202 protein-coding genes, 1 tRNA gene and 2 pseudogenes (2 of these 205 cut by a window edge) are annotated in these 223,729 nt (G+C 67.5%); 108 read left to right on the top strand and 97 right to left on the bottom strand.

Annotated elements, in window-relative coordinates; translation table 11 throughout:
- From AC3RCC_RS02300 to AC3RCC_RS02325, 6 genes are all read right to left on the bottom strand, one after another.
- Positions 1-794 carry the 5' portion of an oligopeptide/dipeptide ABC transporter ATP-binding protein gene (locus tag AC3RCC_RS02300; RefSeq protein ID WP_492257461.1) on the bottom strand. 169 nt of this gene lie to the left of the window's left edge, so 794 of the gene's 963 nt are visible here — the first part of the coding sequence; its start codon is at positions 792-794; its stop codon lies beyond the left edge, outside the window.
- Positions 791-1,825 (bottom strand): ABC transporter ATP-binding protein, encoded by a 1,035-nt coding sequence (locus AC3RCC_RS02305; protein ID WP_492257462.1) that lies wholly within the window; start codon positions 1,823-1,825, stop codon positions 791-793. The genes AC3RCC_RS02300 and AC3RCC_RS02305 overlap by 4 nt, the downstream gene beginning before the upstream one ends.
- Positions 1,822-2,700, bottom strand: coding sequence for an ABC transporter permease (locus AC3RCC_RS02310; RefSeq protein WP_291640362.1), 879 nt, complete (start codon positions 2,698-2,700; stop codon positions 1,822-1,824). Before AC3RCC_RS02310 ends, AC3RCC_RS02305 begins: the two co-directional genes overlap by 4 nt.
- On the bottom strand, positions 2,697-3,551 hold the full coding sequence (locus AC3RCC_RS02315; protein ID WP_492257463.1) for an ABC transporter permease: 855 nt from the start codon (positions 3,549-3,551) through the stop codon (positions 2,697-2,699). The genes AC3RCC_RS02310 and AC3RCC_RS02315 overlap by 4 nt, the downstream gene beginning before the upstream one ends.
- A gap of 35 nt (positions 3,552-3,586) precedes the next feature.
- On the bottom strand, positions 3,587-5,140 hold the full coding sequence (locus AC3RCC_RS02320; protein WP_492257464.1) for an ABC transporter substrate-binding protein: 1,554 nt from the start codon (positions 5,138-5,140) through the stop codon (positions 3,587-3,589).
- Between the two features lie 81 nt (positions 5,141-5,221).
- Positions 5,222-7,054, bottom strand: a complete 1,833-nt coding sequence (locus tag AC3RCC_RS02325; RefSeq protein ID WP_492257465.1) for a CocE/NonD family hydrolase — start codon at positions 7,052-7,054, stop codon at positions 5,222-5,224.
- 119 nt (positions 7,055-7,173) lie between these two features.
- Here AC3RCC_RS02325 and AC3RCC_RS02330 point away from each other — a divergent pair.
- Together AC3RCC_RS02330 and AC3RCC_RS02335 are read left to right on the top strand one after the other, a co-directional pair.
- A pseudogene (locus AC3RCC_RS02330) lies at positions 7,174-7,302 on the top strand (helix-turn-helix domain-containing protein); the annotation flags it as partial.
- Between the two features lie 156 nt (positions 7,303-7,458).
- Positions 7,459-8,088 (top strand): LysR substrate-binding domain-containing protein, encoded by a 630-nt coding sequence (locus AC3RCC_RS02335; RefSeq protein WP_291640352.1) that lies wholly within the window; start codon positions 7,459-7,461, stop codon positions 8,086-8,088.
- A gap of 283 nt (positions 8,089-8,371) precedes the next feature.
- Here the strand turns inward: AC3RCC_RS02335 and AC3RCC_RS02340 are convergent, their stop codons facing one another.
- Positions 8,372-9,811 (bottom strand): short-chain fatty acid transporter, encoded by a 1,440-nt coding sequence (locus AC3RCC_RS02340; protein ID WP_492257466.1) that lies wholly within the window; start codon positions 9,809-9,811, stop codon positions 8,372-8,374.
- Positions 9,812-9,849: 38 nt separating this feature from the next.
- Positions 9,850-13,182, bottom strand: a complete 3,333-nt coding sequence (locus AC3RCC_RS02345; protein ID WP_492258733.1) for a molybdopterin-dependent oxidoreductase — start codon at positions 13,180-13,182, stop codon at positions 9,850-9,852.
- A 188-nt stretch (positions 13,183-13,370) separates the two neighbouring features.
- Between AC3RCC_RS02345 and AC3RCC_RS02350 the strand changes: the two genes are divergently transcribed.
- The 24 genes and pseudogenes from AC3RCC_RS02350 to AC3RCC_RS02465 all read left to right on the top strand — a co-directional run bounded on the left by AC3RCC_RS02350 (position 13,371) and on the right by AC3RCC_RS02465 (position 38,507).
- On the top strand, positions 13,371-14,036 hold the full coding sequence (locus AC3RCC_RS02350) for a GntR family transcriptional regulator (RefSeq protein ID WP_492257467.1): 666 nt from the start codon (positions 13,371-13,373) through the stop codon (positions 14,034-14,036).
- A gap of 360 nt (positions 14,037-14,396) precedes the next feature.
- Positions 14,397-14,561, top strand: coding sequence for a hypothetical protein (locus tag AC3RCC_RS02355; protein ID WP_492257468.1), 165 nt, complete (start codon positions 14,397-14,399; stop codon positions 14,559-14,561).
- Between the two features lie 218 nt (positions 14,562-14,779).
- Positions 14,780-15,262 carry a tRNA (N6-threonylcarbamoyladenosine(37)-N6)-methyltransferase TrmO gene (gene tsaA, locus AC3RCC_RS02360; RefSeq protein ID WP_492257469.1) on the top strand — a complete coding sequence of 161 codons (483 nt, stop codon included), beginning with the start codon at positions 14,780-14,782 and terminating at the stop codon, positions 15,260-15,262.
- Positions 15,263-15,416: 154 nt separating this feature from the next.
- Complete coding sequence (locus tag AC3RCC_RS02365; protein ID WP_492257470.1) at positions 15,417-15,662, top strand: hypothetical protein; 246 nt, start codon at positions 15,417-15,419, stop codon at positions 15,660-15,662.
- 65 nt (positions 15,663-15,727) lie between these two features.
- Positions 15,728-16,717, top strand: coding sequence for a FecCD family ABC transporter permease (locus tag AC3RCC_RS02370; RefSeq protein WP_492257471.1), 990 nt, complete (start codon positions 15,728-15,730; stop codon positions 16,715-16,717).
- Positions 16,714-17,520, top strand: coding sequence for an ABC transporter ATP-binding protein (locus AC3RCC_RS02375; RefSeq protein ID WP_492257472.1), 807 nt, complete (start codon positions 16,714-16,716; stop codon positions 17,518-17,520). Before AC3RCC_RS02370 ends, AC3RCC_RS02375 begins: the two co-directional genes overlap by 4 nt.
- A complete protein-coding gene (locus tag AC3RCC_RS02380; RefSeq protein WP_492257473.1) occupies positions 17,513-18,526 on the top strand; it encodes an ABC transporter substrate-binding protein in 1,014 nt (337 codons plus the stop codon). Before AC3RCC_RS02375 ends, AC3RCC_RS02380 begins: the two co-directional genes overlap by 8 nt.
- Positions 18,527-18,581: 55 nt before the next feature.
- Positions 18,582-18,815, top strand: a complete 234-nt coding sequence (locus AC3RCC_RS02385; RefSeq protein WP_291640331.1) for a hypothetical protein — start codon at positions 18,582-18,584, stop codon at positions 18,813-18,815.
- Positions 18,816-18,845: 30 nt separating this feature from the next.
- On the top strand, positions 18,846-19,733 hold the full coding sequence (locus tag AC3RCC_RS02390) for a Rossmann-like domain-containing protein (RefSeq protein WP_492257474.1): 888 nt from the start codon (positions 18,846-18,848) through the stop codon (positions 19,731-19,733).
- 126 nt (positions 19,734-19,859) lie between these two features.
- Positions 19,860-20,909: an ABC transporter substrate-binding protein gene (locus AC3RCC_RS02395; RefSeq protein WP_492257475.1), complete on the top strand. Its 1,050-nt coding sequence runs from the start codon at positions 19,860-19,862 to the stop codon at positions 20,907-20,909.
- 59 nt (positions 20,910-20,968) lie between these two features.
- Positions 20,969-21,952 carry a FecCD family ABC transporter permease gene (locus AC3RCC_RS02400; protein WP_492257476.1) on the top strand — a complete coding sequence of 328 codons (984 nt, stop codon included), beginning with the start codon at positions 20,969-20,971 and terminating at the stop codon, positions 21,950-21,952.
- Positions 21,945-22,751: an ABC transporter ATP-binding protein gene (locus tag AC3RCC_RS02405; protein ID WP_492257477.1), complete on the top strand. Its 807-nt coding sequence runs from the start codon at positions 21,945-21,947 to the stop codon at positions 22,749-22,751. The genes AC3RCC_RS02400 and AC3RCC_RS02405 overlap by 8 nt, the downstream gene beginning before the upstream one ends.
- Entirely contained in the window at positions 22,741-23,529 is a 789-nt protein-coding gene (locus AC3RCC_RS02410) for a substrate-binding domain-containing protein (RefSeq protein ID WP_492257478.1), read from the top strand. The genes AC3RCC_RS02405 and AC3RCC_RS02410 overlap by 11 nt, the downstream gene beginning before the upstream one ends.
- 426 nt (positions 23,530-23,955) lie before the next feature.
- A complete protein-coding gene (locus tag AC3RCC_RS02415) occupies positions 23,956-25,200 on the top strand; it encodes a PAS domain-containing protein (protein WP_492257479.1) in 1,245 nt (414 codons plus the stop codon).
- 401 nt (positions 25,201-25,601) lie between these two features.
- On the top strand, positions 25,602-28,340 hold the full coding sequence (locus AC3RCC_RS02420) for a nitrate/nitrite transporter (protein WP_492257480.1): 2,739 nt from the start codon (positions 25,602-25,604) through the stop codon (positions 28,338-28,340).
- 157 nt (positions 28,341-28,497) lie between these two features.
- Positions 28,498-32,253, top strand: coding sequence for a nitrate reductase subunit alpha (locus tag AC3RCC_RS02425; RefSeq protein WP_492257481.1), 3,756 nt, complete (start codon positions 28,498-28,500; stop codon positions 32,251-32,253).
- A gap of 12 nt (positions 32,254-32,265) precedes the next feature.
- The gene (gene narH / locus AC3RCC_RS02430; protein ID WP_492257482.1) at positions 32,266-33,789 is read left to right on the top strand and encodes a nitrate reductase subunit beta; all 1,524 of its coding nucleotides are present in this window, start codon (positions 32,266-32,268) and stop codon (positions 33,787-33,789) included.
- Positions 33,790-33,932: 143 nt separating this feature from the next.
- A complete protein-coding gene (narJ, locus tag AC3RCC_RS02435; RefSeq protein WP_291640312.1) occupies positions 33,933-34,670 on the top strand; it encodes a nitrate reductase molybdenum cofactor assembly chaperone in 738 nt (245 codons plus the stop codon).
- A 12-nt stretch (positions 34,671-34,682) separates the two neighbouring features.
- The gene (gene narI / locus AC3RCC_RS02440) at positions 34,683-35,423 is read left to right on the top strand and encodes a respiratory nitrate reductase subunit gamma (protein WP_492257483.1); all 741 of its coding nucleotides are present in this window, start codon (positions 34,683-34,685) and stop codon (positions 35,421-35,423) included.
- 45 nt (positions 35,424-35,468) lie between these two features.
- Entirely contained in the window at positions 35,469-36,302 is an 834-nt protein-coding gene (locus tag AC3RCC_RS02445; RefSeq protein WP_492257484.1) for a peptidylprolyl isomerase, read from the top strand.
- A 12-nt stretch (positions 36,303-36,314) separates the two neighbouring features.
- Positions 36,315-36,626, top strand: a complete 312-nt coding sequence (locus AC3RCC_RS02450) for a hypothetical protein (protein WP_291641458.1) — start codon at positions 36,315-36,317, stop codon at positions 36,624-36,626.
- Positions 36,604-37,173, top strand: a complete 570-nt coding sequence (locus AC3RCC_RS02455) for a hemerythrin domain-containing protein (protein ID WP_492257485.1) — start codon at positions 36,604-36,606, stop codon at positions 37,171-37,173. The genes AC3RCC_RS02450 and AC3RCC_RS02455 overlap by 23 nt, the downstream gene beginning before the upstream one ends.
- A pseudogene (locus AC3RCC_RS02460) lies at positions 37,166-37,750 on the top strand (carbonic anhydrase); the annotation flags it as partial. The gene AC3RCC_RS02455 and the pseudogene AC3RCC_RS02460, both read left to right, overlap by 8 nt.
- A 220-nt stretch (positions 37,751-37,970) precedes the next feature.
- Entirely contained in the window at positions 37,971-38,507 is a 537-nt protein-coding gene (locus AC3RCC_RS02465) for a DUF2478 domain-containing protein (RefSeq protein WP_492257486.1), read from the top strand.
- Between the two features lie 19 nt (positions 38,508-38,526).
- Here AC3RCC_RS02465 and AC3RCC_RS02470 read toward each other — a convergent pair whose 3' ends face one another.
- From AC3RCC_RS02470 to AC3RCC_RS02480, 3 genes are all read right to left on the bottom strand, one after another.
- Complete coding sequence (locus tag AC3RCC_RS02470) at positions 38,527-38,907, bottom strand: response regulator transcription factor (protein ID WP_452118231.1); 381 nt, start codon at positions 38,905-38,907, stop codon at positions 38,527-38,529.
- Positions 38,908-39,059: 152 nt separating this feature from the next.
- The gene (fixJ, locus tag AC3RCC_RS02475) at positions 39,060-39,677 is read right to left on the bottom strand and encodes a response regulator FixJ (RefSeq protein WP_291641469.1); all 618 of its coding nucleotides are present in this window, start codon (positions 39,675-39,677) and stop codon (positions 39,060-39,062) included.
- Positions 39,667-41,235, bottom strand: a complete 1,569-nt coding sequence (locus AC3RCC_RS02480) for a PAS domain-containing sensor histidine kinase (RefSeq protein ID WP_492257487.1) — start codon at positions 41,233-41,235, stop codon at positions 39,667-39,669. Before AC3RCC_RS02480 ends, fixJ begins: the two co-directional genes overlap by 11 nt.
- A 300-nt stretch (positions 41,236-41,535) precedes the next feature.
- On the opposite strand from AC3RCC_RS02480, the gene AC3RCC_RS02485 reads away from it, so the two are divergent.
- A complete protein-coding gene (locus AC3RCC_RS02485; RefSeq protein ID WP_492258734.1) occupies positions 41,536-41,772 on the top strand; it encodes a DUF6455 family protein in 237 nt (78 codons plus the stop codon).
- Between the two features lie 359 nt (positions 41,773-42,131).
- Entirely contained in the window at positions 42,132-42,938 is an 807-nt protein-coding gene (locus AC3RCC_RS02490; RefSeq protein ID WP_492257488.1) for a DUF72 domain-containing protein, read from the top strand.
- A 6-nt stretch (positions 42,939-42,944) separates the two neighbouring features.
- Here AC3RCC_RS02490 and AC3RCC_RS02495 read toward each other — a convergent pair whose 3' ends face one another.
- The 6 genes from AC3RCC_RS02495 to htpX form a co-directional block, all read right to left on the bottom strand.
- The gene (locus tag AC3RCC_RS02495; RefSeq protein ID WP_492257489.1) at positions 42,945-43,448 is read right to left on the bottom strand and encodes a YbaK/EbsC family protein; all 504 of its coding nucleotides are present in this window, start codon (positions 43,446-43,448) and stop codon (positions 42,945-42,947) included.
- On the bottom strand, positions 43,445-43,723 hold the full coding sequence (locus tag AC3RCC_RS02500; RefSeq protein WP_291641477.1) for a hypothetical protein: 279 nt from the start codon (positions 43,721-43,723) through the stop codon (positions 43,445-43,447). Before AC3RCC_RS02500 ends, AC3RCC_RS02495 begins: the two co-directional genes overlap by 4 nt.
- A 20-nt stretch (positions 43,724-43,743) precedes the next feature.
- Positions 43,744-45,336: a bifunctional phosphoribosylaminoimidazolecarboxamide formyltransferase/IMP cyclohydrolase gene (gene purH, locus AC3RCC_RS02505; protein ID WP_492257490.1), complete on the bottom strand. Its 1,593-nt coding sequence runs from the start codon at positions 45,334-45,336 to the stop codon at positions 43,744-43,746.
- A 116-nt stretch (positions 45,337-45,452) separates the two neighbouring features.
- Entirely contained in the window at positions 45,453-47,198 is a 1,746-nt protein-coding gene (locus tag AC3RCC_RS02510; RefSeq protein ID WP_492257491.1) for a heparinase II/III family protein, read from the bottom strand.
- A 54-nt stretch (positions 47,199-47,252) separates the two neighbouring features.
- The gene (locus AC3RCC_RS02515) at positions 47,253-48,602 is read right to left on the bottom strand and encodes an RsmB/NOP family class I SAM-dependent RNA methyltransferase (protein ID WP_492257492.1); all 1,350 of its coding nucleotides are present in this window, start codon (positions 48,600-48,602) and stop codon (positions 47,253-47,255) included.
- A 1-nt stretch (position 48,603) separates the two neighbouring features.
- Positions 48,604-49,524 carry a zinc metalloprotease HtpX gene (htpX, locus tag AC3RCC_RS02520; RefSeq protein WP_492257493.1) on the bottom strand — a complete coding sequence of 307 codons (921 nt, stop codon included), beginning with the start codon at positions 49,522-49,524 and terminating at the stop codon, positions 48,604-48,606.
- 109 nt (positions 49,525-49,633) lie between these two features.
- Between htpX and AC3RCC_RS02525 the strand changes: the two genes are divergently transcribed.
- Positions 49,634-49,855, top strand: a complete 222-nt coding sequence (locus AC3RCC_RS02525) for a DUF1674 domain-containing protein (protein WP_291641487.1) — start codon at positions 49,634-49,636, stop codon at positions 49,853-49,855.
- Between the two features lie 29 nt (positions 49,856-49,884).
- Here the strand turns inward: AC3RCC_RS02525 and AC3RCC_RS02530 are convergent, their stop codons facing one another.
- On the bottom strand, positions 49,885-51,396 hold the full coding sequence (locus tag AC3RCC_RS02530; protein WP_492257494.1) for a methyl-accepting chemotaxis protein: 1,512 nt from the start codon (positions 51,394-51,396) through the stop codon (positions 49,885-49,887).
- Between the two features lie 147 nt (positions 51,397-51,543).
- Here AC3RCC_RS02530 and AC3RCC_RS02535 point away from each other — a divergent pair, with 147 nt between their 5' ends.
- Entirely contained in the window at positions 51,544-52,914 is a 1,371-nt protein-coding gene (locus tag AC3RCC_RS02535) for a class I SAM-dependent methyltransferase (protein WP_492257495.1), read from the top strand.
- 10 nt (positions 52,915-52,924) lie between these two features.
- On the opposite strand, the gene AC3RCC_RS02540 is transcribed toward AC3RCC_RS02535, so the two are convergent.
- From AC3RCC_RS02540 to AC3RCC_RS02570, 7 genes are all read right to left on the bottom strand, one after another.
- Positions 52,925-53,155, bottom strand: a complete 231-nt coding sequence (locus AC3RCC_RS02540) for a hypothetical protein (protein WP_291641493.1) — start codon at positions 53,153-53,155, stop codon at positions 52,925-52,927.
- A 10-nt stretch (positions 53,156-53,165) separates the two neighbouring features.
- Positions 53,166-53,297 (bottom strand): hypothetical protein, encoded by a 132-nt coding sequence (locus AC3RCC_RS02545; RefSeq protein WP_492257496.1) that lies wholly within the window; start codon positions 53,295-53,297, stop codon positions 53,166-53,168.
- A 155-nt stretch (positions 53,298-53,452) separates the two neighbouring features.
- Positions 53,453-53,770: a DUF2853 family protein gene (locus AC3RCC_RS02550; protein WP_291641498.1), complete on the bottom strand. Its 318-nt coding sequence runs from the start codon at positions 53,768-53,770 to the stop codon at positions 53,453-53,455.
- 155 nt (positions 53,771-53,925) lie between these two features.
- Complete coding sequence (locus AC3RCC_RS02555; RefSeq protein WP_291641500.1) at positions 53,926-54,456, bottom strand: L,D-transpeptidase; 531 nt, start codon at positions 54,454-54,456, stop codon at positions 53,926-53,928.
- A 380-nt stretch (positions 54,457-54,836) separates the two neighbouring features.
- Positions 54,837-55,283, bottom strand: a complete 447-nt coding sequence (locus AC3RCC_RS02560) for an NfeD family protein (protein WP_291645870.1) — start codon at positions 55,281-55,283, stop codon at positions 54,837-54,839.
- A 1-nt stretch (position 55,284) separates the two neighbouring features.
- Positions 55,285-56,265: an SPFH domain-containing protein gene (locus AC3RCC_RS02565; RefSeq protein WP_291641503.1), complete on the bottom strand. Its 981-nt coding sequence runs from the start codon at positions 56,263-56,265 to the stop codon at positions 55,285-55,287.
- A gap of 74 nt (positions 56,266-56,339) precedes the next feature.
- Complete coding sequence (locus tag AC3RCC_RS02570; protein ID WP_492257497.1) at positions 56,340-56,861, bottom strand: MarR family winged helix-turn-helix transcriptional regulator; 522 nt, start codon at positions 56,859-56,861, stop codon at positions 56,340-56,342.
- A gap of 45 nt (positions 56,862-56,906) precedes the next feature.
- On the opposite strand from AC3RCC_RS02570, the gene AC3RCC_RS02575 reads away from it, so the two are divergent.
- Positions 56,907-57,806, top strand: a complete 900-nt coding sequence (locus tag AC3RCC_RS02575; protein WP_291645873.1) for an alpha/beta hydrolase — start codon at positions 56,907-56,909, stop codon at positions 57,804-57,806.
- 123 nt (positions 57,807-57,929) lie between these two features.
- Here the strand turns inward: AC3RCC_RS02575 and hemH are convergent, their stop codons facing one another.
- Positions 57,930-58,991 carry a ferrochelatase gene (hemH, locus tag AC3RCC_RS02580; protein WP_492257498.1) on the bottom strand — a complete coding sequence of 354 codons (1,062 nt, stop codon included), beginning with the start codon at positions 58,989-58,991 and terminating at the stop codon, positions 57,930-57,932.
- Between the two features lie 179 nt (positions 58,992-59,170).
- On the opposite strand from hemH, the gene AC3RCC_RS02585 reads away from it, so the two are divergent.
- Together AC3RCC_RS02585 and ung are read left to right on the top strand one after the other, a co-directional pair.
- Positions 59,171-60,691: a bifunctional metallophosphatase/5'-nucleotidase gene (locus tag AC3RCC_RS02585; protein WP_492257499.1), complete on the top strand. Its 1,521-nt coding sequence runs from the start codon at positions 59,171-59,173 to the stop codon at positions 60,689-60,691.
- Between the two features lie 165 nt (positions 60,692-60,856).
- Positions 60,857-61,561: a uracil-DNA glycosylase gene (gene ung, locus AC3RCC_RS02590; protein WP_492258735.1), complete on the top strand. Its 705-nt coding sequence runs from the start codon at positions 60,857-60,859 to the stop codon at positions 61,559-61,561.
- A gap of 61 nt (positions 61,562-61,622) precedes the next feature.
- On the opposite strand, the gene AC3RCC_RS02595 is transcribed toward ung, so the two are convergent.
- The 8 genes from AC3RCC_RS02595 to AC3RCC_RS02630 all read right to left on the bottom strand — a co-directional run bounded on the left by AC3RCC_RS02595 (position 61,623) and on the right by AC3RCC_RS02630 (position 71,287).
- Positions 61,623-62,855, bottom strand: coding sequence for a phenylacetate--CoA ligase family protein (locus tag AC3RCC_RS02595; protein ID WP_492257500.1), 1,233 nt, complete (start codon positions 62,853-62,855; stop codon positions 61,623-61,625).
- 28 nt (positions 62,856-62,883) lie between these two features.
- Positions 62,884-63,564, bottom strand: coding sequence for a zinc metallopeptidase (locus AC3RCC_RS02600; RefSeq protein WP_492257501.1), 681 nt, complete (start codon positions 63,562-63,564; stop codon positions 62,884-62,886).
- Between the two features lie 46 nt (positions 63,565-63,610).
- Complete coding sequence (locus AC3RCC_RS02605) at positions 63,611-64,456, bottom strand: ABC transporter ATP-binding protein (RefSeq protein ID WP_291635540.1); 846 nt, start codon at positions 64,454-64,456, stop codon at positions 63,611-63,613.
- Between the two features lie 160 nt (positions 64,457-64,616).
- Entirely contained in the window at positions 64,617-65,945 is a 1,329-nt protein-coding gene (locus AC3RCC_RS02610) for an ABC transporter substrate-binding protein (protein ID WP_492257502.1), read from the bottom strand.
- Between the two features lie 107 nt (positions 65,946-66,052).
- Complete coding sequence (locus AC3RCC_RS02615; protein WP_291645879.1) at positions 66,053-67,132, bottom strand: branched-chain amino acid ABC transporter permease; 1,080 nt, start codon at positions 67,130-67,132, stop codon at positions 66,053-66,055.
- A gap of 168 nt (positions 67,133-67,300) precedes the next feature.
- A complete protein-coding gene (locus AC3RCC_RS02620; RefSeq protein WP_291635686.1) occupies positions 67,301-68,215 on the bottom strand; it encodes a branched-chain amino acid ABC transporter permease in 915 nt (304 codons plus the stop codon).
- A 202-nt stretch (positions 68,216-68,417) separates the two neighbouring features.
- Complete coding sequence (locus tag AC3RCC_RS02625; RefSeq protein WP_492257503.1) at positions 68,418-69,233, bottom strand: ABC transporter ATP-binding protein; 816 nt, start codon at positions 69,231-69,233, stop codon at positions 68,418-68,420.
- Positions 69,230-71,287 carry an AMP-dependent synthetase/ligase gene (locus tag AC3RCC_RS02630; protein ID WP_465247480.1) on the bottom strand — a complete coding sequence of 686 codons (2,058 nt, stop codon included), beginning with the start codon at positions 71,285-71,287 and terminating at the stop codon, positions 69,230-69,232. Before AC3RCC_RS02630 ends, AC3RCC_RS02625 begins: the two co-directional genes overlap by 4 nt.
- 380 nt (positions 71,288-71,667) lie before the next feature.
- Here AC3RCC_RS02630 and AC3RCC_RS02635 point away from each other — a divergent pair, with 380 nt between their 5' ends.
- A complete protein-coding gene (locus AC3RCC_RS02635) occupies positions 71,668-72,009 on the top strand; it encodes a hypothetical protein (RefSeq protein ID WP_291635547.1) in 342 nt (113 codons plus the stop codon).
- Positions 72,010-72,173: 164 nt separating this feature from the next.
- Here AC3RCC_RS02635 and AC3RCC_RS02640 read toward each other — a convergent pair whose 3' ends face one another.
- From AC3RCC_RS02640 to AC3RCC_RS02650, 3 genes are all read right to left on the bottom strand, one after another.
- On the bottom strand, positions 72,174-73,373 hold the full coding sequence (locus AC3RCC_RS02640) for an MFS transporter (RefSeq protein ID WP_492257504.1): 1,200 nt from the start codon (positions 73,371-73,373) through the stop codon (positions 72,174-72,176).
- 201 nt (positions 73,374-73,574) lie between these two features.
- Positions 73,575-74,249: a Crp/Fnr family transcriptional regulator gene (locus AC3RCC_RS02645; RefSeq protein WP_291635550.1), complete on the bottom strand. Its 675-nt coding sequence runs from the start codon at positions 74,247-74,249 to the stop codon at positions 73,575-73,577.
- A 127-nt stretch (positions 74,250-74,376) separates the two neighbouring features.
- Positions 74,377-77,913 (bottom strand): indolepyruvate ferredoxin oxidoreductase family protein, encoded by a 3,537-nt coding sequence (locus AC3RCC_RS02650; RefSeq protein ID WP_492257505.1) that lies wholly within the window; start codon positions 77,911-77,913, stop codon positions 74,377-74,379.
- Positions 77,914-78,185: 272 nt separating this feature from the next.
- Here AC3RCC_RS02650 and AC3RCC_RS02655 point away from each other — a divergent pair, with 272 nt between their 5' ends.
- On the top strand, positions 78,186-78,836 hold the full coding sequence (locus tag AC3RCC_RS02655) for a DUF1007 family protein (RefSeq protein ID WP_291645885.1): 651 nt from the start codon (positions 78,186-78,188) through the stop codon (positions 78,834-78,836).
- Complete coding sequence (locus AC3RCC_RS02660) at positions 78,827-79,843, top strand: nickel/cobalt transporter (protein ID WP_492257506.1); 1,017 nt, start codon at positions 78,827-78,829, stop codon at positions 79,841-79,843. The genes AC3RCC_RS02655 and AC3RCC_RS02660 overlap by 10 nt, the downstream gene beginning before the upstream one ends.
- Before the next feature lie 121 nt (positions 79,844-79,964).
- Here AC3RCC_RS02660 and AC3RCC_RS02665 read toward each other — a convergent pair whose 3' ends face one another.
- From AC3RCC_RS02665 to AC3RCC_RS02690, 6 genes are all read right to left on the bottom strand, one after another.
- Positions 79,965-80,924 carry a DUF6454 family protein gene (locus tag AC3RCC_RS02665; protein ID WP_492257507.1) on the bottom strand — a complete coding sequence of 320 codons (960 nt, stop codon included), beginning with the start codon at positions 80,922-80,924 and terminating at the stop codon, positions 79,965-79,967.
- Between the two features lie 75 nt (positions 80,925-80,999).
- Positions 81,000-81,383, bottom strand: coding sequence for a nitrile hydratase accessory protein (locus tag AC3RCC_RS02670; protein WP_291635560.1), 384 nt, complete (start codon positions 81,381-81,383; stop codon positions 81,000-81,002).
- Positions 81,370-82,029, bottom strand: a complete 660-nt coding sequence (nthB, locus tag AC3RCC_RS02675; protein WP_291635562.1) for a nitrile hydratase subunit beta — start codon at positions 82,027-82,029, stop codon at positions 81,370-81,372. Before nthB ends, AC3RCC_RS02670 begins: the two co-directional genes overlap by 14 nt.
- A gap of 52 nt (positions 82,030-82,081) precedes the next feature.
- Entirely contained in the window at positions 82,082-82,723 is a 642-nt protein-coding gene (gene nthA / locus AC3RCC_RS02680; RefSeq protein WP_492257508.1) for a nitrile hydratase subunit alpha, read from the bottom strand.
- 30 nt (positions 82,724-82,753) lie between these two features.
- Entirely contained in the window at positions 82,754-83,950 is a 1,197-nt protein-coding gene (locus AC3RCC_RS02685; RefSeq protein ID WP_291635566.1) for an amidase, read from the bottom strand.
- Positions 83,951-83,956: 6 nt separating this feature from the next.
- Positions 83,957-85,546 (bottom strand): gamma-glutamyltransferase family protein, encoded by a 1,590-nt coding sequence (locus AC3RCC_RS02690; protein WP_291635568.1) that lies wholly within the window; start codon positions 85,544-85,546, stop codon positions 83,957-83,959.
- Positions 85,547-85,659: 113 nt separating this feature from the next.
- On the opposite strand from AC3RCC_RS02690, the gene AC3RCC_RS02695 reads away from it, so the two are divergent.
- Positions 85,660-85,899: a hypothetical protein gene (locus tag AC3RCC_RS02695; RefSeq protein ID WP_291635570.1), complete on the top strand. Its 240-nt coding sequence runs from the start codon at positions 85,660-85,662 to the stop codon at positions 85,897-85,899.
- Between the two features lie 4 nt (positions 85,900-85,903).
- Here AC3RCC_RS02695 and AC3RCC_RS02700 read toward each other — a convergent pair whose 3' ends face one another.
- The 3 genes from AC3RCC_RS02700 to AC3RCC_RS02710 form a co-directional block, all read right to left on the bottom strand.
- On the bottom strand, positions 85,904-86,269 hold the full coding sequence (locus tag AC3RCC_RS02700; protein WP_291635572.1) for a DUF1850 domain-containing protein: 366 nt from the start codon (positions 86,267-86,269) through the stop codon (positions 85,904-85,906).
- The gene (locus AC3RCC_RS02705) at positions 86,266-88,575 is read right to left on the bottom strand and encodes a TRAP transporter permease (RefSeq protein WP_492257509.1); all 2,310 of its coding nucleotides are present in this window, start codon (positions 88,573-88,575) and stop codon (positions 86,266-86,268) included. The genes AC3RCC_RS02700 and AC3RCC_RS02705 overlap by 4 nt, the downstream gene beginning before the upstream one ends.
- A gap of 112 nt (positions 88,576-88,687) precedes the next feature.
- Positions 88,688-89,656, bottom strand: coding sequence for a TAXI family TRAP transporter solute-binding subunit (locus AC3RCC_RS02710; protein ID WP_291645895.1), 969 nt, complete (start codon positions 89,654-89,656; stop codon positions 88,688-88,690).
- Between the two features lie 239 nt (positions 89,657-89,895).
- On the opposite strand from AC3RCC_RS02710, the gene AC3RCC_RS02715 reads away from it, so the two are divergent.
- Complete coding sequence (locus AC3RCC_RS02715; RefSeq protein ID WP_492257510.1) at positions 89,896-91,518, top strand: OpgD/OpgG family glucan biosynthesis protein; 1,623 nt, start codon at positions 89,896-89,898, stop codon at positions 91,516-91,518.
- Positions 91,519-91,529: 11 nt separating this feature from the next.
- Here AC3RCC_RS02715 and AC3RCC_RS02720 read toward each other — a convergent pair whose 3' ends face one another.
- Complete coding sequence (locus AC3RCC_RS02720; protein ID WP_492257511.1) at positions 91,530-91,793, bottom strand: hypothetical protein; 264 nt, start codon at positions 91,791-91,793, stop codon at positions 91,530-91,532.
- A 112-nt stretch (positions 91,794-91,905) separates the two neighbouring features.
- On the opposite strand from AC3RCC_RS02720, the gene AC3RCC_RS02725 reads away from it, so the two are divergent.
- The 11 genes from AC3RCC_RS02725 (at position 91,906) to AC3RCC_RS02775 (ending at position 100,063) form a co-directional block, all read left to right on the top strand.
- Entirely contained in the window at positions 91,906-92,628 is a 723-nt protein-coding gene (locus AC3RCC_RS02725) for a DUF2161 domain-containing phosphodiesterase (protein ID WP_492257512.1), read from the top strand.
- Positions 92,629-92,702: 74 nt separating this feature from the next.
- On the top strand, positions 92,703-92,846 hold the full coding sequence (locus AC3RCC_RS02730; RefSeq protein ID WP_291635584.1) for a hypothetical protein: 144 nt from the start codon (positions 92,703-92,705) through the stop codon (positions 92,844-92,846).
- Positions 92,847-92,860: 14 nt separating this feature from the next.
- Entirely contained in the window at positions 92,861-93,586 is a 726-nt protein-coding gene (gene aztA, locus AC3RCC_RS02735; RefSeq protein WP_492257513.1) for a zinc ABC transporter ATP-binding protein AztA, read from the top strand.
- Between the two features lie 213 nt (positions 93,587-93,799).
- Positions 93,800-94,630, top strand: coding sequence for a metal ABC transporter permease (locus tag AC3RCC_RS02740; protein ID WP_492258736.1), 831 nt, complete (start codon positions 93,800-93,802; stop codon positions 94,628-94,630).
- 36 nt (positions 94,631-94,666) lie between these two features.
- A complete protein-coding gene (locus AC3RCC_RS02745) occupies positions 94,667-95,611 on the top strand; it encodes a metal ABC transporter substrate-binding protein (RefSeq protein ID WP_492257514.1) in 945 nt (314 codons plus the stop codon).
- 190 nt (positions 95,612-95,801) lie between these two features.
- A complete protein-coding gene (locus AC3RCC_RS02750) occupies positions 95,802-96,764 on the top strand; it encodes a CobW family GTP-binding protein (RefSeq protein ID WP_291645901.1) in 963 nt (320 codons plus the stop codon).
- Between the two features lie 132 nt (positions 96,765-96,896).
- Positions 96,897-97,904, top strand: coding sequence for a WD40 repeat domain-containing protein (locus tag AC3RCC_RS02755; protein WP_492257515.1), 1,008 nt, complete (start codon positions 96,897-96,899; stop codon positions 97,902-97,904).
- Between the two features lie 5 nt (positions 97,905-97,909).
- Entirely contained in the window at positions 97,910-98,185 is a 276-nt protein-coding gene (locus AC3RCC_RS02760; protein WP_291635593.1) for a hypothetical protein, read from the top strand.
- Between the two features lie 65 nt (positions 98,186-98,250).
- Positions 98,251-98,463, top strand: coding sequence for an antitoxin MazE family protein (locus tag AC3RCC_RS02765; protein ID WP_291635595.1), 213 nt, complete (start codon positions 98,251-98,253; stop codon positions 98,461-98,463).
- Complete coding sequence (locus tag AC3RCC_RS02770; protein WP_492257516.1) at positions 98,460-98,813, top strand: type II toxin-antitoxin system PemK/MazF family toxin; 354 nt, start codon at positions 98,460-98,462, stop codon at positions 98,811-98,813. The genes AC3RCC_RS02765 and AC3RCC_RS02770 overlap by 4 nt, the downstream gene beginning before the upstream one ends.
- Positions 98,814-98,908: 95 nt before the next feature.
- Positions 98,909-100,063, top strand: coding sequence for a winged helix-turn-helix domain-containing protein (locus tag AC3RCC_RS02775; protein WP_492257517.1), 1,155 nt, complete (start codon positions 98,909-98,911; stop codon positions 100,061-100,063).
- Between the two features lie 18 nt (positions 100,064-100,081).
- On the opposite strand, the gene AC3RCC_RS02780 is transcribed toward AC3RCC_RS02775, so the two are convergent.
- From AC3RCC_RS02780 to galE, 3 genes are all read right to left on the bottom strand, one after another.
- Positions 100,082-101,293 (bottom strand): SGNH/GDSL hydrolase family protein, encoded by a 1,212-nt coding sequence (locus AC3RCC_RS02780; RefSeq protein ID WP_291635600.1) that lies wholly within the window; start codon positions 101,291-101,293, stop codon positions 100,082-100,084.
- Positions 101,294-101,358: 65 nt separating this feature from the next.
- Positions 101,359-102,597, bottom strand: a complete 1,239-nt coding sequence (locus AC3RCC_RS02785) for a lytic murein transglycosylase (protein WP_291635602.1) — start codon at positions 102,595-102,597, stop codon at positions 101,359-101,361.
- Between the two features lie 175 nt (positions 102,598-102,772).
- Positions 102,773-103,762: a UDP-glucose 4-epimerase GalE gene (gene galE, locus AC3RCC_RS02790; RefSeq protein ID WP_492257518.1), complete on the bottom strand. Its 990-nt coding sequence runs from the start codon at positions 103,760-103,762 to the stop codon at positions 102,773-102,775.
- Positions 103,763-104,085: 323 nt separating this feature from the next.
- Here galE and AC3RCC_RS02795 point away from each other — a divergent pair, with 323 nt between their 5' ends.
- Positions 104,086-104,964 carry a UTP--glucose-1-phosphate uridylyltransferase gene (locus AC3RCC_RS02795; protein WP_291635606.1) on the top strand — a complete coding sequence of 293 codons (879 nt, stop codon included), beginning with the start codon at positions 104,086-104,088 and terminating at the stop codon, positions 104,962-104,964.
- Positions 104,965-105,149: 185 nt separating this feature from the next.
- Here the strand turns inward: AC3RCC_RS02795 and AC3RCC_RS02800 are convergent, their stop codons facing one another.
- Positions 105,150-106,718 carry an outer membrane beta-barrel protein gene (locus AC3RCC_RS02800; protein WP_492257519.1) on the bottom strand — a complete coding sequence of 523 codons (1,569 nt, stop codon included), beginning with the start codon at positions 106,716-106,718 and terminating at the stop codon, positions 105,150-105,152.
- A 146-nt stretch (positions 106,719-106,864) separates the two neighbouring features.
- Here AC3RCC_RS02800 and AC3RCC_RS02805 point away from each other — a divergent pair, with 146 nt between their 5' ends.
- Entirely contained in the window at positions 106,865-107,836 is a 972-nt protein-coding gene (locus AC3RCC_RS02805; RefSeq protein WP_492257520.1) for a KpsF/GutQ family sugar-phosphate isomerase, read from the top strand.
- Here AC3RCC_RS02805 and AC3RCC_RS02810 read toward each other — a convergent pair.
- Positions 107,833-108,732 carry a LysR substrate-binding domain-containing protein gene (locus tag AC3RCC_RS02810; protein WP_492257521.1) on the bottom strand — a complete coding sequence of 300 codons (900 nt, stop codon included), beginning with the start codon at positions 108,730-108,732 and terminating at the stop codon, positions 107,833-107,835. The two genes, AC3RCC_RS02805 and AC3RCC_RS02810, sit on opposite strands and share 4 nt — an antisense overlap.
- Positions 108,733-108,834: 102 nt before the next feature.
- Here AC3RCC_RS02810 and AC3RCC_RS02815 point away from each other — a divergent pair, with 102 nt between their 5' ends.
- Together AC3RCC_RS02815 and AC3RCC_RS02820 are read left to right on the top strand one after the other, a co-directional pair.
- Entirely contained in the window at positions 108,835-109,509 is a 675-nt protein-coding gene (locus AC3RCC_RS02815; protein WP_492257522.1) for an FMN-dependent NADH-azoreductase, read from the top strand.
- On the top strand, positions 109,506-109,835 hold the full coding sequence (locus AC3RCC_RS02820) for a DMT family transporter (RefSeq protein WP_492257523.1): 330 nt from the start codon (positions 109,506-109,508) through the stop codon (positions 109,833-109,835). The genes AC3RCC_RS02815 and AC3RCC_RS02820 overlap by 4 nt, the downstream gene beginning before the upstream one ends.
- Before the next feature lie 11 nt (positions 109,836-109,846).
- Here the strand turns inward: AC3RCC_RS02820 and serA are convergent, their stop codons facing one another.
- From serA to AC3RCC_RS02840, 4 genes are all read right to left on the bottom strand, one after another.
- Positions 109,847-111,103 carry a phosphoglycerate dehydrogenase gene (gene serA / locus AC3RCC_RS02825; protein WP_492257524.1) on the bottom strand — a complete coding sequence of 419 codons (1,257 nt, stop codon included), beginning with the start codon at positions 111,101-111,103 and terminating at the stop codon, positions 109,847-109,849.
- Between the two features lie 75 nt (positions 111,104-111,178).
- On the bottom strand, positions 111,179-112,018 hold the full coding sequence (locus AC3RCC_RS02830; protein WP_492257525.1) for a heme ABC transporter ATP-binding protein: 840 nt from the start codon (positions 112,016-112,018) through the stop codon (positions 111,179-111,181).
- A gap of 17 nt (positions 112,019-112,035) precedes the next feature.
- On the bottom strand, positions 112,036-113,136 hold the full coding sequence (locus tag AC3RCC_RS02835) for a FecCD family ABC transporter permease (RefSeq protein ID WP_492257526.1): 1,101 nt from the start codon (positions 113,134-113,136) through the stop codon (positions 112,036-112,038).
- A gap of 8 nt (positions 113,137-113,144) precedes the next feature.
- Positions 113,145-114,140, bottom strand: a complete 996-nt coding sequence (locus tag AC3RCC_RS02840) for a heme/hemin ABC transporter substrate-binding protein (RefSeq protein ID WP_492257527.1) — start codon at positions 114,138-114,140, stop codon at positions 113,145-113,147.
- A 243-nt stretch (positions 114,141-114,383) separates the two neighbouring features.
- Between AC3RCC_RS02840 and hmuQ the strand changes: the two genes are divergently transcribed.
- From hmuQ to AC3RCC_RS02855, 3 genes are all read left to right on the top strand, one after another.
- On the top strand, positions 114,384-114,731 hold the full coding sequence (hmuQ, locus tag AC3RCC_RS02845) for a heme-degrading protein HmuQ (RefSeq protein ID WP_492257528.1): 348 nt from the start codon (positions 114,384-114,386) through the stop codon (positions 114,729-114,731).
- A gap of 14 nt (positions 114,732-114,745) precedes the next feature.
- Positions 114,746-115,288: a heme utilization cystosolic carrier protein HutX gene (gene hutX / locus AC3RCC_RS02850; protein WP_492257529.1), complete on the top strand. Its 543-nt coding sequence runs from the start codon at positions 114,746-114,748 to the stop codon at positions 115,286-115,288.
- Between the two features lie 294 nt (positions 115,289-115,582).
- Positions 115,583-116,929 (top strand): hypothetical protein, encoded by a 1,347-nt coding sequence (locus tag AC3RCC_RS02855; protein WP_492257530.1) that lies wholly within the window; start codon positions 115,583-115,585, stop codon positions 116,927-116,929.
- A gap of 13 nt (positions 116,930-116,942) precedes the next feature.
- Here AC3RCC_RS02855 and AC3RCC_RS02860 read toward each other — a convergent pair whose 3' ends face one another.
- Positions 116,943-117,665 carry a fused DSP-PTPase phosphatase/NAD kinase-like protein gene (locus tag AC3RCC_RS02860; protein WP_291635624.1) on the bottom strand — a complete coding sequence of 241 codons (723 nt, stop codon included), beginning with the start codon at positions 117,663-117,665 and terminating at the stop codon, positions 116,943-116,945.
- A 176-nt stretch (positions 117,666-117,841) separates the two neighbouring features.
- Here AC3RCC_RS02860 and ppa point away from each other — a divergent pair, with 176 nt between their 5' ends.
- Positions 117,842-118,384: an inorganic diphosphatase gene (gene ppa / locus AC3RCC_RS02865; protein ID WP_291645915.1), complete on the top strand. Its 543-nt coding sequence runs from the start codon at positions 117,842-117,844 to the stop codon at positions 118,382-118,384.
- Between the two features lie 95 nt (positions 118,385-118,479).
- Here the strand turns inward: ppa and AC3RCC_RS02870 are convergent, their stop codons facing one another.
- Entirely contained in the window at positions 118,480-119,100 is a 621-nt protein-coding gene (locus tag AC3RCC_RS02870) for an LbetaH domain-containing protein (protein WP_291635627.1), read from the bottom strand.
- Between AC3RCC_RS02870 and phnN (AC3RCC_RS02875) the strand changes: the two genes are divergently transcribed.
- Positions 119,099-119,698: a phosphonate metabolism protein/1,5-bisphosphokinase (PRPP-forming) PhnN gene (phnN, locus tag AC3RCC_RS02875; protein ID WP_291635629.1), complete on the top strand. Its 600-nt coding sequence runs from the start codon at positions 119,099-119,101 to the stop codon at positions 119,696-119,698. The genes AC3RCC_RS02870 and phnN (AC3RCC_RS02875) overlap by 2 nt on opposite strands.
- A gap of 18 nt (positions 119,699-119,716) precedes the next feature.
- Here the strand turns inward: phnN (AC3RCC_RS02875) and AC3RCC_RS02880 are convergent, their stop codons facing one another.
- The 8 genes from AC3RCC_RS02880 to phnG all read right to left on the bottom strand — a co-directional run bounded on the left by AC3RCC_RS02880 (position 119,717) and on the right by phnG (position 126,343).
- Complete coding sequence (locus AC3RCC_RS02880; protein ID WP_492257531.1) at positions 119,717-120,418, bottom strand: DUF1045 domain-containing protein; 702 nt, start codon at positions 120,416-120,418, stop codon at positions 119,717-119,719.
- Complete coding sequence (locus AC3RCC_RS02885; protein WP_492257532.1) at positions 120,415-121,554, bottom strand: alpha-D-ribose 1-methylphosphonate 5-triphosphate diphosphatase; 1,140 nt, start codon at positions 121,552-121,554, stop codon at positions 120,415-120,417. Before AC3RCC_RS02885 ends, AC3RCC_RS02880 begins: the two co-directional genes overlap by 4 nt.
- Positions 121,554-122,252, bottom strand: coding sequence for a phosphonate C-P lyase system protein PhnL (gene phnL / locus AC3RCC_RS02890; protein ID WP_492257533.1), 699 nt, complete (start codon positions 122,250-122,252; stop codon positions 121,554-121,556). The genes AC3RCC_RS02885 and phnL overlap by 1 nt, the downstream gene beginning before the upstream one ends.
- A 166-nt stretch (positions 122,253-122,418) precedes the next feature.
- Positions 122,419-123,225 carry a phosphonate C-P lyase system protein PhnK gene (gene phnK, locus AC3RCC_RS02895; protein WP_291635636.1) on the bottom strand — a complete coding sequence of 269 codons (807 nt, stop codon included), beginning with the start codon at positions 123,223-123,225 and terminating at the stop codon, positions 122,419-122,421.
- Positions 123,222-124,148: an alpha-D-ribose 1-methylphosphonate 5-phosphate C-P-lyase PhnJ gene (locus tag AC3RCC_RS02900; protein ID WP_291635638.1), complete on the bottom strand. Its 927-nt coding sequence runs from the start codon at positions 124,146-124,148 to the stop codon at positions 123,222-123,224. The genes phnK and AC3RCC_RS02900 overlap by 4 nt, the downstream gene beginning before the upstream one ends.
- Complete coding sequence (locus AC3RCC_RS02905) at positions 124,145-125,275, bottom strand: carbon-phosphorus lyase complex subunit (protein WP_492257534.1); 1,131 nt, start codon at positions 125,273-125,275, stop codon at positions 124,145-124,147. The genes AC3RCC_RS02900 and AC3RCC_RS02905 overlap by 4 nt, the downstream gene beginning before the upstream one ends.
- 22 nt (positions 125,276-125,297) lie before the next feature.
- On the bottom strand, positions 125,298-125,903 hold the full coding sequence (gene phnH, locus AC3RCC_RS02910; RefSeq protein ID WP_492257535.1) for a phosphonate C-P lyase system protein PhnH: 606 nt from the start codon (positions 125,901-125,903) through the stop codon (positions 125,298-125,300).
- On the bottom strand, positions 125,903-126,343 hold the full coding sequence (phnG, locus tag AC3RCC_RS02915) for a phosphonate C-P lyase system protein PhnG (RefSeq protein WP_291635643.1): 441 nt from the start codon (positions 126,341-126,343) through the stop codon (positions 125,903-125,905). Before phnG ends, phnH begins: the two co-directional genes overlap by 1 nt.
- A gap of 87 nt (positions 126,344-126,430) precedes the next feature.
- On the opposite strand from phnG, the gene phnF reads away from it, so the two are divergent.
- Entirely contained in the window at positions 126,431-127,180 is a 750-nt protein-coding gene (gene phnF / locus AC3RCC_RS02920) for a phosphonate metabolism transcriptional regulator PhnF (protein ID WP_492257536.1), read from the top strand.
- A 126-nt stretch (positions 127,181-127,306) separates the two neighbouring features.
- Here the strand turns inward: phnF and phnE (AC3RCC_RS02925) are convergent, their stop codons facing one another.
- From phnE (AC3RCC_RS02925) to AC3RCC_RS02945, 5 genes are all read right to left on the bottom strand, one after another.
- Positions 127,307-128,161 carry a phosphonate ABC transporter, permease protein PhnE gene (gene phnE / locus AC3RCC_RS02925; protein ID WP_492257537.1) on the bottom strand — a complete coding sequence of 285 codons (855 nt, stop codon included), beginning with the start codon at positions 128,159-128,161 and terminating at the stop codon, positions 127,307-127,309.
- Positions 128,158-129,039, bottom strand: a complete 882-nt coding sequence (gene phnE / locus AC3RCC_RS02930; RefSeq protein ID WP_492257538.1) for a phosphonate ABC transporter, permease protein PhnE — start codon at positions 129,037-129,039, stop codon at positions 128,158-128,160. The genes phnE (AC3RCC_RS02925) and phnE (AC3RCC_RS02930) overlap by 4 nt, the downstream gene beginning before the upstream one ends.
- A gap of 187 nt (positions 129,040-129,226) precedes the next feature.
- A complete protein-coding gene (gene phnD / locus AC3RCC_RS02935) occupies positions 129,227-130,141 on the bottom strand; it encodes a phosphonate ABC transporter substrate-binding protein (RefSeq protein WP_291635651.1) in 915 nt (304 codons plus the stop codon).
- Between the two features lie 61 nt (positions 130,142-130,202).
- On the bottom strand, positions 130,203-131,021 hold the full coding sequence (gene phnC, locus AC3RCC_RS02940) for a phosphonate ABC transporter ATP-binding protein (protein WP_291635653.1): 819 nt from the start codon (positions 131,019-131,021) through the stop codon (positions 130,203-130,205).
- A 77-nt stretch (positions 131,022-131,098) separates the two neighbouring features.
- The gene (locus AC3RCC_RS02945; protein WP_492257539.1) at positions 131,099-131,713 is read right to left on the bottom strand and encodes a TetR/AcrR family transcriptional regulator; all 615 of its coding nucleotides are present in this window, start codon (positions 131,711-131,713) and stop codon (positions 131,099-131,101) included.
- Positions 131,714-131,848: 135 nt separating this feature from the next.
- Between AC3RCC_RS02945 and AC3RCC_RS02950 the strand changes: the two genes are divergently transcribed.
- Both AC3RCC_RS02950 and AC3RCC_RS02955 read left to right on the top strand, forming a co-directional pair.
- Positions 131,849-132,961, top strand: coding sequence for an efflux RND transporter periplasmic adaptor subunit (locus tag AC3RCC_RS02950; protein WP_291635658.1), 1,113 nt, complete (start codon positions 131,849-131,851; stop codon positions 132,959-132,961).
- Positions 132,958-136,041, top strand: coding sequence for an efflux RND transporter permease subunit (locus AC3RCC_RS02955; protein ID WP_492257540.1), 3,084 nt, complete (start codon positions 132,958-132,960; stop codon positions 136,039-136,041). The genes AC3RCC_RS02950 and AC3RCC_RS02955 overlap by 4 nt, the downstream gene beginning before the upstream one ends.
- 269 nt (positions 136,042-136,310) lie before the next feature.
- Here AC3RCC_RS02955 and pbpC read toward each other — a convergent pair whose 3' ends face one another.
- On the bottom strand, positions 136,311-138,362 hold the full coding sequence (pbpC, locus tag AC3RCC_RS02960; protein ID WP_492257541.1) for a penicillin-binding protein 1C: 2,052 nt from the start codon (positions 138,360-138,362) through the stop codon (positions 136,311-136,313).
- 214 nt (positions 138,363-138,576) lie between these two features.
- Positions 138,577-143,817, bottom strand: a complete 5,241-nt coding sequence (locus AC3RCC_RS02965) for an alpha-2-macroglobulin family protein (RefSeq protein ID WP_492257542.1) — start codon at positions 143,815-143,817, stop codon at positions 138,577-138,579.
- A gap of 292 nt (positions 143,818-144,109) precedes the next feature.
- On the opposite strand from AC3RCC_RS02965, the gene AC3RCC_RS02970 reads away from it, so the two are divergent.
- The 10 genes from AC3RCC_RS02970 (at position 144,110) to AC3RCC_RS03015 (ending at position 156,608) form a co-directional block, all read left to right on the top strand.
- Positions 144,110-145,483: a peptidoglycan-binding domain-containing protein gene (locus AC3RCC_RS02970; protein WP_492257543.1), complete on the top strand. Its 1,374-nt coding sequence runs from the start codon at positions 144,110-144,112 to the stop codon at positions 145,481-145,483.
- Positions 145,484-145,634: 151 nt separating this feature from the next.
- Complete coding sequence (locus AC3RCC_RS02975; RefSeq protein ID WP_291635668.1) at positions 145,635-146,630, top strand: tripartite tricarboxylate transporter substrate binding protein; 996 nt, start codon at positions 145,635-145,637, stop codon at positions 146,628-146,630.
- 82 nt (positions 146,631-146,712) lie between these two features.
- Positions 146,713-147,186 (top strand): tripartite tricarboxylate transporter TctB family protein, encoded by a 474-nt coding sequence (locus AC3RCC_RS02980; protein ID WP_492257544.1) that lies wholly within the window; start codon positions 146,713-146,715, stop codon positions 147,184-147,186.
- Positions 147,187-147,196: 10 nt separating this feature from the next.
- Positions 147,197-148,693, top strand: coding sequence for a tripartite tricarboxylate transporter permease (locus AC3RCC_RS02985; RefSeq protein ID WP_291635673.1), 1,497 nt, complete (start codon positions 147,197-147,199; stop codon positions 148,691-148,693).
- Positions 148,694-148,760: 67 nt separating this feature from the next.
- Positions 148,761-150,947, top strand: coding sequence for a primosomal protein N' (locus AC3RCC_RS02990; protein WP_492257545.1), 2,187 nt, complete (start codon positions 148,761-148,763; stop codon positions 150,945-150,947).
- Positions 150,948-151,388: 441 nt separating this feature from the next.
- Positions 151,389-151,961 carry a F0F1 ATP synthase subunit delta gene (locus AC3RCC_RS02995; RefSeq protein WP_291635677.1) on the top strand — a complete coding sequence of 191 codons (573 nt, stop codon included), beginning with the start codon at positions 151,389-151,391 and terminating at the stop codon, positions 151,959-151,961.
- Positions 151,961-153,493 (top strand): F0F1 ATP synthase subunit alpha, encoded by a 1,533-nt coding sequence (gene atpA, locus AC3RCC_RS03000; protein ID WP_291645937.1) that lies wholly within the window; start codon positions 151,961-151,963, stop codon positions 153,491-153,493. Before AC3RCC_RS02995 ends, atpA begins: the two co-directional genes overlap by 1 nt.
- Before the next feature lie 131 nt (positions 153,494-153,624).
- The gene (locus tag AC3RCC_RS03005) at positions 153,625-154,494 is read left to right on the top strand and encodes a F0F1 ATP synthase subunit gamma (protein ID WP_291645938.1); all 870 of its coding nucleotides are present in this window, start codon (positions 153,625-153,627) and stop codon (positions 154,492-154,494) included.
- 70 nt (positions 154,495-154,564) lie between these two features.
- Entirely contained in the window at positions 154,565-156,043 is a 1,479-nt protein-coding gene (atpD, locus tag AC3RCC_RS03010) for a F0F1 ATP synthase subunit beta (RefSeq protein WP_291645939.1), read from the top strand.
- Positions 156,044-156,194: 151 nt separating this feature from the next.
- A complete protein-coding gene (locus AC3RCC_RS03015; protein ID WP_291642407.1) occupies positions 156,195-156,608 on the top strand; it encodes a F0F1 ATP synthase subunit epsilon in 414 nt (137 codons plus the stop codon).
- 193 nt (positions 156,609-156,801) lie between these two features.
- Here the strand turns inward: AC3RCC_RS03015 and AC3RCC_RS03020 are convergent, their stop codons facing one another.
- Positions 156,802-157,671, bottom strand: coding sequence for an HpcH/HpaI aldolase/citrate lyase family protein (locus tag AC3RCC_RS03020; RefSeq protein WP_492257546.1), 870 nt, complete (start codon positions 157,669-157,671; stop codon positions 156,802-156,804).
- 84 nt (positions 157,672-157,755) lie between these two features.
- Here AC3RCC_RS03020 and AC3RCC_RS03025 point away from each other — a divergent pair, with 84 nt between their 5' ends.
- The 6 genes from AC3RCC_RS03025 (at position 157,756) to AC3RCC_RS03050 (ending at position 164,365) form a co-directional block, all read left to right on the top strand.
- Complete coding sequence (locus AC3RCC_RS03025) at positions 157,756-159,468, top strand: serine/threonine dehydratase (RefSeq protein ID WP_492257547.1); 1,713 nt, start codon at positions 157,756-157,758, stop codon at positions 159,466-159,468.
- A gap of 147 nt (positions 159,469-159,615) precedes the next feature.
- Entirely contained in the window at positions 159,616-160,677 is a 1,062-nt protein-coding gene (locus tag AC3RCC_RS03030) for a MaoC family dehydratase (RefSeq protein WP_291642410.1), read from the top strand.
- A gap of 253 nt (positions 160,678-160,930) precedes the next feature.
- Positions 160,931-161,326, top strand: coding sequence for a succinate dehydrogenase, cytochrome b556 subunit (sdhC, locus tag AC3RCC_RS03035; protein WP_291642412.1), 396 nt, complete (start codon positions 160,931-160,933; stop codon positions 161,324-161,326).
- 10 nt (positions 161,327-161,336) lie between these two features.
- Positions 161,337-161,729 carry a succinate dehydrogenase, hydrophobic membrane anchor protein gene (gene sdhD, locus AC3RCC_RS03040; protein WP_291642414.1) on the top strand — a complete coding sequence of 131 codons (393 nt, stop codon included), beginning with the start codon at positions 161,337-161,339 and terminating at the stop codon, positions 161,727-161,729.
- Positions 161,730-161,732: 3 nt separating this feature from the next.
- Positions 161,733-163,565 (top strand): succinate dehydrogenase flavoprotein subunit, encoded by a 1,833-nt coding sequence (sdhA, locus tag AC3RCC_RS03045; RefSeq protein WP_291642417.1) that lies wholly within the window; start codon positions 161,733-161,735, stop codon positions 163,563-163,565.
- A gap of 14 nt (positions 163,566-163,579) precedes the next feature.
- Positions 163,580-164,365, top strand: a complete 786-nt coding sequence (locus AC3RCC_RS03050) for a succinate dehydrogenase iron-sulfur subunit (protein ID WP_066479300.1) — start codon at positions 163,580-163,582, stop codon at positions 164,363-164,365.
- A gap of 98 nt (positions 164,366-164,463) precedes the next feature.
- On the opposite strand, the gene AC3RCC_RS03055 is transcribed toward AC3RCC_RS03050, so the two are convergent.
- Together AC3RCC_RS03055 and AC3RCC_RS03060 are read right to left on the bottom strand one after the other, a co-directional pair.
- Positions 164,464-165,702, bottom strand: coding sequence for an NAD(P)/FAD-dependent oxidoreductase (locus AC3RCC_RS03055; protein WP_492257548.1), 1,239 nt, complete (start codon positions 165,700-165,702; stop codon positions 164,464-164,466).
- Positions 165,699-166,493 carry a glutamine amidotransferase gene (locus AC3RCC_RS03060; protein ID WP_291642423.1) on the bottom strand — a complete coding sequence of 265 codons (795 nt, stop codon included), beginning with the start codon at positions 166,491-166,493 and terminating at the stop codon, positions 165,699-165,701. Before AC3RCC_RS03060 ends, AC3RCC_RS03055 begins: the two co-directional genes overlap by 4 nt.
- A 215-nt stretch (positions 166,494-166,708) precedes the next feature.
- Here AC3RCC_RS03060 and AC3RCC_RS03065 point away from each other — a divergent pair, with 215 nt between their 5' ends.
- The 3 genes from AC3RCC_RS03065 to AC3RCC_RS03075 are packed head-to-tail and all read left to right on the top strand — an operon-like array spanning position 166,709 to position 171,758.
- The gene (locus tag AC3RCC_RS03065) at positions 166,709-167,383 is read left to right on the top strand and encodes a TetR/AcrR family transcriptional regulator (protein WP_492257549.1); all 675 of its coding nucleotides are present in this window, start codon (positions 166,709-166,711) and stop codon (positions 167,381-167,383) included.
- Positions 167,384-167,403: 20 nt separating this feature from the next.
- Positions 167,404-168,585 carry an efflux RND transporter periplasmic adaptor subunit gene (locus AC3RCC_RS03070; protein ID WP_492257550.1) on the top strand — a complete coding sequence of 394 codons (1,182 nt, stop codon included), beginning with the start codon at positions 167,404-167,406 and terminating at the stop codon, positions 168,583-168,585.
- An 11-nt stretch (positions 168,586-168,596) separates the two neighbouring features.
- Entirely contained in the window at positions 168,597-171,758 is a 3,162-nt protein-coding gene (locus AC3RCC_RS03075; protein WP_492257551.1) for an efflux RND transporter permease subunit, read from the top strand.
- Between the two features lie 43 nt (positions 171,759-171,801).
- On the opposite strand, the gene AC3RCC_RS03080 is transcribed toward AC3RCC_RS03075, so the two are convergent.
- Both AC3RCC_RS03080 and AC3RCC_RS03085 read right to left on the bottom strand, forming a co-directional pair.
- Positions 171,802-172,326: a hypothetical protein gene (locus AC3RCC_RS03080; RefSeq protein ID WP_492257552.1), complete on the bottom strand. Its 525-nt coding sequence runs from the start codon at positions 172,324-172,326 to the stop codon at positions 171,802-171,804.
- 93 nt (positions 172,327-172,419) lie between these two features.
- Complete coding sequence (locus AC3RCC_RS03085; RefSeq protein ID WP_492257553.1) at positions 172,420-173,325, bottom strand: DMT family transporter; 906 nt, start codon at positions 173,323-173,325, stop codon at positions 172,420-172,422.
- A 228-nt stretch (positions 173,326-173,553) separates the two neighbouring features.
- Here AC3RCC_RS03085 and AC3RCC_RS03090 point away from each other — a divergent pair, with 228 nt between their 5' ends.
- A complete protein-coding gene (locus AC3RCC_RS03090; RefSeq protein WP_492257554.1) occupies positions 173,554-174,420 on the top strand; it encodes a LysR family transcriptional regulator in 867 nt (288 codons plus the stop codon).
- Positions 174,421-174,542: 122 nt separating this feature from the next.
- Here AC3RCC_RS03090 and hppD read toward each other — a convergent pair whose 3' ends face one another.
- Positions 174,543-175,676, bottom strand: a complete 1,134-nt coding sequence (hppD, locus tag AC3RCC_RS03095; protein ID WP_492258737.1) for a 4-hydroxyphenylpyruvate dioxygenase — start codon at positions 175,674-175,676, stop codon at positions 174,543-174,545.
- Between the two features lie 130 nt (positions 175,677-175,806).
- Here hppD and AC3RCC_RS03100 point away from each other — a divergent pair, with 130 nt between their 5' ends.
- From AC3RCC_RS03100 to AC3RCC_RS03130, 7 genes are all read left to right on the top strand, one after another.
- Entirely contained in the window at positions 175,807-176,277 is a 471-nt protein-coding gene (locus AC3RCC_RS03100; protein WP_492257555.1) for an Lrp/AsnC family transcriptional regulator, read from the top strand.
- A gap of 54 nt (positions 176,278-176,331) precedes the next feature.
- Positions 176,332-176,913 (top strand): cob(I)yrinic acid a,c-diamide adenosyltransferase, encoded by a 582-nt coding sequence (locus AC3RCC_RS03105; protein WP_492257556.1) that lies wholly within the window; start codon positions 176,332-176,334, stop codon positions 176,911-176,913.
- A gap of 4 nt (positions 176,914-176,917) precedes the next feature.
- Positions 176,918-177,607 carry a rhomboid family intramembrane serine protease gene (locus AC3RCC_RS03110; RefSeq protein WP_291641320.1) on the top strand — a complete coding sequence of 230 codons (690 nt, stop codon included), beginning with the start codon at positions 176,918-176,920 and terminating at the stop codon, positions 177,605-177,607.
- Between the two features lie 147 nt (positions 177,608-177,754).
- The gene (locus tag AC3RCC_RS03115; protein WP_291645953.1) at positions 177,755-178,504 is read left to right on the top strand and encodes an electron transfer flavoprotein subunit beta/FixA family protein; all 750 of its coding nucleotides are present in this window, start codon (positions 177,755-177,757) and stop codon (positions 178,502-178,504) included.
- A 3-nt stretch (positions 178,505-178,507) separates the two neighbouring features.
- Positions 178,508-179,455: an electron transfer flavoprotein subunit alpha/FixB family protein gene (locus tag AC3RCC_RS03120; protein ID WP_291645954.1), complete on the top strand. Its 948-nt coding sequence runs from the start codon at positions 178,508-178,510 to the stop codon at positions 179,453-179,455.
- 182 nt (positions 179,456-179,637) lie between these two features.
- Positions 179,638-180,519 (top strand): 3-hydroxybutyryl-CoA dehydrogenase, encoded by an 882-nt coding sequence (locus tag AC3RCC_RS03125; RefSeq protein ID WP_492257557.1) that lies wholly within the window; start codon positions 179,638-179,640, stop codon positions 180,517-180,519.
- 401 nt (positions 180,520-180,920) lie between these two features.
- Complete coding sequence (locus tag AC3RCC_RS03130; protein ID WP_291641352.1) at positions 180,921-181,478, top strand: HNH endonuclease; 558 nt, start codon at positions 180,921-180,923, stop codon at positions 181,476-181,478.
- Positions 181,479-181,589: 111 nt separating this feature from the next.
- On the opposite strand, the gene AC3RCC_RS03135 is transcribed toward AC3RCC_RS03130, so the two are convergent.
- On the bottom strand, positions 181,590-182,123 hold the full coding sequence (locus AC3RCC_RS03135; RefSeq protein WP_492257558.1) for a disulfide bond formation protein B: 534 nt from the start codon (positions 182,121-182,123) through the stop codon (positions 181,590-181,592).
- A 7-nt stretch (positions 182,124-182,130) separates the two neighbouring features.
- Positions 182,131-182,796, bottom strand: coding sequence for a YqaA family protein (locus AC3RCC_RS03140; RefSeq protein WP_492257559.1), 666 nt, complete (start codon positions 182,794-182,796; stop codon positions 182,131-182,133).
- A gap of 173 nt (positions 182,797-182,969) precedes the next feature.
- Here AC3RCC_RS03140 and AC3RCC_RS03145 point away from each other — a divergent pair.
- Positions 182,970-183,054 (top strand) — tRNA-Leu (locus tag AC3RCC_RS03145).
- Between the two features lie 193 nt (positions 183,055-183,247).
- On the opposite strand, the gene AC3RCC_RS03150 is transcribed toward AC3RCC_RS03145, so the two are convergent.
- The 4 genes from AC3RCC_RS03150 to AC3RCC_RS03165 form a co-directional block, all read right to left on the bottom strand.
- On the bottom strand, positions 183,248-183,406 hold the full coding sequence (locus AC3RCC_RS03150; protein ID WP_492257560.1) for a hypothetical protein: 159 nt from the start codon (positions 183,404-183,406) through the stop codon (positions 183,248-183,250).
- Between the two features lie 123 nt (positions 183,407-183,529).
- Positions 183,530-183,985, bottom strand: a complete 456-nt coding sequence (locus AC3RCC_RS03155) for an RbsD/FucU family protein (RefSeq protein WP_492257561.1) — start codon at positions 183,983-183,985, stop codon at positions 183,530-183,532.
- Between the two features lies 1 nt (position 183,986).
- Complete coding sequence (locus AC3RCC_RS03160; RefSeq protein ID WP_492257562.1) at positions 183,987-184,850, bottom strand: amidohydrolase family protein; 864 nt, start codon at positions 184,848-184,850, stop codon at positions 183,987-183,989.
- A complete protein-coding gene (locus AC3RCC_RS03165; RefSeq protein ID WP_492257563.1) occupies positions 184,831-185,841 on the bottom strand; it encodes an aldo/keto reductase in 1,011 nt (336 codons plus the stop codon). Before AC3RCC_RS03165 ends, AC3RCC_RS03160 begins: the two co-directional genes overlap by 20 nt.
- Positions 185,842-186,033: 192 nt before the next feature.
- Here AC3RCC_RS03165 and AC3RCC_RS03170 point away from each other — a divergent pair, with 192 nt between their 5' ends.
- From AC3RCC_RS03170 to AC3RCC_RS03215, 10 genes are all read left to right on the top strand, one after another.
- Positions 186,034-187,386, top strand: coding sequence for an ABC transporter substrate-binding protein (locus AC3RCC_RS03170; protein ID WP_291645961.1), 1,353 nt, complete (start codon positions 186,034-186,036; stop codon positions 187,384-187,386).
- Positions 187,387-187,577: 191 nt separating this feature from the next.
- Positions 187,578-188,507 (top strand): carbohydrate ABC transporter permease, encoded by a 930-nt coding sequence (locus AC3RCC_RS03175; protein WP_492257564.1) that lies wholly within the window; start codon positions 187,578-187,580, stop codon positions 188,505-188,507.
- Positions 188,507-189,325, top strand: coding sequence for a carbohydrate ABC transporter permease (locus AC3RCC_RS03180; RefSeq protein ID WP_291641342.1), 819 nt, complete (start codon positions 188,507-188,509; stop codon positions 189,323-189,325). Before AC3RCC_RS03175 ends, AC3RCC_RS03180 begins: the two co-directional genes overlap by 1 nt.
- Positions 189,326-189,404: 79 nt before the next feature.
- Positions 189,405-190,301, top strand: coding sequence for a dihydrodipicolinate synthase family protein (locus tag AC3RCC_RS03185; RefSeq protein ID WP_492257565.1), 897 nt, complete (start codon positions 189,405-189,407; stop codon positions 190,299-190,301).
- A gap of 118 nt (positions 190,302-190,419) precedes the next feature.
- Positions 190,420-191,100, top strand: a complete 681-nt coding sequence (locus tag AC3RCC_RS03190; RefSeq protein ID WP_465247552.1) for a GntR family transcriptional regulator — start codon at positions 190,420-190,422, stop codon at positions 191,098-191,100.
- A gap of 154 nt (positions 191,101-191,254) precedes the next feature.
- On the top strand, positions 191,255-192,247 hold the full coding sequence (locus tag AC3RCC_RS03195) for a sialic acid TRAP transporter substrate-binding protein SiaP (RefSeq protein WP_291645964.1): 993 nt from the start codon (positions 191,255-191,257) through the stop codon (positions 192,245-192,247).
- Positions 192,248-192,443: 196 nt separating this feature from the next.
- Positions 192,444-192,941: a TRAP transporter small permease gene (locus AC3RCC_RS03200; RefSeq protein ID WP_492257566.1), complete on the top strand. Its 498-nt coding sequence runs from the start codon at positions 192,444-192,446 to the stop codon at positions 192,939-192,941.
- Entirely contained in the window at positions 192,938-194,224 is a 1,287-nt protein-coding gene (locus AC3RCC_RS03205) for a TRAP transporter large permease (protein ID WP_492257567.1), read from the top strand. Before AC3RCC_RS03200 ends, AC3RCC_RS03205 begins: the two co-directional genes overlap by 4 nt.
- A gap of 132 nt (positions 194,225-194,356) precedes the next feature.
- Positions 194,357-196,054 carry an AMP-binding protein gene (locus AC3RCC_RS03210; protein WP_492258738.1) on the top strand — a complete coding sequence of 566 codons (1,698 nt, stop codon included), beginning with the start codon at positions 194,357-194,359 and terminating at the stop codon, positions 196,052-196,054.
- A gap of 86 nt (positions 196,055-196,140) precedes the next feature.
- Positions 196,141-197,748: a gamma-glutamyltransferase gene (locus AC3RCC_RS03215; protein WP_492257568.1), complete on the top strand. Its 1,608-nt coding sequence runs from the start codon at positions 196,141-196,143 to the stop codon at positions 197,746-197,748.
- A gap of 232 nt (positions 197,749-197,980) precedes the next feature.
- Here AC3RCC_RS03215 and AC3RCC_RS03220 read toward each other — a convergent pair whose 3' ends face one another.
- From AC3RCC_RS03220 to AC3RCC_RS03245, 6 genes are all read right to left on the bottom strand, one after another.
- Complete coding sequence (locus AC3RCC_RS03220) at positions 197,981-199,567, bottom strand: ABC transporter substrate-binding protein (protein WP_492257569.1); 1,587 nt, start codon at positions 199,565-199,567, stop codon at positions 197,981-197,983.
- Positions 199,568-199,758: 191 nt separating this feature from the next.
- A complete protein-coding gene (locus tag AC3RCC_RS03225; RefSeq protein ID WP_492257570.1) occupies positions 199,759-201,252 on the bottom strand; it encodes an amidase in 1,494 nt (497 codons plus the stop codon).
- A 113-nt stretch (positions 201,253-201,365) separates the two neighbouring features.
- Entirely contained in the window at positions 201,366-202,763 is a 1,398-nt protein-coding gene (gene lpdA, locus AC3RCC_RS03230) for a dihydrolipoyl dehydrogenase (RefSeq protein WP_291633747.1), read from the bottom strand.
- Between the two features lie 16 nt (positions 202,764-202,779).
- A complete protein-coding gene (locus AC3RCC_RS03235; protein ID WP_492257571.1) occupies positions 202,780-204,084 on the bottom strand; it encodes a dihydrolipoamide acetyltransferase family protein in 1,305 nt (434 codons plus the stop codon).
- The gene (locus tag AC3RCC_RS03240; RefSeq protein WP_291633751.1) at positions 204,084-205,100 is read right to left on the bottom strand and encodes an alpha-ketoacid dehydrogenase subunit beta; all 1,017 of its coding nucleotides are present in this window, start codon (positions 205,098-205,100) and stop codon (positions 204,084-204,086) included. The genes AC3RCC_RS03235 and AC3RCC_RS03240 overlap by 1 nt, the downstream gene beginning before the upstream one ends.
- 3 nt (positions 205,101-205,103) lie before the next feature.
- Positions 205,104-206,336 carry a 3-methyl-2-oxobutanoate dehydrogenase (2-methylpropanoyl-transferring) subunit alpha gene (locus AC3RCC_RS03245; protein ID WP_492257572.1) on the bottom strand — a complete coding sequence of 411 codons (1,233 nt, stop codon included), beginning with the start codon at positions 206,334-206,336 and terminating at the stop codon, positions 205,104-205,106.
- 209 nt (positions 206,337-206,545) lie between these two features.
- Between AC3RCC_RS03245 and AC3RCC_RS03250 the strand changes: the two genes are divergently transcribed.
- The gene (locus AC3RCC_RS03250; protein WP_492257573.1) at positions 206,546-207,046 is read left to right on the top strand and encodes an Lrp/AsnC family transcriptional regulator; all 501 of its coding nucleotides are present in this window, start codon (positions 206,546-206,548) and stop codon (positions 207,044-207,046) included.
- Positions 207,047-207,071: 25 nt separating this feature from the next.
- Here the strand turns inward: AC3RCC_RS03250 and AC3RCC_RS03255 are convergent, their stop codons facing one another.
- The 5 genes from AC3RCC_RS03255 to AC3RCC_RS03275 all read right to left on the bottom strand — a co-directional run bounded on the left by AC3RCC_RS03255 (position 207,072) and on the right by AC3RCC_RS03275 (position 213,421).
- Positions 207,072-208,316, bottom strand: a complete 1,245-nt coding sequence (locus tag AC3RCC_RS03255; protein WP_492257574.1) for an aminopeptidase — start codon at positions 208,314-208,316, stop codon at positions 207,072-207,074.
- 121 nt (positions 208,317-208,437) lie between these two features.
- Positions 208,438-210,033 carry a gamma-glutamyltransferase gene (ggt, locus tag AC3RCC_RS03260; protein WP_492257575.1) on the bottom strand — a complete coding sequence of 532 codons (1,596 nt, stop codon included), beginning with the start codon at positions 210,031-210,033 and terminating at the stop codon, positions 208,438-208,440.
- 101 nt (positions 210,034-210,134) lie between these two features.
- Complete coding sequence (locus tag AC3RCC_RS03265) at positions 210,135-211,718, bottom strand: ABC transporter substrate-binding protein (protein WP_492257576.1); 1,584 nt, start codon at positions 211,716-211,718, stop codon at positions 210,135-210,137.
- Positions 211,719-211,799: 81 nt separating this feature from the next.
- Complete coding sequence (locus tag AC3RCC_RS03270; protein ID WP_291633764.1) at positions 211,800-212,519, bottom strand: GntR family transcriptional regulator; 720 nt, start codon at positions 212,517-212,519, stop codon at positions 211,800-211,802.
- Between the two features lie 200 nt (positions 212,520-212,719).
- Positions 212,720-213,421, bottom strand: coding sequence for a FadR/GntR family transcriptional regulator (locus AC3RCC_RS03275; RefSeq protein WP_291633766.1), 702 nt, complete (start codon positions 213,419-213,421; stop codon positions 212,720-212,722).
- A gap of 278 nt (positions 213,422-213,699) precedes the next feature.
- On the opposite strand from AC3RCC_RS03275, the gene AC3RCC_RS03280 reads away from it, so the two are divergent.
- The 8 genes from AC3RCC_RS03280 (at position 213,700) to AC3RCC_RS03315 (ending at position 223,195) form a co-directional block, all read left to right on the top strand.
- Positions 213,700-214,692 (top strand): TRAP transporter substrate-binding protein, encoded by a 993-nt coding sequence (locus AC3RCC_RS03280; protein ID WP_291645978.1) that lies wholly within the window; start codon positions 213,700-213,702, stop codon positions 214,690-214,692.
- A gap of 44 nt (positions 214,693-214,736) precedes the next feature.
- Positions 214,737-215,258: a TRAP transporter small permease gene (locus AC3RCC_RS03285; RefSeq protein WP_291633770.1), complete on the top strand. Its 522-nt coding sequence runs from the start codon at positions 214,737-214,739 to the stop codon at positions 215,256-215,258.
- 11 nt (positions 215,259-215,269) lie between these two features.
- Positions 215,270-216,574 (top strand): TRAP transporter large permease, encoded by a 1,305-nt coding sequence (locus AC3RCC_RS03290; protein WP_291633772.1) that lies wholly within the window; start codon positions 215,270-215,272, stop codon positions 216,572-216,574.
- 215 nt (positions 216,575-216,789) lie between these two features.
- Positions 216,790-217,581: an HpcH/HpaI aldolase family protein gene (locus AC3RCC_RS03295; RefSeq protein ID WP_492257577.1), complete on the top strand. Its 792-nt coding sequence runs from the start codon at positions 216,790-216,792 to the stop codon at positions 217,579-217,581.
- Positions 217,582-217,611: 30 nt separating this feature from the next.
- Positions 217,612-219,699 carry a hydantoinase/oxoprolinase family protein gene (locus AC3RCC_RS03300; RefSeq protein ID WP_492257578.1) on the top strand — a complete coding sequence of 696 codons (2,088 nt, stop codon included), beginning with the start codon at positions 217,612-217,614 and terminating at the stop codon, positions 219,697-219,699.
- A 24-nt stretch (positions 219,700-219,723) separates the two neighbouring features.
- Positions 219,724-221,358: a hydantoinase B/oxoprolinase family protein gene (locus AC3RCC_RS03305; protein WP_492257579.1), complete on the top strand. Its 1,635-nt coding sequence runs from the start codon at positions 219,724-219,726 to the stop codon at positions 221,356-221,358.
- Positions 221,359-221,378: 20 nt separating this feature from the next.
- Positions 221,379-222,584 (top strand): aminotransferase class I/II-fold pyridoxal phosphate-dependent enzyme, encoded by a 1,206-nt coding sequence (locus AC3RCC_RS03310; protein ID WP_492257580.1) that lies wholly within the window; start codon positions 221,379-221,381, stop codon positions 222,582-222,584.
- A gap of 152 nt (positions 222,585-222,736) precedes the next feature.
- Positions 222,737-223,195: a MarR family winged helix-turn-helix transcriptional regulator gene (locus AC3RCC_RS03315; RefSeq protein ID WP_291633782.1), complete on the top strand. Its 459-nt coding sequence runs from the start codon at positions 222,737-222,739 to the stop codon at positions 223,193-223,195.
- A 19-nt stretch (positions 223,196-223,214) separates the two neighbouring features.
- On the opposite strand, the gene phnN (AC3RCC_RS03320) is transcribed toward AC3RCC_RS03315, so the two are convergent.
- Positions 223,215-223,729: the final stretch of a phosphonate metabolism protein/1,5-bisphosphokinase (PRPP-forming) PhnN gene (gene phnN, locus AC3RCC_RS03320; RefSeq protein ID WP_492257581.1), read on the bottom strand. It continues 1,528 nt past the right edge of the window; the window shows 515 of its 2,043 coding nt (coding positions 1,529-2,043); its start codon lies beyond the right edge, outside the window; its stop codon occupies positions 223,215-223,217.

Consider the following 223,729-nt stretch of genomic DNA (forward strand, 5'->3'; position numbering starts at 1 on the left):
CAGTCGGGGCGTCGCCCCGGCGTCGGCGGCAGGACTGCGTCGAGCAGCGAGCGTGTATAGGGATGGCGGGGCCGCGCGAACAGCTCCTCCGTCCGGCCGGTCTCGACCAGGGTGCCGAGATACATCACCGCCACCCGCTCCGCCATATGATAGACCACGGCGAGGTTGTGGCTGATCAGCAGAACGGTGAGGCCGAGCTTCTTCTGCAGCGTGCCGATCAGGTTGATGATCTGCGACTGCACGGAAACGTCGAGCGCCGAGGTCGGCTCGTCGCAGATCAGGATACGCGGCTGTGCGATCAATGCGCGTGCGATGGCGACGCGCTGGCGCTGCCCGCCCGAGATCTGACTCGGATAGGCGTTGAGCAGGTGCGGCGGCAGTCCGACCGCCTGCATCATCGCGGCCACGGCGACCTGCCGGCTGCGGCCATTGCCCTCGCCGCGGACGACGAGCGGCGCCGCGATGATGCTGCCCAGCGTCTGGCGCGGATTGAGCGAGGAATAGGGATCCTGGAAGACCGGCTGGATCAGCCCCGCTCGCTCGATCCGGTGATAGGACGCGATCGGCTTCCCCGCCACGGTCACGAAACCGCTGCTCGGCGCCTCGATGCCCAGCATCAGCCGCGACAGCGTGGTCTTGCCGCAGCCGGATTCGCCGACGATCGCGACGACCTCGCCCTGCCGGACCTCGAGATCTATGCCGCGCAACGCCCGCAGGGTGCGCCTTTCGCCGTGGAAAGCGACGGCGTAATCGCGCGTCGCGCCGACGATGCTCAGTGCGGCCTGCGCGTTCACGACACCACCTCGCCCCGCTCCTCGAAACCCGGTTCGCCGGCCCGCTCTGCCACTGACCGGATGCAGCGTAGCGCACGGTCGCCATCCTGCGGCACGAGCGGCACCGGGACGGCGCAGACCGGCCGCGCATAGGGGCAACGTTCCATGAACAGGCAGGTCTTTACCTCGCCTGTCGGCGGCGGCACGATCCCCGGTATCGACCCCAGCAGCGCGCCACGCGCGGTGTGTCCCGGCGTCGGAATCGCCTGCAGCAGGCCTTCGGTATAGGGATGCGCCGGGGCGCTCAGGATGGCTGAGGTCTCGCCGGTCTCGACCACCTGGCCGGCATACATCACAGCGACGCGGTGGGCCATCGTTGCGACCACGCCGAGATCATGCGTGATCAGGACGATGCCGACGCCTGTCTCCGCCTGGAGCTTCGCCAGCAGCCCGAGGATCTGCGCCTGGGTGGTGACGTCGAGCGCCGTCGTCGGCTCGTCGGCGATGATCAGGTCCGGATCGCAAGACAGCGCCATCGCGATCATGACACGCTGGCGCAGGCCGCCGGACAGCTGGTGGGGGTATTGTTCGAGCCTGGCTGCCGGCGACGGGACGCCGACCCGGGCCAGCAGCGCAACCGCCCGCTCTCGCGCCTCCGTCTGTCCGATGCGCCGATGCGTGCGCATCACCTCGGTCATCTGGCTGCCGATCGTGTAGCAGGGATCCAGCGAGGTCATCGGATCCTGGAAGATCATCGCGATGCGCGGTCCGCGCAGCTTGCGCCATTCCGTCTCGCGCAGATCGATCAGCGATTGTCCGGAAAAGCTCAGCCGCGTGGCATCGACGCGCCCGGGCTTCGGCACGAGCCCCATCAGCGAAAGGGCGGTCAGGCTCTTGCCGCAGCCGGATTCGCCGACGATCGCCAGCGTTTCGCCGCGCGCGACCGACAGCGTGATACCACGCACCGGCTGCAGCACGCGCCCCTGCGCGGTCGGAATCGTGATCTTCAGGTCCTCGAGCGCGATCAGCGCGCTCTCCCTGGGAGTGCTCATGCCCGGCCCTCCGGCGCGACGACGTCGCGCAGCGCATCGCCGAGCAGGTTGATCGCCAGCACCAGCGTCACCAGTGCGACGCCGGGGATCGCGATCAGCCAGGGGCGGAACAGCAGCTGGTTCTTCGATTCCGCCACCATCAGTCCCCAGGAGGCGAGTGGCGGCTTGACGCCGAGGCCGAGGAAGGAGAGCGCCGCCTCGAGCAGCACCGCATGCGCGACCTCGACGGTGGCGACCACGATCAGCGGCCCGACGATGTTGGGCAGGATCTCGACCAGCAGGATGCGCGGCGTCGAGGAGCCGATGGCGCGCGCCGCGATGACGAAGTCGCTATGCGCCAGCCGCTGCGTCGCGCTGCGGGTCACCACCGCGAACCGGTCCCAGAGCAGGAGTCCGATCACCACGACGAGCACGCTCAGCGAGGAGCCGACGACCGCGACCACGACGAGCGCGACCAGCACGACAGGAAGCGTCAGTCGGATCGTGATCAGGAAGTTGATGACGAGATCGACCCGGCCGCCGAAATAGCCGGCGGCCATGCCCATCGCCGTGCCGATGAGGCCCGAGACCAGCACCGTCGCGATGCCGATGAACATCGAGATGCGGGCGCCGTCGACGAGGCGCGCCAGCAGGTCGCGTCCGAGCTGGTCGGTGCCGAGCGGATGCGCCCAGCTGCCGCGCACGTCCCACACCGGCGGGACGAGGCGGGCGCCGAGATTCTGTGCAACGGGATCGAGCGTGAACAGCGGCCCGACGAGTGCGACGAGCAGGATCAGCAGGATCGCACCACCGCCCAACCAGAAGCTGCCATGCCGCAGCAGGCGGTGCAAAGCGAGCCGGCGGGGGCTCATCGTGGTGAGTGTCGCCGCCGTCATGAGATGCGGATCCTCGGATCGATCAGGGCGTTGAGCAGGTCCGCCAGCAATGTCAGCAGCGCATAGATCAGAGCGATCAGCAGCAGGATGGCCTGGATCACCTCGATGTCGGAGCGCTGGATCGATTGCCAGGCAAGGAGCCCGAGCCCTTTCAGCGAGAAGACCGGGATGATGGCACTGCGCAGTGCATGAAGCAGCACCACGCGCCAAGCCGGAAGCCCATAGGCCCGCGCCGTGCGGACATGGTCGGATTGCATGACGTCGATCATGCCCGAGCGCGTCAGTCGCATGAGGGCGGGAGCGGCGTAATAACCCAGCGTCACCGAGGGCAGCACGAAATGCAGCCATGTCGCCGAGCCGGAAATCGGCAGCCAGCGCAGCTGCACGCCGAAGATGTAGATCAAGAGCAGCGCGAACAGGAATGAAGGCAGCGCCTGCCCGGCAACCGCCAGACCGAGCGCGAAACGGTCCAGCGCCGTATCACGATGGAGGCCAGCGAGGATTCCGAGCGGGATGGAGAGCAGCAGCGCGAAGACCAGCGCCGACAGGCCGAGCTTGGCGGTGACCGGGGCGTGCTCTGCGAGCACGGTGATCACTGACTGGCGCAGATAGAAGGACCGGCCGAAATCGCCGGCCAGGATCTTGCCGATCCAGGCGAAGTACTGCGTGTGGATCGGTTGGTCGAAACCGTAGAGCCGGCGGATCGATTCCACATCGGCCGGAGAAGCCCCCTCGCCCGCCATCGCTGCGGCGGGATCGCCGGAGAGATGGACGAGCGAAAAGGCGAGTACCGAGGTGCAGGCGATCACCAGCAGGGTGACGAGCAGCCGCCGCGCGAGAAAACGTAACATGATGTTCGATCAGACGGCGGCGACCGCTTTCCTGCTCACTTCTTCCAGCGTGCCAGGTAGAAGTGGGCCAGCTCGTCCGGCGTCACCGGCAGGTCGAGTTCGGCGTTGAAGGCGTAGGTCCGGCCGTAGCTGAACAGCGGCACCATATAGGCCTGCTCGTTGATGCGGGCGAGCGCCTTGCCGTACAGTTCCTTGCGCTTCTCCGGATCGACAGTCGTGTCCGCCGCCTGGAGCCAGTCGCGCACCTGCTCGTCGCGGGCATAGTCATCGGTGCTGAACTTGAAATAGTTGCTGACCGAGGCCGAGGCGTCGAGCACGCCCTGCGAACCCCAGCTCAGATGGGCCACCTCGGCCTTGCCTTCCTGCAGGATCGGCCGCAGCGCGCGCCACTGCAGATAGCGCAGGTCGGTCTTGATGCCGACCGCACGCAGATAGTTCATCACCGCCTCGGTATAGGGTCGGTCGCGATAAGCGTAGATCGGGATGGTGAAGCCGTCGGGATGCCCGGCCTCTTTCAGCAGCGCCTTGGCCTTGGCGGGATCGTAGGCATATTCCTCGGTCTTGGCGTCGCAGCCGAACTGGCGTGCGTCGCACATGAAGCGCAGCACCTCGGAGCCGTCGCCGACGAGATCACGCGAGATCGCCGCCCGGTCGATGGCGTGGAACATCGCGCGGCGGACGCGGACATCCTTCATCGGATTGTCGCCGGAGCGGCCGACCGCGTCGAGCGAGAGGAACGACATGCGCGTCGTCGGCGCGGCCTTGACCGTGACGTTCGGCATCGCGGCAAGCTGCTTGGCGTTCTCGGACGGCACGCCCCAGATCCAGTCTAGGCCGCCGGTAACGAGTTCGGCGAGCTGCGTGTCGGTGTCGGGGATGGTCTTGTAGATCAGCGTGCCGATCGCCGGCTTGCCCTTCGGGCTGTCGGCGAAATAGGCGTCGTTCTTGACCAATGTCACCGAGGAGCCGGACTTGAACTCCTTGAGATTATAGGGGCCGATGCAGACCGGCTGGACCGCTCCCCAATCGCGCCGCGGTTTACCGCCGGTGTTGACGGTCGGTGCCTTGTCGTAGTGCCCCTCGGGATAGATCGGCGTGATGCCCGAGAAATACTCGATCGCAGCCGGCGTGGGCGCCTTGGCCTTGAAGATCACCGTGTCGGTGCTGGGCGCCTCGACATTCTCGATCCAGTCCACCAGCAGCCGGGTGACCACGCCGCTGTCCGGCTGGCGGGCATGGTTGTAGGTGTAGGCGACGTCGGCAGCCGTCAGTTCCTTGCCGTTCGAGAACTTCAGTTCCTTGCGCAGCTTGAACTCAAGCGTCTTGTCGTCGATCCAGCGATAGCCGGTCGAGAGCAGCGGCTTATATTCGCCCTTGATCGGATCGCGATACATCAGCGTGTCGCACATCTGCTGTGCGATGATCACGACCTCGCGTAGATTCTGATAGTAGAGATCGACCGTGTCGACCTCGCTGGCCGAGGCGAAGACCAGCGTGTCGTCCGCCTTGCCGGCCTGGGCGGTGCCGGCACCGAGGCCGAGCGCTGCCGCGACAGTCAACGCGGCCGCCATGCTCCGAGTCGTCATCATCGTTCCCCTCCGTCCTGTTTCAGGATCAGTCTCCACTCCCGGCCCTCTCCTCATGGCCGGGAATGATCGCTTGCGACCTTCTCAGACCGCGCGTCTCACCGGCAATCGGATTGTCGAATTCCATGCGCCGCCGCGATGCAGTGTCAGTTTCGGCGGGCGGCCATGCGGCACCTGCCCGCAATGGTCGGCATCGGCGCCCGCGATCGCGATGCGGATGCGGCTCCCTGCCCTGAAGGTCCACGACGTCGGCAGCAGTGCGAAATGCAGGCGCTGCGGCTCGCCGATCGGCATCGGCGCGGCATCGGCTCGCGTGAAGCTGCGGAACGGCCAGCTGGTGCGATGCTCCGCCGGGCACTCGCTTTCCTTGCGATGCAGCGCCCGCAGCAGCCCTTCGGTGACGTAACGGACCATGCCGTCCGCCTCGACCTCAGAGAGATAGACGAAGACCGCGGCGTCCGGCTCGTTCGACGCCACCTGCAGGTCGGCGATCACATGGCCGGATACTTGCCAATCCCGCTCCAGCGGCGCGGAATCGTAGCGCAGCATCGCCTCGTCCCGGCCCTGCCAATCGATGTAATAATCGCGACTATCGATCGCGGCGATCCGCTCATAGCGGGTCTGGCCGCCGGTGCCCTTGCTGAAATCGACCTGGTAGTCGTCCGCCCCCGCGGCGCCGGCCTGCGGCGAGAGGCGCGCGCCTTCGTCGAGATGCAGCGTCTCGCTGGTCTCGACCGGCGGCCAGGACGCGGCCTCCTGCCAGGCTTCCTCATGCATGGTGTAGTAATGGATCGGCGCCTCGTCGCGGAGACCGGTGTCGAGGCCCATGAGGTACTCGTCGAAGAAGCGCAGCACCTCGCCGACGACGGGAAAGTCCGGCTCGACCTTCGGCCGCCAGGGCGAGCAGTCGATGCGCGCACCATGGTCCCAGGGACCAAGCAGGAGATGGCGCTTGGCGTTCGGCAGTGTCAGGAAGCGGCTGATCGAGCCGTTGGCATAGCCCGCGCCGTCCATCCAGCCTGAGACCGAATAGACTGCGACATCGGGATCGATGCCCTCGTAGAAGCCGTAGGGACTGAACTTGGCCGAGGTGAACTGCGGATCATAGGGCAACGTGTCGCCCTTGAATTTGAACTCGGTGATGAAGTCCGGCATGTGGAAATTACCGATATGCTCGGTGATCGCCTGCCGGCAGAGCGCCCCGTCCGCATCCTCGTCCACCGGCTGCGGGCCGGCATAATTCGGGTTGGCGTAGTAGGAGATGTTCTTCAACAGGTCGCGCCGGTCGTGATCCATGGCGATCATCAGGTCGTCATAGACCCGCGCCAGTTCCTTCAGGAGGATGCCGCCCGGATAGTAATGGTCCGAATAGGTGTCCCAGACCGCGAAAAGCGGCGCGATTGCCTTCACAGCCTTGTGGCCCGTGCTGGCGAGGAAGTCCGCCGCCGCGCCGAGATAGGACACGCCGGTCGCGCCGATCGCGCCGTTCGACCAGGGCTGCGCCACGATCCAGTCGGCGATGGCGCGGCAATCCTCGCGCTCGCGCGGCGAACGGAAGCTGTCGCGCGTTCCGAAGCTCGCTCCCGTACCGCGCACGTCGATGACGACCAGCGCGTAGCCGGCAGGTACGAAATTGTCGCGATAGCGGAATGAGCCGGGCGTGACCTCGTCGCCCTTGCTCCAATCGGCCAGTGCGAACCGGCGGTAATAGGGGGTGAAGATGGTGATCGCCGGGAACGGTCCCTCGGCAGCCACTCCCTCCGGCGTCTGCGGAAGATAGACATCGACCGCGAGCCGGCAGCCATCCGGCATCGTCACATAGTGCGAGAACGGCTTCTTCGACACGCCATAGGGGCGCTTGCGGTCCTTCAGGTAGGCCTGCGGGGTCACGCGCCAGGCCGCATTCTCGCTCGCCATGAAAGTTGCCCGTCTCAAACCGTTCCACTTCGAAATTCGAGCGTCGCAAACCCTCGACATATGCGTCAAATGCGTAATAAAGAGAACATCATGCTTAATTCGCATATTAAATAGATCGGATGGCGGCGCTGCGGGGATTGGAGGCCCTGAGGGCCTTCGTCGAGACAGGCACCGTATCGCGGGCCGCGGCAAGGCTCGGCCGCACCCAGCCGCAGATCGGGCGACTGCTCAGTGCGCTCGAGAGCGAGCTCGGCTTCCAGCTGTTCGATCGGCAGAACAAGCGCCTGAGCCTGACCGCCGAAGGCCGCGAGTTCTATCAGCATGCGGAGCGGCTGCTGCAGGGACATGACGGACTTGAACGCTTCGCCGCCCAGCTGCGCCGTGGCGGGCGCCACCACATCCGCGTGCTCGCCGCGCCGCATGTCGCCGAAGCCATCGTCATCGATGCCGTGGCCAAGCTCTCCCGAAGCGACCCACGCTTCACGGCTAGCGTCGATTCACGCGTCCGCATCGATATCGACAGCTGGCTCGGCCAGGAGCACTTCGATCTCGCTGTCACCGTTCTCCCGATCAGCCATGCCGGCTTCGAGACCGAAGAATTCTTGCGTATCGAGGCCGTGGCCGCCATGGCGGACAGTCACCCGCTCGCGCGGCTGGAGGCGGTCACGGTCGCGGACCTCGCCAAGACCAGCTTCATCGCGACCCACCGCCGCTCGCTGATCCAGAAAGAGATAGAACGCCAGGCGGACGAGGCTGGAGTTGCGCCCGAATCGCGCTTCGAGACGCAGAGCGGCATGATCGCATGCCAGCTCGCAGCGCGCGGCCTCGGCTGTTGCGTCGCGGACCCCTTCGTCGCTCATTCGAGCGGAGCGCCCGGCCTGGTCTTCCGGCCCTTCCGGCCTGCCATCGAGCTGCGCTACGGTTTCGTTTTTCCCGCCTGGCAAAGCCGTTCGCGCTTGGCCCGGGAGCTTTCGGGAGCGATCGCGGAGCAGGCGAAAGCACTTTGGAGCGCGATCAGGACGTCGTTCGGTTAAGCAGCCGAAGCAGAGATTCGAGATGATAACCCGGCCGATCGGCCGGGCGCCGGATTGAATGTCCGCTGATTGACCATGGCCCAACGCCAGCTCTTGGCGCGATCAGGCCGATACCGAGCGGTGCATGGAAGCTGCCTGACCGGCTTGTATCGCCGCTTGTGCGGATTCCCCGACAACCTCAGGCTGAGGCTGAAAGCTCGGCGATCGGAACCGCCAAGCTTTACAGCAGTCTGAGACGGTGGCTGATGGCCAGCTATGGATTTCCCGCCATAGAATTGGACGCCTAAGGGATGATCGGCGCGCGGTAAGTGAAGGTGTGCATCAGGGCGACCGCGAGCAGCATGACCACCGGGAAGTGGATGAAGAACTGCATCGAGGTGTAGCCGATCAGGTCCTTCGACTTCAGCTTGAGCACGCCGAGGAGCGGCAGCATCCAGAACGGGTTGATGAAGTTCGGCAAGGTCTCGGCGATATTGTAGACCATCACCGTCCAGCCGAGATGCGCGCCGATTTCGTTGGCGGCCTTCATGATGTAGGGCGCCTCGATGATCCACTTGCCGCCGGCAGAGGGGATGAAGAAGCCGAGGATCGCCGAATAGATACCGACGATGAAGGAGAACACGCTGGCATCGCTGGCGAGGCTGACGAACCAGTGCGCGATCGTGTCGGAGAGCGAGGCGCCCTCGGCCTTCACCCGGGTCAGCATGTAGGCGATGCCGCCATAGAACGGGAACTGCAGCAGCACGCCGGCGACGCTCGGCATGGCCTGCGAGAAGCTGACGAGGAAGCTGCGCGGCCGCCAGTGCAGCAGGGCGCCGACGAGCAGGAAGACGAAGTTGTAGGTGTTGAGGCCCGACATGGTGATCAGCGGGTTGCCGGACTTGAAGGTCTCGTAGAACCAGCCGGCCGCCAGCACGACGATCAGGATCGTTAGAAGCGGGCTGAATTCGAGATAGTCGCCCGGCCGGGTCGGCTTCTGCTCGGCTTTGACGTCGGTGAGATCGACGCCGAGATCGGCGGCGGTCTTGGCCGCCGCGTCGGACGGGGTGGTGTAGTAGCAGATCGCCGCTGAAAGCAGCGTGCCGACCACGATCACCAAGAGGTTCTGCCAGGTCAGGATCGTCTCGTAGAAACTGATCACCCCGGTGATCGGCATCAGCGAGGGCGGGATGCTCGCCGGATTGGCCTGCAATTGCGCCGCCGAGGAGCTGATGCCGAGCGTGAAGCCGAAGCCGAGCCCGAGATAGCCGGCTGCACCAGCTGCGCGATAGTCGAGGCGTATGTCGCTGCGCCGCGCGATCTCGCGCACCAGCAGGCCGGAGAAGATCAGGCTGACGCCCCAGTTGACCAGCGAGAGCAGGATGCTGACCACGCCGACGAAGACGACGGCGCCGCGGCCAGTCGTCGGCATGGCGGCGGCCCGGCGCATCAGCGCCGCGACAGGCGGCGATAGCGCGACGATGTAGCCGCCGATGGCGACGAGCGCCATCTGCATGGTGAACGGAATGATGCTCCAGAAACCTTCACCGAAGGCGGTGCTGACCGCGACCGGCGAACCGCCATGTACGATCGCCGCCAGCGCCACCGCCACCGTCGCCAGCAGAACGAAGATATAGGCGTCCGGGAACCAGCGTTCGGAAAAGGCCACCATGCTCTGTGACAGGCGCACGAGGGCGCCTTCGCGCGGCGCCGCCGCGCGTTCGTTCAGGATCGAATCTGTCATTGTCCCCTCTTATGGCGGTTTGCCGCCGTTGGTCTGCTTCAGGCGTCGAGAACGAGGTCGCTGAGCGGCACCGCACAGCAGGTCAGGCAATCGTCGGGCTCGCCGTCATAGGGCGAGAGATGGCTGGCGGTGCCGGAGACGACACGCAGGCGGCAGCTCTCGCATTGGCCGCTGCGGCAGCCGCTCGGCAGCGACAGCCCGGCCGCCTCGGCGGCATCGAGCAGGCTGCCTGATTGCGCCGACCAGGCGAAGGATGTCCCGCTGCGCGCCAGCACGATGCGGCGCGGCGCCAGATTTGAGGGTATCTCGATCTGCGAGACGAAGACCTCGCTGAACACGTCAAAGCCCGGCAGTCCGGTGCTGGCCAAAGCGGCCCTGGTGTCGGTGACGAAGCCGTCGGGCCCGCAGAGATAGGCGAGCGGCTGGCGCGTTCCAGGCGCGAGGCCGAGTTCTGCGATGTCCGGCCGGCCGGCATGGTCAAAATCGCGGCCGAGCTGATCCTGCGGCCGTGGTCGGGTGAAGGCGCGGATCACCCGCAGCTCCGGGATTCGGGCGGCGATCATCCGCAGCCAGTCGCCGAAGGGCTGCTCGGCTCCGTTGCGGCAGATATAGACGAGCTCGACGGAGGGTGGACGCTGCTCCGGCGCGATTCGCGCAAGCGCCGCGAGATAGCCGACGAAGGGCGTGATGCCGACACCAGCCGCGACCAGGATCACCGGGCGATCGTCGGTCAAAGGCGGGGTAAAAATCCCCGCTGGCGGCTGCAAGGTGACGATACTGCCCGAGGCGAGTTCATGCAGGCGCGTCGACATCCGGCCGGGCGGCGTGCCGTCGCCACCTGCCGCGATGCGGCGCACCGCGATTTCGTATTCGGCCGGGTTCTCGGTCGGCCCGGTCAATGAATAGCTGCGCGACAACCCCGTCTCGGGCTCGGTCACCTGGACATGCTGCCCGGGCAAGAAGCCGGGTAGCGGTTCGCCATCGAGAGGCACCAGGCTGAAAGCGAGGACGTCGCTTGCTTCGCGACGGCGCGCGGCTACGCGGAAGGCGCGCTCGCCAGCCCACCAGCCTTGCGAGGCGGCCTCGTCTCGGGCGATCTCGCAGGCCACGGCCCGCAGCGGCACCGAACCACTGATCGGGTCACGGTCGCGGTCCGACAGGATCGCGTTGATGTTGCATGTCGCCGCTCCCGTAATTGCTCCACCGGAGCGCCCCAGCGGAGTGCAGGCCTGCCACCAGCCGAACTCGGCAATCACGGTTCCGGTCGGCAAGGTCGGGTCCAGCTTCGCCCTTAAGCGCGCCTCGCCATCATGCGTGCGAATGATCACCCAATCGCCGGCGGTGATGCCGCGCGCCTGCGCGTCTGCCGGGCTGAGTTCGACAGACGGGTCAGGCGCCTTGCGCCTGAGCGAGGCGACATGTCGGTGCGATGAGTGGACGAACCAGCCGGATTTCGCGGTCGAGAGCAGCAATGGCAATTCGGCCGGGCGCCCTGCCGCGCTCGCCGGCTCGACATGTCGGGGTAAAGCCGGGTGGCCCAGTGCGAGCAGCTGCTCGGAATAGATCTCGACGCGGCGGCTCGCGGTCGGGAAACCGGTGACGCAGCCCTCCTTGCGAACCACAGTGTATTTGCGTTCCGGATTGGGCTGCGGCACGCGGATGCCGCCCGGCGCTTTCCGCAATTGCGCGACGCTCAGCCCAAGCGGCTCGAGCTGGTGGTTCCAGCCGGCTTCGATCGAACCGCCGAAGAAGGTCTCGGCGTGACCGAGGCGGCAAGCCAGGTCGAAGGCTATGTCGTAATCGGCCCGGACATCGCCGCGCGGCGGCACCATAGCCTGGCGCAATTGGATGTGCTCGACCGCCGCCTGCGTGATCTCGAAGCCGAGCCGGAGCGCCTCGCGCTCCCAGGGCATGCTCGCCGGCAGGACGATATCGGCCTGCTCGGCGGTCGGATTCATGAACATGTCGACATGGACATGGAATTCGAGTGCCTGCAGCGCTGCGCGATTGCGCGCGGAATCGCCCTGTGAAACCACGAAATTGGTGCCGAAGCTCATCAGCGCCCGGACGCGGTAAGGCTCGCCTTCGAGCACCGACCGGCAGAAATCGCGCGCGGTGATCCAGCCCTTGGCCGGCGGGCCGAGTGGCAGCTCAGCGAGGCCGAGCGCCTTGCGGCGCTGTGCCTCCGGCAGCAGCGCATAGTCATTCACCGCGCGGAACGGCGGCGGCCTCGTCCAGATATTGCCGCCGATACGGTCGCTCGCGCCGGTCAGCGCATAGAGCGTGCCGATGGCGCGCTCGATCATGGTCGCATTGGAGTGCTGGCCGACGCCGGTCCAGGAATGATAGGCGAGCCGCGGCGAACCCTCGAACAGCGCGTAGAAGCGAGCGAGGTCATCGGTCGCGAGACCGGTGATCCCGGCGACATGCTCGGGCGTGAAGGCGGCAGCCTCGCGCGCCAGGAGCCGCATCACGGTGGCGCAGGCGATCGCCCGGCCGTCCGCGCCCTGCAGCGTCGCTTCGCCATCGAGGACGATGTCCTGCGGCCGCACCAGCGCCTCGCGCGTGTCATAGGCCACAGGCGAACCATCCGGCCGCAGCAGCACGAAGGCGTCAGCCGCGCCGTCCGGCCAGAGATCATCCGCCCGAAGCAGGCGCCCCGTCGCGAGATCGACCAGCATCGGCGCGTTCGTCCATTGCCGGACGAAGGCGTCATCATAGCTGCGTTTGATGACGAGATGGTGGATCGCGCCCATGGCGAGCGCCCCGTCGGCGCCCGGGCGGATGCCAAGCCAGAGATCGGCGCTCTCACCAGCGCCGCCGCGCTTGGGATCGACCACCGCGACGATCGCGCCGCGCTTGCGGGCTTCGGCTATGCGGGTCGCCTGCGCCAGCCAGGTCCGCGTCGGGTTGTGGCCCCAGAGCACGATGGCGTCGGCATTGTCGTAATCGGCAGCGCCGATGCCGCGGCCATAGGTCAGGGCCTGGGCATAATCCTTGTGCCAGCCGCAGATCTCGACGGCATAGATCAGGTTGGGGCTGCCGAAGCAGCGGATGAAGCGCTCGACCCATTCGAAGCTGTCGACCATCGGCGTGCCGCTCGGCGTCGTCACCGCGAAGGCGACCGTCTCCGCCCCCGTTTCACGGCGAATCGTGCCGAGCCGCTCAGCGATCGTGTCGAGCGCCTCCGACCACTCGATTTCGACCCAGCCCGGCGAATCGGCGCCGCGCGGCGTGGTCCGCTTCAACGGCTTGGCCAGCCGCAGCGGGCTTTCGATCAGCTCTGGCGCCGCCCGGCCCTTGGCACAGAGTGCCGCCCCGGTGGGATGGGTCGGATTGGGCGAAACCGCGACGAGGCGCCCGTCCAACACATGGTTCAGCGAACCACAGCGGGAGCGGCACAGGGTGCAATAGCCCTCTTTGATCTCGGCATTCCGCACATCGGACATAAGGTAGTGTATTACGCGTGACGCGCTACTTCAAGTCAGAGATGCGACTCGCCATATCCGGTGTGCTCATGGCAGAGAGCGCAGACTGTTCGGCGTAAGGTGGGGAACGGATGCAGCTGATCTCGGGAGACGCCAATCTGCGCGAACAGGTCGTCGATCAGTTGCGGATCGCGATCGTCTCGGGCGAGATGCCGCCGGGCACGGTCTGTTCGGTGCCCTCACTGGCGCGCACGCTCGGCATCTCGACGACGCCGATCCGCGAGGCCCTGCTCCAGCTCACTTCGGACGGGCTGCTCCAACCGATGCGCAATCGCGGCTTCCGGGTCGTAGATCCCTCGCTGGACGAACTGCGCGGCATTTTCGAGGTTCGCACGCAACTAGAGGCCTCCGCTTTTCGTAAACTGGTCAGAATGGGGGCCGGAGACCTTTCGGAGCTGCAGGCACAGGCCGATGCCATCGCCGACTCGGTCGAAACGGGGGACGTGCCCCGCTATCTCGCCGCCGACCGGGCTTTCCATGCCGAGTTGCTGGCGCTGGCGGGCAACGAAGTGCTGGCCGATATCGTCCTGCGCCTGCGCGACAGGATGCGCCTATATGGAATCCGATCGCAGCACGGCCTTGAACGGCAGAAGGCGTCAGTGCCGGAGCACTACCGCATCATCGAGATCATCAAGCTGCGTCTCGAAGACGAGGCGGAGGCGTTGATGACCGGCCATATCATGGCTTGGGAGCCGATTTTCACCGAGGCTGTCGCGCTGAGAAGCGCTCAAGGCTAGCCGCGATGATCCTCGCCGGTTCTCAAGGTCCCGGGAAAGCGCCAGGAAGTACCTGATCATGTCCGGAAGCCTGCCTTCTGTCTGATGGGACGAATGCCCGACGCCGGTCAGAAGGTTGATCCCTGCCCTTGGTTTCCTCTCCGCTGCGATCCGGACATGAGCTGACATACCGAACGGATCGCGGTTGTCCTGAAGTAGCAGCCATGGCATGCGCAGCGACGCGGCGGCCATCGCGATCGTCCATTCCGCGTCTGCGGACGCAGCCAGAAATTGTGCCAGAGTTGGACTGGTCGGACTGCTGCTCGTCGCGCCGGCTTCGGCCGTGCCGTGCTGCGCGCCGAGGTGCTCGGATTCGCAGTGATGGCCGTCTTCGTCATCGCTGGGCTGCGCCACAACGGGCGAGACCTTGTGCTACCGCTTTCGGCCAAACTGGCGCTGATGGCGGCAGCAGGCCTCGTGCGTGTCCTGCCCGAACTCTGCATCAGCGAGGCCATGCTCGGCCGGCCCTACCAGTCGGCAGCATGAGTTTCGGGGCGGACCCTGACACTCTTTGATCTGACGCAACGTTCCGAAGCGCACATCGTTATATTCGTCAGACTATAGCGTTTCCTGAAAGCGCCTGGATACGGATAGAGACATTCGTGTCGTGGCTTCGATATCGGAACTGCGATGAAGGTACGAACAAGCGATTGGCCCGAAGGCTGGAGGCCGTCCGATGTATGGCAGCGGTCGGGTGAGCCGCGATGCTGATGGATCCCGACATGCGGCGCGGCGAGATGGCCGTCGCGGTCCCGCCCGGCATCGATGCCGGGCTCGTCTTCATCGGCCGTGTCCGGACGCCCTGGGCGACGCGCCGGGAATGCCCGCGCCGGGGACGTGAGGACGGTCCGGTCTGCAGGCTCGAATTCTTCGAGCCCTGGCATGAGGCGCTTCTGGGCACCGAGGCATTCACGCAGCTGGAAGTGCTCTACTGGCTCCACCAGTCGCGCCGCGACCTCGTGCTGCAAAGCCCTGCCAATGACGGCCGCGTGCATGGCACCTTCGCGCTGCGCTCTCCGGTCCGGCCGAATCCGATCGGTACGTCGATTGTCACCCTGCTGGCGCGCGAAGGGCCGGCGCTCTTGGTCCGCGGCCTGGATTGCGTCGACGGGACGCCGCTGCTCGACGTGAAGCCGGCTCGTTTTCTCTTCGCTCCCTTGGCTCCACCCAAGCCGGGAGTCGCCTAGGTTTCGGGAAGCATCGCGATGTCGCGGAAACCCCGTCGCGCATAGGGCTCGTCGGGAGAGGCGGCGTCGCCGCAGACGCCTTGCCATTCCGGCGAGGCTCCTTAGAGTGCCAACCGTTATATTCAGTCGAATATAACGAAATGGAGGTTTTATGATGAACGAGACGGTTTCGACCCGCGTTACCCTGACCAAGATGTGCGAGCTGCACGGCATCGGGCTGCCGCGTGGTGGCGCGCTGGTCGAGCGTTTCGAGCAGGCCTTCCCGAGCGCCGGCTATGACGATGTCGCCGGGGAGTGGCGCATGGTCTGGAAGAAGGGCACCTATGCGGAGTCCAATGCCCGTCTCGAAGCCTTCTTCACCGAGAACGGCGTCGCGATATCCCACGTCGACAAATGCTAGGGCGGCCCGAAACGGCTGCGATTTCAGCGGCGGGCAGCGGTGCTGCCGTCCGCCGCGATCGGCTCGTGCTGGCGGCTCTGCTGCTTCTGCTCGCCTGCCTGGCGGTCCTTTCGATGGGGATCGGGCGGGTGACGATCCCGCCTGATCGCGTCGTCGCGATCCTCCTGTCCCGTATTATTCCGATCATTCCGAGCTGGAGCCCGGCGGAGGAGCTCATCATCCTTGGCGTCAGGCTTCCGCGCATCTGCGCCGCCATGCTGGTGGGCGCCGCACTCGCCGCGGCCGGCGCAGCCTATCAGAATCTCTTCCGCAATCCGATCGTTTCCCCCGACATACTGGGCGTTTCAGCGGGCGCGGGCTTCGGCGCGTCGGTTGCGGTCATGCTCAACCTCGGCGCGCTCGCGATCCAGGCCGCCGCCTTTGCGACGGGGCTGGCCGCGGTCGCGCTCTGCTTCCTGATCGGCCAGGCGATCAACCGTCACTCGCTCGTCGTCCTGGTCCTCGTCGGCGTCGTCATCGCCGCCTTCTTCCAGGCGATGATCTCGGTTCTGAAGATCGTCGCCGATCCTGTCGACGTCCTGCCAATCATCACCTTCTGGCTTCTGGGCGGTCTGAACAAGGTCACGCCGGACGATCTGCCGGTCGCCGCGGCGACGATTCTGGCGAGCCTGGGCCTGCTTCATGTGCTGCGCTGGCAGGCGAACGTCATGAGCCTCGGCCAGGAGGAGGCCCGCAATCTCGGGATCGATGTCGGCCGGATGCGCCTTCTGCTGGTGTTCGCCGCCACGCTGATGACGGCTGCGGCCGTCAGCGTGGCGGGAATCGTCGGCTGGGTCGGGCTGGTGGTGCCGCATATCGCGCGCATGCTGGCGGGCCCGAGCTTCGAGCGCATGCTTCCGGTCGCAATCGTTTCGGGGGCGCTGTTCGTCCTGCTGGTCGACAATTTCGCGCGAGCCGCCAGTTCGATGGAGCTGCCGCTCGGCATCGTCACCAGCGTGATCGGCGCCCCGCTGTTCCTCGCCTTGCTGCTGCGCACGAAGGTCGCCTGGTCGTGACGCTCGCGGTCGACAATCTGTCCTTCCACTTTCCGGGTGGTGGCCCCAAGCTCGCCGGGATCAGCTTCATGCTGACGGCGGGGGAGGTCGCCTGTCTGCTCGGGCCGAACGGTGCCGGCAAGACGACGCTGATACGCTGCCTTCTCGGCAATCTGTCGGCGTCGGGCGGAACCGTGACGATCAATGGCGTCCCGACGCATGCCTTTGGCGCCCGGCAGTTCGCCGCCAGGGTCGCGCATGTCCCACAGACCGTGCAGTCCGTCTTCGGCCATCGCGTCCAGGACATGGTCCTGATGGGCCGCTCGGCCCATCTCGGGCTGCTGGAGACGCCGGGGGAGCGCGATCGCGAGATGGCCGCGCAGGCGCTCGCGCGCGTCGGCATCGCCGATCTGGCCGATCGGCCTTTCGCGGCGATCAGCGGCGGCGAGCGCCAGCTCTGCCTGCTGGCGCGTGCGCTCGCCCAGGAGGCATCGATCCTGATCATGGACGAGCCTGCCGCCAGTCTCGATTTCGGCAATCAGATCAGGATCCTCGATATCGTCTCCGGGCTCGCGCGCGCCGGCTACGCGATCCTGATGAGCACGCATCATCCCGACCACGCCATGCTGGTCGGTTCCCGCGTCATCGGGCTTCGTGACGGGCGCATCATCGGCAGTGGCGCGCCGCGCAAGCTGCTCTCCGCCCGGTTCCTGTCGCAACTCTACGGCGCGCCCGTCCGCATTCTCGAAGAGCTCGACGGCACGCGTGCCTGCGTCCCCGTTCTGTCCCGACATCACCAGCAGGAGATCATGCAAGATGCGTAGGTTGGCAATCGGCATCGTGGCGGCAATCGGCGCGGGCATCCTCGCGGGCGCCGCTTCGGCGCGCGACGTCGTCGACATGACCGGGCGTACCGTGACGGTGCCGGATAAGATCGAGCGCGTGATCACCATCGGCTCGGTCCCGGTCATCAACAGTTTCGTCTTCGCCGTGGGAAAGGCGGACACGCTTGCGATGGGATTGCCGGTCCGGTTCAACCCGAAGCGCTGGTCATGGCAGTTCGTGTTCGCTCCGCAACTCAAGACCGGCCCTGAGCTGCAGGATTCCAACTATTCCCCCGACGTCGAGAAGATACTCGCCGTGCAGCCGCAGGTGGCACTGACCTTCGAGCAATCGACGGCCGACGTGCTTGGCCGCAATGGCGTCCCGGTCGTGCGTCTGCGCATCCAGACGCCCGAAGACGTCAAGTCCGGGGTCAAGCTGGTCGGAGACCTGCTCGGAAATCCACAGATCGGCGAAACATACGAACGCTATTTCGATGCCACGTTGAAGCGCATCGCCGCCAAGGTCGATGCGCTGCCGCAGGACAAGCGGCCGACCGCCCTCTATCTCAATCCCGGCAACATGACGCAGCCCCATCTCGTCGCGGAGTGGTGGCTGCGGGCAGGGGGCGCTCGCAGCGTCACGGATGACGGCCGCGCGGAGGAAGTCCTCAGCCTATCCATGGAGAGAGTGATCGCCGCCAATCCCCGGTTCATCGTGCTGTTCGAGCCGGGGCATGTCGAGGTCCTCAAGAAGCATGCCGCCCTGTCGCAACTCGATGCCGTGAAGGCGGGCCGCATCCTGGTCACACCCATGGGAGCTCACACCTGGGGCAACCGCACGGTCGAGCAGATCCTCACGGTCTTATGGGCGGCGAGCGCGTTCCACCCGGACCTCTTTCCCCATGCTGAACTGGTCGCGGAGGTCAGGAATTTCTACGCGACCTTCTTTCGGACCGAGCTGAGCGACAAGCAGGTCGAGACCATTCTGGCGAGCGGCAAGCATTAGCCGCCCGTCTCCTTCGCCGCGAGCGAACCGCGATCCACTCATCGGAGAACAGGCCATGCACCACGCGACCTATCCCCACAAATACGACAAGCCGCCGAGCCATGCCTTCAACCTGCCGCGCGATGGCGCGTTGACCCGCCTTTTCCGCGAGGAGTTCCCCGAGGCGTATTTCAACGAAGAACACCAGGAATGGCGCCTCGACTGGGACGAGACGCAGTTCCCCGAGCACGGCCGGCGTCTCGATGCGTTCGCCACCACCCACGGCCTCGAGATCACGCACCGCTACTGAAGGCGGGCGGTGAGCCACAGAGGAGGCAGCATGTCCAGGGACATCCTAGAGGAAACCATCGCCTGCGTGCGTAGCCGCCTCGGTGATCTCGATGAGATCGTGATCGAGAGGGCGGTGGTGGGCCTTTTCTTTTCCGGCGTGAAGCTGTCGACGGGGCATGCAGGCAGCGCGGCGACGCCGATCAAGGACATCCCGGAGGCGGTCTGCTGCCCGAGTTCGGCAATGGCCATGCCGTTTCCGGGCAAGCTGAGAGGCCGCAAGGCCGCAACCCTGATGGAGGAGGCCGTCGGCAGCACCGGCGTGCGCCGAGCGCTCGGCATCGCAGCCCTCAACGCTCTGGCCCAGGCCGCCGCCGAGCGCTGCGGCTCGCCCAGTGCGCAGGTGCTCTCCGACGTGGACGCCTTCGACGCGGCGGAGATCGATGCCGGAGAGAAGGTCGTCGTGGTCGGTGCATTTGCCCCGTTCCTGCGCTCGCTGCGCCAGCTCGGGGCCGATTATCTGGTGCTTGAGAAGGATCCCGCAACGCTGAAGCCGGTCGAGATCCCGTTCTTCCGTCCGGCGGAACAGGCCGCCGACGTCATTCCGCAGGCCGATGTGCTGCTGATCACCGGGACGACGCTGATCAACGAGACACTCGATCTGCTGCTCGGCCTGGCCAAGCCGACGGCGCGCGTAGCGGTCGTCGGCCCGACCGTCTCGATGCTGCCGGATGCCTTCTTCAGGCGCGGCTGCGACATCCTCGGAGGTGTGGAGATCACGGATCCGGACGCATTCCTCGACGTCATTTCCGAAGGCGGCTCCGGCTACCACTTCTTCGGAAAATCGGCCCGGAAAATCGTGCTCACGCCGCGGAGAATCCATCAGGGCGACGGTTCCAGCCAGCTTCGGACGCAGCAGCCGGGCCGGAATCCGATCTGATCCTTCGCCTCGTCGCCTGTCGCCCGGGAGGGGCCAAGCGTTATCCCCGTTTTAATATAGCGATCTGGGTGTCTGCCTCGGCCCTGTCGGGTTTCGCCGCTGTTCGCCTGCGTCAAGGAGATTATCATGCATCTGCGTTTCGCGGCCCTCCTGGCTCTGCTGCTCGTGCCGCTTCTGGCCGCTCCGGGCCACGCCGAACGAATCGTCACCGATCAGCTCGGCCGGAAGGTGACGCTGCCGGACGGCACCTCCCGCGCCGTTGTGCTCCAGCACCAGACGCTCAACCTCGCCGTCCAGATGAACGCGACCGGCAAGATCGTCGGCATCCTGGACCAGTGGAAGCAGCAGCTCGGCGCGAACTACGCGCGGCTGGCTCCCGAACTGGCCAGGCTGCCGATGCCGGGCGGCCTGACCAAGGTCAACATCGAGGCGCTCCTGCAACTGAAGCCCGATGTCGTCTTCGTCACCAATTACGCTCCGGCGGAGATGATCGGCCAGATCGAGAGGGCGGGCATTCCCGTCGTCGCGATTTCACTTCTGGCGGCGCCGCAGGGGGAGGCGACCAAGGTCAGTCCGGTGGTTGCCGATGAGGAGGCCGCCTATGAGAGCGGCTTCGCCGAAGGCGTGAGGCTGATCGGCACGGTGCTCGATCGCAGGGACGAGGCCGAAGCCTTGATCGCGACGGCCACGGCCAAGCGGAAGCTCGTCGCCGAACGTCTCTCCTCGGTGGCGCCGACGCAGCGGGTGACGGCCTACATGGCCAATCCCGATCTGAGCACCTACGGATCGGGCAAGTATACCGGCATCATGATGAAGCGTGCGGGCGCAGCCAATGTCGCGGCCAGCCTGCAAGGCTTCAAGCAGGTGACGATGGAGGATGTCCTGAAATGGAATCCCGCCGTCATCTTCGTGCAGGAGCGCTATCCCGCCGTGGTCGGCGAGATCAAGGGCGCCCCGGCCTGGCAACCGATCCAGGCCGTCAAGGCGGGTCGCGTCTACCTGATGCCGGAATATGCCAAGGCCTGGGGGTATCCGATGCCGGAGGCGATGGCACTGGGCGAACTCTGGATGGCCAAGAAACTCTATCCCGAGCGCTTCGCCGACATCGACATGCAGGTCGAGGCGGACGCCTATTACAGGCGCTTCTACCGCACCGGCTACGACGCCTTCCATTGACTGCGGGCACAGATCGCCAGAGAGCGGCGCGCGGACCGCATCGGGTCGGCCCCGGCTTCATGCTGGGGCTGCTCGCGGTCGCGCTTCTGGTTGCGCTGCTGGCCTCCCTCGGTATCGGCCGTTTCGGCATCTCTCCCGCCCGGGTCGGGCAAATCCTGCTCGCCTTTGACGGCACGGACGCGATCGAGCGCCATGTCGTTCTGACCGTGCGCTTGCCGCGCGTCCTGACCGCGCTGATGGCCGGGGCGGGGCTCGCCTTGTGCGGGGCGGCGCTTCAAGGTGTGTTTCGCAATCCGCTCGTCGGGCCGCACATCATCGGCGTCTCGACCGGAGCGGCCTTCGGCGGCACGCTCGCGATCCTGATGAGCGAGTCGCGCGGGCTCCTGCTGACGCTGGCCTTTCTCTTCGGCATGCTGGCGCTGTTGATGGTCTACGCGCTCAATGCGCTGGTGGCGCGGCGCAACATGCTGGTCCTCGTGCTCGCCGGCGTCGTCGTCAGCGGATTTTTCGGGGCGCTGGTGAGCCTGGCGCAATATCTCGCCGATGCCGAGGAGAAGCTGCCGCGCATCGTGTTCTGGCTGCTTGGATCCTTTGCCACGGCCGACTACGGCAAGCTCGCATTGATGCTGAGCGCGCTCGCTCCGGGCGCCTTCCTGCTCCTGCTGCTGCGCTGGCGCATCAATATCCTGTCGCTTGGCGACGAGGAGGCAAGGGCGCTCGGTATCCGCGCCGAGCCGACGCGGTGGCTGGTGCTGACGCTGATCGGGCTGATGGTCTCCGCACAGGTCGCCGTCAGCGGCGTGATCGGCTGGATCGGCCTCGTCATACCGCATCTGGCGCGGATGCTGGTCGGTCCGGACCACCGCGTTCTGCTCCCCGGCGCCATGCTGGCCGGCGGCCTGTTCATGGTGCTGGTGGACGATGTCGCGCGCACGCTGAGCCAGAGCGAGATCCCGCTCGGAATCCTGACGGCCCTCATCGGCGCGCCGGTCTTCGCACTGGTCTTCCTGCGTGCCGCCGGCCCCGAGCGTGGCCATGGCTGAGCCGCGCATCCAGGCGAGACAGGCCGGCCATTCCTATGATGGCCGGTGCTGGCAGTTCCGTGAGTTGGATCTCACGATTTCGGCCGGCGAGATCGTCGCCGTGCTCGGCCCTAACGGGCGCGGAAAGTCGACGCTTCTGCGGGCTGTGGCTGGCTTGATCCACCCGAGCACCGGCAGCATCAGGGCAAGGGGCGCTGTCGGCGTCGTGCCGCAGGCATTCATGCCGGCCTTTTCCTACAGCACCTTCGACATCGTGCTGATGGGGCGCACGCGGCACATCCCGCTGCTGCGCACACCGGGCAGGAGCGATCGCGAGATCGCCTTCGCCTGCCTGACCGAACTGGGCATTGCGAGGCTGGCGCAACGCTCCTTCAACTCGCTTTCCGGGGGCGAGCGGCAGCTCGTGCTGATCGCCCAGGCGCTCGCGGGCGAGACGCCGATCCTGCTGCTCGACGAACCGGCCGCGGCGCTCGATCTGCACCATCAGGACGAGGTGATCGCCCTCATACGGTCGATCGCCGACAGCCGGCGGCTCGCGGTCCTGTTCACGACGCACCACCCCGACCATGCCTTCGCGATCTCGGACAAGGTGCTGCTGATGCACGACGACGAGCGACACCTGATCGGCCCGACGGTCGAGATCATGACGGAGGCACATCTCGCGGAGCTCTACAAGGTGCCGGTGCGCCTGCTGCGTTTCACTGCCGAAGGCAGGGAATTGACGGCCTTTGCCCCGATCTTTCGAAGCCAGGTCGCGCGCGGGGGCAAGCCCATTCCGGGAGATCGTCATGCCGAATGAGACCGTGGCGGTGCGATCCGTGACGCTCTATGCGGCCGGCAGTTTGCGCCGTGCTCTTGGTGAGTTGCTGCCGCTGTTCGAGCACGCCCATGCGACACGCGTCGAGGCGCTCTTCGGCCCGGCCGGTCTGCTGCGTCGACGGATCGAAACGGGGGAGAGCTCGGACGTTTTCGCCTCGGCCAATATGGAGCATCCCCGCCGCCTGTTCGAAGCGGGACTTTTCGGCGAGCCGATCTGCTTTGCCCGCAATGAGATCTGCGCAGTGGTTCGGCGCGACCTCGCCATCGGCACGGTCGGACTGATTGACGCGATGCTCGATCCGGGACTGGTGCTGGCGACCTCGACGCCCGGTGCCGATCCTTCGGGAGACTATGCCCGGACGGTCTTCGAACGGGTCGACCGGATCCGGCCGGGCACGGGGCGAACGCTCGCCGGCAAGGCCCGTCCGCTGCTCGGCAGCGGCTTCGTTTCGGAGGTGCCTGCGGGGCGCGCGCCCGGATCCTGGCTGATCGAGACGGGACAGGCGGATATCGTCCTGGGCTACCGCTCCGGCACTTTGGGTCTCGACCGGGCCAGCCCATGTGCGGTTGTTGCGCTGCCCGGGGACTGCGCGGTCACCGCAAGCTATGGCCTGGCCGTTGCGCGTGCGAGCGGGGAGGCGGCGCATGCCCTCGCTGCCCTCCTGGCGGGGGAGCAGGCTTTGGCCGTGCTGCTGCGCAACGGCTTCCTCGCTCCGCCCGGCAGGCCATCGGCAGGAATTCCGACAGGGCAGACCTGATTGTCTGCATCGTCGGCATAGGCGGGGCACTGCGCTGACCCTCGAGCGCCTGCTTGCGGAGAAGTCCGATCTCATCATCGATTTCGGCACGTTCCATGAGGCCTATCGCTGGCCGACCATGTGCAGGCTCAGACCGGCATTCCCAATCCTCTGATCGACGGCCCCGCTCTCCTCCGGCTTCCGACGAGGGCGCGCCGTGAATGAGGCCTTGGTGCCGGGCCGGCGAGGTTCTCGGCGTGCGTTGCCGGACGCTCATCGGTGCCATCAGCGAAACCGAGATTCCCCTTACGTAACAGACCTTAATACGATCGCGTCTGCCAGTCTGAGATACCTCGGTCCCTGGGGGAATGCGACGTTCTGGCGATTGTCGACGCGCCTTCGCCGCTGGCCGCTGCTGGGCTTTGGGGGGGGCGAATGGATTCCGAGATGACGGGCATTCGCGCCAGAGTTCCGATCGTCGACAACGAGGTTCCGTTCGCATTCGAGGAGCTGTTCTTTTCGCGGACCGACCAGCGCGGCGTTATTCTGGCCGGCAACAGCGTATTTCAACGGGTGAGTCTCTACGGGTGGAGCGAGCTTATCAGGAGGCCGCACAATATCATCCGGCACCCCGACATGCCGAAAGGCGTGTTCTGGCTGTTGTGGGACATGATCAAACGGGGCGAGCCGGTCGGCGCCTATGTCAAGAACCGGGCGAAGGACGGCCGCTATTACTGGGTTTTCGCGGTCGTCACGCCGATCGAGGGCGGCTATCTGTCCGTCCGGTTGAAGCCGAGCAGCCCATTATCCGCAGCGGTCGCGGAGGAATACGCGTCGCTCATTGCGACCGTCAGCGACAACAAGGCGGGCGCCCGGATCGGCGCCGAGGTCTTGCTGCAGCGTCTCGCCGTGCTCGGCTTCGAGGACTACGCCTCATTCATGGCGGCGGCGCTGAGCCAGGAGATCATGGCGCGCAATCGGCATCTGGGCTGCCATCCGGATGCCGTGATCACCTATTTCGGCGAGTTGGTGGCGGCTGCGCGATCGCTCCTGCATCAGGCCGGGTTGATCTTCGCAGCCTACGCCCGAAGCGAACACGTGCCTGTCAATCTGCGCGTCCAGGCGGCGCATCTCGGCCAGTCCGGAGCAGTCATCGATACCATCTCCAGCAATTACAGCCTGATTTCCAGTGAGATCAGGAGCAACATGGATCGGTTCATCGCGTCGGCGGCTGGCGTGCTCCGGACGATAAACGACGGCTTCTTCTTCGTTTGCACGGCAACGATCCAGCGTGAGGCTGCAGAGCAGTTTTCCCGGGAAATTGCCCTGTCGGTCGATCTGGAGGGGCAGGATCAACACGAGGAGATGCGGCTCCTGGACGATCAGCGGATCGCTTACCGGCAGAAGGCGATCGACGGCCTGACTGCGATCAATGACCGCGTCAGCAGCTTTCGCCAGGATTGTGCCGAGATGAGGCGGCTCGCGGCCGGCCTGGAGGTGACGCGGATCATGGGAAAAGTGGAAAGCGCGCGCCAAACGGTCATCCGGAGCGGGTTGAGCGAACTGATCGCGGATCTCGAGACCTTTCAGGGGGCGCTCACCGACGGTCTGAAGGAAATCGATTCCAACAACCAGCATATCCAGACGAACGCTCGGCGCCTGGTCGAGATCGTGGGCCAGCAATCCGGCTGACGCCGGATGGAACGCCGTTCGGCTTCACCGCCGGGGTGGTGCAACTCTCCGGCAGGCGCTGATTTCGCCTCGAGAATCGCCAGAACGGCGGTCCTGTCATCGTCTCGCGCGGATCGTCGCCCTGCCGGCCGGACGGTAGCGTCGCCGAGGAGACGGCGAATGATGCTTCACGGTCTTGGCAGCGCGAATAATGCCGCTCTTGCGTCAAGCATACAGGGCACGTTGCAAAGCGATGTACGGAGGATCTTGTGTGCGATCGCCTATGCCCTCCGCAAAACCCCTTAAGTGCGGACACGGTTTGCGGGTGAACGCGGTAAATTGTTGATCTGCCGCAACTCCTGCAGGGTGATTTTGGACTTGGTTCGCGGTCGACGGCACTTCTGCCGATTGAGGCCGGAACCATGGAACGTCAGTCAGCCATATCTCCGGGCGAGCAGGGGAGAGCGCTCTGGCTCTCGACCATCGCCTTCACCGCCTGCTTCGCGGTCTGGACGATCTTCTCGATCATCGGCGTCCGGATCAAACAGGAGCTCGGGCTGAGCGAGACCCAGTTCGGCCTGCTCGTCGGAACGCCGATCCTGACGGGTTCGCTCATCCGCGTCGTGCTGGGCATCTGGACCGATTATTACGGCGGGCGGCGCGTCTTCTCGCTGGTCATGCTCGCAGGCGCCGGCGCGACCTTCCTGCTGTCCTACGCCCAGACCTATCCGCAGATGCTGCTCGCCGCGCTCGGCGTCGGCATCGCGGGCGGCTCCTTCGCGGTCGGCGTCGCCTATGTCTCGCGCTGGTATCCGGCAGGCAAGCAGGGGACGGCGCTCGGCATCTTCGGGGCGGGCAATGTCGGAGCGGCCGTGACCAAGTTCGTCGCGCCCTTCGTGCTCATCGCCTATGGCTGGCAGAGCGTGGCGCAGATCTGGGCGGCTGGGCTCGTCGTCATGGCCGTGCTGTTCTGGTTGGGAACCGCGGACGATCCCGTCATCGTCGAGCGGAGGCGCACGGGTGAGCGGCCGAAGAGCGCCTGGCTCGAACTCGAGCCGCTCAAGAATGTCCAGGTCTGGCGTTTCTCGCTCTACTACTTCTTCGTCTTCGGCGCCTTCGTCGCGCTGTCGCTGTGGCTGCCGCAATATCTGATCGGTGTCTACGGGCTCGACATCAAGGCCGCCGGCATGATCGCCGCCTTCTACTCGGTCCCGGCCTCGATCTTCCGCGCCTATGGCGGCCATCTCTCGGACAAGTACGGCGCAAGGCGCGTCATGTACTGGACCTTCCTGGTCTCGATCGGCTGCACCTTCCTCCTGAGCTATCCGCCGACGGATTATGTCGTGAAGGGCATCTCCGGGCCGATCGCCTTCCACACCGAGGTCAGCCTGCCGGTCTTCATCGGCCTCGTCTTCGTGCTCGGCTTCTTCATGAGCCTCGGCAAGGCGGCCGTGTTCAAGCACATCCCGGTCTATTATCCGCAGAATGTCGGCGCGGTCGGCGGCCTCGTCGGCATGATCGGCGGCCTTGGCGGCTTCATCCTGCCGATCGCCTTCGGCGTGCTCAACGACCTGACCGGGATCTGGACGAGCTGCTTCATGCTGCTCTTCCTGATCGTGACGGTCTCCCTGGTCTGGATGCACATGGCCGTCCGCACCATGGAGGAAGGCGTCGCCGGCAAGGAGCTGGCCAAGCTGCCGCAGCTGCCCGAGATGCAGCCGATCCATTCGCCGGAGCTTGCCGGCGCGCTGACCGGCAAGACGCTGCAGGACTGGCGCCCCGAAGACCCGCAGTTCTGGGCGCAGAGCGGGCGCGCCATCGCCCGCCGCAACCTCTTCATCTCGATCCCCAGCCTGCTGCTCTCCTTCGCGGTCTGGATGGTGTGGTCGGTCGTCGTGGCGAAGCTGCCGAGCGTGGGCTTCAAGTTCAGCACGGACCAGCTCTTCTGGCTGGCGGCCCTGCCGGGCCTGTCGGGCGCGACGCTGCGCGTGTTCTACGCCTTCATGCCGCCGATCTTCGGCGGCCGGCTGTGGACCACGGTCGCGACCTGGTCGCTGATGCTGCCGGCGGTCGGGATCGGCTATGCGGTGCGCGATCCGAACACGCCCTATGTCGTCTTCCTCGGGCTCGCGCTGCTCTGCGGCTTCGGCGGCGGCAACTTCGCCTCCTCCATGGCCAATATCTCGTTCTTCTTCCCGAAGTCCGAGAAGGGCAACGCCCTCGCGCTCAATGCCGGGCTCGGCAATCTCGGCGTCAGCGTGGTCCAGTTCGTGATCCCGCTCGTCATCACCGCCGGCGTGTTCGGGGCGCTCGGCGGCGAGCCGCAGCTCGCGACCGAGGCGGGACGGACGACCCAGCTCTGGCTGCAGAATGCCGGCTTCGTCTGGGTGCCCTTCATCGCGGTTTCCGCCTTCGCCGCCTGGTTCGGCATGAACGACATCGCCTCGATGAAGGCCTCCTTCGCGGAGCAGGCGGTGATCTTCAGGCGCCGGCACAACTGGGTGATGTGCTGGCTCTATACCGGCACCTTCGGCTCCTTCATCGGTTATTCGGCGGCGTTTCCGCTGGTTGCGAAGACGCAGTTCCCCGAGGTCAACGCCCTGCAGCTCGCCTTCCTCGGCCCGCTGGTCGGCGCGCTCTCGCGCTCCTTTACCGGCTGGATCGCCGATCGCTTCGGCGGCGGGCGGGTGACACTGTGGGTCTTCGTCCTGATGATGGCCGGCGTCGGCGGTGCGCTCTTCGGCCTGGCGCAGCACAGTTTCCCGGTGTTCTTCGCGAGCTTCCTGGTGCTGTTCTTCGCGACCGGCGTCGGCAACGCCTCGACCTTCCAGATGATCCCCGCGATCATGCGCAAGGAGATCCCGCGGCTCGAGCCGCAGCTCGGCCCCGGCGAGCAGGTCAAGCAGGCCGAGAAGGAATCGGCGGCGATCATCGGCTTCACCTCGGCGGTCGCGGCCTATGGCGCCTTCTTCATTCCCAAGGCCTATGGCTCCTCGATCGCGGCGACCGGGGGGATCGAGGCGGCGCTCTACGGCTTCCTCGGCTTCTACGTCACCTGCGTGCTCTTGACCTGGGCGGTCTACACGCGCCGCGGCGGCCTGCTCTGGGATGTCGAGCGCGTCCGCTCCGCCAGCGCGGTCGCGGCCCAGCCGGCCAGCTGAACCCCGTGAAGGTCCGGGCTGCAGCCCGGCCCGGACCTCCGCAAGACTACTTAGGAAAAACTCTAAATGGGCCCTGCGGCCCGGCCCGGCTACCACCAGCGCCAGCGTTCCCTCGCTCCAGAGGACGGCTTCGCGCCTGAGGCCGAAAGGATTTGAGATGAGCCACTTTCTCGACCGACTGACCTTCTTCAACCGGGTCGTCGACGCTTTCTCGGACGGCCACGGCATCACCACCAACGAGGACCGGCGCTGGGAGGAGGGCTACCGGAAGCGCTGGCAGCACGACAAGATCGTGCGCTCGACCCATGGCGTGAACTGCACCGGCTCCTGTTCGTGGAAGGTCTACGTCAAGGGCGGGATCGTCACCTGGGAGACGCAGCAGACCGACTACCCGCGTACCCGCCCCGAACTGCCCAACCATGAACCGCGCGGCTGCGCCCGCGGCGCCTCCTATTCCTGGTACCTCTACTCGGCCAACCGGGTGAAGTATCCGCTGATCCGCTCGCGGCTGCTCAAGCTCTGGCGCGAGGCGCGCGTGCTGATGACGCCGGTCGCGGCCTGGGCCTCGATCGTCGAGAACCCGCAGAAGCGCGCGGCCTACACCACCAGGCGCGGCCATGGCGGCCTCGTGCGGGCGAGCTGGGACGAGGTCAACGAGATCATCGGGGCGGCCAACGCCTATACGGCGAAGACCTACGGTCCCGACCGCGTCTTCGGCTTCTCGCCGATCCCGGCGATGTCGATGGTCTCCTATGCCGCCGGGGCGCGCTACCTCTCGCTGCTCGGCGGCGTCTGCATGTCGTTCTACGACTGGTATTGCGACCTTCCGCCCGCTTCCCCGCAGACCTGGGGCGAGCAGACGGACGTGCCGGAATCGGCCGACTGGTACAATTCCGGCTTCCTCATCCTCTGGGGCTCGAACGTGCCCCAGACCCGCACGCCCGACGCGCATTTCTACACGGAGGCGCGCTATCGCGGCGCCAAGAGCGTCGTGATCTGCCCCGACTATTCGGAGGCCTCGAAATTCGCCGATCTGTGGGTCTCGGTGAAGCAGGGCACGGATGCCGCGCTCGGCATGGCGATGGGCCATGTCATCCTGCGCGAGTTCCATGTCGATCGGCAGGTCCCCTACTTCACCGATTATGCCAAGCGCTACACCGACATGCCGATGCTGGTCCGGCTGGTGGAGCAGGATGGCCGTCTGGTGCCCGAGCGCTTCCTGCGTGCGAGCGATCTCGACGGCGGCCTGGGCGAGGCCAACAATCCGGAATGGAAGACGCTGTCCTTCGATGCGGCGAGCGGCGAGCTCGTGGCGCCGCTCGGCTCCGTCGGCTTCCGCTGGGGCGAGAAGGGCAAATGGAACCTCGAGGCCAAGCGCTCGGACGGTGCGCCCGTCGATCTACGCCTCTCGCTCTACGATGTCGCCGACGGCTTCGAGAACGTTGCCTTCCCCTATTTCGGCAATATCGAGCACGACCACTTCACCGGAACGGATCATGCGAGCGTGCTGGAGCGCCGCATCCCGGTGAAGAAGCTGAAGCTCGCCGAAGGCGAGGCGCTGGTCGCCACCGTCTACGACCTGTTCCTGGCCAATTACGGCGTCGACCGCTTCGGCGGCGAGAACGTCGCCAACTCCTATGACGACGACGTGCCCTATACCCCGGCCTGGGCCGAGAAGATCACCGGCGTGCCGCGCGACCAGATCATCACGGTCGCACGCGAATTCGCCCGCAACGCCGAAAAGACCAATGGGCGCTCGATGATCATCATCGGCGCGGCGATGAACCATTGGTACCACATGGACATGAACTACCGCGGCGCCATCAACATGCTCGTCATGTGCGGCTGCGTCGGGCAGTCGGGGGGCGGCTGGTCGCATTATGTGGGCCAGGAGAAGCTCAGGCCGCAATCGGGCTGGGCCCCGCTCGCCTTCGCACTCGACTGGGGCCGCCCCAGCCGGCAGCAGAACTCGACCTCCTGTTTCTACGCCCATACCGACCAGTGGCGCTACGAGACGCTGGACGTGAAGGAGATCCTCTCCCCGACGGCGCCGGCCGGCCCTTGGGACGGCGCGATCATCGACTACAACATCCGGGCCGAGCGGATGGGCTGGCTGCCCTCTGCGCCACAGCTCGAGCAGAACCCGCTGGGCATCGCCGCCAAGGCGAAGGCCGCCGGGCTGGAGCCGAAGGACTATGTCGCCGGCGGCCTGAAATCGGGCGAGCTCAGAATGTCCTGCGAGGACCCGGACAATCCGAAGAACTGGCCGCGCAACCTCTTCGTCTGGCGCTCGAACCTGCTCGGTTCCTCGGGCAAAGGGCATGAGTATTTCCTCAAGCACCTGCTCGGCACCAGCCACGGCGTGCTTGGCAAGGACCTTGGCGAGGAGGGGCGGCAGAAGGCGAAGGAGGTCGTCTGGCACGACGAGGCGCCCGAAGGGAAACTCGACCTGCTGGTGACGCTCGACTTCCGCATGTCGACCACCTGCGTCTACTCGGACATCGTCCTGCCGACGGCCACCTGGTACGAGAAGGACGACCTCAACACCTCCGACATGCACCCCTTCATCCATCCGCTGACGGCGGCGGTGGATCCGGTCTGGGAGTCGCGCTCGGACTGGGAGATCTACAAGGGCATCGCTGCCAGCTTCTCGAAGGTGGCGCCCGAGGTGCTCGGCGTCGAGCAGGACGTGGTGCTGACCCCGATCATGCACGACACGCCGGCCGAGATCGCCCAGCCCTTCGACGTCAAGGACTGGAAGAAGGGCGAGATCGATCCGATCCCCGGCAAGACCATGCCGAGCATCACCGTGGTCGAGCGCGATTATCCCAATCTCTACAAGCGCTTCACCTCTCTCGGCCCGCTAATGTCCAAGATCGGCAATGGCGGCAAGGGCATGGCCTGGAACACCGAGCACGAGGTCGAGTTGCTCAAGGAGCTCAACGGCGTCGTCGCCGAGGAGGGACCGACCAAGGGGTTGGCGCGGATCGACACCGCGATCGACGCCTGCGAGGTCCTGCTGATGCTGGCGCCCGAGACCAATGGCGAGGTCGCGGTCAAGGCCTGGGAGAGCCTCGGCAAGGCGACCGGCCGCGACCATGAGCATCTCGCCTTGCCGAAGGAGGACGAGAAGATCCGCTTCCGCGACGTGGTCGCGCAGCCGCGCAAGATCATCTCCTCGCCGATCTGGTCGGGGCTGGAATCCGAGAAGGTCTGCTACAACGCCTGCTACACCAACGTCCACGAGCTGATCCCGTGGCGGACGCTGACCGGGCGCCAGCAGCTCTACCAGGACCATCTCTGGATGCGGGCTTTCGGCGAGGGCTTCTGCCTCTACCGCCCGCCAGTCGATCTCAAGACGATAACGCCGGTCCAGGGCAAGGTCGCCAACGGCAATCCGGAGATCGTGCTGAACTTCATCACGCCGCACCAGAAATGGGGCATCCACTCCACCTATTCCGACAACCTGCTGATGCTGACGCTTAATCGCGGCGGGCCTGTGGTCTGGATCTCGGAGCGGGATGCGGCGAAGGCCGGCATCGTCGACAATGATTGGATCGACGTCTTCAACGTCAACGGTGCCATCTCGGCGCGGGCGGTCGTCTCCCAGCGCGTCAAGGACGGCATGTGCATGATGTACCATGCGCAGGAGAAGATCGTGAACACGCCCGGCTCCGGCATCACCGGGCAGCGCGGCGGCATCCATAACTCGGTCACCCGCGCCGTCCTGAAGCCGACCCACATGATCGGCGGCTACGTGCAGCTCTCCTACGGCTTCAACTACTACGGAACCGTCGGTTCTAACCGCGACGAGTTCGTCGTCGTCCGCAAGATGGGCTCGGTCGACTGGCTGGAAGGCCCCTTCGACGAAGGCAGCGCCCGGCGCGGCCCCAAGCTCCACGCTGCCGAGTAAGAGGATATCGACATGAAAGTCCGCGCTCAGATCGCGATGGTGCTGAACCTCGACAAGTGCATCGGCTGCCACACCTGCTCGGTGACCTGCAAGAACGTCTGGACCAATCGCGAAGGCATGGAATACGCCTGGTTCAACAACGTCGAGACCAAGCCAGGCATCGGTTATCCCAAGCAATGGGAGAACCAGGACAAGTGGAACGGCGGCTGGCGCCGTCGCAAGGACGGCCGGATCGAACCGCGGATCGGCTCGAAATGGCGGGTCCTGGCTAAGATCTTCGCCAATCCCGACCTGCCGGAGATCGACGACTATTACGAGCCGTTCGACTTCGATTACGGGCACCTGCAGAAGGCGCCCGAGCTCCAGGCCTTCCCCACCGCCCGCCCGCTCTCGAAGATCACCGGCGAGCGGATGGAGAAGATCGAGTGGGGCCCGAACTGGGAGGAGATCCTCGGCGGCGAGTTCTCGAAGCGCAAGCTCGACAAGAATTTCGACGGCGTCCAGCAGGAGATCTATGGCCAGTTCGAAAACACCTTCATGATGTATCTGCCGAGGCTGTGCGAGCACTGCCTCAACCCGGCCTGCGTCTCGGCCTGCCCCTCGGGCGCGATCTACAAGCGCGAGGAGGACGGCGTCGTCCTGATCGACCAGGACAAGTGCCGCGGCTGGCGCATGTGCGTCTCGGCCTGTCCCTACAAGAAGATCTACTACAACTGGTCTTCCGGTAAGTCGGAGAAGTGCACGCTCTGCTACCCGCGCCTCGAGGCCGGCATGCCGACGGTGTGTTCCGAGACCTGCGTCGGCCGCATCCGCTATCTCGGCGTGATCCTCTACGACGCCGACCGGATCGAGGCTGCCGCCTCGACCGAGAACGAGCAGGACCTCTACGACGAGCAGCTCGGCATCTTCCTCGACCCGCATGATCCGGCGGTGATCGAGGCGGCCCGGCGCGAGGGCGTGCCCGAGGCCTGGCTGGAAGCCGCCAGGCGTTCGCCGGTCTACAAGATGGCGATCGAGTGGAAGATCGCCTTCCCGCTCCATCCCGAATACCGGACGCTGCCGATGGTCTGGTACGTGCCGCCGCTCTCGCCGATCACCTCGGCGGCGTCGGCAGGCAAGATCGGGATCGATGGCGAGATGCCGGACGTCAAGAGCCTGCGCATCCCGGTCAAATACCTCGCCAATCTGCTGACCGCGGGCAAGGAACAGCCGATCGTCATCGGCCTGGAGCGCATGCTCGCGATGCGGGCCTATATGCGGGCCAAGACCATCGACGGCGTCATCGACGAAGCGCTGGCGAAGGCCGTCGGCCTGTCCGGCGCGCAGGTCGAGGAAATGTACAAGATCATGGCGATCGCGAATTACGAGGATCGCTTCGTCATCCCGACCAACCATCGCGAGATGGGAATCGAGGATGCCTACGATCTGCGCGGCTCCTGCGGCTTCTCCTTCGGCAATGGCTGCGCCGGTGGCACGAGCGGCACCAACCTGTTCGGTTCGCCCAAGCCGGCGAAGACGCCGATGGAAGTCGCCTGACGCAATCTGCTTCCCCCGCAGCCCGTCCTGCGGCGGGCTGCGGATTTCGCCCGAATCCCGTTTGCCGCAGCTCAACGTCGCGCTTTTCGCAAGCCGGTAACGTTCCGGTAGCGCTCGGCGGCCGAGCCGCCCGGAGACATCAGATGAAAACCCTCAAGGCCTTCTCCGCCCTGCTGAACTATCCGAGCCGGGAGCTGGTGGCGGCGATTCCGGAGATCCGCTCGGTGCTGGCGGAAGAGGCCGTCGTCGATCCGGCGGCGCTGGAGCCGCTGCTGCGCATGCTGGAGGAGGCGGACCTCTACGATGCGCAGGAGCGCTATGTGATGCTCTTCGACCGGACGCGCTCCCTGTCGCTGCATCTGTTCGAGCATGTCCATGGCGAAAGCCGCGACCGCGGCCAGGCCATGGTCGACCTGAAAAGCGTCTACGAGGCGGCCGGCTTCACCATCGAGGGCACGGAGCTGCCGGATTTCGTGCCGCTCTTCCTCGAATACTGCTCGCTGCTGCCGGCGCAGGAGGCGAGGGTGGTGCTGGCCGATCCGGCGCATGTCATGACGGTGCTCGGCGAGCGGCTGCGCAAGCGGGAAACGCCCTATGCCGTCGTCTTCGAGGCGCTGGTCGCGCTCGCGGCGACGAAGCCCGCGCCGGAGGTGTTCGAGGCGATCGTGCCCGAGACGGAGCAGGACCCGAACGACCTGGCTGCGCTGGATGCCGCCTGGGAGGAGGAGGAGGTCCGCTTCGGCCCCGGCGCAGGTGCCGATTGCGGCGTCGAGAACCTCGCCGCCAAGCTGCGCCAGGCCAAGCGGCCGGCCCCCGGACTCGGCGTCGCCACCGTGCGGCGGCCCAAGACCCGCTTCACCTATGCGTCACCCCGCGATTGAGGAGCAGCCGTCATGAACGCGACGCTCAACCATATCCTGTTCGGCTGGTATCCCTATTTCGCCCTGACGGTCTTCCTGCTCGGGTCGCTGGTGCGTTTCGAGCGCGAGCAATACAGCTGGAAGGCGGATTCGAGCCAGCTCCTGCGCCGCAGACAGCTCGTCGCGGGCTCCGTCCTGTTCCATGTCGGTGTGCTCGTGATCTTCCTCGGCCATGCCGGCGGGCTGCTGACCCCGATCGCCGTCTTCGACGCGCTGGGCATCTCGCACGGCTTCAAGCAGGGGCTGGCGATCGTCGTCGGCGGGCTGGCCGGCCTGATGTGCTTCCTCGGCCTGAGCCTGCTGCTCCATCGCCGCCTGTTCGATCCGCGGATCCGCAAGAACTCGTCCTTTTCGGACATTGCGGTGCTGCTGATGCTCTATGCCCAGCTCATCCTCGGCCTTCTCACCATTCCGCTGTCGCTCGGCCATATGGACGGGAACGAGATGGTCAAGTTCATGAACTGGGCCCAGGGGACGCTCACCCTGCAGCCGGGCGCCTCGGCCTATGTCGCCGACGTGCACCCGATCTTCAAGGCGCATCTTCTGCTCGGCATGACGATCTTCCTCGTCTTCCCGTTCACCCGCCTGGTCCACATCTGGTCGGCGCCGGTCTGGTATCTCGGCCGGACGGGCTACCAGATCGTGCGTACCAAGAAGCGGCCCCTTGCCGGCCAGGGGGCTGTTTCCGCCCCGGTCCGCGCAACCCGCCGCTGACTGACGTATCCGCCTCGGCACGCAACCCATCCCGGGATATCCGCCATGTCGTCCTGCTCGGCCCAGCCAGTCACCACAGCCCCGAAGGCCCCGATCAAGGTCAACGGAGCCGTGATCTCTCGGGCGATGATCTCGCGCGAGGTCCAGAACCATCCGGCCTCGTCGCCTGCCGCCGCCTGGAAGGCCGCTGCCCTGGCGCTGGTCATCCGCGAGGCCCTGGGTCAGGAGGTCGTCCGGCTCGGTATCGAGGCCGAGCCGCTGACGGATGGGGAAGGCCGGTGCGAGACCGAGGACGAGGCGCGGATGCGCGCCCTGGTCGAGCGCGACATCAGCGTGCCCGAGCCGACGGAGGAGGAGTGCCGGCGCTATTACGAGCGCAATGCCGGGCGCTTCCGCAGCTCCGATCTCTACGAGGCGTCGCATATCCTGTTCGCGGCGCGGGGTGACGATGCCGAGGCCTACGAGCGCGCGCGGCGGCAGGCTGGCGCCGCCATCGCCGAACTGGCGGCCGCGCCCGGTCGCTTCGCCGAGCTGGCGCGCCAGCATTCCGCCTGCCCTTCCGCCGAGCTCGGCGGCAATCTCGGCCAGATCGGCCGCGGCCAGACGACGCCACCGTTCGAGAAGGCCCTGGCGGCGATGGAACCGGGCACGATCGGTCACGAGCCGGTCGAGACGCCCTATGGCTTCCACATCATCCGGCTCGACAGGGCCATTGCGGGCAGCCTGCTGCCTTTCGAGCTCGTGCAGGAGCGGATCGCGGCCTATCTCGGCGAAGCGGTGCGGCAGCGGGCACAGGCGCAATATGTCGCGCGGCTGCTCGGCCGCGCCCGGATCGAGGGGATCGACCTGCCGTCGCCGGGCGAGCTCAACGTCCACTGAGAGGCGATTGCCATGCTGCTTGGAGACATCATCTCCCGCCTCGACGACGAAGCCATGGCGATGCAGACGCTGGTGGGGCTGGGCGATCTCGTGCTGCTGGCCCGTGTCGAAACGGCCGCCTCGGCCGAGGGGCTCACGCCCGGCGGCTTCGCCGCCCGCGCCGTCAACCTCTTCTCCAGCCAGGCTTCCGACGAGGATTGGGTCTCCCTGATCGGCGTCATGGGCCGGACCACCGATCCCGGCCAGGCCTGCCTGCGCAACATCCTGCACTTTGCCCTTCGTCCGCCGAAGGAAACGGTTCATGCCTGCGGCCACGGTCACTGAGCTTTCCGCCGAGACCGATGTACTGGCCCCGGTCCGCAGCGAGTTGCTGGCGCGTCCGCTCGAGTTCATCGTCGCCGAGCATCATCGTTTGCGCGACCTGTGCCGGCTGCTCGACGGCATCGCCGAAGCGCCGGGCTCTGCGGCCATCCCCGCCGACGCGATCCTGCACTGCATCGAGCATGAGCTGCCGCTGCACGTCCTCGACGAGGAGGAGGATTTGTTTCCGCTGCTCCGCCGGCGCGCCATGCCGCGGGACGGCGCGGAGCGGCTGCTCGGCCTGCTCTCGCGGGAGCACGCCGAGGACGACCGGCTGGCCGGGATCATTGCGGGCGGGCTGCGGGCGCGGGGAACCGCTGATTGGGACGGAGCCGGTTTCCGTACCGCCCTGGCCAGCTTCTCGCGCGGCCAGCGCCGCCATCTCACGGTGGAGAATGCGGTGCTGATTCCGCTGGCGGAGCTGCGCCTGACCGCGGGGGACCGCGACGGGCTAGCCCGGCGCATGGCGGCCCGGCGCGGCATCGTGCTCGGCGGGCGCAGCCATGGCTGAGGTTTCGATCCAGGCGCTGTTCGACCGCAATGTCGACTGGGCGATCGCCAAGACGCGCCAGGAGCCCGGCTATTTCCGCCGTCTCTCCGCCCTGCAGGAACCGCGGTTCCTCTGGATCGGCTGCTCGGATTCGCGCGTGCCGGCCAACGAGATCGTCGGGCTCGATCCGGGTGAGCTCTTTGTCCATCGCAACATTGCGAACGTCATGCATACCGGCGACCTTAACCTGCTGTCGGTGATCGAGTTCGCGGTCGAGGCGCTGGGGGTGGAGGACATCATCGTCTGCGGCCATTACGGCTGCGGCGGCGTGCGCCGGGCTCTGGAACGGCAGACCGGGGCGCTGGTCGACCATTGGCTCGCACCGGTCGTCGAGGTCTACGAACGCGAGCGGGCCCGCTTCGATGCCGGCGCCAGCGACGAGGCCCGGCTCAACCTGCTCTGCGAGCTCAATGTCGAGGCGCAGGTGGAGCGCGTCGCGCATACGCCGATCGTGCGGGCGGCCTGGACCGCCGGGCACACCCTGCGCATCCATGGCTGGATCTACGGCCTGAAGGACGGGCTGGTGCGCGATCTCGGCGTCAGCCGCGACGGGCCGGACAAGATGCAGGCCGAGCAGACGCCGCTCGACCCGGCCCCCGTCGACGACTGGTCGGAGCATATCCATGCGAGTGCGCTGCGCCTGCTCGGCGGCAAGGCGGCCTGCGGCTGCGACGCAGCGGGCGGCCTGCGCAGCGAGGGCGTGCCGTGAAGCGCCGCGCACGCCGCGTCGCGAAGCAAGGATGACAGGAGGTCGAAACGTGGATACCCGCTCCGAGGAATGCGGCATCTTGGTTCTCGTGCATGAGCGCGACGAGGCGCCGGACCCGGCCATCGCACAGGCGGTCGCGCGCCTCGAGGCCGGTGGCCTGAAGCCGCGCGGCCTGCTGCAGCATGGCGTGCCCGGCTGCGGCAAGGCCTGCGCAACGCTCTATCTCGACGATATCGGCATGCAGCGGCAGGTCTGCATCTTCGAGGATCGCGGCCCTCAGGCGCGCGGCTGCCGGCTCGATACGGCGGGCCTGACCGTCGCTGCCGGCTGGCTGCGCGAGGCTGTCGAGGCGCGGCCGGACGTGCTGTTCGTCAACCGCTTCGGCAAGCACGAAGGCGAGGGCCGCGGCCTGCGCGAGGAGATCGGCATGGCGGTTGCCGCGGGCATCCCGACCGTCATCGCCGTCAACCGCCAGTATCTGCCGCAGTGGCGGGCTTTCGCGGGCGAGACCTTCGCCACGCTGCCGCTCGATGCCGGCGAGATCGCCGACTGGTGCCACAAGGCCGTGGCCGGGGTCGAGGCCTGAGATCCAGGGCGGCCCCGTCTCATCCCTGCTTGCGAAAAGCTTCGCTGCCGCCGCTGGCCAGCGCGTCCCTGATACAGTCCGCCAGCGAACTATCCTCGAGCGGCTTTTCCAGTACGGCGCGGCAGCCGCACAACGTCGCCAGCCGACGGATTTCGGCGCTGGCCTTCGCCGTGATCAGGATGGCGGGCAACGCGATGGCGCTCTGCCGCAGGCGGCCGATCAGCGCCAGCCCGTCGAGCGAAGGCATGCAGTAGTCTATGACCATGCACGCGCGCGCCGGCAGCTCCTGTTCCGCGAGCAACTCCTCGCCGTTGCGAAAGGCCCTGACCTGGAAGCCTTCGAGCGCGAGGGAGAACGTCAGCGACTGCCGGACGGCATCGTCGTCATCGACGATGATCACGCATCCTTCGGGAGACATGGCATGCCTTGCTCCGGGCGATCCGCGGCTCGGATCGCGCCGGGATGGCATGCCGATAGTCTGCGTCGGCCCGCCGCAGCGTCCAAGTCAGGAATACACCTTACGCGAGCCGTCCCCGACGACGCAGCACGATCTCAGGGGGCGTTGTCGCCGACCAGCAGGGCGAAGCGAACGAGCTCGGGCAGGCTCGCAGCCCGCATCTTGGTCATGACATTGGCCCGGTAGATCTCGACCGTTCTGGGGCTGATGCCGAGTTCATGCGCGATCACCTTGTTGGCCTTGCCTTCGACGAGACGGTCGAGCACCTGCTTCTCGCGCTCGCTCAGCGATTTGAGGCGCACCAGGATGTCGATGCCCTGCGCCTCGCGCTGCGTCCTGCGCTGGTGCCGGTCGAGGGCCGCGCGCACCGCGGCGAGCAGCAGTTCGTCGTCGAAGGGCTTCTCGATGAAGTCGACAGCCCCCTCCTTCATCGCCTCGACGGCGAGCGACACATCCGCATGGCCGGTCATCACGATCACCGGAAGGCTGAAGCCGCGCAGGGCGAGGCCGCGGAGGAATTCAATGCCGTCGATCCCCGGCATGCGCACATCGGTGATGATGCAGCCCGTCGGCGCCTCTCTGACGTTGTCGAGAAACTGGCTGGCGGATTCGTGCAGCCTGACTGGAAACCCGTCGGAAGCCAGCAGGAACGAGAGCGACTGCCGGACAGCCAGATCATCGTCGACAATATGGACGATGGCATCACCCTGCATGAGCCAGCTCCTCCGGGTCGACGGCGCGTAGTGAAAAGGTGAAGCAGGTTCCGCGTCCCCGCTCCGACACAGCCGAGATCTTTCCGCCATGCGCCTCGACGATGGTGCGGCAGATCGAGAGCCCGACGCCCATGCCATGCTGCTTGGTCGTGACAAAAGGCTGGAAAAGCTGGTCTATGATTTCGGGAGCCAGGCCCGTACCGGTATCGCGGACCGAGATCTCCAGCATCTCCTCGCTGACGCGTCGGGACTCGACGATCAGTTCGCGCCGCTCCTCGCCATCCATCGCCTCGATCGCATTGCGGATCAGGTTCAGCAGCACTTGCTGGATCTGGATGCGGTCGGCCAGCGTAAAGGCCGCGCGGGGGTCGAGGAGATAGGCGATGTGCACCCCCCTTTCGCGGGCGCCGACCATGGCCAGCGCGCTGGCCTCCTCGATCAACTTGGCGAGAGGCTCGATCCGGCGCTCGCTTTCGCCGCGCTGCACGAATTCGCGCAGATGCCGGATCACCTGGCCGGCGCGCAGCGCCTGATCGGCCGCTTTCGTGACGCCGTCCTCCAGCAGGCGGGCGGTTTCGCCTTCCATGCGCTGGAGAATCCGGCGGCACCCCTTCAGGTAGTTCGCGATGGCCGTCAGCGGCTGGTTGATCTCATGGGCCAGCGTCGATGCCATCTCGCCCAGCGCCGTGAAGCGCGACATGTGGACGAGCTCGGATTGCAGCTCCTGCAGGCGGGTTTCGGTCTTCTGGCGCTCGGTCAGGTCGCGGATGAAGCCGGTGAAGTAGCGCCGACCGCCCGAATGCATCTCTCCGACGGCGAGCTCCATCGGAAAGGTCGAGCCGTCCTTGCGCTGGCCGACGACGACCCGCCCGATGCCGACGATCCTGCGCTCGCCGGTGGTGAGATAGCGCTTGATGTAGCTGTCGTGATGATGCCGGTAGGGGCTGGGCATCAGTATCTTGACGTCCTCGCCGATGACTTCGCTGCGACCGTAGCCGAACTGCCGGACCGCTGCCGCGCTGAAGGACTGGATCCGGCCGTCCTCGTCGATCACGACGATGGCGTCGGGGATCGTCTCGAGGATGGAGCGTAGATGCGCCTCGCGGACCGTGTGGGCTTCCTCGGCCTGGAGCTGTTCGGAGATGTCACGCAGGACGAGCGCATAGCCGCGAGGGCAGTCGGGCTGCGCCTTCACGGTCGCGATCGAGAGTTGTGCGGTGAACGATGCCCCATCCCGGCGCCGGCAGATGCGCTGTGTCTCGCTCCCGCCGGTCACCTGCGCCGCGGCGAGCAGAGAGGCTGTCACGCCCGGCTCCGCAGCAACGAAGAGGCATGCGAGGTCGCTGCTCAGAATCTCGGCCCGGCTCCAGCCCGTGATCTGCTCGGCGCCGGTGTTCCAGCTGCCGATCCGGCCTGTCTCGTCGACGAAGGCCAGGCCGATTCCCGTCACCGCCTCGATGAGGGCCGCTGCCAGTTTCGGAGATTCGATCTCACGGCTCAAAAGCAAGCTCTCCTGCCGGATTGCCGTCGATGCATCATGATCGCCGAGAGCGGCCATGCATCCACGCTAACCAGCGCGATGGCTCAAGTTGACCGCCCGCGTCGAAAAGACTCCTGATGGCGAGCGAATTCGATCTCGACCAAATTCACGGATGGGGTGAAACGCCAGCGTAAATTGTCAGGCTGGGGACGTCTCGTCCTTGTGCTGGGTCAAAGAATCCGGTGGTGGCTGCGCCTACCCTGCATCATCCCTCTTGCAAGGGAGCGCATCATGCATCCACGGCTACAAGGGCAGAAGGCGGCGCGGCGATGGCCCCGGTTCGAAAGGGTGCGGCGCCAGGCGGGCTTGTTTCGCGAGATGATCGAGAGGGCGGGCGTCGATCCCGGAGCGGCGGCCAAGGACGATTTCGGCGGCACTTTTGCCATGGCCGCCCGCCTTTGCCTGTCCTGCCCTCACGCCTGCGCGTGCCGCGACTGGCTCGATAGCGGTGCGCCCGGGCCGGCACCGGAGTTCTGCCGGAACGCCGCCTATCTGGCCCGGGTCCGTAGGCGGCCTGGGCCCGGAAGAGAAGGGATACTCGACGCGGACACCTGAGGGATGGCGGGCTCGTGGGTTTGACGCCCGCTCGCTATTACGAGCCTTAATCTTTGTCTTTCGCCTAGGAGCGAAAGTTTCATGTTGAGGGTTTGGAAACGACACGTAGCGTCAGCTCATCACCTCTAACGAATGTCGGCATCGGTGGTTGTGTGCCCCGCAACCAAATTCGGAAAACCCCGCAGGTTCGCCCTGCGGGGTTTTTCGCGTGCGCTGCTGACAGCCTTTGTCGGGACGATGCAGGAAACCGTGCGCGTTCAGGCGCCGCGGCTGCCATAATGGCCTTGCCATGATCGACGGATCGGCACGATCCGGACCAGAGCGAGCGCTTCGCTCGAGCCATCGCAAGGGAGATCGAGATGCCCGGCAAATCCAGCGGCAAGATCCGCATCGGCATTGGCGGCTGGGTGTTCGAGCCCTGGCGCGCCAGCTTCTATCCCGACGGCCTGCCGCAGAAGCGCGAGCTCGAATATGCCGGCAGCAAGCTGAGCTCGATCGAGGTCAATGGCACCTATTACGGCTCGCAGAAGCCGGAAAGCTTCGCCAAATGGCGGGCCGAGACGCCTGATGGTTTCGTCTTCGCGCTGAAGGGCTCACGCTTCTGCACCAATCGGCGCGTCCTGGCCGAGGCCGGGCCGTCAGTGGAGAAGTTCGTGACCTCGGGCATTGCGGAGCTGAAGGAAAAGCTCGGCCCGATCAACTGGCAGTTCATGGCGACGAAGGCCTTCGATCCCGCCGATTTCGAGGCCTTCCTCAAACTCCTGCCCAAGGAGGTCGACGGCATTGCCCTGCGCCATGCGGTCGAGGTCCGTCACCCGAGCTTCCGCTCGCCCGATTTCGTCGCCCTGCTCCGCGAATACGGTGTCGCCGTGATCAGCGCCGGCGATTCGGAGTATCCGGAGATCGCCGACGTCACCGCGCCTTTCGTCTACGCCCGCATCATGGGCACCAGCGAGGCCGAGCCGAAGGGCTATTCCGAGAAGCAGCTCGACCTCTGGGCCGAGCGTGCTCACGCCTGGTCCGAAGGCGGCATGCCCGCCGATCGCGAAGCGCTGGCGCCGGCGGCGGAAAGGCGTCCGCGCGACGTCTTTCTTTATGTGATCAGCGGCGCCAAGATCCGCAATCCGGCGGCGGCGATGGCGCTGATCGCCCGCAGCCCTGGCTGAGCGGCCTCAGGCCGGCTCGACGATGGCGTCCTCGGCGGGCAGGGTGGGTGCCTCCTGGCAGACATCGACCCATTCCGCGCCGGTCAGCGCGACCATTCGCTCGGGGCTGATCCGGACGGCGCTCTGGGTCGAGCCCGCGGCAGGCACGACCTCGTCGAAGGCCTTCAGCGAGACGTCGCAATAGACCTGCAGCGGGTTCAGCAAACCGAAGGGGCAGACGCCGCCGACCGGATGGCCGGTGATCGCTGCGACCTCCTCGAGGTCGAGCATGCGCGGCTTGGTGCCGAAGGCGGCTTTGGTCTTCCTGTTGTCGAGCCGGGCATCGCCGCGGGTGACGAGCAGGACGACGCGCTCGCCGAGCCGCAGCGACAATGTCTTGGCGATGCGGGCGGGCTCGACGCCGAAGGCCTCGGCGGCGAGCGCCACCGTGGCGCTGCTGCCCGAGGTTTCGAGGATCTCGATATCCGGGGCATGCTGCGCGAAGAAGGCGCGGACCGAAGCAAGGCTCACCGTGTTCTCCCGTCGAAGCGCCAGCAGATCAGGGCAGCGACCGCCGCCGGCACGCCGAAGACGAGGAGCAGGATCGGCGCCTCCTGCAGGAAGGTGTAGCCGGCGCTGTTGATGCCGACGATCAGGTTGATCACCGAGGCGACGAACCAGAGCGGGATGAACAGCCGCATCGCGAAGATGACGGGATGGCGCCCGCCGGTGTTCAGGCGCGGTGCCAGCACGAGCAGGAGGCCGAGCAGGGCGAAGCCGGCGGCGATGACCTTGACGGTGTGCATCCGGCTTCTCCCGTTTCGTCTCAGTGCCGGAAATGGCGGTGGCCGGTGAAGACCATGGCGAGGCCGGCTTCGTCGGCGGCCTTGATCACCTCGTCGTCACGCATCGAGCCGCCGGGCTGGATCACCGCCGTCGCTCCGGCCTCGGCCGCGGCGAGCAGGCCGTCGGCGAAGGGGAAGAAGGCGTCGGAGGCGACGACCGAACCCCTGGCCAGGCTCTCGGGCACGCCGGCCGCCTTGGCGGCCTCGCCGGCCTTCCAGGCGGCGATGCGCGAGGAGTCGACGCGGCTCATCTGGCCGGCGCCGACACCGACGGTGGCGAGGTTCTTGGCGTAGACGATGGCGTTCGACTTGACGTGCTTGGCGACGCGGAAGGCGAAGCGCAGATCGGCGAGCTCGGCCTCGCTCGGCTGGCGCCTGGTCACCACCTTGAGCTCCATGTCGTCGACCACCGCATTGTCGCGGGCCTGCGCCAGGAAGCCGCCGGCGACGGTGCGCAGGGCAAGGCCGGCCTTGCGGACATCCGGCAGGCCGCCGGTCAGGAGCAGGCGCAGATTCTTCTTGGCGGCGATGAGGGCGATCGCCTCCTCGTCGGCGTCTGGGGCGATGATCACCTCGGTGAAGATCTCGACGATCTTCTTCGCCGCCTGCGCGTCGAGCTTGCGGTTGAGCGCGACGATGCCGCCGAAGGCCGAGACGGGGTCGCAGGCGAGGGCGCGCTCATAGGCTTCGAGCAGCGAAGAGCCCTCGGCGACGCCGCAGGGATTGGCATGCTTGACGATGACGCAGGCCGCAGTGCGGGCCGGATCGAACTCGGCGACGCATTCGAAGGCGGCGTCGGTGTCGTTGATGTTGTTGTAGGAGAGCTGCTTGCCCTGGACCTGGCGCGCGGTGGCGACGCCCGGGCGCTGCTCCGGGGTGCGGTAGAAGGCGGCCCATTGATGCGGGTTCTCGCCATAGCGCATGGTCTCGGCGAGGGCACCGCCCAGCGCGCGGAAGGCCGGCGAGGTGTCGCCGAGCTCGCCGGCGAACCAGTTGGAGATCGCCGCATCATAGGCAGCGGTGCGGGCATAGGCCTTTTGCGCGAGCTTGCGGCGTAGCGTCAGCGTGGTCGCGCCCTTGTGAGCCTCGAGATCGGCGAGGACAGCGGCATAATCGCTGGGCTCGACGACGACGGCGACGTCCTGATGGTTCTTGGCGGCGGCGCGGATCATCGCGGGACCGCCGATGTCGATGTTCTCGATGCAGTCGTCATAGGGCTTGCCGGCCGCGACGGTCGCCTCGAACGGGTAGAGGTTCACCACCAAGAGGTCGATCGGCTTGATGCCATGGCCGAGCATCGAAGCCTGATGCTCGGGATGCGAGCGGATCGCGAGCAGCCCGCCATGGACCTTGGGGTGCAAGGTCTTGACGCGGCCATCCATCATCTCCGGGAAACCGGTGAGGTCGGAGACGTCGGTCACGGCGAGCCCGGCTTCGGCGATCGCCTTGGCGGTGCCGCCGGTCGAGACCAGCGCGATGCCCAGGCGCGAGAGCGCCCGTGCGAACTCGATCAGGCCGGTCTTGTCGGAGACGGAAAGCAGCGCGCGCTCGATGCGGCGAAGTTCATTCGGCATGAGGAAAAAGGTCCAAAAGTTGCGCGGCACACCGCAAAAAGTCTCGCGCGCCCTATCACGCCAGCGCCTCGCTGCAAAGCACAACCGAGGCAACCCGGCCCTGTCCTTATCGTCTCTCAGCCTTGCGGCGGCTGATCGACCGGGGCCGGCCCGCCTTCCGCTTCCGTATCGGTCCCGGGGGGAAGCCGTCCGGCGGTGCCAAGCTTCGCAAGGCGCCAGGAAATCCGCGGAGTCGTGGCGGCGTCGAACTCGATAATCAGTTGAGAGGTGCGCCGGCGGCCGTCGGCCGCGGCGAAAAAGACGCTTTCCTCCAATGTGACGGGCAGGCCCGAAGCCTCGAAGGCCCAGACCTCGCCGGAGGGCAGCGCCAGCAGCGCGCCCTGGCCCTCGCGGATCAGGCTCGGCTTGACGTTCGGGTGGAGGTGGAAGCGCGCGGCGGCGGGCAGACTCGCCATGGTCGGCGAGGGGCTGATCTCATCCTCGCCGAGCAACTGGTTGCCGCCCGGAGCAAGCACCAGGCGACGCGTATGGACGACGCCGAAGCTCCGCTTGTAGCCGTCATGGCTGGCGACCCATTCGACGCCCTGCTCGGTCTCCTGGCGGGCGGCACGGATCTCGGCGGGGCCGGCGGTGATCCGCCGCTCGCCGAGCACCAGCCCGAAGACGCAGCTGGAGCGGTCGTCGAGGGTCACGGTGGAATGTGCTGCCGTGGCGCGGGCGGCGAGCCGCAATTCCGGCGAGCCGTAGCGGCTGGCACCGCAATTCACGATGATGCGCTGCGCGGCGCTGGAGAATTCGAAGCTCAGGCAGCCGGCATGGGCCTCGACGGAGTTCGCGCCGCGAGGCGGCGGGCCGGCATCGACGATCACCGTGCCCGTGCCGGCAGCGAGCCGATCATAGCCGGCATAGGCGGCATGCTCGATCGGCCGGGCCCGGGCGTCGTCATAGGCGGCGAGGGTGGCCATCAGGTCGGGCGGGGTCGCGCCCATGCCGTTGAACAGGGCGAGCGCGCCGTCGCCATGCCGGAACAGCCGCAAATGCGGCATCATCCGGTCGATCGCCATGATGATGCTGCGGGGCGGCTCCAGGCCGCGCGCTGCAAAGGTCTCGCGCAGCGGCAAGAGGTCGAGCAGCAATTCGATGATGATGCGCGGATTGCGGCTGAGATGGCCACCATCGGGAAGGATCTGCCGTTCCAGCTCGTCCGACAATGCCGCTTCGAGGCGCCGCAGGCGGCGCTCCTGGCCGTCGAGGCTGATTGCCGCGAAGGAGACTGCGATCAGGCATTGCAGGCGCGCCACGCCTTCGACCGCGCCGGCCAGCGCCAGCTGCAGCCGGTCCGCGGTCTGGACGATCTGGCGGACGAAGCGCTCGTAGAAGACATGGTCGGCGCCCTCGAGCAGGAGCGGCGAATGCGAGAGGAAGGAGATCAGCCGCCGTGCCGCGACGGCCGGCCGGCGCGCGATCTCGCCGCGATCATGCCGGTTGCCGATGAATTCTTCGACCAAAGCGCGGGCATTGGCGCGGGCGATCGCGGTGTCGGCGGCGCGCAGATGCCGAAGCCAGGAGAAGCCGAGCAGCGCCTCCGCCCAGGCCGGTGTCGGCGGCTCGATCTCGAAAGGCGATTCGCCGTGGCTGTTCACCGTTCGGCCGGCGAAGGCGAAATAGCCGGAATAGATGTCGCTCGCCGTGGTCGGGTCGGCGGTGCGCAGGTCGTGCGGCGCAAAGAGCAGGCGGTTCGCCTTCATGCGTCTGAACGGCCAGAGTGCGCGGACGGCTCCGACGATCTGCCCGCGCGTGCGCTTTGCCGCGCGGGCGGTCGCCGCGCGTGCCAGGCCTCCCCGCTCAGACCAGCTCTTCAATGCCGCTGTCCGTTCCGCCCTTTCGCCACGCGCCATGTGACGAATCCGGCAAAGTCATAGCCTGATCAGGCGACATGCGTAAAATCCCGCCCATCCCGAAAGCCGCGGCGTTTCGCCGGCAAGCTGGTGCGGGAGCGTCCTCAGCTCGCCGAGAGGGGTCAGGGCCTCGGCGATCCCGCCGATTTCCGCCGCCGCGATCGGCTGCCGGGCAAAACCGGGCTGGCGTTCGAGGAAGGCTGCGATCTGCGCCTCGCCTTCCTCCGGCTCGAGCGAACAGGTGCAGTAGATCAGGCGGCCGCCGGGGCGTGTCAGCTTCGCGGCCTGGTCGAGCAGGCGTGCCTGAAGGGCGGTGAGCTTGGCGATGTCCTCGGGGCGCTTGGTCCAGGCGACGTCGGGATGGCGGCGGATCGTGCCGGTGGCGCTGCAGGGTGCATCGAGCAGCACGGCGTCAAACGGCTCCGCCTCATAGCGGGCGGCATCGGCGGTGACGATCTGCGCTTTCTGGCCGAGCCGCTCCAGATTTGCGGCCAGGCGGCGCAGGCGCGGGCCGGAGCGGTCGACCGCCGTGACATCGGCGCCGGCGGCCACGAGCTGTGCCGTCTTGCCGCCGGGAGCGGCGCAGAGATCGGCGACACGCTCGCCGGGTTTGGCCGCCAGCAGCAGGGCCGGCAGGGCGGCGGCGGCGTCCTGGACCCACCATTCGCCCTCGGCGAAACCGGGCAGGGAGGTGACGCTCTCCCGGCCTCGCAGCCGGACCGAGCCGGTCGGCAGCACGATGCCGTCGAGCTTTTCGGCCCAGCCGGCGGCGTCGGCTTTGACGGTCAGGTCGAGCGGCGGCTCTTGCGCATGGGCCAGGGCGATGGCGCTGGCGGTCTCGGCGCCGTAATGGCGGATCCAGCTCTCGCCCAGCCATTCCGGCGCATCGATCAGGGGATCGAGTTCGGCGAGGATGGTGTCGCGCTCCCGCGCCAGGCGGCGCAGCAGGGCATTGCCGAGCGAGACATAGCGTGACGAGCGCGCATCCTCGTGGAGATGGCGGATGGCGAGGTCGACGGCGGCATGGTCGGGAACGTCGAGAAAGAGCAATTGTGCCGCCGCGGCGACCATGATCGGCTCGAATGGTCCGGCATTGCGCGGGCTGCCGCGCTCGAGCCTTGCAGCGATGATGTGGCGGATCGCGCCGAGGCGGCGGAAGGCGACCGTGGCGATGGCGCGGGCGAGACCGGCATCGGCCGGCTCCAGCTTCGCCATTGCAGCCATGCGTTCATAGGTCTCGTCGAGGGCGGTCCCGGCGCGCAGGACCTCGTCGATCAGTTCCGCTGCCAGCCGGCGCGCGGCGAGCCCGGGGGCATCGTCACGCGGCTTTGCTTCGGGCGAGGGCGCGGCGGTTTCGGAGCGTGCCATCTCAGCCCCAAGGCCCAGGTTCGCGGCCGCTGCCGAAAGGACTTTGCGCCGCGCCGCGCAGGAAGCCGCCGGCCTGGCCGGAAAGGCCCATGGCGCGCGCCTGCTCCATCAGCGCGGCGATGCGATTGCCGGTGTCGGGGTGGGTTGAGAACAGGGAATCCATGCCGCGTCCGCTCAGCGGGTTGATGATGAACATATGCGCCGTAGCAGGCTTCTGTTCCGCCGTCTCGTTGGGAATATGGGCGACCCCGCCGGCGATCTTGGCGAGCGCGTCGGCGAGCGCGGCCGGATTGCCGCAAATCTCGCCGCCGAGGCGGTCGGCCTCGTATTCGCGCGAGCGCGAGATCGCCATCTGGATGATCGTCGCCGCCAGCGGCGCCAGCACCATGACGAGCATCTGGACGATGAAGTTCGGACGCTGGTCGCGCGAGCCGAAGAACATGCCGAAGCTGGCGATGGTCGAGATCGCGCCGGCCATGGTCGCGGTGATCGTCATGGTCAGCGTGTCGTGATTTTTGATATGGGCCAGCTCGTGCGCCATCACGCCGGCAAGCTCGTCATAGCTGAGCGTGCGCAGGATGCCCGTCGTGGCGGCGACCGCGGCGTTTTGCGGATTGCGGCCGGTCGCGAAGGCGTTGGGCTGGTCCTCGTGGATGATGTAGACGCGCGGCATCGGCATGCTGGCTCGTGCCGCGAGGTCGCGCACCATGCCGTAGAGCTCCGGCGCGCGGCGCTCGTCGACTTCCTCGGCATTATGGGCGGCGAGCGCGAGCTTGTCCGAGTTCCAATAGCTGAACAGGTTGGTCGCGACCGCGATGCCGAGCGCGATCATCATGCCGCCGGCGCCGGCCAGCAGATAGCCGACCGCGCCGAACAACGCGGTCAAGGCCGCCATCAGCATGCCGGTACGGACGTAGTTCATCGCTTTTCCTCGCGGGTTCGAGCCTTTGTGCCGGTCTGGCCTCGCCTGGCGCCGCATTCATCCCTATGTGGTGAAGGCGAGGCGTATTCTGCAAGAGAATGGTGCGAGTATGGGCGCGAAAGCGGAGAGCGACGAGGCTGTCGAGCAGCCGGCCGCCAGGACATTGTCGCCGGCGGCGCAACGCGCCCTCGCCGAGGCGGCGGCCCGGCGGGCCGCCCTCGATGCCAAGGCGGCGCAACTCGGGCGTGACAAGGAGATCGCCGGGCGTGGCGGTCTCGAGCCGGTGCGCTATGACGACTGGGAAGTGAAGGGCATCGCCAGCGACTTCTGAGCGCGCCGGCGAGGCTTGGTCAAAGGCCTTCAGGCGGCGCGCCGGTCAGCTGCGGGCTTCGCAGCTGTGCTGTCCGTCGTCCGGAAGGCGCTCATCAACAGGTTGAGCCTTTCGATCTGCTCGAGCAGGGTCCGGGCGGAAGCCGCGCTCTGCTCGGCCAGGGCGGCGTTGCTCTGGGTCATCTCGTCCATATGGCTGACGGTACGGGCCATCTCGTCGATGCCATTGGCCTGCTCGCCGGCCGCCGCCGCGATTTCGCCGACGGTCGAGGAGACCTGCGTCGAGGCATTGACGATCTTCTCCAGCGTCTCGCCGGCCTGACGCACCAGGCGCACGCCCTCGACGACCTCGGCGTCGGACGAGCCGATCAAGGCGGTGATGTCCTTGGCGGCGCCGGCCGAGCGCTGCGCCAGCGCGCGCACCTCGGCCGCGACGACAGCGAAGCCGCGTCCGGCATCGCCGGCGCGGGCGGCCTCGACGGCGGCGTTCAGAGCCAGGAGGTTGGTCTGGAAGGCGATGCCGTCGATGACGCTGGTGATCTCGGAGATCTTCTTCGAGGCTTCTTCGATCCGCTCCATCGCCTTGATCGCGTCTCTGACGATCTCGCCGCCGGTGCGGGCGACGTTGGAGGCATTGTCGGCCAGAACGAGGGATTCGCGCGAGGACTGGGCGGAACTCTTGACGGAGGCGTTGAGCTGCTCGGTGGTGGCCGCCGTCTGCTGCAGGGCGGCAGCCTGCTGCTCGGTGCGCGAGGAGAGATCGTCCGCGCCCGAATTGATTTCCTGCGAGGATGCCGCGATCGCGATCGAGCTCGCCTTGATGGTCGCGACCATCTCGCCGAGCCGGCTCATGGCGTGGTCGAAATGCTCGCGGATGCTGGCATATTCCTCCGGCATGTCGTCGGGCACGCGGTGGCTGAGGTCACCCTCGGCGAGCGCGGCCATGGCGGCGCCGACATAGCCGATCGCCTTGTCGCGCAGGCGGGTCTTGGCCTCGTCCCGGGCACGGGCCTCGGCCTCGGCTTTCATCCGGGCTTGCTCGGAGGCCTGCACATAGACGGAAATGGCATAGTCCATGTCGAGCATGGCGGCCTTGAGGATGGCACCGATCTCGGCGCCGCGCTCGGCCGCGCCGGGAATCCTGCCGCCGAAGCGGCTTTTCGGCCAGCGCTCCTCCAGCACCTTGCCGATGATCTGCTCGAGCAGCAGGGCATAGCCGCCGATGTACCAGCGCGGCTCCAGCCCGATGCGGGCATGGACCTCGCCGATGGTGGTGACGGAGCGGACATAGTCCTGATCCTGGCGGCCGCTGGCGATGGCCCGCCAGTGATCGAGCTGCCGGCTCTTGGCCTTGTCGGCCTGGCCAGCCGATTTGAAGAAGGCGCTCGCCTCGGGGAAGCGGGCGATCTGATCATAGAAGGCGTCGAGCGCCGCGGGCAGAGCGGCACGAACCACATCCTCGACATCGGCCATATGCGCGCGCGTCTCGGCGTCGAACTTCAGGAAATCAAGACGACGGCTGAGATGGTCGGCTGACGACATCATGGGCTCCAGAATCGGTCGGCGCGGTGGCGCCACGTCGTCTTTGGATCAGCGCAGGTTAATGATTGTGCAGGTTCGCGGGCGCCGATGCTGCGGTGCATGGCGCTGTTGCGCCGCGTGCATGCCAGTGCATTGCCGGGCGCATGCGTGAACGCGGTTGCAATGGCCGGCGTCCTGCGGCCTAAAGGCCGCAAGGTCAACGAGCAAGGTATCGGCATGGGTGGCGACGTCGAACGTATCGAGGCACTCCGGCGGCTTCTGTCCGAGGCCCATGCGAAGCTCGGGCTGAAACTCGGCTTCTCGCTATGGGATGGCTCGCGCGTGCCGGCCGACTGGCCGCAGGACGGGCTGATGATCGCGATCCGCGATTCCGGCGTCGTCGCGGCGCTGTTGCGCAAGCCGAAGCTCGACACCTTGCTGCATCTGCATATCGCCGACCGGATCGCGATCGAGAACGGCTCGATCTTCGACCTCGCCGCGGCGCGGCCGGAGGGCAAGGTCGGGCGCCTGGCGCGCGGCATTTCGAAGGCGGCGGTCTTCGACCTGGTCCGGCGCTTCATCTTCGCGCCGGGCAAGGCTTCGGCGGCGGTGACGCATCGCAAGGGCGACGAGATCGCCCGTGATGGCGACCCAGCCACCAACAAGGCCAATGTCGCCTATCACTACGATGTCTCGAACGCATTCTACCGGCTCTTCCTCGATGAGGAGATGGTCTATACCTGCGCCTACTTCGCCGAGGATCACGGCGATATCGCCCGCGCGCAGCGCGACAAGCTCGACATGATCTGCCGCAAGCTGCGGCTGAAGCCCGGCGACAAGCTGCTCGATATCGGCTGCGGCTGGGGCGCCCTGATCTGCCACGCCGCTCAGCATTACGGGGTCGAGGCGCATGGGGTGACGCTGGCCGAGGAGCAGCTGAAGTTTGCGCGCGAGAAGGTCGAGCGGCTCGGGCTGCAGGACCGGGTCACGCTGCATCTCAAGGATTTCACCCAGATGGAGGGCGTCTTCGACAAGATCTCCTCGATCGGCATGTTCGAGCAGGTCGGCATCCGCAACCACACGACCTATTTCCAGGCGGTGAACCGGCTGCTGCGGCCGCGGGGGCTCTATCTGCACCACACTATTTCGCGCCGCGCGAAGAATACCGACAAGGCCTTCAACAAGATGCCGGCCGAATACCGCGCCCTGGTGCGCTATATCTTCCCGGGCGGGGAGCTCGACCATTTGGGCATGTCGATCGCCAATCTTGAGCGCAACGGCTTCGAGGTCCATGATGTCGAGGGCTGGCGCGAGCACTACCAGCGCACGACGCGGCTGTGGTGGGAGAGGCTGAACGCCCGCAAGGCCGAGGCCGAGGCCGAGATCGGCGCCGAGCGGACGCGGATGTGGCTGCTCTATCTCGCCGGTTGCTCGCTCGCCTTCGAGCGCGGCGGCGCGCTGGTCAACCAGACCTTGGTTTCCAAGCGCCGCAAGGGCCCGTCCGGCCTGCCGCTGTCGCGCGAGGATCTTTATCGCTGAGCGCGCGGGCTCAGGACAGCCGCGGCGGCAGCAGCTCGAGCGGGCGGGTCGCCAGCGTCACCCCGCCGGGTTCGCGGCCGGCACTGAAGCGGGCATAGTGCAGGGCGGCGTCGAGGCTGGCGAAATAGCCGCCGCCGCGCCCATGTGTCTCGACGGCGATCCAGAAGCCCTCGCGATCGCGCCCGACCTCGAAATGCGGGCAGCCGGGCCGGGAGGCGACGGAGGTTTGCGGGGCCGGCATGGCGGCACCTTCAGAAGAAGCCGATGGTGACGGCGAGCGCGAGACCGGCGCCGAAGACGATGACGGCGATGAGCGCGGCTTCGAGGCCGGCGAGAATGGCCGGGGTGTTGCTGGCGACGGCGGTGCGGGAAAGCGAGAACATGGCGAAATCCCCCGACGCGGCGATGCGTCATGCCGGGGGCTTGGCGGGATCAGCCGCGGTTTCGCCTGCGGGGATGGAAAAGGGCGGGTGGCGGACGATAAAAAAGGCGCCTCCCCTTCGGAAAGCGCCTTGCGGCCAGGCCGCGAAACCGGTTCCTACTTCTTCACGAAGGCATCGAGCTTTCCGTAATGCTCGGCGAGAAGATAGTAGAAGGTCAGGCGCGATTTGGTCTTGTCGGCCTTCATGTGCTCACAGACCGCCTTGATCGAGGCGTCGAGATCGCCGCCATTCAGGCCGAGCTTCTTCTTCAGGAAGTTCTCGCGGACGCGCTCCAGTTCGGCCGGGTCGGAACAGGCGACATAGCGCGTATCCGGCTTGCTCATGACCAGTGCATAGGACTTCGACATTCCGGCGAAGGCCGCTTCGTTGACAGCCTTTTTGGCGAATTTCTTGACGTCGGCGAGATGATCCATCGGTAGCCCCTCTGAGACACTGCGGTTCGAAGTTGAGCAAGACTGGCGTCGCGCGCGGCGAACGATATCCGGCTTTCTTCCCGCAGGCGAGGGGGGCGGGCGAATCCGATGCGACTTTACGGCAGGAGGGGCTTCCTGCCGTAAAGCCGGCCGTCTCAGGGCATGACGACGACCGGGGCGCCCATGCGGACCCGGGCGTAGAGGTCGATCACATCCCGGTTGTGCATGCGAAAGCAGCCATAGGATGCGGCGGTGCCGACCGAGCGCGGATTATTGGTGCCGTGGATGGCATATTCGCCGCCCGGGCCGAGGCCGATGACGCGGGCGCCCATCGGGTTGTTGGGGGCGCCGCTCGGGATGATGTCGGGAATCGACGGATTGTCGCGCTTGACCGAGGCCGGCGGGCTCCAGGAAGGCTCGATTGCGAGCTCCTCGATGTATTTCACGCCGCGCCATTGCTTGCCGGCCTTGCCGACGGCGATGGTGTAGCGCAGCGCCTGGCCGGGCGCGGCGATGAAGTAGAGCTTCCGTTCCGCGGTGCGGATGACGATCGTGCCCGGCTGGTAGCGATGGTCGGGAAATTCCACGACCTCGCGCGCCTGAACCGGGCGCAGCGCCAGCAGCATCAGCAGCAGCGAGAAACCCGCCGCGAGAATAAAATCGATCGGCCCTTGCCGGCGGGTCATGTCCTTCACCTCCTGCGCGGCAGCTGCCGCCTCGCAGGCGATTTGACGAAGGCTCGGGTGAATCGCCGGTTCAGCAAGATGGTGAACGGTCGATTCAGAATGAATCACGCCTGAATCCGTTCGGACTCAGGCAAGGACGCTACCGGCGGCCAAGGCTGCGATCAGCAGTGTCAGGGCGGCGGCGAGCAAGAAGTCGATCGGCCCGTGCGGGATGCTCATGACGTGTCGCTCCGGCTTGTCGCGGGCCCGAGGGCGCGCGACACGGTGCCGTCATGCCAGCACCGGCCATGCCGGTCCATGGCAGGGACGCGCAAGGCTCAATGGCGGGTTAAGCCCATCCGTCGCATTCGGCGCAAGCAGACGGGATCAGCAGCGGCGGCTCAGGCCTTCTCGACGATCAGCGTCGCGCCCTCGACCCTGACGACGCGGACCTCGGAGCCGGCGAGCAGTTCCGGGCCGGTGACGCGCCAGGAGGAATCCCCGACGCGGACGCGCCCCTCGCCGCCGGTCATGGTCGCCTCGAGCTTGAAGACCCGGCCGATCAGTTGCCGACCGCGATCGTTGAGACCATGGGCGGCATCGGGCTCCTCGTCCTTGCGCCTTGTCGCGATGCGACCGACGAGAACACTGACGATGGCGAGGGCGGCGAAGACGAGCCAGGCCCCCTGCCAGGCGATGCCGGTCAGGCCGACCACGGCGCCGGTGACGAGGGCGGCGAGGCCGAGCCAGAGCAGGAAGACACCCGGCGCCAGCGTCTCGCCGCCGATCAGGACGAGACCGAGCGCGATCCAGGCCCAGCCGCCGAAGGAGGCGAACCAGTCGAGCATATCAGGCTCCGGGGCTGCGGCCGGCGGCCGGCACCGAGCCGGTGCGGCGGCTCTCGATCGCCTCCTCGCCGAACACCGCCTTGGTGAGCTGGGCGATGCCGCCGACCGTGCCGGCGAGCGCGGCGGCCTCGATGGGAACGATCACCAGCTTGCTGTTGCTGGCGCTGGCCATCGCCTTGAGGGCGTCGGTATAGCGCTCGGCGATCAGGAAGTTGGCCGCCTGGATGTCGCCGCGGCTGATCGCCTCGCTGACCATGGCGGTGGCGTTTGCCTCGGCCTGGGCGAGACGCTCGCGCGCCTCGGCGTCGCGCAGGGCGGCCTCCTTGCGGCCCTCGGCGGCGAGGATCTGCGACTGCTTCTGGCCTTCGGCCTTGAGGATCTCGGCCTGGCGCAGGCCCTCGGCCTCGAGCACGGCGGCGCGCTTCTCGCGTTCGGCCTTCATCTGGCGGTTCATCGCGCCGGCGATGTCGGCCGGCGGCAGGATGTCGCGGATCTCGATGCGTGTGACCTTGACGCCCCAGGGCGAGGCGGCGGCGTCCATGACGCGCAGCAGCCGCTCGTTGATCTCGTCGCGATGCGAGAGCAGCTGATCGAGGTCCATCGAGCCGACGACGGTGCGGATATTGGTCATGGTCAGCACCATCAGCGCATCGTCCAGGCTGGCGACCTCATAGCGGGCCTTGGCCGCGTCGAGCACCTGGAAGAAGGCGGCGGCGTCGATGCGCACGCCGGCATTGTCCTTGGTGATCGCCTCCTGGCTGGGAATGTCGAGCACCTGCTCCATGACGTTCACCTTGTGGCCGACCCGGTCGATATAGGGCACGATCAGGCCGAGGCCGGCGCCGAGCGTGCGCGAATAGCGGCCGAAACGCTCGACGGTGTAGTTGTAGCCTTGCGGTACCGTGCGCACGCCGAGCGCGATGGTCAGGATGACCAGCGCCACCAGCGCGACGACGACGATGTCGAACCCGTACGGACCCATGAAACCAGTCTCCAATCCAGCCAGTGCCCATCAAGCTGATGATTGCGAAGCTTTGATGCAAGCTCGCGTCGGGATCAGCCCTCCAGCGCCTTGACGACGCGCCACATCGTCTCACCGATGGCGTTGCATTCCTCCTCGCTGAGGACGCCCATCATCGCCTCGATCCGGGCGGTGTGGATCGCCAGGGCCTTGCGGGTGAGCGCCTCGCCCTCCGGCGTCAGCCAGAGCCGGCGGACGCGCTTGTCGGCCTCGTCATTGCGGCGCTCGATCAGGTTCCGGCGTTCGAGCTCCGGCAGCAGCATGCTCATGGCGCTGCGGCCGACGAGCAGCTTCTCGGCCAATGCCTGCTGGGTCAGTCCCGGGGTACGGAAGACATTGGCGAGCACGTCGTAATGGGCGAGCTGGATGCCGAGCGGCACCAGCGCCTCGGAAAACACCTTCTTCCAGAGCTGGTGCATGCGCGCGACGGCGAGCCAGTTCTTGAAGCGCGGCAGATCCCAGGGCAGCCCGGTCCCGCCGGTGCCTCCAGGTTCTCTTGCCGGCTCACCTGCCGGCTCACCTGCCGGTGCGGAAATCGGCTCTTGCATTTTGTTCATGGCTGAACATAGTAGTTCAAGACTGAACAAACAGGGTTCCCGATCATGCCCAGCGCAGCCCTTCGCGTCATTCGTCCTCTCGTCCGCATCGGCAGCTTCATCGCGCCCCGCACGGCCGGGCGCGCCGCCTTCAAGCTCTTTTGTACCCCGCCGCGCCGCCCCGCTTCCGAGAGCCGCTCCGGCAAGGCGATCGCGGCCGCCCGCGCCCGACTCGCGCCGGCGATCAGGCAGGCGGTATCCTACCCGTGCGGGACGGTCAGCACCTATCTGTTCGAACCGGAGCCTCGCTTGCAAGACGGCGATGCTCCGGCGCCGACGGTGATCCTGCTGCATGGCTGGAACAGCGAGGCGGCGTTCATGACCGCTTTCGTCGAGCCGCTGCTCGCCGCAGGCTTCAGGGTCGTCGCCTTCGACATGCCGGCCCATGGCGCCTCGACCGGGGCCGAGCTCAACATCCCGCTCGGTGTCGCCGCGCTCGCCGCGGTCGCCCGGGTATTCGCCCCGGTCCATGCGATCGTGACGCATTCCTTCGGCGGTGCGATCGCGCTCGCGGCCCTGGCGGGCAGCGTGCCGGGCCAGCCGCCGGTCGCGGCGCGCCGGCTCGCTCTGGTCGCGGCGCCATCCTCGATCGCGCTGATCACGCGTAATTTCGGCGCGACGATCGGGCTCGGCCGGCGCGGCCAGGCGGCGCTGGAGCAGCGCATCCACAGCGTCGCCGGTAACCCGGTCGAGGTTTTCGAGGGCCGCGCGCAACTGGCCGGGATCGGCCTGCCGACCCTGGTGATCCACGACCGGCAGGATCGCGAGCTCGATTTCCACCATGCCGAGGCGCTGGCGGCGGCTGGCCCGTTCGTGACGTTGCAGGAGACGGGCGGGCTCGGCCACCGCCGCATCCTGCAGGCGAAGCCGGTGGTCGAAAGCGTAACGCGCTTCGTGGTGGGCTGAACGATGCGCCTCGGCGCTTCCCGTCATCCCGGGCGACCAAGGGTCGGCCCGGGATCCATCGGAGGGCACTGCGCTTCGCTCCGGCCGGAATGACCGGCAAAGAGGGAAGGGCGTCAGGATGCCTCAGACCCAGCCCATCAGCTCCCGGCGGACCAGCGCCTCGATCACGTCGATGCCTTCGGCGGAATCGTTGAGGCAGGGCAGATAGGCGAATTTCTCGCCGCCATTGTGCAGGAAGATCTCGCGGTTCTCGCCGTCGAGTTCTTCCAGCGTCTCCAGGCAGTCGGCCGAGAAGCCGGGCGCGACGATGGCCAGCGACTTGGTGCCGCCCTGCGCCAGAGCCTTCACCGTTTCGTCCGTATAGGGCTGCAGCCATTCCTCCGGCCCGAAGCGCGACTGGAAGGTCAGCCTGAAGCGCTCGGGCGAAAGGCCGAGCGCCTCGCCCAGCAGCCGCGAGGTCTTGACGCACTGGCAGTAATAGGGGTCGCCCTTGAGCAGGTTCTCCTTCGGCATGCCGTGCAGCGAGCAGAGGATGATTTCGGGCTCGAAGTCGAGCTTGGCGAGCGAAGCCCGCATCGAGGCGGCGAGCGCGCCGATATAGGCGGGGTCGTCGTGATAGGCCGGCACGGTGCGCACCGCTGGCTGCCAGCGCATCTCCATCAGCGCCCGGAAGGCATGGTCGCAGGCGGTCGCGGTGGTCGGGGCGGCGTATTGCGGATAGAGCGGCACGAACAGGATGCGGTCGCAGCCCTCGTTCTGGAGATGCTGGATCCGGCTCTTCACGTCGGGAAAGCCGTAGCGCATCGCCCAGTCGAAGACGATGCGGTCGCCGGCGAAGCCCTTCAGGCGCTGCGCCAGCTGCTCGGTCTGCGAGCGGGTGATGGTCTTGAGCGGGCCCTCGTCGCGCTCCTTGTTCCAGATCGTGGCGTAGTCCTTGCCCTTCCGGCCCGGCCGCGTCGACAGAATGATCAGGTTGAGGATCGGCCACCATTTCCAGCGCGGCTCCTCGATCACCCGTCGGTCCGAGAGGAACTCCTTGAGATAGGCCCGCATCGGCCAATAGCCCGTGCCTTCGGGCGTGCCGAGATTCATCAACAGCACGCCGATCCGGCCGGAGCGGATTTGCGGATGGTCCGCCGGCAGCGCGATGGCGGCTTCGGCGTTGGTTTCGATGCGCTTGTCCATGGCCTGTGATTTAGACGAGTTCCGGCTTTCGTCCAGTCGGCAGACCGGTTTCGCCGGCGGGGTGCGACACTGCGGAAGCTGTTTTGACGGCAATCACACTTTTGCCGTGTGCGGCATCTCGCCAATCCAGCACGGCTCTTGCTAGTCTGGAAAAAATCAAAATCCAGAGGGGTTGGCCGATGACCAAGATGACCCGTCGCCGCGCGCTCAGCGTGCTCGCCGCTCCCGCCGCCATGGCGGCGACCGCTCCGGTGGCGAAGGCACAGGCGCCCGCTCCGAGCTTCACCCTGCTGCTCGTCAACGACATCTACAAAATGAGCGACGACAAGGGCCGCGGCGGCTTCGCCCGCGCCTCCGGCATCGCCAAGGCGGAGCGGGCACGCGGCGTGCCGGTGCTATTCTGCCATGCCGGCGATTGCTACTCGCCCTCTCTGATGTCGGGTTTCGACCAGGGCGCGCATATCGTCGCCATGCAGAACAAGATGGGGCTCGACGTCTTCGTGCCCGGCAATCACGAATTCGACTTCGGCAAGGAGAATTATCTCAAGCTCACCGCCGCCCAGACCTATCCGACCTTCGCCGCCAATCTGCGCGACGCGGCGGGCAATCTCCTGCCCGGACACAAGGATTCAGCCATCTTCGAGCTCGGTGGCTTCAAGGTCGGCGTCATCGGCACGACCTATGATCCGACGCCGCAGCTCTCCAATCCCGGCGACCTGAAATTCTCCTCGACCATGGAGGCGCTGCGGCGCGAAGCGCGGGCGCTGAAGGCGCAAGGCGCCGACATCCTGGTCGGCGTCGTCCATGCCGACCGCGCCACGGACCTGCAGATCGTGCGCTCGCGCGTCGTCGACATCCTGCTGACCGGCCACGACCATGATCTCGCCATCGCCTATGACGGCAAGGTGGTGATGGTCGAGTCGAACGAGGAGGGCAATTACGTCACCGCGATCGACATCGCCGCCAAGGCGAGCGGCGAGGGCGCCAATCGCCGGGTCGAGTGGACGCCGACCTTCCGGGTCAACGACAGCCGCGCCGCGACGCCCGATCCCGAGGTCGCCGCCATCGTCAAGGGCTATGAGGCCGAGCTCTCCAAGGAGCTCGACATCGAGATCGCGACGCTGGCCGCGCCACTCGATTCCCGCACCGCCATGATCCGTACCCAGGAGACCGCGATCGGCAATCTGATCGCCGATGCGATCCGCAGCGCGACCGGCGCGCAGCTCGCCATCAGCAATGCCGGCGGCATCCGTGCCAACAAGCAGTATCCGGCCGGCCACAAGCTGACCCGGCGCGACGTCCTGAGCGAACTGCCCTTCGGCAATGCCACCGTGATGGTCCAGATCACCGGCAAGGACGTGCAAGATGCGATCGAGAACGGGTTGCGCGATGCGCCGCAGGGCGCCGGCCGCTTCCCGGTGATCTCGGGAATGAAGTTCGAAGCCGATCTGAAGCAGCCGCAGGGCTCGCGCGTCATCGTGGTGACGGTGGACGACAAGCCGATCGACCCTGCCGGCAGGTACACGGTGGCCTCGAACAACTTCCTGCTCGATGGCGGCGACGGCTATGTCGCGCTCGGCCGTGGCAAGACGCTGATCGGCCTGACCGACGGCAAGCTGATGGCCAATGAGGTGATGGTCTATGTCCGCCGGCTCGGCACGGTCGACGCCAAGATCGAAGGCCGGGCGGTGTTGAAATAGGCGGCGGTACCAAGTCGTCGGACATAGAGCCGGATCGTCATTCCGGCGGCAGTGAAGCGGATAGCCGGAATCCATTATAGGGAACGACGCTCTATGATGGCTTCCGAAGCTGCTCCGCGCCGCAGCTTGTCCGGAATGACGGTGAATGATCCGATCGCTATGACATTGACGATGCCGACCTTCGATGCAGCGCTCGCCGCCTTTCTCGCTTCGCCCGCCTCGGCTCCCTGGCGCGATCTTTCCGTCTTTCGCGACGGGACGGTGGCGCAGGCCTGCGCTGCCGTCGATGCCGAACGTGCCGCCGGCGAGATCGTCGCGCCGGCACCGGAACGCTTTCTGGCCGCGCTCGCCCTGACTCCGCTCGACCGGATTCGCGCCGTGATCCTCGGCCAGGACCCCTATCCGACGCCGGGCCATGCCAATGGGCTCGCCTTCTCCTATGTCGGCCCGCCGCCGCTGCCGCGCTCGCTCGTCAACATCTACCGGGAGCGGGCCGAGGACCTGAATCTCGCCGCGCCGTCCGGCGGTGATCTCTCATCCTGGGCGCGTCAGGGCGTGCTCCTGCTCAATACGGCGCTGACGGTGCGCGAGGGCGCCAGCAAGGCCGGCTCGCATCTCTCCCTCGGCTGGGGCGCGGTGACCGATGCGGTCATCGCCTCGGTCTCGGCCGCCCGGCCGCATGTCGTCTTCCTGCTCTGGGGCGCGCCGGCGCAGGCCAAGCGCCGCCTGATCGACGAGAGCCGCCATCTCGTCATCGCCAGTCCCCATCCCTCGCCGCTTTCGGCGCGGCGCGGCTTCTTCGGCTCGAAGCCGTTTTCGCGCGCGAATAAATGGCTGGGAGAGAAGGGGGAGCAGCCGGTCGCATGGTAGGCGCGGGATCCCCTCTCCTTCCAGGAGAGGGTTCCCCACGCTTTTTCCGACGATGACGAGTTTATCCCACCGGCCGCTCGTCGGCGATGACCTTGCCGTCATTGGGCAGGGCGCCGAGCGGCAGGACCTCGACGGTGCCTTTCAGCTTCGTGACCTGCTGCAGGGTCGAGGAGACCGCGTCGATGAAACCCTTAGGCTCGGCATAGATCTCGGCCTTGAGCGTCATCGTGTCGACCTCGCCGGCGCGGCCGACGACGAGGCGGAGCTTGGCGATCTCGGCATGACGACGCGCGATCTCGGCGACCTGCTCGGGGCGGACGAACATGCCCTTGACCTTGGCGGTCTGGTCGGCCCGGCCCATCCAGCCCTTGATGCGGGCATTGCTCCGGCCGCTGGCGCTCGCACCCGGCAGGATTGCGGTGAGATCGCCGACGGCGAGCCGGATCTGCGGGTGGTGCGGGTCGAGATTGGTGACGACGATCTCGCCGACCTCGCCTTCCGCCACCGGGTCGCCGGTGCCCGGCCGGACGATCTCGACGATCAGGTTCTCGTTCAGGACCATGCCGTCGCGGGCCGCGGTCTCATAGGCGATCAGGCCGAGATCGGCAGTGGCGTAGAGCTGGTAGGCGTCGATGCCGCGCCCCCGCACCCAGTCCTGCAGCGAGGGCGGGAAGGCGGCGCCCGAGACCACGGCGCGCCTGATGCAGGAGATGTCGGCGCCGCGCGCATCGGCGGCCTCGATCAGGATCTTCAGGAAATCGGGCGTGCCGAGATAGGCGCTCGGCTTGTAGGCCGAGATCACTTCGAGCTGCTGCTCGGTATTGCCGGGGCCGGCCGGGATCACGGCGCAGCCGATTGCGCGGGCGGCGGAGTCCATGATGAAGCCGCCGGGGGTCAGGTGGTAGCCGAAGGTGTTGAGGACGATGTCGCCCTTGCGGAAGCCGGCGGCGAAGAGGCCGCGCGCGGTGCCCCAGGGGTCGATGCCGGTGCTCTCCGGCTCGAAGATCGGGCCGGGCGAGGTGAAGAGCCGGCCGAAGGAGCCGAGCGGGGCGCTGGTGAAGCCACCGAAAGGCGGCGCCGCCCGCTGGAGTTCCGGCAGGTCGGCCTTGCGCAGCACTGGCAGGCGCGCGAGGGCGGCGCGGTCGCCAATGCTGGCGGGGTCGAACTCGCCGAGATGGGCGCGATAGCCCGGTGTCGCCAGCGCCGCCGCGAGCACGGCGGGCAGCCGGGAGAACAGGGCGGCCTCGCGCGCCGGCGGCGATCGCGTTTCGAGATCGTCGTAATGCTCGCTCATCGCTCGGGTCCTCGGGGAATGGTGTCGGTCATCGGATGAAGCGCAGGAGGCGCAGGAAATTCAGCAGCCCGACCAGCGCGCCCGCGACATAGGTCAGCGCCGCCGCCCGCAGCACGCCGCGCGCCGCCGGCACGTCGCCGGGGTGGAGATAGCCGTCATTGGTCAGGATCGGCAGCGCCTTGCCGAAGCTGGCGTCGAATTCGAGCGGCAGCGTCACCAGATGCACGACGAGGCCGATGCCGAGCAGCGCGATGGCAAAGCCGAATTGCATCAGGGCGATTGACGGCACGCGGGTCAGGATCGCGACCAGCGGGGCGGTGACCAGTACGACCATCGCGACCTTGTCGACCAGGCCGAGCAGACGCGCGAGCCCGGTGCGGGCGCCGAACAGCGTGCTGCCCTGCGCGTGTTGTATGGCATGGCCGACCTCATGGGCTGCGACCGCCACAGCGGTGATCGAGCGCCCATCATGATTGTTCGGCGAGAGCCGCACTGCGCGTGCATCGGGGTCGTAATGGTCGCCGGCGGCGGTGGTCTCGACCGCGACCGTGCCGAGCTGGAACCGGTCGAGCAGATGGCGGGCGAGCTCGCCGCCGGTTCCCGGCAGATCGGGCCGCGCTCCCGCATGTTTCTCCATTTCGTGCCGGACCCAGAATTGCGGGCCGAAGATCAGCGCGAGGAGCAGGAGAACGATGACGAGATAGAGCATGGGTCTGGTCCTGGACCCCTCCTGCGGCGGATTCGCGACGGCGCTCTCAGGACAGCCAGCGCTTGCGGCGCTTGTAGCTCTTGACCTCGCGGAAGGACTTCTTGTTGCCCTCGGCGACGCCGAGATAGAATTCCTTGACGTCCTCGTTCTCGCGCAGCATCTGCGCCTCGCCGTCCATGACGACGCGGCCGGTCTCCATGATGTAGCCATAGGTGGCGTAGCGCAGCGCCATGTTGGTGTTCTGCTCGGCGACGAGGAAGGAGACGCCGTCCTCGGCATTGAGCCGACGCACGATCTCGAAGATCTCCTCGACGATCTGCGGCGCCAGCCCCATGGACGGCTCGTCGAGCAGGATCATCTTCGGCTTCGACATCATGGCGCGGCCGACCGCGCACATCTGCTGCTCGCCGCCGGAAGTGTAGCCGGCCTGCGAGTTGCGGCGCTGCTTCAGACGAGGGAAGAGTTCGTAGATCTTCTCGAGGTCGCGCTTGATCGCGGCATTGCCGTCGCGCCGGGTGAAGGCGCCGGTCAGGAGGTTCTCCTCGATCGAGAGATGGCCGAAGCAGTGCCTTCCTTCCATGACCTGGATGCAGCCCCGCCTGACCAGCTCGTTCGGCGACATCCTGTCGACGCGCTCGCCGTCGAAGACGATCGAGCCCTTGGTGACCTCGCCGCGCTCGGCCTTGAGCAGGTTGGAGATCGCCTTGAGCGTCGTGGTCTTGCCGGCGCCGTTGGCGCCGAGGATCGCGACGATGCCCTTGCGCGGCACGGTCAGCGAGACGCCCTTCAGCACCAGCACGACATGGTCGTAGATGACCTCGATGTTGTTCAGCGACAGGATCGTGTCCGTCGCGGTCACCGGGGCGGGCTGTTCGAGGGTGGCGGTGGACATCGTGCGCTCCTTCCCTTCTCCCCTCGGGGAAGAAGGTAGTCCGGCGTGAGCCGGGTCGGATGAGGGAAGGACGGATGAGGGCGGGTGCAAGACCTCCCTCATCCGTCTGCTTCGCAGACACCTTCTCCCCCGGAGGGGAGAAGGATTCGCGCTCGTCAGATCAGGACGACTTCTCGCAGGACTCGGTGCGCTTGGGCCAATTGCCGGCCTTCTCGACATAGTCCTTGGCGGCGGCCTCGATCAGCGGCCGGACCTCTTCCTTCATCGGCTCGATCCAGTCGCCCTTGCGGGTCCATTTGGCGCCGTCCCATTCGGCGACATAGGCCTTGTGGTGGCCGGAATGGTCGGTGCAGCTGACCTTCACCGGGGAGGCGAAGCCGGCCATGCCGATCTCCTTGAGCCGGGCCTCGTCGATATTGAGGTTTTCCAGGCCGCGGCGCATGTCCTCCGGCGTGATCACCTTCTTGCCGGTCAGCTTCTGGGCGGTGCGGATCGCCTCGACGACCAGCATCGAGTTGTAGACGCCGCGATTATAGAGGTTCTCGCCGACCTTCTCCTTCGGCGTGGTGCTCTTGCCCTTCTCGACCACGTGCTTGAGGATGTCCTGGATCACCGGGAAATCCTGGCCGGCCGCGTTGAAGTTCAGCGACCTGTAGCCCTTGGCCTCGGCGCCGCCGGCCCGGGCGTCGTCATCGCCGCCGGCCCACCAGACGCCGACCAGCTTGTTGATCGGGAAGTTGTTCTTGATCGCCTCCTTGACCGCGGTCGGGTTCATCGCGCCCCAGCCCTGGTTGTAGAGGAAATCGGGCCGGTCACGCCGGATCGAGAGCCAGAGCGAGCCCTGGTTCTGCATGTCGGCGGCGGCGACCGGATAGAGCTTGAGCTCGAAGCCGTATTTCTTGGCGAGGCTCTCGAGCACCGGGATCGGCTCCTTGCCGAAGGGCGCGTCGAGATGGATCAGGCCGAGCTTCTTGCCCTTGAGCTTGTCCATGCCGCCGAGCTCGGCCGCCATGTGCTTCACCATCACCGAGGCGCCGTCCCAATAGGTCAGCGGCGGGATGAAGACCCAGGGGAAGCTCGTGCCGTCGGCCGAGGCCGAGAGGCCGTAGGCCATCGAGAGGATCGGCAGCTTGTCGACATGGGCGCGCGGGATCGCGGCGAGCGTCGCGCCGGTCGACCACGGGCTGTAGACGATCGTCTTCGACTTCACCTGCTCGTAGCACTCGATCGACTTCTTGGTGTCGTAGCCGGTCTCGCACTCCTCGTAGACGATCTTGACGCCGTTCACGCCGCCGTCGCGCTCGTTGATCATGGAGATGTAGTCGCGCATGCCGTCGCCGATCGGGATGCCGGAGCCCGAGAACGGCCCGGTGCGGTAGGCGTTGTTGGAGAAGTAGATCGTATCCTGCGCCGAAGCAGGCGCGGCGACTGCACCCGCCGCCAGGAGCGCGCCGAGCGCGACGCCCTTGATCATGCTGCTCTTCTTCATCTGCTTCCTCCGTGGGTTTCGGTCGGGTGCGGCCGGGGCCGTTCCGCCTTCTGGTGCCCGCGGCTTGGGTTTTGCCGCGGGTCGTGTTGTTGGGTCTCCGCCCCGGCTCAGTAGGGGAAAGGCCAGGTCCGCAATTTCTGCTTGCCGATCTGCCAGAGGCGGGCGAGGCCGTGCGGCTCGACGATCAGGAAGACGATGATCAGCGCGCCGACCAGCATGAAGGTGACGTGCTCGGCCGTGGCGCCGGTCAGCGGCACGCCCAGCGCCGGCAGCCCGAACTTCAGCGCGGTCGGCAGGATCGAGAGGAAGGCCGCGCCCAGAAAGGAGCCGATCAGCGAGCCCAGGCCCCCGATGATGACCATGAACAGGATGTTGAAGGAGAGGCGGATGTTGAACACGTCGGCGGCCTCGGCCGTGCCGTACCAGAAGAAGATCATCATCGCCCCGGCGACGCCGGCATAGAAGGAGGAGACGGCGAAGGCGAGCAGCTTGGCGTTGAGCAGCTTGATGCCCATCAGCTCGGCGGCGATGTCCATGTCGCGTACCGCCATCCAGGAGCGGCCGATCTTGCCGTGGACGAGGTTCGAGGCGAACCAGGTGAGGATGACGACGAGCCCGAGGCAGACGAAATAGCGCGTCTCCGGCGAGGCCGTGGCTCCCGTCACCGGCAGGCCGAAGAGCAGACGCTGCGGCACCTCGATCGCGCCCGAGGCGTTGTAGTTGAACAGCCAGGGCACGCGCACGAAGGCCCATTGCAGGAAGAACTGCGCGGCCAGCGTCGCGACGGCGAGGTAGAAGCCCTTGATGCGCAAAGAGGGCAGGCCGAAGAACACGCCGACCGCCGCCGAGAACAGTCCCGAGACCAGGATGAGCACGATGATGTTCACGCCCGGGAAGATCGTGGTCAGCTTGTAGCAGGAATAGGCGCCGACCCCCATGAAGGCGGCGGTGCCGAGCGAGATCAGCCCGGTATAGCCGGTGAGGATGTTGAGCCCGATCGCCGCCAGCGAGAACACCAGAAACGGGATCATCACCGAGGAGATGAAGAAGTCGTCGCCCAGCATTGGGATCGCGACGAAGGCGATGCCCAGGATCACGGCGATGCCGATCCGGTCCTGCCGGATCGGGAACACCGCCATGTCGGCGGAATAGGTCGATTTGAACTGGCCGGCTTCGCGGTAGAACACGGGCTCACCTCGTCATTCCGGGGCGGCGCTGAGCGCCGAGCCCGGAAACCATGAACATTGTCGCTTGCGAAGAGGTCGCGCCCTTACCGGCGCCACCTGCGGTTATGGCTTCCGGGCTCGATCCTGCGGATCGCCCCGGAAAGACGGCCTGGCTCGCGCGGCCGGTCATCAGATCCGCTCGATGATCTTGTCGCCGAACAGGCCCTGCGGCCGGAACAGCAGGAAGCCGAGCGCGATGAAATAGGCGAGCCAGCTCTCGATGCCGCCGCCGATCAGCGGCCCCCAATAGAACTCGCCGAGCTTCTCGCCGATGCCGATGATCAGCCCGCCGACGATGGCGCCGGGGATCGAGGTGAAGCCGCCGAGGATCAGCACCGGCAGGGCCTTCAGCGCGACGATTTCGAGGGCGAAGGAGACGTCGGAGCGTGCGCCCCACATGATGCCGGTGATCAGCGCGACGATGCCGGCGGTGAACCAGACGATCACCCAGATCTGGTTGAGCGAGATGCCGACCGAGAGTGCCGCCTTGTGGCTGTCGGCGACGGCCCGCAAAGCCCGGCCGATGCGGGTATACTGGAAGAAGACGGCGAGCGCGGCGATCATCAGCGAGGCGATGATGGCGGCGGCGATGTCGATCTTCTGGAAGGAGACGAGGCCGCCGAGGATCTTGGCGTCGATCGCGCCCTTGGGCAGGTAGAGTTCGCTGGTGATCATCTGCTTGGGATTGCCGCCGAAGACGGATTCGCCGAAGCCGATCAGGAAATAGGTGATGCCGAAGGTCGCCATGAACAGGATGATGTCGGGCTGGTTGACCAGCGGGCGCAGCACCACGCGCTCGATGGTGGCCGCCAGCACGAACATCACGCCGAGCGTCAGGATGACTGCGAGGAAGGCCGGAACGCCCTTCTCGTGCAGGCCGACCAGGGTCAGCGCCGCGAACACCACCATGATGCCCTGGGCGAAGTTGAATACGCCCGAGGCCTTGAAGATCAGCACGAAGCCGAGCGCGATCAAAGCATAGAGCACGCCGGAGACCAGCCCCTCCCAGACGGTCTGGGCGAGCAGATCGGGGGCCTCGACCATCTGCTGGAACGGGTCGACGAAGACCTTGTGAATGGTGCCCGACGGATCGATCCGGGCGCCGATCGCGATTGCCGCGATCACGGCGGCGGTGATCAGGCCGGTCCTGATCCAGCCATTGGCGAGGAGACTGGGCGCGGGCTGCGCGGCGACGTCGCTCATGCGCTCTTCCCCTTTGCGCTCGGGTTCCTGGATGCGGTGGTCATCAGTGCGCTACTCCGAGATAGGCATCGATGACCTTCTGGTTGGCCTTGACCTCGTCGGGCGTGCCGTCGGCGATCTTGCGGCCGTATTCGAGCACGACGACGCGGTCGGAGAGGTCCATGACCACGCCCATATCGTGCTCGATCAAGGCAATGGTGGTGCCGAACTGGTTGTTCACGTCGAGGATGAAGCGGCACATGTCCTCCTTCTCCTCGAGGTTCATGCCGGCCATCGGCTCGTCGAGCAGCAGGAGCTCGGGCTCCATGGCGAGCGCCCGGCCGAGCTCGACGCGCTTCTGCAGCCCATAGGGCAGCTTGCCGACCGGCAATTTGCGGATGTGCTCGATCTGCAGGAAATCGATGATGTCCTCGACCACCTTGCGGTGCGCGATCTCCTCGTCCATCGCCGGCCCCTGGCGGAAAAGCTGCCAGAACAGGTTGCCGCGCATCTTCAGCGTGCGCCCGGTCATGATGTTGTCGAGCGTCGACATGCCCTTGAACAAGGCGACGTTCTGGAAGGTGCGGGCGATGCCGGCGGCCGCCGCCTGGTGCGGGCGGACCTTGCTGCGGCGCACGCCCTTATAGGTGATGCGGCCTTCCTGCGGGTGGTAGAAACCGTTGATGCAATTGAGCATCGAGGTCTTGCCGGCACCGTTCGGGCCGATGATGGCGCGGACCTCGCCCTTGCGGATGTCGAAGGAGACGTCGGTGATCGCCTTCACGCCGCCGAAGCGCAGCGAGACGTTCTCGACCGAGAGCAGGACCTCGCCCTTCTGCGTCACCGGTGCGCCGGCGGCTGCCATGGTATGAGCGTTCATGCCGCCTCCTTTGGCGCCAGGGCGGCCGCCGGCGCCTGGACCGGATAGGTCTGTGCGTCGCGAATCTTGACGCGGGCCGAGATCGTGCCCTTGCGGCCGTCCTCGAAGGTCACCTCGGTGGAGATGTCGGCTTCGGTGGAGCCATCATACAGAGCCTCGACCAGCGGTGCGTAGCGCTCGGCGATGAAGCCGCGGCGGACCTTCTGGGTGCGGGTGAGCTCGCCGTCGTCGGCGTCGAGCTCCTTGTGCAGGATCAGGAAACGCTTGATCTGGGCGCCGCCCATCATCGGCTCGGCGGCGAGCTGCCGGTTCACCTCGTCGACATGCCTGGCCATCATCTCGTAGACCTGGGGGTGGCCGGCGAGCTCCTGATAGGAGGCGTAGACGACATTGTTGCGCTCGGCCCAGTTGCCGACGGCGGTGAGGTCGATGTTCAGCGCGACGGTCGCATAGTCGCGGCCCTGGCCGAAGGCGACGACCTCCTTGATGTTCGGATAGAATTTGAGCTTGTTCTCGATGTATTTCGGCGGGAACAGCTCACCCGAATTGAGCTTACCGACATCCTTGGCGCGGTCGATGATCTTGAGGTGCCCGCTCTCGTCGAAGAAGCCGGCATCGCCGGAGCGGACATAGCCGTCCGCCGTCATCGTCTCGGCGGTCTTCTCCTCGTCCTTGTAATAGCCGCGGAAGATCGATGGCGAGCGGTAGAGCACCTCGCCATTCTCGGCGATCCGGATCTCGACCTGCGGCGCCGGCTTGCCGACCGTGTCGGCCTTGATCTCGCCGTCCGGCTGCATGGTGATGTAGACGCCGGCTTCGGTCTGTCCGTAGAGCTGCTTCAGATTGACGCCGATCGAGCGATAGAAGCGGAAGAGTTCGGGGCCGATCGCCTCGCCCGCAGTGTAGCCGACCTTGATGTTGGTCAGGCCGAAGCGGTTGCGCAAAGGCGCGTAGATCAGGATGTCCCCGAGCCTGTAGAGCAGGCGTCCCCCGAGCGGCACGGGCTCGCCATTGAGGAGCTTCTCCCCGTATTTCTTGGCCACGCCGAGGAAGTAGTGGAACATCTTGCGCATCAGCGGGCCGGCATCCTCCATGCGCACCATGGTGATGGTCAGCATGGTCTCGAAGACGCGCGGCGGTGCGAAAGCGTAGGTGGTGCCGATCTCGCGTCGATCGTCGACGACGGTGTCAGGTCCTTCCGGGCAGTTGACGCAGAAGCCGGCGATGATCGCCTGGGCATAGGAGAAGACATGGTCGCCGACCCAGGCGATCGGCAGATAGGCAATGATCTCGTCGGTCTCGTTCAGCCCGTCGAAGCTGCAGCCGATCTCCGCGGCGGTGATGACGTTGTAATGGCTGAGCATCACGCCCTTGGGCCGGCCGGTCGTGCCCGAGGTGTAGAGGATGATGGCGAGGTCGGAGCCCGTACCCTGCGTCATCTCGGTCTCGAGCGCGGCGCTCGCGGCCGGATCCTTGAGGGCGGCGCGCCCGGCCTCGATCACGTCCCCGATATCGTGGAGCTTGCCATGGTCGTAGTCGCGCAGGCCGCGCGGCTCGTCATAGAGCATGTGGCGCAGGTTCGGCAGGCGCTCGGCCACCGAAAGGATCTTGTCGACCTGCTCCTGATCCTGGACGCAGGCGAAGACGGCGCCGGCATGGTCGAGCACATAGGCCATCTCGTCGGCGACGCTGTCGGCATAGACCGGGACCGGGATCGCGCCGAGCCATTGCGCCGCGGCCATCGACCAATAGAGGCGCGGGCGGTTGTAGCCGACGATGGCGACCTTCTCGCCGCGCTTCAGGCCGAGCTGCTCGAGTCCCTTGGCGAAGGCGCGGATCTGCTCGACCACCTCGGCCCAGTTCCAGGATTGCCAGATGCCGAGATCCTTGTGCCGGAAGGCGACGCGCGAACCCCGTTCGCGCGCATTGCGCACCAGCAACTTGGGAAAGGTGTCCGCCTGGCCGGCGGGGCCGCTTGCCACGATCGTCGTCTCCACCCTGTCGCCCCGTCTGTCGCGGGTTTGTCCGGGCCGGTCGGCCCCTTGTGCGATCATGCAAGCTTTGCAGTTGGCTCGGCGCTGTGCAAGGAGGTGCTTGACAGACAGGATGCTTTTTGGGCTGTATTGTCGCGCTGAGGTTTGATTCGCGCTAAGCCGCCGCATGCGGCAAGCTGCGCTGCTCCCTGGCGGCAGCAGATTTTCGGCTTCACGAGGCCGTTCTGCCGGCCGTGCGAGCCTCCTACGGCAGCCCTGCGCAAGGGACGGTATCCAGCTCCGGCAGCATCCCGAGCCGCCTTCACGGTGCGATTTTCGCGCGCTTCCAAGGGCTCGAACCAAGCAAGGCGAGGTTCGGGCGGAGTCGGGCCGGCGCCGCAACGGCGCAGTGCCTTCGATCCACCGCATTCAGGCGGGAGTTTGGCCATGGGGACCGGCCCATGCGCCTTCTTGCCTCGATCACCTTCGCGATCCTGCTCGCCCCGGGGGCGACGGGCAGCTGTGCGCATGAGGCCCCCAGCGGCTGGGAATATCCCTTCGCCTGCTGCTCGGGAGCCGATTGCGCGCGGATCGATGCGAGCGCCGTGCGGGCCGGCCCGCCCGGCTTCGTCGTGACGATCGCCCCCGGCCGCCATCCGATGTGGCCGCGCGAGCGCCGCGAACTGCTGATCCTCGAAATCCCCTATGAGAAATCCCGCCTGTCGCCGGACGGACTCTGGCATCTGTGCATCAACGATGCCGGCGAGTTGCTCTGCTTCTTCGCGCCGGGCGGGGATTCATAGAGCCTTGTCGAGCGAACGGCCGCGCGGCGATCTGGGAAATGCTCTCACAAAGCGGCGGATCACCAATTCGTGTCCGCCAGGAGGCGCGCGGATCTGGGCACGGCCCCGGTTCCAAGGCTGGCCTCATGCGCGCCCTCGGCGGATTATCGCGTCCGGCCGCGGCTTCACCGCCAGTTGCGCAGCCGCAATACCAGGATGGCGCAGACGGCCAGCTGGCCGGCCACGATGAGATAGGGCCAGTTGAAGCCGCCCGTCGCGCTCGCGATCACAGCGAAGGCGAGCGGCCCGCAGACCGAGCCCAGAAAGCCGAAGAGATTGGCGGCCGAAGTCACCTCGCCGATCTGCGCGGGCGGGGCAAGCCGTGCCAGCTCGGCCATGTAGATGCCGTTCCAGCCCAGTGACGTCGCTCCGACGAAGGAAACACAGACATAGACCGTCCAGGCAGGCGCTCCAGCCGACCAGACCAGCAGTACCAGTGCGGCGCTCGCCGCCAGGGCCAGCAGGCAAAGCAGCAGCAGGTTGCGGCCGAGCTTGTCCGCCAGCCAGCCGAGGACGATGCGGGAAACCGTGCTGGCGGCGAGCAGGACCGCGACGAAGGTGCCGGCTTCGGCGAGATCCTTGCCGTTGGTGACCAGATAGGTCGCCGTGAAGGCCTGGACGCTCGCCTGCGTGATCGAGAAGGCGATGCCGATAGCGGTGAGCAGCGGCAGCGAAGGATGGGAGCGGATGACCGCGGCCGATCTGCGCAATGCGGAGGGTGACAGGAAGGTCCGCGCCCATGCCCGGTTCGCCGGCCCCTTCTCCGTGTCGAGACGTTGCCGAAAGGGCTGTACGGCCAGAAGGCTGAGGAAGACGATCGCGGCGATCAGCCAGATCGCCTTGCCGAAGCCGAGCAGGAGCACTGCGGGGGCGACCGAAATGCCGGCGATGGCGCCGCCGAGGGGGACGCCGGCCTGCCGGATCGAGAAGATCAGATTGCGATGTCGGGCCGGGGCGGTGCGCATCAGCATCGTGCTGCCCGCCGGATTGTTGGGGGCGAGGCCGAGGCCGATCAACAGGGCGCCGCAAAATCCGAGCAGCGCGATCGGCTGAGACAGCAGAAGCAGACCCAGGCCGATCGAGGCCAGGCCGAGCTGGAGGGTCCGGATCGGCCCGTGATGATCGAGCATCGGGCCGCCGCAGGCCAGACACCAGCAGATGCCGATCGAAACGGTCGCCGAGATATAGCCGATGCTCTCGGGCGGCAGGTTCCAGCGCTGCGTGAGAAGCGGACCCAGGAGAGGAATGGCCGCGGCGGCGAAGGAGCTCACGACCTGCACGAGGAGCGTCGCGCTCAGCGCGCTCCCCCATAGTGGCAGCTTCAAGCCAGTTCCTCCCAGCCTCGCTGCGGGCTTGTTCATGCCCTCCGGCCGACCGTTCGATCGTCCGGCGAGACTGCAGCGTTGATCCGGGTCTTCCTGCAATGGCTCGTCGCGGTCGATACCGGTCTTGGATTGACTGCCCTGCGTGGTGTGCATGCGGGGACCGGCCGACCGGGCGGCGAGCCCCGGCCGCGCCGGCGCGCCTCAGCCCTCGTAGCGAGCCAGGCGTTCCAGATCGAGGATCGTCACCTCGTTGTGCCCGACTTCGACGAGCCCGAGCTCGGCGAGCTTCGCCAGGCTCTGATTGGCCATCTGCCGGGAGATCCCGGCGAGCAGGCCGAGCTCTTCCTGTGAGATCGCCAGCGTCCGCTCCTGGCTCGGATAGAGGATCGGATTGAACAGCCAGGCGAGATTGCGGGCGAGGCGTCCGGTCGCGCCGAGCATGCGGTCATATTCGGCGAGGCCGATGAACTGGGCGAGGCGCTCGTTGAACTGGTGGACCAGGAAGCGGTTGAAGGCGGCGGAGTGCTCGAACAGCCAGATGAAGGTCTGGCGCCGCATCAGCGCCACCTTGCTCTCGCGCAGGGCGACGAGATCATAACGTCGCGGCTCGTTCTTGATGATCGTGCCTTCGCCGAACCAGGCGCCGCTGCGCAGCCCGGCGAGCGTCGCCGATTTGCCGGTGCGCGAGGTCGTGCTCATCTTGAGCAGCCCGTCGGCGACGCCGGTCCAGGATTCGAGCCGGTCGCCGACATGGCAGAGATAGGCGCCCTTGCCATAGGTCTTGATCGTCGTCCCGCGCCGCGCCTCATCGAACTCCTCGGGCGTGAGCTCGAGCGACCAGGAGGCGATCTGGCGCAGTTCTTCGGCTGGGATCAAAGCGGGCTCGCCGGAGACAGGGTGCGGGCCTCGCGGCCCGCCTGAGGCTGAGTATGCGGCGAGCCAGCAGGCAAACTCAAGCGGATGTGCCGGCCGGAGGCGTGGAACAAGGGGCGGGTGACCAAGTCTATTCGGCGGCCTTCGGCATGGCGAGCGCCGCCTCCGAACCGTCGCGCAGGCGCACCAGCAACTCGGCTTCTTCGGCCTTGGCCTGCTTCAGATGGCGTTCCTTGACATGGCCGAAGCCGCGGATCTTCTCCGGGATCGCGGCGAGAGCGACGCAGAGCGCATGGTTCTCTGGCGCCAGCTTGGTCAGGATCTCGCTCAGAAGCGCCTCGTAATCCGCGACCAGCTTTCGCTCGGTCTTGCGCTCCTGCGTGTAGCCGAAGACGTCGAAGGCGGTGCCGCGCAGGCCCTTCAGCTTCGAAAGCAGGCCGAAGGCGCCCATCATCCAGGGGCCGAAGCTCAGCTTGCGCGGCAGGCCGGTGTTCGGATCGGCCTTGGCGAGAAGCGGTGGGGCGAGATGGAATTCGAGGCGCAGCTTCTGGCCGGAGGCGCTGTCGGGCTCGAAGGTCGCGGCGAGCTGCCTGCGGAAGGCGCCGTCGCTATAGAGGCGCGCGACCTCATATTCGTCCTTGTAGGCCATTAGCTTGAAGAGATTGCGCGCGACGCTCTCGGCCAATGCGCTCTGGCCGGGCAGGATGCCCGCCTCCCTGACACGAACCTTCTCGACGAGCTCGCGATAGCGCGCCGCATAGGCGGCGTCCTGGTAGCCGGTGAGGAAGTCGACGCGGCGGGCGACGACCTCGTCCAGCGTCTGCGAGAGCTGGCGCGCCTGCGTCGGGGCCTTCGCCTCTGCGAGCGCGGCGAGGAGGGCGGCCGGCTCGTGCGCGGCACGGCGGCCGAGCTCGAAGGCCTGCTGGTTCATCGCCACGGCCTCGCCGTTGAGCGCGATCGCCTGCAGGAGCGATGCGCGCGAGAGCGGCACCCCGCCATGCTGCCAGGCATAGCCGAGCATGAACATGTTGGCGGCGATGGCATTGCCGAGGAAGGCGACGGCCGCGGCGGTCGCATCGACGAGATGGGTGTGCTCGCGGCCCGACGCTGACAGGATCGCCCGCTTCAGACGCTCGGTCGGCAGCGAGAAATCGGCATTGCGGGTGAAGTCGCCCGGCAGGCTCTCGGCGGTGTTGACCACCACCGTCGAGCCCGGGCGGATCGCGCCCAAGACCTTCTTCGAGCCGGTGACGGTGAGGTCGCAGCCGAGCACGAGGTCGGCCTGGCCGGCGGCGACGCGGATTGCGTGGATCTCGTCCGGCGTCGGGGCGAGCCGGACATGGCTGAAGACGGCGCCGCCCTTCTGGGCAAGGCCGGCCATGTCGATCATGCCGCAGCCCTTGCCTTCGAGATGCGCCGCCATGCCGAGGATCGCGCCGATGGTGACGACGCCGGTGCCGCCGACCCCGGTGACGACGATCGCGAAATTGCGATCGAGCGCCGGCACCTCGGGCTCGGGCAGATCGCTGGCGCCGAGCGCCGAGGCGCCCACTGCGCGCGGCTCCGCCTTCTTCGGCCGGGCGCCATGCACGGTGACGAAGGAGGGGCAGAAGCCCTTCACGCAGGAGAAATCCTTGTTGCAGTTCGACTGGTCGATCTGGCGCTTGCGGCCGAACTCGGTCTCGAGCGGCTGCACCGAGACGCAGTTCGACTGCACGCCGCAATCGCCGCAGCCCTCGCAGACCAGCTCGTTGACGATGACGCGCTTGTCCGGGTCGGGATAGGCGCCGCGCTTGCGCCGCCGGCGCTTCTCGGTGGCGCAGGTCTGGTCGTAGAGCAGCAGCGTGACGCCGGACGTCGCGGCGAGCTCGCGCTGGACGGCGTCGAGATCCTCGCGATGGTGCAGCGTCGTGCCGGGCGGCCAGAGCGTTCCCGGCGGGTATTTCGTCGGCTCGTCCGAGACGACGGCGATGCGGGCGACGCCTTCCGCCGCGACCTGGCGGGCCATCTGGTCGGGTGAAAGATGGCCTTCGGCCTGCTGGCCGCCGGTCATCGCGACGGCGTCGTTGTAGAGCAGCTTGTAGGTGATGTTGACGCCCGAGGCGACGGCCCAGCGGATCGCAAGCGAGCCGGAATGGGTGTAGGTGCCGTCGCCGAGATTCTGGAAGATATGGCCGCGCTTCGAGAACGGCGCCTCGCCGACCCAGCTCGCGCCCTCGCCGCCCATCTGGGTGAAGCCGGCAGTATCGCGATCCATCCAGAGCGCCATAAAATGGCAGCCGATCCCGGCCGAGGCACGCGCGCCCTCGGGCACCACGGTCGAGGTGTTGTGCGGGCAGCCGGAGCAGAAATAGGGCGTGCGCTTCGCCAGTTCGATCGCCTCGGCGAGTCGGCCCTGGGCGGTGGCGATCACCTCCAGCCGGGCGCGCAACGCCGGATCGTCGCGGTATTGCAGCAGGCGGGCGCCGAGCGCGATCGCGACGTCATTGGGGTCGAGCGCGCCATGGACGGGGAAGAGCCAGTCGCCCTTCTCGTCCTTCTTGCCGATCACCATGGGCTGGTGCGCCGAGCCGTAAAGCTCCTCGCGCAGCTGGACCTCGATCAGCGAGCGCTTCTCCTCGACCACCATGACGAGGTCGAGCCCGGCAGCGAACGCCTTGAGCTCGGCCGGATCGAGCGGCCAGGGGCAGGCGACCTTGAACAGGCGGATGCCGAGATCATTGGCCCTGACCTCGTCGAGGCCGAGTTCCTCCAGCGCCTGGCGGACATCGAGATAGGATTTGCCGACGGTGATGATGCCGATGCGCGGCGCCTGCCCGCCGGAGAGGATGGTCTGGTTGAGCCTGTTGGCGCGCAGATAGGCGAGGATCGCCTCGCGCTTGTGGACGTGAAGCCGCTTCTCCTGGTCGAGGAAGTCGAGTTCGCGCCTGATGCCGAGCCCGCCCGGCGGCATGACGTAATCATCGGGCAGCGCGATCTGGACGCGCTCAACCGAGCCGTCGACCGAGGCGGTCGATTCGATGTTGTCCTTGACGCATTTGATGCCGACCCAGACCGAGGCGAAGCGCGAGAGCGCGAAGCCGTGCAGGGCGTAGTCCATGATCTCCTGGACGCCGGCCGGGTTGAGGATCGGCATCATCCGGTCGACCAGGACGAATTCGGTCTGATGGGCGTTGGTCGAGGATTCGGCGGTGTGGTCGTCGCCGAGCAGGCAGATCACGCCGCCATGGCGCGAGGTTCCGGCCATGTTGGCATGGCGGAAGACGTCGCCGCTGCGGTCGACGCCCGGGCCCTTGCCGTACCAGAGTGCGAAGACGCCGTCATGCTTGCCCTCGCCGGAAAGCTCGGCCTGCTGCGTGCCCCAGATCGCGGTCGCTGCGAGGTCCTCGTTGAGCCCGGGCTGGAAGACGATGTCGGCGGCCTTGAGCTGCTTGCCGGCGCGGGCGAGCTGCTGGTCGAGCCCGCCGAGCGGCGAGCCGCGATAGCCGGAGACGAAGCCGGCGGTGCTGAGCCCAGCCTGCCGATCGCGCTCGCGCTGGACCAGCAGCATGCGGGCGATGGCCTGCGAGCCGGTCAGGAAGATCTGCTGCTTCGAGAGGTCGTATTTGTCGTCGAGGGAGACGGCGCGGAGCGCACCGGTCCCGGAGTCCTGCTGCGCCTCGGCCATGAGCGACCTCCCGAAGATCGAACCCCGCAGGGATTATGGGGACGGTATCGCCGGCCTCCAACCCGTTATTATGTCAGTATTGCTGTCATACTGCGCGGGTGCCGTCAAATCAGTTTGGTCCAATGCCAGACTGCGCCGTCAGTGCCGCGATTTGGCCGCCTTTGCGGGGGAAGGCTGGGCAGGCCTCGCAGCCGATTGCGGGCTAGGCGCGAAGTGCGTGCGTTTGCTAGCATGGATCGCCGATTCCGTCGCAGATTCGAGGACATACCACCGTGCCGCGTCGCCAGACCGGATCGCTCGCGCTCTGCGCCGTCATCGCCTGGCTCGGCCTCGTTCCGCCGGCCGCGGCGCATCCGCATGTCTTCGTGACCTCGCGCACCGAGATCATCTATGCGCCCGACGGTATGGTGCAGGCGCTGCGCCATCGCTGGAGCTTCGACGAGGCTTACTCGGCCTATATGGTCCAGGGGCTCGACAAGAATGGCGACGGCAAGCTGACGCCGGACGAGCTGGCCGAGCTCGCCAAGGTCAATATCGAATCGCTGCCGGATGTCGATTTCTTCACCGCCGCCAAGGCGAACGGCAAGACGCAGGCCTTCGGCACACCGCGTGACGAAGGCCTGGTCTACGAGAACAAGGTGCTGACCCTGAGTTTCACCCTGCCGTTGAAGACACCGGCCGCGGCCAACCGCTCCTTCGGCATCGAGATCGGCGACCCCACCTATTTCGTCGCCTTCGAGGTCGGCGCGGAGGCCGATGCGGTGACGACGCGCGATGCCCCGAAGGGCTGCGTCGTGCGGGTGATGCGCCCGCCCAAGCTCGATACGGCGACGCAGCAGCGCCTGGCGCAGGAAGACATCACCGCGACGCCGGACATGAGCGCCTATGTGGTCACGACGCGCGCCTTGGTGGCATGTCCCTGAGCGTCGATGCCGCGCCGGGCCTCTCCGCCCTGCCGCGCCGGCTATGCGTCGCCGTGCTGGCGTTCGCCCTGGTCGCTGGCGCGCTCGGGCTGATCGCCTGGCTGCTCAGCCTCTATTTCCCGCCGCCGCCTCCACCGCCGCGCAACCCGTTCGGTACGGCGCTGCCGCGCGAGGCCCTGCCGGCGACCTCTGGCCTCGGCGCGGTCATCCTCGCCTGGCAGTCGAGCTTCTATCGCGAGCTGACGGCGACGCTGAAGGCGATCGCAGGGTCGCCGGCCGCGCTGCCGGCGCTGCTCGGCCTGGCCTTTGGCTATGGCGTCTTCCACGCCGCCGGCCCCGGCCACGGCAAGGCGGTGATTTCGGGCTATATCGTCGCCGATAACCGCAGCCTGCGGCGCGGCCTCGCCCTGAGCTTCGCGGCGGCGCTCGTCCAGGCGCTGGTCGCGATCGGGCTGGTCGGGACCCTCACCCTCGCGCTGAATGCGACGGCGAAGACCATGGCCGCGACGACACGGGTGATCGAGCTCGGCAGCTTCGCGCTGGTGGCGCTGGTCGGGCTCTACGTGCTCTGGCGCAAGGCTGGCAGCTTTGTCGCGCTCGGCGGCGGCGCGGCGCATGACCCGGCCTCCTGCGACCATGTCCACATGCCCGGTCCCGACGAGATCTCGCGCCTGCGCTCCTGGCGCGAGATGGCCGGCGTCGTCTTCGCGGCGGGGCTGCGGCCTTGCGCTGGGGCGCTGATCATCCTGGTCTTCGCCAATGCGCAGGGCCTGTTCTGGGCCGGCATCGCCGCGACCTTCGCCATGGCGCTCGGCACGGCGCTGACCACCGGAGCGCTGGCTGCGCTTGCGGTGTTCTTCAAATTCGCGGCGCTGCGCCTCGCCGGCGGCGGCTCGCTCACGGGCGTGCGCATCATCGCCGGACTCGAAGTGCTGGCGGCCGCCTTCGTCGCCGTGCTCGGCGCTGCCCTGCTCTTCGGCCTCTGGGCGGCCGGGCAGGGCAGCTGATCACATCGTCATGCTCGCCCGTGCGGCGGGCATCCACGTCTCGAACACAACGCTTCAGGAATGAAGACGTGGATGGTCGGGACAAGCCCGACCGTGACGGGGAGGCGGTAGTGAACCAATCTCACTTCACCGCCGCCTCGAAGGTGAACAGCGTCGACCTGTCGTCGTCCGGCATGAAATAGGCGCGCAGGCCTTCGGCCGTGGGCTCGACCCAGAACGGGTTCTGCGTCATCGGCAGTCCCGAGCTCGGCGACCAGAGCTCGACCGGTACCTGATAGACCGGCCTGTTGTCCTTGAGGTCGACGATCTCGAGCCCGCCAAGGCGAAAGACCGGACCGTCCTTCGTCGTCCTGTAGGCATTAAGGCCCGAGCAGAGCATCCGGCTCATGCCGATATAGCGGCAGTCCTGATAGTCGATATAGAGCGCGGGATTGGCGACGCGCAGCGCCTCGGGCGTCGTCGCCGCATTGGTTACCCTGCCCTCGCCGTCGAGCGGCCATTTGTAGAAGCGGCGCGAGCCCCAGCTGACGCCGTGCAGCGACTTGTCGTCTGTGTTGTGGACGATGCCGCCGACATGGTCCTTGAAGCGGAAGACCTCGGTCGCCTTCAGCGTCTCGGGATCGACCCTGTAGACGATCGACTGGCTGTTCGGCCGGTATTCTGCGACCGGGACCCAGATGTCCTTGCCATCGAAGTCGATGCCGCCGGGGTGGTAGATCGAGCCTTCGCCGAGGGTGACGCTGCCGAGAAGCTTGCCCTGCGCATCGACCTTGAAGAGATGGCCGACGCCCTCGCCGGTGTCGCGGTCATAGCCGTCCTGCAGGGTGGGATAGCGGGTCGTCGGCTTTTTGATCTCGACCGAGGAGATGAAGAAAGCGTCGCCGATCCTGACCATGCCCTGGGGGTGGTGCGTCGGGAACTGCAGCGCGACCGCCGACTTCTGCGTCCACTGCGTGCCGCGTGTCAGCTTCGGGATCATCGTGTTGAGCGCCGGGTCGGCGGCATGGGCCGGCGGACTCGCAGCCGGAAGGGACAGAGCCGCCGCGGCCAGGGCGGTCAGGCCGGTGAGAACCGTCTTCATGCTGCGTCCCTCCCGTTTTCGCTTCGTCGCGCGAAGCGGTTCTGCGAAGTTCCGGCCTTGTGCCCGGCCGGGGCATCAGCGTTGCGGGTCGTTCTCCAGCAGGATCGGCTTGCCATGCGGCGTCGCCTCTGCGGCCCGTTCCCAGGCGGCGCTGCGGGCGTCGACGCCCTCATGGCTCGTCAGGCCCTTCGCGATCAGCAGATGCTCGAGCGCCTCGCACCAGCGCTCGTAATAATCCGAGCCATCGCGGCAGCCGCCGGCGGCGAGCGCCTCGCGGATTTCGGCGCCGAGTGCCTGCGCCCATTCATCGGCGCTGAAGACGCCGCGGTTCTGCAGGGCGACGACCAGAGCGAAGGCCTGCGCCTGCCAGGGCTCGGCGAAGACCGGGCCTTCGGCGTCGCGCGGGATCGGGGTATCGGCGGCAAGCGCCTCGGCGAGGGCGGAATCAGGCCGGCTCAAGATAACTCTCCCAGGCTTCGATGCTGACGCTGGAGGCCGGGTCGGCGTCGCGCCCCCAGAGCTCGGGGCCGGTGAAGACTACGGTATAGAGCCATTGCGCCGTCTCCGGCGCGCCATGGGCGCCGGTGTCCGGGAAGACATGGCAGCCGGTGATGCGCTCGATCACGCCCTGCTTGCCACGGGCATAGCGCGGCAGGCGGGTATGGTGCTGCGGATGCATGACGATGGTACGGACCGCGTCGCCGAGCTTGAAGCGCGCCGGCGCGGCGGCCTCGCGCTCATAGGGGAAGCCGCGGCGCAGCACGGCGGGCACCTCCTCGCCCTTGAGCACGCGCTTGGGCTCCCGGCGTGCGCTGCCGGGGATGCCTGATTTCAGCTCCTCCTCGCTCAGGAAACCGTGCCCGACCAGGACCTTGTCGAGCGCCGCCAGCCAGATCTGGTAGTAGCTCGACGACAGATACTGCGCCGGCGGCAGGCTCTCGCGGGCATGGCGGATGCCGTCGATCGTCCAGGCTCCCATCGCGCCGGCCGCGACATTGATGGCGAGGACCTTCTTCTCCCAATCGGCATGGAAGATCGGCTCGTTCTCCTCCGGAACCACAGGGCCAAAGCCCATATGGCCGCCAAGATCATGGGCGCTGTTCATGGCGTATCCTCCCAAGCCAGTTCGGCATGGCGCACTTCGGACGCAAGACCGCTTACTTTCTCGCCGAAACCGCGCTGGGCAGGCCGACGCCGATCATCGAATCGCGCGTGACGATCTCCGCCAGCTCGCCCTCGGACCAGCCCTCGGTGCCCTCCGGGCGCATCGGGATGACGATGAAGCGGGTCTCGGCGGTCGAATCCCAGACGCGAATGCGCTGGCCCTCGGGCAGGGTGACGCCGAAATCCGCGAGGGTGCCGCGCGGGTCGATCACCGCCTTGGCGCGGTAGGGCGGGGATTTGTACCAGACCGGCGGCAGGCCGAGCACCGGCCAAGGATAGCAGGAGCAGAGCGTGCAGACGATCAGGTTGTGCTCTTCCGGCGTGTTGAAGCAGGCGACAATGTGTTCGCCGCCGCGCCCGCCATAGCCGAGCTCCGCCACGGCGGCGGTGCCGTCCTGCTTCAGCCGCTCCGCATAGGCCGGGTCGCTCCAGGCCTTCGCCACGACGCGGGCGCCGTTGCGTGGGCCGACCCTTGTCTCATAGGTCTCGACGATGGCGTCGAGCGCGGCCGGGTCGACATAGCCCTTCTCGACCAGCAGCGATTCCAGCGCCTTCACCCGCGCCTCGATCGGCGTGAAATGGTTGTCGTGGTCGTGGTCATGATCGTGGTGATGATGGTGGTCGTGGCCGCTCATCGCCGCCTCCTCCTCATGCCCGGCTGATCGCTAGGCCAGCCTGATCCTCGCCGCCCGCTCGACCCTGACCGCGAAGGCGGTGAGCGACTTGTCCGAGCCCTTCGGCCCGATCACCGAAAGCCCGAGCGGGGCATCGTCGCGATGGGCCACCGGAATCGAAATCTGCGGGAAACCCGAAAGCCCCGCAAGGCAGAGCAGGCGCAGGGCCCGGTTGCGGAAATCATCGAGCTCGCTCTCGCCGGCGCTGACCAGAGGCGCGATGTCCGGCACGGTCGGCAGCAGCAGCACGCCGTCCTGGCCGAGCAGCTTGGCGAGCCTGGCGCGGAAGTCGCGACGGACGGCCTCGCCGCGCGCGACCTCGGCGTCGCTGACCGAGCGGCCGAAGGCGAAACGCTCGGCGACGCCGGGGCCGAGCGGCGGGGCGAAGCGCTCGATCATCGGCCCGTCGGCCGTCCAGGCCTCGCGGCCCTGGAGCCAGCGAAAGGCCCAGTAGAGCGCGTCCATGTCGCGCACGGCGCGGACGCTCTGCGGCTGGCCGAGCAGCGGCACGATGCGCTGTACGGCGTTGCGCAGGATCCGCTCGGCTTCCGGCACCGCCTGGGCGAAGAGGTCGTCGGCGAGCAGCAGCCGCGGCCGTTCCGGAAGCGTCACGCGGTCCTTGCCGAACAGGACCTCGGCGACACGGGCGAAGGTCTCGCCGTCACGGGCGAAGAAGCCGGCGGTGTCGAAGCTCTCGGCCAGCGGCCAGGCCCGCTTCAGCGAGAGGCGGCCATGGCTCGGGCGGATGCCGAACAGCCCGCCATAGCTCGCCGGTGCGCGCACCGAGCCGCCGGTATCGGAGCCGAGCGCGATGTCGGCGAGCCGCCCGGCGACCGCCGCCATCGAGCCCGAGGAGGAGCCGCCGGTGATCCTGTCTGGCGCCGCCGGATTCACCGGCGCGCCGAAATGTGCGTTCTTGCCGTTGAGCGAGAAGGCGAGCTCGTCGGTATGGGTCTTGCCGACGAAGCGGGCGCCGGTATCGAGCAGCGCCTTCACCACCGGCGCCGTCCTGGTCTTGATGCCGGACTGCGCCAGCACGGTCGGCGAGCCCGCTCCAGTTGGATAGCCCTTGATGTCGAACAGGTCCTTGACCGCCAGGGTCAGGCCCGAGAGTGCTCCGGAGGAGGCGTGGCTCACCTTCGCCGGCGGATAGGGCACGAAACAGCGGAACGGATCGTCCTCGATCATCGCGTGTCAGATCCCCCTGGCATCACCGTCGGAGCGCGGGTCATGCGTCGCCTCGACATGACCCTTCTGGTGCTTGACCAGCAGGCCGGCATGGCCGAACTGGTCGGAATAGGCTTCGCTGTATTCCTCGACCGGGTGGCCGGCGGCGGTCAGCCGGGCCAGCAGCATCGGGTCGAAGCGGCTTTCGAGCTTGAGCGAGATCGAGCCGGCGCCCCAGGTCCGGCCGAAGAGCCAGCGCGGCGCGTCGACGGCATCCGCGACGCTCTGGCCGAAGCGGTAGCGCGACAGGATCTGGGCCTGGAACTGCGGCTGGCCGTCGCCGCCCATCGCGCCATAGGAGACGATCCGGCCGTCGTCGAAGCGCGCCAGCGGCGGGTTGAGCGTGTGGAAGGGCTTGCGGCCCGGCGCCAGCGGGTTGAGCGCCTTGGCGTCGAGCGAGAAGGAGACGCCGCGATTCTGCCAGTTGATGCCGGTCTTTGGCAGGATGCAGCCCGAGCCGTACTCCCAGTAGATCGACTGGATATAGGAGACGGCGAGACCGGAGCCGTCGATCGCGCCCATCCAGACCGTGTCGCCCTCGCCGGGCCGGAAGGGCCAGCTCGCGGCGCGGCGGCGGTCGATCTTCTGCGCCTCGCGGGTGAGGACGGCCTCGCTCAGCAGGCTCGCCGGGTCGATGGTCATGAAGGCGGGGTCGGTGATCACTTGGTCGCGCAGTGCCAGCGCCCGCTTCACCGCCTCGACCAGCCCGTGATGATGGTCGAAACTCTCGGCCCGGGCGACGCCGAGCTTCTCGAAGATGCCGAGAATCAGCAATGCCGCCAGCCCCTGTGTCGGCGGCGGGAAATTGTAGGCGGTCAGCCCCGGCAGCTTCAGCGACAGCGGCTGGACCGCGCGCGCCCGGAAGGCCTCGATATCGGAACGGCTGATCGGCGCGCCGAGGCGTTCGAGGTCGTCGGCGAGTTCGCGGCCGATATCGCCGCGGTAGAAATCGTCGAGCCCGGCATGGGCGAGCTGCTCGAAGGTCGCGCCGAGCGCCTGTGGCTTGCGCCGGTCGCCGGCCTTGGGGCGCTCGCCGCCCGGCCAGAAGAATTCGCTGAAGCCGGGCGCCGCCTTCACCGCCTCGATCTCCTGAGGCCAGGTGCGCAGCTCGGAAGCCGAGATGGCATAGCCCTCGCTGCAATGGCGAATGGCGTCGGCCAGGAGATCCTTCAGCGGCATCCGACCGCCGAGGCTTTGCGCGAGCGCCAGGGCCGCCTGCCAGCCGCCGATCGCGCCGGCGACCGTGATCGCCGCATCGGCGCCACGGGACGGCAGGGTATCGTAGCCCTTTTCGCGATAGCGCTCGATCGTGGCGAGCGAGCCGGCGGCTCCGCAGGCCTCGATGGCGTGGACCTTGCCGCCGGGCTCGTGCACCAGCCAGAAGCCGTCGCCGCCGATCGCGTTCATATGCGGGTAGACGACGGCGATCGTCGCAGCCATGGCGACCATGGCCTCGATGGCGTTGCCGCCTTCGGCAAGGATCGCCCGGCCGGCCTCCGAAGCGAGATGATGGGGAGCGGCGACCGCGGCGCTGGCGAAGACGGGAGACTCGGACATCAGGCTCTTTTCATTCGGGGTAGCGGTGACCATTTGCCGATCGGGCGCGATTTTGTTGCATGCCGCCGCCGCCTAGGCTAGGCGGTCTACGCATGGGTCCGAGGAATGGAAGCATGGCCGCAGGGCGTACCAACTGGCGCAACATGATCCTGGTGATCTCGATGGCGATCCTGATCGGGGTCGAGCTGTTCGGGGTCGCCCTGGCTTCGGGCTGGGCACTCGCCGGCATGTTCGAGCTCGGCCATATCGTCGCCTATGTGCTGATGGCGTTGTTCTCCGGCTTCGCCGCCTATGGCATGGTCGCCTTTATGCGCCGCGTGGTGAAGATCGAGCGCCTGCACCCGCCCCACTGAGCCGTCACGGACAGGGCTTCAGCACCACCGGATCGGCTTCGGCCGGAATCAGCTCCGCCATCGCATGGCAGGAATTCCCGACGCAGACGCGCCAGTCGGCCGTGGCGCCGGAACGGCGCATCACGACCTCGCGCAGCGCCGGCAATTTCGGCTGCCAGCGCCAGAAGCCGTCGGCCAGCCTCGCCCCCTCTGGCGGATCCATGCCAGCGCCCGAGCCCTGCACGCGCGCCTCGGCGAGGACGAGCCCGTCGGGGCTCTCGCGCCAGAGTTCTTCCCAGAGCGTCTTCTCGACCGAATGGCGCCAGGCGAGGGTGATCTCGCCGGCGCCGAGCGGCACGAGCAGGGCTCCGGCGGCGAGGCAGATGCTCATGCCGCCGGTTCTTCCGCTGTCTTGGCGCGCCAGAGATGGAGGCCGATGAGCAGGGCTGCGAGCGCGAAGCCGATCTCGTCGGTGATCGGCAGGGCGGCGACGAGGAGGGCCGCGGCGAGCGCCGCGGCCACGCGCTCCCAGAGTGCCAGGGGCCGCACGAAATAGCCGACGAAGGCGGCGCCCCAGAGCACCATGGCGAGTGTCGCCTTGATCACGATATAGGCGACGGCGAGCCAGTAGCTCGCGCCGGAGAGGCCAGCCACCGGCTGAAGCATCAGGGTCGGGTCGTAGACCGCCATATAGGGCACGACGAAGCCGGGCAGGGCGATCTTCACCGCCTGCACGCCGATCTTCATGCCGGAGACCTTGGCCATCGGCGCGGCGGCGAAGGCGGCGAGCGCCACCGGCGGCGTCAGGTCGGCCATGATGCCGAAATAGAAGACGAACATGTGGCTGACGATCAGCGGCACGTCGAGCTGCAACAGGATCGGCGCCGCCAGCGAGGAGGTGATGATGTAGTTCGGGATGGTCGGGATGCCCATGCCGAGGATCAGGCTGAAGATCATCGTCAGGACGAGGGCGAGGAACATCGAGTTCTTGCCGATGCCGATCAGCCAGGAGCCGAAGATGGTGCCGAGGCCGGTCAGGGTCATGGTGCCGATGACGATGCCGACCAGGGCGCAGGCGAGGCCGACCGGCAGGGCCTGGCGGGCACCGTCGGCCAGCGCCGCGACGCAGGATTCCAGGACCTCGCGGCCGGAGCGGCCGCGCAGCACGTTCCAGAGCACGAGCGCGAGCACCACCATCAGCACGGTCGCCATGCTGATCGCCATCGAAGCCGCCGAGATCAGCGCGAAGCCGACCCAGAAGACGATACGCAAAGCGGGTGTGGTGAGCCCGGTCGAGATCGCCAGAGCGAGGATCAGCGCGACGGTCAGCGCGAGCCCGATCGCGCCGGCGAAGAGCGGGGTGAAGCCGGCGAAGAGCAGATAGACCAGCACCAGGAGCGGGGCGATCAGGTACCAGTTCTTGCGGATCTCGGCGCGCGCGCTCGGCAGCTGCGCTTTCGGCAAGCCGTGGAGGCCGAGCTTGCCGGCTTCCAGATGCACCGCCCAGTAGCAGGCGGCGAAATAGAGCAGGGCCGGGATGATCGCTGCCTCGACGATCTTCGAATAGGGCACGTCGATCGTCTCGGCCATGATGAAGGCGACGGCGCCCATCACCGGCGGCATGATCTGGCCGCCCATGGACGAAGTCGCCTCGACGCCGCCGGCGAAGGCGCCGTTGAAGCCGGAACGCTTCATCAGGGGAATGGTGAACTGGCCGGAGGCGACGACATTGGCGACGCCGGAGCCCGAGACCGTGCCCATCAGCGCCGAGGAGGCGACGCAGACCTTGCCCGGCCCGCCCTGCTTGCCGCCGAACACCGCCATCGAGATGTCGTTGAAGAAGTCGATGACGCCGGCGCGCTCCATGAAGGCGCCGAACAGGATGAACAGGAAGATGAAGGTGGCGGAGACCGCGGTCGGCGTGGCGTAGAGGCCCTCGGTGCCGAAGGCCATCTGCTCGACCACCTGCTCCAGGCTGTAGCCGCGATGGTCGTAAGGTGCGGGCAGGTAGTTGCCGAACAGGCAATAGGCCAGGAAGGTGCCGGCGACCAGCGGCAGCGCGATGCCCATCGCCCGCCAGACCAGGAGGAAGAGCACGACGAGCGCGCCGAGGCCCACCACCATGTCGGCATGGGTCAGCTCGCCGGCGCGGTTCACCAGCTCGTTGTAGTTCCACCAATGATAGAGGCCGATGGCGAAGCCGAGCACGCCGACCGCCCACCAGAAGGCCCGGGCCGGGGGCGAGGTCTCGTCGGCATTGGCGAGCAGGCCGCAGGCGGTCAGGCTGAGGAAGCCGACATGCAGCGTGCGCAGCACCTGGTTCGGCAAGGTGCCGGTATAGAGCGTCACCAGCTCGAAGGCGCCGAACAGGGTGAGGAAGGCGAGGACCGCCTCGAGATTGGGCCGGCCGCGGGCCGCGCCGAGCAGGATCCAGCCGAGCCAGAGCACGAAGGCGATCCGGATCAGGAGGATCGGCGTCAGCCAGGCGATCGCCGGCAGGATCCGGAAGTCGAGCGGAATGCCGAAGGCGGTGACGATCTGGAAGGCCGAGAAGGCGACCGCGATCCAGAACAGCAGCCTTCCCTTCCAGCCCTGGCCGAAGGTCGCCGGCAGGCCGTGCTCGGGATCGTAGGGCGCAGCCTGCGGAGAGCCGGCGATATCCGGGACGGCCAAAGGCCTGCTGGCTTGCGTGCTCATCGGCTGTTCCCCGTCATCGCCGCGCTCGCAGCGCGATCTTGCTGCTTCTGTCGGTTAAAAAAGGCGAGGCCGGATCGACCGGCCTCGCCTGGCGTATCGCCGTTGGGATGGCTCAGGAGCCGACCTTCAGGCCCTTTTCCTTGAAGTAGCGCGCGGCGCCCGGATGCAGCGGCAGAGGCATGCCGTCGAGCGCGTTCTCGAGCTTGATCGAGCGCGCGGCCGCATGGGCGGCGGCAAGATCGGGCAGGTTCTCGAAGATGGCCTTGGTCATCTGGTAGACCGTCTCCTCCTTCATGCCCTCATGGGTGGCGAGGTAGTTGACCACGGCGGCGGCCGGGACGGCGGCGGTCTGGCCGGTATAGGTGTTGGCCGGGATCGAGACCTTGACGAAGGGCGGGCCGGCCTTGTCGACCACGGCGGCGGGCACCTCGACCACGGTGATCTCGACTGAGGTGGCGAGGTCGCGCAGCGAGGCGACGCCGAGGCCGGCCGATTGCAGCGTGGCGTCGAGCTGGCGGTTCTTCATCAGCTCGACGGATTCGGCGAAGGGCAGATACTCGACCTTGCCGAGATCCTTGTAGGACAGGCCGGCCGCGGCCAGGATGGCGCGGGCATTGAGCTCGGTGCCGGATTTCGGTGCGCCTACCGAGAGGCGCTTGCCCTTGAGATCGGCGAGCGTCTTGATGCCGCTATCCTTCGAAGCGACGATCTGGATGTAGTTGGGATAGATTGCGGTGATGCCGCGCAGCTTCTTCAGCGGTGCCTTGAAGCCGGCCTCCTCGTCGCCCTTCCAGGCGGCGTCGAGGGAATCGCCGAGGGTGAAGGCGATCTCGCCCTTGCCCTGCTGGAGCAGCTGCAGATTCTCGACGGAGGCCTTGGTCGCCTGCACGGTCGGGCGGACATTCGGCACCTTCTCGCCATAGATCTTCGAGAGGGCGACGCCGAGGGGGTAGTAGACGCCGGAGGTGCCGCCGGTCAGCACGTTGATGAATTCCTGCGCGCGGGCGGCGCCCGGTGCGACGGCGATGGCGAAAGCGGTGGCGATACCGGCCAGGCTGCGGCCGCTGAACAGCGTCTTCATGGTTCCTCCCGAAACGGTTCCCGCGCTTCCAAGAGCCGGGCTCCGGCATTTGTAGGATGCTTGGCGCCGGAAAGGGAAGCCGGGCCAAAGGGCTAAGTGGCGGAATGCCCGCTTGCAGCGCGATTTTCGCCCTGCTCCCGACAGAATGAGGCGGAGATTGCCCTCACCGGCTGGACAGGCTAGCCGGGGAACACCATCTGCACATCCGTCCCACGCCGCCGTCACGGAGCGCTTACCCGATGCCTTCGCAGAAGCCGAACCAGCCTTCGATCGACCGTCGCCTGCTCCTGTCGGGGGCGGCTGGAACGGCCGTGCTGGCCGCGCTCGGCTTCGCGCCCGGGGCGCTGGCGCAGCAGGGGCTGAAGCTCGGCCAGGCCGAGGCGTTCAGCTTCGAGGGGCTGAAGGCGCGGGCTCGCGACCTCGCCGGCAAGCCCTATCAGGCGCCGCCCAATCCCAAGCCCGACGTGCTCGAGAAGATCGACTACGATGCCCATGGCAAGATCAGGTTCAAGCCGGAGCTGGCGCTCTGGGCCAACGGCCCCTCGCCCTGGCCGGTGACCTTCTTCCATCTCGGGCGCTATTTCCAGAAACCCGTCCGCATGCATGTCCTCGAAGACGGCAAGGCGCGCGAGATCGTCTATGACGAGAGCTATTTCGAGATGCCGGCCGATTCCCCGGCGAAGCAGCTGCCGCCGGGTGCCGGTTTCGCCGGCTTCCGCTTCCAGGAAAGCCGCTCGGGTCATCCCGGCCGCAAGGGCGAGAAGCTCGACTGGCAGAAGAACGACTGGGTCGCCTTCCTCGGTGCCTCCTATTTCCGCGCCATCGGCGAGCTCTACCAGTACGGGCTCTCGGCGCGCGGCCTCGCCATCGACCCGGCTGTAGGCGGCAAGGCGGAGGAGTTCCCGGACTTCACCCATATCTGGCTGGAGACGCCTGCGGCCGCCGCCGAACAGGTCGTGGTCTACGCTCTGCTCTCCGGCCCCAGCGTCGCCGGCGCTTTCCGTTTCCGCATGCATCGCGGCAAGGGCGTGGTGATGGAGATCGAGAAGGAGCTGCACCTGCGCAGGGATGTCGAACGCCTCGGCATCGCACCGCTGACCTCGATGTACTGGTATTCGGAGAAGGCCAAGGCGACGGCCGTCGACTGGCGGCCGGAAGTGCATGATTCCGACGGGCTGGCGCTGTGGACCGGCAGCGGCGAGCGCGCCTGGCGGCCGCTCAACAATCCCACGCGCACCATCGCCTCGGCCTTCGTCGACGAGAATCCGCGTGGCTTCGGGCTCATGCAGCGCGACCGCGAGTTCGGCCACTACATGGACGGCGTCTTCTATGAGCGCCGGCCGAGCCTCTGGATCGAGACGATCGGCAATTGGGGCAAGGGCTCGGTGCAGCTGATCGAGATCCCGACCGATGACGAGATCCACGACAACATCGTGGCGATGTGGGTGCCGCAGGCACCGGCCAAGGCCGGCACCGCCTACAGCTTCCAGTATCGCCTGCACTGGCTCGCCGACGAGCCCTTCCCCTCGCCCCTCGGCCGCGTCGTCGCGACGCGGATGGGCAATGGCGGCCAGCCGGGCACGGTGAGGCCGAAGGGCGTGCGCAAGTTCATGGTCGAGTTCAAGGGCCCGGCGCTGGAGACGATCCCGTTCGGCGTCAAGCCGGAGGTCGTGCTCTCCAGCTCGCGCGGCAGCTTCTCCTACATCTTCGCCGAGGCCGTGCCGAACGATGTCCCCGGCCATTGGCGGGCCCAGTTCGACCTGACGGTGGAGGGCACCGATCCGGTCGAGATGCGCTGCTTCCTGCGCGGCGGCGACAAGGTGCTGACCGAGACCTGGATGTATCAGTACCTGCCGGGCTGAACCGTCGCCGCCTAACCCCCGAGCTGGCGCTTCTGGATCCGCTCGACGGAGACGAACACGGTGTTGGCAGCGCCGGGTTCGACGCAGAACACGTCGAAGCTTGGTGCCTGTGGATCGTCGGCCGGCATGTGCAGGGTCGCGGAACCCTTGCGGCCAGCAAAGGCCAGGATCCGGAAGCTCAACCCGCTGGGCAGGGCGATCTCGATGGCGTCCGCGGCGATGTCGGTCGTGACGCCGTCGCGTATCGTCCTGAAGCTCACCCGTTCGGTATTCACTGACCCACTCCGGTTCGGTTGCAGGGACCTCGGCCCGGTGATCCGCGTTGGCGTTTTCCTCTCGGAAACCAATCGCGCGGCATATCGGATCATCCGCTGGTCAGGAGGCTGCATGGAAACGTCTCTCTACCTCCCGGTCAAACGCTTCCTGGAAGAGCTGGGCTATTGCGTGAAGGGCGAGGTCGGCAATTGCGACCTCGTCGCGCTGCATGGCGAGGATCCGCCGGTCGTCGTGATCGGCGAACTCAAGCTCAGCTTCAATCTCGAACTCGTCCTGCAGGGCGTCGACCGGATGAGCGCCGGTGACGAGATCTGGCTCGCCGCGCAGCTCTCCGCCAGGGGCAAGGGGCGCGAGAGCGACCCCCGCTACCGTAATCTCTGCCGACGCCTCGGCTTCGGCCTGCTCGGTGTCGGAAAGACGGGCGAGGTCGAGGTGCTGGTCTCCCCGGTGGCACCGACGCCCCGCAAGGACCCGCGCCGGCGCTCGCGGCTGGTTGACGAGCACAGGCGCCGCAAGGGCGACCCGGCTGCCGGCGGCAGCACGCGCAAGCCGATCATGACTGCCTATCGCCAGCAGGCGCTGGCCTGCGCCGCGGCGATGACGGAGGCGCCGCGGCGGCCGCGCGATCTCAGGCCGTCCTGCCCCGATGCGCAGAAGATCCTGCATCGCAATGTCTATGGCTGGTTCGAGCGCGCCGAGCGTGGGCTGTATGCGCTGACGCCGACGGGGCGCAATGCGGTCGCGGCCTGGCTTGCCGCATCGGCTGCGCTGGCCGTCGAGCCGGTGCGTGAGCCCGCCGAGCCGGTGCGTGAGCCCGCCGAGCCCGTCGCCTGAGATCCCGTCGACGCATTGCGAGCGGGGCTCCGGCGCGCTTGCCATCGATCTAGCGTAACATTATATCGTTCCGCATGGCTCATGCGCATTCCCACCGCCACCCCGTCTCGGAAAGTCCCGGCTGGTCGCTGCTGCGGCTGTCGGCGGCGGGCCGGCTCGGCCTGGCGCTGGCTGCGATCATGGTGCTCTGGGCGGCGACGCTCGCCGTCATCGCGTGAAGAGTAACGCCGCCATGCCCGCCATCCGCCTCACCGATCTGACGCTCGGCTATGACCGGCATCCGGCCGTGCATCATGTCTCGGGCGAGATCGCGCAGGGCAGCCTGACCGCGATCGTCGGCCCCAATGGCGCCGGCAAGTCGACCCTGCTCAAGGGTATCGCCGGGGCGCTCTCACCGCTCGGCGGCGCGATCGCGCTGCAGAAGGGCCAGCGCCTCGCCTATCTGCCGCAATCGGCCGAGCTCGACCGTTCCTTCCCGATCCATGTCTATGATCTTGTCGCCATGGGGCTCTGGAACAGCGCCGGCATGTTCGGCCGGATCGGCCTCGGCCAGCGCGGCCGGATCGAGGCGGCGATCGCGGCCGTCGGCCTGACCGGCTTCGAGCGCCGCAGCATCGGCACCTTGTCGGGCGGGCAGATGCAGCGCGCCCTGTTCGCGCGCCTCCTGCTGCAGGATGCCGATCTGATCCTGCTCGACGAGCCCTTCACCGCGATCGATGCCCGCACCACCGCCGATCTGCTGGAGCTGGTCCAGCGCTGGCATGGCGAGAAGCGCACGGTCATCGCCGTCCTCCATGATATCGAGACCGTGAAGCGCGCCTTCCCGCAGACGCTCCTGCTGGCGCGCGAGACCGTCGCCTGGGGCGAGACCGGCGCGGTGCTGACCGCCGGCAATCTGCTCAAGGCGCGCCACATGGTCGAGGCCTTCGACAGCCATGCGCCGGCCTGCGCGGCGTGACGCCGCTTATGCCGGAATAGACGATCCCAATCCCTCATCCTGAAGAACCGCGATAGCGGCGTCTCGAAGGATGCTCCAGCGCGCACTGGACCGTCCTTCGAGACGTGATCTGCGATCGCTCCTCGGGATGAGGGCTGTATTTGCCATAGGCTGAGAGAAGCCACGCTCGTGCTCTACGACCTCCTGATCGGCCCCTTCGCCGAATTCGACTTCATGCGCCGGGCCCTGGTCGGCATCGTCGCGCTCTCGCTCTCGGGGGCGCCGGTCGGCGTCTTCCTGATGCTGCGGCGGATGAGCCTGACCGGCGATGCCATGGCCCATGCGATCCTGCCGGGCGCGGCGCTGGGCTATCTCGTCGCCGGCTTCTCGCTGCCGGCGATGACGCTGGGCGGGCTCGCGGCCGGATTCGCGGTGGCGCTCGCCGCCGGGGCTGTGGCGCGCCTGACGGTGCTGAAGGAGGACGCTTCCCTCGCGGCCTTCTACCTGATCTCGCTGGCGCTGGGCGTCACCCTGGTCTCGCTGCGCGGTTCGGCGGTCGATCTCTTCCATGTGCTGTTCGGCAATGTTCTGGCGCTCGACGACGAGGTGCTGCTGCTGCTCGCCTCCGTCGCCAGCATCACGCTCGCGACCTTGGCGCTGGTCTACCGGCCGCTGGTGATGGAATGCGTCGATCCCGGCTTCCTGCGTTCGGTCAGCCGCTCGGGCGGTTTCGTCCACCTGACCTTCCTTGGCCTCGTCGTGCTCAATCTCGTCGCCGGCTTCCACGCGCTGGGCACCCTGCTCGCGGTCGGCCTGATGATGCTGCCGGCCGCCGCGGCGCGTTTCTGGACCGCCGACATCACCCGGCTGATCCTCACCGCCTGCGGCTTCGGCATGCTCTCCGGCTATGCCGGCCTGGTGGCGTCCTATGCCGCCGGCAGTAATCTTCCGGCGGGGCCAGCGGTGATCCTCGCGGCCGGAGCGCTCTATCTCGGCTCGCTGCTGTTCGGCTCGCAGGGCGGCTTGGCGCGACGGCTCTTGCCTCGGGCCCATCTCCAGCGCTAGTAATGTTATAGTGTTTCATATAGTGCGAGAGCCGTCATGCTGAACCGCCGCCTTCTCCTCCTTTCGGGCCTCGTCGCCGGGGCCGGACTGTCGCTGCCGGCCCTTGCTCAGGAAAAATCGGCTCAGGACAAGCCCGCGGAAGGCAAGCTTCCGGTCGTCGCCAGCTTCTCGATCCTCGCCGATTTCGTCCGCGAGGTCGGCGGCGAGCGCGTCGCGCTGACCACGCTGGTCGGGCCGGATGGCGACGCCCATGTCTATTCGCCGAGCCCGGCCGATGCGAAGGCGATGGCTGCGGCCAGCCTCGTTGTCGTCAACGGGCTGAAATTCGAGGGCTGGCTGACCCGGCTGCTCAAATCCTCCGGCACCAAGGCGAAGCTGGCGACGGCGACGGAAGGTGTCACGCCGCTGAAGATGCAGGATGACGGTCATGGCCATGGCCATGGCAGCGAGGATCCGCATGCCTGGCAGAGCGTCTCGAACGCCAAGGTCTATGTCGCCAACATCCTGAAGGCGCTGAGCGCCGCCGACCCGGCCGGCAAGGCGATCTACGAGGTCAATGCCGCCGCCTATCTGGCGAAGCTCGACGCGCTCGAAACCGAAATCAAGGCAGCGGTGGCCCGCATCCCGGCCGACCGGCGCAAGGCGATCACCTCGCATGACGCCTTCGCCTATTTCGCCAAAGCCTATGGCATCGCCTTCGTCGCGCCGCAGGGCGTCTCGACCGAAGCGGAGGCCTCCGCCCGCGATGTCGGGCGGATCATCCGCCAGGTGAAGGCGCAGAAGGTGCCGGCGGTGTTCCTGGAGAACATCAGCAATCCGCGCCTCGCCGAGCAGATCGCCCGCGAAAGCGGCGCCAGGATTGGCGGGCGGCTCTATTCGGACGCACTCTCGGGCGGCGACGGGCCGGCCGGGACTTACATCGCGATGATGAAACACAATATAAGCCAGATCGAAAAGGCGCTCGCCGCCGGCCCGGCCTGAGAGGCAAGTTCACAGTAGCCACGCGTCATCCCGGACAAGCTGCAAGGCAGCGCAGCTCCGGGATCCATCGTAGAGTTCCGCGCCCTACGATGGATCCCGGATCTCCGCTTCGCTCCGTCCGGGATGACGTGTGGTTGACATGACTCCGGCCGCTGCCCGACCGAATCGCGAAGTGAATCAGGATCGACCCATGTCCGAAAAAATTCCCGTCACGGTGCTCACCGGCTATCTCGGCGCCGGCAAGACCACGCTCCTCAACCGCATCCTCACCGAGGACCACGGCAAGAAGTTCGCCGTGATCGTCAACGAGTTCGGCGAGGCCGGCATCGATGGTGACCTCGTCGTCGGGGCCGACGAGGAAGTGTTCGAGATGAACAATGGTTGTATCTGCTGCACGGTGCGCGGCGATCTGATCCGCATTCTCGACGGGCTGATGAAGCGCAAGGGGAAGTTCGACGCGATCATCGTCGAGACCACCGGCCTCGCCGATCCCGCGCCGGTCGCCCAGACCTTCTTCGTCGACCAGGATGTCGGAGACGCCACCAAGCTCGATGCGGTCGTGACCGTAACCGACGCGAAATGGCTGAAGGACCGCCTCAAGGACGCGCCGGAGGCGAAGAACCAGATCGCCTTCGCCGACGTCATCATCCTCAACAAGACCGATCTCGTCACCGAGGCGGAACTGGCCGAGGTCGAGAGCGCGATCCGCGCGATCAACCCCTATGCCAAGCTGCACAAGACGACGCGCTGCGAACTGCCGATCGAGAATCTGCTCGACCGCAACGCCTTCGATCTCGACCGCATCCTCGACATCGAGCCCGACTTCCTCGAGGCCGGACACCACCACCACCATGCGGACGACGTCCGCTCGATGTCGTTCACCATCCCCGGCGATGTCGACCCCGACAAGTTCATGCCGTGGATCAACGATCTCAGCCAGGCGCAGGGTCCGAACATCCTGCGCTCCAAGGGCATTCTCGCCTTCAAGGGCGAGCCGCGGCGCTTCGTCTTCCAGGGCGTGCACATGATCCTCGACGGCGATCTGCAGCGCGACTGGAAGCAAGGCGAGGCTCGGCAGTCGCGGCTGGTCTTCATCGGCCGCGATCTCGACGAGAAGGCGCTGCGCGAGGGTTTTCTGGCCTGCGCGGCCTGAGCGCTGCCACGACGCGCCATCCATCTTGCGTCATCCCGGAGCGAGCTGCGGCCGTCCGGGATGACGGCGGAGGTTGGCTGATCTACTTCGGATAATGGTTCCCCTCGCCCGAGATTTTGCTAGACCGCGACCATGGACACCATCAGCAAACCCGTCTCGCTGCGCGAGCATGTCGTTCCCGTCGAAGCCGGCGAGCATGTCGTCGCCGTCGCCTGGCTGAAGCAGACCCTGGTGCTGGCGCTCGCCGATGGGCGCGTGCTGCGCTGGCGCGACGGCGCGGTCGAGAGCCTCGCTGCGCATCGCGGCGGCATCCTCAGCGCCTGCTCGGATGGCGAGCGCCTGATCAGTGGCGGTGACGATGGTCGCATCGTTGCGACGGCCGCCGAAGGCGAGCCGACGGAGATCGCCGCCGATCCGAAGCGGCGTTGGGTCGACGCGGTGGCGCTGTCGAATTCCGGCAGCATCGCCTGGAATGTCGGCCGCTCGGTCCATGCCCGCGACGACAAGGGCAACGTCAAGTCGCTCGACGTCGCCTCGACGCCGCAAGGCGTGGTTTTCGCGCCGAAGGGCTACCGGCTCGCCATCGCCCAGATGAACGGGGTCTCGCTCTGGTATCCGAACACCGAGGCGAAGCCGGAATTCCTGGAATGGAAGGGCTCGCATCTCGACGTCACTTGGTCGCCGGACGGGCGTTTCGTCGTCACCTCTATGCAGGAGAACGCCCTGCATGGCTGGCGGCTCGGCGACAAGCCGACGCATATGCGCATGACCGGCTATCCGGCCAAGCCGCGCTCGCTGTCCTGGTCGCATGACGGACTCTGGCTCGCTTCGAGCGGGGCGGATGCGGCGATCGTCTGGCCTTTCCAGGGCGAGGGGCCGACCGGCAAGGCGCCGCGCGAATGCGGCGCCCGCCATGCCAAGGTGACCCGCGTCGCTTTCCATCCCAAGGCGCTGGTGCTCGCGGTCGGCTATGATGATGGCTGCATCCTGATGATCCGCCTGGTCGACGGCTCGGAGCTGCTGGTCCGCGCGGCGCAGCGCGGCAGCGGCATCACCGCCTTCGCCTGGGACAAGCTCGGCAAGAAGCTCGCCTTCGGCGCCGAGGACGGGGCGGCCGGCGTCCTGACCCTGCCGGGCTGAGCGCGATGCGCTTCGGCCTGTTCGGCAGGGGCAAGCGCGAGGCGGGCGAGGCCGATGCCGCGGCCTCGGTGAAGCGGCAGGTGCGGGCGCTGCTCGAACTGCCGGAGAATGCGGTGATCGCCGTCAACGAGATCCTCTGCGCCGATCCGGCCTGCCCGGGCACGGAGACGGTGATCCTGGTGATGAATCCCGGCGAGAAGACCAGAGCCTACAAGGTGCAGAGCGCCCTGGCCGAGCTGACGCCGGAGGCCTTGGCGCTGGCATTGTCCGTAGCGGATTAAGTCTTCGTCTTCCCTGAGATTACCCGTTGTGCTAGGTTACATGTAACCGGTGCGAGAGTCGTTACATGGCGTCTGCTAGTGGCAAGCTGAAGGTTCGTCGCCATCGCGAGCGGCTGCGCGAGCAGGGTCTCCGGCCGATCCAGATCTGGGTTCCTGATGTCCGAGCCGTCGGCTTCCAGGCGGAAGCGCATCGGCAGGCGCAGGCGGTGGCGCACAGCGACCAGGCCGCGGACGATCAGGCCTTTATCGACGCCATCTCGCTAGACGAAGCCGAATGAAGCGCGGCGAGATCTGGACGGTTGCCGGAGGGCAGGACTATGCCGGCAAGCCGCGCCCCGCGGCCATCGTTCAGGACGATAATTTCGACGCGACAGCCTCCGTCACCATATGCGCGTTCACCACGGATGAGACCGAGGCCCCGCTGTTCCGGCTGCCGGTTACACCGGCTGCCGCGAACGGCCTGCATTTGCCCTGCCGCCTTGTGGTCGACAAGCTGACCACCGTCCCGAAGAGCAAGCTCGGGGAGCGCATCGGACGGCTCGACGACGAGGATATGGTACGCCTCAACCGGGCGATCGCCGTTTTTCTAGGGCTGGCGTCGCCCTCGCGTACGAGCGGCGGGGAGTAAGCAGGGTATCGCGCCCTTCACCGCCGACAGCTTTTGTCAGGAACATGGGCGCCTGCCGCTTACTGGCGCATGGACTTGCCGCTAGTTTGCGGCAAATGGCGACGCGACCCCGCAAGATTCCCGAACTCGGCAAGGCTCAGGCCCGCAGCATCTGGCTAGCAGCCCAGAAGCTCGACATCCGTGAGCCCTTCGGCGCCGGCCCCGCCGCCACCTCGGCGGCGGTCGCCCATCTCGGCTATGTCCAGATCGACACGATCAACGTGATCGAGCGCTGCCATCACCACATCCTGTACAGCCGCATCCCCTCCTATGGGCGGGCCGATCTCGTGCAGGCCCAGTCGGCCGACAAGGCGGTGTTCGAATACTGGACGCATGCGCTGTCCTATGTGCCGTCGGCGGATATCCGCTATTTCCTGCCGGCGATGAAGGCACATCGGGCCGAGCCGAAGCGCTGGTCCTCGGTCGGGGGCGGGGAGGAGGCCCGCAAGCTGCTCGCCCGCATCCGCAAGGAGGGCGCGCTCACCATCCGCGACATCGATACCGACGTGCTCGTCGAGAAGACCCATCTCTGGGCGAGCAAGAAGCCCTCGAAAGGGCTGCTAGAACGGGCCTTCTACGATGGCGAGCTCGTCATCTCGGCCCGTTCCGGCATGCTCAAGACCTATGAGCTGATGGACCGGCATTTCGGCTGGGAGAAGCGGCCGGCGCCTGCCTCCGAGCGACAGGTCGTCGCCTACAAACTCGACCGCGCCTTGCGCGCGCAGGGTGTCGTCAGCCTCGATTCAATCTGCCATCTCGATGCGCCGAGCAAGAAGGCCGTGGCCGAGCTGATCGCCGCCAGGGTGAAGCGCAGGCAATTGGTCGAGGTCACGATCAAGGGCGCCTCGACCTCGCCGCATTGGGCGGCGCCGGAGATGCTGGAGCCGGCCGCGCCTGGAGGTGAAGAACTCGTCCACATCCTGTCGCCCTTCGACCCGCTGATCATCCAGCGCAAGCGGCTGAAGCTGTTCTTCGGCTATGAGCATCTGTTCGAGGCCTATCTGCCGAAGGAGAAGCGCGTCTTCGGCTATTTCGGCCTGCCGGTTCTGGCGGGAGACCGGATCGTCGCCGTCGCCGACCTCAAGACCGACCGGGCCGGACGCAAGCTGCTGATCCAGCAATGGACCTGGCTGGAACCGGCGCCCTCGGCGGAGCTGCGCCGGCGGGTCGACGCCGAGATGGAGCGTTTCGAGCGTTTCCAGCTCGGCTAGACCCGTCGGTGGCCGGGCTCAGTTCGGCCTCGGCCAGCGGAAATCGTCGGCGCGGCCCGGCTTCGGCTCGGGCGCGACGCCGTCTCCGAAGACGCGGTCGAGCTGGGTTGCGGTATCGCCGCGGCCGCGCGCATCCTGGATCGAGGCCAGGAGCGCGGATTCTCCGGCTGCCGGCGCTGCGCCGGTCAAGGGCAGGATCGGACCGGCGAGCGGCCTGACCGGAAGGACGGGGACGAGGGAAACATCCTCCGTCCGGCCGCTGACCATCCGGTCGATCAGCCGTTCGATCGCGTCGGTCTGCTGCTCGGCGGCCGCTGCTGCGCCGGCGCCCGCTTCGGTGGGCAGGGCGATGACGTTCTCGCTCGGCGTACGGTCGAGGATGCGGCGGATCAGGACATCGACGAAATGGGCGGCTTTGCGGGCGCCCGCCTTGGTGAAGTGCACGCCGTCGCCGAGGCGCAATCTCGTGGTCTGGCCGTCCACATCCGGGCCCATCGCGCTGTAGCGGTTCTCGGCGTCGAGATAGGGGGTCCAGAGATCGACGAACTGCCCGCCGGACGCCTCGACGCCGTTGCGGAAGAGGTCGTTCAGCACGGTGAGATCGGTCGAAAGCCTGGTGTTCTGCATCGGCGGGGCGCCGGCCCAGATCAGCGGTATGCGCCGCGCCGCGAAGGCCGCCGTCACCGCCTCGATACGGGAGCGGTAGATCTGCAGCCAGCGCTCGCTCAGCGGCTCATGCGTGACCTCGCCCTCGCGGATCGCCTGGCGGTCGTTCGGCCCCAGCGAGATCACGCCGACCATGATCTTGGGATCGGCGGCGAGCAGCTCCACCACCGCCTTCGGCCAGTCGTAGAAATCGGTGCGGACCAGGCCGCTATCGGCCTTGGCCTTGCGCTGCACGGCGACGTCGGCGCGATCGTTGAGGCTGTCGGCGAGGCCGATGGCGATCTGGTCGGCGAGCGTGTCGCCGACGACGAGGACATGGTGGTTGACGTCGACCTTGGGGATGACCGGATCGTCGCGGACCATCTGGGGCGGCCGGCGCCGGGTCTGCTGCGGCGCCGGCCGGCTACGCTGCCGCGGCTGGACCGCTGGTCGCTCGGGGACCTGCCAGAACAGGTTGAAAAGACTGCGGCGCTGCGGCTCGCCCTGGGCGAAGGTCGAGGGGCCGCCGGTGAGCAGCAGGAGCGCGGAGGCCGCGAGGGCCATGGCGAAGGAGCGTAAGCGCATCGCTCGGCTACCCGGCGTCGGTCAGTCCGACCACCTCTTCTCTATAGCTGAAACCGGGCCGAAAGTCAGCGCGCGGCCTTCATCCGCGCCAGCAGTGCCGGCGTCGGCCAACCATCGGCGAGCAGGCCGGCGCGCTGCTGGTACTGGCGCACGGCGTCGCGGGTGCCGGTGCCGATGCGGCCATCGGCGTCATGCGAATAGAGGCCGAGGCGCTTCAGCCGGTGCTGGAGGTCGGTGACGCCTTTCATGTCGAGGCGCGGCGCCTTGACCGGCCATTCGCCCTGCAGGGCCGGGCGGCCGACGATCCGGTCGCCGAGATGGCCGACCGCGAGCGCATAGGCGTCGGAGGAATTGTACTTCTTGATGACGTCGAAATTCGCGGTCAGCAGCAAAGCCGGGCCGGTATGCCCGGCCGGATAGAACAGCCGCGCCTCGCCGGAGGAGGGCAGCGAGCCGCCATCGGCGCGGCGCAAGCCGGCCGAGCGGAAGCTCGCGAAGCTGGCGCGGTAGAGATTGTGGTCGAAGCCCTCGGGCACCACGACCTCGATGCCCCAGGGCAGGCCGGGCACCCAACCGAAGCTCTTCAGATAGTTGGCGGTCGAGGCGATGGCGTCGCTGGTCGAGGTCCAGATGTCGGCATGGCCGTCGCCGGTCTGGTCGACGGCGTATTTCATGTAGCTCGACGGCATGAACTGGGTGTGGCCCATGGCACCGGCCCAGGAGCCGCGCAATTCGCCGCGCTCGGCATAGCCCTTCTCGATCAGCTCGAGCGCGGTCAGCAGCTCGTCGCGGAAGAAGTCGCCGCGATAGCGGATATTGGCGAGAGTCGCGAGCGAGCGGATGACGTCCTTGTCGCCCTTGAACGAGCCGTAATTGGTCTCCATGCCCCAGATGCCGAGGATGATCTCCTTGGGCACGCCATAGCGGGATTCGGCCTGGGCCAGCACCCCGGCATGGGCGGCGAGCATGTCGCGGCCGCGCGAGATGCGGGCGCCGCCGACGGCGCTGTTGAGATAGCTCCAGATCGGCGCGACGAATTCCGACTGCTTGCGGGTCAGCGCGACGATCGAGGGATCGGGCACGACGCCCTGGAAGGCGAGGTCGAAGGTCTTGCGCGAGATGCCGCGAGCCTGGGCCAGCGGCCAGAGGGTCTTCAGGAAGCCGTCGAAGCCGGCGCTCGTCGTCGGCCGCGGCGCAGGCTTCGGAGCCTGGGCGCGGGCCTGGTTGATCGAGCCCGTGGTCTGCGCGAGGGCGGGGCCGAAGCCGAGCATGGCGGCGAGGACGAAGGCGGAAAGGCGGCGCATGTCGGTTCCCTGGCACGGTCGCTGGACGGGCTTTCCCGACACAGCGCCTGAACGAGGTTAACCATGGGTTAATGCGGCGCCAAATGCCTTGCTGCAAGGCTCGTCTGCAGCGGAGCCCTCATCCTGATGACGTCGCTTCGCGGCTCCTCGGGATGAGGGTTGAGGGGACCGGGCCTCAGCTCGCATTGCGCTTGCGCAGGCTCTCCTCCCAGGCGAGCGCCTGGGTGACGATCTCGGTGAGATCGTCATGCTGCGGCCGCCAGCCGAGCTCGTTGCGGATCCGGTCCGCCTTGGCGATCAGCGAGGCCGGATCGCCGGCGCGACGTGGCGAGAGCTTGACCGGAAAGTCGACGCCCGAGACCTTCTTCACCACTCCGACCACGTCCTTCACCGAATAGCCGCGGCCATAGCCGCAGTTCAGCGTCAGGCTGTCACCGCCGGCGCGCAGATGATCGAGGGCCGCAAGATGGGCGCGGGCGAGGTCGGTGACGTGGATGTAGTCGCGCACGCAGGTGCCGTCGGGGGTCGGATAATCGGTGCCGAAGACCTCGAGCCCGGTACGCTGGCCGAGCGCGGCCTGGCTCGCGACCTTGATCAGATGGGTGGCACCGGCCGATGACTGGCCGGAGCGGCCCCTGGGATCGGCGCCGGCGACGTTGAAATAGCGCAGGGCGATATAGGACAGGCCATGGGCCTTCGCCGTGTCGGCGAGCATCCATTCGCTCATCAGCTTGGAGCGGCCATAGGGGTTGATCGGGTTGAGCGCAATCTCCTCGGGCACCGGCGAGACCGGCGGCTCGCCATAGACGGCGGCGGTCGAGGAGAAGATCACGTGCCTGACGCCGGCGCGCACCGCGCTTTCCAGCAGGGCGCGCGTCTTGACGGTGTTGTTGAGATAGTAGCCGAGCGGATCGGAGACCGAATCCGGCACGACGATCCTGGCGGCGAAATGGGCGATCTCGGTGATGCCGTGCTCGGCGACCACCCGCTCGACCAGCGCCTGGTCGCCCATGTCGCCCTGGACGAAGGTCGCCTCCGGCGGCACGGCCCACCAGAAGCCGGTCGAGAGATCGTCGAGCACCACGACCTTCTCGCCGCGGTCGAGCAGCTCCAGCACCATGTGGCTGCCGATATAGCCAGCACCGCCCGAAACCAGAATCGCCATCATCGTCTCCCTGTCGCCCTTAACCGTATCAAACGCGATTGTGCGCGGCTGGACCAGCCCATCCAGCCGGCGCTCCCGGATGAAGCGCGGGAAGCAGAGCCTGCAAGAACGAGGATCCGGCTGCGACCTGCCGGCGAATTTCGTATGAAGGCATTGACGTTCCGGCAAGGCCTGACTGCTATGCCGGTGTCGGGAGGCGGTCCGTCTTTCGCCAGAATTGGACGACAGCCTCCAGAAGCCGGCATTGAACGGGGCGAAGCCGGTTTCCCAGAAGCCCTCCGATCTAGCAGGCGCGCGCTGCCTGGCGCGCGAGATGGATGCGCATGAGCAAGAAGATCCGCAAGGCGGTGTTTCCGGTCGCAGGGCTGGGCACGCGTTTCCTTCCCGCCACCAAGGCGATCCCGAAGGAGATGCTGACCATCGTCGACCGGCCGGTGGTCCAGCACGTGGTCGACGAGGCGCGCGCGGCGGGCATCGAGCATTTCGTCTTCGTCACCGGCCGCAACAAGGGCGTGATCGAGGACCATTTCGACATGGCCTATGAGCTCGACGACACGCTCGCCAAGCGCGGCAAGGTCAAGGAACTCGAGGCGCTGAAGCAGGACCTGCCGGCGGCCGGCGCGGCGAGCTTCACCCGTCAGCAGGGCCCGCTCGGCCTCGGCCATGCCGTCTGGTGCGCCCGCGACATCATCGGTGACGAGCCCTTCGCGCTGCTCCTGCCCGACATGCTGCACCATACCGGTGGCAAGGGCTGCCTCGCCGAGATGATCGAGGCCCATGCCGAGCATGGCGGGAACCATATCGCGGTCGCCCCGGTGCCCGACGACCAGACCCATCAATACGGGATCGTCGGCGTGCACGACGCCAAGGCCAAGGTCTCGCAGATCACCGGCATGGTCGAGAAGCCGCCCAAGGGCACGGCGCCGTCGAATCTGCACATCACCGGGCGCTATATCCTGCAGCCGACGATCTTCGACCTGCTGGCCAAGCAGGAGAAGGGTGCCGGCGGCGAGATCCAGCTCACCGATTCGATGATTGCCCTGGCGAAGCGCGAGAAATTCTTCGCGGTGCGCTTCGATGGCGACATCTACGATACCGGTTCGAAGATCGGCTTCCTCGCCGCCAATCTCGCCTATGCGCTGGACCGCGAGGATCTCGGCCCGCAATTGCGCGAGGAGATCGGGCGTCTGCTGAAGCGGTAGCTTTCCGAGTGCTGCGCTGTCCTTTCCTTCTCCCCTCGCGGGAGAAGGTGGCCCGAAGGGCCCGATGAGGGGTCGCTCAGGTCTATAAAGTCCCAGAAGGGCGAGGGCTCCTAGCCGGCGGTTCGCGGCGCGCGCCCCCTCATCTTAACCCTCTCCCGCAGGTGGAGAGGGTTAGGGTGCGTTCATCAGAACTGCATTCTGAGGCCGACCAGCGAGACATTGGCGGTGTAGTCCGAGCCCTGCTGGGTCGAGTTCAGGCGCTCATGGGTGAAGCTGGCGCGGACCGAGAAGGTCCGGGTCAGCTTGTAGTCGAGCCGCGCGCCGATGGTGGAGAGATCCTCGCGCAGGCCTTGGCCTTCATAATCGGTGCGCTGGAAGGTGGTGAAGCCGGTGACGGTCAGGTTGCGCCTGAGCGCATGCGCCACCTCCAGGCTGACGCGCCGCGCCGTGGTGCCGCTCGAGCCGGCGATGGTGGTGTCGCCGAGTTCCGCCGTGCCGCGCAGCGTCACGGTGGTCAGCGGCGTCGGGGTCCACAGGATCGCGGCGTCGCCGACCATGCCGCGCAGCTGCTTCAGGCGTGGATCCTGGTATTGGCGGTCCTGATAGCCAGCCGAGACTTCGCCTGTGAGCATGCGGCTGATCTCGAAGGTCGTGCCGAGACGGGCGGTGTAGCCGTCGGAGGAGCGCATATAGCCGCTCGAATCGACCTTCTGGTCGAACTGCCTGGTGTCGACCTCGCCCTGCACGAAGGGCCTGAAGCCCGGCGTCACCTCATAGGCGGCGCGCAGCCGCAGGCCGTATTGCGTCTGGTTGCGGTCGGCCTGGCTCAGCACCTGGCCGTTGGTCAATTCGGCGTTCTCGTAGTCCTGGCGGTCGATCGAGCCGCGCAGGGTGAGCTGCAGGCGGTTGATGTCGTGGGTGACGCCGGCCGAGGCGCCATAGGCCCAGGTGATCGGCCGGCCCTGCACGGAGGCGGTGAGATCGGGCGAGCCCGGGCGCTGCGTGTCGAGCACCAGGCGGGATTCGAGCAGGATGCGGGTGTCGCGCGTCGCGTCGAGGCGCAGCGACAGGTTGCCCTGGGCATCGGGACGGGAGGCGTTGTCGTCGCGGAAGTAATGGCTGTAGCCGCCGCGCAGCGAACCGGTCAGCTCATGCACGTTCCAATCGGACTGGATGCCGAGCTCGCCTTCGGTGCGGCTGAACGCCGAGCCCTTGCTCGGGCCGGCGATGCGCGAGGGATTGCTGTCATAGCCGATCGACCCGGTGAGTGCCGGGCGCAAGGTGACGGCGCCGAAACGCAGGCCGAGTGGCGCGTAGGGGTCCTCCTCCGGGGCGCGGCGGCGTGGCGGAGGGGGTGGCGCGGCCGGCGCCGGCGGCAGCCCGGTGACGACCGGTTGCGGGGCACGGATCTGGCGCTGGGTGACGCCGCGCAGCGATGGCGCCTGGACCGGCCGCCCGGCGCGCGGCGGCTGGCGCTGCGAGACCGCGCCTTGCTGGCGCTGGACCAGCGCGGCGGGGTCGCTGATCGCCTCGGGGGTGGCGGAGGTGGGGCCGGTACCGGTTTCGGCATTCTCCGGGGCACGCTGCTGTGCGACATATTGTGGCGTGCCGGTGCGCAGACCCGAGGCGCGCGCCCGAGGCGCCGGCTCGTCCAGCGTCTGCGCCAGGCCGGTTCGGGGCCAGGCCAGCAGTCCGGCCACGCCGCAACAGCTCGCGACGCCGGCCAGCCAGCAGATCTTGGCGAAACGGGTCACGGGCAGGCCGAGGCTCCGGCGTAAACGGGACAAGGCGCACCGGGATGGCGCGCATGGTTAACGGAGTTAGAACGAAGAGGGTTAATGCCGCGTCAACGCGAGCGGGCAGTGGTCACCCGGCACGTCGCCGTGCTAGATGCCGCGGCATGACCGCGACCATCGGCGCTTCCGCGCTCCGCACCATCGCCACCGAACGCGCCGGGCTCGACGCGCTCCACGCCGCCATCGGCAACGGGCTTTCCGCGCCCTTCGCCGCCGCCGTCGAGATGATCCGCACCGCTTCCGGCCGCGTCGTCGTCACCGGCATGGGCAAGTCCGGCCATGTCGGCCGCAAGATCGCGGCGACCATGGCCTCTACCGGCACGCCCGCGCATTTCGTCCATCCGGCCGAGGCGAGCCATGGCGATCTCGGCATGGTCCAGCCCGATGACGTGGTCGTCGCGCTGTCCTGGTCCGGCGAGGCGGCCGAGCTCTCGGCGATCGTCGCCTATACGCGCCGTTTCCGCGTCGGGCTGATCGCGATCACCGCCAATGCCGAGAGCGCGCTCGGGCGCGAGGCCGATATCGCGCTCGTCCTGCCCAAGGCGCAGGAAGCCTGCCCGAACGGGCTCGCGCCGACGACCTCGACGACCATGCAGATGGCGCTCGGCGACGCGCTCGCTGTCGCCCTGCTCGAGGCGCGCGGCTTCTCGCGCCAGGATTTCTACGTCTATCACCCCGGCGGCAAGCTCGGGGCGCAGCTCAAGACCGTCGCCAGCATCATGCATCAGGGCGAGCGTCTGCCGATCGTCGGTGCGAGCGCGGCGATGGCCGATGTGGTCGAGATGATCTCGGCCAAGAGTTTCGGTTGCGCCATCGTCATCGACCCCGACGGCAAGCTCGCCGGGGTCGTCACCGATGGCGACCTGCGCCGCAAGCTCGGCGGCGGCTGGGGCGGGCGGTTGGCGCGCGACGTGATGACGGCGAATCCGCGCCGGATCGCGCCGGATGCCCTGGCCGTCGAGGCGCTGGAAATGGTCAACCGGATGCGGGTGACGGCGCTGATCGTCGCGGATGCGGACGAGCGCCCGGTCGGCCTCGTGCATGTGCACGATCTGCTCAATCTCGGCGTCGCCTAAGGTTCGTCGCGGGGCCGGTCTTCTCGCAGGGCCTGACGCAGCGCCTTGCCGGCGAAGGCCATGAAGGCCCTGACCTTGGCGGCGTAGCGCAGATCCGGATGGGTCAGCAGCCAGACCTGCGAACGCAGCTCCGGAACCGGCGGGCTCACCCGCGCCAGTCCGAAGAGCGGATCATCGCCGAGATAGGCGGGCAGCAGCGCATAGGCCCCGGAATGCGCCGCGAGCGCGGCACCGAGCATCAGATTGACCGAGGTGCTGCGCGCCGCCGGCGGGACATGCGTATCGAGCCAGCGCGCCGCCGGCGTCTGGGCGATCTCGCCCGACAGGCCGATCCAGCCGCCCGCGGCGATGAGCGCGGCGAGGCTCGCCGGGTGTGGTTCCGATCCTCGCGTGTAGACCGCATAGTCGAAGCTGCCGAGCTTCGTACCGATCAGGGTGTCCGGCGGCGCGCGTGTCGGGCGGATCGCGATGTCGGCCTCGTTGCGCCGCATGTCGGCCATGGCGCTGGACACATCGAGCCGCAGCTCCAGTCTCGGGTGCAGACGGCCGAAGGCCGCGGCGACCGGCATCACAAGGGTCTGCAGCGTGTCGGTCGTCGTCACGGTGAGGGGGCCGCCGAGCCGCGCGTCGCGGCCGCTGACCGCGCGGTTGAGCGCGTCGAGCCGTTCCGCGATCGCCTCTGCCTCGGCGACGATCTCCTCGGCCAGGGAGGTCGGTGCCTGGCGGCCGTCGATCCGCTCGAAGAGCTTGCCGCCGAGCCGATGCTCCAGCGCTTCCAGGCGGCGATAGACCGTGGCCGGATGGGATTGCAGCGCCTCGGCTGCCGGCTTCATGCGGCCGGCACGGGCGATGGCGAGGACCAGAGCGAGATCGTCATGGCTCAACATGCTTCGCATTCATGCGAATTCTGATCGCAATGCAAGCATTTCGGTTCGCGTTATTGCGAGGCATTTGGATCGTGATGCGCCGCCTGGGCGCACCGCAACGGAGCTGAACACATGCCGAGACTGCTTCTGGTTCAAGCCTCGCCGCGCCAGGGTGATTCCGCCTCGCGCGCGGCCGCGGCGGCTTTCCTGACCCGCCTGCACGAACTGGTGCCGGAACTGGAGGTCGATACGCTCGATCTCTGGCGCGAGTCGCTGCCGGAGTTCGACGGGGCGGCGCTCGCAGCGAAATATGCCCGGCTTGCCGGGCGACCGCCGGCTCCTCCTGAGGCGGAAGCCTGGAAAACCATCGAGGCGATGGTCGCCCGGCTCGACGCCGCCGATATCGTGCTGATCGCGACGCCGATGTGGAATTTCGGCATTCCCTACAAGCTCAAGCACTGGATCGACCTGGTGACGCAGCCGGAACTGGCGTTTCGCTTCGATCCCGCGACGGGCTATACGCCGCTGCTGCGGCCGCGCCCGACATTGGCGATTGTCGCCAGCGCCGGCGACTACAGCGCCGGCCCGAGCTGGGGGCGGCCGGATCTGGCGACGCCCTATCTTCAGGCGGCGCTACGCTTCATCGGGCTCGGCGAGATCGCGGTGGTCGGGCAGGGGCCGACTGTCGGTCCGGAGCCGGCGATCACGGCCGCCCGCGACAAGGCCCGTGCCAGGCTGAGCCAGCTTGCCGAGAGCTTCGCCGCGGCGCTGCCGCGGGCGCAGGCCAGAGCCGCGAGGGCGTCATGACCGCCGGCTGGGCCTGGCTCGCCCTGATCGCCTCCGGCGTCGTCGACGTCGCCTGGGCGTTCTCGATGAAGAAGGCCGATGGCTTTCGCGATCTGCCCTGGGCGCTGGTCTCGGTCGCGCTGCTGATCGTCTTCGTCGCCCTGCTGATCAAGGCGCTCGAAGTGCTGCCGCTCGGAACCGCCTATGCGGTCTGGACGGGGATCGGCGCCGCCGGCTCGGTCGCCGTCGGCATCCTGATCTTCGGCGAGCCGGCGACGGCGGGGCGGCTGTTCTGGATCGCGCTCGTCCTCGCCGGGATCGTCGGGCTGAAACTGCAGGCCGGCTGAGCGGCCCACGCTCAGCCGCGCTCGTAGAGCAGGCGGGCGCGGATCGTGCCGTCGAGGCTGCGGATTTCCTCGATGATCTCGCGCGCGACCTCGCCGACCGGATCGGCCTCCATCACGACATAGCCGATCTCGCCATCGGTCTGGAAATTCTGGGCGGCGATGTTGATGTCGCGGCTGGCGAAGACGTCGTTGAGGCGCCGCAGCATGCCCGGCGCATTGCGCTGGACCTGGATGAAGCGGGTGCCGGCCGGTCGTGCCGGTAGCTGGACCTGCGGGAAATTGACCGCGCCGACGGTCGAGCCGACATCGGAGTAGTCGACGAGCTTGCGCGCCACCTCGGCGCCGATGCGCTCCTGCGCCTCCTCGGTCGAGCCGCCGATATGCGGGGTCAGGATGACGTTGGGCAGGCCCTGGAGCGGCGTGACGAAGCGGTCATTGTTCGAGGCCGGCTCCTTCGGGAAGACGTCGACCGCGGCGCCGGCGAGATGCCCGCTGCTCAGGGCCTCGGCGAGCGCCTCGAGATCGACCACCGTGCCGCGCGAATTGTTGATGAGATAGGCGCCCTTCCTCATCAAGGCGATCTCGGCGGCGCCGATCATGCCATGGGTCGCCGGCGTCTCCGGCACGTGCAGGGAGACGATGTCGCTGCCCGACAGCAGGGCGGCGAGGCTCTCGACCGGCTCGGTGTTGCCGTGGCGCAAACGGTCGGTGTGATCGTAATAGATTACCCGCATGCCCATCGCCTCGGCGATGTTCGAGAGCTGGCTGCCGATATTGCCGTAGCCGACGATGCCGAGCGTCTTGCCGCGGACCTCGAAGGCGCCGTTGGCCGACTTGTCCCAGCCGCCCTGATGGGCGGAACGCGAGCGGTCGGGGATCCGGCGCAGCAGCATGACGATCTCGCCGATGGTCAGCTCGGCGACGCTGCGGGTGTTCGAGAAGGGCGCGTTGAAGACCGGGATGCCGCGCAGCCGGGCGGCGTCGAGATCGACCTGGTTGGTGCCGACCGAGAAGCAGCCGACGGCGAAGAGCCGCTGCGCCGCCGCCAGCGCCGTGCCGGTGAGCTGGGTGCGCGAGCGGATGCCGAGGATATGCGTCTTGGCGATCGCCTCGACGAGCTGGGCCTCGTCGAGCGCCTTGGGCAGCCGGGTCAGATTGGTGTAGCCGGCGTTCTGCAGGATCGCGACGGCGGAGTCGTTGATGCCTTCCAGCAGCAGGACGCGGATGCGATCCTTCGGGAAGGACAGGCGGTCGATCTGTTCGGTCATGGCATGGTCGCAAAGCGAGGGGGGCGCTTGGCTATAGACCCGCGGCGACGCCGGACCAACGCTTTCTTGCGGATGTCAGGCGCCCGCCGCGTGCAGTGCGGACCCGCCACCGGCGCGCAGATGCTGTTGCGGCAGCAGGAAGGGCAGTCCGGTCGGCGGCAGACGGCTGAAGGCGAGGTCGACCCGGAAGACGCCGCGTAGCAGGGCATCGTCGAGAATGACGGCCGGAGCGCCCTGCGCGACGATCCTGCCCTCATGCATCACCAGCAGCTTGTCGGCATAGGTCACGGCGAGATTGAGGTCGTGCAGCACGATCAGCACCGCCGCTCCTTGCGTCGCTATGGCGCGGGCGGCATCGAGCAGAGCGAGCTGGTGGCAGAGATCGAGGCTGGCGATCGGCTCGTCGAGGAAGAGCACCTGTCGCCCGGCGACCGAACGCCCGGCCTCGAGCTGGCAGAGCGCCCTTGCGAACTGCACGCGCTGCTGCTCGCCGCCGGAGAGCGTCTGGTATTGGCGGCCGGCGAGGCCGAGCACGCCGGCCGTCTCGAGCGCCTCGGCGATGATCTGCTCGCTGCGGCCGCGGGGTTGTGCCCGGCCGACGCCCTCGAGGCCGAGTCTGGCGACCTCGTAGACGCTGAAGGGGAAGGCGAGGCGCTGGTTCTGCGCCATCACGGCGCGCTGGCAGGCGAGCTTCCAGGCGGGCGCGCCGGCGAGCGGCGTGCCGTCGAGCCGGATTTCGCCCTGGGCCGGGGTCAGCTCGCCGGTCAGCAGCTTCAGTAGGGTCGACTTTCCGGCCCCGTTGGGGCCGACGATGATCGAGGTCGTGCCGGCATCGAGCTGCAGCGAGGCATCGCGCACCAAAGCGGTGCCGCGAACGCTGAAATGCAGGTCCCAGGCTTCGAGAATAGCCGCCATGATCGAGCTCCCGCCGTTCAGCTTTCGGCGATCCGGCCGCGGCGCAGCAGCAGCCAGAGGAAGAAGGGTGCGCCGATGAAGGCGGTGACGATGCCGATCGGCAGCTCGGCGGGTATGACGATCAGGCGGGCGACGATGTCGGCGCCGACGAGGAGCGCGGCGCCGCCGATCGCCGCAAGCGGCAGCAGCAGGCGGTGATCGGGGCCGATCAGGAGACGGATCAGGTGCGGCACGACGATGCCGACGAAGCCGATCACCCCGGCGGCCGCGACGCTGGCGCCGACCGCGAGCGCGACCAGAAGCACGGCCAGCGCCTTGATGCGCTGCACGGGTATGCCGAGATGATAGGCCTCGGCCTCGCCGAGCATCAGTGCATTGAGCCCGCGCGCCAGGAAGGGCACGGCGATGAGCAGCGGCAGCACGATCGGCGCGACCACGGAGAGCTTGCTCCAGCTCGCTCCGCCGAGGCTGCCCATCGACCAGAATGTCAGGTCGCGCAATTGCCGGTCGTCCGAGACATAGGCGAGCAAGCCGGTCAGGGAGCCGGCGAGGGCGCCGAGCGCGACGCCGGCCAGCAGCATGGTCGCGACGGAGGTCCGTCCCTCGCGCGTCGCGATCAGATAGAGCGCCAGCGTCGAGACGAGGCCGCCGAAAAAGGCGCCGAAGGGCAATGCGGCGAAGGGCAGCTTCATCCCGAAACCGGCCAGCAGCCGGTCGCCGAGCACGATCGTTGCGGCGGCAGCGAGCCCAGCGCCGGCCGAGACGCCGACCAGGCCGGGATCGGCGAGCGGGTTGCGGAACAGGCCCTGCATCAGGGCGCCGGAGATGGCGAGCGCGGCCCCCACCAGCGCGCCGAGCAGCAGGCGCGGCATGCGGATATTGAGCACGACCAGCGCTTCGCGGCTGTCGAGAAGTTCGGCCGGGCCGCTTCCGATGCGCGCCAGCAGGATCTCGGCGACGCGTCCGGGCGCTATGGCGAAGGCGCCGGCGCCAAGCGAAAGCAGCATGAGCAGCAGGCACAGGCCGAGCAGGGCGCCGCAGGCGATGAGATTGCGCTGCCGGCGGCTGGCGGTCAGCCGCGCCAGCGCAGCTGCGCCGGGCGCCGTGACTGGCTTCATGGCGAGGGTCATTTCGTCGCGGGGAGCTGGGCGATCTTGGCCTCCGGATAGAGGGCGGCCATCAGGTCGCGGGCGGCGTCAGGGGTGCGCGGCCCGAAGCCGAGCAGATAGAGCCCGTCCATGCGGATCAGGCTCTTCGCCTTGGCCGCCGGGGTCTGGGAGAAGGCCGGCATGGCGAAGAGTTCCTCGGGCGTCTGGGAGGGAGCGGCGCTGTGGCGCATCATCAGCACATGGTCCGGGGCGGCGGTGATGATCGCCTCGTCGGTCATCGGCTTGAAGCCCTCGACCGCCTCGGCGGCATTGACGCCGCCGGCGAGCGCGATGATGGCGTCGGCGCTGCTGTTGCGGCCGCCGACCATGGTGCGGCCATTCTGCAGCGAGAGCACAAAGAGCACGCGCTTCTGCTTCGGCAGGCCGGCGCGCAACTTGTCGAGCTCGGCAAAGCGCGCCTTGACGCCGGCGGCGAGCTGCTTTGCCGGCTCGGCGGCGCCGGCCGCCTTGCCGATGATCTCGATCTTCGAGACCACAGCCTCGGGCGTCAGCGCCTCGGGCACCGGCGCCATCGGCAGGCCGGCCTCGCGGACCAGCGCCAGAGCGTCGGGCGGGCCCGCGCCTTCGACCGCGATCACCAACGAGGGCTTCAGCGACAGTACGCCTTCGGCCGAGAGAGCCCGGACATAGCCGACATTCTTCTTCTCTTTCAGCGCCTCCGGCGGCCACAGGCTGGTGGTGTCGACGCCGACCACGCTGTCCTGCAGGCCGAGCGCGTAGAGCACTTCGGTGACGACGCCGCCGACCGCGACGATGCGCTGGGCGGATTGCGCCTGAGCGCTGGCGACGAAGCCGAAGCCCGTCTGCGCCATCCGGGTGGGCCAGGCTTGGCTGCCGGCGAGGCTGGAGGCGGCGAGAAGCGTCAACCCGATGGCGGCCGTGAGTTCCCGGCCGAGGCGCTTGGCCTTGATGCCGGCAAGGGGGGCGGTCGCGGGCGATGGCATGTATTGCATGGCTCGGTCTCGTCGGGTCCAACAGTGCGATGCCGTCAGGGTCCGGCGGCGGTATCGTCTGTTTATGGTGATTCCAAAGTATAGGCTCTGTTTGTAATCATTAAAAACTGTAATTACTGAGCCATTGTTGACGGTGATATTCAGTTTTACTAAGAGAGGTCAAGTGTGGCGTGGCGGTTGCAGTGCTTCGACGCCCGCCGTCCTATCGTCCGTCTTTGTCCGTCAGCCTATCGAGGAAAACCCATGTTCATCGCCATGAACCGCTTCAAGGTCGTCAAGGGGGAGGAGGCGACGTTCGAGTCGATCTGGTCGTCGCGCAAGACGCGGCTCGACGAGATGAAGGGCTTCATCGCCTTCCATCTGCTCAAGGGGCCGGAGAAGGAGGATCACACCCTCTATTCCTCGCACACCACCTGGGCCTCGAAGGAGGATTTCATGGCCTGGACCAAGTCCGAGCAGTTCCGCGAATCGCATCGCAGTGCCGGCCAGCCGCGCCCGACGCCGATCTATCTCGGTCATCCCGAGTTCGAGGGCTTCGAGACCGTGCTGAGCGAGCGCAACCCGCATCTGCCGCGCCAGGCGGCGGAATAAGGGGGAGGGCGGACATGCCGATCTCGCAGGCGCTTGCTCCGGCAGGCCAGGAACCGCCGGTCACCGACCCCATGGAACGCGCCAGGCAGGCGCTCGCCGCCAAGCCGGACGGTGTCATCGAGGCGATCGCCCGCGAGGTCGGCGTGTCGACGCTCGCCGTGCTCGAGGCGGCGCCGGAAGAGCAGCGCCGCTTCATCCCGGCCGAGCGTTTCGAGGCGCTCTGGCTGGAGCTCTCGAGTTGGGGCTCCGTGCTGTTCATCGTGCACACGCCGGACATCGTGCTCGAATGCGAGGGCTCGCTCCCGGTCGGCTCCTTCGGTCACGGCTATTACAACATCCATGGCGACAGCCCGATCGGCGGGCACATCAAGGCCGGCAATTGCACCAGGATCGCGCTGGTCGACCGGCAGTTCCATGGCCGGCGCTCCTGCTCGGTGCAGTTCTTCAACGGCGCCGGCGAGGCGATGTTCAAGGTCTTCGTCCGCCGCGACGAGCAACGCGCGCTGCTCGCCGACCAGGTCGCCCGCTTCGAAGCGCTGCAGCGCGACTTCGTCTGAGGCGATGGAGGTCACGACGCTGGGCCGCGAAGAGGCGCCTGCCCTTGGGGTGGGTGCCTAACCAAGGGGCAGCGCTCGCCATCTTCTCGCCATGCCCGGTGCCCAGATGGAGCCCCTGCCGGTCTGCCGCGCGGGTTTCGTCAAGGATCTGTTAACCACGTGAGCGCACTGTCGACGTTGCGGCACGGTATGCGCAGAGCGGCACAACGGCTCTCGCCCCGTTCTCGCAAGGCCGCCGAAAGACCCGGGAAGGCGGCGGGGACCACCCCCGAAATCCCGACAGAGGCGCTTGGAATGGCTGCGCAGGCGACTTTGGAGCGAGCTCTGGCGCCCTTGTCGGCAGTGCGCCCCGAGCTGGCTCAGGGCGCGCTGCGCTCGCTGCGTCCGGGCGGCGGCATCGCCGCCGGAATCCTGCTCGCGCTGCGCTATGTCCAGGCGCGCTTCCTCTCCGTCTGGGGGCTGCTGATCGCAGCGCTGCTCTGCCCGCCCCAGGCCTTCGCCGAGTTCGCGATCTACTCCGCCCTCGCCAATTTTCTCTCGATCGCGGCGCTGCTGCGTTTCGAGACCGTGTTCTTCCAGAACAGCGACCCCGACCGGCTGGGACGGGCCTTCCGGCTTTCGGTCGTGACGGGCGTCGGCTTCCTCGCGCTGGTCGGGCTCGCGGCGATCGCGTCCTCGGCGCTGGGCCTCGTCCTGGCCGGCCATGCAGCGCTCTTCGTGTTCTCGCTCGCGGGCCGGGCGGCGATCCGGCTGGCGACGGCGGAAGCCACGGCGGAAGGCGATTTCCGGGCGCTCGGCAATGCCGGCCTGCTTCAGGCCGTGATCCAGCCCGGCGCGATGCTGGCTCTGATCCTGCCCTTCGGCGCGTCCTCGCTGGCCCTCTTCGCCGCCGATGCGATCGGTCATGCCGTTTCGGCCGGCTATCTCGGCTGGCGCCGTCGCTTCGCTTTCCAGCGGCTGGCGCTGCAGGCCGAGTGGTCGGTGCACGAGCTGCGGCGCTCGGTCCGGCAATGGAGCGCGGCGCCGCGCCTGCTGCTGCCTTCGGCCCTGCTCTCCTTCGGCTTCTCTGTCGCGCCGCTGCTTGCGCTGCCCTTCTCCTCCGATCCGGTCTTCGCCGCGCATGTCGCGCTGGCGATGCGCCTGCTCGATGTCCCGACGCAGATGTTCGGCGCGGTCACCCTGCCGCTGGCGATGAGCAGCCTGCGCAGCCGGCAGGGGCCGGCGCGTCGGCGCTGGGCCCGGATCCTGACCGGCGGGCTGATCGTCGCCGCCTTCGCCCTGTTCGCAAGCGCGGCCGCTTTCGTGCTCCTTCTCGATCCCTGGCTCGAGGAGACGCAATGGCACGGCATCGGGACGGTGCTGTCGATCCTGACGCTGTTCTATGTCGGCATTGCGCTGGTCGCGCCGCTGAACGAGATCGGGACGCTGTCGCGCGACCCGCAGCATCCGATGATGATCAATGCCGTCGCCCTGGTCGCGACGCTGGCGCTGATCGCCTGGTTCGGCAAATTGTCGCTGGCGATGCTGTGCGCGATCGGCGCGATGTCGCTGCTGCGGATGTGCGCCCATGCCTGTCTGACCTGGACCGGCTTCGGCGGCGGTGGGGCTGCCAAGGCGCTGCCGCAAGGCTCCCGGATCTGAGCAGCCGGCCCGGCTATTCGCGCCGGATCAGCCGGTCGGCGAGCAGCGAGGACAGGAAGCCCGGCCTGAACTCGCGCTCCAGGCGTTCGGGATCGTAGTGATTGGCGACCCAGTCGAGGAAGGCGATGCCCTTGGCTTCGCCTTCGCGCTCATAGGCCTCGAAGAAGGTGTCGAGGATGCCGGTCTTGGCGAAGCGGAAATGGCCGTAGCGGAAGGAGAGCGCGGCCATGGCCTCCTTCAGCGGGCGCTTCTCATGGACCAGCAGATAGAGCGCCGCGAAGAAGCCGGCCCGGTCGGCGCCGGACTTGCAGTGCACCAGTGCGGGCAGGGCAAGCTCATCGAAGAATTGCGGTGCCGACAGGATGGTCTGGCGATCGGGGGCGCCGCGCGAGCGCAGCACGAAGTCGATCAGGGCGACGCCGTGGCGCTCGCAGGCCTCGCGCTGGAGCTGCCAGGAGCCGTGCTCGCGCCCGCCGCGCAGATTGACGATGGTGCGCACCCCCTGTCGGGCGAACCAGGCGATATCGCCTGGTGCCGGCTGTGCCGCACGCCAGAGCCGCGGCGTGACACGGTGGGCGTTGAGATAGGCGAGCCGGAAGATGCCATGGTCGACCAGCAGCATGTTGGCCCAGGCGCGCAGCCGGTCGACCCGGCCGCCGAGCGGGCGGTCCCAGCGCGCGATTCGTGCCATGCGCCTGGCATAGCGGTCCTCGTCCCGCCGCAAGCGGTTCAGCATCTCGTCATGCTCTCTTCCATGCTGGCCCGATACCAGCGCCGGCGCTCGCGCGCAAATCCGGGCGAGCCGTGCCTACCGCAGGGCGGGGATGACGATTGGGCAGAAGGTCGGACTTGGCCTTTGCGGCGCGAGCCGGCATAAGGCGCGCCAGTATCGTCCATAGACAGGTCTCGTTCATGCGCCTCGACGCCATCTCCATCGGCAAGAATCCCCCCGACGAAGTCAATGTCGTGATCGAGGTCGCGATCGGCGGCGAACCGATCAAATACGAGATGGACAAGGAGGCCGGCACGCTCTTCGTCGACCGCTTCCTCTATACGCCGATGCGCTATCCTGGGAATTACGGCTTCATCCCGCACACGCTCTCCGAGGATGGCGATCCCTGCGACGTGCTGGTCGCCAATACCCGCCCGCTGGTGCCGGGATCCTACATCGCGGTCCGCCCGATCGGCGTGATGATGATGGAGGACGAGGGCGGCGGCGACGAGAAGATCATCGCCGTGCCGGTGCCGAAGCTGACCAGGCGCTACGAGAACGTCCACAACTACACGGACCTGCCGAAGATCACGCTCGACCAGATCCAGCACTTCTTCGAGCACTACAAGGATCTCGAGCCCGGCAAATGGGTGAAGTTCACCGGCTGGGGCGACGCCGCCAAGGCCAAGGAACTGATCCTCGAGGCGGTCGAGCGCGCGAAGAAGGCCAAGGCGAAGGCCTGAACTGCTTCGTCATTCTCGGGCGAAGCGAAGCGTGGGCCCGAGAATCTCTTGCGGGAGATGCTCGGGTCAGGCCCGAGCATGACGCGCGCTTGCCGTCAGCCCTCGTATTTCTCCAGGAAGGCTTCGACGCCGAGCGCCCGGAAGTCGGCGAGCGCGGCGCGTAAGCGCGCATGCTCCCAATCCCACCAGGCGAGCGCCTTGAGCCGCTCGGCGATCGCCTCCGGGAAGCGCCGGCGGATGATGCGGGCCGGGTTGCCGGCGACGATGCTGTAGTCCGGCACGTCCTTGGTGACGATCGCGCCACCGGCGACCACCGCGCCCGTGCCGATGCTGCGGCCCGGCAGGACGATGGCGCCGTGGCCGATCCAGACATCGTGGCCGATCGTGACCGGGGTCGAGCGCCGCCAGGCGAAGAAGTCGGCATCGTCCTGCGCATCGTCGAAATAGGCCGATGAGCGATAGCTGAAATGCGACTGGCTCGCCCGCTGCATCGGGTGGTTGCCCGGGTTGATGCGGGTATGGGCGGCGATCGAGCAGAACTTGCCGATTGTCGTGTAAATGACATCCGCGTCGTTCACGACATAGGAGTAGTCGCCGAGGCTGGACTCGGCGAAGGCGGTGCGGGCGCCGATCTCGGTATAGCGGCCGAGCACCGCCTGCCGCACCCTGGCGGTGGGGTCGATCACCGGTTCAAGTCCGAGCTTCTTGGCCACCATGACACATTCCTCTGCTGAAACGATGATCGCGGCGCCGGCCCTGGCCGGCGTGCTGGTGCTGGTGGTCGGCCCGTCCGGGGCCGGCAAGGATGCGCTGATGGACGCTGCCCGCCGCGCGCTCGCCGATGATCGGCGCTTCCGCTTCGCGCGCCGCCTGATCACCCGCCCGGCGCTCGCCGGGGCGGAGGACCATGACAGCTGCGACGAAGCCGGTTTCGTGACCGCCCGGGCGCGCGGCGAGCTCGCCCTGAGCTGGGCCGCCCATGGCCTGGATTACGGCATCCCGGTGCGCGAGCTCGCCGGCCTCGCCATGGGGCAGGTGGTGATCGCAAACATCTCGCGCGGTGCGATCCGTGCGGCGGAGGCCCTGGCGGAGCGTGTCGTCGTGGTCGAGATCACCGCGCCGGCGGCTATTCTGGCGAAGCGGCTCGCGGCGCGCGGGCGCGAGAGCGAGGCCGATATCGCGGCCCGGCTGTCCCGCGAGGCGCCGCTGACGACCGAGCGCGCCGAGCTGCGGCGGATCGTCAACGACCGGACGATCGCCGAAGGCGCGGCCGATCTCCTGGGCTTGCTGCGCGCCTCGGCCGAGCCAGTCTGACACGCCGCGGCTCGTGCTTCAGCCGAAAGGCAGGGCGTCGAGCAGGGTGAAGCGGCTGGTGCGATCGGCCTGCTTGAAGATCGCGATCCGGTCGAGCAGCACCTCGCCGGGCGGAACCGCCTGTGCATGCGCTGCGACGAGCGCCGTCTTGACGGGAGAGACGAGGTCCTGCGGCAAGGCGCCGGTCAGGGTCATGTGGAAGCGGAAGGCGTCGCCGACATAGGGGTAGCCGTAGGCCTCGAGATAGGCCCGGTGCGCCGGGGTCAGCGGGCTTTGCAGCCGCCGCGCCAGATCAGCCTGCGAGAGCGGCGCCCTGAAGGGCTCGAAGGCCTGGACGACATCGAAGGCGAGAGTCTGCAGCGCCTGGCTCGGCTCGGCCGGGGTCAGGGCGACGAAGTGGCCGAGCGCGTCGACGGCGAGCCCTTTGAGCCCGACCGGCGCGCGGCCGGCGACATAATTGCGGGCGAAGGCGCGCAGAGCCCCTTCACTGCGGCCGTCCGAGAGCTCGAACGGCGCCTTCAGCGTCGCATGGAAGCCGTAGCGGCGCGGCTCCGCCGTCAGCGCCCCCCAGTCCAGCGCCTCGCAACCTGCCGGTACCGCGCTAGGCACTTCGCTGCCGGTGATGGCGTCATAGCCCAACGTCCCACTGCCGAAGCGCCAGAGGGCGCTGTCGGCGGCGGGCGCGAAATAGATGGCGTAGCGCGGCGGGGTCGTGGTCAAAACGCGCGCTCGCCCTTCGACCAGACGGCGTTGAGCACCGGCGTCGCGCCGAGCGTCCGGAAGCGCAGCAGATCGGCGCGCAGACCGGGCTTGAGATGGCCGCGATCCCGGAGACCCAGAATGTCGGCGACCTTCCAGGTGACCATGCCCATCGCTTCGGGCAGGGCGACGCCATGGGCGGCGTGCAGCTTCAGCACGGCCTGGAGCAGGCTGGCGGGGACATAGTCGGAGGAGAGCCCGTCGAGCAGGCCCTTCTCCGCCAGCTCCGATACCGAGACGCCGCCGGAATGCGAGCCGCCGCGGACGACGTTGGGTGCCCCGGCGATGGTGGCGAGGCCACGCTGCTTGGCGGCCTCGGCGGCCTCGACCGTGGTCGGGAACTCCGAGATCACCGCGCCCGACGCGATGCCGGCCTCGACATGCTCGACCGTGGTATCGTCATGGGTCGCGATCGGGATGCCGCGGGAGCGGAACATCTCGACCACGGCGCTCCAATTGCGGCTGACATTCTCGGCGCCTTCGCGCTGGCGGACGACGACATCCTCCTCGAATTCGGCCTCGGTCTTGCCGGTACCGAGCGAATAGGTGCGCAGATGCTCGATATTGCGCCATTGCCGCTGGCCGGGCGTGTGGTCCATCAGCGAAACCAGCTGGACGAGGCCGTCGTCCTGATAGGGCTCGATATCGCGCAAGAGGTCGGGGCTGGTCAGCTCGCAACGCATATGGATGCGGTGATCGATGCGGAAGACGCCTTCGGCGGTGCCGAGCCGGAGCGCGTCCATGACATCGGCGAAGATGTCCTTGCGATAATCCTTGGCCGAGAAGGGCGTACCGGCGCAGATCGCGTCGTAAACCGTGGTGACGCCGGACGCCGCCATCTGCGCGTCATGGACCAGCGCCGCAGCGAGCCCGTTCGGCCAGAAGACCTTGGGGCGCGGCATGAAGTGCTTTTCCATGTTGTCGGTGTGCATCTCGACCAGGCCGGGCGCGACATAGTCGCCCTGCACGTCGATCGCGGCCGGCAGCGAGGAGCGGCCCTGATCGACGGAGAGGATGCCGGTCTCGTCGAAGGCGATGCTGCCGTCGACGATCTCGTTCTCGAGGATCAGCCTGGCATTGGTGAGGATGGTGGTCATCAGGCGGCCTTCCTGAAATCGGTGATGTCGAGATAGCGGGTCGCCACAGCCTCTCGCACGGCCTCGTCATGGAAGATACCGACGATCGCCGAACCCTGCGCACGGGCCTCGGCGATCAGTTCTACCACGACATTGCGGTTGCCGGCGTCGAGCGAGGCGGTCGGCTCGTCGATCAGCATGATCGGCGAGGGGTCGACGAAGGAGCGGGCGATGTTGACGCGCTGCTGCTCGCCGCCGGAGAAGGTCGCGGGCGCGAGGTCCCAGAGCCGCGGCGGCAGGTTGAGCCGCGCCAGCATGGCCTTGGCGCGCTCGCTCGCCTCGTCGGCGCTGGCGCCGCGGGCGAGCAGGGGATCGCGAACGATGTCGAGCGCCGAGACGCGCGGGATCACCCGCAGGAACTGCGAGACGAAGCCGAGCGTGCGGCGGCGGATGTCGAGCACGGTGCGCGGCACGGCGGTGACGATGTCGATGGGCCGGCCGGCATGGGTGACGGCGATCCTGCCGGAGGTCGGGCGATAATTGCCGTAGAGGATGCGCAGCAGGCTCGATTTGCCGGCGCCGGAGGCACCGGCCAGGACCAGCGCCTCGCCGGCCGCGACCGAGAAGTTGACATTGTCGAACACGGGAAGGCGCACTCCGCCCTGATTGTGCAGGGTGAATTCCTTGGCGACGTTCTCGACCTGGATCATCGTGGTCATGGGATCAGTGCCTTGTGCCGGCGCGGTGACGCGGATGTGACGAAGCTCCCACCGTCATGCTCGCCCTTGTGGCGAGCATCCACGTCTTGAACGCCGCTCTTGAAGAACGAAGACGTGGATGGTCGGGGCAAGCCCGACCATGACGGGAGCGAGTGCGACGAGAGGCTCATACCGTTAGCACCGCGGATGTCAGGAGCTGGGTGTAGGCGTGGTGGGGATCGTCGAGGACCTGGTCGGTTAGGCCCTGCTCGACGACGCGGCCATCCTTCATCACCATCAGTCGGTCGGTGAGCAGGCGCGCCACGGCGAGGTCGTGGGTGACGATGATCGCGGCGAGGCCGAGATCGCGCACCAGCACGCGCAGGAGGTCGAGCAGTCGCGCCTGGACCGAGACGTCGAGGCCGCCGGTCGGCTCGTCCATGAAGACGAGCTTCGGCTCGGAGACCAGCACGCGGGCGATCTGCAGGCGCTGCTGCATGCCGCCGGAGAACTGGCGCGGCCGGTCGTCGATGCGGCCGGCGGCGATCTCGACACGCTGCAGCCAGTCGAGCGCGGTCTCGCGGATCTTGCCGTAATGGCGCGCGCCATTGTCCATCAGGCGCTCGCCGACATTGCCGCCGGCCGAGACGTCCATGCGCAAGCCGTCGCGCGGATTCTGATGGACGATGCCCCAGGCGGTGCGCATCAGCCGGCGCCGCTCCTGCTCGGCGACCGAATAGATGTCGAGCGGTTCGGTACCGCCGCGAAAGAGCACCTCGCCCGCGTCGGGCTTGTCGATGCCGGCGAGGCAGCGCAGCAGGGTCGATTTGCCGGAACCGGATTCGCCGACGATGCCGAGCACCTCGCCCGGCCAGAGATCGAAGGAGACATCGGCGCAGCCGATGCGCTCGCCATAGAAGCGGGAGACGCCGGCGACCGAGAGCAGCGGGGCCGGATCGAGTGCGAGTTGCTGCGGATTGACCTGAATGTTCATGACTTGGCCTCGTCTTCGACCAGATGCAGCGCCGAGGCGTCGGCGAGCATGGCGCCGCGATGGCCTTCCGCCCGCCGCGTCTCGCAATGATGGCTGTCGGAGCAGACGAACATGCGCCCGCCCTGGTCGTCGATCACCACCTCGTCGAGATAGGAATCGGCGGCGCCGCAGAGCCCGCAAGGCTGCTCCCAGCTCTGGATGCGGAAGGGGTGGTCCTCGAAATCGAGGCTGCGCACGCTGGTATGCGGCGGTACCGCATAGATGCGCTTCTCGCGCCCGGCACCGAAGAGCTGCAGCGCCGGCGACATCTGCATCTTCGGATTGTCGAATTTCGGGATCGGCGAGGGCGCCATGACATAGCGGCCATTGACCATGACCGGATAGTCATAGGTCGTCGTGACCTCGCCGAAGCGGGCGATGTTCTCGTAGAGCTTGACCTGCATCAGCCCGTATTCGGCCCAGGCGTGCATCTTGCGCGTCTCGGCCTCGTGCGGCTCGAGCTTCCTCAGCGGCTCGGGCTGCGGCACCTGGTAGACCATGATCTGGCCGCTCTTCAGCGGCGCTTCCGGGATGCGGTGGCGGGTCTGGATGATCGTCGCCTCGTCGGTCGCCTCGGTGGTGCGCGCATCGGCGGTGCGCTCGAAGAAGCGGCGGATCGAGACGGCGTTGGTGGTGTCGTCGGCGCCCTGATCGATCACCTTGAGCCGGTCGTCGGGGCCGATGATCGCGGCGGTGACCTGGATGCCGCCAGTGCCCCAGCCGCGGGCGAGCGGCATTTCGCGCGAGCCGAACGGCACCTGGTAGCCGGGGATCGCGACCGCCTTGAGCAGGGCCCGCCGGATCATCCGCTTGGTCTGCTCGTCGAGATAGGCGTAATTGTAAGCCGGCTTGTTGTCTTCGCCGACGCTCTGATGCGCGTTCATTCCGCGGCCTCCGGCAGCGCTTCATTCGCCTGATCGGCGTGCTTGTCTTGGCGCTCCTGCCGCTCCCTGCGAATGCGGCGGATCAGTTCGAGCTCGCCCTGGAAATCGACATAGTGCGGCAGCTTGAGATGCTCGACGAAGCCGGCCGCCTCGACATTGTCGGAGTGGTAGAGCACGAATTCGTCCTGCTGCGCCGGATAGGTCGCCGCCTCGCCGAATTCGCGCGCCTTCAGCGCCCGGTCGACCAGCGACATCGACATCGCCTTGCGCTCGCTATGGCCGAAGGCGAGCCCGTAGCCGCGGGTGAACTGCGGCGGGACGTCCTTCGAGCCGGCGAACTGGTTGACCATCTGGCATTCGGTCAAGGTGATCTCGCCGAGATCGACGGCGAAGCCGAGCTCCTCCGGCACGAATTCGACGCAGACCTCGCCGACCCGGACCTCACCGACGAAGGGGTGGCTGTTGCCAAAACCGCGTTGCACGGAATAGCCGAGGCCGAGCAGGAAGCCCTCGTCGCCGCGTGCCATCGCCTGTAGTCGGACATCGCGCTCGGCCGGGAAGGAGACCGGCTCGCGGGTGAGATCGAAGGGCCGCGGATCGCCTTCCGGCGGCGCTTCCTCCTCCATCAGCCCCTCGGCGCCGAGAATGTCGGGCACGCGGGGCATCGAGGCGTCGAGCGGCTGCGCAGCCGGACGGGCCTGCACGTCGCCCGGAGCCGCCTCGTCCATCAGGGCAAAATCGAAGAGCCGGTGGGTGTAGTCATAGGTCGGGCCGAGCACCTGGCCGCCGGGCAGATCCTTGTAGGTCGCCGAGACGCGGCGACGGATCGCCATCTTGGCGGTATCGAGCGGCTCGGAGGAGCCGAAGCGCGGCAGCGTGGTGCGGTAGGCGCGCATCAGGAAGGCGGCCTCGATCGCGTCGCCCTGCGCCTGCTTCAGCGCCAGCGCCGCGAGATCGGGATCGTAGAGCGAGCCTTCGTTCATCACGCGACCGCAGGCGAGACCCATTTGCTCGCGGATCTGGGCGACTGCGATTTCCGGCACGCTCTCGTCGCCGCGGCGGGCTTCGGCGACGAGATCATGGGTGGCGAGGATGGCGGCTTCGCCGCCCTTGACCGCGACATACATCAGTAAAGCTCCCGGCGGGGCATCAGCGGGTCTCCAGGATTTGCGTCGAGCGCGGCAGGCCGATGAGATACGCGCCATGGCTCAGGATGAGGTCGACACCGCAGGGGTAGAGCGCGGCATTGGCGGCGAGTTCGGCCCAGAAGCCGGGGCGCAGGCCGGAGGGCGCGATCTTGCGGGTCCCGGCGATGCCCGGGCCTTCGAGCGTCACCGTCTCTCCGCCGGTGAGCGCAGCGCATTGCACGATCACCGTGGTCGAGCGGTCGGGAAACTGGTCGTCGCCGGGGTTGAAGACGGCAAGCTTGGGCTCGGGCATCGCGCCGTCGATGACGGCGAAGGCGGCGCTTGCCGGATCCTCGACGAGAGCGGCGCCGCAATGGAAGCGCAGCCAGGCGCCCGCCGGCCCGTCGCGCAGGGCAGCTGGCAGCCAGATCGGCGTCTCGTAATCGGCGAGCGTCAGCAGCGCGAGGGCCGTGGCGCGTTGCAGTCCGGCCGGCGGCTCGACGGCGATGGCGAGCTCACGGGCCTGGCCGGGCTCGGAAAGCGCCGCCAGCAGGGCCCGGAAAGCTGCCTGCGATTGGAAAACCGGGTCCGAGAAGCCGGCGCCGAGCAGGGTTTCGTTCGTAGCCATCAGCCGCCCCGGACCAGCGTGAAGAAATCGACCTTGGTGGCGGCAGCCTTGCGCGAGGCGAGTTCGCGCGCCGCCTGCTGCTTTTCGGCCAGCGCGCCGACGCCCTGCCGCAGCGGGCCGGCCTCGGTCTCGTCCTGGAGCAGCGCGTCGGTGATCGCCGCCAGCCGCGCCTTGCCGGCATCGCGGCCGAGGGCATAGGAAAAGCCCATCCTGCCGCCGCCCAGGCGGACGACGCAGCGCGTCACCGTCGCCTCGCCGAGATTGAAGCGCCGCCCGGCACCACCGGCGCGACCTTCGACCATGACGGTGCCGGTTTCGGGCGCTTTGAGGACTTCGTGTTCGGGCTGCGGCCCGGCCTGCGCCAGCAACGCCTCGATCTCGCAGCGCGAGGCGCGGGCCAGCACGGCCATCCAGTGCTGCCGTGTTGCGGTTTGAGTCATCCGGTGCGGCCTCTCGCCAATCTCTAATGTCTAGACTATCATGGATCTGAACCCGAGAAAGGTCTATACATTTCAAATGAAACTTTCATGACGGATACGGTTTCCGAGACTATGGCCGGCGAGGCCGGCACGGCTTGGCGGCGGATCGCCGATGCGCTGGCGACGTCGATCGAGCAGGGCGATTATCGGCCGGGCGATACGCTGCCGGCCTCGGTGGCGCTCGCCGAGCACTATGGCGTGCACCGCCACACCGTGCGGCAGGCTTTTCGCCATCTCGCCGAATGCGGCCTCGTCACGGTGTCGCGCGGCCGCGGTACGCAGGTGACCGCGCCGCGCTTTCCCTACCGGCTCGGCCGCCGGGTCAGCATGCGCACCAATTTCGGCGCCGCCGGCATCGCCGTGTCGAGTTCGGTGCTGGCGGCCGAGATCGTCGCCGGCGAAGCGCAGCATTGCGCGATGCTGGGGCTAGCCGAGGGTACGCCGCTCTGGGCGATCGAGACCTTGAGCCGGGCGGGTGGGACGCCGGTCGGCACCGGCATCCACTATCTCTGCGCCGAACGTTTTCCGGGCTTCGACGCGATCCTGCGCGAAGCCGGGGGCTCGATCACCGCCGCCTTCAAGGCCTGCGGCATTCCCGATTATGTCCGGAGTTCGACAAGGCTGGCGGCGCGGCTCGCCACCGAGCGCGAGGCGGCGCTGCTCGCGATCGCGCCGGGCTCGGCGGTGCTGCAGACCCATGGGCTCGACGCGCTGCCGGACCTGACACCGATCCACATCGTCAACAGCGCCTTCGCCGGCGAGCGCATGGAGATGGTGGTCGAGCCCTTCGGGGAGTGAGGCCCGGGTTGGCCGTCGTCGTCATGCTCGCCCTTGTGGCGAGCATCCACATCCTGAACACCGTGTTCGATCAGTGAAGCAAAGTCGTGGATGGTCGGGACAAGCCCGACCATGACGGGGAGAACGTCAGATCGCCCGCTTGCCGATGATGGCGTGGCGCAGCTTGCCGGAGATAAAATCGATCGTCGTCACCGCCGCCAGGATCAGGAGGATCAGGAAGGAGACCTGCTGCCATTCGAGCGTGCGGATTGTCTCGGCGAGGTAGAGGCCGATGCCGCCGGCGCCGACGATGCCGATGATGGTCGAGGAGCGGGTGTTCGACTCGATGTAATAGAGCACCTGGCTGGCGATCACCGGCAGCACCTGCGGGATCAGGCCGAAGCGGATCTCGTGCAGCTTGCCGCCGCCGACCGAGGCGACACCGTCGACAGGCTTGCGGTCGGCGGCCTCGATCGCCTCCGAGAACAGTTTGCCGAAGGCGCCGAGATCGCTGGTCATGATGGCGAGCATGCCGGCGAAGGGACCGAGGCCGACGACATTGACCCAGATCAGCGCCCAGATCAGCGCGTCGACGCCGCGTACCGTATCCATCGAGCGACGGGCGAAAAAGTGGACGACGCGGTTGGCGACGACGTTCTTGGCGGCGAGGAAGCCGAGCGGGAAGGCGAGGATCGCCGCCAGGATGGTGCCGAGAAAGGCGATGGCGATGGTCTCGAACAACGCCTTCACGAAGATGACGGCCCGGGCGAGCGAGCCGGGATCGGGCGGCAGCATCAGCACGACGAAGGTGCCGAGATTGGCGAAGCCGGCAAAGAACCGTGCGAAGGAGGTTTCGAGCGTGCTCAGCCCGTAGACGAAGAGTCCGACGAGGCCGCCGATGACGGCGAGGGTGATGATCCTCGCCTTGAGCGAGCCGTCGATCGCGGTCTTGTGGCGGGCGGCGAGCGCAGCGCGGTCGGCGGCCGAGAGGGCGAGGCTCATGGGCGATGCTCCAGGCTCAGCAAGGCGTGGCGCAGACGCTCGGTGCCGTAGTCGATCAGCATGACGGTGACGATGATCAGCAGCAGGATGGCGCTGACATCGGTGAAGTAGAATTTACGGATCGCCTCGATCAGGTCCTGGCCGATGCCGCCTGCGCCGACGAAGCCCATGATCGAGGCGCCGCGGACATTGATCTCGAAGCGCAGCAGCGTGTAACTCGCGAAATTCGACAGCACCTGCGGTACGACGGCGAAGCGCACGGTCTGCCACCAGCCGGCTCCCGTGGCGGTGAGGCCGTCGACCGGCTTCATGTCGATGTTCTCGACGACTTCGGAGAAGAGCTTGCCCATCGCGCCCATGGTGTGGATGGCGATGGCGAGCACGCCCGGCAGCGGGCCGAGGCCGAAGGCGATGACGAAGATCAGCGCGAAGACGATCTCCGGCACGGTGCGGCAGAATTCGAGGAAGCGGCGCGTGACCCAGCGCAGCCCGGTCGAGCGGCCGAGATTGCCGGCGGCGATGAAGCAGAGGAGGAAGCCCCCGACGGCGCCGAGCACGGTGCCGACATAGGCGATGACCACGGTCTGCCAGAGCAGCTTCAACCAGCCATTGATGCCCCAGTACCATTCCTTGAGATCGGCACCGAAGGTGGCGAGCCGGAGCGTCGGCATGGTCTCGAGAATGTATTTCGGGAAGCGCCAGGCGTTCTCGGCGAATTTTTTCAGGTCGACCTCGGCGCCGATCCCGGCGAGCACGACGCAGATGGCGAAGATCGCGAGGCCCAGCAGGGTCTGCAGGCGCTTGGCCGCCATTTCGCGCCGGTAGAGCTCGGCATGGGTGGCGATAGCGGGGGCGCCGGAGGCGAGAGGGAGCGTCATGGGATGATAAGCCCTGGCCGGAGAGGCGCGGGGAACCCCTCTCCCGGATGGGAGAGGGGTAGGGGTGAGGGCCTGCGGGCAAACGCCAGAGCGCGGTGCGGCCACTCCAATGTCGAGCATGCCGTGGTGAGGGCGGTCCCTCACCCCCGGCCCCTCTCCCATCCGGGAGAGGGGAGAGAGGCTATGCTTACGAGGACTTCTTCTTGCGAAGCGCGTCGACGAACTTGTTCAGCTCGATGATCGGGTCGTAGGCCTTGTTGTCGACGGCGACGAGCGGGCCCTGCTTGCCTTCATAGATCTTGTCGAAGGCGGCCTTGTCCTTGGTGGTAATGTTGAGGACGGCGTCGCGGATCTTGGCCTTGAGCTCTTCCGGCAGGTCGCTGAGATAGGCCAGCGGCGAGTTCACGATCTGCTCGGACTTGAAGATGATCCGGAAATCCTCGGCCTTGACCATGTTCTTGCGGGCCATGCGCTGCAGGTTCGATTCCTGCTCGTCGTTCCACCAGTTGGCGGCGACGTCGACGGTGCCCTGCTGCAGGGCGATGACGGCGTTCTCGTGGCTGCCGGTGTAGACGACCTTGCCGAAGAAGGTCTCGGGCTCGATCTTCATGCCGTTCAGCGCGAAGCGCGGGACATTGTTGCCGGAGGTCGAGTTCGGGTCGACCAGGCCGAGATTCTTGCCCTTGAGGTCCTCGACCTTCTGATAGGGCGAGTCCTTCTTCACGTAGAAGACCGAATGATAGCCCTTGGTGCCGTCGAGATTGGTCTCGATGGCGAAGGCATCGACCTTGGCGCCGGTCATGCGGGCGCGAGCGAAGGAGGACGGGCCATAGGAGGCGATGTGGATGTTGCCGGCGCGCTGGCCTTCGATGATCGCGGCGTAGTCGTTGGCGATGCGCAGCGTCACCTTGGTGCCGAGTTCCTTCGAAAGATAGTTGACGAAGGGGGTGTAGCGCTCGGTCACGCCCGAGGCGTTCTCGGCCGGGATGATCGCGAAGACGAGTTCGGGATACTTGGCTTTCCAGTCCTGCGCGAAGGCGGGGGCTGCGAGCGTCGCGGCGAGGCCGGCGGCAAGCGTCAGGGTATGACGGCGGGTCAGCATGAGAGTGCTCCTTAGGGGGTAGTCTGGTGGTCGGGGTAGGCGTTGCCTGCGGAGGATCCGCTCAGGCGACGTTCTGTCGGATGCGCCGCGCCTCGGAGGTGGCGATGGCGTCGAGCGCATCGAGCGCCTCGGCGCCGGCGTCCTTGGCCTCGATGCCGTAGAGCTCGGCCGCGATCTCGCTGGTCAAAGCATGGGGCGGGCCGTCGAACACGACCTTGCCGGCGGCCATGCCGATCAGCCGGTCGCAATACTTCGCCGCGATGTCGAGATGGTGCAGGTTGGAGATGACGGTGATGCCGTCCTCGCGGTTGATCCGGAACAGCGCGTCCATGACGATCTGGCAGTTGCGCGGGTCGAGCGAGGCGATCGGCTCGTCGGCGAGGATGATCTGTGGCTCCTGGACCAGAGCGCGGGCGATGGCGACGCGCTGCTGCTGGCCGCCGGACAGGGTCTCGGCGCGCTGGGCCAGGAGATGGCCCATATCGAGCCGCTCGAGCGCGGTGATGGCGCGGATCTTGTCGTCCTGCGAGAAGCTCTTCACCAGCGTCAGCGCCGCGGAGCGATGGTTGAGGCGGCCGAGCAGCACATTGGTCAGCACGTCGAGGCGCCCGACCAGGTTGAACTGCTGGAAGATCATGGCAGTGTCACGCCGCCAACCCCGCAGCGCGCCGCCGCGCAGGGCGGTGACGTCGCGCTCGCCGCTGAGGATGCGCCCCTCGCTCGGGTCGGAGAGCCGGTTCAGCATGCGCAGCAAGGTCGACTTGCCGGCACCGGAGCGGCCGATCACGCCGACCATCTCGCCCCGCGGGATCGACAGGGTGACGTTGTCGACGGCGGCCTTGCCGCCGAAACGCTTGGTCAGACCCTCGATACGCAGCATCAGCAGCTCTCCTCGCAATCGCGAGCGAGCCCTATCGGCGGTAGATGACAGTGCCGTGACGCGGCCCGCGCCCCGGCTCAGGCACCGCGCAGCAGCAGATCGACACAGGCCTGGACATAGTGCTGGCGCGCCTCGGCCGGAGCTGGCGGCACGCCGAGCAGGCCGCGCGCCTGGTGGAAGCCGCGCAGCATGCCGATGAACTGCTCCGCCAGCAGTTGCGCGCGGGGCTCGTCGATCGCTCGCGTGAAGCCATCACCGGATCGTGAACGCTCGCCGATCAGGGTGCCGAGATCCTCGATCATCCGTGCCGCGCCGGCCTCATAGGCGGCGCGCCCGAGCTCGGGATAGCGCGTCGCCGCGCTGACGATCAGGCGGTGCAGGTCCAGCGAGGCCGGATGCAGCATCATCGCGAGCGCATCCTCGCCGAGACGGATCAGCGCGGCGCGCAGATCCGCCCCAGGATTCAGTGCTTCTCGCAGCGGAATCGTCAGCTTTTCAGTGAGCTCGGCGCAGATCGCCTTGAACAGCGCCTCCTTGTCGGCGAAATGGCTGTAGATGGTCTGCTTCGAGACGCCGGCGCGCTGGGCGATCTGGCCGAGGCTCGCGCGGTCGAAGCCCTCGGCCAGGAACATCTCGGTGGCGGCGCGGGTAATCGCGCCATGCTTGTCCGGCCGCGATTTCTCGGTCGGCATCGCCCTTGCTTCCCTTGCGGCGCGCGGTGTAGGGCGCTGGCTCGACGGGCCTATCATGCTTCCGCCCTTTTGGGACTTTATCGAACTGGACCGTCCAGTCTAGATTTCGCGCGCGGCACCGGAGCGTCCAGCCTCATGAAGCGTTTCATCCTCTTCCTCGTCATCGCCGGGCTGGCAGGCGGTGGCTATTATGCCTACCAGAAGCATTTCCGGCCGGTCGGCCAGCCGGCGCAGGCTGCCGCGAATGCGCCGAATCCGGGCGTTCCCGTCGAGGTCGGCGCGGTCGAGAGCATGACCGTGAACGAGGAGGTCGAGGCGCTCGGCACCCTCGCCGCCGATGAAGCGATCATCATCGCCTCCGAGATCGCCGGCCGCGTGATTTCGCTCGGCTTCCGCGAGGGCGAGCGCGTCCAGGAGGGGCAGGAGCTGGTCAAGCTCGACACCGCCATCCTCGACGCCGAACTGAAGCAGGCGCAGGCCGATCTGACCCTCGCGCGCGACACCTATGACCGCAATCGCTCGCTGGTCTCGCGCGGTGCCGGCACACAGGTGGCGCTGGAACAGGCGACCGCGCAGCTCGCCTCGCAGGAGGCCCGCGTCCAGTTGGTCCAGTCGAAGCTCGCCCAGGCGACGATCAAGGCGCCGTTCACCGGCGTGGTCGGACTGCGTTCGGTCGGCGTCGGCGACTATATCTCGGTCGGCAAGCCGCTGGTCGCGCTGACCAATATCGACCCGATCAAGATCGATTTCCGCGTGCCCGAGATCTTCCTGACCCAGCTCAAGGTCGGGCAGCCGGTTCAGCTCAAGGTCGATGCCGTGCCCGACCGGCCGTTCTCCGGCCAGATCTTCGCGATCGATCCGGTGGTCGACATCAACGGCCGCGCGGTCAAGCTGCGCGCCAAGGTTCCCAATGGCGATCTCGTGCTGAAGCCGGGCCTGTTCGCCCGCCTCACCATCGTCGTCAATCAGCGTGAGAACGCGCTGGTCGTGCCGGAGACGGCGGTGGTGCCGGACGGCATCGGCAAGATGGTCTTCATCGTCGAGAACGGCAAGGCCAAGCGCATCCCGGTCGAGCTCGGCAAGCGCCTGCCGGGCAAGGTCGAGATCGTGCGCGGGCTGAAGCCCGGCATGCAGATCGTCACCGCCGGGCAGATGCGCCTGCGCGAGGGCTCGACCGTCTCGATCAAGCAGAAGGCGAGCGTTCAGACGAGCGCGCTGCCGGCCGCCGTTCCGGGCGCGGTGCAATGAGCCTGTTCGAGCTCTTCGTCCGTCGGCCGGTCCTCTCCACCGTCCTCAGCCTGCTCGTCGTCCTGATCGGCTTCGTCTCCTATACGCGCCTGACGGTGCGTGAATATCCGAACATCGACGAGCCGATCGTCTCCGTGCAGACGACCTATCGCGGCGCCAGCGCCGAGATCATCGAGACGCAGGTCACGCAGATCCTGGAGAACTCGATCGCCGGGATCGAGGGCATCGAGACCATCACCTCGACCAGCCGCCAGGAGCGCAGCCAGATCTCCGTGCGTTTCCGCCCGGATGTCGACCCCGACGTCGCCGCCTCCGACGTCCGGGACCGCGTCAGCCGGGTGCGCGGGCGCCTGCCCGACGAGATCGACGAGCCGATCATCGCCAAGGTCGAGGCCGACGCCCAGCCGGTGATGTATCTGTCGCTGACCAGCACGCGTCATTCGCCGCTGGAGCTGACCGATTTCGCCGACCGCTTCATCGCCGACCGCGTCCAGAACATCACCGGCGTCGCCGAGGTCCGCATTCTCGGCCAGCGCCAATACGCCATGCGGATCTGGCTCGACCGGGCCCGGATGGCGGCCTATGCCATCACCGTTCAGGAGGTCGAGGCGGCGCTGCGGGCGCAGAATGTCGAGATCCCCTCCGGGCGCATCGAGAGCAATGACCGCGAATTCACGGTTCTCTCGCAGACCAGCCTGAACACGCCCGAGCAGTTCCAGCAGATCACCGTCAAGGATGCGAACGGCTTCCCGGTCCGCATGCGCGATGTCGCGCGCGTCGAGCTCGGCGCCCGTGAAGAACGCAACGCGGCCTGGTTCAAGGGCAGCCCCTCGGTGACGATCGGTATCGTCAAGCAGGCCGTCGCCAACCCGCTCGACGTCTCGGCCGGTGTCCAGCAGGCCCTGCCCGGCATCATCGAGGACCTGCCGGACGGGATGTCGATCGCGACCTCCTACGACACCTCGATCTTCATCGATCGCTCGATCAAGGCGGTCTACACCACGATCGCCGAGGCGGTCGTGCTGGTCGTGCTGATCATCTTCCTGTTCCTGCGCTCGCTGCGCGCGACGCTGATCCCGCTCGTCACCATCCCGGTCTCGCTGATCGGCGCCTTCGCGCTGATGTATGCACTCGGCTTCACGGTGAACACGCTGACGCTGCTGTCGATGGTGCTCGCCATCGGCCTCGTCGTCGACGACGCGATCGTGGTGCTGGAGAACATCCACCGCCATATCGAGGACGGCATGGAGCCGACCAAGGCTGCGATCAAGGGCATCAACGAGATCGCCTTCGCCGTGGTCGCGATGACGCTGACCCTGGTCGCGGTCTATGCGCCGATGGCCTTCTCGACGGGGCGCACCGGCAAGCTCTTCATCGAGTTCGCGCTGACGCTCGCCGGCGCCGTGCTCGTCTCCGGCTTCGTCGCGCTGACGCTGACGCCGATGATGTGCGCCAAGCTCCTGCGCCACGAGAACAAGCACAATTTCCTCTACAATGCGCTCGAACGCTTCTTCGAGGCACTCTCCAGCGGTTATCGTCGCTCGCTGCGCTTTGCCCTGTCGGTCCGGCCGCTGATCGTGCTGCTGGCGCTCGGTGTCGCTGGCGGCAGCTATTATTTCTTCACCAATCTGCGCTCGGAACTGGCCCCGGTCGAGGATCGCGGCACGATCACCGCGATCGGTGTGGCTCCGGAAGGGGCGACCATGTCCTTCACCGCCGACTATGCGCGGCGCGTCGAGGACTATTTCAGCAAGATCCAGGAGGTCGAGACCTATCTCGTCATCGTCGGCTTCCCGGACGTGACGCGCGCCATCGCCTTCGCCCGGTTGAAGCCCTGGGAGCAGCGCCAGCGCAAGCAGCAAAGCCTGGTGGCCGAGATCAACAAGGGATTGTCGCAGATCCCTGGCATCCGGCTCTTCGCCACCAACCCGCCCTCGCTCGGCCAGGGCGGCGCCAACAGCAAGCCGGTCGAGTTCGTGCTGCGCTCCTCGGATTCCTATGCCGAGATCAAGCAGAACGTCGACCGCCTGATCGCCGAGGTTCAGGGCCATCCGGCGCTGACCAATCTCGAGACCAACCTGATCCTCGACAAGCCGCAGATCAAGGTCTCGATCGACCGGCAGCGCGCTGCAGATCTCGGCGTCGGTGTCGACGTCATCGGCCGCACCATGGAGACCCTGCTCGGTGGTCGCCAGGTGACGCGCTTCAACATGAACGGCGAGCAATATGACGTGATGCTGCAGGTCGCCGGCCAGGACCGCAACACGCCGCAGACGCTGCAGTCGATCTATCTGATGGGTCGCGGCGGCCAGGTCGTGCAGCTGTCGAGTCTCGTCCGGGTCGAGGAGAATGTCGCGCCCAAGGAGCTGATCCGCTTCAACCAGCTGCGTTCGGCGACCATTACCGCCGTGCCGGGGCCGGGCTATTCGCTCGGCGACGCGCTGACCGTGCTGGAGCAGGCGGCGGCGCGGATCCTGCCCGCCTCCTACCAGAACGACTATTCCGGCCAGAGCCGCGAGTTCAAGCAGTCGGGCTCGTCGATCCTGCTCGTCTTCCTGCTGGCGCTCGGCTTCATCTATCTGGTGCTGGCGGCGCAGTTCGAGAGCTTCATCGACCCCGTGGTGATCATGGTCTCGGTGCCGCTCTCGATGACAGGGGCGCTGGCGGCGCTGTATTTCACCGGCGGGACGATGAACGTCTACAGCCAGATCGGGCTGATCACGCTGGTCGGCCTGATCACCAAGCACGGCATCCTGATCCTCGAATTCACCAACCAGCTGCGCGAGGAAGGCAAGGAGATGCTGGAGGCGCTGGTCGAGGCGGCGGAGCTGCGCCTGCGCCCGATCCTGATGACCACCGGCGCGATGGTGCTGGGCGCGGTGCCGCTGGCGCTCGCCTCCGGCGCCGGCGCCGAGAGCCGCTCGCAGATCGGCTGGGTCATCGTCGGCGGCATGACCTTCGGCACCTTGCTCACGCTCTATGTCGTGCCGGTCGCCTACAGCTATCTGTCGCGGGCACGGCGGCCGATGCATGGCGAGGAGCCGGAGACTGCAAAGGCTCATCCGCAGCCGGCGGAGTGAACGACGGTGTCGAGCGGGTGATACGCTGCTTTGGAGCGCGCTGATTTCGCGCTGAAACACTTCGTTATCCCGGCCGCAGCGCCGGGATCCATCGAAGAGCGCCGGATCCCTACGATGGATCCCGGATTTGCGCGGCTCTGCCGCTCGTCCGGGATGACGGTGTGGTTCGGAGAAAACCCGGCAGGCTCTAAGCAGACATCGATGAAGTGCCTGTCGGTGGTCCCGGGTCTTGCTTCGGTCGCCCGGGACGACCTCGTCTTTCGCTGATCCTATTGCAGCCTGACCGAGACGCTCTCGCTGGCGCCGGCGGCATCGACCACCGAAATCCGCACGAAACCCTTGCCGGGCGGCTGCCATTCCGTCTCGCGGCGCCGGACCGGACCGGTGATCGGCGCGCCGTCGACCAGCCAGGTGAAGGGAGCGACGCCGCCGGCGACCTTGAGGCCGAGCTGGGGGCGCCCGCCCTCGGGAGCCGAGGCGGCGAGATCGATGCGGGCGCCTTCGGGCGGGAAGGCGAGCTTCAGCCCCGGCGTCGCCAGCGCAGCCACCGTCTTGGGCACATCCTGGCGCAGATGGCGCAAGGGCGGCGGCAGGGTCGCGCTGGTCGCGGCGATCACGCCGGGAGGCTGCACGAAGGGGCGTGGGTCGTGGCCGATTCGGGCGAAGGCGTCGAACAGGATCGGCGCCGCAACCGCCCGCCCGACGAGGCCGGGCACCGCGCCGTTATCGGCCCGGCCGACCCAGACGCCGATGGTGTGCCGGCGATCGAAGCCGACGGCCCAGGCATCGCGATAGCCGTAGGAGGTGCCGGTCTTGTAGGCGATCCGCCCCGGCGCGGCGTTGAGCGGCGGCGGCGCGCCGAGCAGCGTATCGGCGACATAGAAGGCGGCGACCGGCTCGACGAGGCGCAGCGGGACGGTGCCTGGATCGGTCGCAGCCGTGACCTTCAGCGGCACGACCTCGCCGCCGCGGGCGAGGCCGACATAGAGCCGGGTCAGGTCGGAGAGCGTGATGCCGAGACCGCCGAGGCCGATGGCGAGGCCGGGCGCGCCGCTCTCCCTGGGCATGGCGATGGCGGCGCCGGCATCCTTCAGGCGCGACAGGAAACGCTGCGGGCCGAGCGCCGAGAGCAATTCGACCGCCGGCAGGTTGAGCGAGAGCTGAAGCGCCTTGCGGGCGCTGACCATGCCCTGGAAGCCGAGGTCGAAATTCTCGGGGACATAGAGGCCGTAGCGGGTCGGCCGGTCCTCCAGCATGGTCTCGGGATGGGCGAGGCCATTGTCGAAGGCGAGCGCGTAGATGAAGGGCTTCAGTGCCGAGCCGGGTGAACGCAGGGCCTGCGTCAGGTCGAGCGAACCGGCGCGCCCGGCATCGAAATAGTCGACGCCGCCGACCGAGGCGCGGATCTCGCCGGTCTCGTTGTCGGCGACGAGGATGGCGATCGAGAGCTGCGGCCCCTGGCCGATGGCGCGCTCGCGGGCGAGCTGTTCCAGGCTCGCCTGCCAGCGGGCATCGAGGCTGAGGCGATGCCGCTTCTGCTCGGGAGAGCCGGCGACGACCTGCTCGGCGGTATGCGGGGCCAGCGCCGGGAAGGGCTTTCGCGCCGTCGGTATCGGCTCGTCGCGGGCGGCGGCGACTTCGCCCGGCGTGACGAGACCGGCGGCCTCGGCCCTGGCGAGCACGCGTTCGCGGGCCTTGCGCGCGGCCTCCGGGAAACGGTCGGGCCGGCGGGTTTCCGGCGATTGCGGCAGCGCGACCAGCAGGGCAGCCTCGGCGGTCGAGAGTCGCTTCGGCTCCTTGCCGAAATAGGCGAAACTCGCGGCGCGCACGCCTTCGAGATTGCCGCCGAAGGGGGCAAGCGTCAGGTAGAGGTCGAGGATCTCGGTCTTGCTGAAGCGCAGCTCCAGTTCGAGCGCGCGCACCGCCTGCCTGAGCTTGGCCGAGAGCGAGCGCTCCTGGCGCGGTTCGAGCAGGCGCGCCACCTGCATGGTCAGCGTCGAGCCGCCGGAGACGATGCGGCCATTGCCCAGCATCTGGCCGGCGGCGCGGATCATGCCCTGCGGGTCGACGCCGAAATGGTCGTCGAAGCGCTTGTCCTCATAGGCTTTCAGCATGGAAAGATAGCGCGGATCGACATCGGCTGCGCCGACCGGCAGCTTCCAGCGGCCATCGGCGGTGACGAAGGGGCGCAGGAGCTTGCCCTCGCGGTCGAGCACCACGGTGGAGCGATCGCTGGCGGCGGCGAGGTCGAGCCGCGGTAGCGCGGAGGCGTACCAGAACAGCGCGCCGGTCGTGGCGGCGACCAACGCGAGAGCGCTCAAGCTGGCATATGCGAGGCGGTGGCTCCTTCTTTCTCCCCCTGCGGGAGAAGGTGGCCCGAAGGGCCGGATGAGGGGGCGCACGAGCTTTCCCGCCGCCCGCTTCGCGTTAAGACGCCAGCGATCGAATGTGGAGCGACCCTTCACCCCAACCCTATCCCGCAAGGGGAGAGGGGTTGGTGTCGCGTCCCGCTCATCCGGTCGCGCCTTCATGACGTCACCGTGCCGAGGTGATGTCGACCGTGCCGAAGGCCGTCCTGCCGAAGCGGTCCGGGCGGTACATGTCCTCGATCACCGCCGCCGGCTGGACATAGCGGCCGGGCGAGACGGCCCGGGCGATGTAGGCGACGGTGTAGCTCAGCGGCTGGTTGCTGCTGCCGCTGCGCTCGAAGGCGGCGACATAGCGGTCGTCGCGTGCCTCGGTGTGGACCGGCGCGACCTCCTGTTTCAGCCAGTTCAGCCCTTCGACAGAAGCACCCTCGGTCAGGTTGGCGTTCTCGATCTCGAGCCCGGCCGGGACGGGATCGACCAGCAGCAGCCGGCCATAGCGCGCCGCCGGCTCGGTGACCTTGAGCGCCACGACATAGCGCTCGTTCTGGCGCAGGCGCGACGGGTCGACCCGCTCGCCCTTCATGCTGAAGAGCGTGCGTTCCAGTGCGAAGCCCTGGTTCAGCGCCGGCTCCGGCGTGGTCGGGATGCCGGAGACGGTCAGGACCGCATTGGCCGAGGCGGTGCCGGGGTTGCCGATGACGAGCGGCTTGCCCTCCAGCGCGGCGGCTGGAACCGTGCGGTAGAGCGCGCCCTTGCGTTCGGTGCCGTCGACGGTCAGCGTCATGCCTTCCGCCTCCTTGGCCATGGCCGCTGCGGCCATCGCCATCCACATGTTCTCCTGTGTCGAGGTGTAGCGCGCGCTCTGGCGGGCATTCTGGACGATATCGGCGGCACGGTTCAGCTCGGCCCGGTCGCCATTGCTCTCGGCGATCAGGGCGAGCAGCGCCGCCCCGTCACGCAGGCGCGAGCCATAATCGGCGCGCGAGAGCCCGTCATCGCTGGTCTGCTGCAGGCGGCCGAGCGCGTTGCTGAAGGCGGCGGCGCCACGGGTCCGGTCGCCGAGCAGGGAAAGCGCCGCACCGATCTGGCCGCGCGCCAGAGGCGAGGCGAAATCGGCGAGCTTGTTGTCGGCGAGATAGCGCAGATCGCCCATCACCGGCCGGCCGTTGCGGGCGAGCACATAGAGGGCATAGGCGATGCCGGCCGCTTCCTCCTTGTTGATCTCGCTGGTGTTGACGACCTGGTTGCGCAGGCGGTCGAGCGCCATGTTGAACGCCGTCTGCGGCACTGCGAACTGGCGCTCGCGGGCGCGCGTCAGGAAATCGGTGACGAAGGCGTCGAGCCAGAGATCCTCGCCGCCGATGCTCCAGAGGCCGAAGGAGCCGTTGCCGCCCTGGCGGGCGAGGACGCGCTCGATCGCGGCATTGACGCGCTCGTCGGCATTGCCGTCGAGGGCGAGCTGCTCCATCGAGGCGAGCCGGTTGACGACGAGCAGCGGCAGAGCGCGGCTGATCGTCTGCTCGGTGCAGCCATAGGGGTAGCGGTCGAGCGCCTTGAGGATCGCCGAGACGTCGAGCGCGGCGACCGGCGAGACCGAGATCGAGACGGCGCCGGAATCCGGCACGAGATCGGCCAGAAGGTCGGAGGAGACGGTCAGCGAGCCGCCTCCCGGGATCGGCCTGATGATCCGGCGCGCGATCGTCTGCGTCGAGGGCTGCACCCTGACCGCCAGATTCTGCACCGTGCCGATGCCGTTCGGGCCGGAGACCTTGACGTCGAAGCTCGCCCGGCCGAGGCCGGCGGCGGTGACCGGGATGGTCAGCGAACCCTTCGCCCCAGCAGCCAGAGTCATGCTGCTGCGGGTCGCGTCGGCGCCGACGACGACCGGGCCCTTGACGTCGAGATCGACCAGATAGGAGCCGGCCGGGCCCTCGACATTGTCGATCTGTAGGTGAAAGCGCGACTGGTCGCCGAGCGCCAGGAAGCGCGGCAGCGTCGCCTGCGCCACGAGCTGGTCGCGGACGAAGACGTCGGCGCTCGCCTGCCCGGTCCTGCCGGCCGACCAGGCGACGGCCATGACCCTGACCGAACCATTGAACGCCGGCAGTTCGAAATCGATCTTGGCGGTGCCGTCGGGGCCGAGCTTGACCACGCCGGAATAGCGCGCCAGCGGCTCCTGGGTCGGCGCCTCGCCATTGAGCTGCGGGGCGGCGTCGCTGCCGGAGCGGATCGCGCCGCGCACGCCTTGCATGCCGTCGATCAGGTAGCCGTAGAGATCGCGCAATTCATGGCCGAGCTGGCGCTGGCCGAAGAAGAATCTGCTCGGGTCCGGGCTCTCGAAGCGGGTCAGGTTGAGGATGCCGACATCGACGGCCGCGACCGTGACGAAGGCTTCCTCGCCGGCCTTGGCGCCGGTGACCTTCACCGGCAGCGACAGGGTCGAGAGCGGCCGCACCAGATTGGGCGCGCCGAGGTCAATGGCGAGGTTGCGCTCTTCCTTGCCGATCGCGAACCAGGCGAGGCCGATGGCACGGCCGGGCATGCGCTGGGCCTGCTGATCCATCGGGCGATGGGCGAGGGCGACGAGATAGGCGCTGGCACCCCAGCCTGCCCTGGCCGGCAGATTGACCGTGGTGCCGGAGGGCGAGACGTCGACGGTGCGAATCTCGTTGACGCCGTCGCCGAGCACGGCGAGCGTCGCCTTGCCGGTGAAGCGCGCGGTCAGGCGGACCTGCATCGCCTCGCCATCGGCATAGGCGGCCTTGTCGAGCGCGACGTCGAGCACGTCGGGCGTGTCGGCGGTCTTGTCGGTTTCGTAGCCGACGCTGAAGGAGACGCTGGTCTCGGTGGCATCGGCGCCGTCGGCGCTGACGTCGAGCCGGTAATTGCCCCATTCGACCGGGGCGGCGATGCGCGCGGGGGCGTTCTCGGCGACCGCGATCTCGCCATCGGAAACGCGGCGCGTCGACTTCACGCCCTCATAGTTCCAGCGGCCGTCCTGATAGAACCACTGATAGTTGCGTGTGACCTTGGAGAGCGTCCACTTGACGCCTTGCCGGCCGATCCGGCGGCCGTCGCCATTGGCCATGATCACGTCGAAACTGGCGGTCTGGCCATTGCCGAGCTCGCCGTCCTTGAAGGTTTTCCGCACGCCGATGGCAGCGCCCTTGGGCACGATCGGCAGCGTCACCGAACGGGCGATGGCGCGGCCGCCGGGCTCGCCGACGCGCACTGTCAGCTCGACCTCGAGCGGGCGGTTGGCCTCCGGCTCGGCGACGGGATTGACGAGCGTGACCTTGCCGCTGGCGTCGGTCTTGGCCGTGTCCTCGAACTCCGATTGCTGCGGCTCGAAGGCCTCGTCGGAGAGACCGACCTCATAGCCGGCGAAGCCCGGGATCGCGCTCTGCCCGGCGGCCCGCACCGTCATCGAGCCGGTGACGTCGAGATCGGAGCCGGGGGCGCCGTAGAGATAGCGGGCGGTGACGTCGATCTCGGCCGGCTCGCCGGCCTGCAGGACCGGCTTCTTCGGCGCGAGCGTGAGTTCCAGCCGCTCGGGGACATAGTCCTCGACGAGGAAGGAGACCTCGCCGATCGCGGCGCCCTTGGGGTCGGAATAGGCCTGGACCCGCCAGGTACCGGTCTGGGCGCCGGAGATCAGCGGGATCGAATGGGCACGGCCGCCTGCCCCCTGGTCCTCGACCTGGCGGCGGCGATATTCGACGCCGTCCGGCCGCCTGACCACCAGGGTCAGCGGCAGGCCGGCGACGGCGGCACCCTTGGCGTCGCGCAGCAGCGAGGTCAGATAGACCGTCTCGCCGGAGCGATAGACGCCGCGCTCGGTGTAGAGGAAGGCATCGAGGCCGACCGGCGCGACGCGGCCCTTCACGCCGCGGTCGGAGAGATCGAACGCCGTCTGCTTGAGATCGAGGAAGCCGTAATCCTCGGCCAGCGTCGCGGTGACGAGGCCGGGCGCATTGCCGCCCTGGCCCTTGCCGAGGGCGGCGTCGAAACGGGCATAGCCGTTGCGGTCGGAGCGGATCGTCGCCAGCACCTCGTTGTTGCGGGCGATCAGGCGCAGCTCGGCATTGGCGACGGGTGTGGCGTCGGCGAGCGAACGCACCAGCACATGCACGCCGTCGGGGCCGGAGAAGGAGGTCAGGCCGAGATCGGAGACGACGAACCACTGCGTCGCCCGGGGCGAGCCGTCATAGTCGTAGTCGCCATCCGGGCTGCTGGCCGGCTGGGTGCCGCTCGGCCTGGCGAACATCACATAGACGCCGGGCTGGAGCTGCCCGACGGCCTCCAGCACCGGGAAGGCGGTGACGACGTCCTTGTTGAGCTCGGACTTCACGTCCATCGTGCCCTTCCAGACGCTCGCCCCCTTGTCCGCGGCGATCTGGCCCGCATTGTAGCTGCCGAGCTGGCTCAGGAAGTCCTCGGAATGGACCGAGTTGATCAGGTTGCGGTCGCCGATGCGCATCACCTCGAGGTCGAGCTTGCCGGCATTGACCGAGACGACCGGCACGCCCTGCTGGCCGGTGCGCGGCAGCACGTAGTTCTTGCCGGTGAAGCGCACGGACGGGGCGCGGTCGCGGACATAGACCTCGTAATCGGAGGATTTCAGCAGCTTCTCGTCGGGCAGGGCCGAGGGCACGCCCTGGCGGATGACGAAGCCGTAGCGCTCGCCATGGCGCAGGCCGTCGACGCAGAGCTGGCGTTCTTCGGCGCTGACGGCGAAGTCGCCCTTGCCGGTGATCGCGACATAGGGCGCGAAGTCGACGCGGCCGCGGGCGAGCGGCTCGGAGAACTCGAAGCAGGCACGCGGGCTCGCCGCGTCGGAATCGAGCTTGTTGGACAGCAGGCGGAAGCCGCGCTGGGCCCGCAGCGCCTCGTAGTCGCTGCGCAGCGAGGCATTGTCGGCGATGTCGAGGCTGAGCCGATAGGTGGTCAGGGCGGGGCGCCAGAGCTCGTTCTTCTCGAAGACGCGGGCGAGCACGCCGAGCGAGGTCGCCTCCTCGGTGCGCGAGCTCGAGCGCTGATAGGCGAGATAGGCGGCGCTGATGGCGCGCTCGCGCAATTCGTAGCGTTCGCGATAATCGCGCGGCTCGATGCCGATCGCGGCCTGCGCCATCAGACGCCAGCCGGCGGGATTGGCCGGATCGGTCATGGCGGCGGCATTGGCGAGAGGCAGGGCACCGCGCGCATCGCCGCGGGAAAGCGCGGCATTGCCGTCGCGCAGCAGCGTCGCGAAGGGACGCTGGCTCGCCCCGACCTCGCGTTTCAGCCTTTCCTCCAGCCGCTGGCCGTCACCGGCGAGATCGGGCCGGACATAGGCCTTCTGGGCCAAGGCCGGAGCGGCAGCGAGAGTAAGACCGAGGATGAGGGCGAGACGGGCGAGGAGGGACATGGCTCGGTCTCCGGGAAGGCAGCAGGCGGCGTGAGGATAGCCGCGGCAGGCGTCGACGCGATGACGTAACGTCGCGCCGTGGCCGAAACGAGGCTATCATCAGGCCCGACTAGCGCAACTTACAAGACCGGGCCAACCGGCGCGTTTGGCGAGGTCTGAGCGGTTTTCGCCGAGCGGTTCGTCAAATCGTCCGTCATCCTCGACCTGCGCCTCGTCCCCCTTGCCTCGGCGGCACGGCTCGCGCTGAATAGCGGTCCGCAGCACTGCCTGCACGCCTGAACGGGAGGTCGTCTTGCTCAGTTTCCGGTCGATTCCCGGCCTCGTCGCAGCTCTGCTGCTTTGCCATGGGCCGGCGCTGGCACAGCCGCGCCCTGCGGATCCGCGCCTGGAAGCCGCAACGCGCATCTTCGAGGGGCTGTCAGAAGCCGAGCGCAAGGCGATCCAGGCCGATCTGATCTGGACCGGGCATCTCAACAGCGCCGCCACCGGCAATTTCGGACCGCTGACCTTCCGGGCCGTCAATGGCTTCAAGGCCGGGCGTGGTCAGCCGGACGGCCAGTTGAGCCCGGCGGAACGGCAGGAACTCGCCCGGCTGGCGCGGACGGCGCGCGAGGCGGCGGGGTTCGCGGTCGTCACGGACGAGCGCACCGGCGTGCGCATCGGCATCCCGCAAAGGCTGCTGCCGAAGCGCGAGGCCCTGCCGAACGGCGGCAGCCGCTGGCAGAGCGCCGATGGCAGGATCACGCTCGATGTCAGCGCCGGGCCGGCGAGCGAGCCGCTGGCGGCGCTGTTCGAGCGGCAGATCGCCGTCAATCCGAACGTGCCGCGCCGCATCACCTACAAGCTGCTGCAGCCGAGTTTCTTCGTCGTCGCCGGCGAGACGCCGGGTGGCAGGTTCTTCCGTAGGCAGGCGAGCGGACCGTCCGGTCTGCGCGGCTTCTCGGTCGGCTACGACAAGGCGGTGGCGGCAAGCTTCGACAAGGTCGTGACCGCGATCGCCGACAGTTTCGAGCCGTTTCCGACCGGTTCGGCTCCGGCGGCGCCCTCGGCAGGAACGGCGATGGCAAACGCGACGCCGGTCGCCGCAGCGACGGAGCGTCTCGGTGTCGGCCTCGTCGTGGCCCGGGAGCTGGTGCTGACGGCCGGGGTCGCGGTCGAGGCCTGCAAAGCGCTGAAGGTCGGCGGACATCCGGCGAAATTGCGGCTGCAGGATCAGGCGAGCGGGCTGGCCCTGCTCGACGTTCCCGGCCTCGGCGAGCAGCCGGGTCTCGGCCTGCGCGAGAATGCGGCGCAGCCGGCGCAAGCCGCGGTGGTGCTCGGTTTCGACGGCAATGGCGCGGCGCGCGGCGCCGTGGCGCTGGCTGCGGAATTGCGCGGCGAGGCCGTGCTCGCGCCGCTGCAGCCGGGTGGGGCGGGCAGCCCGGTCTTCGACCGGCAAGGTCGGCTCGCCGGGCTCGTCACTGCCGGTCCTTCGGACAAGGCGCTTGTCGCCGGCGTCGCTCCGCAGCGGAGTTATGCGATGGCGGACACGGGAGCGTTGCAGGCAATCCTGGCCCGGACGCAGACCCGGATTCCGGCTGCGAAAGGCGATGCGCCGGAGCAAAGTACCGGCGCGATCGTCGCGGCTACCGGAAAGGCCGTGGTCCCCGTGAGCTGCGCGCCCTGAGAAAAACTTGCATGCAAGCCGGTGCATACTGCATGCAAAACTGTTGCCTCTGCGGCTGCAATCAGTTCAGATGGCGCTCGAAGTTCAAGATGGCCCCGCTGCGTGGAGAAGCCGTCACCTTCTAAATCGATTGAAGTGGAGGAGCGCTATCGTGAGTGAGTTCAGCAGACGTACGATTCTGAAAGGTGCCGCGGCCGCCGGTGCGACCGGGCTGATCGCGCACCCGGCGATCGCCCAGGCACAATGGCCGAACCGGCCGGTGACCCTGGTCTGCCCCTGGGGAGCCGGCGGCGGCACGGACGCGACGGCGCGCATCGTCGCCGCCATGCTGGAAAAGAGCCTCGGTCAGCCCGTCAACGTGGTCAACCGGACCGGCGGCTCGGGCGTGGTCGGCCATTCGGCGATCGCGACGGCGGCGCCCGATGGCTACACGATCGGCATGATCACCGTCGAAATCACGATGATGCATCATCAGGGCCTGACCGAGCTCAATCCGACCAGCTACACGCCGCTCGCCCTGATGAACGAGGACCCGCCGGGCGTGCAGGTCTCGGCCTCGAGCCCCTACAAGGACATCAAGGCGCTGGCCGATGCGATCAAGGCTGCGCCTCCCGGCAAGTTCAAGGCCTCCGGCACCGGCCAGGGCGGCATCTGGCATCTGGCGCTGATCGGCTGGCTGGTCGCCATGGGCCTTAAGCCCGACCATGTCGCCTGGGCTCCGTCGAACGGCGCAGCGCCGGCGATGCAGGACCTGGCGGCGGGCGGCATCGACATCGTCACCTGCTCGGTCCCCGAGGCGCGTGCCATGCTCGATGCCGGTAAGGCGAAGTCGCTCGCCATCATGGCGAAGGCGCGCAACCCGCAGTTCAAGGACGTGCCGACCCTGAACGAGACCCTCGGCATCAACTACTCGGTCGGCGCCTGGCGTGGCATCGCCGGGCCGAAGGGGCTGCCCGAGGCGGTGCAGACCAAGCTCGTCGCCGAGCTGAAGAAGGCCTATGAGTCGAAGGAGTTCCAGGACTTCATGAATGCCCGCGGCTTCGGCATGACCTTCGCCGACCAGGCCGGCTTCACCAAGTTCATGGCCGACGGCGACAAGGCGATGGCGGCGGCGATGAGCGCCGCCGGGCTGGCGAAGAAGGCCTGATTCAATCTGATTTCGAACGGGCCGGCTTTGCCGACCCTGGCCCCGCGCGGAACTGCCGCGCGGGTCGATGGAGAGACTGCCAATGCGTTTCAACGACGCCGTGGTCGGGCTGGTGTTCCTCGCGATCGCCGCCGCCATGATCGCGATGACCTTTTCATTTCCGGCGTTTCCTGGCCAGCAATACGGGCCGAGCCTGTTTCCGCGCATTCTCGGCGCCGGAATCATCGGCTGCTCGGTGCTGCTGATACTCCGCGGCTGGCGCGAGCATGCGGCTGGCGGACGCTGGCTCCTGCTCGACGGCTGGACCTCGCAGCCGCGCCGCGTCGCCTCCTTCGCTTTGATGCTCGGCGCCATGGCGTTCTACATCCTTGCCTCCGAGCCCCTCGGCTTCATTCCCAGCGCCATGCTGATCCAGCTCGTGCTCTTTCTCTGGTTCGGCGTAAGGCCGCTGACGGCGGTCATCGTGGCGGTCGGCATGACGTTGCTGGTCCACTGGTTCTTCAGCTCGATGATGCGCGTGCCGCTGCCGCGCGGCATTCTCGACAGCGTGCTCTGAGGAGGCGGTAATGGGCGCAATCGCAACCGCCTTCGGGCTGGTCTTCGACCCTTATGTCCTGGCCATCATCATGGGCTCGGCCGTGTTCGGCATGTTCGTCGGAGCGATGCCGGGGCTGACCGCGACCATGGCCACGGCGCTCCTGGTGCCGGTCACCTTCTTCATGGCGCCCGTGCCGGCTCTCGGCGCGATCGTCACCGCGACCGCCATGGCGATCTTCGCAGGCGACATCCCGGCGGCGATGCTGCGCATGCCCGGCACGCCCGCCTCGGCGGCCTATGCCGATGAAAGCTATGAGATGACCAAGAAGGGTCAGCTCGATCTGTGCATGGGCGTCAATCTGGTCTTCTCGGTGCTCGGCGGTATTTTCGGTGTCGCCATCCTGGTGCTGCTGGCGCCGGTGCTCGCCGAGGTCGCGATCAATTTCTCCTCCTTCGAGTATTTCTGGCTCGCCTGCCTCGGACTGACCTGCGCCGTCTTCATCGGAACGGGCGATCCGCTGAAAGGGCTGCTTTCGCTGTTCATCGGCCTCGCCATCGGCACGGTCGGCATCGATCCGGCGGCCGGCCAGCCGCGCTTCACCTTCGGCAATGTCGACCTGTTGTCGGGCATCAACTTCATCCCGACGCTGATCGGCATGTTCGCCGTCTCGGAGCTGCTGCGCGGTGCCGTGACGATGGAGGCGGCCGGCGCGCGGGTTCAGCAGGCGGTCGGCAACATGTTCGCCGGCCTCGGCGACGTGACGCGCCGCTACTGGAAGAACTTCATCCGCGGCTCGGTGATCGGAACCGTGATCGGGGCCCTGCCGGGCGCCGGGGCCGACATCGCCGCCTGGGTCTCCTATGCCGTCTCGAAGAAGATGTCGAAGGAGCCGGAGAAGTTCGGGACCGGCCATATCGAAGGCATCGTCGACTCGACCTCGGCCAATAATTCGGCGCTGGGCGGCGCCTGGATCCCGGCCCTGGTCTTCGGCATCCCCGGCGATTCGATCACGGCGATCGTCATCGGCGTGCTCTACATGAAGGGCATGAACCCCGGCCCGACAGTCTTCCTGCAGACGCCGGAGCTGATCTATGCCGTCTTCATCATCTTCATCCTCGCCAATCTGCTGATGTTCCCGCTCGGCTGGGCGGCGATCAAATCGGCCAAGCAGATCCTGCGCGTGCCGCGTAACATCCTGCTGCCGGTGATCCTGATCTTCTGCATGGTCGGCTCCTTCGCCATGACCAATTCGCTCTACGGCGTGGTGCTGATGGTCGTCATGGGCGTCTTCGGCTGGCTGCTCGAGGAGCACGGCATCCCGGTCGCGCCGCTGATCCTCGGCCTGGTGCTCGGCGAGATGCTCGAGCAGAACTTCATGAGCTCGATGATCAAGGCGAGCGGCTCCTTCATCGGCTTCCTCGACCGGCCGATCGCCGGCACGCTCGGGGCGCTGACCATGCTGCTCTGGGTCGTGATGGCCTGGAAGGCGCTGCCCTTCGGGCGGCGCCAGCCCGTCGCCGCCTGAGCCGCTCGCCGGCGGTGGCTTCGCTTCTGGCCGGCCATCGCAGCGAATCAGTGCTAGAGACGGGCGCATGGACGATGCGCTCGACGAGGGGCAGGGCGGCGGCACGGTCGAGGTGCTGATCCCGCTCGGTCTCGACCAGGCTTACAGCTACGCCGTCCCGGCCGGGCTCGCGCTCGCGCCGGGCGACGTCGTTCAGGTGCCGCTCGGGCCGCGCGAGACGATCGGCGTGGTCTGGGAACGCGGCTCGGGCCGCGGCGGCAACCTCAAGAAGGTCGCGGCCAAGCTCGACCTGCCGCCGCTCGATCCGGCGCTGATGAAACTGGTCGACTGGGTCGCCTGGTACACGCTCGCCGCCAAAGGTTCGGTGCTGGCACTCGCCCTGCGCCGGCCGCCGGACGACCGGCCCGAGCGCCCCAAGCTCGGTGTGCGGCTGGTCGGCCCGCCGCCGGCCCGGATGACGCCGGCCCGCGCCCGCGCCATCGCCGCGGCCGAAGGCGGATTGCTGGTCGGCAAGTCGGCGCTGGCCGAGGCGGCCTCGGTCAGTGCCGCGGTGATCGATTCGCTGGTCGATGCCGGTACCTTCTGTGTTGAGGCGCTGCCCCAGCAGGCGATCGCCGCGAGGCCTGATCCGGACCATGCGAGGCCGGCGCTCTCCGCGGGCCAGCAGGAGGTGGCGGGGAGCCTCGTCGCCGCCGTGCGCAGCCAGGCCTACAGCGTCGCGCTGCTCGAGGGCGTCACCGGCTCCGGCAAGACCGAGGTTTATTTCGAGGCGGTCGCCGAGGCGATCCGGCTCGGGCGCCAGAGCCTGATCCTGATGCCGGAAATCGCGCTGACGGCGCAGTTCATCGACCGTTTCGAGAGCCGCTTCGGTGTCCGGCCCGGCCTCTGGCATTCGGCGGTGAGCGGGCGCCGCCGCGAGCGGCTGCAGGCGGCGATCGCCGAGGGCGAGGCTCTGGTCGTCGCCGGCGCACGCTCGGCGCTGTTCCTGCCCTATCGCGACCTTGGCCTGATCATCGTCGACGAGGAGCACGAGGCCGCCTACAAACAGGAGGACGGCGTCGCCTATCACGCCCGTGACATGGCGGTGGTGCGCGGCAAGATCGAGAGCGCGCCGGTGGTGCTGGCCTCGGCGACGCCCTCGCTGGAGACGCGGGTCAATGCCGAGCGCGGGCGCTATCTCCATCTCAGGCTGCCGGAACGCTTCGGCGGGAGGCAATTGCCGTCGCTCGGCCTGGTCGACCTGCGCCGCGACAAGCCCGAGCGCGGGCGCTGGATTTCTGGGGCGCTGATCAAGGCGGTCGAGGCCAATCTCGAGGCGAAGGAGCAGTCTCTGCTCTTCCTCAACCGGCGCGGCTATGCGCCGCTGACGCTCTGCCGCGATTGCGGCCATCGCTTCCAGTGCCCGAACTGCTCGGCCTGGCTGGTCGACCATCGTTTCCGCCGCGCTCTGGTCTGCCATCATTGCGGCCATGTCGAGCGCCGGCCGCATGAATGCCCTTCCTGCCACAAACCGGAGACGCTGGCCGCCTGCGGCCCCGGTGTCGAGCGCCTCGCCGAGGAGGTCGCGACCCTGTTCCCGCAGGCGCGGGCGATCGTGCTGTCGAGCGATTTCCCGGGCGGGACCGAGCGCCTGAAGCAGGAGCTGATGGCAGTCGCCGCAGGCGAGTTCGACATCGTCATCGGCACCCAGCTCGTCGCCAAGGGCCATAATTTCCCGGGCATGACGCTGGTCGGCGTGGTCGATGCCGATCTCGGCCTGACCTCGGGCGATCCGCGCGCCGCCGAGCGCACCTTCCAGGCGCTGCGCCAGGTCACCGGCCGGGCCGGGCGCGGCGAGAAGCCGGGGCGCGCATTGCTGCAGACCCATGATCCCGCTCACCCCGTCCTGAAGGCGCTGGTCTCCGGCGATCCCGAACGCTTCTACGCCGCAGAGACGGCGGCGCGCGAGGCGGCCGGGCTGCCGCCCTTCGGTCGCCTCGCGGCGCTGATCGTCTCGGCCAATGCGCAGGCCGAGGCCGAGACCCATGCAAGGGCGCTGGCCCGCTGCGCCGAGGCGCCGGCCGGCGTCGCCGTCCTGGGGCCGGCCGAGGCACCGCTCGCCATCCTGCGTGGGCGCCACCGCATGCGGCTGATCGTGCGCACCTCACGGGAGATCGATCTGCAGGGCTATCTGCGCGCCTGGCTGAAGCGGGCGCCGCGGCCGAAGGGCTCGGTCAGGGTGACGGTCGATGTCGATCCGCAGAGCTTTCTCTAGCGAATCTCCGAGTTTCGCCGAAACGCGAAACCGCCCTGCGCCCCTGTCATGTAGAATTGTCTTCGCGCGAGCCGGCGGCCGCCTCGCGCGAAAATGTGCCGGACCGCGATCGGCCTTGCCGAAAGGCGCCATGTCGCCTCCAGAGTCCGAGCACCGGACCGGCCGGTTGGAGCCTGCATCGAGCGTGGCCACGGGCCGAGTCGCCGGCCTTGTCGCGCGGTTGGCGCATGGGGCGCTTCCTTTGACCGCATCCAAAGCGTGCGCTACCCCGTTCCGTCGGGTTGCGGCCCCCCGATCCCCATGCTAGTGCACCGCCGCAATCCAAGCGCGGCGCGCCCTGGCAACGGGCGGGCGTGCGCTTGATCATCGCAGCGTCGGGACCATGCACTCCACCTTCGTCAGAAGGTCGCCGGGGCGGTCCCTTGGAAGAGAGAGCGAAGCGTGGCCCAGGGCGGATCGCAGGAACAGTCCCCTGTCTCGGGTGTTGCCGGGCGCTATGCCACGGCTCTGTTCGAGCTGGCCACCGAGGCCAAGACGGTCGATGCCGTCGCCACCGATCTCGATTCTTTCAGCGCGATGATCGCCGAGAGCGCCGATCTGCAGCGGCTGATCGGCAGCCCGGCCTTCTCCGCCCAGGATCAGGTCGCAGCCGTCAACGCGCTGCTCGCCAAGGCCGGGATCGCGGGGCTCGCCGCCAATTTCATCGGCCTCGTCGCCAGCAAGCGCCGTCTGTTCGCGCTGCCGGGCATGATCCGCGCCTACCGCGCCAAGGTCGCCGAGGCCAAGGGCATCGTCAGCGCCGAGGTGACGCTGGCCGAGGAGCCCTCCGCCGCCCAGCTCAAGGACATCACCGCGACTCTCAAGGACGTCGCTGGCCAGGATGTCGCGCTTTCCGTGAAGATCGACCCGGCCATCATCGGCGGACTCGTCGTCAAGATGGGCTCGCGCATGGTCGATGCGTCCCTGAAAACCAAACTCAATTCAATTCGTCTTGCCATGAAAGAGGTCGGCTGATGGACATCCGCGCCGCTGAAATCTCCGCGATCCTGAAGACCCAGATCAGCAATTTCGGGTCCGAGGCGTCCGTCACCGAAGTCGGTCAGGTTCTCTCCGTCGGCGACGGCATCGCCCGCGTCTACGGCCTCGACAAGGTCCAGGCCGGCGAGATGGTCGAGTTCGAGTCCGGCGTGCGCGGCATGGCCCTCAACCTCGAGAGCGACAATGTCGGCGTCGTGATCTTCGGTTCCGACCGCGAGATCAAGGAAGGCCAGACCGTCAAGCGCACCGGCGCCATCGTCGACGTGCCGGTCGGCAAGGAGCTGCTCGGCCGCGTCGTCGACGCGCTCGGCAACCCGATCGACGGCAAGGGCCCGATCAAGGCCAAGACCCGCGCCCGCGTCGACGTCAAGGCGCCCGGCATCATTCCGCGCAAGTCGGTGCACGAGCCGATGGCGACCGGCCTCAAGGCGATCGACGCCCTGATCCCGATCGGCCGCGGCCAGCGCGAGCTGATCATCGGTGACCGCCAGACCGGCAAGACCGCCGTGGCGCTCGACACGATCCTGAACCAGAAGTCGCTCAACGTCGAAGGCGCTGACGAGCAGCAGAAGCTGTACTGCGTCTACGTCGCCGTCGGCCAGAAGCGCTCCACCGTCGCCCAGTTCGTGAAGGTGCTCGAGGAGCGCGGCGCGCTGGAGTACTCGATCGTCGTCGCCGCGACCGCCTCGGACGCCGCCCCGATGCAGTTCCTGGCGCCCTTCGCCGGCTGCGCCATGGGCGAGTATTTCCGCGACAACGGCATGCACGCCGTGATCATCTATGACGACCTCTCCAAGCAGGCCGTCGCCTATCGCCAGATGTCGCTGCTGCTGCGCCGTCCGCCGGGCCGCGAGGCCTATCCGGGCGACGTGTTCTATCTCCACTCCCGCCTGCTCGAGCGCGCCGCCAAGATGGGCGACGCCGCCGGCAAGGGCTCGCTGACGGCGCTGCCGGTCATCGAGACCCAGGCCAACGACGTCTCGGCCTATATCCCGACCAACGTGATCTCGATCACCGACGGGCAGATCTTCCTCGAGACCGACCTGTTCTACCAGGGCATCCGCCCGGCGGTGAACGTCGGCCTTTCGGTGTCGCGCGTCGGCTCGGCCGCGCAGACCAAGGCGACCAAGAAGGTCGCGGGCAAGATCAAGGGCGAGCTCGCCCAGTATCGCGAGATGGCGGCCTTCGCCCAGTTCGGCTCGGACCTCGACGCGGTCACGCAGCGCCTGCTCAACCGCGGCGCCCGCCTGACCGAGCTCCTGAAGCAGGGCCAGTTCTCGCCGCTGAAGATGGAAGAGCAGACGGTCGTGATCTATGCCGGCGTCAACGGCTATCTCGACCCGCTGCCGGTCAACAAGGTCCGCGCCTTCGAGGACGGCCTGCTCTCGCTGGTCCGTGCCAAGCACGCCGACCTGCTGAACGAGATCGGCTCGACGAAGGATCTTTCGGACGCGAACGCCGCGAAGCTGAAGGACATCGTCTCGGGCTTCGCCAAGACGTTCGCCTGAGGCGTGCAAGCGCATGGCCGGGCGAATGCCCGGCCATGAGGGTCAAGGACACGGCTGGTCGCGAAGATCGCGGCCGCTGCGGATCGAGACGGGATTGGCCGCGCGCGGTCATGACGGGGTGAGAGCTAGACATGCCTTCATTGAAGGACCTGCGTAACCGGATCGCCTCGGTGAAGGCGACGCAGAAGATCACCAAGGCCATGCAGATGGTCGCGGCGGCGAAGCTGCGCCGCGCCCAGATGGCGGCCGAAGCCGCTCGTCCCTATGCCGAGCGCATGGAGAAGGTGCTGGCCAATCTCGCCGGCGGCATCTCCGGCGACAGCGCGCCGCGCCTGATCTCCGGCACCGGCTCGGACAAGGTCCACCTGCTCGTGGTCTTCACCGCCGAGCGCGGCCTGTGCGGCGCCTTCAACTCGTCGATCGCCCGTCTGGCGCGCGACAAGGCGCAGGCGCTCAAGGCAGAGGGCAAGACGGTCAAGATCCTCTGCGTCGGCAAGAAGGGCTATGACGCCCTGAAGCGGCTGTTCGAGAACGACATCATCCAGGTCGTCGACCTGCGCGAGTTCAAGCAGGTCGGCTTCGCCAATGCCGAGGCGATCACCCAGAACATCCTGACGCGCTTCGCCGCCGGCGAGTTCGACGTCGCGACGATCTTCTTCTCGAAGTTCAAATCGGTGATCTCGCAGATCCCGACGGCCCAGCGCATCATTCCGGCCGAGATCCCGGCCGGCACCGCGACCACCGAAGCGGTCTATGATTACGAGCCCGAGGAAGGCGAGATCCTCGAGACGCTGCTGCCGCGCAACCTGACGGTCCAGGTGCTGCGGGCGCTGCTCGAGAACGCCGCCTCCGAACAGGGCGCCCGCATGTCCGCGATGGACTCCGCCACCCGCAATGCGGGCGAGATGATCAAGAAGCAGACGCAGATCTACAACCGCTCGCGTCAGGCGATGATCACCAAGGAACTCATCGAGATCATCTCCGGCGCGGAAGCGCTCTAATCGCCGCCTGAACATTAGGCCGGCGCGCCGGCCACCGACACGCTGAACGCGAATCCGAGGTTTTAAAACCATGGCCAAAGCCGCAACCAAGACCAAGTCCGCCGAGAAGCCCGCCAACACCGGTACCGGCCGCGTCGCGCAGGTCATCGGCGCTGTCGTCGACGTGCAGTTCGACGGCGCCCTGCCGGAGATCCTGAACGCGCTCGAGACCGACAATCTCGGCAACCGCCTGGTCCTCGAGGTGGCGCAGCATCTCGGCGAGAACACCGTGCGCACCATCGCCATGGACTCGACCGAAGGTCTGGTGCGCGGCCAGTCCGTCACCGACACCGGCGCCCCGATCTCGGTGCCGGTCGGCGACGAGTGCCTGGGCCGCATCATGAACGTGATCGGCGAGCCGGTCGACGAGGCCGGCCCGATCGGCGCCGCGACCTCGCGCGGCATCCACCAGCCGGCCCCGAGCTATTCCGAGCAGTCGACCGAGGCGCAGATCCTCGTCACCGGCATCAAGGTCGTCGACCTCCTGGCTCCCTACGCCAAGGGCGGCAAGATCGGCCTGTTCGGCGGCGCGGGCGTCGGCAAGACCGTGCTGATCATGGAGCTGATCAACAACGTCGCGAAGGCCCACGGTGGCTACTCGGTGTTCGCCGGCGTCGGCGAGCGTACCCGCGAGGGCAACGACCTCTATCACGAGATGATCGAGTCGAACGTCAACAAGGACCCGAAGGAGAACGGCGGCTCGGCGGCCGGCTCCAAGTGCGCCCTCGTCTATGGCCAGATGAACGAGCCGCCGGGCGCCCGCGCCCGCGTCGCCCTGACCGGCCTGACCGTCGCCGAGCACTTCCGCGACCAGGGCCAGGACGTGCTGTTCTTCGTCGACAACATCTTCCGCTTCACCCAGGCGGGTTCGGAAGTGTCGGCGCTGCTCGGCCGCATCCCCTCGGCGGTGGGCTATCAGCCGACGCTCGCCACCGACATGGGCGCGCTGCAGGAGCGCATCACCACCACGACCAAGGGCTCGATCACCTCGGTGCAGGCGATCTACGTGCCGGCGGACGACCTGACCGACCCGGCCCCGGCGACCTCCTTCGCCCACCTGGACGCCACGACCGTGCTTTCGCGCTCGATCGCGGAAAAGGGCATCTACCCAGCGGTCGACCCGCTCGACTCGACCTCGCGCATGCTCTCGCCCGCCATCGTCGGCGAGGAGCACTATGCGGTGGCCCGCCAGGTCCAGCAGATCCTCCAGCGCTACAAGGCGCTGCAGGACATCATCGCGATCCTCGGCATGGACGAGCTCTCGGAAGAGGACAAGACGGCGGTCGCCCGCGCCCGCAAGATCGAGCGCTTCCTGTCGCAGCCCTTCCACGTCGCCGAAGTCTTCACCGGCTCGCCGGGCAAGCTCGTCGCGCTCGAGGACACGATCAAGAGCTTCAAGGGTCTGGTCGAGGGCAAGTACGACCACCTGCCGGAAGCGGCCTTCTACATGGTCGGCTCGATCGACGAGGCGATCGAGAAGGCGCAGCGCCTGGCCGCCGAAGCGGCGTAAGTTTCACGGGCCAATCCGGCCGGCCCTGCCGGCCGGGAGACGTGACACGCGTCATTCTCGGGCCTGGCCCGAGAATCTCTGGACGAGAAGACACTGGTTTCAGAGATGGTCGGGTCAAGCCCGACCATGACGAGCCTGGAGAGATTGTACGATGGCCACCTTCAAGTTCGAACTCGTCTCGCCGGAGCGCATCCTGTTCTCGGGTGAGGTCGTCAGCGTCATCGTCCCCTCGGTCGAGGGCGAGATGACGATCCTGGCCGGTCACGCCCCGCTGGTGGCGGTGCTGAAGCCCGGCATCGTGATGCTCCAGACCGATGCCAACAACGGCAAGGAATTCTACGTTTCCGGCGGCATTGCCGAGGTCAATGCCGAGAGCCTGACCATTCTCGCGGAGCAGGCTCGCTTCATCGAGGACGTCAACCTTTCTGTGCTCGACCAGGAAATCGTGACCGCCGAGACCCGTCTCGCCGGCTCGCAGGACGAGGCCGAGCAGAAGCGCCTTGCGGAGCAGCTGGTGCAGCTGCGCGAGTTCCGCGGCGTCTTTGAGGATCGCAAGGCCGCCTGACGCGGAGCCGATCGACGGAATTGAGAGGCTGGGAGCTTGCTCCCGGCCTTTTTTATTGTGACGCCGGACCGCATCACGAGCGTGCCTTCGTGATGGGCCTGCCAACAGAGCCGCAGCCCCCCGCCTGAGGCGTGAAGGCGCCGCGGCCCTCCTGGCAGGTGATCCCGAGCGAAATCGGTCCGAACTGCGAGGCTCAGATCGCCTCGGCGAGCGCGACGACACGGCGCGCCATCTCGGCATGCAGGCGCTCGACCATGCGGCCATCGAGCTGGATCGCGCCCTTGTCGGCGTTCTCGGGTTGCTCGAAGGCGGCGATGATCGCGCGGGCGCGCTCGAGCTCGGCAGTTTCAGGGGCGAAAACGGTATTGGCGGCCCCGACCTGATTGGGATGGATCAGCGTCTTGCCGTCGAAGCCGAGATCGCGGCCCTGCTCGCACTCGGCCAGGAAGCCGACCTCGTCCTTGAGGTCGTTGTAGACTCCGTCGATCACGTCGAGCCCATGGGCGCGCGCCGCCAGGATCGCCGTGGTGAGCCAGGGCAGCATCGGCGCCCGGCCGGGCACGAAACGCGCGCGCGTCTCCTTGGCGAGGTCGTTGGTGCCGAGGACGAAACAGGCGAGCCGGGTCGAGGGATCGCGCGCGGCGCGGGCGATGCGCTCACAGTCGAGGATGGCGAGCGGGGTCTCGATCATCGCCCAGATCTGCGTCTCCGGCTTGGCCCAGAGCCCGACCAGACGCTGGCCGATCTCGACCAGCGTCTCCGGGGAAGCGACTTTCGGGATCAGGATCGCGTCGGGCGCGGCTTCCGTGGCGGCGGCCAGATCGGCATCGAACCAGGGAGTGTCGAGCCCGTTGGTGCGGATCACCAGTTCCCGTCGGCCATAGCCGCCGGCCTTGACGGCGTCGCAGACCTGGATACGGGCGAGGTCCTTGGCCTCCGGCGCGACCGCGTCCTCGAGATCGAGGATCAGGGCGTCGGCCGCAATCTCGCGCGCCTTTTCGAGGGCGCGGGCATTGGAGCCGGGCATATAGAGCACGCTGCGGCGCGGACGGATTTCGGTCATGGCGACACTCCTCACGGTTCTTATTGCAGCGCACACTAAACGCTGCGCAATGGCGACGTCACCCCCGGGCGGGAGAATTCGAGAATGGGCTGGATCGTGGGCGTGGATGGCTGCAAGGTCGGTTGGATCGCAGCTTCCTGTGACGTTTCGACAACCAAGGCCCCGACCCTGCGGGTCGAGCGCAGCTGGAGTGGCCTGATCCGCAGCTTGCCGCCGGGCAGCCTGGTCGCGGTCGACATGCCGATCGGCCTGCCGGACCATATCGAGCGGGCCGGCCGCGGGCCGGAGCAGGCGGTACGCAGCCTGCTCGGGGCGCGGCAATCCTCGGTCTTCGCGATTCCCTCGCGGGCCGCGGTCTATGCCGACACTTATCGGGAAGCTTGCAGCGCCGCGCTCGCGACCTCGTCGCCGCCGCGCAAAGTGTCGCGGCAGGGCTTCCACCTCTTCCCGAAGATCCGCGAGATCGACGGTTTCCTGCGGGCGGAGCCCGCCTGGCGCGGGGCAATCTTCGAGGTGCATCCGGAGCTCGCCTTCCGCACCTTGCGGGGCGCGCCCCTGCAGCACCCCAAAAAGATCAAGGGCGTCGTCAATCCCGAAGGCATGGCGGAGCGGCGGGCGCTGCTGCGGGCCGCCGGCCTCGCCGAAGAGGTGCTGGCCGCCGCGCCACCTCGCGGTGCCGCAGCCGATGACGTGCTCGACGCACTCGCGGCCCTGATCGTCGCCCGGCACATTGCGGCCGGGCGTGGGAGACCCTTTCCGGATCGGCCGGGACGCGATAGCCACGGTCTTCCCATCGCGATCTGGAGCTTCGCGCCGGATCGGCCCGCTTCGCAGGATATCGCCATGTCTGACCAGCCCGTTCCGCGCCCGATGATCGAAGCCGCGGCCGAACGCATCGCCGGCCATGCCCGCACCACGCCGGTGATGCGGCTCGGAACCGGCGCCTTCGGATCGCGCGCCGATGTCTCGCTCAAGCTCGAATGCCTGCAGCATGCCGGCTCGTTCAAGACGCGCGGTGCCTTCAACAATCTGCTCTCGCTCGATGTCCCGGCTGCCGGGGTGGCGGCGGCGTCGGGCGGGAATCACGGCGCGGCCGTCGCCTATGCCGCCGGCAAGCGCGGGGTCAGGGCGACGATCTTCGTGCCGGAGATCTCGCCGGCCGCGAAGGTCGAGGCGATCCGGCGCTTCGGCGCCGATGTCCGCATCGGCGGCGCGCAATATGATGACGCCCAGGCGGCCTGCGACCAGTTCGTCGCCGAAACGGGCGCGCTCAAGATCCATCCCTTCGCCGCCCCTGAGACGATGGCCGGCCAGGGCACGCTCGCGAAGGAATGGCAGAGCCAGGAGCCGGATCTCGACACGGTGCTCGTCGCCGTCGGCGGTGGCGGGCTGATCTCCGGCATCGCCTCCTGGTTCGCAGGCACCAGGGTCAAGGTCGTCGGCGTCGAACCTGAAGGCTCGCGGGCGTTGCAGGCGGCGCTGGAGGCCAAGGCGCCGATGACCGTGCAGGTCACCTCCGTTGCGGCGGATTCGCTGGGCGCGCGCAATGTCGGCCAGCTCGTCTACGATGTCTGCAAGGACACGGTCGATCATGTCGTGCTCGTGCCCGACAGCGCGATCGGCGAGGCGCAAGGCGCGCTCTGGCGCGATTTCCGCCTCGCGGTCGAGCCTGGTGGGGCTGCGGCGCTCGCGGCGCTGCTCCACGGCGCCTATAAGCCGGGGCCGGGCGAGCGGGTCGGCGTCCTCGTCTGCGGTGCCAATGTCGATCTCGCCCGTCTGCAGACGGTGGCGGGGTAGGCGGCTCTCGCATCGCCAATGCGCCGAAGCGGCGGCCGGAGGGCTCTTCGGCGCGCTTCGGCCGGGCTGTCGCGATCCTACCCGCTGCCGGCTTTACCTGCGCCCCCGTTGCAGCGCACAATCGCGTTTCCGCAACGAGAGCCCGTCATGTCCGAGATCGCCCCCAAGACCAGCCCCGGCCGCTTCTTCGAGGATTTTCGCCTGGGCGAGACGATCGTGCATGCGACGCCGCGCACGGTGACGAGCGGCGATGTCGCGCTCTACACGGCGCTCTACGGGGCACGCTTCGCGGTGCAGTCCTCGGACGCGCTGGCCAAGGCGATCGGCTACCCTGCCGCGCCTGTCGACGATCTCCTGGTCTTCCATATCGTCTTCGGCAAGACCGTTCCGGATATCTCGATCAACGCCGTCGCCAATCTCGGCTATGCCGATGGCCGCTTCCTGAGGCCGGTCTATCCGGGCGATACGCTCTCGGCGACCTCGGAGGTCATCGGGCTGAAACAGACCTCGGGTGGCGAGGCCGGCATCGTCTATGTCCGCTCGATCGGCCGCAACCAGCATGGCGAGATCGTGCTGAGCTATGCCCGCTGGGTGCTGGTGCGCAAGCGCAGCCCCGGTACGCCGGCGGCGTTCGAACTGGTTCCCGAGCTGCCCAAGGCAGTGCTTCCGGACGCCCTGGGTGAGAGCTGCCCGGCGCTCGCGCTCGCCGGCTATGATGACGGGCTCGCCGGCTCGCCCTTCCGCTGGGGCGACTACCGGGCGGGCGAGCGCATCGACCATGTCGACGGCATGACCGTCGAGGAAGCGGAGCATCAGATCGCGACGCGGCTCTACCAGAACACCGCCAAGGTGCATTTCGACGGCCATGGCGCGCGCGAAACCCGTTTCGGCAAGCGCCTGATCTATGGCGGCCATGTCATCAGCCTGGCGCGAGCCCTGTCCTTCAACGGGCTCGGCAATGCCTTCCATGTCGCCGCGATCAATGCCGGCCGGCATGTCGCGCCGCTCTTCGCCGGCGACACGGTCTATGCCTGGAGCGAGGTGCTCGAGGCGGCCGAGCTGCCGGGACGGGAGGATGTCGGGGCGCTGCGCCTGCGGCTCGTCGCGGCCAAGAACCTGCCCTGCAACGAGCACCCGTTGAAACTGGGCGACCAATATGCCGAGGGCGTCATCCTCGATTTCGACTATTGGGCGCTGCTGCCGCGCTGAAAGCCTGCCAGGCGCGGTCCGAACCGCATATCCTCCCGGTTCGGAGCCTGAAGGCAGCAGGCGGGCCGGCTTTCGCATGGCGGCTTGCAAGAGCGGGATCCGGCGAGCTAAAGTTACAGGATCGCGTTTCTGTAACCGAGCCTTGACGCTCTCGCATTGCAGCAGAGGTCGGGTTTCGTTAGAGAGCCATTCACTCTAGAACGATACCAAGCGATCGTTCATTGGCGAGCTTGAAGGTTCGGGAGAGTTCAACTTGGCCGAGGTCAAACCGGCGGCGCGCCCGCTTTCGCCGCATCTGCAGATCTACCGCTGGTCCTGGACGATGGCGATGTCGGTCGCCCATCGCGCCACCGGGGCGGCGCTTTATGGCGGCACCTTGCTGGTCGCCTTCTGGCTCGTCGCCGCGGCGTCCGGCCCTGCCGCCTATGATACCGCGCAGGCGATCGCCGGCTCGGTGCTCGGCCGCCTCGTGCTGTTCGGCTACACCTTCGTGCTGCTCCACCACATGGTCGGCGGGCTGCGCCATTTCGTCTGGGACATGGGCCATGGCTATGATCCGCAGACCCGGATGAACCTCGCCAAGTTCAGCGGCCTGGTCTCCGGCGTCCTGACCTTGCTGGTCTGGATCGCCGCCTACGCCCTGCGCTGAGGAAACGCCGATGCTCTCAAACTCGTCGATGCGTACCCCGCTCGCCCGCGTCCGCGGCCTCGGCTCGGCCAAGTCCGGCACCGGACACTTCTGGCTGCAGCGCGTCACCGCCGTCGCCAACGTCCTGCTGACGCTGGCCTTCCTCTGTGTCGTGATCTCGCTGATCGGCAAGCCTTATGCGGCCGCCGTCGCGACGCTGGCCAATCCGCTGGTGGCGATCCTGATGCTGCTCTTCGTGATCTCGGGAGCGGTGCATATGCGCCTCGGCATGCAGGTCATCATCGAAGACTATATCCACAGCGAGGGCCTGAAGATCCTGGCCGTGATGGCCAACACCTTCTTCGCGATCGCGGTCGGCGCCGCCTGCGCCTTCGCATTGCTCAAGCTCTCGTTCGGAGGCTGACCCATGGCGATCACCCGTGGCCCCGCGCGGCCGGCCTATACCGGTCAGGCCTATCCGATCACCGATCACAGCTTCGACGTCGTCGTCGTCGGCGCCGGCGGCGCGGGCCTGCGTGCCACCGTCGGCTGCTCGCAGGCCGGCCTGCGCACCGCCTGCATCAGCAAGGTCTTCCCGACGCGCTCGCACACCGTCGCGGCCCAGGGCGGCGTCGCCGCCTCGCTCGGCAATATGGGCAAGGACACCTGGCAGTGGCACATGTACGACACCGTCAAGGGGTCGGACTGGCTCGGCGACCAGGATGCGATCGAATATCTCGTCCGCAACGCCCCGGCCGCGGTCTATGAGCTCGAGCATTGGGGCGTGCCTTTCTCGCGCACCGAGAGCGGCAAGATCTACCAGCGTCCCTTCGGCGGCATGACCACCGAATTCGGCGAAGGCCCGCCGGCCCAGCGCACCTGCGCCGCCGCCGACCGTACCGGCCACGCCATGCTGCACACGCTCTATGGCCAGGCGCTGCGCTACAATACCGAGTTCTTCATCGAGTATTTCGCCATCGACCTGATCATGGACGATGACGGCCATTGCCGCGGCGTGATCGCGCTCAAGCTCGACGACGGCACGCTGCACCGCTTCCGCTCGCAGCAGACCATCCTGGCGACCGGTGGCTATGGCCGCGCCTATTTCTCGGCGACCTCGGCCCATACCTGCACCGGCGACGGCGGCGGCATGGTGCTGCGCGCCGGCCTGCCGCTGCAGGACATGGAGTTCGTGCAGTTCCACCCGACCGGCATCTATGGTTCGGGCTGCCTGATCACCGAAGGCGCGCGCGGCGAGGGCGGCTACCTCACCAATTCCGAAGGCGAGCGCTTCATGGAGCGCTATGCCCCCTCGGCCAAGGACCTTGCCTCGCGCGACGTCGTCTCACGCTCGATGACCATGGAAATCCGTGGCGGGCGCGGCGTCGGCAAGAATAAGGACCACATCTACCTGCATCTCGACCATCTCGACCCGAAGATCCTGCACGAGCGCCTGCCGGGCATCTCGGAAAGCGCCAAGATCTTCGCCGGCGTCGACGTGACCCGCGAGCCGATCCCGGTGCTGCCGACGGTGCACTACAACATGGGCGGCATCCCCACGAACTTCCACGGCGAGGTCTTGACCAAGGTCGGGGGCGATCCCGATGCCGTGGTGCCGGGCCTGATGGCGATCGGCGAGGCGGCCTGCGTCTCCGTCCACGGCGCCAACCGCCTCGGCTCGAACTCGCTGATCGACCTCGTCGTCTTCGGCCGTGCCGCCGGGCTGCGCTGCGCCGAGACGGTCAAGGCCGGCGAGAAGCAGCCGGAGCTGCAGAAGAACGCAGCCGATCTCTCGCTGTCGCGCCTCGACAAGTACCGCAATGCCAAGGGCGGAACCTCGACGGCCGATCTGCGCGACCGCATGCAGCGGACCATGCAGAACAACTGCGCGGTCTACCGCACCGGCGAGACGCTGGAAGAGGGCCACAAGCTGATCCATGAGGTCTGGGGCGGCATCACCGACATCGCCGTGACCGACCGCTCGCTGATCTGGAACTCGGACCTGATCGAGACGCTGGAGTTCGAGAACCTGATCACCCAGGCCGTGGTGACCATGGATTCGGCGCTGAACCGTCCGGAAAGCCGCGGCGCCCATGCGCGCGAGGACTATCCGAACCGCGACGACAAGGACTGGATGAAGCACACGCTCGCCTGGATCGACGACGAGAAGCGCACCGTCACGCTCGACGACCGTCCGGTGCACACCTACACGCTGTCCAACGACATCGAGTACATCAAGCCCAAGGCGCGGGTGTATTGAGGACGATCTGACAGATGGCTGAATTCAATCTTCCTCAGAACTCCCGCCTGACCGAGGGCAAGGCCTGGCCGAAGCCGGCCGGCGCCAAGAAGGTCACCGAGTTCAAGGTCTATCGCTGGAATCCCGACGATACCGCCAATCCGCGCACCGACACCTATTATGTCGACCGCGAGGATTGCGGGCCGATGGTTCTCGACGCGCTGATCTGGATCAAGAACAAGGTCGACCCGACGCTGACCTTCCGGCGCTCCTGCCGCGAGGGCATCTGCGGTTCCTGCGCCATGAACATGGACGGCAAGAACGGGCTCGCCTGCACCACCGGCATCGACGAGTGCGGGTCCAAGGGCAAGGTCGCGATCTATCCGCTGCCGCACATGCCCGTGGTCAAGGATCTCGTCCCCGACCTCACCCGCTTCTACGCCCAGCACGCCTCGATCGAGCCCTGGCTCAAGACGACGACGCCGGCGCCGGAGAAGGAATGGTCGCAGGCCAAGGATGATCGGGAGAAGCTCGACGGGCTCTATGAGTGCATTCTCTGCGCCTGCTGCTCGACCTCCTGCCCGAGCTATTGGTGGAATGGCGATCGCTATCTCGGCCCGGCGGCGCTGCTGCAGGCCTATCGCTGGCTGATCGACTCGCGCGACGAGGCCACCGGCGAGCGCCTCGACGATCTCGAGGATCCGTTCCGGCTCTATCGCTGCCACACCATCATGAACTGCGCCAATGCCTGCCCGAAGGGGCTGAACCCCGCCAAGGCGATCGCCGAGGTCAAGAAGATGATGGTGGCGCGCCAGGTCTGAAGGCGGCCAGCGCTTCCGGTTCTCGATCAACGCCAGCCCCCGGGCTGGCGTTTTTTGTTGGCGTGATCCGCGCGGCAGCAATGAGGCGTGGGGGCGCCTCAGAGATACCGCCCCGGCGCATAGGGCTTCGGGTCGATCGGTGGCGTTTCGCCATTGAGCAGCGCCGCGAGCAGTTCGCCGGTCATCGGGCCGGTGGAGAAGCCGAGATGCTGGTTGCCGAAGGCGAGCCAGAGGCCCTGATGCCCGGGCGCGGCGCCGATCATCGGCAGCGAATCCGGCAGGGTCGGCCGGGCTCCGCGCCAGGTCTTGCCGCGGATCGCGCCGAGCGGGAAGGCTTCGCGCGCGCTCTGCGTGACGCTTTCGATCTGGCGCAACTGGTCGGGCGCGTCGCGCCGGCTGAGGTCGACGCCGCTGGTGACGCGGTAGCCCTCTTCCATCGGCGTCATGAAATAGGCCGCGTCGACGTCATAGACCGGCCGGCTCAGACGGGCGCCGTCGCTCGCCGCGAAATGGCGGTGATAGCCGCGCTCGACATCGAGCTTGGGGTCGAGGCCGAGCGGGCGCAGCAGATCGGCGCTCCAGGGGCCGAGCGCGACGACGACGTCGCCGGCTTCGTGGAGGCGCTGCGCAGTCTGAACCCGCCAGAGCGTGCCCTCCCGGCGAAGTGCGGTGACTTCGTCCTGAACGAGCGTGCCGCCGCGGGCGACGAACAGGGCGGCGTAGCCGGCGGTGACGGCGCCGGGCGAGTCGACCGAGCCATTGGCCTCGATGAACAGGCCGGTCGGGAAGATCGGCCTCAGGGATGGCTCAAGGGCGGAGATGCCCTGCCGGTCGAGGATCTCGGATGCGATGCCATGGGCCTGCAGCAGGGCCTGTTCGGCCCGGGCCGCCGCGAGCCCCGCCTCGCTACGCCAGAGCTTGAGCGTGCCGGTCTCGCGCAGGCGATGGCTGATGCCGGCCTGCTGCATCAGGGCGCGGTGCAGCGTGACCGCCGTCGCGGTCAGCCCGTCCATCGCCGCGATCCGGGCCACGGCCTGCGAAGGCCGGGCTTCCCAAAGAAAGCGTAGCATCCAGCCCGGGCTGGTCAGCACGCGGCGCCAGTCGAGATGCAGGGCGGGATGGCGGTTGCCGAGATAGCCCGGCAGCTTGGCGTAGAGCCCGGGATTGTTGAGCGGCACCAGCGAGGAGCGGCCGATCACCCCGGCATTGCCATAGGAGGTCTCGCGGCCGGGCTCGCGCCGGTCGAGCAGCGTCACGGCGAAGCCGCGCTGCTGCAGGGCGAGCGCGCAGGAGACGCCGACAATGCCGGCGCCGAGGACGAGGATGCTGCGGCTCATGTCGATGGCTCGGCGGTTTCCGGCTGTTTCAGCCAATGGTCGAGGAAGGCGTCGAGCCAGCCGCGGACGGCCGGGTCGTATTGGTACCAGCCGTCGAGATGCTGCTGGCGCAGTTGCGCGCCCGGCATCAGCGTGCGCTCATGGCCGCGGACGGACCAGCGGCACATCATGGCGGGCGTCACCTCGGGGTGGAACTGGATGCCATAGGCCCTCTCCCCGGCGCGGATCGCCTGCACCGGGAAATCGGATCCGGTCGCCAGGCATTCGGCTCCGGGCGGGCAATCGAAGCCTTCGCGATGCCATTGATAGACCGTTCCGGGCCAGGCGAAGCCGGCGGCGTCCGCATGGCTCCTGCCAATTTCGGTCTGGTCGAGTCGGTAATAGCCGACCTCGGCTCGGCCCTGCGGATGAGCATAAACCGCGCCGCCGAGATGACGGGTCAGCATCTGGGCACCCAGGCAGATGCCGAGAAAGGCGGCGTTCTCCTTCAGGCAGGTCCCGATCCAGTCGATCTCCGCCTTGACGAAATCGTCGGGATCATTGGCGCTCATCGGGCCGCCGAAGATCACCGCGCCGGCATGGTCGCGCATCGTCGCGGGAAGAGGGTCGCCGTAGCGCGGCTTGCGGATGTCGAGGGCATGGCCACGCTCGACCAGCAACCGACCGACCCGGCCTGCGGTCGAGTTCTCCTGATGCAGGACGATCAGGACGGGTTTCCTGGTGGCAGGCAGGTCGTCGAGGCGCGTTCGCAGCCGGCGCCGGGGCGGGAGGCGAAAGGACTGGTCGTTCATCGCGGCGGTCGGTCGCGTCCCCGAACTCTCGGCATGGCCAGATGCGGGGGGAGAATGCGGCTTCGGGCCGCCAGCGGCAAGGGGGCAAGCGACATGGCGGCCATGGCGCCGTCGCACGGGGAGCATGCGCAATGCAATCTGACGCCGTCGTTTACCAGACATACAACCATTGGCCGTATTCGCAGTTGACAGCCGGGTTGCGTTGCGACATGAGAATGAACGTTCATTCTCATTTATTTGGCCGTGCCTTGTCGCAGATCGCAGACCAGCTACCGGCCGAACGCGGCCCGTCCGAGCGCCATATCCGCATTCTTGACGCAGCGGAGCGCGTCTTCGCGCGCTCCGGTTTCCATGCCGCGACGATGAACGATGTCGCGCTCGAGGCCGGCATGAGCCCCGGCAATCTCTATCGCTATTTTCCGTCGAAGGACGCGATCGTCGCCGGTATCGCCGAGCGCGACCGCAGCGAGATCGCCGCCGATTTCGCCGGGCTCGACCCGGACAAGGGCGGACTGCTCGACCAGCTCGAGGAGCTCGGCCGTTTCCATCTCGTGCACAAGCCGCGCGAGAAGGCGATCATCGCCCTGCAGATCTGGGCGGAGGCGGCCCGCAATCCCCAGATGGCGCAGATGTGCGCGAGCATTGACGGTACGGTCGAGCAGGGGGTGACTGCGGCGGTCGCGGTCGCCCGCGAGAATGGCGAGCTGCCGGTCAATCTCGATCAAGCGCGCTTTCTGCAGGCGATCTTCATGATGGCCGATGGCTTCTTCTGCCGGCGCGCCGTCGACCCGGAATTCGACGCCGCCGCCGGCGCCGAGACGCTTTTCGCCGCGATGCGCGGTCTGGCGCAGGTCCTGCTGCTGCCGCCGGGCCAGGACGAGCAACCATGAACGCGCAAAGAGCCGCACCCATGCCCAGCTTCCGCAAGACCCTCGCCGCGCTGTCCTTCCTCGCCTCCGCCGGCTTGCCGGCGATCGGGCTGGCCCAGGCGCCGGCTGCCGCGGCCGTGCAGCCGACCCAGGCCGGGCCGGCGATCACGGTGACATCGGCCAAGCGCGACGAGATCGTCCAGAGCGTCGTCGTCTCCGGCTCGATGATCGCCCGCGACGAGGTGATGGTGACGCCCGAGATCGATGGTTTCGTGATCACCGAGCTCTTGGCCGAGGAGGGCGATCGCGTCGCTGCCGGCCAGGTTCTGGCGCGGCTCTCGCGCGTCAGCCTCGATGTCCAGCGCAGCCAGAACGACGCACAGATTCAGCGCGCCGAGGCGGGCGTCGACCAGGCCAAGGCGCAGATCGTCGAGGCCGAGGCCAATCTCGTGCAGGCGAACAACGCTTTCGAGCGGACGAAGTCCCTGCGCGACAGCGGCAATGCCAGCGTCGAGACCTATGATCTGCGCGCCACCGCCGCCCGGGCGGCGCAGGCGCGGCTGAACTCGGCCAAGCAGAACCTGGCGATCATGTCCGCCGATCTCGCCCTGGCGAAGGCGCAGGGCAAGGATATCGACGTCAAGCTGGCACGCACCGACATCAGGACGCCCAAGGCCGGGATCGTCAGCCGCCGCAATGCGCGGCTCGGCGCCATGGCCGCGATGGCGTCGGCCGAGCCGCTGTTCAAGGTCATCGCCGACGGTGCGGTCGAGCTCGAGGCGGAGGTTGCGGAAGTCGAGATCCCCGGGCTGAAGCCGGGCCAGCGCGTGACGGTGACGCCGGCGGGTGCGGCCCAGGTCCTGGAAGGCGAGATCCGGCTGATCGCGCCGGAGGTCGACAAGGCCTCGCGGCTCGGGCGAGTGCGGATCGCGCTCAAGGGCAATCCGCCGGTGGCGATCGGCTCCTTCGCCCGCGGCGTGATCGAGACCGGCCGCAAGACCAGTCTCGTCCTGCCGCTGTCGGCGCTGACCTATAGCCGCGGCGGGGTGACGGTGCAGGCCGTCAAGGATGGCAAGGTCACGACCAAGTCGGTCGAGCTCGGGCTGATCGGCAATGGCCGGGCCGAAGTCCTTTCCGGCCTCGCCGAGGGCGAGAGCGTCGTGGCGCGCGCCGGCACCTTCGTGCGCAATGGCGACGTGATCACGCCGGTCATGACGAATTGACGAGCCCGGCCATGAACATCAACTTCTCAGCCTGGTCGATCCGCAAGCCGGTTCCGGCGATCCTGCTCTTCGTCGTGCTCTGCGTGCTCGGCCTGCTCTCGTTCTCGAAGCTGCCGGTGACGCGCTTCCCGAACATCGACGTGCCGCTGGTCTCGGTGACGGTGACGCAGTCCGGCGCGGCGCCGGCCGAGCTCGAAAGCCAGGTCAGCAAGCGCGTCGAGGACGCGGTCGCCAACATCACCGGCGTCAAGCATGTGATGTCGACGCTGACCGACGGCGCCTCGACCACGTTGATCGAGTTCCGCCTGGAGACCGATACCGACCGGGCGGTCAACGACGTCAAGGACGCGATCGCCAAGATCCGGGCCGATCTGCCGCGCCAGATCGACGAGCCGGTGATCCAGCGCATCGATGTCGAGGGCCAGTCGATCCTGACCTATGGCGCGGCATCCGCCGGCATGACGCTCGAACAGCTCTCCTGGCATGTCGACGACGTCGTCGCGCGCGAATTGCAGGGGCTGAAGGGCGTCGGCCGGGTCGAGCGCTATGGCGGCGTCGATCGCGAGATCAGGATCTCGCTCGATCCCGACCGGCTGCTCGCGCTCGGCGTCACTGCCGGCGAGGTCAACCGCCAGATCCGCGCCACCAATGTCGATCTCGCCGGCGGGCGCGGCGAGGTCGGCGGCCAGGAACAGGCGATCCGCACGCTCGCCGGCGCGCGCAGCGTCGCCGAGCTGGCCGAGAGCAAGATCCAGCTCACCGGCGGGCGCGAGGTCCGCCTGAAGGAACTCGGCCGCGTCGAGGATTCGAACTCGGAACCGCGCGCCTTCGGCCGGCTCGACAAGCAGCCGGTGGTCTCCTTCGCGGTCTTCCGTTCGAAGGGGTCGAGCGAGCTCTCGGTCAAGGATGTGGTCGCGGCCAGGATCGACGAGCTCAACAAGCGCTATCCCGAGATCGCGCTGAAGCCGATCGACGACGCGGTCTCCTACACCCATGGCAACTACAAGGCGGCGATGGAGACGCTGCTGGAGGGCGCGGCGCTGGCCGTGCTCGTCGTCTTCCTGTTCCTGCGCAACTGGCGCGCGACGCTGATCACCGCGGTCGCTCTGCCGCTTTCCGCGATCCCGACCTTCTGGGCGATGGAGATGATGGGCTTCTCGCTCAATCTCGTCAGCCTGCTCGGCATCACCCTGGTCACCGGCATCCTGGTCGACGACGCCATCGTCGAGATCGAGAACATCGTCCGGCACATGAAGATGGGCAAGTCGCCCTATCGCGCCGCGATGGAGGCGGCCGACGAGATCGGCCTCGCGGTGATCGCGATCACGCTCACCATCGTCGCGATCTTCGCGCCGGTCTCGTTCATGGGCGGCGTCGCCGGCCAGTATTTCCGACAGTTCGGACTCACCGTCGCGGTCGCTGTGCTGTTCTCGCTCCTGGTCGCGCGCCTGATCACGCCGATGATGGCGGCCTATCTGATGCGGCCGATGGACCATCAGGAGCCCAAGGACGGGCTCGTGATGCGCGGCTATGTCGGGTTGCTCAAGGCGACGCTGAAGGTGCGCTATCTGACGCTGGCCATCGGCTTCGTCTTCCTCTGGGGCTCGATCCAGGCGACGTCGCTGCTGCCGACCGGCTTTATCCCGGACGAGGACACGGCGCGCGTCGTCGCATCGGTCGAATTGCCGCCCGGCTCGACGCTGGAGGACACCCGGATCACCTCCGACAAGATCGTCGACAAGCTGCGCGAAATCCCGGAGGTCATCCGTGTCTTCGTGCTGGGCGGGGCGTCGCCGACCGGACAGCGCGAGGTTCGCCGCGCCGCGGTCTTCATCATGCTGCAGCCGAAGGCCGAGCGTGCCATCCCGCAAAAGGAACTCAAGGTCACGATCGCCGAAAAGCTCGCCGCGGTGCCCGATGTCCGCGCCTGGTATGTCAACGAGCGCGGCGAGCGCGAAATGGCCTTCTCGATCCTGTCCAAGGACGGGGCGGCGCTCGATGAGGCAGTGGCCCGGATCGAGGCGCGGATGCGCAAGGTCGACGGCTATCTCAACGTCGCCACCGCCGGGTCGCTGAGCCGGCCGGAGATGCGGGTTACGCCGAAGCTCGAACAGGCCGCCAATCTCGGCGTCACGCCGGAGGCGATCTCGGAGGCGATCCGGGTCGCGACCATCGGCGATATCGGCGCCAATCTCGCCAAGTTCAACGCCGGCGACCGGCTGGTGCCGATCCGCGTCCAGCTCGACGAGCAGGCGCGCACCGATATCCGTAACATCGCGGCGCTGCGCGTCACCAATGTCAACGGCGTCTCGGTCCCGCTCACCGCGGTCGCCGAGATCGGCTTCGGCGAGGGCCCGTCCTCGATCGACCGCTATGACCGCGTCCGCCGGGCCGCGATCGGCGCCGATCTGAAGCGTGGCTTCGAGCTCGGTACCGCCCAGGAGACCTTCAACAAGATCGTCGCGGAGGTCGGGCTGCCCGAGGGCGTGCGCATCGCCGCGACCGGCGATGCCGAGATCCAGGGCGAGGTCGTGCAGGGCTTCATCACCGCGATGACGACCGGCCTGATGCTGGTGCTCGCCGTGCTGATCCTGCTGTTCGGCTCGGTCTTCCAGCCGATCACCATCCTGCTCTCGCTGCCGCTCTCCTTCGGCGGCGTGGTCATCGCGCTGCTCGCGACCAACAATCCGGTCTCGATGCCGGTCTATATCGGCCTCCTGATGCTGATGGGCATCGTCACCAAGAACGCGATCATGCTGGTCGATTTCGCGGTCGAGGAGGTCGGGCGCGGCAAAGACCGGATGACGGCGCTGATCGAGGCCGGCCGCAAGCGGGCCCGGCCGATCGTGATGACCACGATCGCCATGGCGGCCGGCATGCTGCCCTCGGCCTATGGTGTCGGCGATGGCGGCGAGTTCCGCTCGCCCATGGCGATCGCGGTGATCGGCGGGCTGATCGTCTCGACCGTGCTCAGCCTCGTCTTCGTGCCGTCCTTCTACACGGTGATGGACGATCTTGGGCGCCTGCTGGCCTGGGCCTTCGGCCGCTTTTTCAGCAAGGCCGAGGACGAATCGACCTGGGAGCCGATCCACGATCCCGAGCATATGCCGGGCGAAGCCAGCGCCAAGGCGATGGCCGGCAAGCTCCCCTCGCCGCGACTGGCGGCGGAGTAGAAGAACAAGGGCCTGCCTCCGGGCGGGCTCTTTCTTTTGCGCGTCACTCCTCGCGCAAGGCGAGGTCGAGATTCTGGCCCTGTCCCGGCTTGCTGCCGCGCAGCGTCAGGGCGATGCCGCCCTGCCGGCGGGTGATGGTCAGGGTCGCCGGCGGGTTCGGCCGCACGCTCTCGGCGGTTTCGGTGAAGGCGAGGGTCAGACGCTCGCCCTGGCGCCGGCCACCGAGATCGGCCACGGTCCCCGTGCTCTCGCGAAAGCTGCCGGCATAGCGCCCGGTCGCCGGATCGTGCCGGAGCTCGATCCGGATCGCGGTGCTGAAGATCAGGGCGGTGCTGCAGCTGCCGTCGAGGCTGAGCCGCGCGCCCTGCTGGTCGCCATCGAACCGGCATTTGAGCGAGCGTCTGCTTCCGCCGGCGCTCTGAAGCGTGCCAGTGCCGCTGAAGCGGCCCTCGAGCGCGTTGAGGAAGCTCGCTTCACCCTCGCCGGCCTCGGTCTGGGCCGCCCCGGGGCGCGCCAGCAGCAACAGGGCGGCTGCGACGCAGGCCTTCGCCATCGGATGTCGTGCCATGACAGCTCCTCCTGCCGGCTAAACGCCGGAGGAGCGGTTTGGATCGGTCGACGATGAAAGCGTGAAGCGCGCGGTCTCAGGCGAAGCCGAATCTCAGCCTTTCCGGACCATCAGCACGGCGGCCAGAATCGCGACGCCGCCGAAGGCCTGAGCAGGGGAGGGCTGCTCGGCGAAGATCGCCCAGGCGGCGAGCACCGAGACCAGCGAGGGCCAGACCATCACCAGCGAGGTCGCGTTGGCGCCGTAATGGCCGAGCGCCAGCGTGATCAGCCCTTGGCCCATGGCATGGGCGATCAGGCCGAGCGCCGCGACGGCGAGCCAGCCGGTCAGGCTCTGCGGCAGGATTGTCTCGCCGAGAGCCAGAGCGGCGGCGAGGCAGAAGACGGCGCAGATCGCCGTCGAGATCAGGCCGATGCGGCCGGCATCGGCGCGGTTGCGGGCGCGGCGGACGGCAAGGATATAGGCGGCATAGGAGAAGGCTGCGCCGACGGCGAGCGTGTCGCCGAGCAGGGAGCCGGCAGCGGGTGCGCCGGTGAACTTGGGCAGCACCAGCATGCCGGCGCCGCCCAGCGCCAGCAGCAGGGCGCCGAGGATGCGCCGCGTCGGGCGCTCGCCGAAGATCAGCCAGCCGCCGAGGATGACGCCGACCGGCGAGAGATTGCCGAGCAGCGAAGCGTTGGCGATCGTCGTGTGCAGCAGCGCGCCGTTATAGAGCGTGACGTCGACGCCGAAGGCGACGCCGGCGATGGCGATTGGCCAGAGCGCGCCCGGGCCGCTACGCGTTGCGCCGGCGCGGCGGCCCTCCAGCGCCATCCAGGCCGCGAGAACCGGCAGCGCGAAGACCATGCGCCAGAAGCCGGCGGCGGCCGGCCCGACATCGGCGAAGCGGACGAAGATCCCGGAGAAGCCGATGCTGGTCGCGCCCAGCATCAGAATGAGGAACATGGCGAAGGCCGGCGAGGCCGGACGATCGGACAGGGAGAGGCCGGGGGCGGACATGCTGGTTTTCGGATGCGACAAGACGACGAAACGCCGTCATTCCGGCCGCAGCGAAGCGGAGTGCCGGAAGCCATCGTAGAGTGACCCTTACGAGGGATTTCGGCGCTGCGCGGCTTCGCCGCTTGTCCAGAAGACGGCTGATCTACGGAGGCCCGTGTACACCGCTTCCAGCGATCGGAAAAATGGATTATTTTGATTCATCTATAAGCGTTTCCGATGGAAGGTCGCATGTCCGCCCATCTCGATCTCGACGCGCTCGCCATGCTGGTCGCGGTCGCTGAAACCGGTGGTTTCACTGCCGCCGGACAGCGGCTCGGCAGGACGCAATCGGCGATCTCCGGGCGCATCCAGGATCTCGAGGCGACGCTCGGCAGGCAGTTGCTGGAGCGGTCGCGCCGCGGCGTCACGCCGACCGAGGCGGGCGAGCGGCTGCTCGCCCATGCGCGCCGCCTGCTCGCGGTCGAATGCGAGGCGCGGGCCGAGCTCGCCGGCGACAAGGCCTCGGGGCGGCTGCGCATCGGTGTGCCAGACGACTATGTCGACGCCTATCTGCGGCCGCTGATCATGCGCTTCTCGGCCGAGCATCCGCGCGTCGAGCTCGAAGTGCATTGCGAGCTCTCGAAGCGGATCGAGCCGGCGGTCGCAGCCGGCGAGCTCGATCTGGCGGTGATCACCCAGGATCCTGGCCGGCCCAAGGGCGAGCGTCTCAGGCGCGAGCCACTGGTCTGGGTCGCGGGTCGCGGCCACCGGCCGGAGCTGGACGAAACCCTGCCGCTTGGCCTGTTCAATGAGGGCTGCCGGGCGAGGCCGCGCATCCTGGCGGCGCTCGAGGCGGCCGAGCGGCCGCACCGGCTGGTCTTTTCCTCCTCGCACATGGCCGGGCTGCTCTCGGCGGTCGAGGCCGGTTTATGCGTCACGGCGATCACCGAGAGCGCCGTGCCGACCGGGCTGCGGCGGCTCACTCCGGGCGATGGGCTGCCGGCACTGTTCGAGCTTTCGGTGGCGCTGCTGATCGCCCCGGGGGCGGGGCTCGCGGCCCGGCATTTCGCGCAGGCGCTGCGCGAGGCGATGACGGCGCCGACGCTGGCGGTTTGACTCGCTGTCTCCACCTTCATGCTCGCCCTTGTGGCGAGCATCCATGTCTTGAACGTCGCGTTGGGGCGGCGGCGCCAAGACGTGGATGGTCGGGACAAGCCCGACCATGACGGGGACGCGGTCTACTCCGCCGCCTGCGGCTTCAGCACGCCGCGGCGGATCTGGTCCTCCTCGATCGACTCGAACAGGGCGCGGAAATTGCCCTCGCCGAAGCCGTCATCGCCCTTGCGCTGGATGAATTCGAAGAAGATCGGTCCGACCACGGTGGCCGAGAAGATCTGCAGCAGCACCTTGCTCATCCGGCCTTCCTTGGAGCCGAGCGCGACCGCGCCCTCGCCGTCGATCAGGATGCCATTGGCCTTCAGCCGCTCGACCGGCTCGCCATGGTTCGGCACGCGGCCATCGACCTTCTCGTAATAGGTCGCGGGCGGCGAGGGCATGAAGGGCAGGCCGTTGGCGCGCAATTGCTCGACGCTGGCATAGATGTCGCGGGCGCCGAGCGCGACATGCTGGATGCCCTCGCCCTTGTACTGGCGCAGGTATTCCTCGATCTGGCTCTTGTCGTCGAGGGATTCGTTGATCGGAATGCGGATCTTGCCGCAGGGCGAGGTCAGGGCGCGCGAGATCAGCCCGGTCAGCTTGCCCTCGATGTTGAAGAAGCGGATCTCGCGGAAGTTGAAGAGCTTGCCGTACCAGTCGGCCCAATGGTCCATGCGGCCGCGCATGACGTTGTGGGTGAGATGGTCGAGATAATACATCCCGGCCTGCTCGGGGTGCGGGTCGCGCTCGCCGAGCCAATCGAAGTCGACATCCCAGATCGAGCCCTTCTCGCCATAGCGCTCGACGAAATAGAGCAGGGAGCCGCCAATGCCCTTGACCGCCGGGATCTGCAATTCGCCGGGGCCGACCCTGGTCTCATAGGGCTCTGCGCCGAGCGCGACGGCGCGCTCGAAGGCCTGTTTGGCGTCGACGACGCGGAAGGCCATGGCGCAGGCGCAGGGGCCGTGCTGCGCGGCAAAGCCCTGCGCGAAGGAATCAGGCTCGGCATTGACGACGAAATTGACGTCGCCCTGGCGATAGAGCGTCACCTGCTTGGAGCGATGCTTCGCGACCTTGGTGAAGCCCATGGTCTCGAACAAGGACCCGAGCTTCTCCGGCTCGGGATGGGCGAACTCGACGAACTCGAAGCCGTCCGTGCCCATCGGGTTGGCGTCGGAAATGGCGGGCGGGGCGGTGTCGTGCGGGAACGGGCCCATGGCGTCCTCCTCCTGGGTCGATTTGTAAGGGCCATGGTCGCGCATCGCCGCGGCGATGATCTTGCAAAATCGACCGAGCGAGCGCTTCATTTGCACGAAACGTGCATCATGAAACGGAAACGCTCACGGAATGCCCGCCCTGGACGCTTTCGACTGGCGCCTGCTCGAAGCGCTGCAGCAGGACGCCTCGCTGACCAATGGCGCGCTGGCTGAGAAGATCGGCCTGTCGGCAAGCCAGGTCTCGCGCCGGCGCCAGCGGCTCGAGCAGGAGGGCGTGGTGCGCGGCTATCGCGCCCTGATCGATCCCGAAGCGATCGGGCTGTCGGTCACCGTCTTCATCCATGTCGCGCTGAACACCCATTCGCGCGACAATGCCCGGCGCTTCCGCGATCTGGTGAAGCTCACCCCGGCCGTGCTCGAGGCCCATGCCCTGACCGGCGAGGCGGACTACATGCTGAAGGTCGCGGTCGGCGATCTCAAGGAATTGGCGCGGCTGGTGAACGAGGTGCTGCTGCCGCATGAGAGCGTCGCAAGGGTGCGCTCCGAGATCGCGCTGGAGACGCTGAAGGAGCCGGGGCTGCTGCCGCTGCGGCTCGGCTGAGCGCGCGGCGAAACCGCCCCTTCCGCCGGCGCGGCGGCGCGCTATAAAGCTGTCATGGTCATTCTCAATCGCATCTACACACGCACGGGCGACGACGGCACCACGGCGCTCGCCACCGGGGCTCGCCGGCCGAAATTCGACCTGCGCATCGCCGCCTATGGCACCACGGACGAGACCAATGCCTGCATCGGCCTGGCGCGGCTGCACTGCGCCTCCGAGGATGCGAGCGTCGACGCGATGCTGGGCCGCATCCAGAACGATCTCTTCGACCTCGGTGCCGAGCTCGCCTCGCCGGATACCGGCGAGAAGCTGGAATGGGAGCCGCTGCGCATCGTCCAGGCGCAGGTCGACCGGCTCGAGGCCGAGATCGATACGCTGAACAAGGGGCTCGGCACGCTGCGCTCCTTCGTCCTGCCCGGCGGCACGCCGGCCGCCGCCCATCTCCATCTCGCCCGCACCGTCAGCCGGCGGGCGGAGCGGCTGATGGTCGAGCTTGCCGGTATTCCGGGCGAGAGCGTCGCGAAGCCGGCGCTGAAATTCATCAACCGGCTTTCGGACTTCCTGTTCGTTGCCTCCCGCTATCTCAACGCCAGGGCGGGGGGCGACGTGCTCTGGACGCCCGGGCAGAACCGCTGAACCGATGTTCGTGCCGCTGCATGACGGCGTGCCGATGCGCTTCATCCGCGTCGCCTATGTCACCTATGCGCTGATCGCGATCTGCATCCTGCTGCGGCTCGTGCTGATGCACTGGACCAGCGAGGCGAGCGAGATCGCGGTTCTCGCCGGGTTCGGCACGATTCCGGCGGTGCTGTTCGGCGAGGCGCAATTGCCGCCTGAATTGTTCAAGGCGCCGCCCTGGCTGACGCTGATGACCGGCATCCTGCTGCATGCCAGCTTCGCCCATCTCGTCGGCAATATGCTGTTCCTCTGGGTTTTCGGAGATAATGTCGAGGATGCGATGGGCCATCTGCGCTTCCTCGTCTTCTTCATGCTCTGCGGCATCGCCGGGGCGCTGCTGCACGCGCTGATGAATCCCGACTCGGAACAGCCGCTGGTCGGCGCCTCCGGGGCGATTTCGGGCGTGATCGCCTCCTATCTGATGCTCTACCCGCGCGTGCGCGTATGGGGGCTCGCTTTCAAGTGGATTCCGATCCGTATCCCGGCGATGTACGCGCTCGGCGCCTGGATCCTGTTCCAGCTGCTTTCGGCGCTGTTCGACCAGCAGGGCGCTGTCGGCTGGTGGGCGCATCTCGGCGGGCTGGGGGCTGGTGCGGCGCTGACGCCGTTCCTGATCCGGCGCGGTCAAACGCTGTTCGGGCGCCCGGCCTGAGCCCGGCGCGACCTTCACGCCGTTGACAACGGCAAATTCCCGTCGCTACGGTCCCCGCGCATTCCAGCCGCGGGCCGCGATGCCGAACTGCCGCGATTTCGTTCGGCACCGGGTCACGGTCCATCTCTCCCGAACGGTGAAGCGCCCATGAAGATTCTCGTGCCTGTCAAGCGGGTCGTCGACTACAACGTGAAGATCCGCGTGAAGGCGGACGGCTCGGGCGTCGAGCTGGCCAATGTGAAGATGTCGATGAACCCCTTCGACGAGATCGCCGTCGAGGAGGCTCTGCGGCTGAAGGAAGCCGGCAAGGCGACCGAGGTCGTCGTGGTCTCGATCGGCCCGGCGCAGGCGGCGGAGACAATCCGCACCGGCCTCGCCATGGGCGCCGATCGCGGCATCCTGGTCAAGGTCGAGGGTACGGTCGAGCCGCTCGCCGTCGCCAAGATCCTGAAGAAGCTGGTCGAGCAGGAGAATCCCGGCCTGGTGATCCTCGGCAAGCAGGCGATCGACGACGACGCCAACCAGACCGGCCAGATGCTGGCGGCGCTGCTCGGCTGGCCACAGGGCACCTTCGCCTCCAAGGTCGCGGTCGGCGACGGCTCGGTCGACGTCACCCGCGAGGTCGATGGCGGCCTGCAGACCGTCGGGCTGAAGCTGCCGGCGATCGTCACCACCGATCTGCGCCTGAACGAGCCGCGCTACGCCTCGCTGCCGAACATCATGAAGGCGAAGAAGAAGCCGCTCGACGAGACCACGGCGGAGACGCTCGGCGTCGATGTCGCGCCGCGCCTGACCGTGCTGAAGACCGCGGAGCCGCCGAGCCGCTCGGCCGGCGTCAAGGTCTCCTCCGCCGCCGAACTTGTCTCCAAGCTGAAGAACGAAGCGGGAGTGCTCTGAACCATGACGACGCTGCTGCTCGCCAAGCACGACAACAAGACCCTCAACGAGGCGACCCGCAAGGCCCTGACTGCCGCCAAGGCGCTCGGCGCGCCCGTGCATGTCCTGGTCGCCGGCCACAACGCCAAGGCCGTCGCTGAAGCTGCCGCCAAGCTCGACGGTGTCGAGAAGGTGCTGCATGCCGAGGACGCGTCCTATGAGCACCGCCTCGCCGAGCCGCTGGCGGCGCTGATCGTCTCGCTCGCCGGCGCCTATGACGCGCTGGTCGCGCCGGGCACCACGACCGGCAAGAACGTGATGCCGCGCGTCGCCGCCCTGCTCGACGTGATGCAGATCTCCGAGGTGACCAAGGTCGTCTCGGCCGATACCTTCGAGCGGCCGATCTATGCCGGAAACGCCATCCAAACCGTTCAGTCGGGCGATGCCAAGAAGGTCATCACCGTGCGCGGCGCCTCCTTCCAGGCGGCCGGCGACGGTTCGGCGAACGCGCCGATCGAGAGCGTCGCTGTCGTGGCCGACACCGGCATTTCGAGCTTCAAGGGCGAGGAGGTCGCCAAGTCCGACCGTCCGGAGCTCGCCTCGGCCAAGATCATCGTCTCGGGCGGGCGTGCGCTCGCCTCGGCGGAGAATTTCGGCAAGGTGATCGAGCCGGTCGCCGACAAGCTCGGTGCTGCCATGGGCGCCTCGCGCGCCGCGGTCGATGCCGGCTATGCCCCGAACGACTGGCAGGTCGGCCAGACCGGCAAGGTCGTGGCGCCCGACCTCTATGTCGCGGTCGGCATCTCCGGCGCGATCCAGCATCTCGCCGGCATGAAGGACTCCAAGGTGATCGTCGCGATCAACAAGGACGAGGAAGCGCCGATCTTCCAGGTCGCCGATTACGGCCTGGTCGGCGATCTCTTCACGATCATGCCCGAGCTCGAGGCCGAGCTCGCCAAGATCGGCAAGTAAGCCGAAACCTCGCGGGTCGCAGCGATGCGGCCCGCGCCAGAGCGGAATGCGAAAAAGCGGGGGCCGGTTTTTCGCATTCCGCCCTAACGTCATGTCGGGAGACGGGATGTCTCGAGGTGGGAACGCAGTGCGCTTCCCCTGAAAGGCATCCGGCTCCAGCCACCGGGAAACAGAAGCGTCACATGGACCAAGAGATCAGGACGATCGGCATCATCGGTGCCGGGCAGATGGGCAACGGCATCGCCCATGTGGCGTCTGTGGCCGGGTTCGAGGTCAAGCTGCACGATATCGCCGAGGACCGCATCAAGGCGGCGCTGGCGACGATCGACGGCAACATGGCCCGCCAGGTCTCGAAGGGCGCCATCGCCGACGAAATCCGGCGCGACGCCATGTCGCGGATTTCCGCGGCGCCGTCTCTCGAAGGCTTGAGCGCCTGCGACCTGGTGATCGAGGCTGCGACCGAGAGCGAGGAGATCAAGCGCAAGATCTTCACCGCGGTCTGCCCCTATCTGCGGTCCGACGCGCTGCTCGCCTCGAACACCTCCTCGATCTCGATCACCCGCCTTGCGGCGGCGACCGACCGGCCGGAGCGCTTCATCGGCATACATTTCATGAACCCGGTGCCGCTGATGCAGCTCGTCGAGCTGATCCGCGGCATCGCGACCGACGATCACACTTTCGAGCTCGCCAAGGACTTCGTCGCCCGTCTGCACAAGACGGCCTCGGTCTCCGAGGATTTCCCGGCCTTCATCGTCAACCGCATCCTGCTGCCGATGATCAACGAGGCCGTCTACACGCTCTATGAGGGCGTCGGCTCGGTCGAGGCCATCGACACCGCGATGCGGCTCGGCGCCAATCACCCGATGGGGCCGCTCCAGCTCGCCGATTTCATCGGCCTCGACACCTGCCTCTCGGTGATGCAGGTGCTCCATGACGGGCTGGCCGATTCCAAGTATCGGCCCTGCCCGCTGCTGGTGAAATATGTCGAGGCCGGCTGGCTCGGTCGCAAGACCAAGCGCGGCTTCTACGATTATCGCGGCGAGAAGCCGATCCCGACCCGTTAGATCACCGCGCGTCCGTTCGGGCGCGGTCACGGTGATCTATCTCAGTGTTATCGCATCGGAGTTTTCCGAAAACTGGAGTCCACTTTTCGGTCCGATGCTATAAAGGGGCGCAGGCGCCCCTCACGGTCACCGACATTCCGGTCAGGCGCCGAAGGCGCGCGCTCTGGAAGCCATCGTAGAGCGCCCCCGTATGACGGCTTCCGGCGCTATGCTGCGCTCTGGCCGGCATCACGGAGATCGGTGGCGTCCGCGTCGCCCCGGCTGGTGTCCTAAATCCCGTTTCCCATTCGCGCCGCAACATCGCCGCTTCACAATCCTGTCGTCTCGCGCTTACATTATCGGGCTACGGGATTCGTCCGGCTCGATTAAGCGGAGGCGCGATACGGGTGACGGCGCATGTAATGCATCCGATGGCTTCGCCGGATGGCTGTCCGGCTTTGGTGCTCAACGCGGATTTCAGGCCGCTGAGCTACTACCCCCTGTCGTTGTGGAGCTGGCAGGACGCGATCAAGGCGGTCTTCATGGACCGGGTCAACATCGTCTCCGAATACGATACCGTGGTGCGCAGCCCGAGCTTCAACATGAAGCTGCCCTCGGTGGTTTCGCTCAAGACCTATATCAAGCCCTCGCGTACCCCCGCCTTCACCCGCTTCAACGTCTTCCTGCGCGACCGTTTCGCCTGCCAGTACTGCCTGGGGCGCGAGGAACTGACCTTCGACCATGTCATTCCGCGCTCCAAGGGCGGGCTGACGACCTGGGAGAACGTCGTCGCTGCCTGCTCGCCCTGCAATCTGCGCAAGGGCGACAAGATGCCGACCGCCGTCGGCATGATTCCGATGCAGAAGCCCTTCGCGCCGTCGATCAACGATCTGCACCGCAACGGCAAGCTCTTCCCGCCGAACTATCTGCACGAGAGCTGGCTCGATTATCTCTACTGGGATTCCGAACTCGAGCCCTGAGCCGGGCTGCAAATTCTACTGGCGCGGCCGCTTGACGCGACTTTCTGCGCTTCCGGTGCTCACGGACAGCAGTCCGCTGCGCGCCGGTTCTCGAAAGTCACGCCAGTCGACTCACGCTGGCGAACCGCCAGCCACTCTCGCTGCGCTCTTCAATCCCAGCAGTGCTGCGATAAGCAGCCCGAGCGAGGCGAGAGCATTCCAGCCGGCGAGCGAGAGGCCGAGGAAGCGCCAGGCCGCCTCGGTGCAGGAGACGACGCGGACCGTCTGCAGCTGCTTCATGAAGTCCTGCATGCCGGATGCGGCGGGCGCGACCGCGCCGCCGCAATCGTTCGGGCCGGCGAACCAGCCCCATTCGACACCGGAATGGTAGATGCCGAGTCCGGTGCTCCAGGCCATCAGCAAAGCGAGGGCGGCAAGGGCAACGAGTTGGCTCCGGCGCGAGCGGGCGAGCAGCAGCGCGACGGCGGCAAGCCCGATCGCGGCGTAATGCGGGACGCGCTGCTCGAGGCAGAGCTTGCAGGGCCGCAGCAGCACGACGAGCTCGAAGAACCAGGCACCGGCGATCAGCGCGAGGCTGGCGAGGCCGATCAAGGCGATGACGCGGCGCGGCTTTGCGAAGAGGTCGGCGAGAGGCGTGGAGGTCATGGGTCGCTCAGCAGGAAAAGAGTTGGCCGGAGCCTGTCAGCAGCTTGAGGCCGAAATAGAGCAGGATCAGCAGGGTAGCGCCGCCAAAGGCGATCAGCTTGAGGCGCCGCTCGATGAAATGGCGGATCGCCGGGCCATGGCGGCGCAGCAGGAAGGCGAGGGCGAAGAAGCGGGCGCCGCGGGCGAGCACGCAGGAGATGACGAAGAAGCCGAGCCCGACCTGCACGGCGCCGGCGAGGATCGTCACCACCTTGATCGGCGGGAGATGGGCGAGGCCGGAAGTGGTCAGCAGCAGCAGAGTGGTGTCCGGCCCGGCGCAGGCGCGCAAAGCCTCGAAGGCGGCGAGCTTGCCATAGAAGGCAAGGACCGGCCGGGCGAGCGCATCGAAGGCGAAATAGCCGAGGCCGTAGCCGGCGATGCCGCCGAGCGTCGAGAATGCGGTCGCGACCAGGGCGTAGCGATAGGCCTTGCGTGGGTCGGCCAGCGCCATCGGCACGAACAGGACATCGGCCGGGATCAGGAAGAAGGAGCTCTCGACGAAAGCGACCACGGCGAGCCAGAGCTGGGCGGCCGGGCGTGCGGCGAGCGACAAGGTCCAGAGATAGAGGCGCTGGAAGGCGCCACGCCGTTCCGGCGGCAGGGCGGCAGCGGGTGGCGTGTTCGCGGAAGCCATGCTGCGGCCCTCTGACGATGACGGCGCATCCGGCGGTGAACCTGCCGGAGGCGATGCGCTTCTAGCTATCCGGCTGCGCCGGCGCCGTCCATGCCGGGCTGGAGTGAAAAAAGCCGCTCACGCGAGATTGACCGGGCCGGATCGACAGTTATAGTCCGCGCCGCCCGCAAGGGGCCCCTGTGGCGGAATTGGTAGACGCGCTCGACTCAAAATCGAGTTCCGCAAGGAGTGCTGGTTCGATCCCGGCCAGGGGCACCATCTTTCTTGGCGCGATGCCGCCCACCAACCCATCGCGCAGATTCGACTTCGCTCCGCTTCGTCGTACCATCCGCCTCGCTATCGCGAAGGCAGGGGTCGGAGGGCGCCGACATGGTCACAGCCTCACGCGATCACGCCGGCGCTCCCGGTGCGCTTGTCTGGGTATCGGTGTGGAGCCACCCTTCGCCTGCTCTCAGACGAAGATCATCACGCCGATCATGGCGATGACGACCAGAACCAGGCCGCTGATCAGCATCGGGACCAGGGTGCTGTCACCCTGGCCATGGGAGCTGTCGCCCCCGGCGGTGGCGGGAGCGCCCGTCGGGGCGCGGGATACGACTCGGTCGACCATTGCAGCAGCCCTGAAAGAGGTCCGAAGGCCAGATTTCTAGGCGATAAAAGATGTATTGTAAATGCATATTAAAAAGCCAGACAAGCGCCTCGGGGACGCCGGAAGAATCAGAACGTCGCAGCGTTAGCCGGGTGGGCCAGCGATCACGCCCTTGCGCAGAAGAAAGCAGCCATAGGGGCGGGGATCGCCGACCTGGACCACGGCGAAGGCGGACTTGGCCGCTTCGTAGAAGGCGAAGCGGTCGATTCCGACGAGCGGCATAGGCTTTTCGTTGGCGCGGTCGAGTTCCGCCTGGACCTGGGCCTGCACGTCGGGAATCGCCTGGGGATCGCCGACGACCAGCATGCGGCGTACCGGTTCGGGCTCGAAATCGTCGATCGGCAGCACCGAAAGAATGGCGCGCGCCGCTCGTGCCATGGTGAGACCGGGCAGGCGGACCAGCCGGCCGCTCGTGGTGGCGCGCGCTATCGTCTCGGCCGGATGATTGGCGTCGACCAGAGCGAGATCGTCGCCATGGCCCATGGCGGCGAGCACCCAGAGCAGATCGGCGGAGAGGACCGGGTCGAGGTTCCTGAGCATCTCAACTGCGTCCGCGCTGCGAGAGATAGAGCCGGCGGGCATTGCCGCCGAGGATGGCTTCGCGCTCTGCGTTCGGCAGGGCGGCGAGCAGGGCATCCGTGGCGCCGAACCATTGCGCATAGCTCGCCCGCAGCGTCACCACCGGCCAGTCGCTGCCCCAGATCAGGCGTTCGGGTCCGAAGGCGCCAAGCAGATGCTCGAAGGCCGGCCGGAGCGTCGCCAGCGTCCAGTCGGCGCGCGCTTCGGTGACGAGCCCCGAGAGCTTGCAGAAGACATTTTTATGCGCGGCGAGCGCCGTCATGCCCTCGCGCCAGGCGGAAAGCTCGCCGCGCGCCAGATCAGGTTTGGCGCCGTGGTCGATGATGCAAGCGAGGTCAGGCTGTCGCTGGAGCATGTCGAGCATCGGCGTAATATGGCGGGGCTTCAGCAGGGCGTCGAAGACGAGACCCTGTTCCGCCATGGCATGAAAGGCCGGCGCCAGGGCGGGGCGTGCCAGCCAGCGATCATCGGCGATGTCGTGCACCATGGGCCGCAGACCGACGAGCAGACGGTTGGTCGCAAGCTCTGCGATGCGTTCGGCGGCATTGCCGACGTCGAAATCGGTCCAGCCGACCACGCCGGCGACGAAGGGGGTGCTCGCGGCAAGATCGAGCAGATAGGCCGTCTCGGCCTCGGTTGGCGCTGCCTGGACCAGGATGGTGCGGCAGATGCCGTGGCGGGCCAGCAGCGGCTCGAGGTCGTCCGGGCCGAAATCGCGATGGATTACGCCGAGCGCCGGGGTCAGCCAGCCATAATCGCCGCGGGCGAGGCTCCAGAAATGCTGATGCGCGTCGATCCGCATGGCGTCACCCCGGAACCGGGACATCGGCGCCGAGCAGGCCTTCGGCCTTCAGCTCGGCCCAGAGGGAAGGGGGGATGGGAGCGGAAAGCTCGGCGAGCTGGTCTGCGACCTCGCTAGGCGTGACGGCGCCCATCAGCAGGCTCGAAACCGCGGCATGGCCGAGTGGGAACTGCAGGGCGGCGCGACGCAGGGGCACGCCATGGCGGATGCAGACGGCCTCGATCGCGGCGACGCGCGTGCGGATCTCGGGCGGGGCCGGACGATAATTATAGCGGGCGCCGGCGACAGGCCCTGTGGCGAGGATGCCGGAATTGAAGACGCCGCCGAGCATCAGGCCGATGCCTTTTTCCAAAGCGAGCGGCATGAAGGAGGCGAGCGCCGGCTGTTCCAAGAGGGAATAGCGCCCGGCGAGCAGCATGGCGTCGAAATCGCCGGCGCGGGCGAAGCGCTCGCACATCTCGGCCTCGTTGACGCCGACGCCGATCGCCTTGACGGCGCCGGCGGCGCGGAGCCGGTCGAGGGCGCGATAGGCGCCGTCCATGGCTTCGGCGAAGCGCGCCTCGATCCGGTCGGCACCATGGGTCCAGACATCGACATCGTGGATCAGGACGATGTCGAGATGGTCGACGCCAAGGCGCAGCGCCGACTGTTCGAGTGAGCGCATGGCTCCGTCATGGGAGTAGTCGAAGCGCAGCCCATGCGGCAGGCCGCCGAGATAGCCCGAGCCGTCGCCGCGCCCGGCGAAAGGCACCGCGACGCGGCCGACCTTGGTCGAGATGATGACGTCCTTCCTGTCCGAGCGGCGCAGCGCCGCGCCGATGCGGTGCTCCGACAGGCCGTGTCCGTAGAGGGGCGAGGTGTCGATCAGGCTGACGCTGGCGGCGAGCGCGGCCTCGACCGTCGCGATGGCGGTGGCCTCGTCGAGACGGGCATAGAGATCGCCGAGCGGGGCGCCGCCGAAGCCGAGCGCGCTCGGTGTCAGTCCGGAGCGGCCGAGCGGTCTCGAGGGGAGCATCGATGCTGTCATTGGCGTGAGGCCGCGCTGGAGGTTCAACACTATGTGCACGCCAACATGTCAGCTTGCAACCGCGTTTGAACAGGATTAGCGTCGCCGCCTCGGCACGGGCCGGCCCTTCGCGGGCGCGGCCTGCCGGCATCGGATCAAAGGGCCCGGAGCGGCCTTCTCATATCGACAGGGAGGACGATCATGACCGACAGCATTCTGAAGCCGACGCGGCGTGGCCTGCTGCGCGGCGCCGCCGCGCTCGGCGCGACCAGCGCGGTCGCCTCGCCGCTGGTGCTGCGCGAGGCGCACGCCCAGGCCGCCTTCAACTGGAAGCGCTTTTCCGGCCAGTCGATCGACGTTCTGCTGGTCAAGAATCCGCGCTCGGACCTGTTCCAGGCCGCGGAGAAGGAGTTCACCGAGCTCACCGGCATCAAGGTCTCCTCCGAGCAGGTGCCGGAGCAGCAGCAGCGCCAGAAGGCGGTGATCGAGTTCGCCTCGGGCAAGCCGAGCTTCGATGTCAGCGCGATCTCGCTGCATGTGCAGAAGCGCATGGCGGCCAAGGGCAAATGGTTCGCCGATCTCTCGCCCTTCATCAAGGACGCCTCGCTGACCTCGCCCGACTTCAATTTCGAGGATTTCGGCGCCGGCGCTGTGGCCTATGCCCGTCAGGCCGACGGGGCGCTGGATACGCTGCCCTATTTCGTCGATTACTGGATGGTCTACTACAATAAGGAGCTCTTCGACGCGAAGGGCGTCGCCTTCCCGAAGAGCATGGACGAGATGGCGGTCGCGGCCGCCAAGCTGCACGACCCGGCCAAGGGCGTCGCCGGCTTCGTCTCGCGCGGGCTGAAGAACGCGAACGTTCCGGTCTGGGCCTGCCTGCTGCTCGGTCAGGGCGTCGAGACCACTTCGGCCGACGGCAAGCTGCAGACCGATGGTCCGGAGGCGATCTGGGCCGGCGAACTCTACAAGAAGCTCAACAAGGACACCGGCCCTGTTGGTTCGGTCGGCTTCAACTGGAACGAATGCCAGACCACCTTCATGCAGGGCCGCGCCGCGATGTGGCTCGACGGTATCGGCTTTGCGACCCCGCTCGAGGATCCTTCGAAGTCGCGCATCGTCGGCAAGGTCGGCTATGGCGTCACCCCGCCGGGGCCGAAGGCGCATCATGCCGGCATGTTCGGCGACGGCATCGGCATCTCGCGCGGCTCCGCCAAGAAGGAGGCCGCCTGGCTCTACATCCAGTTCATCACCAACAAGGCCCAGCAGCTCGCCATGCTGAAGGCGGGTGCCGGCGCCCCGGCCCGTTCCTCGGCCTATCTCGACAAGGCGACGATCGAGTCCTCGAAATTCGGCAAGCAGTATTTCGACTGCCTGCTGCAATCGGCGAAGATCGCCCGCGCCGCCCTGCCGCAGATCGTCCCGGTCACCGAGTTCCGCGACGTCTTCGGCGTTGGCCTGACCAATATGATCGGCGGGGCGGATGTCGCGACCGAACTGAAAAAGGCGACCGAGGCCTTCGCGCCGGTGCTGGCGAAGAGCGAGCAGGGCTGAGGAATGCACGACAGAGTCCCCTCTCCCCTTGCGGGAGAGGGTTAGGGTGAGGGGTCCCGCGACGTGGATCGTTGGCGGAGCGAAGGGCTTCCACGACCTGTGCGACCCCTCATCCGCCTGCCGGCACCTTCTCCCGCAAGGGGAGAAGGGAGCGGTGGTTTTCGATCGCTCGACGGAATGAAGCAGACCACATGACCAGCACCACCTTGCCAGCTTCCGGCCTCGCGAATTCGGCGCCGCCACCTCCAGCGGATTCGAAGGATTTCACGCCGCGCTACTGGCTGTTCTCGTTGCCGGCGGTGCTGATCGTCGCCAGCGTGATCGTCTTTCCTTGGCTGTTCACGCTCTACATGTCGAGCCAGGACTGGAAGATCGGTGGCGGGCCGGAATTCGTCGGCCTGCAGAACTATGCAGAGCTGCTGCGCGATCCGCGCTTCATCGAATCGATGGGGCACACCTTCTATTTCACGGTGCTGGCCGTGGTGCTGCCAATCGTCTTCGGCACCGCCGCAGCGCTGGTCTTCCATCGCGAATTCCCGTTCCGCGGCCTGCTGCGCACCATCTTCGTCATGCCGATGATGGCGACGCCGGTCGCGGTGGCGCTGGTCTGGACGATGATGTTCCACCCGCAGCTCGGCGTGCTGAACTATCTGCTCTCGCTGGGCGGCATCGGCCCGCAGCCCTGGGTCTATTCGCCCAGCACCGTGATCCCGACGCTGGTCCTGGTCGAGGTCTGGCACTGGACGCCGCTGGTGATGCTGATCGTGCTCGGCGGGCTCGCCGGGCTGCCGCGGGAGCCCTACGAGTCGGCGCTGATCGACGGTGCCAATGACTGGCACATGTTCCGCCACATTACGCTGCCGCTGGTCTGGCCCTTCATCATGGTGGCGATCGTGATCCGCACCATCGATGCGCTGAAGGCCTTCGACACGATCTTCGTGATCACCCAGGGCGGGCCGGGCACTGCCTCCGAGACGCTCAACATCTTCCTCTACCTACAGGCCTTCCAGTTCTACAAGATCGGCTACGCCTCGGCCGTGGTGGTGATCTTCTTCGTGATCATCATCATGCTCTCGCTGCTGCTGCTCTATGCGCGCCAGAAGTCGAAGTGGAACGCGTGATGCAGCGGCTCGCCAAGAAGCTCGGCTTCTACGCCTCGGTCTTCGTGCTGGTCTCGCCGGCGGTGCTGGTCTTCCTCTGGATGATCTCGCTCTCGCTCAAGAACGAGCTCGACAACACCGCCTTCCCGCCGGTCTTCATCCCGAACCCGCCGACGCTGGCGAACTATCTCGACGTGTTCGAGAAGAACAATTTCGCGCTCTATCTCTGGAACTCGATCCTGGTCACGGGCGGGGCGGTGCTGGTCGGCCTCGCCGTCGGCGTGCCGGCCGGCTACGGCATCGCGCGTGGCAAGGCGACCAAATTCGCGATCCTGATCCTGATCGCGAGGATGACGCCGGCGCTGTCCTATCTGATCCCGCTCTTCCTGCTGTTCCAGATCACCGGCCTCGTCGGCACGATCACCGCGCTGGTCATCACCCATCTCGTGATCACCATCCCGATCATCGTCTGGATCATGATCGGTTACTTCGAGAACGTTCCGATGGAGCTCGAGGATGCGGCGCGCATCGACGGTGCCACGACCTGGCAGGCCTTCCGCCATGTCGCCCTGCCGCTGGCCCGGCCCGGCATCGTCGTCGGCGGCATCCTCGCCTTCATCTTCTCCTGGAACAATTTCATCTTCTCGGTGGTGCTGGGCGGCAAGGCGAGCCGGACGCTGCCATCGGCCGTCTACAACTCGCTGACCTTCGAGCAGATCTCCTGGGGACCTCTCGCGGCCGCCGCGCTCCTGGTGACGCTGCCGGTGCTGCTGCTGACCGTGCTCGCCCAGCGCGAGATCGTCGCCGGCCTCTCCGCCGGAGGGCTCAAGGATGGCTGATCCGCTTGCCGCCGGTCTGTCTGCGCGCTAACCTTTGTCTAACATGTCAGTTTAACACGCTCTGGGAAAGATGATCTCCATGGCCCTCGACCCCAACCGCTTCGGCCTCTCCTGCGCCATCACCACGCCGATGCGGGAGGGCGGCGCCGTCGACCTGCCGCGGCTCGTCCATCACGCCCGCTACGTCCTGGCCAATGGCTGCGACAGCGTCACCCTGTTCGGCACCACCGGCGAGGGCGCGGGGCTCGGCGCCCCGGCCCGCACCGCGATGCTGGGCGCGCTGGTCGGCGCCGGCATCGACCCGGCCCGGCAGATCTATGCCGGCATCGCCGCCGCCTCGCTGCACGAGGCGGTCGAGCAGGCGCAGACGGCGCTGAGCATCGGCGCGAAGGGATTGCTGGTCGCGCCGCCCTTCTACTTCAAGGGTGTCAGCGACGAGGGGCTCTATGCCTGGTTCTCGCAGTTCTTCGAGAAGCTCGGCCCGTCGGCGCGCAACACCATCCTCTACCACATCCCCTCAGTGACGGCGGTCAACATCTCGGTCGGCCTGGTCGAGCGGCTGAAGAAGGCGTTTCCGGGCGTCGTCACCGGCGTCAAGGATTCCTCCTGCGACTATCCGACGACCGAGGCCTTCCTGAAGGCGCATGGCGAGCTCGCCATCCTGGTCGGCGACGAGCGCCTGCTGGCGCGGGCGGTGCGGGCCGGCGCGCAGGGCTCGATCTGCGGCGTCGCCAACCTCGTGCCGCAGCTGCTCCGGCCCCTGGTCTATGACGGCATCGAGAACCCGGTGGTGAACGCGCTGGTCGACGAGATCTGTTCCTATCCGGTGCTGCCGGCGGTGAAGGCGCTGGTCGGCCATCTGCATGGCGATGCCGGCTATGGCGCGATGCGGGCGCCGCTGGTGGCGCTTGACGAGGGCCAGCGCAAGCGGCTGTTTGCGGCCTTCGACCAGATCACACGCGCCAAGGCGGCCTAGGGCATGTTCCGCAAAAGTGGGGGCCATTTTTGCGATAGGGACATGTTCCAACTTGGTTTGGCGCGAACCCTTTCCGTTCGGCCGATTCCGGCTGAACGGAAAGCGCGCTGAGGGGGAGATGATGAGCCAGCCCGAGCCGGAACGCGAAGGCGAGCCGCTGAAGCTCAGGGAGCGGGCCTATGCCAGCTTCACCGAGCGGCTGCTCGCCCGCGAGATCAAGCCGGGTCAGTTCGTCACCCAGCGCGAGCTCGTCGCGATGACAGGCTTCCCGCTCGGCGCCATTCGCGAACTGATCCCGCGATTGGAGGCCGAAGGGCTGATCAAGACCGTGCCGCAGCGTGGCATGCAGGTCGCCCATGTCGACCTCAACCTGATCCGCAACGCCTTCCAGTTCCGGCTCTTCCTCGAGAAGGAGGCTACGGCGGCCTATGCGCGCAATGCCAGCGACGCCGAGATCGCCGAGCAACGCGCGCGGCACGAGGCGATCGTGCGCCGCGCCGAGGCGGGCGAGGAAGGGCAGACGCTGATCGAGGAGGCCGAGGATGTCGACCGGCTGATGCACGAGGCGATCATCGATCATCTCGACAACGACATCGTCAGTCAGGCCTTCCGCGTCACCTGGCTGAAGATCAGGCTGATCCGGCAATATGAGACGCGCATCCACAACAGCATCATCGTGCCGGTGATGCAGGACCATCTGAAGATCATCGCGGCGATTGAAACGCGCGATCCGGAGGCGGCCGCCGCGGCGATGAGCGAGCACATCAACAACGCCCGCACCCGGGCGATGAGCTACTGAGACCCATAATCGAGCCGGAAACCGGCCGTTCTGAGGGAGAAGACCAAGGCGCTCGATCTCCAAAACCTCATCCTTCGAGACGCGATCTCAAGATCGCTCCTCGGGATGAGGGAGTGGAGGAGAGCGCAAGCGTCACACAGGGAGGAGGACAATCATGACGAAGCTGACCAAGCGTGGCTTTCTCGCCGGCTCGGCCGCGGCCGGCGCCGCGATCGCGATGCCGAGCGTGCTGCGGGCCCAGGCGACCGTGCTACGCTGGGGCGAGATGCTGCCGACGACCCATCCGCAGGTGCAGATGGTCGACCGCATCGCCAAGGAGGTGAAGGAGAAGACCGCGGGTCGCGTCGACATTCAGTCCTTCCCGGCCGGCCAGCTCGGCTCCGGCAAGGACATGATGGAATCGGTCGCTTCGGGCGCGCTGACCATGACGACGGACGGCGCCGCCGCGCTCGGCTCCTTCCTGCCGCAGCTCTCGGTGATCGAGGCGCCCTATCTCTGGCGCGACCCCGCCCATATGGCCAAGGTCGCCAAGGCGCCGATCTTCGCCCAGATGAACGACGAGCTCGCCAAGAAGCGCGGCATGCGCATGGCGGCGGTGACCTATTACGGCAAGCGCCACCTGACCACCGGCTCAAAAGCGGTGAAGAGCGCCGCCGACGTCGCCGGCCTGAAGCTGCGGGTGCCGCCGGTCGACACGTTCCGGGCCATGGTCGAGGCCTGGGGCGCCAAGGCGACGCCGGTCAACTTCAACGAACTCTACCTGGCGCTGAGCCAGGGCGCGGTCGATGGCCAGGAGAACCCGCTGCCGACGATCCACAGCGCCAAATTGCAGGAAGTGCAGAAGCACTTGATCCTGACCGGCCACATCATCACCCCGCGCCTGATCATCGTGAACCAGGATTTCTGGAAGGGGTTGAAGGAAGCCGACCGGACGATCCTCGAAGCAGCCATCGCCAATGGCGTCGCCTGGCAGGATGCCGAGCTCGCCAGCCAGGAGGGCAGCCTCGTCGCGACGCTGAAGGCGGCGGGCATGACCGTCACCGAGCCCGATCTGGAGAGCTTCAGCAAGCCGGTGCTGGCGAGCCTGCCGAAGCAGTTCGAGGGCAAATGGGGCAAGGGCACCTGGGACGCACTCGCGGCGCTGTAGGACTCAAAGATGGCCGATATGGGCGCGGGGAACCCTCTCCTGGAAGGAGAGGGCAGGGTGAGGTGTAGGCGGTTCGACCAGTGCCGCGAGCCCTCACCGCGCGATTGGGTTCATGCCAACGTTTCCGCTCCGAACAGCTCACCCTGCCCCTCTCCTTCCAGGAGAGGGGTTCCCCGCGCGCTTGAGACGGACGCCAATGAAATCCCTCGTCGCTCTCACTGACCGGCTGGTGCGCGCCGCCGCCGTCGCCCTGCTGCTTTCGCTGCTCGTCGCGGTGCTGCTCGGGGTCGCCTCGCGCCAGCTCAACGCGCCGCTGGCCTGGACGGATGAGCTCGCCCAGTATCTTCTGGTCTGGACCGGCTTCGTCGGCTGGATCATCGCGGCGAGACGGCGCTCGCATATCCGGATCACCATTTTCGCCGACCGCCTGCCGAGGCCGGCCGGGCGGGTGCTCGAGGTCGCGACGCAGGTGGCGATCATCGTCTTTGCGGCGGTCCTGATCCGCTATTCCTTCGGCCTGATCGAGCGGAACTGGGATGTCGAATCGATCGCGCTGCCGGTGAGCAGCGCGGCGCTCTATGTGGTGATGCCGCTCGCCGGGCTCGCCTTGATCCTGCAGGCGCTGGCCGAGATCGGCGACGTCGTCGCTGGCCGCAAGATCGAGACCGCCGAGCCGGGGACGCAGCCGCTATGAGCACGCTGATGCTGCAGATCCTGCCGGTCTGGTTCATTGCGCTCCTGATGGGCGTACCGCTCTTCGTCTCGATGGGGCTGGCAGCGATCGCCTTCGCCTTGTTCGGCGGCTTCCCGCTCGGCATCGTGCCGCAGAAGATCGCGCAATCCGCCAATTCCTTTCCGCTGCTGGCGGCGCCGCTCTTCATCCTGATGGGCAACATCATGAATTCGGCGGGGATCACCGACCGGATCTTCGCTTTCGCCACCGCCTGTGTCGGCTGGCTGCGCGGCGGCCTGTGTCATGCGAATATCCTCGCCAGCGTGATCTTTGCCGGCATGTCGGGCTCGGCGGTGGCCGATGCCGGCGGCGTCGGCACGCTCGAGATCAAGGCGATGCAGGATGAGGGCTACGATCCCGAGACGGCAGCGGCAATCACCGCGGCCTCGGCGACGATCGGGCCGATCATCCCGCCCTCGCTGCCGATGGTGATCTATGGGGTCTCTGCCGATGTCTCGATCGGCGGGCTCTTCCTTGCCGGCGTCATCCCCGGCCTGCTGATGGCCGGCGCGCTGATGGCGATGGTGGTCTATGTCGCCAAGAAGCGCGACCTGCCGCGCCATCCCTTCCCCGGCACGGCGCAGCTCTGGATTGCCTATAAGGAGGCGCATTGGGCGCTGATGACGCCGGTCATCCTGTTCGGCGGCATGATGCTCGGCATCTTCACGCCGACGGAGGCGGCGGCGGTCGCGACCGCCTATGCGATCGTGCTCGGCCTTTTCGTCTACAATAGCTTCTCGCTGAACGATCTGCCGGAGCTCGTCGTGCAGACCGTCGAGACCACCGGTGTCGTGCTCGCGCTGGTGATGACGGCGGCGGCGCTCGGCTGGTGCCTGTCGATCTCGCGCATTCCGCAGACGGTCGGGCCGATGCTGGTCGACCTCGCCGGCAACCCGCTGGTCTTCCTGCTGATCGTCAACCTGCTGCTGCTCTTCGTCGGCTGCTTCATGGAAGCACTGGCGGCGATGCTGATCCTGATCCCGATCCTGACGCCGGCGGCCGCGCAGTTCGGTATCGATCCCATCCAGTTCGGCCTGATCTTCGTGCTCAACCTGATGATCGGCACGATCACGCCGCCGGTCGGGGTGGTGCTCTTCGTCACCTCGAAGATCGCCAAGATCTCGTTCGAGGCGATGTCGCGGGCGATCGTGCCCTGGCTGCTTCCCCTGCTCGCCGTGCTCGCCGCGATCACGCTATGGCCGCCGCTGACGACCTGGTTGCCCAATCTCGTGCTCGGCAAGTGAACGCACCGTAACGCCCGGCGGCATGCCGGGCGCCTGTGCACTTGCGGCGCCCCGAAAGATCGATTCTTCTCAAGGCAGTCGCAGCGCCACCCAGAGGGCGCGACGAGAGAGCGGGAGGAGACGGGTTTGCAGATGCAGGAAGCCGCCTATCTGGCTGGGTTGCACGCGCTCTGGGACAAGGCCTGGCCGCCCGAATTGCCGCGAAAGCCGCATTATCCGCTCGGCGAGATCGCGATCAGCGAGCATCTCCGGGAATGGGCGCGGCGCCAGCCGGAAAAGCCCGCCTGCATCTTTTACGGTACCGAGATCAGCTATGCCGAGCTCGACCGGTTGAGCGAGCGCTTCGCCGCACTGCTCAACGGGCATGGTGTGCGCCATGGCGATCGGATCGCGGTCTTCCTGCCCAACTGCCCGCAATTCATGATCGCCTTCTTCGGCATCCTGAAGCTTGGTTGCGTGCATGTGCCGGTGAACCCGCTCTTCCGCGAGGCCGAGCTCGCCTATGAGCTCAACGACACCGGCGCCGAAGTCGTCATCTGCCTCGATGCGCTGCTGTCGGTGCTGCGCAAGGTCCGCGGCGAGACTTCGGTGAAGACGGTCTTCGTCACCGGCTTCGCCGATTTCATGCCGGCCGAACCGAGCTTCCCGGCGCCTGCCGCCGTGCTGCAGCCGCGCCTGCCGGCAGGCGACAACGAGATCGAGCTGATGCCGGCGCTAGCGGCCTGTCGCGGTCCGGTGCCGGAGATCGTCCCCGATCTCGATGCGGTCGCGGCGCTGAACTATACCGGCGGCACCACCGGCATGCCGAAGGGCTGCGTCCATACGCAGGGCGACATGCTCTATACGGCGGCGACCTCGCTTTCGACCAGCTTTGCGCTGACGCCGGAGGATGTCGTCGTCAACTTCGTGCCGATCTTCTGGATCGCCGGCGAGGATACCGGCCTGCTCTTCCCGATCGTCGCGGGGGCGACCATCGTGCTGATGGCGCGCTGGGATCCCGTCGGCTTCATGGCGGCGGTCGAGCGCCACCAGGCGAGCTTCTCCTATCTGCTCGTCGACAACACGGTCGAGGTGCTCGAGCATGAGCGCGTGCAGGAGTTCGACCTGACATCGCTGAAGCGGGTGCGGGTCTCCTCCTTCGTCAAGAAGCTCAATCCGGATTTCCGCCGGCGCTGGCGTGAGCTCACCGGCGGCACCATGGTCGAGGCCGCCTGGGGCATGACCGAGACGCACACCATGGATTCCTTCAGCGTCGGGATGCAGCAGGACGATTTCGATCTTCTGTCGCAACCGGTCTTCGTCGGCCTGCCGCAGGCCGGGACCGAGTTCAAGATCTGCGATTTCGAGACCGGCGCGCTGAAGCCGCTCGGCGAGGAGGGCGAGATCTGCATGCGCTCGCCCTCGCTGATGAAGGGCTACTGGAACAGGCCGGAGGCCACGGCCGAGGCGATCCGCGGCGGCTTCCTGCACACCGGCGATATCGGCGTGATCGATACCGAGGGCTATCTGCACTTTCTCGGCCGGCGCAAGGAGATGCTCAAGGTCAAGGGCATGAGCGTCTTCCCGGCCGAGATCGAGGCGCTGCTCGGCCAGCACCCGGCGATCGCCGGCTCCGGCGTGATCGGTCGCGAGGATGCCGAGCGCGGCCAGGTGCCGGTCGCCTATATCTGCCTCAACCCGGCGGCCGCCGAGCAGCCGGACGAGGCCGCGCTCACTGCCTGGTGCAAGGCGCGGATGGCCGCCTACAAGGTACCGGAGATCCGCATCGTTCCGGCCCTGCCGATGACCGCGACGGGCAAGGTCAAGAAGGAGGAGCTGCGCACGCTGTGAATGCGTGGCAGCCCTTCGCCGGCAGCCGGTGACCGCGGCCGGCGGCCATGCAAGCTTGGCGGTGAGATCGTCCGGAGAGACCGAATATGACCATCGAACCGCGCCGCGCCGAAGCCTATCGCACGCAGAACTGGAAGCTGGAAAAACCGGCGGCGCGCGGGCGCGGCGGCATCGTCGTCTCGCAGAACCACGAGGCGGCCGCGGCCGGCGCCGCGATCCTCGAAGCCGGCGGCAATGCCGCCGACGCGGCGGTCGCGACTGCCTTCGCGCTGGCCGCGGTCGAGCCCTGGAACAGCGGCCTCGGCGGGATCGGCTTCGGCGTCGTACTGAAGGCTGGCGAGAGCCGGGCGCAGGTCGTCGATTTCGGGCCGGTGGCGCCGCGCCGGGCCGACCCGGCCGATTATCCGCTGACCGGCGAGATGAAGCTCGATTTCTTCGCCTGGCCGGGCGTGGTCGGCGACCGCAACATCCACGGGCCGCTCTCCTTCTGCATCCCGTCCTCCGTCGCCGGCTACAAGACGCTGAAGGAGCGCTTCGGCACGACGATGCCGGTCTCCGAACTGCTCCAGCCGGCGATCGCGCTGGCCAGGCGCGGGCTGGCGCTCGATTGGTACACGACGCTGAAGATCGCCTCCTCGGCCGCGATCCTGCGGCTCTATGAGGAGAGCGCCCGGATCTACCTGCCGGACGGGTTGCCGCCGGTGCCGCCCTATCAGGGCGTGCCGGGCTTCCGGCCGCTCGGCAATCTCGCAGCGACGCTGGAGCATCTGGCCAAGGCCGGACTCGACGATTTCTATCGCGGCGAGCTGGCGAAGCGGCTTGCGGCCGACATTGCCGCGGCCGGCGGCGTCGTCGATGCGCAGGACCTCGCCGATTGCGTCGCCAGCGTGCGCGAGGCGCCGGTGATCGACTGGCGCGGCACGCATCGCATCCACACCGCCGGCGGGCTGACCGCGGCACCGACGTTGCAGGCGGTGATCGAGGGCATGGCGGACAGCCGGCCCCCCGCCGGCGTGCCCGATGCCGCCTGGTTCGCCAGGCTCTCGCAGGTGATGCGCCAGGCCTATTCCAGCCGGCTTGCCGGCCTCGGCGCCGCGCAGATGGCGAAGGAGCCGGGCGAGACCTGCACCACCCATCTCACCGTGGTCGATGGCGCGGGCAATCTCGTCGCCCTGACCACGACGCTGCTCTCCTCGATGGGCAGCCGCTATGTCCTGCCCGAGACCGGCGTGCTGATGAACAACGGCATGATGTGGTTCGATCCGCGCCCCGGCAGCGCCAACGCGATCGCGCCGGGTGCTCGCCCCTTGTGCAATATGTGCCCGGTGGTGGTGACGCCGGCCGATGGCGGCTGGCCGCGCCATGCCGCTGGTGCCTCGGGCGGACGCCGCATCCTGCCGAGCGTCTATCAGACGCTCGCCTTCACCCTGGATTGCGGGATGAGCCTCGAGGAGGTCGCGCACCAGCCGCGTATCGACGTTTCCGGCCCGGACGGGGCCAGCGCCGATGCCCGCTTGCCGGAAGCGACGCTGGAGGCGCTCGCGGCCGCCGGGCCACTGACCGTGGTCGAGCATGGCGTGCTGCCGCTGAATTTCGCCTGCCCGAACATCATCCGGGCGGAAAAGGGCGCGGCGGAAGGGATCAGCGACGCTGCCTCGCCCTGGTCTGCGGCGGTGGCGGCGGGAACGGCGTAGGCGCACGAGCCACCGCGGTAGAACCCCTCTCCTGGAAGGAGAGGGGTAGGGGTGAGGTGTTCGGGAGAGAAATCGTTGGCCTGAACGCGGCTGGGTGGTGAGCGCTCGCGGAGCTGGTTCGACGGCCTACACCTCACCCTACCCTCTCCTTACAGGAGAGGGTTCCCCGCACCTTACCGGCACGAGATTCTCGGGTCAGCGCTGTGCGCCGCCCGAGAATGACGGCGAGGCCTCAAACCCGCTTCAGCCCCCAGGGATAGGGCGCCGAGCCCGGCAGCATGCCGGTCAGGTTCTTGCGATAGGCGGTCTTGATGACGAACTGGCCGAGCGGGATGGTGGCGCATTCCTCCAGCGCCAGCCGGCCGAGCGCGACCGCCGCCTTCTTCTGCGCGGCCTCGTCCGGCGCGTAGAGCCATTCCTCGGCCAGTTCCTCGGCCTTGGCATTGGTCCACCAGCCGAACCAGCCCTTCTCGCCGGGGCCGCGTACGAGGTTGGACAGAGCAGGGTTGCCCCAGCCGACCGCCGCGCCGGTGGTGTGGAAGATGCTCCAGCCACCCTTCTCGACCGGCTCGCGGCTGTTGCGGCGCTGGATCACCGTGCCCCAGTCGCTCGCCGCCATCTCGACATTCATGCCCATCGACTTCAGCAGCTCGTAGGTGACGTCGCCGAGCGGGCCGATATCGGGGAAGTCGGTCGGGTTGATGATGACGACCTTCTCGCCGTTGTAGCCGGATTCCTTCAGCGCCGCCTTGGCCTTGTCGAGGCTCTGCGGCATCAGCTCCTCGAGCTCGCCGGTATAATAGGGCGTGCCGCGCCACCAGAGGTTCCGGCAGACCTGCCAGGCGGTGGTGTCGTCGCCCTGCGAAGCCCGCATATAGTCTTCCTGGTTGACACCCATGCGGACGGCGGCGCGCACCTTCGGATTGTTGAAGGGCGGCTGCAGATGGTTCAGCCGCATGATCGAGCCGCGGCCGTTCTTGTCGATGACCTCGCGGGTGACGTCCGGGCTCCGGGCGAGCAGGGGCTGGAGATCGGCGAGCGGACGCTCCCACCAGTCGATCTCGCCCTTGGTCAGGGCGGCGGCGGCGGTCGCCGGGTCGGGCAGGATGTGCCATTCGACGCGTTTGAAATTGGCGACCTTGCCGCCGGCATTGCGGCTCGGCGGTTCGCTGCGCGACTTGTAGGCCTCGTTCTTCTCATAGGCGACGCGGCTGCCGGTGACGTATTCGCCCGGAATGAACTTGTAGGGTCCGGAGCCGATCATCTCGGTGATCTGCTTGGTGGCGTCGGTCTGGGCCAGCCGTTCCGGCATGATGAAGGGTGGGTTGTCGGCCTTGGCGAGGCAGTCCAGCATCATCGGGAAGGGCCGGGTCAGCTTGATCTCGATGGTGCGCTCGTCGGGTGCGTTCCAGGCCTCGACGGCTTTGGCGAGCAACTGGCCATAGGGATCGCGCTGGCACCAGCGCTTCAGGCTCTGGATGCAGTCGGCCGACCGCACCGGCTGGCCGTCATGGAAGGCGAGGCCTTCGCGCAGCTTGATCTTCCAGACCTTGCCGTCGGCGGAGGTCTCATGGCCCTCGGCCATTTGCGGCTGCGGCTTCAGGTCGAGATCGCCGCCATAGAGCGTGTCGAAGATGTAGTAGCCGTGATTGTTGGTGACGGTCGCCGTCGTCCAGATCGGGTCGAGCGAGGTCAGGTTGGCCTGCGGCGCCATCTTCAGCACGGTCGCGCTCGCTCCCTGCGCGAAGGCCTGCTGCGCCATGGCTGGCGCGAAAAGGGCGGCGGCTGCCGTGCCCTGCAAGAACTGGCGGCGTTTCATATGGTCTCTCCCCTTTTGTGATTGGTTGGTGCGGAAACTCTCCGTCATTCCGGGGCAGGCCGTAGGCCTGAGCCCGGAATCCAGAGCCGAGACGTTGATCGTGAAGCCTCCGGAAGCGGTATGTCCATCCTGAACGGGCATCGGTTCTGGGTTCCGGGCTCGCCCCTTCGGGGCGCCCCGGAATGACAACCCTAGTCGAAGCCGAGGAAATTCGGGCTGCCGGCGAGTTTCGGGGCGGCCTTCAGCCTGGCGATATCCGGTACCGGGCGGGCGGTGAGCGGATCGCCGGCCAAGAGCGCTTCGAGCGCCGCCGCAACCGCGAGAACTTTGGCGTCGCCGCCGCGCGGGCCGACGATCTGCAGGCCGAAGGGCATGCCGTTGCGGTCGAGGCCGACCGGCAGCGAGATCGCGGGATGGCCGACGATGGTCACCGCATAGGCCATGGCGAGCCAGTGGAAATAGGTCCGCGTCGGCTTGCCGTCGATCTCGGCCGGGTAGAGCTCGGACCAGGGCCGCGGCGAGAGCGTCATCGCCGGCGACAGGATGACGTCGTAGTCGGTAAAGAAGCGCTGCCATTCATTGTAGATCACGGTCTGCTGCTTCAGCGCCCGGGTGATGTCGAGCGCGCCATAGCGCAGGCCTTCCTCGACATTGGCGCGGACATTGGGGCCGACCTTCTCCGGCGTGTCGCGCACCCGCTCATACTGTCCGGCGAGGAAGTTGACGGCGCGCAGCACCTCGAAGCTCTCATCGGTGCCGGCGCAGTTCGGCGTCGCTTCGTCGGCGCGGGCGAAGACCTTGCTGAAGCGGCCGACCTTGTCGGCGAAGACCTCGCGGATGTGCTTCTCGGTCGGAGCGAAGCCGAAATCGGGGGTGATCGCGACTTTCAGCGCGGCGAGGTCGCAGGCCTGCGGACGGGCGAAGTCCTCGGGGCGGCGCACCGAGCTGCCATGGATCGTCGTCGCCAGCGGATCGCAGGCGTCGTCGCCGACCATGGTCGAAAGCAAGAGACAGAGATCGGGGACGGTGCGGGCCATCGGGCCGAGCACCGAAAGCGGGTTCCAGCCGAGCGCCCGCTTGTCGCTTGGCACCAGGCCGGGCGAGGGGCGGAACCCGACGATGCCGTTGAAGGCGGCCGGATTACGCAACGAGCCGCCGGTGTCCGAGCCGGTGGCGATCGGCACCATATTGGTCGCGAGCGCGACGCCGGAGCCGCCGGAGGAGCCGGCGGCGGAGCGCGAGGGATCGAAGGGATTGCCGGTGACGCCGTAGACGGCGTTGCGGGTATTGGCGCCGGCGCCCCATTCGGGCGTGTTGGTCTTGCCGACGATGACGGCGCCGGCCTTGCGGACGGATGCGACGATCAGCTGGTCCTGTTTCGGCACGTGATCGGCGAAGAGCGGGCTGCCATAGGTGGTGCGCAGCCCGGCGACGTCTTCCAGGTCCTTGATGCCGATCGGCAGGCCGTGCAGGGCGGGCAGGGCCTCGCCGCGCATGGTCGCCGCATCCGCCGCCTTCGCCGTGGCACGGGCGCGTGCATCGTCGCGGGCGACTACGGCATTCACCGCGGGATCGACCGCATCGATCTGTGCCAGGCAGCTTTCGAGCAGTTCGCTGGCGGAGAGCTTCTTCTCGCCGATCAGGCGGCGGGCCGTCACGGCATCGAGATCGCAGGGTTCGGTCACGTCAGCAGGCTCCGGCAGTCAGGGCGGGCCTGTCGCGGCCCATTCCTGCCAGTCGAAGCGGCCTGCGCCGCTACGTCAACCCTCGCCGGGTTGTACCCCTGTCTGCGTTCACCTCAGATGTGCAGGGCGTGGCCGAGCGCCTTCAGCGCCGATTCCTGGAAGGCCTCGCCCAGGGTCGGATGGGCGTGGATCGTGCCGGCGATGTCCTCCAGCCTCGCTCCCATCTCGATGGCGAGGCCGAAAGCGGCAGAAAGCTCCGAGACGCCCTGTCCGACGGCCTGGATGCCGAGGACGAGATGGTTGTCGGCGCGGGCGACGACGCGGACGAAGCCGGCCTCGCCATGGCGGGTCATGGCGCGGCCATTGGCCTGGAAGGGAAACTGACCGAGCTTGACCGCGAAGCCGGCGGCCTTGGCCTCCGTGGGCGAAAGACCGGCCGAGACGATTTCGGGATCGGTGAAGCAGATCGCGGGTATGCAGGCCTTGTCCCAAATCCGCGGCTCGCCGGCGACGATCTCGGCGACCATCTCGCCCTGCGCCATGGCGCGATGGGCCAGCATCGGCTCGCCGGTGACGTCGCCGATGGCGTAGATGCCGCGCATCGAGGTCTCGCAGCGCTCGCCGATGCGGATGAAGCGGCCATCCATGTCGAGTACCAGTTCGTCGAGGCCGAGCCTGCTGGTCGCAGGGGCGCGCCCGACCGTGACCAGGATCTTGTCGGCCTGAAGCTCGCGCTCCTTGCCGTCGGCGGTCTCGATGCGCAGGCCGCCGCCCTTGGCGGTCGGACCGAGCGCCTTGGCGCCCGTCAGGACCTCGATGCCGAGTGCCGAGAGACTCTTGGCGACGGGCGCGGTCAGCTCGGCATCGTAGAGCGGCAGGATCTTGTCCTGCGCCTCGACCACGGTGACCTTGGCGCCGAGCTTGGCGAAGGCAGTGCCGAGCTCGAGCCCGATATAGCCGCCGCCGACCACGACGAGGCGCTTCGGCAGTTCGGTCAGCGCCAGCGCGCCGGTCGAGGAGATGACATTGCCGCCGAAGGGCAGGAAGGGCAGCTCGACCGGGACGGAGCCGGTCGCGATCACGATCGTCTCGGCCTTGATCAGCTTCGGGCCGGTCTCGGTCTCGACCGCCACGGTCTTGCCGTCGCGGAAGCGGGCCTGGCCGTGGACGATCTTGACCTTGGCCTTGCGCAGGAGCGCGGCGACGCCGTTGTTGAGACGCTGGACGATGCCGTCCTTCCAGGCGACGGCCTGCTTCATATCGAGCTTCGGCTCGGCGGCGGTCAGGCCGAAAGGCGTCTTGCCGGCGGCGGCATGGGCGGCCTTCTCGAACTCCTCGGCGACATGGATCATCGCCTTTGAGGGGATGCAGCCGATATTGAGGCAGGTGCCGCCGAGCTTGGTGCTCTCGACGATGACGGTGTCGATGCCGAGCTGGCCGGCGCGGATGGCGCAGACATAGCCGCCCGGGCCGGCGCCGATGACGAGGAGCTTGCAGGTGATGTCGGTCATGGCTCGCTCCCGCCGCTCACAGGTCCACGAACAGTGTCGCGGGGGTTTCCAGCAACTGCTTGAGGCGCTGCACGAAGACGGCGGCGTCCCAGCCGTCGACGACGCGGTGGTCGAAGCTGCAGGAGAGGTTCATCATCTTGCGCGGCACGAAGGTGGCGCCGTCCCAGACCGGGCGGACGACCATCTTGTTGACGCCGACGATCGCGACCTCTGGATGGTTGATCACGGGGGTGGTGGCGATGCCGCCGAGCGCGCCGAGCGAGGTGATGGTGATGGTGGAGCCGGTGAGCTCGTCGCGCGTCGCGGTGCCGTCGCGGGCACGCTCGGCAAGGCGCGACAATTCGAGGGCGCAGCCCCAGAGGTCGCGCGCCTCGGCATGCTTGACTACCGGCACGATCAGGCCCGACGGCGTCTGCGTCGCGATGCCGATGTCGATGCCGGCATGCTGACGCACGATCCCGGCTTCGTCATCATAGAGCGCGTTGATATTGGGCTGCTCGCCGAGCGCCTTGACCATGGCCCGCATCAGGAAGGGCAGCAGGGTCAGCTTCGGCCGCTCGGCGGTCGGCTTCTTGTTGAGCGCGGCGCGCAGGTCTTCGAGAGCGGAGACATCGACCTCTTCGACGATCGTGATGTGCGGGATGCGCGATTTCGACAGCGCCATCTTCTCGGCGATGCGACGGCGCAAGCCCACGACCTTGACCTCGGTCACCGCCGTCCTGGCGACGAGCCCACCCTTGGCCGGGGCCTCGGGGCCGCGCTGGATGAAGGCGTCGATGTCCTCATGGGTGATGCGGCCGGCCGGGCCGGAGCCCTGGACCTGGCGCAGGTCGACGCCGGCCTCGCGTGCCTTCAGCCGGACGGCCGGGGAGGCCAGCGGCTTTTCGCCGGCGGCGCGGCGCGGGGCGGCGACGGGTGCCGGGCGGGCGGGTGCAGCTGCGGGTTTCGGCGTCGATATCTGCTTGGGGGCAGGCTCGGAAGCCGTGACCGGGGCCGTCGGGGCCGTCGCGGCGGGCTTGGCCCTGGGCGGCTCGACCGGCGCTTCGGCTTCGGCCGGCTCCTCGGTCGCGGTGCCGTCGCCGGCGACCTTGAGCTTGACCAGCGCCGAGCCGATCGCGACGGTGTCGCCGATCTCGGCACCGACCCAGGTGACCTCGCCCTCGACCGGGGAGGGGATCTCGACGGTGGCCTTGTCGGTCATCACCGCGGCGATCAGATCATCCTCGCGGACGATGTCGCCGACCTTGACGTGCCACTCGACCAGCTCGGCCTCGGCGATGCCCTCGCCGACATCCGGCAGCTTGATGATGCGCTCGGCCATCAGCGGCTCTCCATGATCTCGCGCAGCGCAGCGCCGACGCGGGCGGGGCCGGGGAAATAGGCCCATTCCTGGGCATGCGGATAGGGCGTGTCCCAGCCGGTGATGCGCAGGACCGGCGCCTCCAGATGGTAGAAGCAGTGCTGCTGCACCAGCGCGGCCAGCTCCGCACCAAACCCTGACGTCAGCGTCGCCTCGTGCAGGACGATGCAGCGCCCGGTCTTCGAGACCGAGGCGATGATCGCGTCGAGATCGAGCGGCAGCAGGGTGCGCAGGTCGATGATCTCGGCGTCGATGCCGGTCTCCTCGGCGGCCGCCTGCGCGACATGGACCATGGTGCCGTAGGTGACGATGGTGACGGCTGCGCCCTCGCGGCGGATCGCCGCCTTGCCGAGCGGGATGGTGTAATGACCTTCCTCGACCTCGCCGAGCTCGTGCTTCGACCAGGGTGTGACCGGGCGGTCGTGATGGCCGTCGAAGGGGCCGTTATAGAGCCGCTTCGGTTCGAGGAAGATCACGGGATCGGGATCCTCGATCGCGGCGATCAGCAGGCCCTTGGCATCGCGCGGATTGGACGGCACCACCGTCTTCAGGCCGGAGACGTGGGTGAACAGGGCTTCCGGGCTCTGGCTGTGGGTCTGGCCGCCGAAAATGCCGCCGCCGGTCGGCATGCGGATCACCATAGGGCAGGTGAAGTCGCCGGCCGAGCGGTAGCGCAGGCGTGCCGCCTCCGAGACGATCTGGTCATAGGCCGGATACATGTAGTCGGCGAACTGGATCTCGACGCAGGGGCGCAGGCCATAGGCCGCCATGCCGATCGCGGTGCCGACGATGCCGAGCTCGCTGATCGGCGCGTCGAAGCAGCGGTTGACGCCATATTTCTGCTGCAGGCCGTGGGTGCAGCGGAAGACGCCGCCGAAATAGCCGACATCCTCGCCATAGACGACGACATTGTCGTCGCGGCCCATCGAGACGTCGAGGGCCGAGCGGATCGCCTCGATCATGGTCATGCGGGCCATGGCTCAGACTCCGATCTGCTGGCGCTGGCGGCGCAGATGCGGCGGCAGCTCGGCATAGACGTCCTCGAACATGTCGCGGGCGGAGGGCTTGCCGCCGGCATGCAGCGTGCCGAAGCTCTCGGCTTCCTTCTGGGCGGCGATCACGGTCGCCATGATCTCGGCCTCGGTCTGCTTGTGGCGCTCCTCGGTCCAGGCGCCGCTCGCGATCAGGTGCTGCTTCAGCCGGACGATCGGGTCGCCGAGCGGCCAGTCGTCGGATTCGTGCTTGGGCCGGTAAGCGGAGGGATCGTCCGAGGTCGAATGCGCGCCGGCGCGATAGGTGACGTATTCGACCAGCGTGGGCCCAAGATTGCGGCGGGCCCGCTCGATCGCCCATTGCGCGACGGCATAGGTCGCGAGGTAGTCGTTGCCGTCGACCCGGAGCGCCGGGATGCCGAAGCCGAGGCCGCGGGCGGCGAAGGTGCCGGAGCCGCCCCGCGCAATGCCCTGGAAGGTCGAGATCGCCCACTGGTTGTTGACGACGTTGAGGACGACCGGGGCCTTATAGGTCGAAGCGAAGACGAGCGCGGCGTGGAAATCCGACTCGGCAGTCGAGCCGTCGCCGACCCAGGCGGCGGCGATGCGGCTGTCGCCCTTGATCGCCGAGGCCATGGCCCAGCCGACGCCCTGGACGAACTGGGTGGTGAGATTGCCCGAGATCGAGAAGAAGCCGTGCGCCTTGGAGGAGTACATCACCGGCAATTGCCGGCCCTTCATCGGGTCGCGCTCGTTCGAATAGATCTGGCACATCATCTCGACGAGCGGATAGTCGTGCGCGATCAGGAGCCCGGCCTGGCGATAGGTCGGGAAGTTCATGTCGCCCGGGCCGAGCGCGATGCGGAAGGCGCAGGAAACCGCCTCCTCGCCGGTGTGCTGCATGTAGAACGAGGTCTTGCCCTGGCGCTGCGCCATCTGCATCCGGGCATCGAAGGCGCGCAGCGTCAGCATGTGGCGCAGGCCCCGGATCAACTCGTCCTTGGAGAGATCGGGCACCCAGGGGCCGACCGCCTCGCCCTCGCGGTCGAGCACGCGGATGATCGAATAGGCGAGGTCGCGGATTTCCTTGGGGTCGACATCGACCGGCGGGCGCTGCACCGAGCCGGCCTTGGGGATCACGACATGGGAGAAGTCCGGTTTTTCGCCGGGGCGACTGGCCGGGACGGGAACATGGAACCGAAGCGGTGAGGGGTCTGTCATGTCCACGCTCCCTAGGCTCTGTCCGACCCAGCATTCCGCGCCACGATGCGGGCCGCAAGGCACGTTTGCAGGTGCGCCCGTCTGGGCGCCGTCCTTATGCGGGCATGTTAAGGCTGTGAAATACCTATTTCTTGCCGAAATGGCCTTGTGATCGACTTATTCTCGGACGATATTTCTGCTGTTTTGATGTATCGCGGAAAATTCATTCTATGGCGGCAAAGGCGCGGCGCGGCGATGAGCTCGATGCGATCGACCGGCGCATTCTCTCGGCCCTGAACGAGGACGGCCGGCTGACGATCAACGCGCTCGCCGAGAAGGTCGGCCTGTCGCCCTCGCCGTGCTGGACGCGGGTGAAGCGGCTCGAGGAGAGCGGCGCGATCGAGAAATATGTCGCGGTGCTTAACCATCGCGCGCTCGGGCTCGACAATGTCGTCTTCATCGAGATCACGCTCGACAAGCATGACGACAAATTGCTCGACCGCTTCGGCGAGGCGTTGGCGCGCATTCCCGAGGTGGTCGAGGCCCATCTCGTCACCGGCGACTATGATTATCTGGTCAAGGCCGTGGTCAGCGGCACCGAGCACTATGAGCGCTTCCTGCGCGAGAAGATCTACCGGCTGCCGGGCCTGCGCCAGTCGCGCACGACCTTCGGGCTGCGCACGCTGAAGCGGGCGATCTCGGTCGACCCGCTGCAGATCGCGCCGGGGTGAGCGGCGCGATCGGCCGGGCTCGGGCTTAGGCCCATTCGCCCTTGCGGAAGACGGCGACGCGGCTGCCATCGGCCCTGATGCCGTCGATGTCGACCTCGCCGGAGCCGATCATCCAGTCGATATGGATCAGGCTCTTATTGCCGCCCTGCGCCGCGATCTCATCGGGCGTCAGCGTGCTGCCGTCGACGAAGCATTTCGAATAGCACTGGCCGAGCGCGATATGGCAGGAGGCGTTCTCGTCGAAGAGCGTGTTGTAGAACAGGATGCCGCTCTGCGAGATCGGCGAGGAATGCGGCACCAGCGCGACCTCGCCGAGGCGGCGGGCGCCCTCGTCGGTGTCGAGCACCCGGTTCAGCACCTCCTCGCCGCGCGAGGCCTTCGCCTCGACGATGCGTCCTTCTGCGAAGCGGACCTGAATCTCGTCGATCAGCGTGCCCTGATAGGAGAGCGGCTTGGTCGAGGAGACATAGCCTTCGACCCGGCGCGCATGCGGCGTGGTGAAGACCTCCTCGGTCGGGATGTTGGCGTTGCAGGTGACGCCGTTCTTGGCGGTCGAGGCGCCGCCCTGCCATTCATGACCATCGGCGAGGCCGATGGTCAGATCGGTGCCGGGCCCGGTGAAATGCAGGGCCGCGAAGCGCTGGCCGTTCAGCCATGTCGTTCGCTGGGCAAGAGCTGCGTTGTGGGCGGCCCAGGCGGAGACGGGGTCGTCACGGTCGACGCGCGAGGCCGCGAAGATCGCCTCGGCGAGGCGCGCGACGGCGATCTCCTCGGCGTCGTCCTTGAAAACCTGACGGGCCCAGGCGGCGCCGGGATAGGCGATGATGTTCCAGTTGATGTCGAAATTGGCGATCTTCTCCAGCGCCGGCTGATAGGCGAGCGAGTTCGCCTTGTTGGCGCGGGCGACCTTGGACGGGTCCTCGCCCGAGAGCAGCATCGGATTGTCGCCGACGATGGCGAGGCGGGCGGTGTTGGCGGCGAAGGCCTTGGCGGCACCCTCATGCAGCCAGCCGGCGGCGCGGTCGAAGCTGCCATCCTTGCCGTAGCGATAGCGCGCCAGGGTCAGCTCCTCGTCGGAGAAGATCGGCGTGACCAGGCCGGCGCCGGCCTTGTAGGCGTGCTCGGCGATGCGCCGCACCAGCGGCAGCGCCGCCAGCGGGGCGGTCAGGAAGAGGTCCTGCCCCTCCTGGAGATTGAGGCCGACCTTGACGGCGACCTGCGCCAGCCGGTCGAGCTTGACCGGGTCGACGACGGGGAGGTGCTGGTTCATGAGAGAGTCCGGGTCAGATTCGCGATGAGGCGGGCATTGCTCGCGCAAAACCTTCGCAGGTCAACTGCGCCGATGCCGGCGCAGCATTCGTGCAGCGCCGGACACCGAGCCCTTCGGCCATTCAGAGGCCGAGCGCGCAGCCGTCTTTGCGCGGATCGGAGCCGCCGGTCAGCGTGCCCTTCTGCCAGTCGATCCAGATCGCCTGGGCGCCGCCCATCGGCGTCTTCGGCGGCTGGACCTTGAAGCCGCGGGCCGCCAGCGCGGGACCGACGCTGGCGCGCAGGCGTCCCTCGACCTCGACCGTCGCCGTGCCCGGCAGCGGGAACAGCCGCGGCAGGTCGATCGCCTCCTGCAAATCGAGGCCATGGTCGAAGAGCTTGGCGAGGAAATGGGCATGGCCCATCGCCTGGTAGTGACCGCCCATCACGCCGAAGGGCATCACGACGCGCTCGCCCTCGGCGACCATGCCGGGGATGATGGTGTGCATCGGGCGCTTGCGCGGCGCGACCGCGTTCGGGTGGCCTGGCTTCAGCACGAAGCTCTGGCCGCGATTGTGGAAGAGCACGCCCGATTTCCTGGTCATCAGCCCGCTGCCATAGGGCGAGAAGATCGAGTTGATGAAGCTGACCGCGTTCCGGTCCTTGTCCACGACGCAGATATAGACGGTGTCGCTGTGCTCGGCGCCGGCAGGCAGGACCGGCAGCGGCTCGGTGGCGCGGGCGGGATCGATCGCGGCGGCGAGCTGGTCGGCGAGCCCGTCAGAGAGCAGCAATTCGACCGGCACCTTCTCCTGCGCCATGTCGGCGACGAGCCGGTCGCGCGCCGCATAGGCGAGGCGCGTCGCCTCCAGCTCGATATGCAGGTTCCCGGCCTCGAGCGGGCCGCCCTTGGGCTGGAAGCGTTCGAGGATCTTCATGATCATCAGCGCGATGATACCCTGGCCGTTCGGCGGGCATTCGTAGACGGTGCGACCGCGGAAGCTCGTGCTGATCGGCTTGACGTATTCGCCCTGCGCCGCGGCGAAATCCTCCAGCGTATGCAGGCCGCCGGCAGCCTTGAGATGCGCGACCATCTCGGCGGCGATCTCGCCGCGATAGAAGGCGTCCGGCCCCTCGCGGCCGATCGCCTCCAAGGTCGCGGCAAGGCCCGGCTGATGCTGGACGGTGCCGGCCTGCGGCGGCTGGCCGTCGACGAGGAAGGTCGCGGCGGCGTTCGGGTCGCGGACCAGCGTGTCGTGCTGGCCGGCGAGATCATAGGCGACGCGCGGCGTGATGGCGTAGCCCTCGCGGGCGAGAGCGATCGCCGGCTGGAAGATCTCGGAGAGCGGCAGCCTGCCATGGTCCTTGACCAGCCGCGCCCAGGCCTCGACCGCGCCCGGCACCGTGACGGCATGCGGCGAATGCCGCTCCAGCGTGGTGATGCCGGCCCTGGCGTACCAGTCGAGCGTCGCGGCTGCGGGCGTGCGGCCGGAGCCGTTATAGGCGCGGATATCGGTCGAGCCACCGGGTGAATAGAGCACGAAGCAGTCGCCGCCGATGCCGGTCGAGCCGGCCTCGACCACGCATTGCACGGCGCAGGCGCCGACCGCCGCGTCGATCGCATTGCCGCCGGCGCGCAGGATGTCGAGTGCGGCCAGCGTCGCGGCCGGGTGCGAAGTCGCGGCCATGGCATTGCGGCTGATCGCGAGTGAGCGGCCGGGGAGTTCGAAATCGCGCATCGGGCAGGTCTTTCGTCGGGCAGGCCGGCCAGGGGCCGGGGTTCGGGTGGGGCCGGCGCGGCAAGGAACGTCGCGCCGGCTTTAGGGATTGCGGGCGGGCCTCAGCCCTTGCGCAGATTGGTGAAGACCGGGACGCCGTTCAGCATGCCGGTCAGGTTCTTGCGATAGGCGACGGGCTGGAAATACTGGCCGGCGGGCACGTAAGGCACGTCCTGCATCGCCTGCAGCTGGATCTCCTGCGCGATCGCCTTCTGGCCGGCGAGATCGGGCGCGTCCAGCCAGCGCGCCCGCAAGGCCTCGATCGCCGGGCTGTCCGGCCAACCCGGGCTGCCCTTGGCGCCGTTGCCGCGCAAGGGCGAGCTCGTCGCCGGCGAGCCGAGGTCGAGCCCCGACCAATAGGTGATGTAGCAGCCCCAGCCGCCCTGCTCGACCGGGCTGCGATTGCTGATGCGCTGCAGCACGGTGCCCCAGTCGGCGGCGACGAAATCGACATTCATGCCGATCTTGCGCAGGGCGTCGGCCGCGACCTCGGCGGCAAGCGCGATACGCGGCACGTCCTGGCCGGCGAGGAAGACGACGCGCTCGCCCTTGTAGCCGGCGGCTTCCAGCTCCTGCTTGAGCTTGCCGAAATCCTTCGGCGTCTTCAGCGCCTCGATACCGACCTCGGACGCCATTGCCGAATTGCTCGGGAAGAAGCCGAGGCTGCCGCGCTCGACCTCGGGGTCGCCGCCGCAGACCGCGTTCATGCAGTCTTCCTGGTTGATCGCCTTGAGCACGACGCGGCGGATGGCGGGATTGCTGAACGGCGGCTGGAGGTGGTTCAGCCGCAACTGCCCGGCCATGCCGCTGCGATCCTTGACCGCGACGGTGATGTTCGGGTCCTTCCGCAGCAAGGGCAGGAGGTCGATGATCGGCTGCTCGACCCAGTCGACCGCCCCGGTCTGCAGCGCCGAGACCGCGGTCGCCGGGTCGGGCATCACATTGAACTCGATCCGGTCGAGGAGAGGCGTACGCGGGCCGGCGGTGAAGCTCGGCGTGCCCTCGCGCGGCACATAGCCCTCATGCCGGGCGTAGACATGGCGGGCGCCGGCGATGCGCTCGGCCGTGAGATAGCGATAGGGCCCGCTGCCGATCGCCTCCGGAATTTGTTTGAACGGGTCGGTCTGGGCCAGCCGCTCCGGCATGATCGCCGCGACGAGCGCGCTCGGGCGGGCGAGCGCCGCCGGCAATTGCGGAAAGGGTCGGCGCAGGCGGAAGAGGATGGTGCGGTCGTCCGGGGCCGACAGCTCCTCGGTCGCCGCCATCAGCGCCTGGCCGAAAGTATCGCGCGCGCCCCAGCGCCTGATCGAGGCGACGGCGTCGCGGGCCAGCACCTTGCTGCCGTCATGGAAGACGAGGCCGGGGCGCAGCGTCAGCGTCCAGCGCTTGCCGTCATCCTCGACGAGATGGCCTTCGACCATTTGCGGCTGCGGCTGGAACTGGTCGTCGAGCCCGTAAAGCGTGTCCCAGACGAGAAGCGCGTGAGTGCGGGTCGAATAGCCGTTGGTCCAGATCGGATCGATGATCGCGACGTCGGAATAGGGCACGAAGCGCAGGGTCTTGGCGTCCTGCGCACGGGCGATCAGCGGAGCCGCGGGCAGGAAGGCGGTGACGGCGGAAGCTTTCAGAAACTGGCGTCGATCCATGATGATCCCCTGTTCTTGTCGTGGTCCCCGGACGTCCTCCGATGGCTGCCGGCTTCGCGCGGCAGCTGCTGGTCTTCTGGTTCAGGTGGATTCCGATGCTGCCGGCTGTACCGATTGGGCTGACCGGCGCGCCGCCGGATACCCGCTGCTGCGCAGGAACGCGGCAAGCTTGGGCGCGGTGCGCATGACATGCTCGCGCATCACCGTTTCGGCCCGGGCGGCATCGCCGCTGCGGATCGCCGCGACGATCTCGTTCTGGGCCTGGGTCGCCGTGCTCGGCCGCGCGACATGGTGGAGCCAGACCCGCATATAGGGCTCGACGGCGATGTGCAGCGCCGCGATCTGGGCGATGAGCTTGGGCCGCCGGCTCAGCCCGCAGATATAGGCGTGGAAGGCCTGATGCGCGGCGAGCCAGGCATCGCCGCCGGCTTCCCCGGCGCGCTGCATGCGGGACAGATGGTCGTCGAGCTCGGCGAGGACGGCGGCATCGACGCGTGCCATGGCGAGGCGGACGGCAAGCCCCTCCAGGACCGAGCGGATCTCGAAGGCCTCGAAGATCTCGTCGACGGTCAGGCCGGCGACGACGCAGCCGCGATTGGGCCGGATGATTACGAGCCCCTCATTGGCGAGCCGCTGGAAGGCTTCGCGCACCGGCATCCGGCTCATCGCCAGCTCCTGCGCGATCGCCTCGGGGATCAGGCGCTCGCCCGGCTCGTAGCGGCCGCTGCGAATGCCGGCGAGGATGGCGAGATAAGCCTCGTCGGGCGCCGTGCCCGGAGCTGGAGCGCGTGTGAAAGCCATGCCGTTGCTTGCCCCACGCCCGCGATCCGAATTGGTCGCAGACGCTTCACTGTCTAAGTGTATCCACTGATACAGTTGAGCAGATGAGGATGCGGACGGTCAAGCGCTGCCATGGCCGGGCACCGGGTGGCGACCTTGTGGCCGCATGATTGCAGTTCGGAAAGATGATCGCCCGGGCTGGTGCGCCGAGCCCCGGGGGGTCAGTGATGGGCGCGATAGCGGATCAGCGCGGCGCCGAGATGGGCGCGCATCGCTTCCCGGGCCGCCTTGGCTTCGCGGCTGGCGATAGCGTCGACCACACGGCCATGCTCGACCTGCAATTCGGCGTGATATTGCTGGTCCGACAGGCGGTCGTCGCGCAGGCCGCCGAAGCGCCCGCGCGGGATGATCAGCGGGCCGATGAAGGCGAGGAACTTCTCGAAATAGGGGTTGCCGGTTGCGCGCGCGATGGCGACGTGGAACTCGAAATCCGCCTGGCCGCGGTCGCCGGTCGCGGTCCGCAGTTCCTTGTCGATGTCGCGCAGCCGTGCCTTGATCGTCCGCAGGGCGGCGGCGGAATGACGTTCCGCCGCGAGCCCCGCCGCCTCGACCTCGACGCTCATCCGCAGTTCGAGGATCTGCAGGACGTCGGTCAGCTTGCCATCGGCGTCCGAGACCAGCTCGAAGGGCAGGCGACGCGCGCCTGAGCCGACGAAAACGCCGACGCCCTGGCGCGATTCCAGCAGCCCGTCGGCCCGCAGCGAGGCGATCGCCTCGCGCACCACGGTCCGGCTGACGCCGTATGCCGTGCAGAGCTCCGCCTCGGTCGGAATCTTGCCGCCCGGCGGATAGTCCTGGGCCGCGATCTTCTGTGCCAGTCGTCGGGCGAGCTGCGTCGACAGGCGTTCTCTCTTGCCCAGCATGTACGAGGCCTCGAATTTCACACAGCCGCAGTCGTTAGAATGGCGCTCCGCGCCCGGCAACGGGAGCACGCATTTGGTATGACATCCGATCAATAATCCGCCGCCTGCAGGGTGCAAGCGGTTGCGGAAAGATGGGGCACGCGTCCCCGGCTTTCCGTTTGACATGTATGACAACTGACGACAGACTACGTCAAATCGAGCGATCGCAACGTATCGCGGCCGGGTCAGGCGCCACCTGGCGGGCCTTGGCCAGTCACCAATCAGATGAGGGGGATTCCATGTCGTCGATCAGCAAGCTTTTTGCCACTGTCGCCTTCACCGCAGCCGCCGGTTTTGCCAGCCTCTCGGCCCAGGCGCAGACCAGCTGGACGATGGCTTCGGGCTATCCGGAAAGCAGCTTCTTCACCCAGAACATCCGGCAGTTCATCAAGGAGGTCGAGGAGAAGAGCGGCGGCAAGCTGAAGATCGACCTGCGCTCCAATGACAGCCTGATCAAGCTCGACGCGGTCAAGCGCGCGGTGCAGTCGGGCCAGGTCCAGATCGGCGAGATCCGGCTCGGCGTCTACGGCAACGAAGCTGCGATGTTCAACCTCGACAACATTCCCGGCGTCGCCACCGACTATGACAAGGCGACGCTGCTGAAAAACGCGCAGCTGCCCTTCTTCGAGGCGATGTTCAAGAAGAACGGCATGCGCGTCCTGACCTATGTCGCCTGGCCTGGCCAGGGCTTCTACACCAAGGCGCCGGTGACCTCGCTCGCCGATCTGAAGGGCCAGAAGCTGCGCATCTATTCGAAGCAGACCCAGATTCTTGGCGAAAAGCTCGGCATGGAGGCGCTGATCATGCCCTTCGCCGAAGTGCCGCAGGCCTTCTCGACCGGCATGATCCAGGCGCTCTGGACCAGCGCGCAGACCGGTACGGACGTGCAGATCTGGGATTATGTGAAGCACTTCACCTATACCGGCACGATGCACAACAAGAACGCGATCATCGTCAACGAGAAGGCGCTGCGCGCGCTCGATCCGGCGACGCAGAAGGTGCTGATCGAAGCCGGTGAGCGCGCCACGGCGCGGGGCTGGGAGCTCAGCAAGAAGGCGAGCGCCGAGCGCGAGCAGGTGCTGAAGGACCATGGCGTGACCATCGCGCAGGCGCCGAAGGAAGTGCTCGACCGGATCGAGGCGATCGGCAAGGAGATGGTCCAGGAGTGGCTCGCCACCGCCAATGACGCCGAGAAGGCCGTCTACGAGGCCTATCAGAAGAGCATGAAGTAAGTCCCCAGGCACCGCTGCCCAGCTGCAGGAAACGGGGGCTTTCCGTGCTCAGAGCCTTTCTCGACAAGCTCTATCGCGGCTGCGGCTACATCGCCGCAGCCTTCATGGTCGGCATCGCCGTCACCATCATCGCCCAGATGGTGGCGCGGCTGCGTGGCGTCACCCTCGACGCCACGGAGGCCGCGGGCATGTGCCTCGCAGCCTCCACCTTCTTCGGGTTGGCCCATACCTTCCGCTCCGGCGCGCATGTCCGCATCAACCTGATCGTCGATCGGCTGCCGCCGGGCCTGCGGCGCCCTGTCGAGCTCTTCAACAGCCTGCTCGGCACCGTGGTGGTCGGCTATCTCGCCTGGCATGTCGGGCAACTCGCGCTGCAATCGCACGAGTTCAACGATATCAGCCCGGGCCTCCTGGCCATGCCGTTCTGGATCCCGCAGATGGGCGTCGCCTTCGGCATCGCGGTGCTGTGGATCGCCTTCGTCGACGAACTGGTCTGGCAGCTGAAGGGCGGTCGCCCGCGCTATGAGGCGCCCGACGAGATCGGCCTCGACAAGCCCGTCGCCTGAAGGAGACTCTCGTGGATCCTGTCGTCGTTTCCTCGCTGGTCCTCGCGGGCCTGCTCCTTGTGCTGCTCGCCGGTGGCGTCTGGGTGGCGCTGTCGCTGCTGACGGTCGGCATGGTCATGATGGGGCTGTTCACCTCGGCGCCGATGGGTTCGCTCATTGCCTCGACGCTGTGGGATTCGAGCTGGGGCTGGGCCCTGACCTCGCTGCCCCTGTTCATCTGGATGGGCGAGATCCTGTTCCGCTCGAAGCTGTCCTCGGACATGTTCCAGGGGCTGGCGCCCTGGGTCTCGCGCCTGCCGGGCCGGCTGCTGCACGTCAACGTGCTCGGTTGCGGCATCATGGCAGCCGTCGCCGGCTCCTCGGCCGTGACCTGCGCCACGATCGGGCGGATGAGCGTGCCGGAGCTGCAGCGGCGCAACTATCCGCTGAACGTCACCATCGGCACCCTGGCCGGCTCCGGCACGCTCGGTCTGCTGATCCCGCCCTCGATCATCATGATCGTCTATGGCGTTACCGCCGAGGTCTCGATCGCGCGGCTGTTCATCGCCGGCGTCGTGCCCGGGCTGCTGCTGATGGTCCTGTTCATGGGCTACACGGCGATCTGGAGCCTGTTCAATGCCGACAAGATGCCGCCGCCCGAGCCGGCAGTGCCTTTCCTCGAGAAGCTCTATCTCTCGCGCCGGCTGATCCCGGTGGCGCTGCTGATCGGCTCGGTCGTCGGCTCGATCTATGGCGGCATCGCCACACCGACGGAAGCCGCGACGATCGGCGTGATCGGGGCGCTGATCCTGGCGGTGGCCGGTGGCGGCTTCACCCGCAAGGACTTCATGGAAGGCCTGATGTCGGCGATGCGCACCTCGTGCATGATCTCCTTCATCATCGCCTGCGCCGCCTGTCTGACGATCGCCGTCGCCTTCGTTGACATCCCGCGGGCCCTGGCGAGCTGGGTCGCGGCGATGAATCTCTCGCCCTATGCGCTGCTCGCCGTGCTCGCGGTCTTCATGCTGATCCTCGGCTGCTTCCTCGAGGGCATCTCGATCATCGTGCTGACCTCCTCGGTGATGCTGCCGATGGTGCAGGCGGCCGGGATCGACCTGCTCTGGTTCGGCATCTTCGTGGTGGTGCTGATCGAGGCGGCGCAGATCACGCCGCCGGTCGGATTCAACCTGTTCGTCCTGCAGAGCATCACCGGCAAGGACATCCTGCAGGTCACGAAGGCGGCGATCCCCTACTTCTTCGTGCTGATGCTGCTTCTGGTGCTGATCGTGGTCTTTCCGCAGATCGTCACCGGGCTGCCGAAGATGATGCAGGGCTGAGGAAGCGCGCGGCCGGAACGGGGGCTTGGATCCGCTCCCGACCGTCGCGCCGCGGCTGTCGGGGGCCTCTTGCCTGCCCGGCCTCTCGGCAATGGCGGACGCAGCGGAGGGCCGCGACACGAGATTGACGGGGCGGCGCGCCGTCTCATATGTTGTCATACAACTAGAGGTGCTGGCGATGGCCGCACCCGCAGAGCAGAACGGTGGAAACTGAGATGACGGCTCTTCGCAATCCCCTGAAGTCCAACCTGGCAGAAGGCAGGCTGCAGGTCGGGCTGTGGTGCTCGCTCGGCAGCGCGGTGGTGACCGAGGTGCTGGCGGGGGCGGGCTATGACTGGCTCCTCGTCGACGGCGAGCACAGCCCCAATGATCTGCTCTCGATCATCGACCAGCACCGTGCGGCTTCCGCCTATGAGACAGAGGTCGTGGTGCGGATGCGCAGCCATGATCCGGATGCGGTGAAGCAGTTCATGGATTCAGGCATCCGCTCCTTCCTGTTCCCCTTCGTGCAGACGGCCGAGCAGGCGCAGGCGCTGGTGCGGGCGACGCGCTATCCGCCGCACGGCATTCGCGGCTATTCGGTCTCGCAGCGCGCCAACCGCTATGGCCGGGTCAAGGGCTATCACCCGCGCGCCCATGAGGAGTGCTTCGTCGCGGTACAGATCGAATCCGGCGTGGCGGCGCAGGCTGCGGCGGATATCGCCACCATCGAGGGCGTCGACGCGGTCTTCATCGGACCAAGCGATCTTTCCGCCGATCTCGGGGCGCTGGGAAATCCGCATGATGACGGTGTCCAGCAGACGATCCGTTCGGTGCTCGAGCTGGGCCGCGACGGACGGACCGTCACCGGCGTGCTCGCGCCGCTCGAGGAGGATGCCCGCCGCTATATCGACTGGGGTGCCCGCTTCGTCGCGGTCGGCAGCGATCTCGGCCTGCTGACCAGGCATGGTGACGCGCTGGCGGCGCGCTTCCGCGCCCTCGACATCGCACGTCCGGCTTCGGCCTGACGCGCCCCCGATTTTCCGGAGAAGCAGATCATGAGTCATGGCGGACAGCAGGTCCGGGTCGGCGTCGACATTGGCGGGACCTTCACCGACATCGTGGTGGAGGTCGGCGCCAGCCTGCATTCGACCAAGGTGCTGACGAACTATGCCAATCCCGAGCAGGCGATCATCGATGGCGTGCTGCAGGTGGCTGAGATCGCCGGCATCGGCATCGGCGAGATCGACATCATCATCCACGGCACGACGCTGGCGACCAATGCGCTGATCGAGCGCAAGGGCGCGCGCACCGCCTTCATCACCACCAAGGGCTTCCGCGACGTCATCGAGATGCGGACGGAAAGCCGCTTCGAGCAATATGATCTCGACATCGTCCTGCCGCCGCCCCTGGTCGAGCGCAGCCACCGCCTCGTGCTCGACGAGCGCATCGGGGCCGATGGCAGCGTCCACAAGGCGCCGGACCCGGCCGAGATCGAGGCGCTGGCCGAGCGCATCGTCGCCGGCGGCTATGACAGCGTCGCGATCGGCTTCATCCATTCCTATCTCAACGACGCGCATGAGCAGGCGATGCGCGCGGCGCTCCTCGCCCGCGCGCCGGGGCTGGCGGTCTCGATCTCGGCCGAGGTCTCGCCGCAGATGCGCGAGTTCCAGCGCTTCAACACCGTCTGCGCCAATGCCTATGTGAAGCCGCTGATGGCGTCCTATCTCAACCGGCTTGTCGACAGGCTGCGCGAGGCCGGCGCCTCCTGCCCGGTCTTCATGATGCATTCGGGCGGCGGCATCATCAGCGTCGAGAGCGCCGCCGAGTTCCCGGTGCGGCTGCTCGAATCCGGCCCGGCCGGCGGAGCGATCTTCGCCGCCCATATCGCGGCGGGCCACGGGCTCGACCAGGTCCTGTCCTATGACATGGGCGGCACCACCGCGAAGATCTGCCTGATCGAGCAGCAGGTGCCGAAGACCGCCAAGACCTTCGAGGTCGCCCGTACCTACCGCTTCAAGAAGGGCAGCGGCATGCCGATCTCGATCCCGGTGATCGAGATGGTCGAGATCGGCGCCGGCGGCGGCTCGATCGCCACCGTCGACTCGATGCGCCAGATCCGCGTCGGGCCGCACAGCGCCGGTTCCGAGCCCGGCCCGGCCTGCTATCAGCGCGGCGGCGACCGGCCGACCGTCACCGATGCCGACCTCCTGCTCGGCAAGCTCGACGCCGAGGATTTCGCCGGCGGCAGCATCAGGCTCTCGAGCGAGGCCTCGCGCCAGGCGTTGCGCCGCGATATCGGCGAGAAGCTCGGCATCGACGAGGCGACCGCCTCCTTCGGCCTCTGCGAGATCGTCGACGAGAACATGACCAACGCCGCCCGCATGCATGCGGTGGAGAGCGGCAAGGAGCTCTCGGGCTTTACCATGATCGCCTTCGGCGGCGCCGCGCCGCTGCACGCGGCGCGGCTCTGCGACAAGCTCGGCATCGACAAGCTCCTGGTGCCGCCCGGCGCCGGCGTCGGCTCGGCGATCGGCTTCCTGCGCGCGCCTTTCGGCTTCGAATCGGTGCGCAGCGCCTATCTCCGGCTCAGCCGCTTCGACGCGGAGCGGATCAACCAGGTGCTGAGGGAGCTGGCCGAGGAGGCGACCGCCTTCGTCCATGCCGGCGCGCCCGGCATCGCGCCGGCGCTCGAATGCGTCGCCTATATGCGCTATGTCGGCCAGGGCTGGGAGATTCCGGTCGCGATCGCGATCCGCGACTATGGTCCGGGTGACGGCGATCACTTCCGCAGGCAGTTCGACGAGGCTTATGAGGGCCTGTTCGACCGGCTGATCGACGGGCTCGACATCGAGATCGTCAGCTGGTCGCTGCGCGCGAGCTCGCCGACCCCGCCGGCACCGGCGGTCGGCGGCGTGCCCTCCGGCCGCAGCGTTGCCAGCGACGCCACGCGCCAGCTCTTCGACGCCGCCGCCGACGGCTTCGTCCCGGCGGCGATCGTCTCCCGCGCCTCGCTTCGTCCCGGCGACCGGGTCGCCGGACCGGCGATCGTCACCGAGCGCGAGACCACCACAGTCGTGACGTCCGGGCGCGAGGCGGTGATGCAGGCCGATGGCTGCCTGCTGCTCAGCCTGAAGACCGCCTGAGCCCGAGACGAGAGGAGCGAAACCATGGCCACCAGCGCCCTGTCCGACGTCCGCATGCAGATCATGTGGAATCGCCTGATCTCCGTCGTCGAGGAGCAGGCGGTGACGTTGATCCGCACCGCCTTCAGCACCTCGGTGCGCGAATCCGGCGATCTCTCCGCCGGCGTCTTCAACCGTGCCGGGCTGATGATCGCCCAGGCGGTCACCGGCACGCCCGGCCACGTCAACGCCATGGCGGAGGCGGTCGGCCACTTCATCCGCGACATCGGCGAGGAGAACATCTTCGAGGGCGATGTCTACATCACCAACGATCCCTGGAAGGGCACCGGCCACCTCCACGACTTCACGGTGGTGACGCCGTCCTTCCGCAAGGGCGTGCTGGTCGGCTATTTCGCCTGCACGGCGCATGTCGTCGACGTCGGCGGGCGCGGCTTCGGGCCGGATGCCAACGAGGTCTATGAAGAGGGCATCTTCATCCCGATCATGAAGTTCGCCGAGCGCGGCAAGGTCAATCGCGACCTCGTCAACATCCTGCGCAACAATGTCCGCGAGGCGCATCAGGTCGTCGGCGACGTCTATTCGCTCGCCGCCTGCAACGACACCGGCCACAAGCGGCTGATGGACATGATGGAGGAGTTCCGGATCGACGATCTGGAGGCGCTCGCCGATTTCGTGATCGAGCGCAGCCATGCCGCCACCATGGAGAAGATCGCGGCCCTGCCGCATGGCGTCTACGACAATGTCATGCGCGTCGACGGCTATGGCAGCCCGATCGACATCGCGGTGACGATCACCGTCGACGGCAACGGCATCGGCACGGATTTCGCCGGCACCTCGCCGCCGAGCCCGAAGGGCATCAACGTCCCGCTGATCTATACCGTCGCCTATGCCTGCTACGGGCTGAAATGCTCGATCGCACCGGAGATCCCGAACAATGCCGGCTCGCTGGCGCCGTTCAGGATCACCGCGCCGGAGGGCTGCATCCTCAACGTGAAGCATCCGGCCCCGGTCGCGGTGCGCCATGTGCTCGGCCATTTCGTGCCGGATGCGGTGCTCGGCGCGGTCCACAAGATGCTGCCCGGCAAGATCCCGGCCGAAGGCTCCGGCGCGCTCTGGAACCTGCATCTTTCTGCCAGGCCGCTCGGCGGCGATGACGCCCCCGAGGGCGGTGGCCAGCGCGCCGAGGTGCTGCTCTTCAACAGCGGCGGCGGCGGCGCCCGGCCGGGCGTGGACGGGCTCAGCGCCACCGCTTTCCCGAGCGGCATCCACACCATGTCGATCGAGGCGACCGAGCATGTCGGCCCGGTGATCTTCTGGCGCAAGGAATTGCGCGAGGGCTCCGGCGGTGCCGGCAAGCGGCGCGGCGGGCTCGGCCAGGTGGTCGAGATCAGCGCGACCAAGGGCCACGAATTCCATTTCAACGCCATGTTCGACCGCGTCGCCCATCCGGCGCGCGGCCGCGAGGGCGGGCAGGACGGCGCGCCGGGCTCGGTGTCGCTCGACGACGGCACCAGGCTGCAGGCCAAGGGGCGCCAGCATGTCCCGGCCGGACGCCGGCTCGTGCTGCAACTGCCCGGCGGCGGTGGCTATGGCGCGCCGGCCGAGCGCGAGAAGGCGGCGGCCGAGCGCGACCTCGCCTTCGGCTACGTCAAGGTCTGAGCGGAGCGGGATCGGTCTCGATGCAGTATCAGAGCACGCGCGCCGGGCTGATCAAGCCCTCGCCCTCCATGGCGATCTCGATCGAGGCAAGGCGGATGACGGCGGCTGGCGTACCGGTCGTCGATCTCAGCCTGGGCGAGCCCGATTTCGCGACGCCGCCGCATGTTCTCGCGGCGGCGGCCGCGGCGATGCGGCGTGGCGAGACGCGCTACACCGCAGCCGACGGCACGCCCGAGCTGAAGGACGCGATCGTCCTGAAGTTCGGCCGCGAGAACGGGCTTGCCTTCCAGCGTGGCGAGGTGACCGCCGCCAACGGCGCCAAGCAGATCATCTTCAATGCGCTGATGGCGACGCTGGAGCCGGGCGACGAGGTGCTGGTGCCGGCGCCTTACTGGGTCTCCTATACCGACATGGTGCTGCTGCTCGGCGGCGAGCCGAAGGTGCTGCCTTGCCCGGTCGAGGACGATTTCAAGCTGACGCCGGAGGCGCTCGACCGGGCCCTGACCAAGAACACCCGCTGGGTGATGTTCAACGCCCCGAACAATCCCTGCGGCGCCGCCTATAGCCGCGAGGAGCTCGCCGCGCTCGGCGCGGTGCTGGCGCGGCATCCGCAGGTGCTCGTCATGTCCGACGAGATCTACGAGCACATCAACTACACGCAGACGCAGTTCTGCTCCTTCCTGACCGCCTGCCCCGAGCTGCGCGAGCGGCTGCTCATCGTCAACGGCGTCTCCAAGACCTATGCGATGACCGGCTGGCGCATCGGCTATGCCGCGGGTCCGGCGCCGCTGATCGCCACCATGGCCAAGATCCAGTCGCAGAGCACCTCGAACCCCTGCTCGATCGCCCAGGCGGCGGCCGTGGCGGCGCTGACCGGGCCGCAGGACTTCGTGGCGCAGGCGGTCGGGGAATACCGCGCGCGCAAGGATCTCGTCACCGAGGGGCTGAACGCGATCGCCGGCCTGAAGACGCGTTCGCCGGAAGGCGCCTTCTATGCCTATCCGGAATGCTCGGCCCTGCTCGGCCGGCGCACGCCGGCCGGCAAGGTCATCGCCGACGACACCGATCTCGTCTCCTATCTGCTGAGCGAGGGCCATGTCGCCGCGGTCCAGGGCTCGGCCTACGGGCTGGAGCCCTATTTCCGGGTGTCTTTCGCGACCTCGCGCGAGCAGCTGACGACCGCGATCGAGCGCATAGGCGACGCCGTGAAACGGCTGGAGCCCTGACCTCCGCCCTTGGTCGGGGGCGGGCAAGGCAAGATTCGATTGAAAACCCCACGCCGGGAGGCCAGATAGCAGGGACGGGCCGTTGCCCGCCTTTGCGATCGCTATCCCGGCGGTCGCGACACCGTATCCGGTGAGGATAAGGGGATTGCTGAATGTCGGGGTCCGACCCTTCCCACGCCATCGCGGCCGAGCCCGAAGCGGAGAGCTACGACCTCTCCGAACAGGTCGGCTTCATCCTGCGCCAGGCGATCCAGCGCCATGTCTCGCTGTTCAACGAGATCATGGGGCCGGAACTGACGCCGACGCAGTGGGCGGTGCTGTCGCGGCTCTATCTCGAAGGCGGCAGCTCGCAGAATCTGCTCGGGCGCCAGACGGCGATGGACGCGGCGACGATCAAGGGCGTGGTCGACCGGCTGATCAAGCGCAAGCTGGTGCACACCACTGCCGACCCCGATGACGGGCGGCGCGTCATCGTGCAGCTGACCGAGGCCGGCCGGGCCTATACCCGCGAATTGATGCCGAAGGCCGAGACCGTCACCAAGGTGACGCTGGCGCCGCTGGCGACGAGCCAGCGCACGACGCTGCTCTCGCTGCTTAAGCAGTTGCGCTGAGAAGAGAGGGCTCCTCAGCCTATCTGATCACGAAGCAGGCGCTCTGCGCCGCCAGCGCCCGTGCCTCCTCGAGATCGCTCGAGGCGCTGGCATGGATCGCGAAGAGCGGATCGCCGATCGCGACGCTGTCGCCGACGCTGCGGCGCAGATCGATGCCGGCGGCCTTGTCGAAAGGCGCGCCGGCGCGCCGGGCAATGCCGGCGACGGCCCAGCCATCGATCTCGGAGACCGTGCCGGCCTGCTCGGCGCGGACGGTATGGACCAGCAGCCCCGGCATCACCGGCGGCTCGCGGCGTCCCTGCGCCGTGACGATGCGCTCGAAGGCCGTCCGCGCCGCGCCTGAGCGCAGCAATTCTTCGGCGCGTTCCCGCCCGGCCTCGAGCGAGCCCAGCGCCGGATCCCAGGCCAGGATGCGGCCGGCGAAGAACAGCGCCTTGGCGACGAGGTCGGCCGGCGCCTGCGGGTCGTTGTCGAGCGCCCAGGCGACGTCGCGGCATTCCAGCGCCGGCCCGATGCCGCGCCCGATCGGCCTAG

This window comes from Allobosea sp. GW823-FHT01F03 (genome assembly GCF_058798075.1).

What these genes read in the sequence shown, in the direction of transcription:
- AC3RCC_RS02305 (WP_492257462.1), bottom strand. Translation starts at nt 1,825, where the DNA reads ATGAGCACTCCCAGGGAGAGCGCGCTGATCGCGCTCGAGGACCTGAAG.
- AC3RCC_RS02310 (WP_291640362.1), bottom strand. Translation starts at nt 2,700, where the DNA reads ATGACGGCGGCGACACTCACCACGATGAGCCCCCGCCGGCTCGCTTTG.
- AC3RCC_RS02315 (WP_492257463.1), bottom strand. Translation starts at nt 3,551, where the DNA reads ATGTTACGTTTTCTCGCGCGGCGGCTGCTCGTCACCCTGCTGGTGATC.
- AC3RCC_RS02320 (WP_492257464.1), bottom strand. Translation starts at nt 5,140, where the DNA reads ATGATGACGACTCGGAGCATGGCGGCCGCGTTGACTGTCGCGGCAGCG.
- AC3RCC_RS02325 (WP_492257465.1), bottom strand. Translation starts at nt 7,054, where the DNA reads ATGGCGAGCGAGAATGCGGCCTGGCGCGTGACCCCGCAGGCCTACCTG.
- AC3RCC_RS02340 (WP_492257466.1), bottom strand. Translation starts at nt 9,811, where the DNA reads ATGACAGATTCGATCCTGAACGAACGCGCGGCGGCGCCGCGCGAAGGC.
- AC3RCC_RS02350 (WP_492257467.1), top strand. Translation starts at nt 13,371, where the DNA reads ATGCAGCTGATCTCGGGAGACGCCAATCTGCGCGAACAGGTCGTCGAT.
- AC3RCC_RS02355 (WP_492257468.1), top strand. Translation starts at nt 14,397, where the DNA reads ATGGCCGTCTTCGTCATCGCTGGGCTGCGCCACAACGGGCGAGACCTT.
- tsaA (WP_492257469.1), top strand. Translation starts at nt 14,780, where the DNA reads ATGCTGATGGATCCCGACATGCGGCGCGGCGAGATGGCCGTCGCGGTC.
- AC3RCC_RS02365 (WP_492257470.1), top strand. Translation starts at nt 15,417, where the DNA reads ATGAACGAGACGGTTTCGACCCGCGTTACCCTGACCAAGATGTGCGAG.
- AC3RCC_RS02380 (WP_492257473.1), top strand. Translation starts at nt 17,513, where the DNA reads ATGCGTAGGTTGGCAATCGGCATCGTGGCGGCAATCGGCGCGGGCATC.
- AC3RCC_RS02385 (WP_291640331.1), top strand. Translation starts at nt 18,582, where the DNA reads ATGCACCACGCGACCTATCCCCACAAATACGACAAGCCGCCGAGCCAT.
- AC3RCC_RS02390 (WP_492257474.1), top strand. Translation starts at nt 18,846, where the DNA reads ATGTCCAGGGACATCCTAGAGGAAACCATCGCCTGCGTGCGTAGCCGC.
- AC3RCC_RS02395 (WP_492257475.1), top strand. Translation starts at nt 19,860, where the DNA reads ATGCATCTGCGTTTCGCGGCCCTCCTGGCTCTGCTGCTCGTGCCGCTT.
- AC3RCC_RS02400 (WP_492257476.1), top strand. Translation starts at nt 20,969, where the DNA reads ATGCTGGGGCTGCTCGCGGTCGCGCTTCTGGTTGCGCTGCTGGCCTCC.
- AC3RCC_RS02405 (WP_492257477.1), top strand. Translation starts at nt 21,945, where the DNA reads ATGGCTGAGCCGCGCATCCAGGCGAGACAGGCCGGCCATTCCTATGAT.
- AC3RCC_RS02410 (WP_492257478.1), top strand. Translation starts at nt 22,741, where the DNA reads ATGCCGAATGAGACCGTGGCGGTGCGATCCGTGACGCTCTATGCGGCC.
- AC3RCC_RS02415 (WP_492257479.1), top strand. Translation starts at nt 23,956, where the DNA reads ATGACGGGCATTCGCGCCAGAGTTCCGATCGTCGACAACGAGGTTCCG.
- AC3RCC_RS02420 (WP_492257480.1), top strand. Translation starts at nt 25,602, where the DNA reads ATGGAACGTCAGTCAGCCATATCTCCGGGCGAGCAGGGGAGAGCGCTC.
- AC3RCC_RS02425 (WP_492257481.1), top strand. Translation starts at nt 28,498, where the DNA reads ATGAGCCACTTTCTCGACCGACTGACCTTCTTCAACCGGGTCGTCGAC.
- narH (WP_492257482.1), top strand. Translation starts at nt 32,266, where the DNA reads ATGAAAGTCCGCGCTCAGATCGCGATGGTGCTGAACCTCGACAAGTGC.
- narJ (WP_291640312.1), top strand. Translation starts at nt 33,933, where the DNA reads ATGAAAACCCTCAAGGCCTTCTCCGCCCTGCTGAACTATCCGAGCCGG.
- narI (WP_492257483.1), top strand. Translation starts at nt 34,683, where the DNA reads ATGAACGCGACGCTCAACCATATCCTGTTCGGCTGGTATCCCTATTTC.
- AC3RCC_RS02445 (WP_492257484.1), top strand. Translation starts at nt 35,469, where the DNA reads ATGTCGTCCTGCTCGGCCCAGCCAGTCACCACAGCCCCGAAGGCCCCG.
- AC3RCC_RS02450 (WP_291641458.1), top strand. Translation starts at nt 36,315, where the DNA reads ATGCTGCTTGGAGACATCATCTCCCGCCTCGACGACGAAGCCATGGCG.
- AC3RCC_RS02455 (WP_492257485.1), top strand. Translation starts at nt 36,604, where the DNA reads ATGCCTGCGGCCACGGTCACTGAGCTTTCCGCCGAGACCGATGTACTG.
- fixJ (WP_291641469.1), bottom strand. Translation starts at nt 39,677, where the DNA reads ATGCAGGGTGATGCCATCGTCCATATTGTCGACGATGATCTGGCTGTC.
- AC3RCC_RS02480 (WP_492257487.1), bottom strand. Translation starts at nt 41,235, where the DNA reads ATGGCCGCTCTCGGCGATCATGATGCATCGACGGCAATCCGGCAGGAG.
- AC3RCC_RS02485 (WP_492258734.1), top strand. Translation starts at nt 41,536, where the DNA reads ATGATCGAGAGGGCGGGCGTCGATCCCGGAGCGGCGGCCAAGGACGAT.
- AC3RCC_RS02490 (WP_492257488.1), top strand. Translation starts at nt 42,132, where the DNA reads ATGCCCGGCAAATCCAGCGGCAAGATCCGCATCGGCATTGGCGGCTGG.
- AC3RCC_RS02500 (WP_291641477.1), bottom strand. Translation starts at nt 43,723, where the DNA reads ATGCACACCGTCAAGGTCATCGCCGCCGGCTTCGCCCTGCTCGGCCTC.
- purH (WP_492257490.1), bottom strand. Translation starts at nt 45,336, where the DNA reads ATGCCGAATGAACTTCGCCGCATCGAGCGCGCGCTGCTTTCCGTCTCC.
- AC3RCC_RS02515 (WP_492257492.1), bottom strand. Translation starts at nt 48,602, where the DNA reads ATGGCACGCTCCGAAACCGCCGCGCCCTCGCCCGAAGCAAAGCCGCGT.
- htpX (WP_492257493.1), bottom strand. Translation starts at nt 49,524, where the DNA reads ATGAACTACGTCCGTACCGGCATGCTGATGGCGGCCTTGACCGCGTTG.
- AC3RCC_RS02525 (WP_291641487.1), top strand. Translation starts at nt 49,634, where the DNA reads ATGGGCGCGAAAGCGGAGAGCGACGAGGCTGTCGAGCAGCCGGCCGCC.
- AC3RCC_RS02530 (WP_492257494.1), bottom strand. Translation starts at nt 51,396, where the DNA reads ATGTCGTCAGCCGACCATCTCAGCCGTCGTCTTGATTTCCTGAAGTTC.
- AC3RCC_RS02540 (WP_291641493.1), bottom strand. Translation starts at nt 53,155, where the DNA reads ATGCCGGCCCCGCAAACCTCCGTCGCCTCCCGGCCCGGCTGCCCGCAT.
- AC3RCC_RS02545 (WP_492257496.1), bottom strand. Translation starts at nt 53,297, where the DNA reads ATGTTCTCGCTTTCCCGCACCGCCGTCGCCAGCAACACCCCGGCCATT.
- AC3RCC_RS02550 (WP_291641498.1), bottom strand. Translation starts at nt 53,770, where the DNA reads ATGGATCATCTCGCCGACGTCAAGAAATTCGCCAAAAAGGCTGTCAAC.
- AC3RCC_RS02555 (WP_291641500.1), bottom strand. Translation starts at nt 54,456, where the DNA reads ATGACCCGCCGGCAAGGGCCGATCGATTTTATTCTCGCGGCGGGTTTC.
- AC3RCC_RS02560 (WP_291645870.1), bottom strand. Translation starts at nt 55,283, where the DNA reads ATGCTCGACTGGTTCGCCTCCTTCGGCGGCTGGGCCTGGATCGCGCTC.
- AC3RCC_RS02565 (WP_291641503.1), bottom strand. Translation starts at nt 56,265, where the DNA reads ATGGGTCCGTACGGGTTCGACATCGTCGTCGTCGCGCTGGTGGCGCTG.
- AC3RCC_RS02570 (WP_492257497.1), bottom strand. Translation starts at nt 56,861, where the DNA reads ATGAACAAAATGCAAGAGCCGATTTCCGCACCGGCAGGTGAGCCGGCA.
- AC3RCC_RS02575 (WP_291645873.1), top strand. Translation starts at nt 56,907, where the DNA reads ATGCCCAGCGCAGCCCTTCGCGTCATTCGTCCTCTCGTCCGCATCGGC.
- hemH (WP_492257498.1), bottom strand. Translation starts at nt 58,991, where the DNA reads ATGGACAAGCGCATCGAAACCAACGCCGAAGCCGCCATCGCGCTGCCG.
- AC3RCC_RS02585 (WP_492257499.1), top strand. Translation starts at nt 59,171, where the DNA reads ATGACCAAGATGACCCGTCGCCGCGCGCTCAGCGTGCTCGCCGCTCCC.
- AC3RCC_RS02595 (WP_492257500.1), bottom strand. Translation starts at nt 62,855, where the DNA reads ATGAGCGAGCATTACGACGATCTCGAAACGCGATCGCCGCCGGCGCGC.
- AC3RCC_RS02600 (WP_492257501.1), bottom strand. Translation starts at nt 63,564, where the DNA reads ATGCTCTATCTCGTCATCGTTCTCCTGCTCCTCGCGCTGATCTTCGGC.
- AC3RCC_RS02605 (WP_291635540.1), bottom strand. Translation starts at nt 64,456, where the DNA reads ATGTCCACCGCCACCCTCGAACAGCCCGCCCCGGTGACCGCGACGGAC.
- AC3RCC_RS02610 (WP_492257502.1), bottom strand. Translation starts at nt 65,945, where the DNA reads ATGAAGAAGAGCAGCATGATCAAGGGCGTCGCGCTCGGCGCGCTCCTG.
- AC3RCC_RS02620 (WP_291635686.1), bottom strand. Translation starts at nt 68,215, where the DNA reads ATGGTCGAGGCCCCCGATCTGCTCGCCCAGACCGTCTGGGAGGGGCTG.
- AC3RCC_RS02625 (WP_492257503.1), bottom strand. Translation starts at nt 69,233, where the DNA reads ATGAACGCTCATACCATGGCAGCCGCCGGCGCACCGGTGACGCAGAAG.
- AC3RCC_RS02630 (WP_465247480.1), bottom strand. Translation starts at nt 71,287, where the DNA reads ATGATCGCACAAGGGGCCGACCGGCCCGGACAAACCCGCGACAGACGG.
- AC3RCC_RS02635 (WP_291635547.1), top strand. Translation starts at nt 71,668, where the DNA reads ATGCGCCTTCTTGCCTCGATCACCTTCGCGATCCTGCTCGCCCCGGGG.
- AC3RCC_RS02650 (WP_492257505.1), bottom strand. Translation starts at nt 77,913, where the DNA reads ATGGCCGAGGCGCAGCAGGACTCCGGGACCGGTGCGCTCCGCGCCGTC.
- AC3RCC_RS02660 (WP_492257506.1), top strand. Translation starts at nt 78,827, where the DNA reads ATGTCCCTGAGCGTCGATGCCGCGCCGGGCCTCTCCGCCCTGCCGCGC.
- AC3RCC_RS02665 (WP_492257507.1), bottom strand. Translation starts at nt 80,924, where the DNA reads ATGAAGACGGTTCTCACCGGCCTGACCGCCCTGGCCGCGGCGGCTCTG.
- nthB (WP_291635562.1), bottom strand. Translation starts at nt 82,029, where the DNA reads ATGAACAGCGCCCATGATCTTGGCGGCCATATGGGCTTTGGCCCTGTG.
- nthA (WP_492257508.1), bottom strand. Translation starts at nt 82,723, where the DNA reads ATGAGCGGCCACGACCACCATCATCACCACGATCATGACCACGACCAC.
- AC3RCC_RS02685 (WP_291635566.1), bottom strand. Translation starts at nt 83,950, where the DNA reads ATGATCGAGGACGATCCGTTCCGCTGTTTCGTGCCCTATCCGCCGGCG.
- AC3RCC_RS02690 (WP_291635568.1), bottom strand. Translation starts at nt 85,546, where the DNA reads ATGTCCGAGTCTCCCGTCTTCGCCAGCGCCGCGGTCGCCGCTCCCCAT.
- AC3RCC_RS02695 (WP_291635570.1), top strand. Translation starts at nt 85,660, where the DNA reads ATGGCCGCAGGGCGTACCAACTGGCGCAACATGATCCTGGTGATCTCG.
- AC3RCC_RS02700 (WP_291635572.1), bottom strand. Translation starts at nt 86,269, where the DNA reads ATGAGCATCTGCCTCGCCGCCGGAGCCCTGCTCGTGCCGCTCGGCGCC.
- AC3RCC_RS02705 (WP_492257509.1), bottom strand. Translation starts at nt 88,575, where the DNA reads ATGAGCACGCAAGCCAGCAGGCCTTTGGCCGTCCCGGATATCGCCGGC.
- AC3RCC_RS02710 (WP_291645895.1), bottom strand. Translation starts at nt 89,656, where the DNA reads ATGAAGACGCTGTTCAGCGGCCGCAGCCTGGCCGGTATCGCCACCGCT.
- AC3RCC_RS02715 (WP_492257510.1), top strand. Translation starts at nt 89,896, where the DNA reads ATGCCTTCGCAGAAGCCGAACCAGCCTTCGATCGACCGTCGCCTGCTC.
- AC3RCC_RS02725 (WP_492257512.1), top strand. Translation starts at nt 91,906, where the DNA reads ATGGAAACGTCTCTCTACCTCCCGGTCAAACGCTTCCTGGAAGAGCTG.
- AC3RCC_RS02730 (WP_291635584.1), top strand. Translation starts at nt 92,703, where the DNA reads ATGGCTCATGCGCATTCCCACCGCCACCCCGTCTCGGAAAGTCCCGGC.
- aztA (WP_492257513.1), top strand. Translation starts at nt 92,861, where the DNA reads ATGCCCGCCATCCGCCTCACCGATCTGACGCTCGGCTATGACCGGCAT.
- AC3RCC_RS02740 (WP_492258736.1), top strand. Translation starts at nt 93,800, where the DNA reads ATGCGCCGGGCCCTGGTCGGCATCGTCGCGCTCTCGCTCTCGGGGGCG.
- AC3RCC_RS02745 (WP_492257514.1), top strand. Translation starts at nt 94,667, where the DNA reads ATGCTGAACCGCCGCCTTCTCCTCCTTTCGGGCCTCGTCGCCGGGGCC.
- AC3RCC_RS02750 (WP_291645901.1), top strand. Translation starts at nt 95,802, where the DNA reads ATGTCCGAAAAAATTCCCGTCACGGTGCTCACCGGCTATCTCGGCGCC.
- AC3RCC_RS02755 (WP_492257515.1), top strand. Translation starts at nt 96,897, where the DNA reads ATGGACACCATCAGCAAACCCGTCTCGCTGCGCGAGCATGTCGTTCCC.
- AC3RCC_RS02760 (WP_291635593.1), top strand. Translation starts at nt 97,910, where the DNA reads ATGCGCTTCGGCCTGTTCGGCAGGGGCAAGCGCGAGGCGGGCGAGGCC.
- AC3RCC_RS02765 (WP_291635595.1), top strand. Translation starts at nt 98,251, where the DNA reads ATGGCGTCTGCTAGTGGCAAGCTGAAGGTTCGTCGCCATCGCGAGCGG.
- AC3RCC_RS02770 (WP_492257516.1), top strand. Translation starts at nt 98,460, where the DNA reads ATGAAGCGCGGCGAGATCTGGACGGTTGCCGGAGGGCAGGACTATGCC.
- AC3RCC_RS02775 (WP_492257517.1), top strand. Translation starts at nt 98,909, where the DNA reads ATGGCGACGCGACCCCGCAAGATTCCCGAACTCGGCAAGGCTCAGGCC.
- AC3RCC_RS02780 (WP_291635600.1), bottom strand. Translation starts at nt 101,293, where the DNA reads ATGCGCTTACGCTCCTTCGCCATGGCCCTCGCGGCCTCCGCGCTCCTG.
- AC3RCC_RS02785 (WP_291635602.1), bottom strand. Translation starts at nt 102,597, where the DNA reads ATGCGCCGCCTTTCCGCCTTCGTCCTCGCCGCCATGCTCGGCTTCGGC.
- galE (WP_492257518.1), bottom strand. Translation starts at nt 103,762, where the DNA reads ATGGCGATTCTGGTTTCGGGCGGTGCTGGCTATATCGGCAGCCACATG.
- AC3RCC_RS02795 (WP_291635606.1), top strand. Translation starts at nt 104,086, where the DNA reads ATGAGCAAGAAGATCCGCAAGGCGGTGTTTCCGGTCGCAGGGCTGGGC.
- AC3RCC_RS02805 (WP_492257520.1), top strand. Translation starts at nt 106,865, where the DNA reads ATGACCGCGACCATCGGCGCTTCCGCGCTCCGCACCATCGCCACCGAA.
- AC3RCC_RS02810 (WP_492257521.1), bottom strand. Translation starts at nt 108,732, where the DNA reads ATGCGAAGCATGTTGAGCCATGACGATCTCGCTCTGGTCCTCGCCATC.
- AC3RCC_RS02815 (WP_492257522.1), top strand. Translation starts at nt 108,835, where the DNA reads ATGCCGAGACTGCTTCTGGTTCAAGCCTCGCCGCGCCAGGGTGATTCC.
- AC3RCC_RS02820 (WP_492257523.1), top strand. Translation starts at nt 109,506, where the DNA reads ATGACCGCCGGCTGGGCCTGGCTCGCCCTGATCGCCTCCGGCGTCGTC.
- serA (WP_492257524.1), bottom strand. Translation starts at nt 111,103, where the DNA reads ATGACCGAACAGATCGACCGCCTGTCCTTCCCGAAGGATCGCATCCGC.
- AC3RCC_RS02830 (WP_492257525.1), bottom strand. Translation starts at nt 112,018, where the DNA reads ATGGCGGCTATTCTCGAAGCCTGGGACCTGCATTTCAGCGTTCGCGGC.
- AC3RCC_RS02835 (WP_492257526.1), bottom strand. Translation starts at nt 113,136, where the DNA reads ATGAAGCCAGTCACGGCGCCCGGCGCAGCTGCGCTGGCGCGGCTGACC.
- AC3RCC_RS02840 (WP_492257527.1), bottom strand. Translation starts at nt 114,140, where the DNA reads ATGCAATACATGCCATCGCCCGCGACCGCCCCCCTTGCCGGCATCAAG.
- hmuQ (WP_492257528.1), top strand. Translation starts at nt 114,384, where the DNA reads ATGTTCATCGCCATGAACCGCTTCAAGGTCGTCAAGGGGGAGGAGGCG.
- hutX (WP_492257529.1), top strand. Translation starts at nt 114,746, where the DNA reads ATGCCGATCTCGCAGGCGCTTGCTCCGGCAGGCCAGGAACCGCCGGTC.
- AC3RCC_RS02855 (WP_492257530.1), top strand. Translation starts at nt 115,583, where the DNA reads ATGGCTGCGCAGGCGACTTTGGAGCGAGCTCTGGCGCCCTTGTCGGCA.
- AC3RCC_RS02860 (WP_291635624.1), bottom strand. Translation starts at nt 117,665, where the DNA reads ATGCTGAACCGCTTGCGGCGGGACGAGGACCGCTATGCCAGGCGCATG.
- ppa (WP_291645915.1), top strand. Translation starts at nt 117,842, where the DNA reads ATGCGCCTCGACGCCATCTCCATCGGCAAGAATCCCCCCGACGAAGTC.
- phnN (WP_291635629.1), top strand. Translation starts at nt 119,099, where the DNA reads ATGACACATTCCTCTGCTGAAACGATGATCGCGGCGCCGGCCCTGGCC.
- AC3RCC_RS02870 (WP_291635627.1), bottom strand. Translation starts at nt 119,100, where the DNA reads ATGGTGGCCAAGAAGCTCGGACTTGAACCGGTGATCGACCCCACCGCC.
- AC3RCC_RS02885 (WP_492257532.1), bottom strand. Translation starts at nt 121,554, where the DNA reads ATGACCACCATCCTCACCAATGCCAGGCTGATCCTCGAGAACGAGATC.
- phnL (WP_492257533.1), bottom strand. Translation starts at nt 122,252, where the DNA reads ATGACCACGATGATCCAGGTCGAGAACGTCGCCAAGGAATTCACCCTG.
- phnK (WP_291635636.1), bottom strand. Translation starts at nt 123,225, where the DNA reads ATGAACATTCAGGTCAATCCGCAGCAACTCGCACTCGATCCGGCCCCG.
- AC3RCC_RS02900 (WP_291635638.1), bottom strand. Translation starts at nt 124,148, where the DNA reads ATGAACGCGCATCAGAGCGTCGGCGAAGACAACAAGCCGGCTTACAAT.
- AC3RCC_RS02905 (WP_492257534.1), bottom strand. Translation starts at nt 125,275, where the DNA reads ATGTATGTCGCGGTCAAGGGCGGCGAAGCCGCCATCCTCGCCACCCAT.
- phnH (WP_492257535.1), bottom strand. Translation starts at nt 125,903, where the DNA reads ATGGCTACGAACGAAACCCTGCTCGGCGCCGGCTTCTCGGACCCGGTT.
- phnG (WP_291635643.1), bottom strand. Translation starts at nt 126,343, where the DNA reads ATGACTCAAACCGCAACACGGCAGCACTGGATGGCCGTGCTGGCCCGC.
- phnF (WP_492257536.1), top strand. Translation starts at nt 126,431, where the DNA reads ATGACGGATACGGTTTCCGAGACTATGGCCGGCGAGGCCGGCACGGCT.
- phnE (WP_492257537.1), bottom strand. Translation starts at nt 128,161, where the DNA reads ATGAGCCTCGCCCTCTCGGCCGCCGACCGCGCTGCGCTCGCCGCCCGC.
- phnE (WP_492257538.1), bottom strand. Translation starts at nt 129,039, where the DNA reads ATGACGCTCCCTCTCGCCTCCGGCGCCCCCGCTATCGCCACCCATGCC.
- phnD (WP_291635651.1), bottom strand. Translation starts at nt 130,141, where the DNA reads ATGCTGACCCGCCGTCATACCCTGACGCTTGCCGCCGGCCTCGCCGCG.
- phnC (WP_291635653.1), bottom strand. Translation starts at nt 131,021, where the DNA reads ATGCTGCGTATCGAGGGTCTGACCAAGCGTTTCGGCGGCAAGGCCGCC.
- AC3RCC_RS02945 (WP_492257539.1), bottom strand. Translation starts at nt 131,713, where the DNA reads ATGCCGACCGAGAAATCGCGGCCGGACAAGCATGGCGCGATTACCCGC.
- AC3RCC_RS02950 (WP_291635658.1), top strand. Translation starts at nt 131,849, where the DNA reads ATGAAGCGTTTCATCCTCTTCCTCGTCATCGCCGGGCTGGCAGGCGGT.
- AC3RCC_RS02955 (WP_492257540.1), top strand. Translation starts at nt 132,958, where the DNA reads ATGAGCCTGTTCGAGCTCTTCGTCCGTCGGCCGGTCCTCTCCACCGTC.
- AC3RCC_RS02965 (WP_492257542.1), bottom strand. Translation starts at nt 143,817, where the DNA reads ATGTCCCTCCTCGCCCGTCTCGCCCTCATCCTCGGTCTTACTCTCGCT.
- AC3RCC_RS02980 (WP_492257544.1), top strand. Translation starts at nt 146,713, where the DNA reads ATGCGTTTCAACGACGCCGTGGTCGGGCTGGTGTTCCTCGCGATCGCC.
- AC3RCC_RS02985 (WP_291635673.1), top strand. Translation starts at nt 147,197, where the DNA reads ATGGGCGCAATCGCAACCGCCTTCGGGCTGGTCTTCGACCCTTATGTC.
- AC3RCC_RS02990 (WP_492257545.1), top strand. Translation starts at nt 148,761, where the DNA reads ATGGACGATGCGCTCGACGAGGGGCAGGGCGGCGGCACGGTCGAGGTG.
- atpA (WP_291645937.1), top strand. Translation starts at nt 151,961, where the DNA reads ATGGACATCCGCGCCGCTGAAATCTCCGCGATCCTGAAGACCCAGATC.
- AC3RCC_RS03005 (WP_291645938.1), top strand. Translation starts at nt 153,625, where the DNA reads ATGCCTTCATTGAAGGACCTGCGTAACCGGATCGCCTCGGTGAAGGCG.
- atpD (WP_291645939.1), top strand. Translation starts at nt 154,565, where the DNA reads ATGGCCAAAGCCGCAACCAAGACCAAGTCCGCCGAGAAGCCCGCCAAC.
- AC3RCC_RS03015 (WP_291642407.1), top strand. Translation starts at nt 156,195, where the DNA reads ATGGCCACCTTCAAGTTCGAACTCGTCTCGCCGGAGCGCATCCTGTTC.
- AC3RCC_RS03020 (WP_492257546.1), bottom strand. Translation starts at nt 157,671, where the DNA reads ATGACCGAAATCCGTCCGCGCCGCAGCGTGCTCTATATGCCCGGCTCC.
- AC3RCC_RS03025 (WP_492257547.1), top strand. Translation starts at nt 157,756, where the DNA reads ATGGGCTGGATCGTGGGCGTGGATGGCTGCAAGGTCGGTTGGATCGCA.
- AC3RCC_RS03030 (WP_291642410.1), top strand. Translation starts at nt 159,616, where the DNA reads ATGTCCGAGATCGCCCCCAAGACCAGCCCCGGCCGCTTCTTCGAGGAT.
- sdhD (WP_291642414.1), top strand. Translation starts at nt 161,337, where the DNA reads ATGCTCTCAAACTCGTCGATGCGTACCCCGCTCGCCCGCGTCCGCGGC.
- sdhA (WP_291642417.1), top strand. Translation starts at nt 161,733, where the DNA reads ATGGCGATCACCCGTGGCCCCGCGCGGCCGGCCTATACCGGTCAGGCC.
- AC3RCC_RS03050 (WP_066479300.1), top strand. Translation starts at nt 163,580, where the DNA reads ATGGCTGAATTCAATCTTCCTCAGAACTCCCGCCTGACCGAGGGCAAG.
- AC3RCC_RS03055 (WP_492257548.1), bottom strand. Translation starts at nt 165,702, where the DNA reads ATGAGCCGCAGCATCCTCGTCCTCGGCGCCGGCATTGTCGGCGTCTCC.
- AC3RCC_RS03060 (WP_291642423.1), bottom strand. Translation starts at nt 166,493, where the DNA reads ATGAACGACCAGTCCTTTCGCCTCCCGCCCCGGCGCCGGCTGCGAACG.
- AC3RCC_RS03065 (WP_492257549.1), top strand. Translation starts at nt 166,709, where the DNA reads ATGAACGTTCATTCTCATTTATTTGGCCGTGCCTTGTCGCAGATCGCA.
- AC3RCC_RS03070 (WP_492257550.1), top strand. Translation starts at nt 167,404, where the DNA reads ATGCCCAGCTTCCGCAAGACCCTCGCCGCGCTGTCCTTCCTCGCCTCC.
- AC3RCC_RS03075 (WP_492257551.1), top strand. Translation starts at nt 168,597, where the DNA reads ATGAACATCAACTTCTCAGCCTGGTCGATCCGCAAGCCGGTTCCGGCG.
- AC3RCC_RS03080 (WP_492257552.1), bottom strand. Translation starts at nt 172,326, where the DNA reads ATGGCACGACATCCGATGGCGAAGGCCTGCGTCGCAGCCGCCCTGTTG.
- AC3RCC_RS03085 (WP_492257553.1), bottom strand. Translation starts at nt 173,325, where the DNA reads ATGTCCGCCCCCGGCCTCTCCCTGTCCGATCGTCCGGCCTCGCCGGCC.
- AC3RCC_RS03090 (WP_492257554.1), top strand. Translation starts at nt 173,554, where the DNA reads ATGTCCGCCCATCTCGATCTCGACGCGCTCGCCATGCTGGTCGCGGTC.
- hppD (WP_492258737.1), bottom strand. Translation starts at nt 175,676, where the DNA reads ATGGGCCCGTTCCCGCACGACACCGCCCCGCCCGCCATTTCCGACGCC.
- AC3RCC_RS03100 (WP_492257555.1), top strand. Translation starts at nt 175,807, where the DNA reads ATGCCCGCCCTGGACGCTTTCGACTGGCGCCTGCTCGAAGCGCTGCAG.
- AC3RCC_RS03105 (WP_492257556.1), top strand. Translation starts at nt 176,332, where the DNA reads ATGGTCATTCTCAATCGCATCTACACACGCACGGGCGACGACGGCACC.
- AC3RCC_RS03110 (WP_291641320.1), top strand. Translation starts at nt 176,918, where the DNA reads ATGTTCGTGCCGCTGCATGACGGCGTGCCGATGCGCTTCATCCGCGTC.
- AC3RCC_RS03115 (WP_291645953.1), top strand. Translation starts at nt 177,755, where the DNA reads ATGAAGATTCTCGTGCCTGTCAAGCGGGTCGTCGACTACAACGTGAAG.
- AC3RCC_RS03120 (WP_291645954.1), top strand. Translation starts at nt 178,508, where the DNA reads ATGACGACGCTGCTGCTCGCCAAGCACGACAACAAGACCCTCAACGAG.
- AC3RCC_RS03125 (WP_492257557.1), top strand. Translation starts at nt 179,638, where the DNA reads ATGGACCAAGAGATCAGGACGATCGGCATCATCGGTGCCGGGCAGATG.
- AC3RCC_RS03130 (WP_291641352.1), top strand. Translation starts at nt 180,921, where the DNA reads ATGCATCCGATGGCTTCGCCGGATGGCTGTCCGGCTTTGGTGCTCAAC.
- AC3RCC_RS03135 (WP_492257558.1), bottom strand. Translation starts at nt 182,123, where the DNA reads ATGACCTCCACGCCTCTCGCCGACCTCTTCGCAAAGCCGCGCCGCGTC.
- AC3RCC_RS03140 (WP_492257559.1), bottom strand. Translation starts at nt 182,796, where the DNA reads ATGGCTTCCGCGAACACGCCACCCGCTGCCGCCCTGCCGCCGGAACGG.
- AC3RCC_RS03150 (WP_492257560.1), bottom strand. Translation starts at nt 183,406, where the DNA reads ATGGTCGACCGAGTCGTATCCCGCGCCCCGACGGGCGCTCCCGCCACC.
- AC3RCC_RS03155 (WP_492257561.1), bottom strand. Translation starts at nt 183,985, where the DNA reads ATGCTCAGGAACCTCGACCCGGTCCTCTCCGCCGATCTGCTCTGGGTG.
- AC3RCC_RS03160 (WP_492257562.1), bottom strand. Translation starts at nt 184,850, where the DNA reads ATGTCCCGGTTCCGGGGTGACGCCATGCGGATCGACGCGCATCAGCAT.
- AC3RCC_RS03165 (WP_492257563.1), bottom strand. Translation starts at nt 185,841, where the DNA reads ATGCTCCCCTCGAGACCGCTCGGCCGCTCCGGACTGACACCGAGCGCG.
- AC3RCC_RS03170 (WP_291645961.1), top strand. Translation starts at nt 186,034, where the DNA reads ATGACCGACAGCATTCTGAAGCCGACGCGGCGTGGCCTGCTGCGCGGC.
- AC3RCC_RS03175 (WP_492257564.1), top strand. Translation starts at nt 187,578, where the DNA reads ATGACCAGCACCACCTTGCCAGCTTCCGGCCTCGCGAATTCGGCGCCG.
- AC3RCC_RS03180 (WP_291641342.1), top strand. Translation starts at nt 188,507, where the DNA reads ATGCAGCGGCTCGCCAAGAAGCTCGGCTTCTACGCCTCGGTCTTCGTG.
- AC3RCC_RS03185 (WP_492257565.1), top strand. Translation starts at nt 189,405, where the DNA reads ATGGCCCTCGACCCCAACCGCTTCGGCCTCTCCTGCGCCATCACCACG.
- AC3RCC_RS03190 (WP_465247552.1), top strand. Translation starts at nt 190,420, where the DNA reads ATGATGAGCCAGCCCGAGCCGGAACGCGAAGGCGAGCCGCTGAAGCTC.
- AC3RCC_RS03195 (WP_291645964.1), top strand. Translation starts at nt 191,255, where the DNA reads ATGACGAAGCTGACCAAGCGTGGCTTTCTCGCCGGCTCGGCCGCGGCC.
- AC3RCC_RS03200 (WP_492257566.1), top strand. Translation starts at nt 192,444, where the DNA reads ATGAAATCCCTCGTCGCTCTCACTGACCGGCTGGTGCGCGCCGCCGCC.
- AC3RCC_RS03205 (WP_492257567.1), top strand. Translation starts at nt 192,938, where the DNA reads ATGAGCACGCTGATGCTGCAGATCCTGCCGGTCTGGTTCATTGCGCTC.
- AC3RCC_RS03210 (WP_492258738.1), top strand. Translation starts at nt 194,357, where the DNA reads ATGCAGGAAGCCGCCTATCTGGCTGGGTTGCACGCGCTCTGGGACAAG.
- AC3RCC_RS03215 (WP_492257568.1), top strand. Translation starts at nt 196,141, where the DNA reads ATGACCATCGAACCGCGCCGCGCCGAAGCCTATCGCACGCAGAACTGG.
- AC3RCC_RS03220 (WP_492257569.1), bottom strand. Translation starts at nt 199,567, where the DNA reads ATGAAACGCCGCCAGTTCTTGCAGGGCACGGCAGCCGCCGCCCTTTTC.
- lpdA (WP_291633747.1), bottom strand. Translation starts at nt 202,763, where the DNA reads ATGACCGACATCACCTGCAAGCTCCTCGTCATCGGCGCCGGCCCGGGC.
- AC3RCC_RS03235 (WP_492257571.1), bottom strand. Translation starts at nt 204,084, where the DNA reads ATGGCCGAGCGCATCATCAAGCTGCCGGATGTCGGCGAGGGCATCGCC.
- AC3RCC_RS03240 (WP_291633751.1), bottom strand. Translation starts at nt 205,100, where the DNA reads ATGGCCCGCATGACCATGATCGAGGCGATCCGCTCGGCCCTCGACGTC.
- AC3RCC_RS03245 (WP_492257572.1), bottom strand. Translation starts at nt 206,336, where the DNA reads ATGACAGACCCCTCACCGCTTCGGTTCCATGTTCCCGTCCCGGCCAGT.
- AC3RCC_RS03250 (WP_492257573.1), top strand. Translation starts at nt 206,546, where the DNA reads ATGGCGGCAAAGGCGCGGCGCGGCGATGAGCTCGATGCGATCGACCGG.
- AC3RCC_RS03255 (WP_492257574.1), bottom strand. Translation starts at nt 208,316, where the DNA reads ATGAACCAGCACCTCCCCGTCGTCGACCCGGTCAAGCTCGACCGGCTG.
- ggt (WP_492257575.1), bottom strand. Translation starts at nt 210,033, where the DNA reads ATGCGCGATTTCGAACTCCCCGGCCGCTCACTCGCGATCAGCCGCAAT.
- AC3RCC_RS03265 (WP_492257576.1), bottom strand. Translation starts at nt 211,718, where the DNA reads ATGGATCGACGCCAGTTTCTGAAAGCTTCCGCCGTCACCGCCTTCCTG.
- AC3RCC_RS03270 (WP_291633764.1), bottom strand. Translation starts at nt 212,519, where the DNA reads ATGGCTTTCACACGCGCTCCAGCTCCGGGCACGGCGCCCGACGAGGCT.
- AC3RCC_RS03275 (WP_291633766.1), bottom strand. Translation starts at nt 213,421, where the DNA reads ATGCTGGGCAAGAGAGAACGCCTGTCGACGCAGCTCGCCCGACGACTG.
- AC3RCC_RS03280 (WP_291645978.1), top strand. Translation starts at nt 213,700, where the DNA reads ATGTCGTCGATCAGCAAGCTTTTTGCCACTGTCGCCTTCACCGCAGCC.
- AC3RCC_RS03295 (WP_492257577.1), top strand. Translation starts at nt 216,790, where the DNA reads ATGACGGCTCTTCGCAATCCCCTGAAGTCCAACCTGGCAGAAGGCAGG.
- AC3RCC_RS03300 (WP_492257578.1), top strand. Translation starts at nt 217,612, where the DNA reads ATGAGTCATGGCGGACAGCAGGTCCGGGTCGGCGTCGACATTGGCGGG.
- AC3RCC_RS03305 (WP_492257579.1), top strand. Translation starts at nt 219,724, where the DNA reads ATGGCCACCAGCGCCCTGTCCGACGTCCGCATGCAGATCATGTGGAAT.
- AC3RCC_RS03310 (WP_492257580.1), top strand. Translation starts at nt 221,379, where the DNA reads ATGCAGTATCAGAGCACGCGCGCCGGGCTGATCAAGCCCTCGCCCTCC.
- AC3RCC_RS03315 (WP_291633782.1), top strand. Translation starts at nt 222,737, where the DNA reads ATGTCGGGGTCCGACCCTTCCCACGCCATCGCGGCCGAGCCCGAAGCG.